We start from the raw sequence: 229,767 nt of genomic DNA on the forward strand, positions 1-229,767 counted from the left end.
AACCCAGCTGTCACCTGCCCTTCTACTGAGCACAAAAAAACCGGGCGCTGGCCCGGTTTCTGTTTTGGCGTTGCCCTTAACGGCGACGTTTGCGCTTCTTGCCGCGCTCGTCCTCTTTGGCCGCTTTCGCGGCTTCCGCTTTCTCCCGCAGAATCGCCAGCTCTGCCTCTTCGCGCTCTTTCATCTCCGGGGTTTCCAGAGTGATGCGGCCCAGGGTGCCGGAGCGCAGTTCATTGATCAGGATGGTGCCGAACTTGGTGAAGTCGACCTGGTTGCCGGAGCGCACGCAGCCACGCAGCTTGCCCGCCATCTCCATAAACTCCCAGTCGGTTTGCGGCAGTTCATCAAGCTTGTAGCGGCTTTTCAGCAGCTCCGGATAGGCGCCAAGCAGATACTCAGAGACGTAGCTGCCCACATCCTCGTACACCACCACGGTGTCACGAATGGCACCGGTTGCCGCCAGACGGTAACCGTAATGCTCGTTCTCCAGCTTGGGCCACAGCATGCCGGGGGTGTCGTACAGCATGATGCCGTCATCCAGCTTGATGCGCTGCTGGGCTTTGGTCACGGCCGGCTCGTTGCCGGTTTTTGCCACCACGCGGCCCGCCAAGGTGTTGATCAGGGTGGATTTGCCCACGTTGGGGATCCCCATGATCATCGCCTTAATCTGCTTACCCGGGCCCACTTTGCTGGGCACCAGCTTCTGGCACAGTTCGGTGATCTTATGCACGTGGCTGACCTTATCGTCCGCCAGCGCCAGGGTTTTCACCCCGCGCTCCTGCTCCAGGTAGGCCATCCAGGCCTGAGTCATCTCCGGGTCAGCCAGATCCGCCTTGTTGAGGATCTTGATCACCGGCTTATCCCGACGCAGCTTCGCCACCATGGGGTTTTCACTGCTGTAGGGGATGCGCGCATCGAGCACTTCGATGATCACGTCCATCTGGGGCATGATCTCTTTAATCTCGTTGCGGGCTTTGTTCATATGGCCGGGGAACCACTGGATCGACATCGGCTTCTCTCGTGACTAAGGGGTGGGCGAAGTGTACCCGACCCGGCCCACGGCGTCAGCAAAAGGGGGCCAACCGGCCCCCTTTTGATTACGGGTTCAGCGCTTTGAGCAGGGTTTCCGCATCGCTGACCTCGAACGCCTTGGGTGCTTCCACGTTCAGCACCGTCACCACGTTGTCTTTGACGATCATGGCGTAGCGTTGGGCGCGGGTGCCACCAAAGGCGCCGGTTTCCATGCTCAGCCCCATCGCCTTGTGGGCCGAGCCGTCACCGTCCGCCAGCATATCGATGGCATCGGCGTTCTGGCTGTCGCCCCAGGCTTTCATCACGAAGGCGTCATTCACTGCCACGCAGGCAATGGCATCGGCTCCAGCGGCTTTGAGCTTATCCGCCAGCACCACGTAGCCAGGCAGATGGGCTTCGCTGCAGGTGGGCGTAAAGGCCCCCGGCACCGCGAACAACACCACGGTGCGACCGGCAAAATACCGGTTATCCAGGGTTTCCATACCATCCGCGCTGAGGCGGGTGAACTCAATCGGGGGAAGCGGTTGTCCAACGGCAATCATCTCGGGCTCCTTCGTGCTGTGCCGGAGCATTAAGCGTATCCGCTTTTTCCAACAACAAACACTTGAGGTTGGTACGGCTTCTCAGAGTCCGCCTCCAAGGCAGTAACGACCGGCGCCACAGGGTTCGAATCCGGCAAAGCGCAATACCTTCAGCGCGGCCTCGTCGCCCTCTTGCAGATGAGCCTCCAGATTGTCGCCCGGACACAGCTGCTGGAAACGGTGGCCCCAGGCCCGCACCATCTCCTGGGCATACCCCTGGCCGCGGGCCGAATCGAGCAACAGGAATTCAATGCGCCAGAGGGAAGGCGCCGAGGGCCAAATCAGTACCAGCCCGATGCATTCCCCCATTGAGTCAAGAACAACGGAGGGAGGTAAGCGAGAATCAAACTGGCTGAGATCGAGAACAGAGGGGGCATCCCGCAGCGCGGGCAACCAGGACGTATCTTCGGGTAACACCGGGCGAAGCGTCAGTCGAGCAGTAGTAAAAAACATGGACTCCCTGAAATACCGCTACAGTTCAGAGGTTTAGATTACATAAAACGCATAGTGCCATACCCGACTTTTTTATACGTTATGCAAAAAAGATGTATTTGTATCGTTTTTGTTTCGCGCCATGGCCAGCCATCAGGGCGAACGCCCCATCTGCCAGCAGAACCCGCTTACTCAGAAAACGTCAGCTGATAATGGCGATCGAGCAGCTGGTAATCCGGATTAAACCACTCGCGCACAAGCGCAAACCCACACTTCTCCAGAATCCGGCAGGATGCGACGTTGTCGCTGAACGCGAAAGCATGGAGCGTCTCGCCTTTAAGCGGCTGCTGCAGGTAGCCCACCAGCGCTTCGGCCAACTCTGACGCCAACCCTTGCCCCCAACAGTAACGATGGAACTTGTAGCCCATCTCCCACTGCTGGTCGTCATTACGATAGACTGCGGCGGTGCCCAACCCCTCGCCCTCGCGGTTCACCACGGCCCAGAGGCATAACTGACCGTCCAGCTCCCGTCGGCCCGCCAGTTCCAGTAAAGCGAAGGTGGACTGCTCCGGTGTTTGAGCCGGACGGTCGGTATAACGCATCACCTCCGGATCCCCCTCCAATTCAACGAACCAGGGCAGGTCAGCCTGCAGCAACGGCCGCACGATCAGTCGTTCGGTGGTAAAGATGGGGCTGGCCATGATGTTAGTCCGACAGGTAATACTCAACCGTGGACACCACCCGAATCTTTTTGATGTAGGGGGTATTGGCATCGCGGTCGCTGATGGAAAACTGGCCCTGACTGGCACGCTTGATCTTACCCAGCCGACTCTGTGAATCCTCGGCAAACTTTTGCGCCACCGAGCGTGCGTTCATGGTGGCTTCCTCCACCATCTCCGGCTTGATGTCGTTCAGGCGCAAAAACAGATACTGCACCGCTCCGCGGTAATCATCCTGGCTGATGACGATGCCCTGTTTGCCCAACGTGGCAATCTCCCCCATGATGCGGCGGGTGTTCTCCACCTCGTAGGAGTAGACCGTCAGGGTCTGGCTGGCGGAGTAGCGGAACGGCACCTCAGCCGGGCCGCCATACTGCTGGGCCAGCTTATCCACCACCGTCGGGGCTGACAGGGTAATGGCATCCGGCGACAGCCCTTCACGGGTCAGGAAGGTCTGGATCACCTGCATATCGGATTCCAGCTTGTTGTACAGCGCGGTCAGGTCATTGTCGGCAGCAATCACGCGGATGGGCCACAGCACCACGTCCGCCGCCTCCTCCCGCTCTGACAGCCCCTTGACCGTTACGGTGCGCTCATACTCCTTAATCGACAGCGCGCTGCTACCCAGCTGGTAGCCCAGCGCAGCCAGTCCAAGCACCAGCCCAATCGCCAAAATCAATGCGGGCCGAACGTAGGCGGATTTCACGTTCACGGGCGCCTCCTGAGGCAAAGAAAACAAAAAAGGGAGCCACACGGGCTCCCTGTTCAGATTAGCTGCTGAGCTGGCTGATCAGCGCTTGCGCTTCCTCCAGCAGCAAGGCGAGGTGCGCCTCGTCACGGCTGCTTTCGGCGTAGATCTTGTAGATCGGCTCGGTACCGGAGGGGCGGGCCGCAAACCAGCCGTTTTCGGTCACCACCTTTAAGCCACCGATATTGGCCTGATTGCCCGGGGCTTTGGTCAGCACCGCCTGAACCGGCTCACCGGCCAGGGATTCCACCGCCAGCGCGTCGGCATCCAACGACTTAAACGCCGCCTTGATGGCCGCAGTGGCGGGCGCGTCGATACGGCGATAATGGTGCTCACCAAACTGCCCGGCAAGACGCTGGTAGTGCGCGGCCGGACTCTCGCCGGTAACCGCCAGAATCTCCGCTGCCAGCAGACAGAGGATAAAGCCATCTTTATCGGTGCTGAAGGCGCGGCCCTGTCGGTCGAGGAAGCTGGCGCCCGCACTCTCTTCGCCGCCAAAGCCCAGGGTGCCCAGGCTCAGACCTTCAACAAACCATTTGAAGCCCACCGGCACCTCTTGCAGAGGATGGCCCTTGGCAGCCACCACCTTGTCGATGATGGCGCTGGACACCAGGGTTTTGCCGACGGCAATGCCCTGCGGCCAGTTGGGACGATGCCCCAACAGGTAATCGATGGCGACGGCCAGATAGTGGTTGGGGTTCATCAAACCGCCATCACGGCAAACGATACCGTGGCGATCGGCGTCCGGGTCATTGGCCAGGGCCAGATCAAACTGGTCCTTCAACTTCAGCAGCGGCGCCATGGCGTGGCTGGAGGAGCAATCCATGCGGATCTGACCATCCTTATCCAGCGCCATAAAGCCAAAGGCCGGGTCAACGCGATCATTCACCACGCTGAGATTCAGACCGTAGCGCTCGCCGATGCGCTGCCATACCGAGACGGCCGCACCGCCGAGGGGATCTACGCCCAATCGAACACCCGCCTTGGCGATGGCTTCCATATCCACCACCTGACCCAATGCCTCGATATATTCGCCAATCAGGTCCCACTCCTCGACCAGCGCGGTGGCCATGGCCACATCGTGACTGACCCAACGTACCCCTTCCAGGCCATGGGCCAGGTAATGGTTGGCGCGTTCAGCAATAAAGTCGGTCACATCGGTATCGGCGGGGCCACCGTGGGGCGGGTTGTACTTGATGCCACCGTCCGCCGGCGGATTGTGGCTGGGGGTCAGGATCAAGCCATCCGCCAGCTCATCGCTGCTGCGGTTATAGCGGATCACCCCATAGGACAGCACCGGGGTCGGCAGGAAGGCACGCCCCTTCTGCACATGTACCCGCACCCCGTTGGCCGCCAGCACCTCAATGGCGCTGAAAAACGCCGGCTGACTCAGTGCGTGGGTGTCAAAACCCAGCAGCATCGGACCGCGGATCCCGGCCTGGCGACGGTAGTCGACCACGGCCTGGGTAATGGCACGGATATGGGATTGGTTAAAGCTGCGCTTCAATGCGCTGCCGCGGTGTCCGGAGGTGCCAAAGCTGACCTGCTCGGCGGCGGCATCGGCACGGGGTGCCAGGGTGTAGTAACTGCTGATCAAGTGGGGAATGTCGACCAAGTCAGATTGCAGGGCAGGCGTACCTGCCCGGGCATGAAGAGACATAGCGTGTCCTTGAGAAATTAAACCTGTTCCGCAATGCGGGCAGCCAAGGCTTTCTGGCAGCCCAGAATTTCAAGTACTTCCTCAAGAATAGCGCGCTTCTTCGCAGTGTTGTTGTTGGCGGATACCCAGAACGGGCTGGCGCCAATCTGCTTCGGGTTGGCACTGGGGCTGGCCTTCAAAAGCGCTTCTTTGCTTTGCGAGAAGTACAGGCGGTCACGGCCACGAATCGCCAGCACGCCATCAAACGCGCTGGGGTGTTGACGGTAGAGGCAATCGAGCAGGTACAGGAAGCGGCCCACTGCGCCCTTCTGGCGGGGCAGTTGCTCATCATCGACCAGTTCCTCAAACACGCCGGCTTCGGCGACAGCTGAGCGAACCGGCGCGGCTTCTTCAACGCCCTCCATGGAGGGTTCGCTGATGCGCTCTGGGATCGACTCGGCCTCTGCGGTCACTTCCAGACCCAGCAGGCGACGCAGGATGTCCGAAGCGCTCTCCCCGATCTGTTGGGTGTTAGACGCGATATAGCGGTACAGCTCGTCGTCGATCTCGATGTATTTCATTGCAGTCCTGTCAGCTTTTTTGCACAAAATCAGACGCATTATAACGAGCCTCCTCGCTGCCGACCATGGCAAAAACTTGCCAAATCACCAACCCGGTTGGCACAATCCGCGGCCCATTGCATTGCGCCAGGAGGCACACGTGTTAATGCACTATGAACGCCATGGTCAAGGCCCCACCGTGGTTCTGATCCATGGCCTGTTCGGCGACCGGGACAATCTGGCCGGATTGGGCCGCGCGCTGGACGCGGAAGGTTACGACGTGATTCGGGTCGACCTTCGCAACCACGGCCAGTCCCCCCATCAGGACAGCATGACCTTTGCCGAGCTGGCGGAAGATCTTGAACAGCTGCGCCAGCAGCTCGACATCCCCCGTTTCGCCATTGTTGGCCACAGTCTCGGCGGCAAAGTCGCCATGACCTATAGCCAGGCTTACCCGCAGCGGGTAAGTGCCCTGGTGGTCGCCGACATTGCGCCGGTGGCCTACGAGCGTCGCCACGACACCATCCTGGCCACGCTGGCCAGCATCGAGCCCGGCACCCTGCCCTCCCGCAAAGCCGCGCAACAGCAGTTGGCGGATGCCGGTATCGACGCGGGCACCGCGTTGTTCCTCACCAAGAACCTCAAGCCCCGGGCCGAAGGCGGCTACCGCTGGCAACTGAACCTCGACGCCATCAACGCCAACTACCCGAACATCATTGCCGGACTGCCGGAGCAGCCCCCCTTTACCGGGCCGGTGCGCTTTATCAAGGGGGAGCATTCTGAGTACCTGCAAGCCGCGCATCAGGCGGAAGTGGTGCGCCGTTTCCCCAAGGCTGAGGCGCGGGTGATTGCCGGTACCGGCCACTGGCTCCATGCCGAGAAACCTCAACTGTTTAACCGCCAGGTTATTCAGTTCCTCAACGCGCATTTAACGGGTTCTGACGATAGTCACGATCCGGCGGCTGTGCTATAGTGCGCGCCCTCTAAACGCCAGGAAGGTGATGACATGCTGAATATCCGATTTGAACAGTGGGAAGCCCTCGGCCTGAACCTGGGTCTGGCGGCTATCTTCTTCTTAATCGGCATGTCCATCAGGGACGTATTGAACAAGGGTAATGTGCCCCCTTTCGGGCGCTTTATCGTTTGGCTAGTGCTGTTTTTAGGCTGTGCAGGCTTCGTCGCAAAAGGGCTTATCCAGCTCTTTTGGGAAGGCGCAGGCATCGGCTAACCGTCATACCATGGCAATCGAGAAAACCGACAGAACGACTCTGGACATGTTCGCCACGGAGAAACGCCGTGGCCGTCCCCGGACCAATCCCCTGCCCCGGGAAGAACAGTTGCGCATTAACAAACGCAACCAGATTCAGCGGGACCGTTCCCGCGGGCTCAAACGTATTGAGCTCAAGGTCTCAGAAGCGTTGTACAACGCCTTGAATGACCAGGCACTGGACAGTAATATCAGCCGCAGTCAACTGATTGAGTCCATCTTGCTGGCACAATTCAACTTGGACTCGGACCACCTCGAAGAGGTGGAGCACTTTCACCAACAGATATAGGTATGCGAATGGCAAGCGTAGGTCTGTTCTTTGGCAGCGACACCGGTAACACCGAAGCCGTTGCCAAGATGATCCAGAAAAAACTTGGCGAAAACATGGTGGCCGTAAAGGACATCGCCAAGAGCAGTAAAGAGGAGATCGACGATTTCAGCCTGTTGCTGCTCGGGATCCCCACCTGGTACTACGGCGAAGCCCAGTGCGACTGGGACGACTTCTTCCCGGAACTGGAGCAGATCGACTTCACCGATAAGCTGGTCGCCATCTTTGGTTGTGGTGACCAGGAAGATTACGCCGAGTACTTCCTCGACGCCATGGGCCAGATCGCGGACATCGTGCGTGAGCGCGGCGCCATCATCGTTGGTCACACCTCCACCGAGGGTTACACCTTCGAAGCCTCCAAGGCGCTGGTGGACGACAACACCTTTGTTGGCCTCGGCATCGACGAAGACCGTCAGCCGGAACTGACCGAAGAGCGCGTTGACGCCTGGGTTAAGCAGATCTACGACGAGATGTGCCTGGCCGAACTGGGCTAAGCCCCAGAGCGAACCGCAAAAAAAGGACCCGTATGGGTCCTTTTTTGATTCAGGCCGCTTTGGCCGGGGGCGCCGCGCGGTAGGCGGGCTTCTTACGCACGTACAGCACCCGCCGCAGGCGGCACACCACGTCGCCGCTGGCGTCCTTCACCTCAACAATGAACTCGGGCAGCACCTTGTCGCCCTCCGCCGTGGCGTGGCGAATGGCGTCCAGTTGGCCATCGGTCAGGCGGAACTCCGCATACACCCTGCCCTTTCCGGGTTTGATGTAGTCGATGTCCGCTTCCTTATCCCAGACCCGGTACTCCTTACCGAAGATCCCCATCAGCATCATGGCGTAGATGGGATCGGTCATGGAGAACAGGCTTCCCCCGTAATGGGAGCCGTTGGCATTGCGGTTCCAGGGGCGCAGCTTCAGACCCACCCGACAGTATCGATAGTCCGGGTCCAGTTGTTCAATTCGGATCCCCGGGAATAAAAAAGGCGGCCATACATTTAGTAACCGCCTTACGGTGTTTGCACTCACCGGCCAGCTCACGTCCACTCCTTGACTGGTCATACCACTAGAGCAATGATCCTAACCTGTGATCGTTGTCACATCAACTCAGACTTCACACTAAGCGGGCTTTCCGATATGTTGCGAGATCCTATTTAGCGTACTTTTTTTAGAGGTTTCCTCCATGCGTCCCATCTTGAAGTCCAATAAGCTGAACTCGGTCTGTTATGACATTCGGGGTCCAGTGGCACGGGAGGCAAAGCGACTCGAAGAGGAAGGGCACCGCGTTCTTAAGCTGAACATCGGTAACCCGGCCCCGTTTGGGTTCGATGCCCCGGAGGAGATCATCCGCGATGTGATTCTGAATCTGCCGGAGAGCCAGGGTTACTGCGATTCCAAGGGCCTGTTTTCTGCCCGTAAAGCCGTTGTGCAGCACTACCAGCCGCAGGGCATCATGGACGTGGATGTGGAAGACATCTACATCGGTAACGGCGTGTCCGAGCTTATCGTGATGGCGATGCAGGGCCTGCTCAACAACGGTGACGAGATCCTGGTTCCGGCGCCGGACTACCCGCTGTGGACCGCGGCAGTTCACCTGGGTGGCGGCACCGCGGTGCACTACCGCTGTGACGAACAGGCGGACTGGATGCCGGATCTGGCCGACATCCGCGCCAAAATCACCCCGCAAACCCGCGCGCTGGTGATCATCAACCCGAACAACCCGACCGGTGCGGTGTACAGCCGTGCCATGCTGCTGGAACTGCTGCAGATCGCCCGTGAGCACAACCTGATCGTGTTCTCCGACGAGATCTACGACAAGATCCTGTACGACGGTGCCACCCACATCCCCACCGCCTCTCTGGCCGATGACCTGCTGATCATCACCTTCAATGGTTTGTCCAAGGCGTACCGCGCCGCCGGCTTCCGTGCCGGCTGGATGATGCTGTCCGGTGACCGTTCCCAGGCCCGGGGCTACATCGAAGGGCTGGAGATGCTGGCGTCGATGCGCCTGTGTGCCAACGTTCCGGTGCAGCACGCCATTCAGACCGCGCTGGGGGGCTACCAGTCCATCAATGAGCTGCTGCTGCCCACCGGCCGCCTGTGCCAACAGCGTGACCTGGTGATTGAGCGCCTCAACGCCATTGATGGCGTCAGCTGCTACAAGCCGCGCGGTGCCATGTACGCGTTCCCTAAACTGGACGTGAAGAAGTTCAACCTGATCGACGATGAGAAGCTGGTGCTGGACCTGCTGATGCAGGAGAAGATCCTGCTGGTTCAGGGCACCGCCTTTAACTGGCCGGAGCCGGACCACCTGCGCGTGGTGTTCCTGCCCCATCTGGAAGATCTCGATAAGGCGATGGACAAGTTCGAGCAGTTCCTCAGCCGCTACCGCCAGTAATCCTCGTTAACGGAGTAACCCATGACGCAATCCACCAGTACCTTCCTTGCCTGGCTGTTCCGCATGCCGTTGATTCGGCGCTGGTCGCTGATGTATTGCGTCAAACCGGAGAACGTGGCCGAGCACAGCCATCAGGTCGCCATCGTGGCGCACCTGTTGGCGGTTATCAAAAACCGCCTCTACGGCGGCACTCTCGTACCTGAGCGGGCCGCCACCATCGCGCTCTACCACGAATGTTCCGAAACCCGACTGGGCGACATTGTCAGCCCGGTCAAATACTCCAATGACCAGATCACCAACGAGTTCAAGAAGCTGGAGGCGGCCGCAGAACAGCAGTGTCTGGACAGTCTGCCGGAGGAACTGCGGGAAGATTTTGCTGACCTGCTGATTCAGCAACGGGTGGAGCCGGAGTACGCCGCCGTGGTGAAAGCCGCTGACGTCATCTGCGCTTACCTGAAGGCCAAGGACGAACTGGCCCACCACAACCACGAGTTCAGCCACGTGGTGGAGAAGCTGGAGCCCAAACTGGCCGAACTGCGCCGTGAGCCGGAAGTGGCCTACTTCCTCGATGTCTTTCTGGCCTCCTGTGGGGCCACCCTGGACAGCCTCGCCTCCCCCTCTTGACGCCCGCCCATCTGCCGCGGACACTGGGGGCTAACCCTTTGAGTGGACACGGCAGATGAGCGAACTCCCCGCGCCGCTCTGGCTAGAGCGGCGGTTTCAGGAAAACAAAGCACGCAAGGACGACCAGCGCCATCCCTTCCAGCGCGACAAGGCCCGGGTATTGCACTCAGCCGCGTTTCGTCGCCTGCAGGCCAAAACCCAGGTTTTGGGGGTCGGCATGAACGACTTCTACCGCACTCGACTGACCCACTCGCTCGAAGCAGCCCAGATCGGCACCGCCCTGAACGCCCAACTGCGGCTCAAGTTTCCCGACATCGCCCCGCTGCTCGATGACCACCTGATTGAAACCCTCTGCCTGGCGCACGACATCGGTCATCCGCCGTTTGGCCACGGTGGCGAGGTGGCACTCAACTACATGATGCGCCAACACGGTGGCTTTGAGGGAAACGGCCAGACCTTCCGCATTCTTGCCCGTCTGGAACCCTACACCCAGCACTACGGCATGAACCTGACCCGGCGCGCTCTGCTTGGGGTGCTGAAGTACCCGGTCTGCCACAGTCTGGTGGCCCACCCAACCCAGCAACACGCCACCAGCGGCTTCCGTCAGCTCAAAGCCAGCGACTGGCAGCCCGCTAAAGCCATTTTCGATGCGGATGCTGAGATTCTGGACTGGGTGCTGGCGCCGCTTTCTGACCCGCAGCGGGCCGCCTTCCAGAGCCTGAAACCGAACGGAGACGCCGCCGGCCATGGTCGCAGCCAGTGCAAGTCGCTGGACTGTTCCATCATGGAGCTGGCCGATGACATCGCCTATTCGGTGCATGATCTTGAAGACGCCATCGTGCTGGGCATTGTTCAGCGCGCTCGCTGGCAGGCACAGGTGGTGGAGCCGTTGCTCGCCAGCCACAGTCCCTTCAGTAAGACGCAGCTGGACAGGCTCAGCGAAGACCTGTTCTGTCCGGAACATTACCGCCGTAAAGACGCCATCGGTACCCTGGTCAATGCCCTGATCACCTCCGTCACCCTGGCGGCACAACCTCAGGGCGAGGGACAGCCGCTGTTGGCCCGAATCGCCCGCCTGCAACCGGACCACCATAGCCTGCTCAAAGTACTTAAGGCGTTTGTTTATACCGACGTGATCCGTAAGCCGGAAGTGCAGCTGCTGGAGTTCAAGGGGCAGCAGATGGTGATGGAGCTGTTCGAAGCCTTCGCCTCGGATCCAGAACGGCTCTTACCCAGCAGCACCGGCCAGCGATGGCGGGAGCAGATCCAACAGGGGCACAGTGGAAACCGGGTGATTGCGGACTACCTGTCCGGCATGACCGATGAGTTTGCGGCCCGGTTGCACGAGAACCTGTTTACCCCACGTTCGGGAAATTTGTTCGAATTGCAATCCCGACTGTGATCCACATCACTTGCGCATCCGTTTCGCTTTTTCGAACTCAACAACCGGAGAGAGCTCATGAAACGGATTGCCCAAGTGCTGCTGCTGGGGTTTGGTGCGGTATTTCTAACCGCCTGTGATGACGACGATGACGATATCGTGATCACCCCTCCACCGCCGGTCGTCCCCCTCGATGATACCGACGTTCGTGTCCTCCACGCTTCCCCTGATGCCCCTATGGTTAACGTCACCGTCAACGGTGAAAACGTGCTGGAGATGGTGGATTATCGCCAGGCTTCCGGCTTCCTGGAGCTGACCGAGGGCACCTATGACATCGGCGTCGATGCGATTCTGCCTGACGGCACCACCACCACAGTGATTGGCCCGGCTTCGCTGGATCTCAGTGGTGATGTGGAATACTCCGTTATCGCGGTGGGTAAAGTCGCCGATGGCACTCTGGAGCCGCTGATTCTGGACCGCCCCGACGAAGATTTCGGCGCCGGTAACATCCGCCTGCAGGTGGTGCATGCCAGCCCTGACGCCCCTGAGGTGGATGTCTACCTGACCGCCCCGGACGACGACATCAGCATGATGGACCCGGCGCTGAGCGCCGTTCCCTTCAAAGCCAGCAGTGGCCTGATCGAAGTGCCTGCCGGTGAGTACCAGGCTCGCATTACCTTGGCTGGCACCAAGGATGTGGTGTTCGACAGTGGCGCATTGACGCTGGCCGCTGAGACTGACCTAATGCTGGTGGCCGTCACCAACACCCAGAGCGGCCCCTCCCCCATCAACGTGATGGCGTGGGGCGATGACGGTGTGGCACAGCTGTCCGACATCGGTACCGGCGCCGAGGTGCGCGTGGTTCACGCCTCACCGGACGCCCCGGAAGTGAACGTGCTGGTGGATGATGCGGTTGCTCTGAGCGATGTGCCCTATGCCGCTGCCTCCGGCTTCCTGCCGCTGAGCGCCGGCCCGCACAACCTTAAGGTGGAGCCGTCTGCCGCACCGGGCACCTACGTGATTGACGCCGATGCTGACTTTGCCCTCAACACCGCGTACACCGTGCTGGCCACCGATTTCGTTGCCAGCATCACCCCGTGGATTGTGGAAGGCAAGGGCCGCCGCATCGCAACGGCTGCGCAAATCCGCTTGCTGCACGCCTCACCGACCGCCGGCAATGTCGACATCTATGTGGGCGCGGACAACGACATCAGTGACGAAACCCCGGCCTTCAGCGACGTGCCTATCCGTGCAGAAACCGGTTTTGTGGCACTGACCCCGGGCACGTATTACGTCACCGTGACCCCGACCGGCACCCAGGATGCGGCCATCGGCCCGATCATGCTGGAGCTGGAGGGCAATAAGATCTACACCGCCATCGCTCGCGACATGATGGGTGGCGGCCTGCCTCTGGGCCTGATTCTTCTGGACGATTTTGTCGCCGAGGAGTAACCGGCGGACTCACTGAAAATGGCGCCTGACGGCGCCATTTTTTTGATCTCACACAGTCACCGGTGGATGCATTGTTGCACGATGTTTTCGTCGCGCTAGAGTAAAAAGTAAGCGGACTGAATGCATGGAGGGAGTCATGTTGACACGCTTACTGATCGTTCTGACCATCCTGATCGCCGGCAACGTCTATTGGTGGGTGCGCTATCGTCAGGCAGAAACCAATCGCAATATCGACGGCCGCGAACGGGAAGCTCAACTGGATGCCCTGCAGGACCGTTGGGTGCAGTTCACCTGCATCTCCATCCTGTTGATCATGTTGCTGGCGCCATTGGGCAATGCGGTGTTGCAGTCGCAATAAAAAACGGCGCCATAGGCGCCGTTTCTGCAGGGAGGGTGAGATTACCCGGCCAGGGCGGGGAACAACCCCTTAGCACCGGCGGCCACCACCTCAATGCCGATGGAGAGCATCAGCAGACCCATAATACGGGTAATCACGTTAATCCCGGTTTGACCCAGCACCCGGAAGATCACCGGGGCCAGACGGAAGATGGCCCAGCTGCAGGCACCAAATACCACGATGGCGGTCACCATGCCGATGGTGTCCATCACGGTGCTGTTTTCCGCGGCAAACACGATAACCGAACTGATGGCACCCGGACCGGCCATCAGGGGCAGCGCCAACGGCACCACGGCCACAGACTCACGAGCGGCAGATTCACGATCTTCCGCTTTGTTGTGCTTCACTTCACCCAGCTTACCCTGCAGCATCGACATCGCGATAAACACGATCAGGGTACCACCGGCAATTCTGAACGCCGGCAGCGAGATGCTGAACATATCGAGGATCAACTGACCCGCAAACAGCGTAACCAGCAAAATCACTACCACGGCGAAGTTCGCAATGGTGCCGGTGCGTTGACGCTCGGGCTCAGTTTGGTGGCTGGTCAGTGTCACAAACACCGGCAACAAGCCTACCGGGTTGATGATCGCCACCAGGCCAAGAAAAAATTGGAAAAACAGTGTCAGATCCACTGTGCATGATCCCCGTTCAAAAGGTGGGTATTAGGACGCGCGTACTTTAGCCAAAGTCACCCCATCCGCAAAATGAATTATTTGCTTAGCCGGGCCGGCTTAAGGATTAGATTTTGTAATCCATGAGCTGGGTCACATCAACCCCGCCAACGCACTGATTTATCTTCGCCGCAACAGTTTGTTATCACTTGGATTCCAACCGGACGATCTGTCAGACTGGAACAAGCGTTTAACTCGCCACACCTCACCACAATCTGGAGCCATTAATGTCATGGATGATCTACGGGGCCACCGGCTACACCGGTACCCTGATTGCCGAAGCCTGTGCCCGTCAGGGACTTACCCCGCTGTTGGCCGGACGCAGTGAAAGCAAGCTCAAAGCCCTGGCTGAGCGACTGAACCTGCCCTACCGGGTGGTCGGCCTGGACGGCGCGCTAACCGAGGCCCTGGCCGACCAGCAGCTGGTGCTCCATTGTGCCGGCCCCTTTTCCGCCACCGCTGAACCCATGATGCAGGCGTGCCTCGCGAGCCAGACCCACTACCTCGACATCACCGGCGAAGTGGCGGTGTTCGAACGTACCGCCGAGCTGGACGAGCAAGCCAAAGCCGCGGGCATCGTGCTGATGCCGGGTGTGGGCTTTGACGTTATCCCCACCGATTGCCTGGCGGCCCGATTAAAAGCGGAGATGCCCGATGCGGTATCGCTGGCGCTGGGGTTTGATTCCCGCTCCGGGTTTTCACCGGGCACGGCAAAAACCTCGGTGGAAGCCCTGCCCCAAGGCGGACTCATTCGCCGCAAAGGCCAGCTCACTCCGGTGCCGCTGGCCTATCGGAATGCGGAAATCGACTTTGGTGGCGGTAAAAAACACGCCACCACCATTCCCTGGGGCGACGTCTCCACAGCATGGCACAGCACCGGCATCCCCGATATCGAAGTGTATCTGCCGATGTCACCTCGCAAGACCCAACAGCTGCAGCGGCTGAATGCGGTGCGCGGGATGCTGGGATGGGGATGGGTACAGCGCTTTCTTAAGCGCCGCATCGAAGCACGGCTCACTGGCCCGGATGAGAGCCAGCGGAGCAGCGCCACGACCTGGGTCTGGGGCCGGGTCAGCAACGCGGAGGGACACACGCTGGAGGGGCGCATTCAGGTGGCCAATGGCTATGACGTCACCGTCACCGGCGCATTGGCCATGGTGGAGCGCGTGCTGACAGAAAACCCCAGCGGGTTTCTGACCCCATCCAAACTGGCGGGCTGGCAGCTGGTGGAGTCACTGCCCGGCAGCGGCACCATCGCGCTCAGCCGATAAGACTCAGGCCAGTTTCAGGCACCAGCGCCGGTAGAACTGAGCCGGCGCCATGCGAGCCAGGTGAACGCTGTCACGAATGGCCAGAACCGTGGGCACCAGGGTCCAGCAAAACAGCAGGTAAAGGCTGCCTCGCAGCGGTTCGCCGAGGTAGAACTTGTGGGCACCAAAACTGCCCAGCCACAGGCTGAGGCGGCGCGCCAGGCGCTGGCTGCGCCAGTTGGGGTCCATTCCTGCCAGGGCCTCGAGCCCTTGTGCAGCGTAGCAGTGTTCACAAATCGCCTGATTCAGGGAGATGGCGGAACGGCATTGTGAGCAGGTTGTTTGAGTCATGGTGGTCTATGGCTCCAGTCGATGAAGCACCATTCTGGTACAACTGTACGCTGAGATCCGTCACCGCCGTCACGTTAACTCACTCACTGACGACTGCGCATAAAAAAAGCGCCCAGTCAGGGCGCTTTGGCTTGCGGGTGGGTAGGGTTAACCGAAGTCCCCGGTAATGTAACCGTGGGTACGCTTGTCCTTGGGGTTGGTAAAGATCTGCTCGGTTTCACCGTGCTCAACCAATTCCCCCATTAGGAAGAACGCGGTTTTGTCGGCGATGCGACGGGCCTGGGCCATGGAGTGAGTCACAATCACCACGGTGAAGTTCTTTCGCAGATCTTCCATCAGCTCCTCAATGCGCGCGGTGGCGATCGGGTCCAGTGCTGAGGTCGGCTCATCCATCAGGATAACGTCGGGCTTCATGGCGATGGTGCGGGCGATGCACAGACGCTGCTGCTGACCACCGGACAGGCCAAATGCGTGGCTGTGCAGTCGGTCTTTCACCTCGTCCCACAGCGCGGCACCACGGAGCGCCTCCTCAACGATGGCGTCGAGGGTTTTCTTATCCTTCACACCCTGAGCCTTCTGGCCGTAAGCCACGTTCTCGTAGATGCTCATCGGGAACGGATTCGGCTTCTGGAACACCATGCCACAGCGCATGCGCAGTTTGCGGACATCCACGTCGGAGTAGATGTCAGCCCCCTCCATCCTCACGGAGCCTTTGATGCGCACACCAGCAATCAGGTCATTCATGCGATTCAGGGTACGCAGCAGGGTCGACTTACCGCAGCCGGACGGACCAATAAAGGCGGTGACCTGCTTCTTCGGGATATCCAGTTGGATCGATTTCAGCGCCTGGTTTTCACCGTAGAACAGGTCGAGATCAGTAATTTCAAAAGTGTTCATCGTCGTATACCGCAAGAATTCTGTTAGTAAGTCGCTTTGCTGAATCGGCTGGAGATCAGCTTGGTGATCAGGTTAATTCCGAGCACCACCACAATAAGTACGGTGGCTGTAGCAAACGCCATGTCCCAATCGTGCTGGGTGTACAGCTCGGTGGTCAGCATATAAAGGTGTACGGTCAGCGTTCGGATGGAGTCCATAACGGAATCCGGCATCAGGTAGGCGGTGCCAGCCGTCAGGAACACCGGCGCCGACTCTCCGATAATGCGGCCGATGGAAAGGATCAGCGAGGTCACAATGCCCGGCATGGCTGAGGGCAGAATCACCCGCCAGACCGTGTACAAGCGCGAGGCGCCCAAGCCGAAGGAGGCTTCACGATAGGCCAGCGGCACGGCGATGATCGCCTCTTCGGTGGTACGGATGATCACCGGCAGGATAAGAATCGCCAGAGTGAGCGCACCGGAGAGGATGGAGAAGCCCAGCCCCAGGATGGTCACAAAGAAGGTCAAACCGAACAGACCGTAAATGATGGACGGGATGCCCGCCAGAGACTCAGTACAGAAGCGAATCACCTTAACCAGCTTGCTGCCGGGCTTGGCGTACTCGGTCAGGTAGATGGCGGTCATGATGCCAATCGGCCCGGCGATCAGAATGGAGACAATCACCATGTAGATGGTGCCCATGATCATCGGCCAGATACCAGACTCTTCGCCGGTGCGGGTGTAGTTATTGGTGATAAAGCCCCAATCAACGTGGGCCAGGCCATTGCTGATGATGTACGCCAGAATCCAGACCAGGAACGCCATGGTAAAGATGGCAGAGCCCCAAATCAGGCCGGTCAGCAGCTTGTCAGTATTGTCGCGGGTCATCATTTTGCTCTCTCGCGATTCAGGAACATCAGGGTGCCGTTCAGCAGCATAACGAACACCAGCAGTACCACACCGGTGGCGTACAGTGCACTGGCGTGGATGCCAGTGGCATAAGACATCTCAAGGGCGATGTTGGCGGTCAGGGTACGAGCGGATTCAAGCACGCCATTGGGCATGGCCGGCGCATTACCCATCACCATGATGATGGCCATGGTCTCACCCACCGCACGGGCAATACCCAGGATCACCCCGGTCAGAATGCCGGAGCGTGCTGCCGGGATAAGCACATGGAAAATGGTGTAGATGTTGGAGGCACCCAGCGCCAGAGACCCCTCTTTGTACTGACGCGGTACCGCGCGCAAAGAGGTTTCCGACACAGCAATAACGGTGGGCAGGATCATGATGGCCAGCACAATGGAACCCGCCAGTACGGTGGCGCCGGAGGGCACACCGAACACCTGCTCAATCAGCGGAACAATCACCACCAGGCCGAAGAAGCCATAAACCACAGAGGGGATACCGGCCAGCAGTTCGATGGCGGGACGGAGAACTTTAACCAGTCGGGGCGGCGCAATTTCGGCCAGGAATACGGCAGTCAGGATGCCAACCGGAACCCCAATGGCAACCGCAACCGCTGTGGCAAACAAGGAACCCACAATCATTGGTGCGATGCCGTAGAGGGCCGGCGGTAGCCAGTCCATCCCGGTCAGCATAGCGATAATGCCAACCGCCCAGTTCGGCAACCAGCCTTCACCGAAGGCGCTACCGCCCTCCTCTTTCGCCAGTTCAATCGCCAACTCACCCGAGTAGACGACGGAGTCCAGGCTCTCCTTAATCAGGAAGAAACCAATGGTGGCGACAGAGAGCACGCCGATAAAGGCGCTCAGCAGGAACAGACCATGGAACAGATGTTCCGTCAGGTCCCGGCGACGGGAGGCTTTCAGCTCCTTCGCCATCATCATTCCGCTGTCAGTGCTCTGGACAACAGTCATAATTCTTTAACAACCCTATATAACCCGCAAGAAGGCTGCGACACCCCTGCCGCAGCCTGTGGTATTCGCTGACTCAACAGAGCCGCGATTACTGAACCGGCACGTAGCCTTTGTTACCCACGATGGCCTGACCGTCAGCGGACAGAATCCAGCTCAGGAACTCTTGAGCCGCTTTCGGGGTGTTGTCGTCGTGCAGGACGATAAAGGGACGAGCAATCGGGTACTCACCGGCTTGGATGCCAGCGACGGTGGCCGGGTGACCATTCACTTCGACAGCGCGCAGGGACTGGTCTACGGAGCCCAGGGAGATGTAGCCGATGGCGTTGGGGTTGTTGGCAACCATGGTTTTCACCATGCCGTTACCGTTGCCCACTTGAGCGCGGGGGGAGATGGCGGAGACTTTCTGGCCAGCCACTTTGCGGGTCAGGCTCATGATCTCTTCGAAAGCGCCACGGGTACCGGAAGCGGTGTCACGGGTTACCACAACGATGGGGCCTTTCTTACCACCAACCTGAGACCAGTCAGTGATTTCGCCTTTGTAGATTTTGGTGATCTGGTCCATGGTCAGGCCCTTCACCGCATTGGCATTGTTAACCGCTACCGCGATGCCATCGCGAGCGATAACCGTCTCATGCAGACCAGCACGCATCTCGCTGTCTTTTACATCGCGAGAGGACATGCCCAGCATGGAGGTGCCTTCATTGGCAGCACGGATACCCGCAGAGGAACCGGTGCCTTGTACTTCAACGTTGGTGCCGGTTTTGCCGGTGTAGGTTTCAGCCAGAACTTCCATCACACCGGTTACAGAGGTGGAACCAGAAACGGTGATGGTTTGCGCAGCGACAGCGCTGGTCGCGGTGAACATGGACAGCAGCGCCAGAGCGCCGGCAGCAAAGTTTTTCATGGTAATGACCCTAAATTTCCTTGTTTGGCCGCCTTCTCTTAGCGGCGGGTGCATTACGCCAAAATTGAATGACAGTTTTATTTCACTACTGTTCCAGTTCCATTTCAGTGGCCATTTATGTTTATTTTACAGATGGTTAGGCCATTACATTTTTTTGTCTTTTTCGCTCTGAAAGGCCGTTTCAGAGCGTAACCGGCGATCTCATCGCCACCGGACGGTTGCGCGAATGTTAATCGAATTTCCCTTTACTGACTCAATCAACCGGTTGAATTTCAACCCGATCCTGATCACCAAGCGTCACCTTTAGCCCATTGACCGTGACAAAGCGTCGCCCGTCCATATCACCCTGCCTCACCAGGTACAATTGCGGCTCGTTCTGAGCTGGCGAGAACACCTTTACCTGAAGCAGAGTCTGGTGACTCTGGTAGCGGGACCATCCCCAGCCAGCGGCAATCAGGGTCACCGCCACCAACGCCGGGATCCACACCTTCGGGTGCACCGATGGCATGGTGGAAACCGGTTGTCCCTGACCGCGATTACGGCGTTTGAGCATGCCCAGGCCAATCAGGATGGCGACAATGGTGATCAGTACTTTTACCAGCATGTTAAAGGTCCCTATCTGCAATCACGCCATTGTACGATGAAATGGATCCGGGGTTCTGCCAGCCAGATCCCACCCTACTCCGACTCAGCAAAGGGCACGTCATCCAGGGGCTCTTCCGCCAACACCCGCTGTTGCCAGTCAACCAGAGTGGGCGACTGTTCAATCACCTCCGCCATTCGCGCGCACCAGCAGAGGTCCGCCAATGAGCGTTGCTCCCCGGCCAGAAATGGTGACTCGTTTAACGCCGCCTCCAAGAGCGCCACACCCGCGTTGCTCCCCACAACGGGCCTTGCCAGCCACTCCCACATTAGGCCAATTTGCGCGGGCACTTCGGGTGTGAGGGGTACCTCTGGGAATCGAGCATCAAGATAGGCGGCGGCCGCCAACATGGAATGATGGGGGTGGCCCTGATGCTGCATCAGCGGCTGATCGTCACTCTGCTTTGGCTCAAGGCGGTATGCGGTCCCCTTAAGCTCGCAAACCAGGACAAGGAAACGGGTTTCGACACACGCAGTGTCGCCAAAGATTTCTACCGGAAGCATCCCGGACTCCTTTTCAACCATCTGCCCCTAAGATAAGGAAATTGCCACCAACAAACGAGCGCTGCTGCGCAGAACCCACCTGAACACCAAATAACACGATTGGATTCAGTGCAACGCGATCGATACAGTGATGGTGCAGAGCGTGGCTAACCCCCACGATAAATAACGCGCATGGATGGTTGCCCAAGAGGCCCCCAGGGAAGTGTACTTACGACGCCACGCCCCGTGCGCAGCACCGGGGACGAGCAGGAACCGATGCAACGCATCGCAGTCATGTGAGGTGGAGGCAGGGATGCCGACAGGAGGGATCCCACAAGGATGTGTTACCAGTGCAGTGAACGCACGAACCTCGACACCGTCCAAAAGCCAGAAACGAAAAAACCCAGCCGTTAGGGCGAGTCGAAACCGATGCAACGCATCGCAGTCCTGTGAGGTGGAGGCAGGGATGCCGACAGGAGGGATCCCACAAGGATGTGTTACCAGTGCAGTGAACGCACGAACCTCGACGCCGTCCAAAAGCCAGAAACGAAAAAACCCAGCCGTTAGGGCGAGTCGAAACCGATGCAACGCATCGCAGTTCGGCGAGGTGGAGGCATGGATGCCGACAGGAGGGATCCCACAGGGATGTGTTCTTAAGGCGCCGTGACCCGTGCTCAGCACCGGGGAGCGGACAAGAAAAAAGCCTGACTCTTTCGAAGGGGGCGCCCAGCCTCAGGCTTTCTCTTTACAGATGGCGGAGTGGGCGAAAGTGACCGTTGCAAAGCAACGCAGCACTTGAGCGCGAGGCAGGGATGCCGAGCGGAGGGGAGCACCAGGGGCGAACAGGAACCGATGCAATGCAACGCATCGCAGTCCTGTGAGGTGGAGGCAGGGATGCCGACAGGAGGGATCCCACAAGGATGTGTTACCAGTGCAGTGAACGCACGAACCTCGACACCGTCCAGAAGCCAGAAACGAAAAAAACCAGCCGTTAGGGCGAGTCGAAACCGATGCAACGCATCGCAGTTCGGCGAGGTGGAGGCATGGATGCCGACAGGAGGGATCCCACAGGGATGTGTTTTTAAGGCGCCGCGACCCGTGCGCAGCACCGGGGCGGACAAGAAAAAAGCCTGACTCTTTCGAAGGGGGCGCCCAGCCTCAGGCTTTCTCTTTATAGATGGCGGAGTGGGCGAAAGTGACCGTTGCAAAGCAACGCAGCACTTGAGCGCGAGGCAGGGATGCCGAGCGGAGGGGAGCACCAGGGGCGAACAGGAACCGATGCGACGCATCGCAGTCCTGTGAGCTGGAGGCAGGGATGCCGACAGGAGGGATCCCACATGGATGTGTTACCAACGCAGTGGACGCACGAACCTCGACACCGTCCAAAAGCCAGAAACGAAAAAACCCAGCCGTTAGGCTGGGTTCTTCGTTATAGATGGCGGAGTGGACGGGACTCGAACCCGCGACCCCCGGCGTGACAGGCCGGTATTCTAACCAACTGAACTACCACTCCGCACTTAAAATGGAGCCTGGCGGTGACCTACTCTCGCATGGCAACTGCCACACTACCATCGGCGCGGTCGCGTTTCACTTCTGAGTTCGGCATGGGATCAGGTGGGGCCACGACGCTATTGCCACCAGGCAAAAACTGGCTTATCAGAAACCCCTCTGGCGGCGTCATAAACAGCGCTACGCTGCTCATTTAGCCTGACTAAACTGCGCTGCTCGCGCCGTTCAATCCTTGCCAGCAGACTTTCTGCTGGGCCAGGGCTCCGATAATAAATTTGGAAAAGCTGTTTCTCGATGTAAGGTCTTCTTACAAGGTCGGATATCCGACAAACAAAACCACTTGGGTGTTGTATGGTTAAGCCTCACGGGTCATTAGTACAGGTTAGCTCAACGCCTCACAACGCTTACACACCCTGCCTATCAACGTCGTAGTCTTCGACGGCCCTTTAGGACTCTCGAGGAGTCAGTGAGAACTCATCTTGAGGCTCGCTTCCCGCTTAGATGCTTTCAGCGGTTATCGATTCCGAACTTAGCTACCCGGCAATGCCACTGGCGTGACAACCGGAACACCAGAGGTTCGTCCACTCCGGTCCTCTCGTACTAGGAGCAGCCCCTCTCAATTCTCAAACGCCCACGGCAGATAGGGACCGAACTGTCTCACGACGTTCTGAACCCAGCTCGCGTACCACTTTAAATGGCGAACAGCCATACCCTTGGGACCGACTTCAGCCCCAGGATGTGATGAGCCGACATCGAGGTGCCAAACACCGCCGTCGATATGAACTCTTGGGCGGTATCAGCCTGTTATCCCCGGAGTACCTTTTATCCGTTGAGCGATGGCCCTTCCATTCAGAACCACCGGATCACTAAGACCTACTTTCGTACCTGCTCGACGTGTCTGTCTCGCAGTTAAGCTGGCTTATGCCTTTGCACTAACCTCATGATGTCCGACCATGATTAGCCAACCTTCGTGCTCCTCCGTTACTCTTTGGGAGGAGACCGCCCCAGTCAAACTACCCACCAGGCACTGTCCGCAATCCCGATAAGGGACCAACGTTAGAACATCAAACATACAAGGGTGGTATTTCAAGGACGGCTCCACAACGACTGGCGTCATTGCTTCAAAGCCTCCCACCTATCCTACACATGTAGGTTCAATGTTCAGTGCCAAGCTGTAGTAAAGGTTCACGGGGTCTTTCCGTCTAGCCGCGGGTACACTGCATCTTCACAGCGATTTCAATTTCACTGAGTCTCGGGTGGAGACAGCGTGGCCATCATTACGCCATTCGTGCAGGTCGGAACTTACCCGACAAGGAATTTCGCTACCTTAGGACCGTTATAGTTACGGCCGCCGTTTACCGGGGCTTCGATCAAGAGCTTCGTCCGAAAACTAACCCCATCAATTAACCTTCCGGCACCGGGCAGGCGTCACACCGTATACGTCCTCTTACGAGTTTGCACAGTGCTGTGTTTTTGATAAACAGTTGCAGCCACCTGGTATCTGCGACTCCCACTAGCTTAGAGAGCAAGTCTCATCACCGGCAGGAGCGTACCTTCTCCCGAAGTTACGGTACCATTTTGCCTAGTTCCTTCACCCGAGTTCTCTCAAGCGCCTTGGTATTCTCTACCTGACCACCAGTGTTGGTTTGGGGTACGGTTGCTAATTACCTGAAGCTTAGAAGATTTTCCTGGAAGCATGGCATCAACCACTTCATCACCGTAGTGACTCGTCATCAGCTCTCAGCGTTATGTGAACCCGGATTTGCCTAAGTTCACCGCCTACTACCTTAAACACGGACAACCAACGCCGTGCTGGCCTAGCCTTCTCCGTCTCTCCATCGCAGTAATCAGCAGTACGGGAATATTAACCCGTTTCCCATCGACTACGTCTTTCGACCTCGCCTTAGGGGCCGACTCACCCTGCCCCGATTAACGTTGGACAGGAACCCTTGGTCTTCCGGCGAGCGGGTTTTTCACCCGCTTTAACGTTACTCATGTCAGCATTCGCACTTCTGATACGTCCACGGAACTTCTCAATTCCGCTTCAACCGCTTACAGAACGCTCCTCTACCAAGCACAACAAGTGTGCTTCCGCAGCTTCGGTGTATCGCTTAGCCCCGTTACATCTTCCGCGCAGGCCGACTCGACTAGTGAGCTATTACGCTTTCTTTAAAGGGTGGCTGCTTCTAAGCCAACCTCCTAGCTGTCTAAGCCTTCCCACATCGTTTCCCACTTAGCGATAACTTTGGGACCTTAGCTGGCGGTCTGGGTTGTTTCCCTCTCCACGACGGACGTTAGCACCCGCCGTGTGTCTCCCGTGATTGCACTCATTGGTATTCGGAGTTTGCATGGGGTTGGTAAGTCGGGATGACCCCCTAGCCCAAACAGTGCTCTACCCCCAATGGTGAGACACGAGGCGCTACCTAAATAGCTTTCGAGGAGAACCAGCTATCTCCCGGTTTGATTGGCCTTTCACCCCTAGCCACAAGTCATCCGCTAATTTTGCAACATTAGTCGGTTCGGTCCTCCAGTACCTGTTACGGCACCTTCAACCTGCCCATGGCTAGATCACCGGGTTTCGGGTCTACACCCTGCAACTCATTCGCCCAGTTAAGACTCGGTTTCCCTACGGCTCCCCTATTCGGTTAACCTTGCTACAGAATGTAAGTCGCTGACCCATTATACAAAAGGTACGCAGTCACCCTCGAAGGGCTCCTACTGCTTGTACGTACACGGTTTCAGGTTCTATTTCACTCCCCTCACAGGGGTTCTTTTCGCCTTTCCCTCACGGTACTGGTTCACTATCGGTCAGTCAGGAGTATTTAGCCTTGGAGGATGGTCCCCCCATGTTCAGACAAGATAACACGTGTCCCGTCCTACTCGATTTCACACTGTGGTCGTTTTCATGTACGGGGCTATCACCCTGTGTCGCCAAGCTTTCCAGCTTGTTCCACTAACTTCCTCAATGCTTAAGGGCTAATCCCCGTTCGCTCGCCGCTACTAAGGGAATCTCGGTTGATTTCTTTTCCTCTGGGTACTTAGATGTTTCAGTTCCCCAGGTTCGCCTCAGTTACCTATGTATTCAGTAACTGATGACACCTTATGGTGCCGGGTTTCCCCATTCGGACATCTCAGACTCAAGTGGCTCTTACCGCCTCATCTGAGCTTTTCGCAGGTTAGCACGTCCTTCATCGCCTCTGACTGCCAAGGCATCCACCGTGTACGCTTAGTCGCTTAACCATACAACCCCAAGGGGTCTTGCTTGTTCTTTGGCTTTCGTTCGTCGTTGAACCTGTCACTCACGCGGTCATTAACCGAAGTTAACTCCCTTGTTCGTTCCAGCTTCGCCTAGACCGAAACCCAAATCCCGTCGCAACCGTAATGAGCTTTGCAAAGCGCATTACGCATATGACGCAACCAAATGTTTCGTTATTCAGCTTTACGCTGAATCGCCGGATATCAAGACACTTGCAAGAAGTTTACTCTTACAATTTCTCGAGAAATTTATCAGCTTATCCAAATTGTTAAAGAGCAAGGCTTAAAAAAGCCAAAGGTAAATTCTTCAATTTATCTTTGGCCTCTTATCCTTTAGAGAGTAAGTGGTGGAGCTAAGCGGGATCGAACCGCTGACCTCCTGCGTGCAAAGCAGGCGCTCTCCCAGCTGAGCTATAGCCCCATTCCATGTTGCGCGCAGTATTCGTGGCCAATTCGCTTTGAGGCAAGGCGCCATGGGAGGAAGTTTGGTATACCAAACGACGACCAGGACAACTCAGCATTCAGAGCAAATTTGGTGGGTCTGAGTAGATTTGAACTACCGACCTCACCCTTATCAGGGGTGCGCTCTAACCAACTGAGCTACAGACCCACTTTAACTGGCTGATGGTCACCGACTTTTCGTTGCGCTCTTCGCTCCTCGGCCGTTTGGAAAGCCAAACTCCCTGCGGGGCTCATCGCGCGCCTCAATTCGGCACCCATCCGCGGCGTTAAAGCCATGCTTTATCGCACGCACTCTCTATACATTCGTCAGACAATCTGTGTGAACACTCGACGCAGGCAAGAATTCATGTCGTTAAGGAGGTGATCCAGCCCCAGGTTCCCCTAGGGCTACCTTGTTACGACTTCACCCCAGTCATGAACCACAAAGTGGTGAGCGTCCTCCCGAAGGTTAAACTACCCACTTCTTTTGCAGCCCACTCCCATGGTGTGACGGGCGGTGTGTACAAGGCCCGGGAACGTATTCACCGTGGCATTCTGATCCACGATTACTAGCGATTCCGACTTCATGGAGTCGAGTTGCAGACTCCAATCCGGACTACGACCAGCTTTATGGGATTGGCGCACTCTCGCGAGTTGGCAACCCTTTGTACTGACCATTGTAGCACGTGTGTAGCCCTACCCGTAAGGGCCATGATGACTTGACGTCGTCCCCACCTTCCTCCGGTTTATCACCGGCAGTCTCCCATGAGTTCCCGCCATTACGCGCTGGCAACATAGGACAAGGGTTGCGCTCGTTGCGGGACTTAACCCAACATTTCACAACACGAGCTGACGACAGCCATGCAGCACCTGTCTCAGAGTTCCCGAAGGCACCAAACCATCTCTGGTAAGTTCTCTGGATGTCAAGGGTAGGTAAGGTTCTTCGCGTTGCATCGAATTAAACCACATGCTCCACCGCTTGTGCGGGCCCCCGTCAATTCATTTGAGTTTTAACCTTGCGGCCGTACTCCCCAGGCGGTCTATTTAATGCGTTAGCTTTGGAACCCACAGCTCAAGGCCACAGACTCCTAATAGACATCGTTTACGGCGTGGACTACCAGGGTATCTAATCCTGTTTGCTCCCCACGCTTTCGCATCTGAGCGTCAGTCTCTTGCCAGGGGGCCGCCTTCGCCACTGGTATTCCTTCAGATCTCTACGCATTTCACCGCTACACCTGAAATTCTACCCCCCTCTCAAGGACTCTAGCCAAGCAGTATCAAATGCAATTCCCAGGTTAAGCCCGGGGCTTTCACATCTGACTGACTTGGCCGCCTGCATGCGCTTTACGCCCAGTAATTCCGATTAACGCTCGCACCCTCCGTATTACCGCGGCTGCTGGCACGGAGTTAGCCGGTGCTTCTTCTGCGAGTAACGTCACAGCTAGCGGGTATTAACCACTAACCTTTCCTCCTCGCTGAAAGTGCTTTACAACCCGAAGGCCTTCTTCACACACGCGGCATGGCTGCATCAGGCTTTCGCCCATTGTGCAATATTCCCCACTGCTGCCTCCCGTAGGAGTCTGGGCCGTGTCTCAGTCCCAGTGTGGCTGATCATCCTCTCAAACCAGCTAGAGATCGTCGCCTTGGTGAGCCATTACCTCACCAACTAGCTAATCTCACTTAGGCTTATCCAATCGCGCAAGGTCCGAAGAGCCCCTGCTTTCCCCCGTAGGGCGTATGCGGTATTAGCAGTCGTTTCCAACTGTTGTCCCCCTCGACTGGGCAAATTCCTAAGCATTACTCACCCGTCCGCCGCTCGCCGCCCAACAAATCCCCCGAAGGTTCAATGTTGTCGCTGCCGCTCGACTTGCATGTGTTAGGCCTGCCGCCAGCGTTCAATCTGAGCCATGATCAAACTCTTCAATTAAAGATTTTGATTTGCTTCCGTAGAAGCTACTCAATGAATACTGAATTAACTTGGTGTCACTCAGTAGCATCGAGAAAATGATGATTTCTCAACACTGCGTGAGTGCCCACACAGATTGTCTGACTAATTGTTAAAGAGCGTCGCCTTGTCGTTTTCCCCAAGGCAGGATGCGCATTTTAGCGCTTCCTCAGCGCTCGTCAAGGGCGTTTCCGCCAATTCTTTTCGACCGCTGCTTTTGTCGCCAGCGCTTTCGCTGCTGACCGTGTCTCCCGGGGTGTTTCCCCTGTCGACGGAGGCGCATTATAGGGCGGTCTTTGACGCTGACAACCCCTAAATATGGGTTTCGCGCTCAACCGCTGAAAAACACAGCAAAGCGCCGCCTAATTCGCCATTTTCTGGCTGTCTTTCAGGATCCATTCAACCGCAGCTGGCAGATCTTCCCCTTTCCAGTCCACCTCCTGATGCGCATGGCGCAGTTCTCCCACCATCAAAGTGGCTTTGACGCCTGCCGCCTGACCGGCCTGCATATCACTGATGCGGTCCCCGACCAGGTAAGAACTGCTCAGGTCAATGTGATGTTCCCGGGCACCGCGCAACAACATGCCCGGTTTTGGCTTGCGGCAGTCACATCGGGTATCCAGGCCATCGAAATCGGGATGATGCGGGCAGTGGTATACGTCGGTGAGGCTGACCCCGCCATCCAGAAACTGTTGTTTCATCCAGGCGGTCAGAGTTTGGAAGTCGGTTTCACTGTAGAGCTGACGCGCGATGCCCGACTGGTTGGTCACGATCACCAGAGCAAAGCCCGCTTCCGCCAGACGGCGGCAGGCCTCCACCACACCGGGGAGGATTTCGCACTCCTCAATGAAACCAACGTAACCGGTATCTCGATTGATAACCCCATCACGGTCTAAAAACACGGCCGGACGCACTCACACTCTCCCAGGGATAAAGAATTTGGCGGCCAGTATTCCTACCGGAGACGCCAAGGTCAAAAACTTCGCCCTCTCTATGGCGATGAAACCGACGGTTTTACCGGGATTTCTCACTCTGACGCCCCCAGCCCACCTTTAGCTCACTTTAAATCACCGGCGATTTTAGACGGCTAAATGTCTAAATGGCCATTGACAGGCGTCTGGACGTCCAAATAGACTGCGTGCCACAGGCAGCCAAAAGTGCCGCCCAGATAAATAGAAAGAGAACGAACCAGGTATGATCCGACTTCACGCTGTTTCCAAGTCCTACCGCCAGGGCGATCGGGTCATCCCCGCGCTCAAGCCGCTGGACCTGCACGTTCCCGCAGGGACCATCTTTGGCATCATCGGCAGTTCCGGGGCGGGTAAGAGCACCCTCATCCGCTGCGTTAACCTGCTTGAGCAACCTGACGCCGGTCAGATCGTGATAGACGGCCAGGACCTGACTCAGCTTAACGCCGCAGGTCTGCGCCAGGCCCGCCAGCAGATTGCGATGATCTTCCAGCACTTTAATCTGCTGGCCTCCCGCACCGTCTATCAGAATGTGGCCCTGCCGCTGGAACTGGCTGGCGCCGGTAAGTCTGCCATCCGCAACAAAGTGGAATCCTTGCTGGAGCTGGTTGGGCTGTCCGATAAAGCCGATGCCTATCCGGCCAATCTGTCCGGAGGCCAGAAGCAACGCGTAGCCATCGCCCGGGCGTTGGCCAACGACCCCAAGGTGTTGCTTTGCGATGAAGCCACCTCTGCGTTGGATCCCGAGACCACCAAGTCGATCCTGACGCTGCTGAAAACCATTAATCAAAAGCTCGGCCTGACCATTCTGCTGATCACCCACGAGATGGAGGTGGTTAAGCAGATTTGCGACCGCGTGGGCATCATTGATCAGGGTGAGTTGATTGAGCAGGGCGAGGTCGGCCCCTTCTTTGCCAACGCAAAGACCGAACTGGCACGCCGATTTATCCGCTCTACCCTGCATCTGGATATCCCGGAGCAGTACCGCTCTGCGCTGCGCGCCGAACCGGGCGACAACGCCCTGCCCCTGATCCGTCTGAGCTTCCATGGCGACAGCGTTGATGCCCCGGTGATCACTCAGGCCGCCAAACGCTTTGGCATCGACATCAGCATTCTCAGCGCCCAGATGGAATACGTCGGCGGCACCAAGTTCGGCCTGATGCTGGCTGAACTGATGGGGGATGCTGAAGCGGTATCCGGCGCCACCGCGTACCTGGTTGAACACAATATTGATGTCGAGGTTCTGGGTTATGTCCACTGATCTGCTTCCCCTGCTGTGGAACGCCACCCAGCAAACCCTGCAAATGGTTTTCCTGTCGGGCCTGCTGGCCGCACTGGTGGGCATTCCGCTGGGTGTGGTGCTTCACCTGACCAAAACCGGCCAGCTGATGGCTAACCCCTGGGTTAACCGGGTACTGGGCACGCTGGTCAATGCGGGCCGCTCCGTTCCCTTTATTATCCTGCTGGTGGCCATCATCCCGTTCACCCGCATGGTGGTTGGTACCAGTATTGGCACCATGGCCGCAGTCGTGCCCCTGACTGTGGGCGCCATCCCCTTTATCGCCAGACTGATCGAAGGCGCGCTGATGGAAGTGCCTTCAGGATTGGTCGAGGCCGCCCAGGCAATGGGTGCCAGCCCGGCACAGATCGTCAGCAAGGTGATCCTGCCCGAGGCCCTGCCCGGCATCGTCAACAGCATCACCATCACCCTGGTCACTCTGGTCAGCTACTCCGCCATGGCCGGTGCCGTTGGGGCCGGTGGGCTGGGTGACCTGGGCATCCGCTACGGTTACTACCGCTTTGAGCTCGATGTGATGCTCGCCACCATCGTTATCCTGCTGGTGCTGGTTCAAGCCCTGCAGAGCGCCGGTGACGCTTTGGTTCGTCGCATCGACCACCGCTGATTCAAATAACAACGCATAAATGAAGAAGGACAACACCATGAACCTGTTTCGCTCCCTGATTGCTGGCGCTGCGGCCCTGGCCCTGACTGCCTGCGGTGGCTCTGACGAGAACGTACTGAAACTGGGCGCCATTGCCGGCCCGGAAGCCCAGGTGGCTGAAGTCGCCGCTGAGCTGGCCAAACAGCAGTTTGGTCTTGAGGTAGAGGTGGTGCCCTTTACCGACTACGTCACTCCCAATGCCGCCCTGAACGACGGCAGCATCGACATCAACGCGTTCCAGCATCGTCCCTACCTGGAGGGTCAGGTGGAAGCACGCGGCTACCAACTGGTGGCCGTGGCCAACACCTTTGTCTATCCGATTGCCGCATACTCCAGCAAGATCCGCAGCCTGGATGAGCTGAACATCGGCGATAAAGTGGCCCTGCCCAATGACCCGACTAACCTGGGGCGCTCACTGGTGCTGCTGGAGAAGCAGGGCCTGCTGACCCTGAAGCCCGGCGCGGGCATCAATGCCACCCCCCGCGACATCATCGACAACCCCAAGCAGATTGAGATCCTTGAGCTGGAAGCGGCTCAGCTGCCCCGCGCCCTGCAGGACGTCAGCTTCGCCATCATCAACAACACCTTTGCCGGCCAGGCTGGCCTGACTCTGGAAAAAGATGGTCTGTTTGTCGAAGCCAAGGACAGCCCCTACGTCAACCTGATCGTGGCTCGCACCAACAATCAGGATGACCCGCGCATCGCCCAGTTTATTCAGGCCTACCAATCCGATGCGGTTTACCAGAAAGCTCAGGAGCTGTTCAGCGGCAACATCGTCAAAGGCTGGTAATCGCTCTTCCTTATCAATGCGGGCCTCCTTCAGGAGGCCCTTTTTCGTGGTCTCCCCCCAACCAGACTTGAATCAAGCGTCTGTAATCGGGCGCCTTTTCACACACATTGGGCTTTAATTAACCATTGCCAGTCGGTAACGTAACCACAGCAATCGACCAATACAGGAAGCCCCCCCATGTCCACCATCATTACCCTCGTGGTTCTGGCGGTTATCGCCCTTTACGTTGTCAGCATCTACAACAAGCTGGTTAATCTGAAAAACCGCCACCAGAACGCGTTTGCCCAGATCGAAGTGCAACTCAAGCGCCGTTATGACCTGATCCCCAACCTGGTGGAAACCGCCAAGGGTTACCTCAAGCATGAGCGGGAAACTCTGGAAGCGGTGATCAGTGCCCGTAATCAGGCCATGGCCGGTCTGCAGGCCGCCAGCGCCGACCCCACCTCCGCCAGCGGCATCGCTCAGTTGGCTGGTGGCGAATCCGCTCTGACCTCTGCGCTGGGCCGCCTCAATGTCGTCATGGAGGCCTACCCGGACCTGAAAGCCAATCAGAATATGATGCAGGTGTCCGAAGAGCTCACCACCACCGAGAACCGCGTCGCCTTTGCCCGCCAGGCCTTCAATGACGCCGTTACCGCTTACAACAGCTACAAGCAGCAGTTCCCGCCGGTGGTGTTTGCCGGCATGTTTGGCCACGGCCAGGACGCCAACCTGCTTGAGTTTGAGGACAGTGCCGCCATCCAGGCTGCCCCCAAAGTGCAGTTCTAAAGGTCAGCTGAAATGGATTTCTTTGCCCAACAGGACCAGGCCCGGCGTCGTACCGGGCAGTTGGTTGGCCTGTTTATCCTGGCCGTACTCTGCATCATCGCCCTGATTAACCTGCTCACTCAGATGCTGTTCATTAGTCTGGACCCTCCCCCGAACGGCCAACCCCTGCCCTCACTGATGGATCGGCTGATGTCGATGGACACGGTGATGATTGGGGTGGCCACCCTAGCGGTGATCACCCTGGTCAGTCTGTTTAAATGGCTGATGTTGCGGGGAGGCGGAGCCGCCGTCGCGGAATCCATGGGGGGCCGCCGCCTCAACGCCAATACCGCCACCGGCCAGGAGCAGCGTCTGCTCAACGTGGTGGAGGAGATGGCCATTGCGGCGGGTACCAGCGTGCCGCCGGTCTATCTGCTGGATAATGAGAGCGGCATTAATGCCTTTGCCGCAGGCCACAGTCCCCGGGATGCCGTCATTGGTGTCACCCGGGGGGCACTGGACGCCTTTGACCGCAACCAGTTGCAGGGCGTGATTGCCCACGAGTTCAGTCATATCCTTAACGGCGATATGCGGCTCAATCTCAGGCTGATGGCGGTTCTGGCGGGCATCTTGTTTATCAGCCACATCGGTGAACTGCTGATGCACAGCAGTCGTGGTCGCAGCAAAGAGAGCGGCCAGTTGGCCCTGTTGGGAATAGGCTTGTTGGTGCTTGGCTGGATCGGCACCCTGTTTGGCAAAGCCATCAAGGCCGCCGTCAGCCGTCAGCGGGAGTTTCTCGCAGACGCCTCCGCCGTGCAGTTTACCCGTAACCCCAATGGCATTGCTGACGCGCTCAAGCTGATTGGCGCCAGTCAGTTCAGCAGTTCGGTCAACCACGCCAATGCCAGCGAATCCAGCCACCTGTTTTTTGGCAATATCCGCCCGAAAACCCATTGGCTGGCCACCCATCCGCCGCTGGAAGATCGCATCCGCGCCATCGAACCGCATTGGGATGGCAAATACGCGCCGGTGGTTAAGCAGATGGCGCGACGACAGGCCGCCCAGCAACCCGCCCCGTCACAACCGGAGGCGGCTGCCGCTCCCAGTCCCGCCAGCCGCCTGATGGCGGTCACGTTGCTGGCCGCGCTGCCCGCCACGCTGAAAGACGCCAGTCATGAACCGGAGCAAGCACGAGAGTTGGCGTTGGCGTTACTCTGGCCCGGCCCGGACTACGACGGCCTGCCTGAGTTGCACAGCGCGATCCGGTCCAGCATTGAAGTCCTGGTGCCACAACTGGCTGAACTGACACCCCGGCAAAAGCTGACCCTGCTGGAGTTGATGCCGCCGGCCCTGGGGATGCTCTCTGACAACCAGCGCACCCTGCTGCTGGAACAGCTGCAGCGATTGTGGCAAGCCCAGCCGGATCAGCTGGGGCCCTGGATTGTCTGGTCGACCCTCAACCACTTTCTCACCCCGGCACCCAAACCGCTGCCCCGCAACGCTGAGAAAGACGCCAGCCTGGCACTGCTGGGGCTGTTGGCACACCAGGGGCACAGCGACGAACAGCAGCGGGAACGAGCGTTTTTCCGCGGCGCCAACGCCATCACCGTCTATAACGCCCAATGGCCCGGTGATCCGGACTGGCCCAAGCTCAGTGACACCCTGCCCGCTCTGGTTCACCTGCGCCCGGAACAGAAGCGCAAGCTGATCCGTGCCATTGAGCTTTGTGTGGCTCAGGACGGAGTGGAATCGGAACAGGAGAAGGTTCTGGTACAGCTGTTTGCGCTGCTGCTGGAGGCGCCCATCGCACTGCAGGACGCCTGAACATCAATGGGGGGGCGACAGGGAGTGGTCGTCGTCCCATACCGCTAAAGGCGATGCGGACAACGTCCCATCGGCACTCAGCAGATAGTGGTACTCACAATAGGCATTGCAACACAGGCACCGGCCACGGGCACTCACCACGCAGCGGTTGCCCGCCAATGGCGTTATCCGTCCCCGGACCTGGGGCAGTTCGATGCTCTGGCCGCACGCATCACACTCGGCACGGAACCCCTTAAACGAGGCACCGTTTTCGAACCGGTAGGGCAGCACATCCTTGAGCGGGGGTAACAGAGTCCATTCGATTTGAGCGCGGGTTAATTGAGTCATTATCAGCTCATCTCGTAGGGGAATCTTAACTCTAGTCCAGCATTGTTAAAGGCGAGAGATTTGATGAGTGGGATGACAATGGCGCGGCGTCACCGTATTATCAAAGCCCCGAAAGGATATTGTATACAAAGTTGACTATGGAACAGCTTAACGCCGCTCAGGTTCACGCCGCCCTGCCCTTTCAGCGGCTGGTACCGGCCTTGCGCCGTGCCTTCGCCGAAGGTGCCACCGTCCCCCTCCGTCACCACCACGATATGGCGCACCCTGGCCATCGCGAGACCACTCTGCTGCTGATGCCCGCCTGGCAGGATGGCGACAAGGCCGGGGTAAAAGTCGTCACGGTTGCCCCCCATAACGTTGACCGCCCCAGCATCCAGGGCATCTACCTGCTGCTGGACCTGCCCACCGGCACGCCGGAACTGATGATGGATGCCCCGGCCCTGACCGCACGCCGCACCGCAGCCGCTTCCGCCCTAGCCGCAAGCCACCTCGCCCCCGAGCAGGCCGAAACGCTTCTGATGATCGGCACCGGCACCCTGGCACCACTGTTGATCGAAGCGCACGCCTCAGTGCGCCCCATCCGCCGGGTCAAGCTGTGGGGACGCAACCCCGACAAGGCACGGGCTCTGGCCGAAACACTGGGCCACCTCGACCTGACCATCGAACTGGTGACCGACCTCGCCAGCGCCGCCCAACAGGCCGACATCATCAGCGTCGCCACCCTGTCGCAAACCCCGCTGCTCAAAGGCGAATGGCTGCGACCGGGCCAGCACGTGGATCTGGTCGGTGCCTACCGCCCCGATATGCGTGAAGCCGATGATGAGGCGGTGCGCCGCTGCCAACTGTTCGTCGACAGCCGCGAAGGCGCCATGAAAGAGACCGGCGATCTGGCCATTCCCCTGGCCCAGGGCGTTATCCAGCCGGAGGACATCCAGGCCACCTTGTTTGACCTGAGCCGTAAAACCCATCCCGGCCGCACCGACCCACAGGCACTGACCCTGTTCAAATCGGTGGGCCATGCCCTTGAAGATCTCGCTGCCGCCCGTGAAGTGGAGCGGCACTGGAAGGAACCATCATGACCCCACAACAGCACCGTGAGCGGTTAAGCCAACTGCTGGACAGCAACAGCGCCGTTATCGTTGTCGGTTCACCGCAACGGACCCGCTCAAAGAACCAGCCCTACCGCTTTACCCAAAATAAGGATTTCCTCTACCTGACCGGTTTTCACGAGCCGGATGCGGTGGCGCTGATCCGCCCCGGCCATGCCCAGCCCTACGTGGTGTTCTGCCGCGCCAAAGATCCCGCCATGGAAACCAGTTTCGGTGCCCGACTTGGCCCGGAAGGGGCTGTCGCGGAACTGGGCGCCGATCTGGCCTTTCCCATCGAGCAGATTGACGAACAGTTGCCCGCCCTGCTGGAGGACCGCCAGCGTGTCCTGCTGGGGGACGAAGAGAACCGCTTTACTGTGCAGGCGTGGCAATGGATTAACCAACAGCGCCACAGCGTCCGGTTTGATGACCGCCGCCATTTCCGTTCACTGGAACCGCTGGCTGGCTTGCTGCACGAGATGCGGGTGATCAAAACCGATGCGGAGATTGCCGCCATTCGCCATGCCGTCGACGCGGCCTGCGATGCCCATCGGGTGGTGATGGCCAACACCGCACCCGGTGTCAATGAGCGCCAGCTCAGCATGGCGTTCAACGCCGCCCTGGCGAACTGGGATTGCGATACCGATCCCTACCCCAACATTGTGGCCGGCGGCCCCCGCGCCATGTGCCTGCACTATGACGAGAACGATAAGGTGCTGGAAGACGGCCAGGTGCTGCTGATTGATGCCGGCGCCGAGTTCCGCGGCTACGCCTCCGACATCACTCGTACCTATCCGGTCAGCGGTCGGTTCAGCGAGCCCCAACGACAGCTGTATCAACTGGTGCTGGCCAGTCTCGATGCTGCCATCGACGAAGTGGTACCCGGCGCCCCCTGGGGCAACATCTATGAGCGTGCCTGCCGGGTGCTGACCGAAGGGCTGGTGGAGCTGGGCATTCTGCACGGCGACATCGACACCCTGTTGGCGGAACAGGCTCATAAACGCTTCACCGTGCACAAAACCGGCCACTACATGGGGCTGGATGTGCATGACGTGGGCCAGTATCGACAGCCCAATGGCGACTGGCGCCCACTGCAGCCGGGCATGGTGCTGACCATCGAGCCGGGGATCTACATCCCCGACAGCGCCGATGACGTCGACCCACGCTGGCGCGGCATCGCCGTACGAATTGAAGATGACATTCTGGTCACCCATACTGGGGCCGAAAATCTTTCGGCAGCCGCACCACGTACCGTGGCCGAGCTGGAAGCGCTGGTCGGCAGCGCCCCCATTACCAGGAGTGTCCATGTCCCCTCTGATCCTGCACTGTGCAGATAGCCAACTGACCGTCAGTCCCTTCGGTGCCCAGGCGCTCTCCTGGCAGGTGGCGGGACAGGAACGGTTATGGCTCAGCCTCGACGCGGATCTGGACGGCCATCACCCCATCCGGGGTGGTGTGCCGCTCTGCTTTCCCTGGTTTGGCAAAGCGGCCCAGGGGCCCAGTCACGGCTTTGCCCGTACCCGCCTCTGGCAGGTCGCCGAACAATCACAAACCGATGACCATGCCCACCTGGTGCTGAGCCTGGAACAGGATGCGGACACCGAGGCGTTATGGCCCCACCCATTCCGGGCCGAGATGGCCTTTACCCTGAAAGCCAACGCTCTGCAGCTGGCGCTGACGGTGACCAATCCCGGCTCGGCCCCGCTTTCTTACACCGCCGCCCTGCACAGCTACCTTTGCACCGATGTCGCCCAACTGCGCATTACCGAGTTGGCCGGGCTGCCCTACCACGACAAACTGAGCAATGCGGATTGCCTGTTTGAAGACGGGCCAGATGCGGCACTCCCGCCCATTCCGGTGGACGCCATTGTGCCGGGGCTCAGCAACTGTCGGCTCGCCCAAGGCAACGACATTCTGAAAATCGACAATCAGGGCCATGACGCCGCAGTGATCTGGAATCCCGGCCCCGATCACGGCATCGGCGATGTGCACTTCGGCGGCGAGCAGGCGTTTATCTGCATTGAGAGTGCCCACGCGCTCACCCCGATCACCCTGGCACCGTGCCAGCGCCATACCCTAAGCCAAACGCTGACGGTAAACGCCTGAGCAGAAAAAACGCTGGCCTGGGCCAGCGTTTTTTTCTCAGTGTCAGAACCGGTCAGGCGCAAACGGCTTTAACCGCGCCTCCTGCCCCTGAACCATCGCGGCACACAGCCAGTCAGCACTGGCCGCCGCCTGGGTCAGCCCCAGGTGCTGGTGGCCAAAGTTAAACCACAAACGCTCACCGCCCCGCCCCACCACCGGCAGCGAATCCGGCAGGCTGGGGCGATACCCCATCCAGCGCACCGCATCACGGCCGTCCAGCCCCGGCAGCAGCGCCTGACCGTGGGTCAGCAAAATGTCGGCCCGGCGGGGATCCATCGGCGCTTCCAGTCCGGCAAACTCCACCGTGCCCGCCAGCCGCGTGCCCCCCGCCATAGGCGTAATAATAAAGCTGCGGTCGGCACTGGCCACCGGCCGGGTCAGGCCACTGTGGGCAGGCAGCATCAGGTGGTAGCCGCGCTCAGTATCCAGCGGCACCTTATGCCCTACGGAGGCGGCCAGCGGCCGGGAGAACGCACCGGCACAGAGCACCACCTGCTGGGCCTCAATGCGCTGGCCATCACTGAGCATGACCACCCCGTCGCCCTCCAGTGCGGCCACCTCCGCCTGAAGGTATTGCGCGCCGCCCTGCTGCAACTGCTGCCAGATGGCACAGCTCAGGGCAAAGGGGTCCGGCGTATGGCCGGTATCGGTGAACCAGATGGCGTGGCGGACCTGCCCGGACAGCGCCGGCTCCAGCGCCCGAACCTCATCGCCATCGAGATAGCGACACGCCACCCCTTGCGACTGGTAGTGTGCCAGCGTGCGCTTTACCGGCTGGATATCATCACGCTCAAACACCAGCAAGGAGCCTTCCTGCACCAGGTGAGCGCCCAGTTCCAACCCCGCCAGAAGCCGCTGCCAGGCAGACAACGAGGACTCGTTTAAGGCACGCAGCGCCGCCGTGTTACGACGCCGGGCCGCCGGGCGCATGTTGGCCAGGAAACGCAGGAACCAGGGCAGCGCCCGCCACAGATAACTTAAGCGGATGCGGAACGGCCCCAGCGGGTCAAGCAGCATGCCCGGGATTTTGGGCAACAGTGCCGGGTCCGCCAGCGGAAACACCTGCTCGGTGGCAAAGTGGCCGGCATTGCCGGAAGAGGTACCGGCCCCCGGCGCATCACGGTCAATCAGCAGTACGCTGCGGCCCAGCCGCTGCAGTTGTGCCGCCGTGGCCAAACCCACGACACCGGCACCAATGATCACCACATCCTGTTTCATCCGCTTACCTCAACGCAGGAAAAAGCCGTGGTCGAACGGGTCGGCCGGGTCGAGGAAGAAGCGGTGCTCGCCGGTGATCCACGCCCGGCCGCTGACCCGGGGGATCACCCCATCACGGCCAAAATAGTGCTGCTTGGCCAGTGCGGTTACCTGCATCCGGCCACCGACAATGGACTCAATCTCCACCGTGTCGCCCAGCGCCATCTCGTTGCGGGCCAACAGCAGGGCAATCCGGGCAGATACGCCGGTTCCCGTGGGGCTGCGGTCCAGCTCCCCGTCGGCAAAGATGCAGACATGGCGGCTGTGTCGACCCGGCTCCGACACTTTACGGCTGGTAAAGATGGTGCCGTAGAGGAAGCCAAGGTCATCAGCTTCCGGGTGGGTTAAGGGATGGGCGGCGGCCACTGCCAGCTTGATCGCCTGACCGATGCGGATAATTTCACCGGCATTGTCGTCCGCCAGCGACAACCCCAGAGCGTCGGCATCGACGTAGGCGTAGTAGGCCCCACCAAAGGCGATGTCGTACTGCACCCGACCCACGCCGGCCACTTCAATGCTCTGGTCCAGGCACTCTACGTAAGCGGGCACGTTGTCAAAGCTGGCCTCATAGCCTTCTGCTGTTGGCTGGCAATAGGCGGTCACCCGCCCTGCCGGGGCATCAATGCGCAACTCAATCGGTTCAGCAATTTGCTGGCACTGGGCCGTCACCTGAGCCAGCGCCAGGATCGCGTGGCCGCACATGCTGGAGTAGCCCTCGTTATGCAGGAACAGCACACCGAAATCCCCGTCCGGCGTTACCGCCTCGGTGATCAGCGCACCATACATGTCGCTGTGGCCCCGAGGCTCGTGCATCAGCAGGCGTCGATACTGGTCCAGATGCTCAGTCACATAACGGCGCTTGACCAGCATGGAGTCCCCGGGGATGGCGGGGTAGCCACCGGTAATGATGCGCAACGGTTCACCCTCGGTGTGTGCGTCCAGCGTAGTAAATTGCAACGCGCCTTCGGTCAGGGCGCGGGGGGCTGTGAGGGTCATGAATTCTCCTTAATTCAGCCGAGAGCGTGACGGGCCTCTCGAAATCCTACCAGTTTGCGTTACATTAACGATCACTTGCGTTACGTCCCGGTTGATTGTATACAATATCCACCGCGAAACAATACCGCCTGCCAGACGGGCATACACATCATCAAGAGGGATCTTCCATGAAGGTTGATTGGAAAGGGGTATATCCCGCCATCTCCACCCAGTTTGACGCTAACGGCCAATTGGATCTGGCCGCCAACGAACGCATGTTGAACCAGCTGATCGACGAAGGCATCCACGGCATCATCGCCCTGGGCACCGTCGGTGAGAACTGCTCCCTGAGCGCCGACGAAAAACGCACCTTCCTGCGCCACACCGTTTCCGTGGCCAAAGGCCGCATTCCGGTGATCGCCGGTTGCGCCGAAACCACCACCGCCTTCGCCATCGACTACTGCCGCGACGCGGAAGCGATCGGCGTTGACGGCATTATGCTGCTGCCGGGTATGGTGTACCGCGCCAACCGCGAAGAGACCCTCTACCACTACCGCACCGTGGCCCGCGCCACCGGCCTGCCGATCATGATCTACAACAACCCGGTGACCTACGGCGTCGACGTGGATCTGGAGATGACCGCCGAGCTGGCCGAAGAGGCCAATATCGTCGCCATCAAAGAGTCCACCACCGATACCCGCCGCATCACCGAGCTGCACAACCAGTTTGGCGACCGCTTCACCATCTTCTGTGGCGTTGACGACATCGCACTGGAAAGCCTGATGCTGGGTGCCACCGGTTGGATCTCCGGCCTGACCAACGTGTTCCCGAAAGAGTCCGTGGCCATCTACAACCTGGCGCAACAGGGCCGCTACGCCGAAGCGCTGGAGCTGTGGCGCTGGTTCCTGCCGCTGCTGCGTCTGGACACCGTGCCGCACCTGGTTCAGTGCATCAAGTTCGCTGAGCAGCTGGCTGGCCGCGGCAGTGAGACCGTCCGTGCCCCGCGCCTGCCGCTGTCCGGTGCTGAGCGCGAGCGCGTAACCCGCGTTTACGACCAGGCCATCACCGCACGCCCGGACCTGGGTCGCTTTAACCTGGACTGAGGGGGCGGGATGATTAAAGGCACCTTTTTCTGCATCGACGCCCACACCTGTGGCAATCCGGTTCGACTGATCACCAGCGGCCATCCGCCCCTGCGGGGCCGCAATATGAGTGAGAAGCGGCAGGACTTTCTCGCCCATCACGACTGGATCCGCCAGGCCCTGATGTTCGAGCCACGTGGCCATGACATGATGTCAGGTGCCTTTCTCTATCCCCCCTGCGACAGCGCTAACGACGGTGCCATTCTGTTTGTGGAAACATCCGGCTGCCTGCCGATGTGTGGCCACGGCACCATCGGCACCGTCACCGCCGCCCTTGAGGCCGGATTGCTGACCCCGCGCACCCCCGGTCAACTGCGCCTGGAGGTGCCGGCGGGCATCATCGATGTGCAGTATCAGCAAACCGGCGCCAAGGTGGACTGGGTGCGGCTGACCAACATCGCCTCCTACCTGGCCCATGCCGACAAGGTGATCGACGTGCCCGGCCTGGGCCAGCTCAAGGTGGATGTCGCCTACGGCGGCAACTACTACGTGATCGTTGAGCCGCAGGAGTGCTTCCCCGGCATCGAGCACTGGAGCGCCGATCAACTGCTGCGCTGGAGTCCTGAGGTAAGGGCCGCCGCCGATGCGGCGCTGCCCTGTATCCATCCCGATGACCCCACCGTCCGCGGTGTCAGCCATGTGCTCTGGACTGGCACCCCGAAAAACCCCGATTCCCACGCCGCCAACGCCGTGTTCTACGGCGACCGTGCCCTGGACCGTTCCCCTTGCGGTACCGGCACCAGCGCCCGTATGGCACAGCGCTTTGCCAAAGGTTTGCTGGCCGAAGGGGAGTCGTTTGTTCATGAATCCCTGATCGGCAGCCAGTTTGTCGGTCGGGTTGAGCGGGTTACCGAAGTGGCGGGTCAACCCGCCATCATTCCCAGCATCCAGGGCTGGGCCCGGGTGCATGGACACAACACCCTGGTGGTCGATGACGACGATCCCTACGCCTTCGGCTTTCAGGTGAAATAAAGGAGTCAACATGACCCTGACAGGACAACACTTTATCGCTGGCGCCCGCAGCGGCGACCCAGCAGACGATTTTCTGGCCTGGGATCCCCGGGCCGATGGGCCCCTGCCCACCCCCTTCGCGGATGGCAGCGAAGCGGAAGTGGCCGTCGCAGCCGAGGCTGCGGCGGACGCTTTTGTTCACTACCGCCGCCTGAGCGCCGAAACCCGCGCCCAATTTCTCGAAGCGATTGCCGACGAGATCGAAGCACTTGGTGATGCCCTGCTGAACCGGGCAGCACAGGAAACCGCCCTGCCTGCGGCCCGCCTGCAGGGCGAGCGTGGCCGTACCTGTGGTCAGCTCCGTGCCTTTGCCCACTGGCTGCGTGAGCCGCTCCATCCGGTACTGCACGACGAAGCACTGCCGGAGCGTCAACCCCTGCCCCGCCCGGACCTGCGTCTCGGTCAGGTGCCGTTGGGGCCGGTTGCCGTGTTTGGCGCCTCCAACTTCCCACTGGCCTTCTCCGTCGCCGGTGGTGATACCGCCGCCGCGTTGGCCGCCGGTTGCCCGGTGATTGTCAAAGGTCACCCGGCCCACCCCGGCACCTCGGAGCTGGTGGCCAGCGCCATCACCCGTGCCGCGGCACGCACTGACGTACCGGCCGGTGTGTTCTCACTGATCCAGGGCCGCACTCCGGCGCTCTCCATTGCGCTGGTGCGCCACCCCGCCATCGCCGCCGTCGGCTTTACCGGTTCCGCAGCGGTGGGACAGTCTTTAGCGGCCGAAGCGGCCGCCCGCCCCACTCCGATCCCGTTCTTTGGCGAGCTGGGTGCGGTGAACCCGCAGGTGATTCTGCCAGGGCAACTGGCGGCGCAACCGGATCAGCTGGCCCAGATGCAGGCGGCGTCCATGGTGATGGGGCAGGGTCAGTTCTGCACCAGCCCCGGGCTGGTGCTGCTGCCGGACAGTGACGGCGCCGATCGCTACCTGGCCAGCTTGGCCGAGGCGTTGGCTGAGCACAACGAAGGGGTGATGCTGACCCCGGGCATCGCCCGCGCCTACCGCAGCGGCGCGGATCACCTCGCCAGCCAGCCCGGCGTGACGGAACTGGCCCGTGGACGCAACGATGGCCACCCCAACGGCGCCGTGCCGATTGTCTACCAGGTCAACGCCGCAGATGCGATCAACAATCCCGAGCTGTTTGAAGAGGTATTTGGTCCCTGTGTGCTGGTGATCACCGGCGCTCAGGGAGAGGCACTCGGCGACTTGATTGCTGCGCTGCCGGGACAGCTTACCACCACGGTACACGGTAACGACGCCGACTTTGCTCGGCACTCAGACCTGCTGGAGACCCTCGCTTACACCTGTGGGCGACTGATCGCCAACCAGATGCCCACCGGCGTCGAGGTGTGTGCGGCGCAAAACCACGGTGGCCCCTGGCCCGCCAGTACGGCGCCCCAGACCACCTCTGTGGGCGGCGAGGCCATTCAGCGCTTCCTGCGCCCGTTGGCCTACCAAAATTGGCCTGCAGCACAGTTACCGGAATCACTGCGCTGAGAGAAGTTCAGTCCGCAAACCAGGGAGTCCGTTGGGGCTCCCTTTTCTTTGCCCGTCCGGATAGGTAACCTAAGGGTCAATTCAAGTCGAAGAAAATATACAAATGCGTCAGGGAAGCCCCATCGTTCATAAAACCCGCACACAAGTGGTTGTTGAGGTTCTCAGGGAAAAGATCCTCTCCGGTGAGATCAAAGCCGGTGAACCGCTTCGTCAAAGTGCGCTGGCCACCGAGCTTAACGTCAGCCGTATCCCGGTGCGGGAAGCACTGCTGCAACTGGAAGCCGAGGGTTTAGTACGGTTTGAAGCCCACAAGGGCGCGACCGCCACCGAACTGTCTGTCACCCAGGTGGATGAACTGTTCGAACTTCGGGCATTGATTGAGCCGGCCCTGCTGGCCCGCTCCATCCCCAACCTGACGGCTGCTCAGCTCTCCCTCGCAGAGGACTACCTGGAGCAGCTTGAGTCGGCGTTTCAGGCCGAGAACGCGGTGAACAGCTGGAGTGAGCTGAACACCCACTACCACCTCAGCCTCTACGCCGGCGCTGACCGCCCCCACACCATGGAAGTGGTCAAAGGCTTGAATACCAACTCGGATCGTTACATCCGCCTGCAGCTGCTGCTGGCCGGGGGCATCCCCCGCGCCGAACAGGAGCACCGCCAACTGTTGGAGCTGTGCCGGGCCAAGGACATTGAAGGTGCCACAGCCCTGTTGCGCGGCCATATTGAGCACGCGGCCGAAGGGGTAAAAACCCTGGTGGCCGAGCACGTCGCCATGCAGGCCTGACGACCCGTCATTTCCCCTAATGCGGCGCTCTGGGCGCCGCACGATTCAGGAGTTTTCCCATGCGTTCTGCCGAAATTACCGGCTGGGGTAAATGCCTTCCCCCGGCGGTGCTGAGCAACGACGATCTGGCCACCGTGATGGACACCAGCGACGAGTGGATCCGCAGTCGCACCGGAATTGGCCAACGCCACATCAGCCACGTCGGCACTGCCGAGCTGGCCAGCGTGGCCGCCCAACGCGCCCTGGATGCCGCCGGTCTGGATGGCACCGACATCGACATGATCATCCTGGCGACCGCCTCGCCGGATACCCTGGTGCCGAACATCGCCGCCACCGTACAGGCCAACATCGGCGCCCGCTGCGCCGCCTTTGACATCAACGCCGCCTGCTCCGGCTTCCTCTACGGCCTGGGCCTGGCCACGGCACAAGTGCGCTCCGGCCAGTGCCAGCGCGTGCTGGTAGTGGGCGCCGAACGCCTCACCTTCTACCTCAACTGGACCCTGCGTGACACTGCCGTGCTATTTGGTGATGGGGCCGGTGCGGTGGTGGTGGAAGCCACCGATGAGCCGGTGGGTGTGCTGAGCTACGCCATGAACAACGACCCGGAAGGCCGTGAGATCCTCAAGGTGGCCGGTTTCGGTTCCGCCATGGACCGCAGCGATCCGGAAGCGATGTCCTTCTTCCTGCAGTTCGAAGGCCGCGAAATCTTTAAGCGCGCCATCGCTGGCATGGGTCGCCTGAGTCAGCAGGTGCTGGCCGAGAGCGGCGTCAGTCCGGAACAGGTCGATCTGGTGGTCCCGCACCAGGCCAACGTGCGCATTATCGATACCCTGATCGGTAAGATGGGCCTGCCCAAGGAGAAGGCGTTCGTCAATATTGAGCGCTACGGCAACACCTCCGCCGCCACCGTGCCCATCGCCCTGTGCGATGCGCTGGAAGCGGGCCGCATTCAGCCGGGGGATACCCTGTTGTCCTGCGCCTTTGGCGCCGGCCTGACCTCCGCCGCCGCCGTGATCAAATGGGGCCAGCGCACCACGCCGCTGCGCGCCAGCACCGCCGAGCTGCCGCCCTGCGATCAGACCGGCCTGGAGCTGATCCGTGACGCCGTCGCACGCGATAAGGCGAAAGCCGCACAATAAGTTAACGGGCCGCTTTCGCGGCCCGTTTCATTTCTTGCCATACTGGAGACACCCCTTCCCTCATGGATTGAGGCTCTGTGACATATGGATATTGAACAACTGTTTTCCAGCGAAACCCGACTGCTCAGTCTGAACCGGGTGGTACAACAGCTGCTGTCCGAGTTTGCCTGTGCCGATCCCGACCTGCTTCGCATTGCCCGCATTCTCTGTCAGGACCAGGCCCTCAGCGCCAAGGTGCTGCGCCTGGCCAACTCCGCCCACTTTGCCGGTGCCCGCCAGATGGATTCCGTTAAGGATGCCGCCATCCTGCTGGGGCTCGATAACCTCAAAATGCTGGTGATCTGCTCCGCCGTGCAACAGCGCTACAGCCATGTGCCCCATATGGACTTACCGCGCTTCTGGCGTCAGAACCTGAGCTGCGCCCACATGGCAGAGGCCCTGGCCAGGGAGAGCGGACAAGACCCGGCCAGAGCCCGAATCGGCGGCCTGCTGCACAGCATCGGACAACTGTTTATTCACCAGCAGCTGCCAAAGCAGGCCCAGCAGATTGTGGCCCGTACCGCGCAAGGGCAGGTGCGCGCTCAGGTTGAGCGTGAGCTACTTGGATTTGATTACGGCGAGGTGGGTGCCGAGCTGGCCCGTCGCTGGCAGTTCCCGGAGGAGCTGGTGATTCTCACCCAGCACCATATCCGTCCGTTACTGGCCCCCGAACCCTACCGGGGACTGGCCACCGTGGTGGGTCTCGCCCGTTGGCGCATTGATCACGACCCACAAGCCCCTTTGCTGGAGTGGCCGAACGAGGAGTTGGCCAGCCTGGGGCTTCAGCCTCAGCACCTTCAGTCGCTGCGCACCGAGCCGCAAACCGCCTGATCCAGACAGACCGGGTCCCAGTAGAGGTGGTCGCCAAAGTGTGGCGCCAGCAGCCGGTTAAGAGCGGCAAAGCTGGTGATCGCCCGCTCCTCCCCGGACAGGCAGTGCCAGACAAAGCGGTGGCAGTTATTGCGGGTCAGGTGGTAGTCGCGGTAGGTAAACAGCGCTGCGGCCGCCCGTTGTGCAACCGATTCGGAGGCCAGCGGCTGGTGTAGATGGTCACACAGGCAAAACACCGTGGCGCCGCTGCGCCGGGCCAGAAAGCGGTTTACCGACACCGCCCGAACCAGGCCGCTGCCATGCAGTTCGGCAATGGCATTCTCCCCCAGCCAGATGCCGGTATGCTCCACCACCCCAAACACATGACAGGCCAGCACAGCGCCCGGTTTGGGCACCACCCGACGCTGCCCAGGCAACCACTGGCTCGGTGCCAGTGCCAATCCGGCTGGTCCATCCGGACGGCGATGGCGCTGCCGTTGAACCGATTTGCGATGGTCGTGGTACTCAATGGCGGCCAGTGCGCCGGCCAGTACAATCAGTGCGGGCAATGCCATGGCAGTTCCTCCTGATGATCAGACTAACCCGCTTAGGGCATAACGCGATCAGCAAGTTGTAAGAAAAACCAACAGGAGGGGGAGCCTACCGGCTCATCGCCAGCAGGTTGCCGATGCTTAAGGGACGACGCCCCGCCAGCGCGCTGGCCTGGGCCAGCAACAGCTCGCCACAGGCGATGGCATCCACCAACGCGTGGTGGCCGGGGTAATCCGGTAAACCATAGCGACGCCGGCACTGAGCCAGGCGCAGGCTATCTGCCTTCAGTACCGTGCCCTGACGCTCCAGCCGACGCTGCTCAATCTTCAGGGTGTCGATCACCTTCAGCGGCAACCCCTGGCCAAAGTGGTGCTGGAAACCCGCCTGAAGAAATCCCAGGTCAAGGCCTCCGTGATGACACACCAGCACCCGCCCGGCCAGCTGTGGCAGTAACGCCAGCAAGGCTTGCTCCAGCGGTTGAGCATCGGTCAGGTGGCGATCATGAATGCCGTGGATGGTGGCACTCTGCCCCACACCACCATCGATGGACACCAACTGATGCCAGCTTTGGGCCAGCACCAGCCGCCCCCGGATAATGGGCACAGCGGCAATGGAGAGAATGGCGTCCTGGCGGACGTCGAGTCCGGTCAGCTCCAGATCCAGTGCCAACATCGGTTGCTCACGGTAATCCGCACCGCTGCGCGGGCCGCCCGCCTCATAGAACGCCTCAAACTGCGGCACCTTGTTGCGCCAGCGCGCCAGGGGAAACTGCAGGTCCATCACAGGCTCCGGGCAAAACTGAGACGCACCCCATCCTGGGCACGGGCCACCACGGCAAAGGCGTCTTTAAGCTGATGACGGGCCAGTCCGGAGATGCGGCCGGGACGCAGGAAGTTGGAGGGTTCTTCGCCCCGGCTCCATTGTTCGCCCTGGTTGGCCAGCCTCAGGTGGGCAATAAACTCCTGAGCGTCCGCCAGGTTAAGGGCGTCTTTGCGGGTGATCAGCCCCGCTTTCATCGCCGCCTGGATCCGGGCGGCGGTACCCACCGCTTCGGTGCCGGTCGCCAGGGCGTACAGTCGGGCAATGTCGTTGATGATGGCCAGCCCCTTGTGCTTGAGGTCGAGCGCTTTGCGCTGTTCGCCGTCCCGCTCCAGCACCAGCTGCCTGAAGAAGCCCAGCGGCGGAGAGTTGGTGCAGGCGTTCCCGGCCATCATGGCGAGGAAGATCTGATTGTCCTTGCAGCTGGCCAGCACCGAACGCTGTAGGGTGTGGGCCAGTTCCGCCCGTCCGGCCACTGCCCGCATATCGAAGAAGATGCTGGCGTGCATCACCGCTTTGGGCTCCGGTTGGTCAATCCACTGGCTGAACTGAGCCTGCCACTGCGCCAGCGACAGGCACCATTTCGGGTTCATCGCCATAATGCCGCCGGGACAATGGATATAGCCGCTGTCGTTGAGGCCGTCGCAGACAAAGGTGGCCAGTGCGAGGAAATAGTCACGTTCGGCGTCGTTGGGTTCCCGCGCCAACAGCAGGCCGTTGTCCTGGTCCGACTTACCCGCCTGGTCCATCCGCGCCTGGGAGCCAAAGGCCAGCCAGCACCAGGGCATGGGCGCAGGCCCCAGCTCATCCTGTGCCAATGCCAGCAGGCGTCGGGTCAGGGCGTCGGTCACCAGGGTCAGCACCCGGCCAATCTCTTCCGCCCGGGCATCGGCCTGGATAAGACTTTGCAGCAGGGTGGGGATCTGCCCCGCCACCTGCACCAGCGCCGCGCGATCATGCTGCCTGTCGATCTCACCAATCAGGTAGAGCGGGTCACTGCGCTGGGCGCGGATAAGATCGGTACTGGTGACCACCCCCACCGGCGTTTCGTCGTCGCATACCGGCAGGTGGTGGATATTGTGCTGACTCATCGCCAGCATCGCTTCAAACACCAGGGTTTGCGAAGGCACCGATACCGGGTTGGCGGTCATCACCTCGCTGACCGGGCTGTCCACCGGTACCCCTTCCGCCAACACCCGGTTGCGCAGGTCGCGGTCGGTCACAATCCCCAGCAGGCGATTGTCCTGCACCACCAGAACACTGGAGATCCGGGAGGCACGCATCAACTGTGCTGCTTCCTGAATTGGGGTGAATGGGCCTACACTCTGAACCGGACTGGCCATCACCGAACGGATGCGGGCGGTACTCAGATGCTCCCGGGCCAGATAGCGGGCGGAGTGTCTCAACCGCTCAGCGTGCTTGCGATTGAAGAAGCGGTCAAAGTCCCGACTGGCGGCACGCAGTTGGCGAAAGGCCTCTTCGCTCAGCACATAGACCAGGCCATCCTCCAGCACCTGCACCCGGTTGCTGACCTGTTCACCGGTGAGCAACGAGGGAAACCCGAAATAGTCCCCCTCCCCTAACCGATCCAGCAGCTCACCGCGGTCACTGCGCACCTCGAAGGCACCGGAGCGCACGATATAGAGCTGGGGATTGGCGTAGTCCACCGGCACTTCACCGGCCGACTTAGCAAAGTAGGCAATTTCAATGCCGCGGGCCGCGGCCTGACGACCGGCGTCGTCCAGCTGGTCAAACGGCAGCAGGCCGGAGAGAAACTCGATGATGGGAGCCAGGTCGGGATCGGTCATGTCTATCTGTTACATCCTTGATACACTGGGCGAAGTTTCAGGGAGAGAACCATGTTAGCCATTGCACAAACCGTCGTACTGGGCCTCGGCCTTATTCTGGTGGTGAGCGCCTTGGGGCGTTACATCCACCGTACCCGCAACTGGAATGCCGTCTGGCAAGTCTGGGTCGGCAAGTTGAATGACTTTAACCTCGCCGAGTTCCGGGTTTACCGCAGCGGCATTGTGTTGCTGTTCGCGGGCATCCTGCTTCGCATCGTCTACCTCACCTTAAGCGGAGTGTAAGGTCAGGCGCAAAAAGAAAGGGCACCTTGCGGTGCCCTTGTTGTTTAGTGGTGGGTTGCGGCACCGGACCCTTTCGGGAATCGGATGCTTTCCACCAAATCCTGCACCTCTTGCGGCGACTCCTGAGTCACACGGCTGACCAGGAAGGCCACCACAAAGTTCAGCACCATACCCAGAGTACCGATGCCCTCCGGGGAGATACCGAACAGCCAGTTCTCAGGCGTGTTGGCAATCAGCGGCTCGAAGAACACCCCTTTGTAGGCCAGGATGTAGCCTGCGGTGAAGGTGATGCCCACGATCATGCCGGCGATGGCGCCCTCTTTGTTCATGCGCTTGGAGAAGATCCCCATGATGATGGCTGGGAAGAACGACGAGGCCGCTAATCCGAAGGCGAATGCCACCACCTGCGCTACGAAGCCGGGCGGATTGATACCAAGGTAACCCGCAATACAGATGGCCACTGCCGCCGCTATCCGCGCGTAGGTCAGCTCCTGCCGGTCTGTGATATTAGGCATCAGGTTACGTTTCAACAGGTCATGGGACACCGAGGTCGAGATCACCAGCAACAAGCCCGCCGAGGTCGACAGCGCCGCTGCGATACCCCCCGCCGCCACCAGGGCGATAACCCAATTCGGCAGATTGGCGATCTCCGGGTTGGCCAGCACCATGATGTCACGGTCGATCTTCATGTTGTTGCGCTCGTCACCGGAGTAGAACATCACACCGTCATTGGCGAGCTGCTGGCCAGCATCACCACCGGCAGAAACCTTCTCGTCGGTGCCGGAGAAGCCGATCAGACCGGTCTGCTCCCAGTTCTTAATCCACTGCGGGCGCTCAGCGTACAGGGTACCCTGACCATCCGGGCCGTTGATGGTGTCGATCATGTTCAGACGGGCAAACGCGGCCACGGCCGGAGCGGTGGTGTACAGCAGGGCGATAAAGACCAGTGCCCAACCGGCAGAGATACGGGCATCCGCCACCTTGGGTACGGTGAAGAAACGCACGATAACGTGAGGCAAGCCCGCAGTACCCACCATCAGGGCAGCGGTGATAAAGAACACGTCGACCGTGGATTTCGACCCATCCGTATACTGGCTGAAGCCCAACTCCGACATCAATCCATCGAGCTTATTGAGCACCGATGTCCCGGGTTCACTGACCAGGTCAGAACCAAAGCCGATCTGCGGCAGTACGTTGCCGGTCAGCATGATGGAGATGAACACCGCGGGGACCAGATAAGCGGTGATCAGCACCACGTACTGGGCCACCTGGGTGTAGGTGATGCCTTTCATGCCGCCCAATACGGCGTAGAAGAACACCACCACCATGCCGATGATCACACCGGTGGTCACGTCCACTTCCAGGAAGCGGGAGAACACCACGCCCACACCACGCATCTGGCCTGCCACGTAAGTGAAGCAGACGAAGATGGCGCAGATCACCGCCACGGTACGGGCGGTTTGGGAGTAGTAACGGTCGCCGATAAAGTCCGGCACAGTGAACTTGCCGAATTTACGCAGGTAAGGTGCCAGGCACAGCGCCAGCAGCACGTAACCGCCGGTCCAGCCCATCAGGTAAACGGCACCGTCATAGCCCATAAAGGCAATCAGGCCCGCCATCGACAGGAAGGAGGCCGCGGACATCCAGTCAGCCGCCGTTGCCATACCATTGGCAACCGGATGCACGCCGCCCCCCGCCACGTAAAATTCATTGGTGGAACCGGCCTTGGCCCAGATGGCGATGCCGATGTACAGGGCAAACGTTGCCCCGACCACGATGTATGTGAGTGTCTGCAGATCCATGCCATCAGTCCTCGTGCACGTTGTACTTACGGTCCAGCGCATTCATCTTGGCCACGTAGACGAAGATGAGGGCGACGAAGACATAGATGGCGCCCTGCTGGGCAAACCAGAAGCCCAGTTTGAATCCACCAAACTGAACGGCGTTGAGGGTATCGACCAACAGAATCCCACAGCCGTAGGACACGATGAACCATACGGCCAACAGGCTAAGCATCAGGCGAAGGTTCTCCGCCCAGTACGCTTTGGCCTTTTCGCTGCTTTCAAAAGCCATGTGCTGCTCCCCTTTCCTTATCGTTGGAATAGTCACAGCTAACCTAGCAAGGGCAGCACAGCGAGGAAGATCGACCTTAGTCAAAGGCCAACGGAAGGTGGCCTGAAGAATTGCTATTTTTTTGTTGTTTTTCGGTAACTTGCGTCGAATCAAAAACAAAAAGATGAAGATGGTCACAGCGGGGTAGACTTTAGTCTCAGGCGGCAACGGGCCCATGCCAGGCGGCAACCGGTTGCCCATCGCGGACTGATGAATTTTCTCTGGCTTTTCGCAAGGTTAGCACCCTGTTAATGGGCCAGGTTCACCCCTTTGCTGACGTAACATCGCCACAACACCGCCCACCCTTTTGTGACACGCATCACAATTGCAGCCTCACTCCAACGCTCTGGGCGCGTTCCTTGCTTAAGTCGGTACTCACACCCCAAGGAGCGACACCATGAAACTGTCACCGGTTCAGACCCAGATGAGTCCGCGCTACAACAACGCACCGGGCGCCAACTTCGAGGCCAATCTGGATAAGCCTGCCCAGGGCGGCGGCCCGATCAAGACCAGCAGCTTCGAAGCCAAACTGGAGAGTGAAAAGCTCAGTTGGTCAGAGAACCGTGCGATGGAGAAAACCGCCAAGCAGGTCGAACAGCTGAAGGCGGATTTTCAGGATCACCAGCGCAAAAGCCTGGCCAACCCCTTTGCCGACAACACCAGCGACCTGCTCGGCCTGTTGGAAAAAGCCAAGAAAACCCTGGCTTAATCCAGCTCAACCTTGATGCGCAGGCGCACCTCTTGTGCCTGTTGGGCGGGCTGGTAACGGCCCGCTTCCGTCGCATCCGCTGCCATCATCCGGTTACGCAGCACCGGCGTCCCGCCCTGCTCGGTGATCTCCAGCACGTCACCCAGGCTGCCGTCCAGTCTGTCCGCCAGCACCTGAGCCTTATCCAGGCCATCCTCCAGCGCCAACCGCAACAGCGTGCGTCGCAGTTCGGCGTCGTCCGCCACGCCATAAGCCGGATTGCCGACCTCGGTCAGCCCCAACTCGGTAAACCGGCCAAGCCACGGCCCGACCTGCTCAACCGGCACATCCAGAGTGACACCACGTCGGGCCTCGTAGCCCAGCAACACCCGCTCACGCTCGCGGTAGTCATAGCGCGGCCCCAGGGTCAATGAACTCGCCCCATACCGGGCCGACTCGATTCCGGCGTCGTCGAAGGCGGACAGCACCCGGTTCATCACTTTGTCCGCTTCGGCCTGTGCTTGCTGCGGGGTATCGGCCAGCGCGGTGATCTGGGCACTCAGGGTGGCACGACTGGGCGCCACATCGACGCTGCCCACGCCGTCCACTTCGATCCAGCGCGGTTGAGCCAGGGCCAGGCCGGGCAACAACAGCAAAGAGAACAGGATATTTCGCATGGCGCGCTCCTTTTATAAATGAATGTGTTGAATAAAAAAGTGGCTGCAGAAACAATGGTTGGGTCAACCATATCGGGAATTGAGCCACCATGTCCGCCGCCACCAGTAAAATTCTGCATCTGCTGAAGCAACAGGGGCCCACCCCACTGCCTCCCTTAGCGGAAGCCCTGTCGCTCACCACCATGGGCGTGCGACAGCACCTGCACAAGCTGGAGGAGCAGGGGCTGGTGGATTACGAGGACCGACGCCAGGGCCCGGGACGCCCCAGTCGCCACTGGTTTCTCAGCGATGCCGGCCACCGCCAGTTTGGCGACCGCCATCAGGACCTGAGCCTGCAGTTGATCGACGGCATCGACACCCTGTTCGGTGCGGAGGGGCTCAACCGCCTGATCGAACACCGCTTTCACCAGCAAAAAGCGCTCTACCTTGAGACGCTGAGATCCGCAAAAAGTTTGCCTGAGCGGCTGCAAATGTTGGCACAGTTGCGCCATCAGGAGGGCTATATGGCCAGAGTGATTGAGTGCGATCAGGGCTGGCTGCTGGTGGAGGACCACTGCCCGATCTGTGCAGCGGCAGAGCGTTGCCGGGGCTTGTGCCAGCAAGAACTGGCCCTGTTCAGGGCGGTACTGGGGGAGAAGGTGGAGGTAACGCGCAGCGAACACCTGCTGGAGCAAGGCAGTCGCTGCGCCTATCAGGTTACGCCGACAGCGGCGGCATCGTCATCGGGTCCGGATAGCGATAGCTGAAGCCCAGCTGGTCCACGATGCGCTGGCCCAGCACCCGCTTAACCGCCATGGGCTCATCCGAGAATTGCGGCGGTTCCAGCCCCAGGGCTTTGGCGGCGTGGGGATAGAACTCCCCACGACTCGGATGGTGCGGCGCGGACAGGTTAAACACCTGGCCAAACGCTTGCGCCTCCAACACCCGGATCACCGCCCCTATCACATCATCCCGATGCACCAGATTCACCGGCGCCGCCGCGCCGGGCAGTCCCTCCCGCCCGGCCAGGAAACGGCCCGGGTGGCGCTCACCGCCGACCAGTCCTGCCGGACGCAGAATCGTCACCCCATCGCCAAAGCGCCGGACAAACACCTGCTCCGCTTCCTGCATCTGGGCCGCGCGGGGGGATTCGTCCAGGGCACTCTGTTCATCCACCTGCTCGCCATTGGCATAGACCGCCGTCGAACTGACAAACACCACCCGACGAATGCCGTGGGCCCAGGCCGCTTCCGCCAGCATCGACATGCGCTCGGCATAGGGTCGGGCTGAGGGTGAACGGCCCGGCGGCACATTCACAAACAGCACCTGGGCCTGCAGCAGGCCAGGGAGATCATCGCACTCCAGCTGCTCATCAATGTCGAGGGTAAAGGCAGGGATGCCCAGCTGCGCCAGGTAAGCCAGGGTATCCGGGTTACGGCTGCAGCCACGCACCGCATAACCCAGACTTTGCAGTTGTTCGGCCAGGCTCAGGCCAAGCCAGCCACAACCAACAATGGAGAGAGATTGCATCGGGTTCGGTTTCCGGAGTTAACGTCGCACGTAGTAGGCCAGGGCCGGCGACACATCAAGGTAATGACACTGCGCCTCGGTCAGTTCACTGACCTTGAGCACACCGTCGATCTTTAATCCCAGCATATCAAGACTGACCATTGGCGCCTCTTTCTTCGGGATTTCCGCATCATACAGCATCAGAGTCGGAAACAACGGTTGCGCCGGGTCACTGCTGATCACCTTGCTGACCTGGCCATTTTCCAGTCGCAGCAAGGTACCCGGCGGATACACCCCTAGGGTCTTTACCAGTGTCTGCAGAAAGGTGGGATTGAGCTGCTTGGCCCGGTTTTTAAACATAAACGCCAGTGCCTGGTATGGGGGCAACGACTTGACCGTTCCATTCACCAGATTGTCGTATTCATTGGCGATGGTGAGGATCTGAGTCATTGGCGAGATCGCTTTGCCGGACAGCTTTTGCGGGTAGCCACTGCCATCGAGGTATTCATGATGGCCACTCACCATGGCAAAAATGCCCTTGGTCGCAAACGGCGTACCTTTGAGCATCTCCAGCGCCAGCTTGGGGTGCTGATACAGGAAGTTCTGCTCCGCTTTGTTCAGCGGTGTGCGCTTATTCAGGATGGCGCTGGGCACCCGCAGCTTGCCCACATCGTGTACCAGAGCCGCCAATCCCAGTTCTCGCAGTTGCGGCCCGTCCAAACCCAGCGCCCGGCCCAGCACCATCGCCACCACACTGACGTTCATGGCATGGAACTGCATGGTGCCTTCCTGATTGGCTGCCACCAGTTGCAACACGGTTTCACTGCCGGCTTCATCAAATTGGCGCAGGATCTCATCCACCACCGCCGAACCGTCGGCGTAGGCCTGGTCCGGCGTGGTCGGCAGACGGCTAAAGCTGGTGCGAACATTCTCCAGTGATTTGCCGTATGCCTGCTCGCACTTCTTCAGCAAGCGTCGGTAGGTTTGACTCTCTTTGGCCACCGCATCACGCTCCGCCTGCTGGCAACGCAGCGTCTCTGTGTCGATGGCAGTGGGGGCGGCAGGGGTTGCCGGTTCAACAAACTGAGGAGTGGATTCGCCTTCCGCCAGTTGCAGGAAGACGTGGTTCAGGCCCAGCTTGCGAATCAACTGGATCTGTCCCTCATCCTTAATGCGGAAGCGATTAAACATAAAAGGGTGTTCTTTCCAGGCCAACGGCAGCCGAATGGACTGCCCCACCTGAAGGTCCTTGACGGGGATTTTACATTCCCTGTTCGCCATAGATTGCGTTCCTGATCCCTGTCCCACCCACACCGCAGTTGCAGTCGGGCAAATATCTTTTTCGTCGTCGATTATAGCCCAGCAGAACCGCTTCACCGCTCGCTCGTCGTCAACCGGGGAAGCAGAGAGTGACGCAGCTCACAATTTATTTTGCATACAATATTCAATCTTGATACGATGCTTCTCGATCCCTGGCTCGTCACAGTGCCGCATTGGGTTCTTAAACTTGTTACTTGTCCTTGACCGCCGACCTCACTGAGGTCTGCCGGGATCGAAGATCCCCCTGTCCGGTAGCCGAAAGGCTGCCGGTTTTTTTTGTTTTCCTCCCCGGACACACTGCCCGGGTGCCGTCCCCGACAGATCGCCGCGCAACGCCAGCGCCAATCACCGGCTAAACGGCAAAAAAAAGGCGGCCCGAAGGCCGCCTTATGCGAGTTAATGGTGATCAGCCGTTGTACTGGGCCAGCAGGGCCACCAGGCCATCCTCATCCAGCACCGGAACCCCGAGATCGGTGGCCTTGGTCAGCTTCGACCCGGCCTTTTCGCCCGCCACCAGCGTGTCGGTGTTTTTGGACACACTGCCACTGACTTTGGCGCCCAGGGCTTCCAGCGCCGCTTTGGCCTCGCTTCGGCCCATCTGGCTGAGCGTGCCGGTCAGCACCCAGGTCTGCCCTTTGAGCGGCTGCGCCTCTTCAGCAACCGCCTCAATGGCGGGCCAGTGCACGTTGGCGCCTTCGGTGTCGGTCAGCGCCTGAATAACCTCCAGGTTATGGGGCTGACGGAAGAAGTAATACACGTGCTTGGCCACCACTTCCCCCACATCATCCACTTCAATTAACGCGTCGGTATCAGCGGCCATCAGCGCTTCCAGAGTCTGAAAATGACGGGCCAGGTTAGCGGCCGTGGCCTCGCCCACTTCGCGGATCCCCAGCGCATAGAGGAAGCGTGGCAGGGTCGTGGTGCGGGCTTGATCCAACGCCGCCACCAGGTTCTGCGCAGATTTGGTGCCCATGCGCGGCAGCATGGTCAGGCGGGAGGCCGACAGGGTGAACAGATCGGCCGGGGTGGCCACCAGCTCACGGTCAACCATCAGCTCCACCAGCTTGTCGCCAAGGCCATCCACATCCAACGCTTTGCGGGAGGCGAAGTGCTTGATCGCTTCCTTGCGCTGGGCTTCGCAGAACAGGCCACCGGAACAGCGAGCCACGGCTTCGCCCTCAAAGCGTTCCACTTTGGACGCGCAGACCGGACAAGCGCTGGGGAATTCGATATCGCGGGCGTCATCCGGACGGCGTTCGGCCACCACGGAGACGATCTGCGGAATCACATCACCGGCACGACGGATGATCACCGTGTCGCCAATCTTGACGCCAAGACGCGCAATCTCATCGGCGTTGTGCAGGGTGGCGTTGGAAACGGTAACCCCGCCCACAAACACCGGCTCCAGTCGCGCCACCGGGGTAACGGCGCCAGTGCGGCCCACCTGAAACTCCACGTCCTTGAGCAGCGTCATCTCCTCTTGGGCCGGGAACTTACAGGCGATGGCCCAACGGGGGGCGCGGGCCACAAAACCCAGTTGCTCCTGTTGCGCCAGGCTGTCCACCTTGATCACGACCCCGTCGATCTCATAGGGCAGGTCCGGACGCTGCTGACCAATGCGGCGGAAGTAATCCAGCGCGGCAGCTTCGCCAGCGGCGGTTTCCACGATGGGGCTGACCGGCAGTCCCCACTGGGCCAACTGGGCCAACTGGCCACTGTGGCTGTCGGCCATCGCCGTATCGATGCCCTCAACCACGCCCACCGCATAGGCGTAGAACGCCAGCGGCCGGTTGGCGGTGATGCGGCTGTCGAGTTGACGCAGGCTGCCCGCTGCCGCATTGCGCGGGTTCACAAAGGTTTTCTCACCGGCGGCCATCGCCTTGGCGTTCATCGCTTCGAATCCGGCCTTGGGCATAAAGGCTTCACCACGCACCTCCAGCAGGGCCGGGTAGCCCTTGCCACTGAGACGCAGCGGCACCGACTTGATGGTGCGGACATTAGTCGTGATCTCTTCGCCGGTGGTGCCGTCACCGCGGGTTGCCGCGCGCTCCAGCAGACCATCACGGTAGATCAGGCTGACCGCAATGCCATCCAGCTTCGGCTCAGCACAGTACTGGATATCGCCGCTGCCGAGGCGGTCCGCCAGGCGCTGATGGAAGGCGGAGAACTCCTCCTCGTTCATGGCGTTATCGAGGGACAGCATCGGCTTGAGGTGGGCTACCGACTGGAACTGGCCTGCCGGCGCACCGCCAACCCGCTGGGTCGGGGAATCGGGCTGACGCAGCGCTGGATGTTCCGCTTCCAGGGCCTGCAGTTCGCGCATCAGGCGGTCATATTCCGCATCCGGAACGGAGGGGTTGTCCAGCACGTAGTACTGGTGGTTGTAATCGTTCAGCAACTGGCTGAGCTGTTCAATGCGGTCTTTGGCTTGGCTCATGTCGTTCTTCGGCGGTAAGAAACACACAGGGCCGCCTGTTGGCGGCCCCAGAATTTGGAGTCAGCGGGCTCAGGCCGGCTGTTCCACCCGTTGAATGCGGGCCAGGTAGGCTTCCTGGGTGGCTTGAGTCCAGGGCTGACGCTGGCCATCCAGCACCTCAGCACCGTGGAGATCCGCCAGCCCTTTTGCGGCTCCCTCCATCATGGAGAAACAGACCCGCGGGTCGCCCTGACTGGGCAAGGTCATAAACAGGGCCACCCCTTCGGTGGTGAACTGTTCCATATGGTCCGGGTTAAAGGTACCGGGGTTCACCATATTGGCCAGCGAGAACAGCACCGGGCCGGTGCCTGCGCTGCTCTGGTGGCGATGAAAAATGTCCATTTCACCAAACTTAAAGCCCATGGTGAGCAGGTTTGGCAGCAATTCGGCACCGGAGATCGGCTCGCCTTTGCTCATCACGTGCAGCACCAGAACGTCGTTGGGTTCAGCCGGTTCGTCGTTCGCCACCGGTTCCGCTTTGGGTTGCGGCTCGGGCTCGGGAGCCACTTCCGGTTCCGGTTCTTCGTGGTAGCTCACCGGTTCGGATTGGGACGGCTGCGGGGCCGGCTCGAGCGGTGCTTCAGCCTCAACCTGGGCCTGGGCCTGGGCTTCACGCTCTTCGCGCTCCAACTCAGCTTCCAGCTCACGCAACGTGATGGGCGCCAGGTTTTCCTCCTGCGACTGCTCACCAAAGCCCAACTCAATCTGGTCGCCACCCAGGGTGGGTTCCTGACGAGAGGGGCGAGGCGCGGCACGCTTGGCCACGGTCACGGCAGGCTCAACCGGCTCAGGGATAGGGGCATCCTCCAGCAGGCTCGGCTGACGCGGCGGTACCGGCGCAGGCGCCGGCTTCGGCTCGCTGGCCTCGAAACTGGGTTCGGTTTTGACTTCCGGTTCCGTCACTGACGGCTCGATCGCCTTTTCAAAGCGCTTTTTGGGTGCCGGGGTGCGGCGATTCTGGATCTTGGCCGGGCTGTTGCGCCTTAACGCCCACAGTCCGTGTACCAACAAACCCAGGATGGCCAACAGGCCCACGACAATAAAGACTACGCGCATATCTTCCATAGCGAGTCGAACCTACACTTGTTTATCCCATTTGGGCCATTGCAGCGGCCTCTTCGATATCGACAGCAACGATTCGGGACACGCCCGGTTCGTGCATCGTTACCCCGGTCAGTCGGTCGGCCATCTCCATGCTCACCTTGTTGTGGCTGATGAAGATAAACTGAACCGTCTCCGACATCTCTTTCACCAGACGGCAGAACCGCCCGACGTTTGCGTCGTCAAGGGGCGCATCCACTTCATCCAGCATACAAAATGGCGCTGGATTCAGGCGGAAAATTGCGAACACCAATGATAATGCCGTCAGGGCCTTTTCACCACCAGAGAGAAGGTGGATAGTGCTGTTCTTTTTGCCCGGCGGGCGCGCCATGATGGTCACCCCGGTATTGAGCAGGTCGTCGTCGGTGAGTGCCAGATAGGCGCTGCCACCGCCGAACACCTTGGGGAACAGCAGTCCCAGATCGGCATTGACCTTATCAAAGGTATCCCGAAACATCTGCCGGGTTTCCCGATCAATTTTGCGGATGGCCGCTTCGAGCACCTCAAGTGCCTCAGTCAGATCCGCGTCCTGCGCATCCAGATAGGCTTTTCGCTCGGACTGTTGTTCATACTCTTCGATGGCGGCCATATTGATGGCCCCCAATCGCTTGATGCGTTCGCGCACCCGCTCCAGATCGGCCTGCCACTGGTTCACCGCCGCTTCGGCACTGAGGGATTCCAGGATCCCTTTCAGCTGCATCTCCGATTCCGCCAGCAGGTCCAGTTGTCCCTGGGCCTGCACCCGGAGTCCTTCGTATTCCAGCTGATGACGGCTCAGGTCCGCCACCACCGCCTGCAGTTGCGCCTGTTGACCCCGTTGGCTGTCCGCCAGTCCGGCCAGGGTGAGGTTAACCTCCTCCAGCGCTTCGCGCCGTTCGGTCAACTCCGCTTCCAGCAGGGCGCGCTGCTCCAGTTCCAGCGCCAGCGACTCTTCAAACTCCATCAGCGGTTCGGTCAAGGCTTCCTGCTCTTCCCGGGCCAGTTCACAGCGCTCCTGCCACTGGGCCTGGGCCTCATTGGCCTGACTGCGCCGAGCCGCCAGCCCTTGCAATCGAGCCTGCTGGCCCTGCAACGTCAGTTGCAGCTGCTGTAGCCGTTGTTGGTGCTGGTCACGCTCCAATTGGCGCTGGCGCAGGGCACCTCGGGCCGTCTCAGAGCGCTGCTCCACCTCGACCAGGGTCGCTTCGGCCTGAGCCTGCTGCTCGGCCAGCGCCTCCTGCTGAGACTCCAGCTCAAACTGCCGGGCTTCGAGCTCCTCCTGACGCAGAGCCAGCTCCTGTTGCTGCTCCTCCAACAAGGCCCGTTGCTGACGTTGCTGCTCCAGTCGCTGCTGCAGGTTCTCGACCTTGCCCTGCAGGGTGAGCAGGGTTTCACGGCTCTGCTGGGCAGCGCGCTGCCGTTGTGTTTCCGCGTCGCGGGCCTGGTTCAGTGCCGTAACAGCAACCTGTTCAGCCTGTTCCGCCTGGTGTTGTTCATCGCTCAGACCGAGTAAACGTTGCTCGGCCTCGGACAACTCGGACTGGATCTCGGTCAGCGGCCGCTCACTGCCCTGCCCCGGGGCGGCTTCAAAGCCCCGCGCCAGCCAGCGACCGTCCGCCAATACCACGGACACTTCCGGTCCGGCCTGCTGCAACCAGCTTTGGGCCTGGGCCTCGCTGTCGGCGCAGTAGATATGATTCAGCCAGGGCGCGAGATTGAAGGGGGATTGGATCTTATCCAGCAGACGGGGCCAGGGATGGGCCGCTTCCGGGACCCGCGCCGTTTCTGCCGTCATTCGCATGGCGCCCTGAGGCAGCTGGGCCTCATCCGCGCCCACTACGGCCTGCATCGGGCGGCTCAGTACCTGCTCCAGCGCACTGGCCCAGCCTTCGTCCACCTGCCACTGCTGCCAGGCACGCGGCAGGTGGTCAAAAGGCGCAGGCAAACGGGTTTCCCGCGCTTTGAGCAGGGTACCCAGAGACGCCATCTGCGCCTCCAGCCTAACCTGTTCGGCGTTCAGTTGCGCCAGCGTTTGGCGGCAGTTCTCACGCTGGGCCTCGGCCTGTTCCCGGGCCTGCTGAGCCTCATGCCACGCCAGCTCTGCCTGCTCAAGAGCCGTCTGCGCTTCGTCGTGCTGTTCCTGAACCTGCGCCAGCTCAGACTCCAGCAGCTGGGGATTCCATTGGGCCAGCTGTTCCGCCAGGCGCTGGGCGGAGGTGGCCATCTGCTGGCTTTCCCGTGCCAGACCCGCCAACTCGGTTTGCGCCACCTGAGCCGCACGCTGGGCCTGGGCCTGCGCATCACGGGCGGCGTCGCGCTGATCGCTCAAAGCGTCAAAGGCCTCCTGTGCCTCCTCCAGCGACAGCACCAACGTCTCCAGCGCTTCCGCCAGGGCTTCGCGCTCCGGCTCCAACAACTCGAGGCTTTGCTCCAGTTCCTGCTGTTCTTCCGCCAGACTGGCCAGGCTCTGCTCGGCGCTGCCCGCCTGCACCTGATTGCGGCGCACCTCGTCTTCGAGTTGCTGACGACGCTGGCGGTTGTGCAGGATCTGCTGCTCCAGCCGGGTGATCTGGCTGCCCAGGGCGAACAGTCGCTGCTGGCAACGTTCCACCTCGGCGCCCAAGTCGGCACGCTGTTGCTCCAGCGTGGTGACGGTGGCACTGTCACCGGCGCTGGCGCTTTCATACTGTGTCTTCTTGGTTTCCAGCGCCTGAATCACCTGGTTCAGGTCATCCATGCGGCCGCTCAGCTCCCGCCAGCGCAGCGCCAGCAACTCCCCATGCAGGGTGCGCTCCTGGGCTTTCAGTTCGCGGTAACGGCGGGCCGCATCGGCCTGCCGGCGCAAACGCTCGATCTGGCTGCCCAGTTCGCTGCGGACATCGGTAAGACGTTCCAGGTTTTCCCGGGTATGACGGATGCGATTTTCGGTTTCGCGACGGCGCTCTTTGTAACGGGAGATGCCTGCGGCTTCTTCGATAAAGACCCGCAGCTCATGCGGCTTGGATTCGATCAGCCGCGAAATCATCCCCTGTTCGATAATGGCGTAGCTGCGAGGCCCCAGGCCGGTGCCCATAAACAGGTCGGTGATGTCGCGACGACGGCATTTGTTGCCGTTGAGGAAGTAGTTGGATTGGCCATCCCGCGTGACCTGACGCTTCACCGCGATCTCGGCATAGCTGGCGTACTGACCCTCCAGGCGCCCGGCCTGGTTATCAAACACCAGTTCAACGCTGGCCACGGAAACCGGCTTTCGCCCGCTGGACCCGTTGAAGATAACGTCGGTCATCGCGTCGCCACGCAGATTCTTGGCGCTGCTTTCACCCAGCACCCAGCGTACCGCATCGATAACGTTGGATTTGCCACAGCCATTGGGGCCGACGATGGCGGTCATCTGATCCGGGAAAGGCACCTTAGTGGGATCGACGAAGGACTTGAAGCCGGCAAGCTTTATCTGTTTCAGCCGCATGAGGCAGGCGCAGGGTTCCAATAGCTGAGATCCTGCCACTCTACCAAATGGCTGTGGAATTTGTAACAGCCTGAAATGCTATCGATGTTGACCAAACGCGCAGCTCGGCAACACAATGCACTTACTGCATTAGCGTTAAGAGAACTCCGTGTTGCTAAACGACTCTCAATCCGTAAAAACCGTCCTGCCGGAAGGGGCCAGTGGTGTCAGCTACTTCCTTAAGGGTTTTGAACTGATCCGCCAGAAGGGTCTGCGCCGCTTCGTGGTGTTGCCGCTGGGCATCAACCTGGTGCTGTTCTCCGTGGCTTTCTACTTCCTGTTCCAGCAGATGGGCGTATGGATGGACCAACTGATGGCCGCCGTACCGGAATTTCTGCGTTGGTCGGAATGGCTGCTGTGGCCTCTGGTGGGACTCAGCGTCCTGGTCAGTGCCGCCTTTACCTTTACCGCCATCATGAACTTTATCGCCGCGCCCTTTAACGGCCTGCTGGCTGAACAGGTGGAGAAACGTCTGACCGGACAGGCGCTGGATACCGGCGGCATGCTGGACCTGCTGAAGGACACCCCACGTCTGGTGGGACGGGAGTGGACCAAGCTGTGCTACTACCTGCCCCGCGCTCTGGTGTTCCTGCTGGTGCTGTTCTTTATCCCCGGCATCGGTCCGATTCTGTGGTTCTGCTTTACCGCCTGGATGCTGGCCATCCAGTACCTGGATTACCCCTTCGACAACCACAAAGTGCCCTTTGCCCGGATGCGCAGCGCCCTGGCCATGCAGCGCTGGCGCAGTTTCTCCTTCGGCGCCACCGCGGCACTGATGGCGATGATTCCGCTGGTTAACCTGATCCTGATGCCGGTGGCAATCTGTGGTGCCACGGCACTGTGGGTCGACCAATACCGCGAAGTGCACCGCACCCTGTAAACACTCGTTACAAAACGTTTACCTCAGGCGCTGGCCCCCCCCGGCGCCTGTGGCACAATGGCGCAAAAAACGATAACGAGTGTTTAACAGGATGTTGAAGCGCCTTCTTCCCCTGGCAGCGCTGCTGCTCGCCCCCACCGTGTCAGCCGAATCCCGGCTGCAGGTTACCATCCCCACTACTGAACAACCCCCAACCATTGACGGCATCTTGTCGGAAGCGGCTTGGCACGACGCCACCCGGGTGCCCTTAACGCTGCAAACCCGCCCGGCGGAAAACACCCCGGCTCCGGTGCCCACCGAGGCCCGCCTGATCGCCACCCGCGACACCCTCTATGTGGCCTTTATCGCGGAAGACCCGGACCCGGAGCGGATCCGCGCCCACCTCACCGACCGCGACAAAAGCTGGGGCGACGATATGGTGGGGATCAAGCTGGACACCTGGAACCAGGCCCGTCTGGCCTATCAGTTCTTTGTTAACCCGATGGGGGTACAGCACGACAGCATCGAAAACGAGCTGACCGGGCGGGAAAGCGACGCCTGGGACGGCATCTGGCAAAGTGCCGGGGTGCTGACCGAAAACGGCTATCAGGTCGAGATGGCCCTGCCGCTTCGCCTGTTCAACTTTGACGGCAATCTGGATGAGCAGGCCTGGGGCATCGAGCTGGTGCGCTTCTACCCCCGGGACAACAACTACCGGCTGGCCGCCACCCCGGTAGACCGGGACATCGCCTGCCGCCTCTGCCAGATGGGCGTGGCCACCGGTTTTGCTGAAGCGGAGCCGGGCAATCAGCTACAGATCACCCCCTCCTTCACCGCCAATCGCATCGAAACCCGCGACAATGGCGACAGCCCCTGGGACAAAGAGGACAACATGGAGCCGGGGCTGGATGTGCGCTGGGGCATCACCCCGGACACCCTGCTCAACCTCACCATCAATCCGGACTTCTCCCAGGTCGAGGCCGATGCCGGCCAGTTGGATGTGAACACCACTTTCGCCCTGTTCTACCCGGAGAAGCGCCCCTTCTATCTGGACAATGCCGATAACTTCGCCACCCAGCTCAACCTGATCAACACCCGTAATCTGGCGGAGCCGGAGTTTGGCACCAAGATCACCGGCCAGCGTGGCAACCACGTCTACGGCCTGCTGCAGACCCGCGATGATCAGACCAACTTCCTGATCCCCGGCAACCTCGGCTCCAGCATCGCCGAACTGGGAGAAACCAGCGATAACTTTGCCGGCCGCTACCTGTACGACAGTGGCAATGGTTGGCAGGCCGGCGTTATCGGTACCTTCCGGGAGAGTGAGCACTACCGTAATGCCATGAGCGGTGTCGACCTGCGCTGGGAGATCACCGACCAACATCGCATCGACGCCATGTGGCTCTACAGTGACACCCGCTACCCCGAAGACCTGTCTGAGCAGTTCTGCGACGGCGACGACTGCTCCATGCCCGAGGACGCCAGCTGCGAATTTGGCCAGTGTGACTACAACGAGCAGGTGCTTCGTACCCTGAAAGACGGGCCGTTCCAGGGCCAGTTGGTGCGTCTTAACTACAACTATGAGTCCCGCCACTGGTTTGCCTACGCCAACCTCTACCACGCCGACGAAGATTTCCGCGCCGATCTGGGCTTTATCGACCGCATCGACTATGCCAAGGCGGTCGCCGGCGGTGGCCGAGTCTGGTATCCGGAGCAGGGCTTCTTCCACGAGGCCGAGCTCTCCGGCGATGTGGATCGCAGTGAAAACATGGATGGTGACCTGCTGGAGCAGGAGGCAGAGGCGAAATTCTCGCTGTCCGGCAAGTACGAAACCTATGTTGAGTGGTACGCGGTAACCCGCGAGCGCGTGGGTCAACGCAACGATGGCAGCAACCTGAGCGTGACCGGCAACGCCCCGATGTTCGATGAAACCTTTGGCGGTTTCTACGGAGAGGTGCGCCCGGTTAAGCCGTTCAAATTCGGCGTCGGTGCACGCCACGGCGATGAGATCGATTTTGCCAATAACCAACTGGGCACCATCACCCAGCTCAACGGCTGGATGAACTGGAAGCCCACCCGCTCCATCACCGCCCACCTTCGCCACCACTGGCGTGAGCTGGATGTGGACGGCGGCACCCTGTTTACCGCTAACCTGTCGGATCTGCGCCTGACCTGGCAGTTCAACGTGCGCAGCTTCCTGCGACTCTCCACCATCTACACCCACATCGACCGTGACCCCAGTCTGTATCAGTACAACGACGCGGATGAGAACGACCAGCGCCTCTCCAGTGAAGTACTGTACGGTTACAAGCTCAACCCGCAGACGGTGTTCTATGCCGGTTATTCCGATGGCCGCTACGCCGACGACACCGAAACCGACCTGGTGCAGGACAGCCGTACCTACTTTATGAAGGTCAGCTACGCCTGGTTGATCTGAGCCGGAACCTAGGTAAAAAGGGACGCCCAATGGCGTCCCTTTTTTGATCATGCCCGGCGGGTTGCGTCCACTCGGGTGAGTTCCGATGGCCGGTAGATGCTCCGCTCCCGCTGGCTTCGCAATGGGTCCGGATCCTCCACCGACATCACCTGTTGCAGGCTGGAGAGGTAGCCCGGTGGCAAGCCGCTCTCCCGGGCACCAATCAGGACGTGTTCCAGATACCAGTGATAGGGCTGAAGCGTGGGGTCCAGTTGCAGTGCCACATAGGTAAACGCCCGGTGCCAATGCCCCTGCTGACACTCTACCTGAACGATTTTTTGCCGGTATCCCACGCCCAGTCCTTCAGCCAGATCCAACTGCGGTTTGTGTTGCGGGTCCAGCTGGAACAGGGCGCCAAACAGGGGGGCGTTAACCGGCTCGGTCGCAAAGGCATCGCACTTGGCTGAGCCATCCCGGCCGCGCTTATGAAACCGCATCTGGTGGCCGGGAAGCGTCGCCTGGGCCAGACGCCGGGCACTGGGCACCCGTTGCTGCAAGCGCCGCAACGACATATTGGAGCCATAGGCAAAGTACTTCATGCTGCCCCTCCCTGGCAGTCTGATATCGGTGTCCAGCTTGCCCTATCGACGGTGTCAGAGCCAGTAACCGCCCGCTGCCCGCTTTGCCGTCACAGTAAAGTCATGGCAACAGCGGTCGTTTGCCTGTCGTCTTACGCGGTCTGAGCCGTGGTTCGCACCTTGACGGTTTTGCGGGCGCTCAGCCGTGCCTGGGGCCGGACATCCTCGACTACGGTGGCGGAGATCTTGTCGTGAATCGCCTGTCGGTTCGGGTCCCAGAACACCTGGATAAAGCCCAGCAGGCCGGTGGCAATGCCCGCACTGTAACCGCCATAGCGGCCAAAGGCGTCCCACAGTGAGATGGGAGTACCATCCAGTTGCCTTACCCGGCACCGGGTCAGCTTTTTCCCCACCGTCTGGCCATCAAACCAGGCCACGAATACGGTGAAGTAGAACGCCGCCAGACCAAAACCCAGGCCCAGATCTTTGGCCGCGCCCTGCAACCACGCCAATGGGCTGGTGCCGACCTCCTCCAGCGCCTGAACCTGTTTCGACAGCTTGGCCCGACGCGCCTTCTCTTTGGCCAGCGCCGCTTCCAGTTCTGCCACCGGGTCTGGCTCGGCAGGCACCGCCTCATCCCCACTCCCGACCGGCTCGGACCGATCCGGCGCCGCTTTGGCAGTGAGGTTCAGGGCGGCTCTCAGTTCGACGCCAAGTTGCTCACGCTGCTCGGCGGGGATCTGGCTCAAAATCTCCTCGCTCCAGGTCTGCCGCTCCGCTTCCGACATCACCGGTACCAGCTTCTCCAGCGGCACCAGATGTTGACGCACGCAGGCCGCATCGTCACACAGTTCAATCTGCACCAGTGACATCGCAGCACCACTGACCATCAGGGCTTCCGCTGTGGTCAGGTCTTTGTGGCTCTCCCCACTGACCACTTCGGTGACGGGCTCCTGTCCCAGCCCCTTTATCCAGCTGACCAGAGGCGGCACCAACGACGCCGCCAGCAGAAAATAGAGCAGGTAGAGCGCCCAGGTGCCCGCCTTCCATTGCCGTCGGCGCAAGCGCCAGGTGGCCAGCACCAGAATCACAAACAAGACACCATCCGATTCGGTCACCATCGCCACCACCATCAGATCGATCAACATGGCGATGCCCCGGCGCCACGGCGACGCCAGAGGGCGGTTTAACAGAACGGGATGAATCTGGAATGCATCGGGGGTGATGATGTCCTTGGGATCTTGGGCGGTGGTCACGTCAGGCTCCTTCCTGTAGCACTGGCCCAAGGTAACACAGTGAAAATGTGACCACACCCAGTCGCGGACGCGTTCAAGTCGCTGTATATAAAAAGACTTAAGGTAATTACCTTCGGGAATAAGGCATAACGAACAAACACTTCCTCGCGTCATTTCAACGATTAAGCTAAGCCTATCTGCGCGGTGTTTTTCCGCGCCCCCACTCCTTTTGGCAGGAACGCAATCATGGCAAAGATTTACGACGACAACTCCCTCTCCATCGGTAACACTCCGCTGGTGCGCCTGAGCCGCGTCACCGACGGCAACGTATTGGCGAAGATTGAGGCCCGTAACCCCTCCTTCAGCGTAAAGTGCCGCCTCGGTGCCAACATGGTGTGGGATGCTGAGAAGAAAGGCCTGCTGGGCCCGGGCAAAGAGATCATTGAGCCCACCTCCGGCAACACCGGTATTGCTCTGGCCTTTGTCGCCGCCTCCCGCGGCTACCCGCTGACCCTGACCATGCCCAACACCATGAGCCTTGAGCGCCGTAAGCTGCTCAAAGCCCTGGGCGCCAATCTGGTGCTAACCGAAGGCGCCAAAGGGATGAAGGGCGCCGTCGCCAAGGCCGAAGAGATCCGCGACAGCGATCCGAATCGCTACGTTCTGCTGCAGCAGTTTGAAAACCCGGCCAACCCGGAGATCCACGAAAAGACCACCGGCCCCGAAGTGTGGGACGACACCGACGGCGAAGTGGACGTGTTTGTGGCTGGCGTCGGCACCGGCGGCACCCTGACCGGTGTGAGCCGCTACATCAAGCTGCAGAAGGGCAAATCGATCCTGACCGTGGCGGTTGAGCCGGAAGACTCCCCGGTGATCAGCCAGGCCCTGTGCGGCGAAGAGCTGACTCCCGGACCGCACAAAATCCAGGGCATCGGCGCGGGCTTTATCCCCGGCAACCTGGACCTGGAGATGGTGGACGCCGCCGTCACCGTTTCCAATGACGAAGCCATCGCCATGGCACACCGCCTGATGAAGGAAGAGGGCATTCTGGCCGGCATCAGCTCCGGCGCTGCCGTTGCCGCCGTCAACAAGCTGATCGCCGATGACCCGTCGCTGAAGGACAAGACCATCGTGGTGGTGCTGCCCTCCTCCGCCGAACGCTACCTCTCCTCGGCGCTGTTTGCCGGCATCTTTACCGAAGCCGAAAACGAACAGTAACACCCCGTTTCGCTTGTGCATTTGGGCGGTCTCAGACCGCCCTTTTTTTATGTTTTTTTGTAATTCCTTTAGGAATTTAGAAATTTTTGATCCATACGCTATCCCCGGGTCGGTACAGTTTCGTTTAATGGGGCCGACGCATAACAACCATCAAGGGATAGAGATGATCGCGCTGTTACGACGCCTCACCATCTCGCTGCGCCTGTTGGCGCTGCTGGGACTGGCAGCCGGGGGAACCCTGGTTTACACCTACCTTGGCCTGACGGAGCAACGGGCCCAACTCAGTAACGACCGTGAACACCAGGTCATCGAGATGGCCGATACCCTGGCCGCCACCCTGCAACACGCCGATATGGCCACCCTGCCCTGGGACACCCTGACCAAACCCGATGCCCCCTTATGGCTGTACCGCCTGGATGGTCAGGCAGTACGCGGAGAAGGTGCCCCGAAGCAGGCGGAACAGTGGCGTGACCGTGCCGGCAATCTGCCGCTGCAGCAAGCCCTCGCCCGGGTCAAACTGGGCAACAGCTACGATGGTCAATTCCAGCTTGATGGCAAAACGGTATGGCTCAGCGCCCGGCCCCTGAATGGCCAGATGCTGGTGCTGTCCGGCGATGACCGCAGCGTCGACGCACAGATGTGGGTGGTGATCAAAACCTACGCCGTGTTCCTGTTCTTCCTGGCGCTGCCGCTGCTCTCCCTGTTTATTCTTCTCAACTACTCCATCACCCGCCCGCTCAATGACGCCATCAACGCGATGGAAGCGATCGCCAACGGCGACGGTGACCTGACCCGACGCCTCGACACCTCCGGGCACGATGAGATCACCCGCTTCGCCACCAGCTTCAACCAGTTCACCGGCAAGATTGCCGAGATGGTGAGAAACCTGCAGCCACTGTCCCAAAGCGTCAATGACAGCGCCCACCGCCTGACCACCGTGGCGGGTGAATCCCAGGCCACCGGCGAACAGGTGCATAGCCAAACCCAATCCGTCGCCAGCGCCATGACCGAGATGCTGGCCAGCACCGAAGAGGTGGCCCGCTCCGCCCAGCAGGCCGCCGATGCCGCCGACGGTGCCCATAAGCAGGTCGGCAACTGCCGCACCGCCGTCCAGGGCACCCACCAGTTGGTGAACTCCCTGGCGGATGATCTCAACCAAACCGCCCGCACCGCCGACGAGTTGGCCCAGCACAGCGCTCAGGTTGGCCAGATCCTTGAGGTGATCCGCACCATCGCCGATCAAACCAACCTGCTGGCCCTGAACGCGGCCATTGAAGCCGCCCGCGCCGGTGAGCATGGCCGCGGCTTTGCGGTGGTGGCCGACGAAGTGCGGGCCCTGGCCAACCGCACCCAGGACTCCACCAACGAGATTGGCGCCATCGTCGACAACATCCAGACCGGCGTGGGTCAGGTGACCGATGCCGCCGGCAGCTCACTCAATCAGTTCCAGGCACTGTCTGCCCAGGCCCAGGAAGCCAATGACGCGCTCGATGCCATTGTTCAGGCGGTGGTGGCGATCCAGGACCGCAACAGCCAGATTGCCACGGCCACCGAGCAGCAGAGTCAGGTCAGCGCGGAGGTCAACGGCAATGTCCACACCATTGCCGAGTTGACCGAAGCGGCCGCCAAGGCCGGGCAGAGCCATCTGGGCGCCGCCGACGAACTGATGGCCATGGGGGGCCAGCTCAAGCAACAACTGGCTCAGTTCAAGGCCTGAGCTCAACATTTGACCCCATCCGGTGGCGCCAGTATCCTTGGCGCCACCACGCCCCAATCACCCGGCCCGGCCACCTTTATGCATCGTAAAACCGTCACCGTAACCGCTCCCCATGGCATCCATACCCGTCCTGCTGCACTGCTGGTAAAAGCCGCGCAGGGGTACGAGTGTGACATTCTGGTGGAGTGTGGCGGCCGCCGGGCCAGCGCCAAGAGTCTGTTCCGGCTGCAAACCCTGGCTTTGAGCCAGGGCGCCGAAGTGACCGTGAGCGCCCAGGGCGACGGTGCACAACAAGCGGTTGAAGCCATCGCCACTCTGCTGCAAGAATTGAACTGAACCGCAGCCATCGCCACAGGAGGGCCAGGCCGTGTCAAAAGTCTTTACCGCATTTGCCATCAGCCCCGGTCTCGCCCTTGGCACCCTTTACCTGTGCCGCCCCACCCATCAGGAGCGCAGCAACGCGCCCGAGCCCGATCCCAAACGCCGACTCACCCAACAGCTGCGCAAAGAGTGCGACGCCCTGGCGCAACTGGCCCAGCGCCCTGACCTGAGTGACAGCCAGCGCGCCCTGCTGGACGCCGACCGGCTGTTGCTGGAAGACCCGGAGCTGCACCAGGCCATTTTTGAGGTGATCGACACCGGCCAGGACGCCGACGATGCCTGCCTGCAGGTGTTTACCGAATACGCCAAGCAGTTCGAACAACTGGATGATCTGCATCTGGCCCATCGCGGCCGGGATATCCTCTGCCTGGGTGAACGACTGGCCCGGCGCCTCAGTGGTCTGAGCCACGGCCTGCCGGAGCAACTCGATGAGGACAGCCTGCTGGTGGTGCATGACCTGACTGCGGCCGAATTTATCCACCTGCCCAAACAGCACCTGTGTGGCGTGGTGCTGGAGCGCGGCAACGTCGATGACCACCTTGCCATCCTGCTGCGCAGTGCCGGCATCCCCACCCTGGTGATGACCGATGCCCTCAGTCGCCTGTCGGAACTGTCCGGCCTGCTGGATGCCGATAAGGGGCAGTTGACCCTGGCCACCAATGACACCGATCTCGAACTGTTTGCCGCCACCCTGGCGCAGTGGCAACAGCGCCGGCAGAAGCATCTGGCCTGCCTGGCGGACAACGCCGCCACCGGCGACGGTGAGCGGGTCTGGCTGGGGGCCAATATCGGTTCGGTCGAAGAGGCCGATAAAGTGGCCCAGTACCACCTCGATGGCATCGGCCTGCTGCGCAGCGAATTTCTCTATATGGCGGAGGGGCACTGGCCCGATGAAGCGCGCCAGCTCAGCCTCTACCGCGCCATCGCCCGTCAGTTGGACGGCGCACCTCTGATCATCCGCACCTTCGATTTTGGTGCCGACAAAGCGTTGCCGGGCTTAAATCTGGTGGAGGCCAATCCGGCCCTGGGCCAACGCGCCATCCGCCTGGGCCTGGCCCAGCCGGAACGCCTGAAAACCCAGCTGGCCGCCATTGTCCGGTTGGCGATGGAGTACCCGGTCAAACTGCTGCTGCCGATGATCAGCCTGCCGGAAGAGTTGGAAGGCGTGTTAGCACAGCTGGAACAGGTGAAAGCGGAGTTGGCGATGAATCCGCCCCTGCCGGTGGGCATTATGGTGGAAACCCCGGCGGCGGTGCTGATGCTCGACGCCATGGCCGACAAGCTGGATTTTGCCAGTGTCGGCACCAATGACCTGGCCCAATACTGCTACGCCGCCGACCGCAACAACGCCAATGTCAGCCCGCACTATCCGCAACTCAGTCCCGCCCTGATCCGCCTGCTGCACCAACTCAGTCGCCAAGCCAAAGCGCTGGAACTGCCGCTCTCCCTGTGTGGGGAACTGGCCTCCGAACCGCGGGCTCTGCCTTTGTTGCTGGCGATGGGATTACGCAGCTTCAGCATCACGCCGGTTCGCAGCGCTGAGATCAAATATCAGCTGCAACAGTATCGTCAGGCAGAGGGCAAAGCGCTGCTGGCCAAGGCCCTGGCCTGCACCCACAAGCGAGAATTGTTGGCACTGTTAAACGATTGTGTGAACAGGTGATTTTCGGCTAACATTGGGACTCAGATCCCTCCCTACAGACGTCAGAAGGTCAACATCCATGGGATTTTTCAGTCGACTACGCCGCATGATGGCCAACCGCGAGGTCCCCGCCGATGGGGTCGCCATCATGGCTCCCGTTTCCGGGCGCCTGGTGCCTATTGAGCAGGTACCCGACGTGGTGTTCTCGGAGAAGATCGTCGGTGACGGCCTGGCCATCGATCCCACCGGAAACCAGGTACTGGCCCCCATCGACGGCACCATTGGCCAGATTTTTGATGCCAACCACGCCTTCTCGCTGGAGTCACCGCTGGGGCTGGAGCTGTTTGTTCACTTTGGTATCGATACCGTCGAACTGCGCGGCGCAGGCTTCACCCGGCTGGCCGAAGCGGGTCAGCAGGTCAGCGCCGGAGACCCCATCCTCGAGTTCGATCTGGATTACCTGAAGGCGCACGCCAAAAGCGTGCTGACGCCAGTGGTGATCGCCAATATGGAAGACGTCAAAGCGCTGGAGAAACAGGACGGCGAAGTGGTGGCCGGGCAAACCCCGATGCTGCGCGCCTACCTCTGAATGATGTGATTCTGCGCCGTTAGCGAAAAAGCCAGCCTCCGGGGCTGGCTTTTTTGTGGAGGCAACTCACAGTTTCAACACGTTATTCCCGCCGTTTTTCAGCCTTAACCCCTGCTTTTTGTGAGCCTTATCACCAAACCCCCGCCCCCGTTCATTTTTTTTCATAACTTGTCTTAAGCCGTTCAAAACCATTCCCAACACATTCACACCATCAGCCTATTCTGACAGCCAATCCCAGACCGCCAGATGGCGGCGATGCGCCGAAGGGGAAACCCGGCGGGACAGACACCAAATAAAAACCTTACTGTATGTAATGTTACTGTCCCAAAGGAGCGACCCATGAGCCGCACACCTTCGGCACGGATGCAAAGCATCTGCGTGTGAGCGAGGGCGGTGGCCCGCCCAAACCAAGAGGTATCATCCATGCAATTGGAACGCCGTGATTTTCTTAAGATGAGCGCCGCCCTCGGCGCCGCCGCAGCCGTCACCGGCTGCAGCCCTGAAGTGGCCAAGCCGGTCGCCCCGCTGAAGCCCACCGGCCCGGAGACTCTGAACTGGAGCTCCTGCCTGGTTAACTGCGGCTCCAACTGCCCGGTTCGCGTGTTCAGCCGCGACGGCATCATCACCCGCATCGAAACCGACTTCTACCAGAAGGACGAATACGGTCATCATCAGGTGCGTGCCTGTCTGCGTGGCCGCTCCCTGCGCCAGCGCGTTTACGCGCCGGACCGTCTCAAGTACCCCATGCGCCGCGTTGGCCCTCGGGGCAGTGGTCAGTTTGAGCGCATCAGCTGGGAAGAAGCTTTGGACCTGGTGGCCGGTGAGCTTGGCCGCCTGCGCGAAACCTATGGCCCTGAGTCCACCCACTTCACCTACAACTCCGGTGCCGGTTACAGCTTCTCCGGTAAGCAGTGTCTGTACCGCCTGATGAACCTGACCGGTGGCTACCTGGGCACCTATGGCGATTACAGCTGGGCACAGCTGTACAAAGCCGCTCACTACACCTGGGGTGACGCCAACCTGGGCTGGCGCGGTTCCTCCAACTCCGAGATGAAAAACTCGGATCTGGTGCTGCTGGTGGGTCACAACCCGTCCGAGATCCGCATGAGCGGCTCCGGTGAGTCCTACGACTACCTGAACATCATCCAGGCCAAGCAGAAAGAGCGCGCCGAGAAAGGCACCACGTTCAAGACCATCATCATCGACCCGCGCTACACCGACTCTGCGCTGGGTAAAGAGGACCAATGGGTTCCGATCCGTCCCGGCACCGACGCCGCGCTGATGGAGGCCCTGGCCTACGAATTCATCACCAATGGCTGGCACAACCAGGCGTTCCTGGACAAGTACACCGTGGGCTTCGACGAGAAGACCATGCCGGAAGGCGTGGGCTACGAAGAGTCCTACAAGGCGCACATCCTGGGCGATGGCCCGGACGGTCTGAAGAAGACCCCGGAGTGGGCTGCACCGATCACCGGTATCGATGCGGCCACCATTCGCCAGCTGGCCAAAGACCTAGCGTCTGCCAAGGCGCCCTTTATCCATGTGGCCGCCTCCCTGAGCCGTCAGGCCGCCGGTGAAAACAACCTGCGTGCCGCGCACATGCTGCCGATTATCCTCGGTCAGGTGGGCCTGCCGGGCACCAACAACGGCGGCCTGTGCACCGGCGCGTCCCTGTTCGCCCCGAGCATGCCCACCGGCAACAACCCGGTGCAGAAGAAGATCTCCTTCTTCACCTTCACCCAGGCCATTCAGGACGGTAAGAACATGACCGTACTGAAAGATGGCGTGGTGCTGCCTGAAAGCGAGCTGGACAGCAACGGTGACGGCAAACTGGGTACCGACATCAAGGCGATCATCAACTACGCCGGTAACGCGCTGATCAACCAGCACGCCGAAACCAAGAAGACCGAACAGATCCTGGCTGACACCAGCAAGTGTGAGTTCATTCTGGTGATCGACAACTGGATGACCCCGTCCGCCCAGTTCGCCGACATCGTGCTGCCGGACGTCAGCTGGCTGGAATCCGAGGACCTGGTGAACCAGGCCTACGCCGCCGGTGACACCGGCACCCTGATCCAGATGAGCACTGCGGTTGGGCCGATGTTTGAGTGCCGTCCGGTGTACGAAATGTGTGTCGAACTGGCCAAGCGCTGGGGCGTTGAAGAGCAGTTCACCGAAGGCAAAACCGCCGACCAGTGGCGCGCAGAGTTCTACGCCAAGGCGCAGGAAGCCACTCCGGAACTGCCTAACAAAGACGTGATGCTGAAGCAGGGCATCTTCCGCAAGTACCTGCCCAACGGCAGCTACATCGTGCTGGAAGACTTCCGTAAAGACCCGGAAGCCAACCCGCTGAAGACGCCGTCCGGCAAGATCGAGATCTACTCCAGTCAGCTGGCCCACAAAGCCGCGACCTGGGTACTGAAAGACGGCGACGTGATCTCCGCACTGCCCAAGTACGTGCCGACCTGGGACGGGTACCAGGACCTGGAAAACAAACAGGCCGAGTTCCCGCTGCAGCTGACCGGTTACCACACCAAAGGCCGCGCCCACTCCAGCTACCACAACGTACCGTGGCTGCGTGAGGCGGTTGAGGATGCGGTATGGATGAACCCCATCGACGCCGAGTCCCGTGGCATCAAGGCTGGCGATATGGTGATTGTGTACAACAAACGCGGCCAGATTGAAGTGCCTGCCAAGGTCACTCCGCGCATCATGCCCGGCGTTACCGCACTGGGCCAGGGCGCCTGGTACAAGGGCTTTGGCCACAAAGTGGACAAAGGTGGCTGTTTGAACACCCTGACGTCACAGCGGACAACCCCGCTGTCCAAGGGCAACGGCCAGCACACTAACCGCGTTGAAATTAAAAAGGCTTGATAGGGGGCAACCATGCAAGTGAAACAGCAGTACGGCTTTTACGTCGATGCCAGCAAATGCACTGGCTGCAAAACCTGTCACGTCAGCTGCAAGGACAAGAACGATCTGCCGGTGGGCGTGATCTGGCGTCGTGTGTACGAATACGGCGGCGGTGACTGGGCGCCCCAGGCGGACGGCACCATGAAGCAGAACGTGTTCGCCTACTACATGTCCATCGGCTGCAACCACTGCAGCAAGCCGCCCTGTGTCGAGATCTGCCCGACCGGTGCCATGCACAAGCGGGCAAAAGATGGCATCGTACGGGTCGATACCGAGCAGTGCATCGGTTGTGAAATGTGTGCCGAGATGTGCCCTTATGACGCGCCTCAGTACGACAAGGCCAAAGGCCACATGACCAAGTGCGACGGCTGTTTTGAGCGCATCGACATGGGCCTCAAGCCGATCTGCGTAGAGTCCTGCCCGATGCGTGCCCTCGACTTCGGTCCGATGGACGAGCTGAAAGCCAAATACCCCAATGCGGTTAAGCCGGACATCGCGCCGCTGCCGAGCAGCGACATCACCCAGCCGAGCCTGATCGTGGCACCCAACCGCCACAGCCGCCCGTGCGGCTCTGAGCAGGGCAAAGTGCTGAACTGGGCGGAAGTCTAAGCCTATTACTGAGGGGGAGCCCCGCTCCCCCGTTGCGACGGAGAGACCCGATGCTGAATCAGGACCAGCTGAGCCAATACCAGGCCCAGTGCAACGTGCTCTACCATGCCATCTACTTCGAACCCAGCGACGTCATGCCGGACCGCTTACGCGCCGTCGACGTGGTTCACAGCTGGCCGCAAACCGGTGCCGCCGACGCCCGTGCCGCGGGCCTGGCCCTGCTGGGCGAGGCGCTGGCCGAGGACAACGACACCCTGCTGCCGAGACTGAAGCGGGATTTTACCGAGCTGTTTATTGGCCCGGTGGAGCTTAAGGTGATCCCCTGGGGCAGCCCCTACCTGCACGAAAAGCGTTTGCTGTGCGGGCCATCCACCCAGGCATTGGTTCAGTTTTACCAGCATTACGGCATCCTGGTGACCACCCAGCTTAACGAGCCGGTGGACCATATCGGCCTGATGCTGTCGGTGCTGTCCAGCCTGCTGGAACAGGAGGTCGACAAGCAGGATGGTGCCGCCCTTGAGGTGTTGCGCGTGCTGCTGGCTGAGCACCTGCTGCCCTGGTCTCCCCGTTTTTGCGACAAACTGGCCAACGCGGCCCAAACCCCCTACTACCGGGGTCTGGCCCTGTTGATTACCAGTGTATTGGAAGGACTGAAGCAGGATCTCGGCGTTCAGCCGCTGTCGCTGCAGTTGTTCCAGTAACCGTTTTCATCATCCCACACCTGCAAAGGTCCGAATTCGGCGTTCGCCGACATTCGATTCGGCTGGCCGAACTACCCTTTCTCGGCCAGCCATTTTTTTACCTGCTCGACGTCACTTTCCAACTGTTGTGCCAGTTGCCTGGCCTGCTCCTGCGACCAGGTTGCCGCCCGCTCAATCTGCTGACACTGCTGCGCCAGTGCCGCCAGCCCCAGTGCGCCTGCACCGCCCTTAAGCTTGTGCGCCAGCCTGGCCAACGCGGTCCCTTCGCCCTCCTGCTGCATCGCCTCCAGCGTGGCCCGGGCATCGCTTTCAAACTGATTCAGCATGGTCTGCATCATCTCGCTGCCCAGCACCGACTGGTCCTGCGCCAGCTGGCCCCAATTGATCGCCTGTTGCGGCGATGGCGTCGGTTCCACCATCCCGGCCTCCGGTTCACGACTCCCCAGTTGCGCCGCCAGCGCTTCCGCCAGCACATTCATCCGCACCGGCTTGGCCACAAAACCATCAAACCCCGCCGCCAGATAATCCCGCACCTGCTCCTCAAACACCTGCGCGGACACCGCAATACAGGGCAGTGGCCGGGCAAAGTGTTGCTGCTGCAACGCCTTAAGCTGTTGCTGCAACTCGGTGCCGTCGCCATCCGGCAGATGGATGTCCACCAGGGCCAGATCAAACCGACGTGAAGCGGCTTCCACCCGCGCCGCCTCGGCATTGGCCGCCATCACCACCCGCTGTCCCAACTTGGCCAGAAAGCCCGCCATCACCATGCGGTTGACCGGATTGTCCTCCACCACCAACAAGCTTGCGGCAGGCAGGGACAAGGCCGGGCGCTCCGGCTCACTCTGAGGTTCGGTCTCCGGCCAGGGCAACGTCAGGGTAAACACACTTCCGTGACCTGGGGTGCTGGCCAGACTGAGATCGCCTCCCATCGCCTCGCACAGGCGCCGGCTGATGGGCAGGCCCAAACCGGTGCCGCCCCACTGTTCGCCACTGCGGCTTTGCTGGAAAGGCTCAAACACCGAACGCTGGCGCTCCAGTTCGATGCCCATGCCGGTGTCCTCCACCGCCAGTCGCAGTGTCCCGCCGTCGGCGCTGAGCGCCACCCTCACCTCTCCCTGGGCGGTGAATTTGATGGCGTTGCCCACCAGGTTCAGCAGCACCTGGCGCAGCTTGGCGTGGTCACCCAGATAGGCGGGCGCCAGCGTACCGCGTACCGCCATCCGCAGGCTGAGCCCCTTCTGGGCCGCGCGGGAAGCGAGGGTATCCAGCACCGACTGCACCAGCGCCTCCACCACCACCGGCTCTTCAACCACGCTGAGGTGGCCCGCTTCAATTTTGGAGTAGTCCAACACGTCATTGAGCACGTCCAGCAACGCTTCACCGGAGCGGTGAATCACATCAAGGTAGTGGCGCTGTTGCGGGGTCAGGTCGGCATCGGCCATCAGCTCGGCGGTGCCGAGGATGCCGTTCATCGGGGTGCGGATCTCGTGGCTCATGGTCGCGAGGAAGGTGGTTTTGGCCCGGCTGGCTGCCTCCGCCTGCTGTTTGGCTTCCGCTGATACCGCCAGCTCCTGCGCCAGCAGCGCATTGGCCTGGTTCAGCTCTTCGGTGCGACTGGCCACGGCTTGCTCCAACTGCTGGTGTTGCGCCCGCAGCGCGTCTTCCGCCTCTTTACGGGCGATGGCGGTCGCTTTAAAGGTGCCGATGGCGTCCGCCAGCCGGCTCAGTTCATCACTGCCGCCCTTCACCACAGTGACCGAATGGTCCCCCTCCGCCAGCTTCAGCAGCGCTCCGGTGGTGCCATTGAGGCGCACCACCACTTCTCGGTACACCACCCGCCACAGCACAAACGCCGCCACCAGAGCCGCCACCAGCCCCAGCGCCAGCAACCCCCACAGCGCCTGCTGATAGCGCGAATCGATCTGGCTTTGGGCATTGGTCAGGCCCTGGTTGGCGCGACGCACCAGCACGGTCACCGCCGCATTCATCGCCTTAAACCGGGCATCAAGGTGAGTCAGTGCGTCCCGGATCTCCAGTTCATGGGCCATCTGCTGACGTTTAAGCGGGTACAGCTCGGCACCCTCACTCAGTCGCTGCCACTGGGCCAGGATGGCGTCCCGTCGCTCAGGGTCGGGCACTTCGGCCATCTGCAGCGGCAGGTAATCCGCCAGCTCGGCAAACTGGCTGGCCCGACGGGCCATCAAATCCGGGTCCTCCATGTAGGGCAACAGCACCAGATGTCGACGCAGCTTAAGCAGGTTGTTCTTCAGTTCGTTCATGCGCCGGATCTGCATCAGGTCCTGCTCAATCAACGCATCCACCTTGCTGTCCATGTCGCCGCTGCCATAGAGCCCGACACTGCGCGCCACCATGGCCGTTTCGGCGTTGGCCAGCTGGCCATCTGCCAGGTCCGCCAGTCGGTTGGCCGCCTCGTTGACCCGGGTAAAGCGGTCGTCAAACTCCCGGTGCAGGCTGATCTGGGTACGGGCCAGCTGGTAGACGTTCTCCAGTGTCGTCACCACCTCATTGTGCAGGTGCTGCAGGGTACTGCGCTGGCCCGGTTCAATCGCCACCAGCTCCTGCAGGCGCCGGTCCAACGCATCGTTGGTGTGGCCCAGCTCGCGCCAGGTTTGCTCCAGCACACCGTCGTCGCGCAGCTCCGCCATAAGGCGTCCGCTGCTGAGGATTCGGCCGGACAGGTCCGCCACCACCCGGGCCTGGTTCAGGGCCGGCACGGCGTCCTTAACCAGTTGCTGGTGGGAACTGCGCAGCTGCCCCAGGCTGACCAGACCAAGGCTGGCCGCCAACACCGACAGGGCGGCGAGGATGACAAAGGCGATCAACAGTTTTCCGGCCACCGAACGCCAGGGGGAAAAGGATAACGACAACAAGGGACAAGGCTTCCGCTCTGGTACACTAGCCCAGTGTACCCAACTTTGAGTCAACTGCCGTGGGACGATTTGCCCTATCTGCCTGGATCTTGTCTGTAAGTTTGATGTCGCTCGCCCACGGCGCCGAGCCCACCCGGCTTTGCGCCCTCTACCCGCACCTGAAAGATTCCTACTGGCTGAGCGTGAACGCCGGCATGGTGGAGCAGGCCCGGGCCCGGGGCATCGAACTGAAGGCGTTCGAGGCTGGTGGCTATGAGCATCAGGCCACCCAAATCGAACAGTTCCAGCGCTGTCGCGACTGGGGCGCCGATGCCGTCCTGCTGGGCAGCGTCACCTACGAGCTGCCCAACCTGATCCGCGATGCGCTGGTCAGCGTGCCGACGCTGGCGGTGGTGAACGAGGTGGAGCCGGACACCGTGGCCAGTACCATCGGGGTGGATTGGTACCAGATGGGGGAAGCCGTGGCGGAGTACGTCAATACCCACTTCGCCGATGACACCCATGCGCTGCTGATGTTTGGCCCCAAGGGCCAGGGCGGCAACCAGTTTCTCAGCCAGGGGCTGCTGGAGCACCTGACCCCCGGCAAACTGATGGTGGACGCCACCCTCAACGGCGCCAACAGCGTGGCGGAGCAACGCCAGTTACTGAACGAATACCTGGCCGCTCATCCGGCGCCGCAGCTGATCATCGCCGGGGCGATTCCTGCGGAAGTGGCGGTCAATGAGTTGCGCGCCCGCGGGCTGGAAACCCGGGTGATCAGCACCTACCTGAGCCACGGCGTCTACCGGGGCTTGCTGCGGGGTAAGGTTGAGATGGCCAACAGCGATCGGATGCGGCTGCAGGGGCGAATGGCGGTGGACGCGGCGTTGGATCTGCTGGCGGGAAAAGCACTGCCCGAGCGACTTGACCCGGGCATAGAGGTGTTAGTGCCCCCCAAAGCTCTGGGCCGGTTTGAGGACAGCTTGTCCGACCCGGACTTCCGGGCGGTTTATGACGTTACGGTGGTGCCGAACAGGTAACCTTCACCGTGGACGGTGACAAACAACTTCGGCAGGCCCTCCCCCTTCTCCATCTTGCCCCGCAGGCGCCGCACCAGCACATCGATGGTGCGGTCATCCGGGGCGTCCACCCGATGTGATACCAGATTGAGCAGACGCTCCCGCGCCAGCACCTGTTGGGGGTAACGGGCAAATGCCGCCAGCAGTTCAAACTCCGCCGTCGTCAGGCGCACATCCACGCCCTCGCGGCACAGGTGGCGGTTGCCCAGGTTCAAGGTCCAGCCGGCAAAGTACAGCTCATTGCCCATGGGCATTTCATTGGCCGGACGCTGCGCCAGGCTGATGCGCCACAGCAGGTTTTTGACCCGCACCAGCAACTCCCGCATCTCCACCGGCTTGGTGACGTAGTCGTCGGCCCCCATCTCGAGTCCGACAATCTTGTCGACGGAGTCGCTGCGGCCGGTAACCAGAATGATCCCCACCGCCGATTCACTGCGCAGTTCGCGGGTGAGTTGCAAGCCATCTTCGTCCGGCAGATTGACGTCCAACAGCACCAGGTCGAACTCCTGCTCTGCCATCGCCGCCCGCATCTGCGCGCCATTGGATACCGCAGTCACCTGATAACCGGCCTGCTGAAAATACCCCTGGTGACGCATCTGGGTGACGCTGTCGTCTTCCACCACCAAAATGCGGCTGCCTGTCAGAGCCATTGCTTCGCCTTATCTGCCTGAGATTGGCCCCCGATCTTGGAAAGCTTTGCCGTCAGTTGCAACATCAATATAAGCTCAGAAGTGATCATCAGCACAAAACGGCACCACCTTATCGGGCCGGGGCGGCGCCATAGGCCTGCGCGGTCAGGCCCGCGGGGCGGCCCACCTAAGCGCCTATGCTCACTATACTTAATGCAATCTGAGTCGCCGGGCACCGGCTGTTGACTCTCCAGTTCAGGAGACAAGGATGTTACCCACCACCATTATTCTCCGTGCATTGAAGGGAGACCCGGCACTGATTCAGGCCAAATTGCGGGTGCTGCTCGCCGAGGCCAGCACGCCCAGCCGGGTGATTATTGATGCCGAGTCGCCCCCGCTCCAGCGCTTCTATCTGTTTGAAGATGATGCGCTAAGCGCCGCCGCGAAGGCCTATCGCATTGACGTAGAGATGTGGGCAGAAACGTTGTTTGCGCCACTTAACGCCAAGGGGGAAAGGTTCTCTCTGGAGTACATCTGGAACAAAAGTTCGCTGGTGGAACGCCTGGCGCAAGCGCCCGAGGCAGGCCAACTTATCCTCTTTTGTCTGGAGGCTTCGCTGCCTTCACGCTACCGCCGTGCGATTGAGCAGAGCCAATCTCCGGTTCTGGTCCTTGGCGAGAACCGGTGGCATCACCCCCCGAATCTGGTGGTCGGTATCGACCCTTTTCACAAAAGCGACCGCCCCGCCGACATCGATGCCAAGGTAGTACGCACGGCGATGACACTGAGTAAACGCCTTAAGGGCCAACTCACTCTGGTGCACAGCTGCTACACCCCCTCTTTCATGATCAAGTACCGCGCCATGATTCAGTCCACCCACCAGAGGGTGATCCACGACTTTCTGGCCAAGCACCATCTGCAGCGACTGAACTGGCACCTGCTGTTGGGGGAGCCCGCCGATACGCTCTCAGATTACTGCCGGACGCATCAGAGCGACCTGCTGGTGATGGGGTTGGTGGCCCGGGGCCTGATCAAAAAGCGGATCACCGGCAGCACCACGGACCAGCTGATGTCCGAACGTGCTTGCGACCTCTATCTGATCCCCTGAACCCAGCTGCATCAGCCGCTTTGGCGACTTGCGCCAGTCAAGCGGGCTTTTGTTAATGCTGGCAAAACCGGCCAGGCCACCACCTTGTCGGCCCGGTCCGTGGGTGTCACAATGCCCGCACAATAACTGACTGGAGCAAAAAGGATGATCCTGTACGGCATCAAAAGCTGTGAGCACTTTTTGTCAGTTATGCCGTCACCTTTCCTGAAGCATCTCAATTGACAGTTAAGTGCTTCCTCAGTAGCGTAAAGGAAGGTGCCCACCTTACTTGTGTGCGAGTAAAAACAGGCTTTTAAATACACACACCAGTTCTCATAAATGTTTCGACGCTGTCTGGCGAATTCGACGACTTAAACGCACACCTGATTCAATTGCCAGCCAGCGGAAGGAGATATTTATGTTCCGCAAAGAATTGGCTTTCACTCTGCACCAAGCTGTCCGAAATGAGCTCCCCTCTATCAAGCGTTCCCATTGCCACGAACTGATTGCCGCCGCATTTGGTTTCAACAGCCGTGCCTCCATGGATGCCCAGGGAATGCTTACCCAATCCGCTCTACTGAATGATGGCGAATGGGATGAGTATGACTCTTGGGACGATACTTTCGATGAAGAAGAACCCGCTCAAGAGTACTCAGAGGTTGATGTTAACCAGCTCTCAACTCGCCTAGATGCCTTGGGGCTCAGAACTGAGCACGCTACTCGAATTGCCGACGTGATTTCCAACCTGTTACGTGAGCCACAAATCGTATTCGCCGATTACGGCTCCCTCTGGCATGAAGATGCCAGGGAGCACATCATCGAAAGGGCAAAAACACATCCCAATGCAGCCTATGCGCTAGCGTGCTTCAACGAGTGCAGCATGCCTCCCTCCTCAGAAGCCTATTGGTACAACCAACGCCGGCAGGGCATTGAACTCAACACCACCCAAATCGAGTTTGCTGACGAGTACGGCGAAGCATTCGAGCAAGCCAATTTGTACCAAAGCTTACTTAAAAAAGCTGCCCAACTTGGTCACGCAGATGCGGCCTATGTCATGGCTGATGTGGTCGAATCCGAAGAAGAACACGAGAGTTGGTTACGTAAGGCGGCAAACCTCGGAAGCGTTCAGGCTCAGTCACATTTGGCGATTCATTACGAGGAGTCCAAATGGCTAGAATGTGCAGCCAACCAGGGGGATTTCTCCTGCTTAGATACCCTCGCTCGGCAGGCATTTGAGCAACCAAACTCAGAATCTCTTATCGAGGGCTACAAGTGGGTAAAGCTGGCTAAGCTTTACGGCCATGATTTGACCCGAAGCATTGCCGATAATGACGAAGACTACGGCCCGGTCTTTGTACTGCATGAAGGGATCCACCTTCCTAAAGCCACGAAAGCCCAAATAGATCAAGCTGCACGAGATGCCACTGAGACATATAAACAGTACAGCACTGACCTTGACTAACCCTAAGCTAAGCATGTGATGCGTAGCAGGTTACCGCCGCTTTTTGGTAACCTGCTACGAAGCCTCAAAAACTGCAACTGGAAGCAATTTAGAAATGATTCTCTATGGAATAAAGTCCTGCGATACCGTTCGCAAGGCCCGCAAGCACCTGGACGCTAAGGGCTGCACTCACACCTTCCACGATTTTCGCGAAGCCGGACTGGATGACGCCACCCTGACCCGCTGGCTGGCGCAGGTGCCCTACACCACCCTGCTCAACACCCGTTCCACCAGTTGGCGTGCGCTCGATGACGCCGCCAAGCAGGACCTGGATGCCGATAAGGCCAAGCAGCTGATGCTGGACAACCCCACCCTGGTCAAGCGTCCGGTGCTGGAAGCCGGCGATGCCCTGATGGTGGGTTTCAAAGCCGCTGACTACGACCAGTGGGTTGCCCAGCATGGCTGATTCCGCCGTACTGACCCTGGCCAAAGACCTGATCGCCCGCCCCTCGGTAACGCCGGAAGACGCGGGTTGTCAGGCGATGATGGCCGCACACCTGGAACGCCTCGGCTTCACCATCGAATCGATGGTGTTTGAAGACACCACCAACCTGTGGGCCCGCCGTGGCAGCGAAGGTCCGGTGTTCTGCTTTGCCGGCCACACCGATGTGGTGCCGCCCGGCGACCTCAGCCAATGGCACACCCCGCCATTTGAACCCACGGTCATCGACGGCATCCTGCACGGGCGCGGCGCGGCCGATATGAAGGGCTCTCTGGCAGCGATGCTGGTGGCGGTGGAGCGGTTCGTTACCGAGCACCCGGACCATCAGGGCTCCATCGCCTTCCTGATCACCTCCGATGAAGAGGGGCCGTTTATCAACGGCACCACCCGGGTGATCGACACGCTGGAAGCGCGCAATGAGAAGATCACCTGGTGCATCGTTGGTGAGCCCTCCAGCACCCATAAGCTGGGCGACATCATCAAGAACGGCCGCCGTGGCAGCCTGACTGCCGAAGTCACCGTTAAGGGGATTCAGGGCCACGTGGCCTACCCCCATCTGGCGGACAATCCGGTGCACAAAGCGGCCCCGGCGCTGGCCGAACTGGCGGCGATGGAGTGGGACAAAGGCAACGCGTTCTTCCCGCCCACCAGCTTCCAGATCGCCAACATCCACGCTGGTACTGGTGCGCCTAACGTGGTGCCCGGCGCCCTCAATGTGCAGTTCAATTTCCGCTACAGCACCGAAGTGACGGCGCAGGATCTGGAGTCCCGGGTGCACAATATCTTTGACCGCTACGGTCTGGATTACGACATCAAGTGGACCTACAACGGCCAGCCGTTCCTGACCGGCGGCGGTGCCCTGCTGGACGCCACCTGTGCCGCCATCCGGGAGGTCACCGGTTACGACACCGAACCCTCCACCAGCGGCGGCACCTCCGATGGGCGCTTTATCGCCCCCACCGGTGCTCAGGTGATTGAACTGGGCCCCTGCAACGCCACCATTCACAAGATCAACGAGTGCGTCAGCGTGCGGGATCTGGAACTGCTGGCCGAGTGCTACGAGAAGGTGCTGGAGAAGCTGCTGTGCTGAGCCAGGCCCAACTGCTGGGCGTGGATGACAGCCACCTGGTGGCCGTCGGTCCACAGCGGCTGGAGGCCCGCACCGCTGAGGCGTGGCAGGCGTTGGTGGCGGATGCCGCCAGCGCCGGTTTCCAGCTGGGGCTGTGTTCCGGCTGGCGCAGCTTCGAGCGGCAGATGGCGATATTCAACGGTAAAGCGGAGGGCAACCGCCCCCTGCAGAATCGCCGGGGCGAACGCTGTGACGTCCGGGTGATGAGCGATGCGGATATTCTGGATGCCATCCTCGCCTGGTCGGCCCTGCCCGGCATGTCCCGCCACCACTGGGGAACGGATCTGGACTGGTTTGATGCCGGTGCCCTGCCCGCCTCGGAGCTGAAACTGGAGCCGTGGGAGTATCAGGAGGGAGGCCCCTGTCATGCCCTGGCCCGGTGGTTGGAGCCGAGGCTAACCAGTTACGGCTTCTTCCGTCCCTACCGCGAAGCGTTGGGTGGGGTGTCACCGGAACCCTGGCACCTGAGTTTTGCCCCGGTTTCCGTACCGGCTCTGCACGCTTTTGATGCCAACGAGCTGGCGATGCAACTCGATGGTGCCGATCTGGCCCTGAAGGAGAGCATACTGGCCCAGCTTCCGGGCCTGGTTGAACGCTACTGCTACCGCATCAGCCCCGCCTGAATCCCGCCGGGCAAGCGCTTGTCGCTTGCCCCGTGCCAGCGCCCCTGTTAGCTTGCAACCTCCTGATAACAACAGCGAGGCCATGGATGCGCCCCTCCACCTACACGCTTCCCCTGCTAGTCACCCTGTCGACCCTGCCGCTGATGGCCGGAGCCACGCAACTGCACCTGTTCAGCCTGAAGGACGGGAAGGTCATGTCACACCAGACGGTGACGGACGCCGGGGGCTACAACAACCAACCGGCCTTTACCGCCGACAGTCAGGGGCTGCTGTTCAGCTCCGACCGGGCCGGCGGTCAGATGGACATCTTCCGCTTCGACATCGCCAGCGCCACCCTGAGCAACCTCACCAACACCCCGGAGCAAAGCGAGTTCTCGCCCCAGCCGGGTCAGCAAGGGGATGAGATCACCTACGTGGTGGAACAGGGGGTGCCACACCAGAGTGTGTGGCGTCAGCGCCAGGGTCAACCGCCTGAGCGGGCGGTGAACAGCTACATTCCGGCTGGCTATTACGCCCAACGTTACGGCCAGGGCACACTGCTGTGGGCCCGCTACGGCTACCACCTCTACTTTGAGCCCTGGGGCGAACAGGCGGACGAGCGCCACTTTGTCAGTGCCAGCGTCGGCCGCAGCCTGCATCCCATCCCCAACAGCGCGGAGTTCAGCTTCCTGCATAAACAGGTGGATGGCGACTGGGTGATCAAGGGCTTTCACCCCGACACTGGGGCCATCCGCCCCATTACCGCCATTGATAAAGCCAGTGAGGACTACAGCTGGGACCAGCAGGGTCGGATCTGGATGGGCAGCGGCAGCGAGTTGCGCCGCTGGGATGCGGAAGGTCAGTGGCAGTCGGTGGCTGACCTGTCAGAACAGGGTGTGACCACCATTGGCCGCCTGGCGATCAGCCCGGATGGCCGCTATCTGGCCATCGTCGGGCTGTAATTCGGCTCAGAAGCGCTGGATGTCGAACACCACGTCGTCCGCCACCAGCGCTTCCATCTCATCAAAGCCAAAATGGAAGGTGGTGTCCTCGGAGAAGCCACTTTCGGCATTTTGCTCAGAGAGGGCATTGCGGATGCCAGCACGCTGATCAAACTGGTATTCGGACACCACCACCTTGATCCCCTTACTGTTCACCGCCACCACTTTCAGCGCGCCGTAGGGAAATGCCGGGTCTTCCAGATCAAAGGCGCTGCTCAGGTCCATCAGGTAGATGTCTTCGACCCTGGGCTCGGCCAGATAAGCGGCCATCTTGTCTTCCCGCTCACCCTCAAAGTAGCTGCCGAGTCCCACCAGAAGAGGGATAAGCAGCGCCCAGTACTGAATGGGAATAAAAAACAACGCGTGCTGCGGTGGGTGCGGCCCCTCCCCTTCACGATGGTTGGCCGCCACACCGAAGAACCCCACTACCAGAGCGATGAGAAAAACGCTCAGCCAGAGGCTCCAGCCCTCCCCCTGATAGGTGCCCTTACCAAACAGGCCATCCAAGGCCAGTTGCATTAATAACATCACGCCAATGGCGATAACCGGCACCAGCCAGCCCAACCCGCGCCAAATGATCATTCCCTGCTCCTATGACGTAGCGGTTCACTCGGAATGGCAAGTTAACAGTTTGTTGCGCCAACAGCCATGGTTCACTTTACCAACTTCAACAGGGTCTTGAATTCTGGGTGATCGCAGCGTCCCATCAACTCAAACAGTGCCATCTCAACCCCGGTTACCTCGGCACCCAGAGCCGCCATTCGTTGCAGCCCCAATTGGTGGTTGGCGGGGGTCCGGGCACTGACGGCATCGGCAACAACCTGCACCTCAAAACCCTGAGCCAGCCACTGTGCGGCCGACTGGTAAACGCAGACGTGGCTCTCTATCCCGCACAGCAGCAGTTGGCGACAGCCAAGACGCTCAATCTCGGCCATCACCTCGGCGCTGGCACCGCAGCCAAAACTGAGCTTGGCGATGGGGCTTTGCTGGCCAAGCAGTTCAGCCAGCTCAGGGACTGTGGGGCCCAGCCCTTCGGGATACTGTTCCACCCAGACAATGGGCAATGAAAGCGCTTGCGCCCCTTTTATCAGGCACTGCAGGCGAGCAATAAGAGCATCACTGTCGTGCATGGCGCGGGCCAGGCGGCCCTGAACGTCCACCAGCACCAGCGCGGTGTGTTTAGCATCGAGCATAACGAAACTCTCCGTGGCATCAGCCTCATCACTGTGCCACGAAGGTCAGGGTCGCAGGATGCGACTTTGGTCAAGCGCGGGGGAGATTAACGCTCAGCGGAATAGTGTTGGGGCGCCAGAGTGCGGGCGGACAGAGAGCTCGATGGTTGTCGCTCGGCGTGGCGCTGACGCTCCGCCCAAATCAGTCCAACCACCAGGGCCAGGCACATCAGAGCCAGGGCGCGGGGTGCGCTGAAGGTGCCCAGGGCAGTACGAAGATAAAACAGCAGTCCGGACGTGGATAACAGCGGCAGCATCGCCCGGCTGAGCCAAATTGCAGTGTGTTTCATGGTTTCGATCTATCGGTCAATCACAAATGCGAGTGATACGCCATTCGACTTTGATCCAGATCAAACCACAGGCGCATCCGACCATCAAGTGATCGGGCGCTTCACATCTCAATTCAGTGAGATTGCGCAGATTCTCGGGTCAATATGCGCTCAATTTGCTGGTGGTAACCGTTCAGTCGGTTGCGATCCGCCTGCAGCTGCTCCCGGCGAACCTCTTCGGACGTCCCCGGCATGTTCTCGATGGTGACCAAGGCATCCTCGAGGGCCTGGGGCAGAGTGTGAAAATCCTCATCCACCTCCTCAAAGGACACCACCACCAGCAGCAGGTCTTTGAGCCGTTGCTCAACCGCAAAGATCGTCGCGTCAGTCGGCTCGCCGATCGCCTTATCATAGGCCGCAAGCAAACGGGCCAGTGCGGAGTCCACGGCCGCGTCGGAGCGCAGCTGCTCACCTTTGTCGTGAGCGCGGTCTCGCCGCAGCACCACAAACACCCACAACAGCACCACCAACGCCAGGGCGCCAGCGCCAATCAAACCGTAAGTGTGCCAGGAAGCGTCGTTCATAGAATTCTCCGGGACGGGTCGGTGTCATCTGGGAGTATAGATGGCATTTCAGGTCAAGGCCTTAGCCCCACTGTCATCAAAACGCCACCGCTCTGTCACCCGCACATCACGTTCCACACTGAAGATGTCTGCACTGCCGGGATTCGAACCTGAGCAGTTGGCAACCGAGTCGCTTGCTTGCATTGACAACCCTTTTGGCCCCATCACCCTGGGGCTTTTTTTGTACCTGAGCGATACCAGGAGCGATCACTCCGCCCCGTTGAACACTTGTTAACCACCCCAACATCGCACTCACATCAACCCGCTTCAGGCACCTTTTTTTTACCCACCATTCACTCCATAATGCCGTCGAAGTCCCCCATCGGAAGGAACCGAGACACCGATGAAAGAAGTCGCATTTCGCTGGATAGACCGGCTGTTGATCCACCTCACGCTGCGGGAGAAGTTCCTGTTGGTGTTCGTTGTTCCCCTGTTGGTTTTGGGTCTTTTGGCACTGGTGCTGGGCTATCAGGCTCACAGCCAGACTCTGGCGCAACTGTACAGCCAGCAGCAATGGCTGGCCCAGACGCTGACTCAGCATCCAGAGCTGGATGCACAAGCCCTGCTGGCCGGTTCCAATTTCCGTCTCGGTGAGGGTCCTCACGCGATGGTACTGACCTCTGGGCAGACCCTGTCCGTGATCAGCGAACCCAGCTGGCTCGACCTCTTCACGCCCATGGTTCTGACCTTTAGCGCCGTTGCCGTGCTGCTGTGCGCCATGGTGTCCTACTACACCATGACCTTTATTGGCGGTGCGATGTTCACCATGAACAAAGCCCTCAACCAGCTGGCAGAGGGCGACCTGACCGCCCGTCTCAACTTCTTCCCGGTGCGGGACGAGTTCAGCCAGATCGCCATCACCATCGATAAGGTGGCAGAGCGGGAACAGAATCTGGTGAAGGAGATGAAACAGGCCGCGGGCCTGATGCAGCAGTTCAGTACCGAGCTGACCGAGATGAGCCGCACCTCCCACAATCTGGCCAATGAGCAGACCCTGCAGATGGACAGCCTGGTCAGCGCCTCGGAGGAGATGGAGTACTCCATCCGTGAAGTGGCCAGCCACGCCCTGACCTCGTCACAGAACACTCAGGCCGCCGCCGAAGCCACCCAAGCCGGACAGGGGCAGTTGGCGCAAACCCAACAAAGCCTCGACACCCTACAGGGCGAGGTGACAGAGGCGGCTCAGGCGGTGACGCTGCTGGAACAGAACATCACCCAGATCAATCAGGTGCTGACCAGCATCAACGCCATCTCCGAGCAAACCAACCTGCTGGCGCTGAACGCCGCCATTGAAGCGGCTCGTGCCGGTGAGCAGGGACGCGGCTTTGCCGTGGTGGCCGATGAGGTGCGGACCCTGGCAGGCCGGACCCAGGACGCCACTGTGGCAATTCAGGGCATGATGGACACCCTGCAAAGTGGCCGTACCCAGCTGGTCAGTGTGATGGAGCGTACCGTCGATAACGCCGCCCAAAGCGGAGAGTTAATGGGACTGGTGGCGGAGCAGATCCGTCAAATCAGCGAACGCAATCAGGACCTGGCGCTGCGCAGTACTGAGATCGCCACCGCCGCCGAGCAGCAAAGCAGTGTGGCCACCACGCTGGTCACCAACATCGACCAGATCCGCCAGCACGGCAATGCCATTGGTGAGCAGATCCAACAGGCAGTCAGCCAGATTGCCGAGCTGACCCGGCAGGCGGAACAGCTTGATGCGCTGGTACATCACCTGAAAAGCTGACCCGGGTCAGCGGACGTCAGTCACAACAAAAAAGGGCGCCATAACGGCGCCCTTTTTGCGTGGCTGAGCCCCGGCTTATTCGCCGACCAGCCACTCCAGAGTGAAACCGGCCTGCGGAGACTGGCCCAGTTTTTCCGTCAGGTACGGCAACAGTTCGGCCATCTGCTGCTCCAGCTTCCAGGGCGGGTTAATGACGATCATGCCGGAACCGGTCATACCGCGCTCGACGTTGTCCTGCTTCACCCGCAGCTCAATCTTCAGGATCTTACGGATGCCGGAGGCTTTAAGGCGACGCTCAACAAACTCAATGTCCTGACGGAACACCACCGGGTACCACAGCGCGTAGGTGCCGGTGGCCCAGCGCTTCGCCCCTTCCTGTACCCCGGCCACCAGGTCGCGGTACTCATCTTTCAGTTCGTAGGGCGGGTCAATCAACACCATGCCCCGACGCTCTTTCGGCGGCAGGTTGGCTTTCAGGCACTGGTAACCGTCTTCGCGCGCAATGCGCACCTGACGGTCACCTTCAAACTCCTGTGCCAGACGCGGATAGTCACTGGGGTGCAGTTCCGTCAGCATCATGCGGTCCTGGGGGCGGATCAAAGCCGACGCCAGCAGCGGGCTGCCCGGGTAGTAGCGCAGGTTGCCATTGGGGTTCAGTGCCTTGACGGCTCTCAGGTAAGGGTGCAGCAACTGCGGGCAATCCTCGCCCCACAGGCGGCCGATGCCATCCACGTACTCACCGGTCTTCTCGGCGTGGTCGTCCTTCAGATCGTAACGACCGGCACCGGAGTGGGTGTCATGGTAAACAAAGGCTTTGTCCTTGCCTTTAAGCGCTTCCAGGATCAGGGACTGGACGCAGTGCTTCAATACGTCAGCATGGTTGCCGGCGTGGTAACTGTGGCGATAGGAAAGCATGGGGGAATCACTTCAACTCGTTGCAAGAGGGCCATTATCGCCGAAGCGAGCTCAACGCGCCGAACTTTTTGCCGGGGAGCCGGATTTTTACCAGAAAAAAGTGATCGGCTTACCCCACGCTCCCGTTAACCGATTGTCCTGGCGACGAAAGGATCGCTTCTCCTGCCAACGCCAGGCTCCTTGATATCACACCCATTCGCCGCCTCCTCCGGGCGGCTTTTTTTTGCCTGGGCCAAACCATTAGCCCCATTGCCCCGTAGGCATTGAGGGGCCGGGTTGTTGCGCACAACTCTCTCCGGTGTGCGTCAGCCGCACGGAGGTGGCCTGCCCGGCCCCACCTTTTTAGCAACCGAACTCAGCGTTGGATGTAGTGGTAGCTGTCGTCACTGCGGTCGCGCTGGCCACGGTATTTGTCGCTGAAGCTCTCCGCCCAGATGGCGCTGGCCGGCTGGTTTTGGTTCCAGTCAAACACGGTCGAGCGATGCAGGATCCGCCACTCTCCCGCCCGGCGCTGGAAGCGGAAATGGTGTCGCCCACCCAGGATCCCTTCCCGGTCGACGCCCTCCTCCTCATGGACGTGATACGCCCACACATAGCACTCCGCACGGGCCTCATCCCCATCCACCTCGATCAGTGGATTGCTGATGCGGTGCTGGGTGGCCTTAAGGGCTTTGAAACCCGCCATGGCCGGGTCAACAAAGTCATGGGCATTACCGTTGTAGTAGAACAGCTCAGGGAAAATGGGGTCCTGGTGCTCCTCTACCGCGTCTGGCCAGTAAGTCGACTTCATCAACTCGCCATCAACCCGGTCCAGGGCACGGGCAAATTTGTACATCAATTCGGTCAGTGCCTGCTTATCCAGTAAAACTTGCAGTTGTTGTTCCAGTGTCATGGTGTTCGCCTCACATCAGTCAAAAGGGTGCTTCGCCAGCGGGCCAGCTTTCAGAACTGGCCGCCGGTGACCTGATGACGTCACGATAGAGCACTCAGTTTTTGAATAGAACCATGGTAAATTGAATTCCATCTATTCACTTTTGTTGGAGATGTAATGGATCAGCTCGGCGCGATGCGCGTCTTTGTCCGGGTGGTGCAATCCGGCAGCTTCTCAGCGGCGGCCCGTGAACTGCTTACCAGCCAGGCTTCGGTCAGCAAGAAGGTGGCAACGCTGGAAGCGGAGCTGGGTGTGAAGTTACTGCGCCGAACCAGCCGCGATCACGCATTAACTCCGGAAGGGGCAGACTACTACCACCATTGCGTCAACTGGCTGGCAGAGCTGGATGAAGTAGAGGGGCGGATCCGCGCACAGGGGGTCCAGCCAAAGGGAAACTTGCGCATCACCGCACCCTACCCCTTTGCCCGCCAGATATTGGCGCCGGTGATGACCGAGTTTCTTGAGCGTTATCCGGATATCCAGCTGGATTTTCTGGTCAGCGATCGGCGCTCCGACCTCCAGGCCGAAGGCATCGACATCGCAATACGTGCCGGCCACCTGGAGGATTCCTCACTGATCGTGCGCCATCTGTTCGACAATCCGATGTTACTGGTGGCGTCACCCGATTACCTGTCCCGTCAGGGTGTGCCTGAGACACCCGACGCGTTAAGCCAACACCAGTGCATCGTCTATTCTCCGGTCCGGGCCGTGCACAGCTGGCGCTTCCAATACCAGGGCAACACGATTGTGGTGCCGGTTCGTGGACCGTTTCAAAGTGACAGCGGTGACATGAACCTGGAAGCCGCGATCGCCGGCATGGGCATCACCGAACTGCCGGTCTGGATGGTGGAGCAAGCCTTGTCTGACGGGCGTTTGGTGCAGGTTCTCGCCAGCTATCAGGCCGACAATGTGCCCTTTAACGCGCTCTATCCCCAGAGCCGACACGTGCCATTAAAGGTCCGGTGCTTTATCGACTTTCTGAAAGAGAAACTGGCTCAGCACCCGCATATTTCCCCGAATTCCGGCTAGGGTTCAGGCGGCGTTTTGCGCTGTTCGGGCAGGGTCTTGCTAAGCAGCACGTATCCAGCCACCGCCGCCAGCCCGGAGCCAATCAGGATGCCCAACCGGGCCAGGTCACCGTAGTTCAGCATGCCCGGGTCAAACGACAGGGAGGCCACAAACATCGCCATGGTAAAGCCAATGCCACAGAGCAGTGATACCCCCAGCAGGTGAACCCAGCCCAAGCCTTCCGGCAGGCGGGCAAGCCGCACCATCACCGCAATAATGCTGAACAGCATGATGCCGAGGGGTTTGCCGAGAAGCAGGCCCAGAGCAATCCCCATCGGCAGCGGAGAGGTCAGGTCGGCCAGCCCCAGCCCCTCTAGGCTGACGCCGGCATTGGCAAACGCGAATACCGGCAGGATCAGAAACGCGCTCCATGGGTGTAACCGGTGCTCCAGAGTTTCACTGGGACAGTAACCGCTCTCGTCCCGATCCAACGGCAGGGTAAAGGCCAACACCACACCGGCGAGCGTAGCGTGTACCCCGGACTTCAGCACCGCCACCCACAGAACCACCCCGATCAACAGGTAGGGCGCCAGCTTGCGCACACCGGCGCGGTTGAGCGTCACCAACCCCAGCGTGGCCACTGCAGCAACAGTGAGACTGAGCATCGACAAGCTGTCGCTGTAGAACAGCGCGATGATCAGGATCACCAGCAAATCATCGATGATCGCCAACGCCAGCAGAAACACTTTGAGCGCCGCCGGCACCCGGCTGCCAAGCAAAGCCAGAACCCCCAGAGCAAAGGCAATATCCGTAGCCGCCGGGATGGCCCAACCCACCCGACCCAGCTCATCCTGGTGATTAAAAGCGAGGAAGATCAACGCCGGCACCAGCAAGCCGCCAATGGCGGCAAAGGTGGGCAAAGCGGCCTTGCTGGGGCTGGATAAGGCGCCCTGCAACAGTTCACGCTTCACCTCGAGGCCAATCAAGGTGAAGAACATCGCCATCAGGCCATCGTTGATCCACAACAACATCGGCTTATCGATGTCCAGCGGACCGAAGCGCACCCGCACCGGCGTATTCAGAAACGCGTGATAGGCACCGTCGAGCGGCGAGTTGGCCAGCACCATAGCGATAACCACCACCACCATCAGTACGATGCCGCCGGACGATTCCTGTGAGAAAAAATCCTGGAATGACTGCTTCATAACATCCCCCAGATAAGGCATAGCACAGCGCAAAAAGAACAGGAGGTTAGCAAGGGCGTGCGAGCGCGCTCAGGGACGATGCCTTCGGGCGATGACAGCGGGCCACCACGCCCTCAGTCACGGTGCTGACGTAAGCCATGCGTATCCCCAACACGCGATTACGGCGGCACGGATGGGAACCGCCAGATAACTCTGGCAAGGTGTCCCGACCCACCGCACGCCAAAGTAACACCGGCATTGGTGACAGCGGCGGTGAAGGAGAAAGGAGACACAGAATGAAGCAAGGACAGAGTTGGCCACTTCCGCTATTCAGCCTGCTGCTGGTGTTCGCCGGGGGGCTGGCCGACGCCGGCCAGAGCGAGGTTACCGACGCGCAGATCGCCAGTCAGCGGGCTGCACTGCAGGCCAATACGGCTATGAAGGGTTTCGGGCCACAGTCGCCCCGAAATATTGATGCAGCAACGGGGCTGAACCGTGCCCGGTTTTCCCCCGCCCCACCCTATCAGCAGATGAATTTGTGCAATATCCACTTCCACAGTGGTGCTGAACATTCGGGGGGCGAGTTCACCCAATACGCTGGCAACGGCGATGGCAAAGGCCATCACAGCGGATACCTGTACTCAGGCAAGTTGAACGCGGCCGAGCGTCGTCCTATCGCACAGTCAGTATGCTCAGGCAAACAGGGCGCCCTGCAGTCCGGTGACACCATTGAGGTGCACTTTGTCCACACCACCGCTGCGGTGCAACCGGGCCCAACCCTTGGCGCCTGCCTCAGCGACGCCAACAACAACCCTCAATTGAGGGTGGAGGCTCAGGTCTACGTGCTGGTTAACGACGCCGATGCCCTCGACTTTGGCCATCTGGCTCAGGTTCAACAGGTCGGCGATTACTATCAGGCGGTGAACCTGCCGGACAACCTCGGTAAACCGGTGGCCTACGCCGGTTCCACCACCGGGCCCGGTTTCAATGAGCAGGGCTCCCCTTTCCAGGTGAGCTGGCGCGTCTACCCCGAGGTCGCTAAGGTCGACGTGCGCAGCTTGGGGCGCTGGTGCCAGGCTAACCGCTTTAATGAAGACCACGGTCATGGCGTGCGAAACCTGGTCATCAATCCGGCGCTGCTCGCTCCAATCCACTGACCAACGACCAAGCTGCCGCTAATCGGCACAAAAAAGCCCGGCACTGGCCGGGCTTTTTCGCGACAGCGTCGCACTTATTGGTCGTTACTTGCTGTCGGCACGACTAATAAACTTACGCTCTTCAACATGCACCTTAATCTTTTCACCGGTGGCAATGTACTCCGGTACCTGCACGGTTACGCCGCTGGAGAGTACCGCAGGCTTGGTGCGGGAGGTGGCGGAGGCGCCTTTGATGGACGGGTCGGTCTCAACCACAACCAGCTCAACGGTGGTCGGCATATCGATACCAACAGGGGTGTCATTAACGATAACCACCTGCATCCCCTCGGTGGATTCGTCCAGGAAGGGGATCTGGTCTTCGATGGAGGAACGGTTCAGGTGATAGCTGGAGTAGTCCTCAGAATCCATGAAGACATATTCATCACCGTCGATGTAGGACAGGGTAACAGGAGAACGACGCAGATCACCCAAGTCGAGCATGTCGCTGTCTTTAAAGGTTTCGTCAATCTTCTGGCCGGTCACCACTTCATACATACGCATCCGGTAAAGGCTTCCGCCAGCACGTCCCTGCGGTACAGAACGCTCGATATCGCGAACCACGTAAGTTTTACCATTGAAGACAATGGCGGTGTTCTTTTTGATTTCACTGGCCTTCGGCATGATCACTCAATCTCAGTTAACGCTACAGCAGGCAAACTACCACTTACGGGATTTTAGACAAGCTTTTGTGGGCGTAAACCACGCCGAATGCGCGCTTGTGCGCCCATTCCGGGGAGAGAGGTAGAGGGTAGGAAGAAAAGAGGAACGAGAAAAACAAAAAGGGCGTGGTCAATGCCACGCCCCCGGGGAGGCTTATTCGTCGCCGTGACGCTGGTTGTCGGCCATCCGCTCTGCCAGTTTATCAATGGTACGGTCCACCACCGGACGCACCACTGGCACCATCAATGCCGACACCACCAGACACACTGTTGTTACCATATCGCCTCCCACTGCTGTGCGAAAAGTCTACGACTTTAGTCTAAAGCGTAGCCTCGCTGCAGAGAGGCCGCTCACAATACTTCCACTTGTGCCTGGATGGGTTCTGGCCCGTTTCAGTCGTCGATTTTGTGACTGAACTTGCGCTCCAGGTAATCGATGAAAAACGCCCAAATCAAACTCAACACAGGTCGAAAGAGCACCACCAGCACGGCCGCCAAGGCCAGGATCAGGCCGGTTTCTAACATGAAGACTCCTTCGGAGAATACCGGCACGAATCCGGTTCAGAGCAAAAAGTGGGGGCATCATAGCAGTGAGGAGGGCGGTTAAAAAGGCCGCAAAATGGCGGAGGTAGACCAATACCACGGGGTTTGCCAGCGGATTGGAACCAGAACAGTCACTTGGCTAAGACAATTTTTTTATAAAAAAATTACCCACCAAATTGACACCGCTGTCAGATCCGACCAGACTCAAACTTAACATTGCGTTCACCGGGACCACACCCTCCCGACCGGAACTGGCAATGCTCCCAATAAGGCCGGACCCCCACACTCCGGCCTTGTCTTATCTGAATCCCGGCTCAGGTGCGCAGATGCAGGGCCAGCCACAGGCTAGGCTGGTTCGGGTCGGTCCAGACCACCCGGTGGCGACAGTGGGCCGGAAGCAGCAGCCAATCCCCCGCCGCCAGCTGTCGGGGTTGAGACTCTCCCTCAATCTGTAACTGTGCCGCCCCCTCAATCAACACCACAAACTCGTCTTCGGCCTGATCGCACCATTGCCCTTGAGGCGTCACCTGGCCGTGACTGAGGATCCGCTCTATCCGCGCATTGGGCGTCTGCACTAAGCCATCAAACCACTCAGAGTCGCTCTGCCCCAACCCGGGCAGCCCCGCCCTCAGATTGCCACTGACGACACTCATGCCTGCACCCGCCGAGCCTGACGGTAGGCGCCCGGCCCCTGTCCGGTCCACTGCTTAAAACGGCGTTGGAACGAGCGCACGTCACTGAATCCCAATCTGAGTGCCAGCTCTGCGACCGGTTGTTCGGTCTCCTCCAGTGCCCGCTGGGCCAGGCTCAATCGAACACGATCCAGCTCAGTCTGGTATTGGGTCTGACACTGGGCCAGGCGGCGTTGCAGGGTCTTTTCGCTAAGCCCCAAGGCATCGGCAATCTGATCCCGACGCACCGGCCCACGCTGTAATGCGGCTTCAATCTGAACCCGCACCCGCATCGGCAGGTCGTCCTGTTGTTCCAACGCCTGCAAACGCCGCTTGGCATGCTGCTCCAGTACCGGCAACAGCTGTGGGTCGGGCCGCACCACCGGTTGCGATAACAGCGAAGCGGGGATGCCGATGGCGTCCTGTTCCGCACCGAATTGCACCGGTGCGCCGAACCATTGCTGATGGGCACGTCCCCCGTCCGCCGGCACCGCACGACGCAAACTGACCCAACTCGGGCTGGCCCCGGGCTGGCCCAACAGCGCTCGGGCAAAACCGGTCCAGCTGGCCAGCACGTTATCCACCATCTGCGGCACCACCTGCGGGTGAGAGTACTGGCAGTGCCAACGCAACACCGCCTCTTTGGGCCCGAACCGCCAGTCGGAGCGGCCCATATCCCCCACCAGCTTTTCGTAAGGCATGGCGCGCTCCAGCGCCTGGCCGAGGTTATCGCTGTTCATAGCGATGTAGCCCAATACCGAGTAGGAGCCCGGCTGAACATGCTGCGCCGACTGCAGCCCAAAGGTGTCCTCCTGGCTGACCCGGGCCAAGGCCAGCAAGAACTGCTGAAACTGCTCGCCGCCCAACCGCGCCTCGGGCTGCGCCAATAAAGCCGGGTCTATCCCGGCCTGGTCTAACAGTGGGGCAGGATCCACCCCATGCTGCCGGGCCCAGTCAAGGTACTGCAGTAACGCCGGCATGGCACAACTACCCAGCGTCATGATGGCCACCTCCCGGCTGTGCTGTTTGCTTCATTCTGTCACTCCGTGACAACCGCCTGATGGGCACCAAGTTACCGATTCAGTCGACTCAGTCCAAGAGGTGAAGCCATGCCACTGTCTGAAAAATCCACCCAAGCTGTCCTTATCCACCGCTGCACTTCCCGTGTGCGGACGTTACCCTCTATCTTTAGAAAAACGATTCAGGGACAACGAGATGGAAAGACGATGGAACGGATGGGGCCGAACGGATATCGCCCCGACACTGCCCGAGGCCGCCAGCACCATGCTGGCAGAACGATTGGGCCCGGGCGTGCCGTTGGGGGAGGTCAGCCTTGAGGAGGCGATAAGCCTGGTGCCCCCTTCCCGTCTGTCGGAGTCTGAGCTTTGGTCCACCTCGCCGGAGCTGCGCCTGCGCCATGCCCGTGGCCAGAGTCTGCCGGACTGGCTGGCCCTGAAATCCGGAAAAATGGGCCACTACCCCGATGCCGTCGCCCTGCCCGACAACGACGATCAATTGCGCGCCCTGCTCGACCTGGCCCGTGAGGACAATCTGGTGGTGATCCCCTACGGTGGCGGCACCAGCGTGGCAGGCCACATCAATGTGCCCGACTCGGACCGACCGGTGATCACGCTGTCGCTGGCGCGGATGAACCGACTGCTCGCCCTCGACCCCATCAGCCAACTGGCCACCTTTGGGGCAGGCGTATCCGGGCCCGATCTGGAAGCCGCCCTGAACGCTCAGAACTTTACCCTGGGTCACTTCCCACAATCGTTTGAACTCTCCACCCTTGGTGGCTGGGTCGCCAGCCGTTCCAGTGGCCAGCAATCCCTGACCTATGGCCGCATCGAGCAACTGTTTGCTGGCGCGGTGCTGCACACCCTGAACGAGCGCTGGGTGCTGCCCACCGTACCCGCCTCTGCAGCCGGCCCGGACTGGCGCGAGGCGGTGCTGGGCAGCGAAGGTCGGCTTGGGGTGCTGTCTCAGGTGACGGTACGGATCCGCCCTCTGCCGGAAAAAGAGCGTTTCTACACCAGTGTCCTCAAGGATTATGACCAGGCGGTCGAGGCGGTACGCAGCCTGATCCAGGCGGGCCTGCCGGCGGGGATGCTGCGCCTGAGCCACCCGGAGGAGACCCGCACCCAGCTGGCGCTGGCCCTGTCCGGCTCAAAGAAACAGTGGCTCGACCGCTACCTGGCCCTGCGCGGCGCCGAACAACCGGCCATGCTGGTGTGGGAAGGGGGCGAGCAGCACCGGGCCATCCGCCGCCACCTCAACCGCTATGGCGCGGTGATGCACAGCCAGACACTGGGTCAGCACTGGCAGCGCAAACGCTTCGCCGCCCCCTATCTGCGCGAGGCCCTGTGGCAAAAAGGCTACTGCGTCGACACCCTGGAAACCGCCACCGACTGGGCCAACATTGAGTCGCTGCGGCTCGCCATTGAGCACACCCTGCGCCACGCTCTGGCCAGCGAAGACCAGCCGGTACTGGTGTTTACCCACATCAGCCATGTCTATCGCCAGGGCGCCAGCCTCTACACCACCTACCTGTTCCCCTGTGGCCAGGATTTTGACCACAGCCTGTTGCGCTGGCGCCGACTCAAGCACGCCACCTCCGCCGTCATCGTTGAGCATGGTGGCACCATCAGTCACCAGCATGGGGTGGGCCGGGACCACGCCCCCTACCTCAACACCGAGAAGGGTCCGGTGGCCCAGGCGGCGCTGCGCCAACTGCTGACCCACTTTGATCCCAAGGCTCAACTCAATCCCGGCGCCCTGTTGGAGGAGGATGAATGCGGAGTCTGACCGACGCGGTCTGCCAAACCCGGGCCCAGCTGGAAGCCGGCGCCGACTGGGACATTATCGTGATTGGGGCAGGCATCACCGGGGCGGGCATTGCCCGCGTCGCGGCCCAACGGGGCTATCGCACCCTGCTGCTGGACCGTGGCGATCTGGCCGGTGGCACCTCTAATTTCAGCTCCAAGATGGTGCACGGTGGCCTGCGCTACCTCGGCCAGGGCCACTTCCGCCTGACCCGACAGGCCGCCCGCGCCCGCGAACGACTGCGCCAGCGCTGGCCCGACATCATCACCCCCCTGCCCTACTACCTGATGCACCACCGGGGCCGTGGCCCCGGCCCGCTGGCGATGCGACTGGTGCTGTGGATCTACTACCGGATCTCCGGGGCCAAACCCTTCCACCGACCGCGCTGGCTCACTCCCGAGCAGCTGGCTGCGCGTCTTCCGGGCCTGAACCTGGCGGACAACCTCGGGGCCAATCACTACTTTGATGCGGTGTGCGATGACAGCCACCTGGTGCTGCGAACCCTGGAGGAAGCGGTGGCGCAAGGGGCCGACCTCAGCCACTACACCGAGGTGACGGCGTTGCGCCGCAACGAACAGGGGCAGATTAACGGCGTCGACATCGCCTGCGGCGAACGCCGCTGCCAACTGACTGCTCCGATGGTGATCAACGCCACCGGGGTATGGGCCGATGGCCTGACCCCGCTGCCGGAGGGGCTGATGATGCGCCCGCTGCGCGGCTCACACCTGGTGTTTGATCAGCGTGACCTGCCCCTCACCGCGTCACTGACCCTGTTTCACCCCCGGGATAAACGGGTGGTGTTCTGCTACCCCTGGGCTGGCACCAGCGTGCTCGGCACCACCGACCTTGACCACCTGGCCGATAAGAACGCGCCGGCCCGGTGCAGCGCCGAAGAGCGGGAATACCTGCTGGAACTGCTGCCACTGCTGGGGCTAAACCACACCCCACCGATCCTCAGCAGTTGGTCGGGCCTGCGCCCCATTGTGACGCCACAGCCCAAAGCGGGGGAGAAACAGGCGCCCTCCGACGCCAGCCGCGAACACCTGATCTGGGATGAGCCGGGACTGGTCAACGTCACCGGCGGCAAACTCACCACCTTTGTTGAGATGGCCGAAGAGGTGATGGCCAGCGCCGAATCCCAGGGCCGCCTGCCTGAGCCTCAGCCACAACCGGACATCATCCTGACTCAGCGCCCCCACCTGGATGGCAGCGCCATCGGCAACAGCCTGACCCCGCGCCACGAGCTGGTGCACTGGGCCCGCCACGGCGCCATCCACCAACTGTCCGACCTGCTGCTGCGCCGCACCCGCTTAGGCTGGGTGCTGGGCGAGGGGCTGCGGGCCTATCAGGACGAGATCCAGCAGCTGTGCCAGCCCGCCCTGCCCTGGGACGATTCGCGCTGGCAGCAGGAGTGGCAGCATTATTGGCACCACTTCCAGCAGTATCATCAGGAGTAACACGTTGGCTGATTTGATCCTTGCCATCGACAATGGCACCCAAAGCCTGCGCGCGCTGCTGTTCGATGTCCGGGGCCAGCTGGTGGGCAAAAGCCAGCTCGCCTTTGACCCGCCCTACCACAGCCCCGAACCCGGTGCCGCCGAACAAGCCGTCAGTCGCTACTGGGACGCGTTGGTGCAGTGCTGCCAGTCGCTGTGGCAACAGGGCCATGACCCCGCCCGGGTGGCGGGCCTGAGCCTGACTTGTCAGCGCACCTCGGTGGTGGCACTGGATGCCGACCACCAACCCCTCGGCCCCGCCATCCTCTGGCTCGACCAACGCCGCGCCACCGAACTGCCGACGCTGCCCCAGCCCTGGCGTACCCTGTTGGCGCTGCCCAAGGTTGGTCCGCTGCTTACCAAAGTGCGGCAGCGGGCACCGGCCAACCGGCTGGCTCAGCTGCATCCTGAACGATGGCAGCAGTGCCGCAAGTTGGTGTCCCTGTCCGCCTACCTGACCCACCGCCTGACCGGCCAGTTGGCGGACAGCACCGCCGCCCAGGTGGGCTACCTGCCGTTCGATTACCGTAAACACCGCTGGCACTCTCCCCGCAACTGGCGTTGGCGTGCCCTGGGCGTCCGGCCGGAGCAGATGGCCCAGTTGCAGGCCCCCGGCGAGACGCTGGGCCAGCTGACCGACAGCGCCGCCAACGCGCTGGGGCTGGCTCCGGACCTGCCACTGTTTGCCGCCGGCGGCGACAAAACCTGCGAAGTGCTGGGCAGCGGCGGCCACCAGAGCGGCATCGCCAGCCTCAGCTTTGGCACCACCGCCACCGTCAATCTGCCGTCTCGGCGCTATCGTGAAGTGGTGCCACTGATGCCCGCTTATCCCGCCTGCGAGCCGGGGCTGTACCTGAACGAGAAGATGCTGTTCCGCGGCTTCTGGATGGTGTCCTGGTTTAAAGAGCAGTTTGGCCATCTGGAGAAACTGCTGGCGCGGGAGAGCGGTGAACCGGTGGAAGCGCTGTTTGACCCGCTGGTCAGCGCCGTGCCGCCGGGGGCCATGGGGCTGATGTTGCAACCCTACTGGGGCGCCGACCTGTCCAGTCCGGAAGCCAAGGGCTGTGTGATCGGTTTCGGCGATGTCCACACCCGGGCCCACCTCTACCGCGCCATTCTCGAAGGGCTGGCGTTTGGCCTGAAAGAGGGGCTGGACCAGATTGAACGCGCCACCGGCGCGCGCTCAACCCGGCTGCGCATCTCCGGTGGCGGCGCCCAATCCGATGCCGCCATGCAGCTGACCGCCGACCTGTTTGGCCTGCCCGCCGAACGGGTGCATACCATTGAAACCTCGGGACTGGGCGCGGCCATCTGTGCCGCCGTGGGATTGGGCTGGCACCCGGATTTTGCTGCCGCACAGGGGGCGATGGTGCACACCGGGCAACGGTTCGAGCCCAACCCGGAGCACCACCACCTCTACCAGCAGTTGTATCAACAGGTGTACCTCAAGCTGTACCCGCAACTGGCGCCGCTTTACCAGGCTATCCGCACCATCACCGGCTATCCGAAAGGGTAGCGCCTTTACTCTGTCACAGCGGGCTGGCAGAGTGAGCACTTCGATGGACTGGGATGGATTTCAATGAGCGCAATCAGTTGGTTAGTGCTGGCCGCCGCGGCCAGCAACCCCTGCCTTGAAGAGCAACTGCGAAGTGGCCACGGCGACACCACACTGGAGGAGCTGCGCGCCCTGTGCCAACTGGAGAGTGACCCAACCACCAGCTCCGCCGAAGAGCGGATCGAATCCGAGATCAGTACCAGTGATGAGCGCTTTGCGCTCAATGCCCACTACAACAACTACATCCTGCCCGCCAGCTACAACCGCACCCCGAATGAGGACGGCTGGCGCTACCACCCGGAGTCGATGGACAACTGGGAGGTGAAGTTCCAGCTCAGTGTGAAGGTGCCGGTGACCCCCTCCTGGTTTGGCGGCAAGGGGCGGGTGTTTGTGGCCTACACCAACCAAAGCTGGTGGCAGGCTTACAACAAGGACGCCTCCTCGCCGTTCCGGGAAACCAACCATATGCCGGAGATCATCTACTTCCACCGTCCTGGCTGGGAGTGGGGAGGCTGGCAAGTGGACTCCCTCAGTCTCGCCTTTAACCACCAGTCCAACGGCCAGTCCGGCAGCCAATCCCGCAGCTGGAACCGGCTGATTGGTGGCATGGCGGTCAGTAAGGGCGACTGGGCACTCGGCGCCCAGACCTGGTACCGGCTTAAAGAGGACCCGAAAGCCTACCCCGACGACCCGCGTGGCGACGATAACCCGGACATCACCGATTACATGGGTTACAGCGAGTTTCTGGTGGTGCACAAGCGCGAACAGCGCAATCTCAGTCTGCGGGTACGGGGCAACTTCAACACCGGCAAGGGTGGCATGGAAGCGGGCTGGAGCTTTCCCATCTGGGCCAAGCTGAGAGGGTTTGTGCAGGTGTATTACGGCTATGGCGAAAGCCTGATCGACTACAACGTCAAAAGCGAACGGGTCAGCCTTGGGTTTGAATTTACTCCCTGGCTGTAAGTGGAGGCATCAGCCACTCGAGCTGGTCCATCGCGAAGCCCAGCTGTTCCGCCACCGCCAGCGGCGCTTCCAGTCGCGCCTGCGGCAGACTGGGCTCCCGTGCCAGTAACCACAGGTACTGGTGGTCATCCCCGGCCACCAGTGCCAGGTCGTAATCGTCGCTGAGCCACAGCACGTTATAGGCGCCGTAGAAGGGGCCAAAGAACGACACCTTCAGCTTGGCCGCGTCAGGGTCGAGCCGGTAGGCCTTACCCTCAGCCTCCTCCCAGTCGCGGGTGCGGGTGTTAAACCCCCGGTTGATCACCTTAACGCCGCCATCGTCCCGCATGCTGTATTGGGCGGTGACGTTGACCAGGTCGGTCTCAAACCGGTTCGGCAGCCGGGCCAGCTCGTGCCAGGTGCCGAGATACCGCTCCAAGTCAAACGGGGAGACCGCTTCGCCGCCATGCGGCGTGCCACTGCAGCCCGCCAGCACCAGCGCTGCCGCCACCAGCACGCCCCGAAATCCCTGCGTTGCCACCAGCATTAACCTTTGCATTACCCCTACCATTCTCGGACTTCCTGTTGTTTGAGCCTCAGCCGCATTAAACGTCAGCACGGCACCGGAAGATCACCGACGGTAGTCGCCGCGCAAACCCCCGAAGCCTTTGCCACACTGACAGCATATCCTTTAAGGACGACCCGGATGAAGGCTTCTGTACTGGCACTCCTGATGTTGCCATTGGGGCTGAACGCCTCCCCCCTCGCCATTGAGTTTCGTGGCGACCTCAGCGCCAGTGAACAGGACAAACTCCGGCACTGGCTGGAACAAAGCGCCGATACCCTGAGCCTGGTCAGCGGCCGCTTTCCCCTCGAGCAGGCCCGCATTACCGTCACCCCCACCCAGCGCGGTTACGGCCCGGTACCCTGGGCACGGGTGATCCGCAGTCAACCGGAGGGGATCCATTTTTACGTGGACCCCAGCTACCCGGCCCGCGCCTTCCACAACGACTGGACCGCCCTGCACGAATTCAGCCACCTGTTGATCCCCTACCCCGGTGACGACGACATCTGGTTCAGTGAAGGGCTCGCCAGCTACTACCAGAACCTGCTCAGGGGACGGGCTGGCGTGGTGTCGGTCGAGCAGGCCCTGCTCGACCTCGATGCCGGATTCCAGCGGGGTGAGCGCGACGCCAACCGCAAGGGTCGCAGCCTGCGCCAGCTGAGCCCGGCGATGTGGCGCACCGGCAGCTACATGCGGGTGTACTGGAGTGGCGCGGCGTACTTTATGCGGGTGGATATGGCGCTTCGCGAGCAACACAACGTCAGCCTCGATACCGTGCTGGCCCGATTTATTGAGTGCTGCCGCCAGCAGCGCCGGAGCTGGACAGCCCGGTCCCTCATCGCGACCTTTGACCAACTGGCCGACACCACGTTGTTCGCCGACCACTACCGCCAGGTGATTGATGACACCGCCTTTCCCGAACTGGCATCGGTGTACCAAAACCTGGGGCTGGAGCGGCGCAATGGTCGACTGAAATTCAATCCGGCCGAGGAGTTTGACCAGCGTCGCCAGTCACTGTTTCGTGCTCCAACCTCCAGCCCGTGAACATTTCGGCTGTCGTAGCGGCGCTTTTGGGCTATCCTACGCGCCTTTCGCCCTTCGCCCCCGCTTCCCCGGGGTGTCGCTGGGCCTCCCCACCCACAAGAGTCGAAGTCTATGCCTTTTGCTTCCCTGGGCTTGTCCCCGGAACTGGCCCGTGCCGTTGCCGACAAAGGTTACCGTGAACCCTCCCCCATCCAGGCTCAGGCGATCCCCGCCATCCTGGCTGGCAAGGATGTGATGGCCGCCGCCCAAACCGGTACCGGTAAAACCGCCGGGTTCACCCTGCCGATGCTGCAAAACCTCAGCCGCGGCACCCGCGCCCGCAGCAACCGCGTGCGCGCCCTGGTACTGACCCCGACCCGTGAGCTGGCAGCCCAGGTGGCCGAGTCCGTACAGACTTACGGCCAAAACCTGCCGCTGCGCTCCGTCGTGGTGTTTGGCGGCGTCAGCATCAACCCGCAGATGCAGGCCCTGCGTCGTGGCGCCGATGTGCTGGTGGCCACCCCAGGCCGCCTGCTGGACCTGTTCAGCCAGAACGCCGTCAAGTTCGAAGACCTCGAGCTGCTGGTACTGGATGAAGCCGACCGCATGCTCGACATGGGCTTTATCCGCGACATCCGCAAAATTCTGGCCCTGCTGCCCAAGCGTCGTCAGAACCTGCTGTTCTCCGCAACCTTCTCCGGCGAGATCCGTGAACTGGCCCGTGGCCTGCTGAACCAGCCGGTGGAAGTGGACGTCAGCCCGCGCAACAGCACCGCCCGCACCGTGGTACAGCGTCTGCACCCGGTAGACAAAGGCCGCAAGCCGGCGCTGATCTCCAAGCTGATCCGCGAGCACAACTGGCACCAGGTGCTGATCTTCACCCGCACCAAGCACGGCGCCAACCGCCTGGCTCAGAAGCTGGAGCGCGATGGCATTCAGGCCGCTGCCATCCACGGCAACAAGAGTCAGGGTGCCCGTACCCGTGCACTGGCCGGCTTTAAAGACGGCACCGTGCAGGCGCTGGTGGCCACCGACATCGCCGCCCGCGGTCTCGACATCCATCAGCTGCCTCAAGTCGTGAACTTCGACCTGCCGCAAGTGGCGGAAGACTACGTGCACCGCATTGGCCGTACCGGCCGTGCCGGCGCCGAAGGCCAGGCCATCTCTCTGGTGTGTGCGGAAGAGTTCAAACTGCTGCAGGCCATCGAAAAGCTGATTCAGAAGCCGATTGAACGGGTTGAGCTGGCTGGCTTTGAGCCGCAGGAACCGCTGCCGGTACCGCGCCAACACGGCAATCAACCCAAGCGCACTGACGCCGCTGCCGCGCCTAAGCGCGATAACCGCAGCAAGCCGCGCAAAGAGGGTGATAAGCCGGCTGGCAACGACGAGCAGCCCCGCAGCCGTCGTCGTCCCCAGGGTGGCAAACCCGGTGGCAACGGCAAACCCGGTAACAAGCCGGGCGGCAACGGCAAACCCGGTAACAAGCCGGGCGGCAACGGTAAGCCCGGCAACAAACCGGCCGATGGCAAATCCCGCGCTCCCCGCAAACCGGGTGAGCAAAGCGAGGGCCAACGAGCCCGACGCCGTCGTCCCAGCCGCCAGGGTGCAGCCCGAAGCGGTGACAAAAACTGATAAAAACGCCAGGCACTGCCTGGCGTTTTTATCGTCTTGTTTTTGTAAGTACAGGTTGGCATGCTGGGTTCGCCAAACACACAGCGCCGGATCGCGCTTGAGCCAAATGGGAGGGCAATGTGTTGGACCCGTGGACGCTGGCGCTGTCGCCAGTGCTGTTTGTGCAGGGCAAATGGGTAAGGCTGCGCACCCCAAAGCTGCCGGAAGCGCCCGGTCCCCGCAGCGGTGAGCAGGGCCAGGGCCCGCCGTTGTCGCTGATGATCATCGGTGACTCAGCCGCGGCTGGCGTTGGCATTGAGCATCAGCATCGTGCCCTCACCGGGAAACTGGCCGAACAACTGCAGTCACACTGCCGACTCAGCTGGCAACTGCACGCCCGCAGTGGCCTCAATACCGGACAAGCCCTCCACCTTATCGACGCCATCAATGCAGAAGCCATCGACGTGGTGCTGGTGTCGCTGGGCGTCAACGACGCCCTCTCCCCGGTATCCCGCCAGCGTTGGCTCAACCAGACCGCCGCCCTGACCCACACCCTGCGCCGGCGCTTTCAGCCCAGCCTGATCCTGCTGACCGCGCTGCCCCCGCTGGGTGCCTTTCCCGGCCTGCCCTGGCCCCTGAGCGCCCACCTTGGCCATCGTGCCAACCGCTTTAACCGGGCCCTCAGCCAATGGGCAGCCCCCCAGCAGGATATCGGGATCCTCGACCTCACCACCGGCGCCACGCTGTTGACCGAACACCTGGCACCGGACCGCTTTCACCCCGGCGAACCGGTGCATCAGCACTGGGCGGAGTTGGCCACAGCACACATCCGACCGTTGGTGCCCAGCCCCGCCCCGGACCAAACCGCGCCGTAACACCATTGTGCCGCCCGGCCGCCACACCGCCCGTCGGTGCTCGCCGTCGATGAACCAAAAGAAAGCCACCGGAATGGCGTACCATCCGGTGGCTGCTTTACGTCAGAAACCGTGCCGAGCGTCGGTCAGCGGGCTGGCACGTTCAGCGTGACCCGTTCGGCCAGCGAGAACGCGGCGTGGCTGTCGTAGTAGGCGGCTTCGTTAATGAAGTGGGGATGGAGGGGTCGATCACCGTCGAACACCCCAATCCGGCCATCGAAGTACTGGTAAGCCGGGTCACCAGGCTTCAGTTCGCAGAAGTCATTTTGCTCCAGAGACTTATGCACCATCGCCAGCGGTTCACCCTGTTCATCCATCGGCAGGTAGTGGGTGTCGATAAAGCGGTACGCCTCCACCTCGCCGGGGAGTTCTGGCAGGTCACCGGCCTGCTCCAGACTGGCGAAATCCAGGATCAGCCCGGTCATGGTCGCCATCTGCTCGAGAATGTCATGACGCAGTACCGACTGGGATTGTGGCCCCACTTCCACCATCACCCCGCGTTTGCCCACGGTGCACAGGTAGCCCCATTCAGCGGCAGGCTTGGCGTCCTCCACCAGAATCACCGCCTCCGGCATGTGGTGCTTGACGTAAGCCGCCAGCTGGTAATCCCAGGGGGTAGTGTCCACCAGGATCAGGGTGGGGCCCATATTGCTGGTGGTGTTGTGCAGGTCGATCACCAGATCGATCTGGCTGGCGCCCTTCGGGCCAATCTGGGCATTGATCACCTTGGCGCGGGACTGCTCGATATTGGCCAACGAGTCATCTGCCAACAGCTCCGGTAAAAACTGGCGGTTGAGGTCCACATCCAGATAGCGGCGATTGGCGCGGTAAGCCGAGGGGTTGCCCATCAGCGTCGACACCGACAGACCCGGGCGGGCCAGTTGCTGCGGCGACGCCTGCCAGTTCTTCAGCAATTGGATGCCGGAGAGTTCATTACCATGGGTGCCACCAACCACAACCACTTTCATTCTTTTGCCTTCCTAGTGATGCATAGATCTGCACGAATAGTGCCTATTAATTCACGGACTGTACAGTCTGAATTCGCCGCTTTTCCAAACCCGTTTTCCCGGACAAAGGGCTATGTTACCCCTCGAATTCCGTACTTTTCTCTGGGCAGAACCGTTAAAGAATCCGTCACTTAGTCCTGAATATCCACAAAATCTGGGACTAACTCTGTGGGTAACTGTGGAAACTCCCATTAGCTCAGGCGTTGCGGGGTGGTTATTTTTTCACCATGACGATTCGATGAATGCTGGCTGGCGCGTAGCGGATCTGACTGGCCCTGCCATTGCCGGGATGTCTGCCCTGTGCGACCATCCCAGTTAACTCAAATATCTGCCAACGGAATGTGAGATGACGCCGTACCAGCAGCTCAATGCCGCCTACCTGGCCATGATTGCCCACTGCCCCAACGCCTGCGTGGAACTGGGCCTGGACGAGCAGTTGAATCGCCTGCCCAGCCCCGCCCCCACCGACCGCGAACAATTGCTGGCCAAAGCCGATGCGGTACTCGCCGCAGCCGAACAATGCGTTGATCTGGACTTCGACCAACAACAGGATGTCACCCTGATGCGACTCAGCGCAGAGCGGGTCCACTTTATGCACAAGCTGGAGCGGGAGGGACGCCGACGGGACCACGCCCTGCCCCGGGCCGGGGAGCAGATCAGCGGCGGCATCTTCCTCTTGATGAGCCGGGATCCCCGCCAGGCTGAACAACGGCTGGACAATATCCGACAGCGTTTGGCCGCCGTCCCAGCCCTGCTGGAAGGCACGCTGGCCCAACTGGACCGTCCCATCGCACGCTGGGTGCAGATCGAACACGATACCCTGGAGGAGCTGCCCAGCCTGTTCCAATCGATTCAGCAGTGGGCAGAGCAGGTGACCTACTCTGACCAACCCGCGTTGCAGCACAACATCACCAGCGCGCTGGACGCCATCGCTGCCTATCGCCAGGGGCTGGACGCCCTGCCCACCGCCACCGATTTCACCCTAGGTGAGGAGAATGCCCGCACTCTGGTGGCCCTGAACGGCATCGAACTGAGCCTGGAGCAGATCCACCAGCACACCCGCGACTTTGTTGCCGACACCCTGGCCAACCTGGAGCAGCTGCGCCAGACTCTGGTCGCCCGCTACCAGTTGCCCGAGGACACTGACGCCGACGGCGTACACCAGTTTCTCAACCAACGCTTTGCCGTGGCCGTGCCCGATGGCCGCCTGCAAGCGGTGATTGAGCGATACCAGGCGGAGGCCGAGCGCATCGGGGAATTTATCCAGGCCCGCCAACTGTTCGATGAGCCCGACGACCACGCCATGACCATCATGCGCACTCCGGAGTTTATGGCGCCCATGATCCCGGCTGGGGCAATGATGCAGCCCGCCGCCCTGGCGGACGGCACCAAGACCAGTCAGATCTACCTGACGCTGTCAGAAGCGCTGCTGGATGAACACACCGAACTGGGCATCCCGGTGATGATGATCCATGAAGGGATCCCCGGTCATCACCTGCAGCTGGCGACGGCGTCCGGCAATGACAGCCTGGTACGACGGGTGTTCCCGGCCATGGAATTGGCCGAAGGCTGGACCACCATGCTGGAAGATTACATGCTCGACATCGGCTACATGGGTGAGCTGACCGACGAAGCCCGCTTTATTGCCAAGCGCGACATCAGCCGACTCAGCGCCCGGGTGGCGATTGATCTCTACTTTATGACCGGCCAACGCCACTACCTCGATATCGGCTATCCGGTCGACACCAGCAGCGACGACCCCTTTGTGAACGCCGGACGGTTGCTCAAGGTGGTCACCGGGTTTACCGATGGCCGGGTACAGGGCGAACTCAACTGGTACTCCCAGGAGCCGGGCTACCCCATGAGTTATCTGGTGGGCAACGTCCTGATGTGGCAACTGAAACGGGACTTTGTCCACGATGGCAATGCGCTGGCCCGTGACCGCGCCTTCCACCGGGAAGTGCTGGCCTGCGGTAACCTGCCCATGGCGATGGTGCGGGCCAGACTGGCCCAGCGCGGCCGGCTGCGGGCCGCCAACTGATGAGCGACGCACTGCGGGCCGAATTCGTTTCCGACCTCAGTGCCGTCGACCCGGCCGAGTGGGACCGCCTGCTCGGCCACCACCTCTTTACCCGCTACCACTACCTCGCTGCGCTGGAGCAAAGCCACTGCGTTGGCGAGGCCAGCGGCTGGCTGCCCCACCACCTGTTGGTGTATCGCGGCACCACACTGGTGGCCGCCATGCCGCTCTACATCAAGCTGCACTCTTACGGTGAATATCTGTTCGACTGGAGCTGGGCCCGGGCCTACGAACAACGTGGACTGGACTACTACCCCAAGCTGGTCAGCGCCATCCCTTTTACCGCCATCACCGGCCCCCGACTCGGCATCGATAGGACACAGGCTCCGGCGGACATTCACGCGCTGGTAGGCCACTGCCTGACGCAGCGGGCCGAGTCTCTGGATGCCTCCGGCGTTCAGTTGCTGTTCCCCGACGGCAACGAGCTTAAGCAATGGACCCTGCCGGATTGGTACCGACGCCGGGACATCCGATTCCAGTGGCACCACCGGGGCGAAGCCAACTTCAGTGAGTTTCTCGGCCGCTTTAAATCCCGTAAACGCAAGATGGTGAACAAGGAGCGGCAGCGCCTGGCCGATACCGGCATAAGCTTTGAAACCCTGTCCGGCCACGACCTTACCGACGCCCACTGGCACGCCTTTATCCAGTGCTACCAAACCACCTACCTCAAGCGCTCCGGCCACCCCGGCTATCTCTCCCCCACCTTCTTCCGCCTGCTGGCCCAACACTTTGCCGAACACGTGGTGCTGATGGTGGCACGCCAACAAGGCACCATCATCGCCTGCGCGCTCTACCTGAAAGAGGGCGACACCTTATATGGGCGTTATTGGGGGGCGCTGCAGGCGGTAGAGGGGCTGCACTTCGAACTGTGCTACTACCGGGGCATCGAATACTGCCTGCAACAAGGACTGAACCGGTTTGACCCGGGCGTACAGGGGGAACACAAACTGGCCCGCGGATTCGAGCCGGTTTTCAGCTATGGCACCGGAATGATACGCCACCCCGACTTCGCCCCCGCCATCGCCCACTTCTGCCAGGAAGAGTGGCTGGCCGTCGGCCAAGCCGAGGAGCAAGCCCGCCAAGCGCTGCCGTTTCGGGAGGGGGAGTAGCGGCGCTGGCGATTGCCGACCAGCCTGCTGGAACAGGCTGGTCGGTTCTACTGGTGCTGGACGCTAGCCACCCAGAAGCACCGAAGCTATGGCCTTCCAACTCATCTTAAATGCCGTAAATAAAGCTCATTAGTCCTTCCCCTTACTGCCTACCGTAGCAAGGTCATAGGATACTTAATGATCACGCTAATTAATGAAAATGACTCTACACTCTTATACAGAAACACAGTAAACAAAACAGCTAGAACGATAGAGAAAATCATCCCAACTGTTGCAATTGATGCCTCAGCTCCGTGAAACTTACCATCATTAGGAACAAAAAAGTCTGAGTACCAGAGCATCAAGTAGCCATAAAACCAAATAATAAAGAACAAGACGTCTATAGAAATACTATTTCCAAAGGACAAAGCTACATATACATATGTTGCAGAGTAAGCCATACGGAACGCTGAGTGCATATACCTCGCACTAAATGTAGACAACGTTGATCTTGAAATTAAATGTTCTCCATCATTAGGTACAGGAAACAAGTATTTTGCAACTAAGCCTGCGCATATAAAAAACGCCAGAGCCGTAACGTTGGTGACCACAAACATTGAAAAAGCAAACGCAACAAATACAAATGATACATTTTGCCATTTATTATCAATACTAATGCAGCTAATCATCTTGTTACTCCAGACCCTTGGAGATTGTTCTAATTGGACACCCACTTTTTCATCAGCATCGCGAACACAAACCTTTCCTTACCCTTACCATCGAAATCTCCGCCCGATTAGTGACACCCAGTCGGACCATTGACCCCTGTTGGTCCACAACCTCGCACATCTGCCGCTTGATAGACATAGCCACGCCTACACGGTTTCTAATTGGACACCCACTTTTTCATCAGCATCGCGAACACAAACCTTTCCTTACCCTTGCCATCGAAATCTCCGCCCGATTAGTGATACCCAGTCGGACCTTCTAATTGGACACCCACTTTTTCATCAGCATCGCGAACACAAACCTTTCCTTACCCTTACCATCGAAATCTCCGCCCGATTAGTGACACCCAGTCGGACCATTGACCCCTGTTGGTCCACAACCTCGCACATCTGCCGCTTGATAGACATAGCCACGCCTACACGGTTTCTAATTGGACACCCACTTTTTCATCAGCATCGCGAACACAAACCTTTCCTTACCCTTGCCATCGAAATCTCCGCCCGATTAGTGATACCCAGTCGGACCATTGACCCCTTTCGGCCTGTTTCTAATTGGACACCCACTTTTTCATCAGCATCGCGAACACAAACCTTTCCTTACCCTTGCCATCGAAATCTCCGCCCGATTAGTGATACCCAGTCGGACCATTGACCCCTTTCGGCCCACAACCTCGCACATCTTCCGCCAGATAGACATAGCCACCCCTACACTGGCGTGCATTACGGTCGAGGTTGGAGTTAATCGATGTCTCTACGCGGCAAACAAGCGCCTAGCGTTACCCGAACCACGTATTCGAGCCGCCTCATGATGATTTTGGCAACGCCGCAAACTGGTTAATGTGCCGGCGCGACAGCCGAATTGGTACTCAAAGCCCTGGGTCAGGGTGAGCCAGTTGCTAAGAGAAATGCCCAGACGGGTGGTTAAGTCGGGTGTGATTTCGGCTATGTGCCCGGGTTTATCCAACCGTTGAGCACGCCCGGTAAACTCCACCACCTCCAGATAGTCATTCAGATGACAGGGCAGCGTTTCTTCGTCGGCATCGTCTTCGCCTGTACGAAACCGCTTTAGTGGTTGCGGCTGCAGGCCGTTAAGCGCCGCTTTGATGCGCAACTGAATACTGGTGTGGTCTGAGCTTTCTGGTGTGCGGGCGATATTGGCCCGAATCGGGTTAAGGTCGACATAGGCCATACAGGACAGTAGGGCTTGTTCATCCAACAGGGCTTGAGATTTAAACCGCCCCTCCCAGAAACGGCCTGTGCAACCATCTTCTCGATTCGCCATCCGGGCAATGGGTTCGTTCAGTGCCCGCATAAACCAACTGATGTCCATCAGGCGTTGCCGATAGGTCTCTGCCAACAACTCAACCCTAAGACGCTCTGCCTTTGGCATAAGGTCGTACTCTTCAGGCTGACAATATCGTTGAGTGAGAAGCGTACCGTTATAGAGCGTGTGCCAGCGTTCTAATACGGTGTGAGTATCCCAATCATCCGCTTGCTGACTCTCCACGCATAACACCACGTGGGTGTGGTTGCTCATCACCGCAAAGGCGCACACGCTGATGGCAAAGATATCCGTCAGCGTGAGTAACCTCTTTTCTACCCATCCCCGACGGTGTTCATAGCTCTTGCCGGTATAGGGGTCCTGGCCACACAAAAAGCTTCGGCGCACACAGCGACTGACGCAGTGGTAATAGCAGGTGTCCTGCAAGCTGACTTGGTTTCGACGGGGTTGGGGCATGGGACACTCCAGGGTCGGCGGTGGTCACTAACCAACAACCTACCCGTGCCCTAACCTGAAATGGCGTAACTTCGAGTTAAATCAGATTAAAAGTGGGTGTCTTCCTAGACTGCATTCCAACACTCGCCATTATTTTCACACTATCAATTTTCAGGATGGAATAATCTTTCGACAACGCACAAACAAGCCCGCTATGGCGGGCTTGTTTTATATTTAATCAATGCTGTCTAAGTAGCTTTGCTGCTTCCTTTACTTCAAGCCAGATAGAACTGCATAGAATTTTATCTGGTCTATCACTTAACCTATTGTCGTTAACGAAATCTTCAAGCTCTCTGAGCTTAGCCAAAAACTTAGATATTCTTTCTTTCTGGGAAGCATCCAATTCAAGCCTAAATCCATCTGACTCTTCAAAACGATCTGAATCAAGACCTTCAAATATCTGCTCAAATAACTCATCAGGTTCTGTTATGGACGTCACTGACTTATCCCCCTGCAACCAAACCTTCTCAAAAAGCCCATCTTCAGCAATAAGTTCTGCGGTACTATAAATTCCATCAATCCATACTTCTAACTTGATCATAGATACTACCTCCTGAACTTAAAGTCTTTTAGCTGTATTCCGTGAGCCTCAGGAGAGTTCATTCTCACCTCATTTCCGTCTTTATCAAGAGCCCGGCCGTTTCTAACTTGTGTTACCTCACCATTGCGCTTTACTCGAACATAGCTATGCGGATTTCTCGGATCAACCCACTTAACGTCTTTTCCGTTTCTGGAAGGTTTCTTAATCCAATCTTTAGGGACACCTTCAGGCCTACCATCATCCTCAGGGTCTTCTTCATTGGGGTCTCGCCCAGAGGATTCAGATGCACCTCTCATATTCGAAAGGTCGTTTCCTGGTGAGGAAGTATCACCCGGCAAAGATAATAAGCCTAGACCTACCAAAAGTGCTACCGCATCCATTGGACCTGGTTGGGGCCCATCTGAAAAAGCCACCAATACTAGACTACCGACTCCTAACCCAGATTGAGCAAAGCTATGATCATTTTGAGCGTCTTCTTGACACTGTCTATCGCAAGTTACTTGGATTCTCTCTATCGGATCCTCATTCTCATGTCCTCCATTCTGGCTCTCGCTATTCTGCGAACGGCTACTTTGGCTACCGATATCAGCCGCTTCTCCAGTACTGCTTTGCATCCCGGAGTCATGCCCGTTATTCGCTTCATTGCTCGAGTCACTTGAATCCTCTGTGCTAGGGCCACCATTCTCGCAACTTCCCTCAGCAAGGCATCTCGACTCCGCCCCCCCTGCTATTCCAACCGATGTATACCCAGTTGGGTCGGTACCAGCCAACGGGTTGTTCATCACATAGCTATAGGGGTTGATCGACTGAGTGCTGGTAGGAGCCTGAATATAAGGGTCAACACTCATGAATCGGCCCAGGTTGTAATCGTAAACCCGACCATTCATATGAATAAGATCCAACAGCCCTCGCCAGTAACCAGATAATACTTAAGTAACGCTCCTGCTTCGGTGACGCCCCCCTACCCCCTCACCAGCACCAACAGCCGATTATTCGCTGGCATGGTGTGATCAGCGGTCAGGTGTAAACCATGCTCTGCGGCCACTTCACACACCGCTTCAAAATCCCGGATCCCCATCTGGTCGTCCTGTGCGCGGAGGAAGGCGTCGAAGCGGGCGTTGCTGGCGCTGGTGGGTTGGCCGCCGTAGTGGAAGGGGCCATAAAGGCAGAAGCGGCCGCCGCTGCTGAGCAGTTGCCCTGCCCCTTCCAGCATCCGTTCCACCACGGGCCAGGGCATGATGTGGGCGGTGTTGGCGCTGAACAGGCCATCGAACGGGCCGTCAGGCCACTGCCGGGTGACGTCCAGCTCAATGGGGGCGGCCAAATTGGGGGCGGCGGCGCTGTTCCGCCATAGACGGATGCCGGGGAGGTTTTCCGCGCGGTCGCTGGGTTGCCACAGCAGATGGGGCAGGTTGGGGGCAAAGTGGGCGCCGTGTTGGCCGGTGCCACTGCCAATCTCCAACACCCGCCGGGTGGTTCTGAACTCGCTGGCGAGAATGGCCAGTATGGCGTCCTTATTATTCTCGCAGGCCTGAGAAAAGGGTTTGTTCATCATTGGCTTATTTTGCGTCGGGACTCTCAGACTACGTCAATTCCCACATTGTGCCCAGAGGGCTTGATCTGGATCGCCCTCTGACCGGGTCACTGCGTTACACTGAGTTAAGCCAATGGGATCAAGGAGTCCAGTCATGAACGCGCACTTTCTGATGACCGTGGTCGGTCCCGACCGTCCCGGAATGCTCAACCAGTTGGCCTCAACCACCCACCACCATCAGGGTAAGTGGCTCAACACCCGCACCATCAACCTTGAGGGGCAGTTTGCCGCCATCATCAAGGTGGAAGCCCCGCAATCCGAAATGCAGCAGCTGCAGGAAGCGCTGTGCGAAGCGCCGCGCATGCTGGTGCAGATCCACGAATGCCATCCCGAACAAGCGGTACCGGCCAAGCCGTTCCATTTGCAGATTGATGCGGCAGACCGTCCCGGCCTGGTGAATGACATCACCGCCGCGTTGGATGGCCACGGCATTGCCGTGGAGAAACTGGAATGCCACCGGGTCGGCAGTGCCGATGGCGGCACCCTGTTTACCGCCGAGTTGGCGGTGCACATGCCCGCCGAGCTGGACCCGGATATCGTGATGATGGAGTTAGAAGGGCTTGGCGAGCGGATGATTGTTCAGCGAATTTGAACGCGGAGTGCTACCCCGCTCACAGTTCCAGATTGTGAGGCCACCAGAGTGTGAGCACGCTTACGGTGTGCTGCAGTTAAAACACGTAGCGTGAAGAGGTACCGGGGTCACGGTGGCCCCCACAAAGTCTGAACAGGAAATTAGGATGTCTGACAGCAACAACGCCTTTTTCAACCGTGCCAATGATCTGATCCAGCTGGCCAACAAGCAGAACCAGGACAAAGAAGTGAAAACCGGCGAAGTCAGCGCGTCCTTTATGTACGCCCTGGCGCGTTACAACGCGTGGTTCGGTTCCACCAGTTTCCAGAGTCAGGAGCAGATGCAGTCCAAGAAGCAGGAGATGCTGGACTACTACGTCGAAGAGTACAAAAAGATGCTCGAGAACAACCTCGACGATTACATCGAGCACTTCGACCACTACCGCTCCACTCAGAAGTAATCATTGACGCCCGGCCCCACGCCGGGCGTTTTTGTGTGCCCAACCAGTGAGCCAAAAGCGTACCCGGCGGTGCGCTTTTCTTTTGCCTGTCATCCGACGGCAGGCACAAAAAAAGCGTGCCGATGGGCACGCTTTTTTGTTGGGGTTCCGATGATTACATCAGGGCCGGGATGCCGTATTGCGGCTCCAGCATACCCACTGCCAGCATGGCAGCCAGACAGATCAGCAGTACCGCGGCCGGGATAACGATGCGGTCCATTTTGGACAGACGCTTCGGACGCTCTTTGTCGCCGATCAGGCCGTTGTTGTCCAACAGCATGGTCAGGGCCCAGGCCAGAACCGGGTTGGTTACCGCAGCAGCGAACACACAGATACCAGCAGACTGAGAGTCTTTGGTGTCTTTGATCATCTGCATACCGGCTTCCAGCAGCGGCAGGAATACACCCACCAGCAGCGCGATGCGCATCACCGGCGGCCAAACCGCTACGTCCATCGGGAAGCCCAGGTAGGCCACGATGATACACAGGGTACCCAGCAGAATCGCACCGGCCGGGATAGGACGCTTGGCGATGGCAGCCGGGATCATGTAAGTGCCCCAGGAGGAGGTGATGTTACAGCCACCCAGAGAGGTACCTACCATTTGGCGAACGGAGCAGGTGGTCATGGTGTCATCCACGTCCATCAGCACTTTCTCGGTGCCTTTCGGGTAGTTCAGCTCCTGGAAGATACGGTGGCCCAGGAAGTCCGGAGACCACATGGCAACCGCCAGGATGGCGAACGGCAGAGAAGCAATAAAGTGCTGCAGGTTCGGCAGACCCAGCATCCAGCCCTGCTCGGTGGAACCCCACCAGTACACCGGGTTCAGGTTTGGCAGACCGGTTTCAGTGGTGAAGGTCAGGTCAAAACCGGCACCCAGCAACAGCGCGGTGATCAGGCCGGTGAAGGCACAAGCCGGGATCGCCAGCCAACGTTTGCCGACTTTGGCCAGGAAGGCGTACAGCACGATGGTCACCGCCAGCACAACAAGGCCAACGTGACCCATGCCGATGCCGGTAGACCAGGACTGAATGTCGCTGATCTGGCTCATCGCACCGGTAAAGCCAAGGAACACAAGCAAACCGCCCGCCACGCCTTCACCGGTAAGGTTCACCAGACGAGAGCCACCTTTAAAGGCACTCAGCAGCAGACCGAACACACCCAGCAGCAGCGCCAGAGCCAGCGGGTGAGCACCAGCCAGCGCGATGGCACCGATCAGGGGGATCATCGGACCGTGGTTACCCGCCAGGTTGGAGCGCGGGTTGAGGAAGCCAGGGGCAATGATGCAGAACAGCAGCGCCGGGATCAGCATCTCTACGCGCGCCACTTCGATGGCGAAGTCGCGGCCCAGTTCGATGTGGTCCCAGGCCTGAGACAGACCGTCGGCCCAGGACATGGCCACGGCGGAGTACATGGCAATAATGCCGATGGTGCCTGCCAGAGCCGGTACCAGGTCTTCCCACTCGAAGCGATAATCGCGACCGGGCAGGTTCAGACGCCAGCGGCGCGGCTTCATGATTTGCAGTTCGTGCTCCAGGTACTCAGACCGGGAGTTGAACTCGCTGGCCGGGCGGTGTGCTTCCCGGTAGGACTTCTCTTCGGGTTTTGTTGTCTGCTCTTGCATGGCAACAACCACTCCTCAACACAAGGGGTATCAATGACAACAGATGGGCTTCGGCTCATTAGCTGATAACCAAAACCCATCACAGTATAGCGTTGCGCGATATTCTGAACGCATTTGAGCCAGATACCGTGATCCACCTCCGAAGTCTTACCAATTTACCAATGGCTTTTTCGCTTCTGCGCTCTTTTTGCCCAGCGGCAGCATGATTGTGATCTAGCTTCCTTGACGCACATCAATTTGGACAGTGAATGTGCGCATCAACAAGCGCTTTTTTCGGATTTCGTCAAAAACGCGTCACAGACCCTTCCTTAGCCCACTTTTCCTCGCTGACGATTTTTCGCGACAACTCACAGCAATTGGTAAGACCAAAAGCCAAGGCAGGCAAAATGCCATCTTTTGCCCCTGAGCAACAAGCGCTTAGGGTAACAACTTGGTGAAAGCGTGAAGCCCATCAGATCCACTTTGGTTAATCTCTTGGCACAAAAAAAGCCGGTCAATGACCGGCTTTTCTCTTCGATGCGCCTCTGTGCCTTAGCGATAGAGGGGCATCGCCGTGACGCTGAGTGACCACTGAGCCATCAGTGCCTGCAGGGTCCCTTCCAGCATCTGTCCTACCGCTTGGTAAAAGCGGCTGACGGATTGCGCTTCGAGGCCAGCGATAAAGCGCGGCACCCAAGGCATCAGGTGGTCGCACAGCAACTCTCTGCTGACCTCGACATTGTCTTGCTCCAACAGCAGGGCCAGCAACAACAGTTGCTCCGACAGATGGTCCGGAGCGGCACACTCCAGCACCGGCTGCCATTGCTGCGCGGAAGCAAAGCGTTGCCACGCCCGCGCGGTATCGCCCCAGGTCAGGTTGTCCTTATCGGTATACACCGAACCAAACGGCGACAGGCGCTGAGACCCGGGCACCCAAAAAAGCTGCTCATTGGCCAGCAGCAGAGCTTCCGGCTGCGCCAGTCCCTCCTGCCAGGCCTGACGCTGAGCAGGCGTCAGTGGGTCAGGCCAACTCTCGACACACTCAGCCAGTGCAGCCAGTGCGTCCTGTCCCGGCGCACGGTAGATCAGCCCCGCCAATACCCGCAGCTGGGCTGCGCGCTCGGCCAGGCTGACACCAACAGGCACCTCAGCACCCACCTTACACCTCCCGCTCGTTGGTGACCCGGCCCAGGGTGGAGCCACTGGGCTGCGCATTGGCATTGGCGCCAATCAGCAAGTTGGGTGAGGTGATGCCCGGGTCCGGCAGCGGTGCAACCGCCGCAATGCTGGCGTGTGGGTAGCGCTGTTTCAGCTCATCCATCGGGCCAAAATCCAGCGCTCGCATCGGACACGCTGCCACACAGATTGGCGCTTTTCCCTCGGCCAGGCGGTCAGCACAGCCATCGCACTTCATCATGGTGCCGGTGGCCTGATTCAGTTGTGGCGCATCATAGGGACAAGCGCGGGCGCAGCTGGCACAGCCGATGCACACGCCTCGGTCGATGCTTACCAACCCGGTGCTGCGACTCTTATGACAAGCGCCGGTAGGGCAGGCTTTTACGCACACCGGGTGAGAGCAGTGGTTGCAGCCCACGGAGGTATAGTAGGAGAACACTGAGGCGGTCATCGCGCCCTGCTCATCCCGAATGAAGCCGCCGCCGCTGTATTCATAAACCCGACGCGGGATCACCCCTTCCGGGGCGTTCATCCGATCTTTGCAGGCCACATGGCAGGCTTTACAGCCGCTGCAGCGGCTGGCGTCGAAGTAGAAACCGTATTGTTGGGTGGTCTTTTCCATCATCTCTGTTCTCACGCTCGCTCAATCTTGACCCGCAGGGTGCCGCCGGTGCAGCCCTTGGCCAACGGACTCGGACGGTGATCGGTCAGGGTATTGATGCAGCCGCCCATATCCTCCTGGCCCGCATCGCGGGCGTTACGCCAGGCGCCCTGCCCCAATCCGGCCACTCCGGGCATCACCCGAGGTGTCACACGTGCAGGGACCACGATGACACCGCGGCGGCTGGTCACCCGAACGGTATCGTTGTTTTGAATTCCCAATGCCGCAGCATCTCCCGGGTTGATCCACAGGGCATCCTGGATCGCCTCACGCAGCACCTTGTGGCTGTGGAAGCTGGAATGGGCCCGGCCCTTGGTGTGGTACACCGCCACCTGGAACGGATAGTCCGGGTCGTCAGTGACACCGCCTTCCCACGGGGCGCGAAACTCCGGCAATGCAGTGACTTCGTCCCCTTCCGGCAGGTCCCAGTCTCTGGTGAGGTTGGCGATCGCTTCGGAGTAGATCTCGATCTTACCGGACGGCGTTTTCAGCGGGTTGGCCTGAGGGTCAGCCCGGAAATCGGCAAAGCCCGGTTTACTGGCCGGCAGGTACTCGCGGTAAACGCCGTGCGCCTTGGCCTCGTCAAAGTCCGGCAGGGACAGAGAGCTGCTGGCCTGTGGGGTTTGCCACAGGTGGCGTACCCACTCTGCTTTGGTGCGTCCTTCGGTAAAGGTCTGGCGGATACCAAAACGCTCGGCGATGTCGGCACAGATGTCATAAGCGGAGCGGGACTCACCACGGGGCGCAATCGCGGCGGTGGTGGCCAGCAGGTTGGCCATATCTCCGGAGTGCCAGCCGTCGCACACCAGGTCTTCGGTTTCGAACTGGGTGATCTCCGGCAGCAGGATGTCGGCGAAGCGGGCGGTGGGCGTCATGTAGATCTCAGACACCAGAACGAAATCGACCTTACTGTCTTCGGCAGCCAGCAAACGGTGAGTCCGGTTGATGTTGGAGTGCTGGTTACCCAGCATGTTGCTGCCCGCCACGATGATGGCGCGGATGTTGCGCTCCAGCTGCACGGTCGGGTCGCCCGGGCGCTGGCTGTCCAGCACGTCGTGGGTCAGCGCGGTCATCGGCTCCTGTTGCAGATCACGCTCGATGGCATCGGTCCACAGGAAACAGGGGATCGACTTGGTCACCGGGTTGGCGCCCGCCGGGATCCCCGGGGTGATGTAGGCGTGGGTCCCATTGTGAGCACCCACTGCGTTGGAGGTTCCCGGCAAACCAAACTTTCCGACTATGGCCACTAGGGTGTAGATGGCCCGGGCGGAGTTTTCACCATTGGCCTGGCGCTGAAGGCCCCAGCCCATCTGGATAAAGGGGGCTTTGCTGCGGTGCAGTTTGGTGGCCAACTCCCGAATGGTGGCAGCCGGAACGCCGGTGATGGACGCCGCCCACTCCGGGGTTTTGGCCACGCCATCGCGGTCGCCCAGGATGTACGCCTTGTAGCTGGCGTTCTTACCCTTGGCGGATTCCGGCAGGCTGGCTTCGGTCCAGCCTACGGCATAGCGGTCAACATGGGCGTCGTCCACCGCCCCAATCTCCCACAGGGCGTAGACAATGCCCGCCACCAGCGCCGCGTCGGTGCCCGGGCGAATCGGCAGCCATTGCTGCTCTTTGCCGCCGGCGGATTCGGTGTAGCGCGGGTCAATCATGATCACTTCGGCATTGCTGTGATGCAGCGCTTCAGACCACTCGTAGCTGACCCCGCCGCCACTCATAAAGGTTTCCTGCGGGTTGTAGCCAAAGCACAGCACCAGATCGGAGCGCTCAATCTCCCGGGTGGAGCTGCCCAGGCCATTAAGGATCACGCTGCCGATGCCGTAGGTGTACTGGGTAGCGGTATCCACCTGGTGGGTGCTGTAAGAACCCCGCGTGCCGAGGTAGCCGCCCAGTTGATGGAACAGGCGCTTCCAGATCCCGGTGCCGCTGGTTTTCATGCCAGAGGTGCCGGTGGAAACCGGGAAAAATACCGATTCCGGGCCACCCTGGCTGCTGTCCTGGTAGATGGCTTCGAGGCGCTGGTGGATCTCGGTCAGGGCGTCGTCCCAGCTGATGCGGACAAACTCGCCGCTGCCCCGCGGCCCTACCCGTTTCATCGGGTAGAGGATGCGCTCGTCGGAGTAAACCCGCTGACGCAGGGAACGACCCCGGGGGCAGGCACGAATTTGGCGGCTCTCGTATTGATCGTCGCCGTGGTCATCGGTTTCCAGCTGGGTGATCTGGCCGTCCTGGACGGTGAACTTGATCGGGCAGTTGGAACCGCAGTTAACGTAACAGCTTTGCCAGCCCTGGGTTACCGGCAGTTCCGGCTCAGGGATAACGGTTTCGGTGCGTTTTCCGTTGCACCCCGCCAGGCTGGCAGCGGCCGAAACCAGTGCCGCTGACTTGAGAAAATCACGACGTTGCATAGGTCACCTCAATGGTTAAAGCGAATAGGTCAGGGTCAGCATCAGCAGGTGGGCGTTGTAGTTGTGGCCCAGGTCGCCCAGGGTGATAAGCCCGGGGATGCTGTCACTGGCGACATCGGCATAATCGGTGTCGTAGTAGCGTTCGTAGCGGTAATCCAGGCGCACGCTGGTGCGGGTGGATACCGCGTAATCGGCGTAGGCGCGCACGCTATGGGCCCACTGGAAGTAGTCACCGTAGGGCTGGCCCTCGGACACCTGGGTGTCGGAGCTGGACTCGGTGTACTGGTAGTCCGCGCCCACGGTCAGGCGGTCGTCCATCAGGCCGCCGTAGCTGGCGCCCACACCGGCGTAGTCGAACTGGTCTTCGATGCGGTAGGTCCAGTCGGCGCTGGCGAAGCTCTGGCTGCCCGCCTGGTTGGACTCAATCCACTGCTGACCGGCAAACGCATGCAGGTTCAGGGCCTCGGTCACGCGGTAGTTGGCGGACAGGTCGTAGCTCAGGTCGTCGGCGTCCAGCAGGCCAATCTCGGACTCGCTGTAGTCGTCCTTGGCGTAGCGCACGGTGGCGTCCAGGCTCAGCGCCGCGAACGGGCTGTAGCTGGCGTCGAAGCTCAGTTCGGTGCGGTCACGGTCGGCCAGGTAGTACTTGCGCAGCAGGGTGTTGTCTTCGCTGGAGGTGGCTTCGCTGGCCTGGTAACGGGAGCCGTCACGCTGGCCGTAGCTGGCTTTCAGGCCCAGCTCGAGGTTGTCCATGGCGCTGACCCGGGTGCGGGCCCAGACGGTGTTGTCCTCGGTGGTTTCCCGCACGCTGTGGCTGCGCTCGGTGCGCTCACCCTGGTAGCCCGCTTCCAGTGCCACGCGCTGGGACAGGCGGGTGCTGGCGTCCAGCCCGTAACGGTGACGGGTGATGTCCAGCGGGGTGTTCATCCGCGCGGTGCCGCTGAGGCTGTCGATGGACAGGCTCTGGTCGTAGGCGAATACCGGGGTGCGGTTGTCGCGGTCGGAGTAGTCGTACTTGGCGGCCAGACGCACTCCGGAGAGGGCGCTGGTCAGGCGCAGGTTGGCGCCCTGGGTACGCACTTCGCCGTTGGCGTTGGTGATGCCGTTGGGTGCGCCCAGCGGGTCAACGAAGTCGGTGTCGTTCTGGTACAGCCAGCCCTGAGTCAGGCGACCGGTCAGGCGGGTTTTGCCCATCCGGTATTGGCCGGACAGGGCCACCAGGTGCGCTTCGTTGTTCGGCGCCAGGGCCTGAACCGCACCGCGCTCACCGTTGTAGAGGCCGTCGTAGCTGTTCTCGAACAGCGAGCCCTGGTAGCTGACTGCGGTGTGCCACTGCTCACCGCCCAGCTCAGCGCCGGCGTTGAAGGTCTGGGTGGTGGTGTCCACCGGCGCAGCGATGTTGACCGGGCTCTTGATGAAGCTGGTGCTGCTGGATTTGAAGCCGGTTTTGGACTCGTGGTCGTAACGGGCGTAGGTGCGCCAGTTCAGGCCCGCCATCACGTCCTGATAGGCCAGACCCAGGCCGGTGCGCTCACGGCGCTGTTCCAGGTCCACGTCGATGGGCTGGTCCAGTGCCACCAGGTTGCGGCCGTCAAAGCCGTACTGGGTTTGCGCGGTGGCGTCGACGGTGCGCAGCTTGGCGTAGTCAAACTGGGCGTCGAGGTGGTTGTCGCGGTAGCGGGCCTGGCCGTAGCCGCTGCTCATACCGAGCTGGTCGGCGTTGAGGTCGAGGCGGCCCTCTTCGTCACCGTTGAGGGTGGCGTTGGCGTTGACCCCGGCCACGGCACCGTCGCGGGCGCCGAAGCGGTTGGCGACGTGGTCGTCGTTGCTCTGCACCGCACCGGCGCTGAGGCCGATGGTGCCGCTGGCCTGCGGCGCGTCACAGCGTTTGCAGGCCCAGCTGCTGGTGTCCAGGCTCTGGGTGTTGGCTTGCGACAGGGCGAAGCTGGCGCCCTGGGCCGGGGCCATCACGGAGAGGATGGCCAGGGCAGTCATGGAGAGTTGCGCTTTCATCACGGACGTCCTTATTTCTCAAGCAGGCTGCCAGCGGGTGGTTGGAACCGTGCACCTGGCTGTGGCAGTTGAGACAGCTCTGGCCGGAGACAAAGGCGTTGCTCTGACCGTCGTAGACGCGGCTGGCGTGACCGTCGCTGGCGTGACAGCTCTGACACAGCTGCGGAGCGCGGCGGGTCAGCATGGCGTCGTTGACGCTGCCGTGTACGCTGTGGCAGCTGGCGCAGTTGTCGGTCACCGGCGCGTGTTCCCACACCACCGGGCCGCGCTTCTCGGCGTGGCAGCTGTAGCAGGTGTCATTGAGGCTGACCTCCTTGAGGGCGGATTCGGTCAGGCTGCCGTGGGCGCTGTGACAGCTGGTGCAGCTCATGTCGCTGCCGCTGTGTTGGCCGGCCATCGGGTGGGCGGAGCGCTTCATCATGTCCGCCGCTTCGCTGCTGTGGCAGCTGGTGCAGGTGGCGATTTCGCCCGCGGGGGAGAGCACCGGGTCGTCGGCGGTGTGGATCTGGTGACAATCGGTGCAGGCCACTTCAGAGAAGTCGTGGCGGCTGCCGTGCCAGTCGCGGCGCCCGGTGTCTTCGTGGCAGCTCAGACACACGGAGTTTTGCAGCTCGGCACTGACGTTGGCCTCGTCACCGAAGTTGATCATCGGCTCATTCTTGCCGCGGTGTTTACCCTGGGGGCCGTGGCAGGTTTCACACTGCAGCTTGGCCATCGGGCTGGCGCTGGTGTCGAGACTGCCGTGGGGGGAGGCAAACAGAGCGGTGACCTGCTCGTCGCGGCCGTGGCACATCAGGCAACCGTCGGTGCCTTTGCCGGAGTACTGTCCCTGCTGGAACTTGTCGATAAGCTGGGCCTGAACGTCGTCACTGGCCAGCGACGGTGTCGCACAGAGCAACAGCAGCAATAAAGTAGGAATTCGAGTCATCAGTCATCGCCAGGAGTGGTGGTGACGATGAAGGTTACTTAGGTGGCATCGTGGGTGATATCAGGCCGAATTCATCAAACGCGCCAGCCTCGAAATCGATTACCGATTCGATCGACATTCACGCCAACAGGCTCACACTGAAGGGGCTGAAGTCGGACTTGGTCACGCTGTCGCCGGGACCGGTTGACCTTCACTGCGAAGGCCGTAACACTCCAGCCCAACTCCCCCACCCAAGTCGAATGGTCTGATACATCATGGAACCGCCGCTGATCATGCGGGCGTCTGTCGCCGAACCGTTTTTCCAGTTGCTGCCGCAATTGGGGCTCGACGCGGATGCCCTGTTGGCCCAGTTTGAGATTGAGCGAGGCCAGCCCTTCGTGCCCGCCCGCAAGATCTGGTACCTGATTGACCATATCGCCCTCTGCCTGGAAGACCCGGATTTCCTGCTTAACCACCGGGACGCGTTCCAGGCCAGGATCGACCAGACCCTGCTCAGGGGCACCGCCAGCCCCTCCCCCAATCTGCACTGGGCGCTGTCCCAGGCGGTGCAAAACGTCAACACCCGTTTGACCAACGCCCGCTGGTTTCTCGATATTCGTGACGATGGTGTGGTGAAGATCGGCAGCCGCAGTCCCTTTATCTTTGACCGGGGCGAGTGGCAGTCCGAACAGGGTTTTTTCTGCTTTGTCCTCGCACTGATTGAGCAAATTGGGCTGAAGATCAGCGATGTGTTTGAGGCAGGCAGTAAAACGGAACGCGAAAAATGTGACTTCTTTACGGGCCACAACATCCGCTTTATCAGTCATTGTTCCAGCGCCTACCTCAAGTTCCGGGTCGGCACTGACAGCCTGATTACCCTGCCCGCCCTGTCCGCGCTGGAGCAGGATCAGGCCATTGATCTCTGTGATCTGATCCGGACCCTGCTGGCCAATGCGCCGCTGAATGCGCAACCCAGCCTCAGTGATATGGCCAGGGCACTGAACGTGACGCCGCGTACTCTGCAGCGTTACCTGGCTCAGCAACAGACGCAGTATGGTCAGCTGCGTGATTTGGCCTGGCGCGAAGCCGTGATGCTTCAGCTGATAAAAAGCCGCTCCATTAAGGCCGCCAGTTATGACCTGGGTTACCGTAACCTGAGTCAGTTTTATGCCCGCTTCCAGCGCTGTTTTGGCACCACCCCCAAGGCGTATCTCAGCCAGCAAGCCTAGACCGGCCCCCCTATCCTGTAGCCACAAAAAAAGCCGGTCAATGACCGGCTTTTCGTTCTTACCCACGCTTATTCAGTGCGGGCAGCAAAGCGCTCCAGGCCCCATACCAGGCCGATGCCCAACAGGGCGCAGGCGATGGCCATCGGTACCTGAGCCGAAGCCCCAGTCAGGGCTTCGTATTGCCACGGGCTGATCGCCTGCTCCAGCAGCGGCACCTGTTCACCGCCGGAGTTGGTGCGCCAGGTCAACACCTCTTTCCAGGGCCAGATCTTCTCCAGAGTGCCCAGCATCAGGCCACAGAGGAAGGCCAGAGTCAGCCCGTGGAAGCGACGCAACAGGAAGCTGAGCAGGTGAGAGAAGCTCAGCAAGCCCAGGGCACAGCCAGTGGCAAAGATGGCAATTACGGTCAGGTCCAGTCCTTTTACCGCACTCAGTACCGGGCCGTAGAGACCCAACAGCAGCAGGATAAAGGAACCGGAGATCCCCGGCAGGATCATGGCGCAGATCGCCACCATGCCCCCCAGCAGGAAATTCAGGTAGGTGGCTTCCAGCGCCAGCGGATTGGATACGGTAATCACGTAGGCGAAGGCGAAGCCAGCGGCCGCGGACAGCAGGGTGCCGATGCCGTGGCCCTTAATCGACCGCCCGATGTGCACCAGCGAGATCAGGATCAGGCCGAAGAAGAAGCTCCACAGCGGCACCGGGTGGTGCTCCAGCAGGTAGGTGATGACACGGGCCAGGGTCAGGATGCTGGTGAGGATACCGGTCAGCAGGGTAACCAGGAAGGTGCCGCTGATGTATTCCCAGGCCGCGGCGAAGCCCTGACGACGCCATACCCCGATCAGACTCGGGTTGATGCGGCGGATGCTCTCCAGCAGGCGGTCATAGATGCCGCTGATAAACGCGATGGTGCCACCGGACACGCCCGGTACCACGTCGGCGGCCCCCATGGCCACCCCTTTCAAAAACGTTCGAAAATCAATACTCATGCAAAAAAGCACACTCAGGGACAATGCAGTGCAGCGATTATATCGGCTTTTTGTCGAAAGATTGTGGATCAAAAAAAAGGGGGGCCATTTGGCCCCCGATGGTTGGGGAACTTCAGGGAGTGTTACTGCGGAGAAAACCATCCAAATCGCGATTCCAGTCGATCTGCTCCAGCCAGATGCGGATCAGGCGCGACTTGGGAATGCCGGTGTGTTGCGACAACAGGTTCAGCCGGGTGATGGACTGTTCCGTCAGGCTGAAGTTGGCCTTTTTACAGCGCGCGCCCTGCTCGGGCCGGACCATGGCCAACGACACCACCTTCTCCTGCCCGGCACCGTAGGCCACTGCCCCATTGATGAAGGCTTCGACCTGCGCCTCAAGTTCGTCGCCCGGTGGCGAACTGGCTTTACTGGCCGACGGCGACGTGCGTTTCAAGTTGAGTAGACTCATGGTCTGCCCCCTGGCCGCGGCACAGCAGCTCGTGAATGATGGTGCGAATTTCGGCGGCGCATTTACCGTCCGGCTCAGACTCCATCACGGACATGCCGGACTCTTCGCTGTCGTCGTACATGTTGCGGCTGTAGGTGACCGCATCCAGTACCGTCATGTCGTAGGAGCGGCACACCTCTTTCGCCTCAAGAATGCGCGGAGCCAGCGACGGCAGCGATGGACACTGGGTAATCACAAACGCCATGTTCATGCGGGGATTGACCATCTTGCAGGTGGAGACAATGTCTTCCATGTGCTCGACGGTTTTCAGGTCACGCCGCTTGGGTCGCAGCGGCACCAGTACATGGTCGGCGACGGCCATGGAGGAGCGCAGCGCCAGGTTGTCCTGACCACCGCAATCAATCACCAGGTAGTCATAGCGTTCCCGCAGGCTCAGTAACTCGTTGCGGATTTTTCCGTAGAGTTGGATGCAGTTGATATGAGGCAGTTGAGGATTGCTGTTTCGTTCCTGAACCCAATCCGAGGTGGTGCGCTGGGGATCACAATCCACCATCAGCACATTGCCTTCCTCTTCGGTTCTCAGATAAACCGCAATATTTTGCGCCAGACAGCTTTTGCCGCTGCCGCCTTTTTCTCCACCAACAAGGATGATCATGATCGATTCCTTCCCTGATTGTCCGAATGAGAGGTCTGGGAAGACCACGCCCTGCACGGAAAAAGGAGGTGCGATCACAGGAGGGATCATTACACTCGGCAGCCCCGCTATCGATAGCGTTCACCTTAGACCGGAGGCTTTGCGTCCCAGGCTTTCACCTGGTTTGCCTTTTTCGTCGTGCTTTCCCAATCATAGCCAATGCGTTAGCGGATACCAGATCATTTTTCACACATTTCACCAACTGACTCACAACGAAGTAACAAAAAAGGGCCTTTACGGCCCCTTTTTACTCAGATAACGCCCAGTTCTCTGAGCCGTTCCATCAGATAGCTGTGCGCGGTATGGCGCTCAGACAACACCACCTCAGGACGGGGATGCAAAAACAGCGGCAACGAGATGCGCGACTGGTTGGCTGCCTCTCCCTCCGGGTTCACCACGCGATGGGTGGTGGAGGGAAAATACCCCCCGGAGGCTTCCTGCAGCATGTCACCGATATTGACAATCAGGGTGCCAAAATCGCACGGCACGTCCAGCCATTGGCCGTCCCGGCCCTTGACCTGCAAACCCCGGGCATTGGCAGCGGGCAGGATGGTCAGCAGGTTGATGTCTTCATGGGCGGCAGCACGGATGGCGCCTGCGGCTTCATCGCCGTTCAGTGGCGGATAGTGCAGCACCCGCAACAGCGACTTTTCGCTGCCCTCAATCATGTTGGGCAACGGCTCCGCGTAGCCGGAGGCCACGTTATCCGGCCCCAGCTGCTGAACCCAGCCCAGCAGCTCTGCGGCCAAGGTGGTGGCCTGACCGTAGTAGTCCGCCAGGTCGGCTTTGTGCTCGGCCGGGCACTGGCCCCAGGGGTAGTAGTGAAAATACTCTTTCAGGTCTTTTACGCTGTGGCCTTTGGCCACTTCCGAGACAGACGCCGGAAAGAAACCGTCCTGAGTGTCGCGGTTAAAGTGGTAGCGGGTTTTATTTTCGCCATCAAAGAAGCCTTGCCAGTCGCGGTAGATCCGCTCAACCAGCTGCTCAGGGATGGGGTGATTTTTGAGGACGCCAAAGCCGGTTTGGCGCAGGGATTCGACGAATTGAGCCGGCGCATCAGGCGCGCGGTAATCCACGGCGGTTAGAGTCATTGGATGGATTCTCTGGACAGAGGGGCGAGAAAGCCCTTTGAAACGGCGCGCCGGCGACGTTTTTCTGTTTTTATGGAAAGCCTGAGGCTCGCCGCCGTCGGCGCGGTGAAGCTCAGGAGGTGGTCAGGGTCACCATGCCGAACAGCACAATGCCCACTACCATCAAGTAATCGCGTCGTTGCATGACTTGCTCCATGTCATAAAAAGGCCCACCGGTGGGTGGGCCATATTTTAACCAGTTTGTTACCAGCCTGTCACTTCCCGCAGTGCCTTGCCGATGTCGGCCAGGGAACGCACGGTTTTCACACCGGCATCTTCCAGGGCAGCAAACTTGTCGGCAGCGGTGCCTTTACCACCGGCGATGATGGCGCCAGCGTGGCCCATACGCTTGCCCGGAGGCGCGGTCACACCGGCGATGTAGGAAACCACCGGCTTGGTCACGTGCTGCTTGATGTAAGCGGCCGCTTCCTCTTCGGCGGTACCACCGATTTCACCGATCATTACGATGGCTTCGGTCTGTGGGTCTTTCTCGAACATCTCCAGGATGTCGATGAAGTTGGAACCCGGGATCGGGTCGCCACCGATGCCCACACAGGTGGACTGACCAAAACCTTCGTCAGTGGTCTGCTTAACCGCTTCGTAGGTCAGGGTGCCGGAGCGGGATACGATGCCCACTTTGCCCGGCTGGTGGATGTGACCCGGCATGATGCCGATTTTGCACTCGCCCGGGGTGATCACACCGGGGCAGTTCGGGCCGATCATGCGCACACCGGCCTGGTCCAGCTTGACCTTAACGTCGAGCATATCCAGGGTCGGGATCCCTTCGGTGATGGTGACGATCAGCTCGATGCCGGCGTCGATCGCTTCCAGGATGGCGTCCTTACAGAACGGGGCCGGAACGTAGATAACAGAGGCGGTGGCGCCAGTGGCTTCAACCGCTTCACGGACGGTGTTGAACACCGGCAGGCCCAGGTGGGTAGAACCGCCTTTACCCGGGGAAACGCCGCCCACCATCTGGGTACCGTAGGCAATCGCCTGTTCGGAGTGGAAGGTGCCCTGGCCGCCAGTGAAACCCTGGCAGATCACCTTGGTGTCTTTGTTAATCAGAACGCTCATTACTGGGCCTCCGCGGCTTTTACTACTTGCTGGGCAGCGTCGGTCAGGCTGTTCGCTGCAATGATGTTCAGGCCGGACTCGGCCAGCTTCTGGGCACCCAGTTCGGCGTTGTTGCCTTCCAGACGCACCACCACGGGGACTTTCACACCCACCTCTTCCACAGCACCGATGATGCCGTCAGCGATGAGGTCACAGCGGACGATGCCGCCGAAGATGTTCACCAGCACCGCTTTCACGTTGCTGTCGGACAGGATGATCTTGAACGCTTCGGTCACGCGCTCTTTGGTGGCGCCGCCACCCACATCCAGGAAGTTGGCCGGGCTGCCACCGTGCAGGTTCACGATGTCCATGGTGCCCATCGCCAGACCGGCGCCGTTCACCATGCAGCCGATGTTGCCATCCAATGCCACGTAGTTCAGTTCCCACTGGGCGGCGTGCGCTTCGCGCTCGTCTTCCTGGGACGGATCGTGCATTTCACGAACCTTGGGCTGACGGTACAGGGCGTTGGAGTCGATGTTGATCTTGCCGTCGAGGCAGTGCAGGTTGCCCTGCTCGGTGATCACCAGCGGGTTGATCTCCAGCAGTGCGAAATCCAGGTCCAGGAACATCTGGCCCAGACCCATAAAGATCTTGGTGAACTGCTTGATCTGGTCGCCTTGCAGGCCCAGTTTGAAGGCCAGTTCACGGCCCTGGTAAGCCTGCGGGCCCACCAGCGGATCGATGGCGGCTTTGTGGATCAGCTCCGGAGTTTCCTCGGCCACTTTCTCAATTTCCACGCCACCTTCGGTGGAGGCCATGAACACCACGCGCTGGCTGCCACGGTCTACCACGGCGCCCAGGTACAGCTCTTTGGCGATGTCGGTGCAGGATTCCACCAGGATTTTGGTTACCGGCTGACCGTTGGCGTCAGTCTGGTAGGTCACCAGGTTCTTGCCCAGCCAGTGCTGAGCGAATTCACGGATCTCTTCTTTGCTGGAAGCCAGCTTTACGCCACCGGCTTTACCACGGCCACCGGCGTGGACCTGGCATTTCACCACCCACTTGTCACCGCCGATTTTGCCTGCGGCTTCAGCCGCTTCCTGGGGGGTGTCGCAAGCGTAACCTTCGGAGACGGGCAGGCCGTACTCGGCGAAGATCTGCTTAGCCTGATATTCGTGCAGATTCATACTCTTTTATCCGTATTACTTCTTATGACTTCCATAGCCGTTAGGCTGGGGACTTGATAACGGGGAGGCTCCGCCTCCCCGGTAAAAACCTTTAGATGTCCAGCAGCAGACGAGTCGGATCTTCCAGCAGCTCCTTGATGGTCACCAGGAAGCCCACGGACTCACGACCGTCCACAATGCGGTGGTCGTAGGACAGGGCCAGGTACATCATCGGCTGGATAACCACTTCGCCATTCACCGCCATCGGACGGTCTTTAATGGCGTGCATGCCCAGGATGGCGCTCTGCGGCGGGTTGATGATCGGGGTGGACATCAGGGAACCGAACACACCACCGTTGGTGATGGTGAAGTTACCGCCGGTCAGCTCATCCACGGTCAGCTTGCCCTGCTGGCCTTTCACTGCCAGCTCTTTGATGCCCTTCTCGATCTCGGCCACGGACAGCTTGTCCGCGTCACGCAGAACCGGGGTCACCAGGCCACGCGGGGTGGAGACGGCGATGCTGACATCGAAGTAGTTGTGGTAAACGATGTCGTCACCGTCGATGGAGGCGTTCACTTCCGGGTAGCGCTTCAGCGCTTCCACAACCGCTTTCACGTAGAAGGACATAAAGCCCAGGCGGATGCCGTGGCGCTCTTCGAAGATGTCCTTGTACTGCTTACGCAGGGCCATGATCGGGCCCATGTTCACCTCATTAAAGGTGGTCAGCATGGCGGTGGAGTTCTTGGCTTCCAGCAGACGCTCAGCGATGCGCTTACGCAGGCGGGTCATGGGAACGCGCTTCTCGGAGCGGTCGCCCAGTGCCGGGGCCGGAGCGGCTTCCGCGGCAGCGGCCGGGGCAGCGCCCTGACCTTTGATAAAGGCTTCAACGTCTTCTTTGGTGATGCGACCACCGACACCGGTGCCGCTGATCTTGGCCACGTCAACGTTGTGCTCAGCCACCAGGCGGCGTACGGACGGGCTCAGGGCGTCGTTACCGGCTTCCGCTTCAGCGGCTTCAGCCACCGGGGCAGCTTCGGCTTCGGCCTTGGACACTTCCTGGCCGGCCTTGGCACCGGCTACGAAGCGGGCAATCACCTGCTCGGCCAGAACGGTATCGCCTTCACCGTGCAGAATTTCCGCCAGCTGGCCATCTTCCGGCGCAACCACTTCCAGTACCACTTTGTCGGTCTCAATATCGACCAGGTTTTGATCACGGCTGACCGCTTCACCGGGCTGGACGTGCCAGGTGGCAATGGTGGCATCGGCGACGGACTCAGGGAGTACGGGAACCTTAATTTCGATGCTCATTGATTCTAATCCTTGTTATTAACTCAATTGAGGCCCAGCGCGGCATTGACCAGCGCTTGTTGCTGTTTGTTGTGCACGGAGACGTAACCGCAGGCAGGCGCGGCAGACGCCTCGCGGCCGGCGTAGGTCAGGTTGGCGCCAGCCGGGATGGCTTGCCAGAAGTGGTGCTGGCTGCAGTACCAGGCACCCTGGTTCTGCGGCTCTTCCTGACACCAGACGAACTCTTTCACGTGCTGATAGGCTTCCAGCACCTGTGCCATTTCGGCGTGCGGGAAGGGGTAAAGCTGTTCGATGCGGATCAGTGCCACGTTGGTGAGTTCTTCACGACGGCGTTTTTCGAGCAGTTCGAAGTACACCTTGCCGGAACAGAACACCACGCGGTCGACCTTGGCCGGGTCCAGCTCGTCCAGTTCGCCGATGACGTTCTGGAAGTCGCCGAGGGCCAGCTCCTCGAGGCTGCTGACGGCCATCGGGTGGCGCAGCAGGGATTTCGGGCTCATCACCACCAGCGGACGACGCATCGGGCGCACCACCTGGCGGCGCAGCATGTGGTAGACCTGTGCCGGGGTGGAGGGCACCACCACCTGCATGTTGTGGTCTGCACAGAGCTGCAGGAAGCGCTCAAGACGGGCGGAGGAGTGCTCCGGGCCCTGGCCTTCGTAGCCATGCGGCAGCAGCAGGGTCAGGCCACAGAGACGGCCCCACTTCTGCTCACCGGAGGAGAGGAACTGGTCAATTACTACCTGAGCGCCGTTGGCGAAGTCACCAAACTGGGCTTCCCACATGGTCAGGCCGGACGGTTCCGCGGTGGCGTAGCCGTATTCAAAAGCCAGGACCGCCGCTTCGGACAGCACCGAGTCGAAGATCTCGATGGGGCCCTGGTGCTCGCCCAGGTGGCGCAGCGGCATGTAGGTGGTGGCGTTGTCCTGGTTGTGCAGCACCGCGTGGCGGTGGAAGAAGGTGCCGCGGCCGGAATCCTGGCCGGTCAGGCGCACCCGGTAACCGCTGTCCAGCAGAGTGGCGTAGGCCAGGGTTTCAGCCATACCCCAGTCCAGCGGCTTGTCACCGGCGGCCATCGCTTCACGGTCTTTGTAGATCTTGGCAACCCGGGATTGCAGCTTGTGGGACTCCGGCACTTCACAGATGCTGGTGGCCAGCGCCTTGAGCTTGTCCAGGCCCACCTGGCTGTCCCAGCTTTCATCCCAGTCGTGGCCCAGGTACGGGGTCCAGTCCACGGAGTGCTCTGTCATGGTGCGCCATTCCGGCACCACGCATTCACCCTGGTCGAGCTGTTCGCGGTAGGTGTTGATCTGCTCCGTCACCTCTTCGGCGTTCATCACGCCCTGCTCAATCAGGCGGTCTGCGTAGATCTTGCGCGGGGTCGGGTGCTTCTTGATCTTTTGGTACATCAGCGGCTGAGTCGCGTTCGGCTCGTCCGCTTCGTTGTGACCATGGCGGCGGTAGCAGATCAGGTCGATCACCACATCGCGGCCAAATTCGTAACGGAAGTCCACCGCCAGCTGGGCCACAAAGGCCACCGCTTCCGGGTCATCCGCGTTGACGTGCAGTACCGGCGCCTGAACCATCTTGGCGATGTCGGTGCAGTACTCGGTGGAACGGGTGTCTTCCGGGTTGGAGGTGGTAAAGCCCACCTGGTTGTTCACCACGATGCGGATGGCGCCGCCCACCTTAAAGCCCCGGGTCTGGGACATATTGAAGGTTTCCTGCACGATGCCCTGACCGGTAATGGCGGAGTCACCGTGGATGGTGATGGGCATCACCAGCTTGCCGGTTTCGCAGTTGCGGCGGTCCATACGGGCGCGCACAGAACCCATCACCACCGGCGAGACGATCTCCAGGTGAGAGGGGTTGAAAGCCAGCGCCAGGTGAACGTTGCCACCGGGGGTGGCGAAGTCGGAGCTGAAGCCCTGGTGGTACTTCACGTCACCACTGCCCAGTGCTTCATCGTGCTTGCCGGCAAACTCGTCAAACAGATCACCCGGCTTTTTACCGAGGATGTTCACCAGCATATTGAGGCGGCCACGGTGAGCCATGCCAACCACAACCTCTTTGGCACCCTGATCACCGGCGCGGTAGATCAGTTCGCGCATCATCGGGATCATGGCGTCGCCACCTTCGAGGGAGAAGCGTTTGGCGCCCGGGAACTTGGCGCCCAGGTACTTCTCCAGACCCTCAGCGGCGTTCAGGCCGGCGAGGATGCGTTTCTTGGTGTCGGCGTCGTAGCTGCCCTGCCCCATCACCGGCTCAAGACGCTGTTGCAGCCAGCGCTTCTCTTCGGTGGAGGTGATGTGCATGTATTCGGCACCGATGGGGCCACAGTAGGTGGCCTTGAGTGAGTTAAACAGCTCACCCAGCTTCATGGTGCCGTTGCCCAGCGCGTAGGAACCGGTATTGAACTCGCGACCCAGGTCATCCTCGGTCAGGCCGTGGTGGGCCAGGTCAAGTTCGGCCACCGGCTCACGCTGCCACAGCCCGAGGGGGTCGAGGTTGGCGTTCTGGTGACCACGGAAACGGAATGCGTTGATCAGCTGCAGGACGCGCACCTGTTTCTCGGTGACTTCCGGATCAACGGTGGTGGTTTTGGAGCGATTGCTGTCCAGTGCGGTGGCACGGAAGTAGTCGCGGATACGGGAGTGGGCCACGTCGGTTCCGACACCCTGGGAAGGCAGTTCGGCGAAAATCGCCTGCCACTCTTCCGATACGGCATTCGGATCGTCCAGATAGGCCTCGTACAGCTCTTCGATGTAGGCAGCGTTCGCACCAGCGAAGTGGGAGGACGCCTGCCAAGCCTTGAGGGAACCCTGTTGCATCTCTTTTCCTTTGGGGTAATACCGGCTCAGATGATTATCGTTTTAATTCGCTGAGCACTATACAAAAAAGCCACGACCTTCGGGTGTTGAAGGCGTGGCCTTTTTTCAATCCATAAGCGTGAAATATGCAGTCATTATCAGACGGCGCGGTTCAGCAGCATGGACTTGATGTGGCCAATCGCCTTAGTGGGGTTCAACCCCTTCGGACAGACGTTTACGCAGTTCATGATGCCATGGCAACGGAACACGCTGAACGCATCGTCCAAATCAGCCAGACGCTCGTCAGTGGCAGTATCCCGGCTGTCGATCAGGAAGCGGTAAGCGTGCAGCAAACCACTCGGACCGACGAACTTGTCCGGGTTCCACCAGAAGGACGGGCAGGCCGTGGAACAGCAAGCACAGAGGATACACTCGTACAGGCCGTCCAGCTTAGCGCGCTCTTCCGGTGATTGCAGGTTCTCGCGAGCCGGGGTTTTGCCGTCATTAATCAGGTACGGTTTCACCTTCTCGTACTGCTTGTAGAACTGGCTCAGGTCGACCACCAGGTCACGCACCACCGGCATACCAGGCAGCGGACGAACGGTCAGCTTTTTGCCCTTGAAGGTGGAGATGGGGGTGATGCAAGCCAGACCGTTCTTGCCGTTCATGTTGATGCCGTCTGAGCCACACACACCTTCTCGGCAGGAGCGGCGGAAAGACAGAGTCGGGTCCTGCTCCTTCAGCAGCAGCAAGACATCCAGCACCATCATGTCGGAGCCTTCCGGCAGATCCAGGGTGTAATCCTGCATCTTGGGCCGGGCATCAGACTCCGGGTTATAACGGTAGACAGACACTTCCAATTTCATTCTCTGTCTCTCCTTAGTAGGTACGCTTCTTCGGCGGGAACGCTTCGCGCAGATTCGGTGACATGTTCACCTCGCGCTTGGTCATTTCGCCGGTCAGCGGGTTGTACAGGCTGTGGCACAGCCAGTTCTCATCATCCCGCTCAACAAAGTCTTCGCGGGAGTGGGCGCCACGGCTTTCGGTACGGAAGTTGGCCGCCATCGCGGTGGCGACAGCCGTCTCCATCAGGTTGTCCAGTTCCAGGCACTCGATGCGCTGAGTGTTGAACGCCTTAGAGGTGTCGCTCAGCTTGGCGTGCTGCAGACGTTCCCGAATCGCCTTGAGTTCGGTCAGGCCCTGCGCCATCGCTTCGCCCTGACGGAATACGGAGAAGTTCAGTTGCATGCACTGCTGCAGGTCCTTGCGGATCTGAACCGGGTCTTCACCGTTGCCGTTTTTGCTGGACTCCCAACGATTGAAACGGGCCATCGCGGCATCCAGATCGGACTCGGATGCGTCGCGGGCTTCGCCCTGCGCGTCCAGAGTCTCGCCCAGGTGCATACCGGCAGCGCGACCGAATACCACCAGGTCGAGCAGTGAGTTGCCGCCCAGACGGTTGGCACCGTGTACGGACACACAGGCGATTTCGCCTACCGCCAGCAGACCCTGTACCGGCTTTTCATCAGCACCCAGTACCTGGCCATTCACGTTGGTGGGGATACCACCCATCATGTAGTGACAGGTCGGAATGACCGGAATCGGCTCTTTCACCGGATCAACGTGAGCGAAGGTGCGGGACAGTTCACAGATGCCCGGCAGGCGGGACTCCAGCACTTCCTGACCCAGGTGGTCCAGTTTCAGCTTGGCGTGTGGGCCCCAAGGACCATCGCAACCACGGCCTTCGCGGATTTCAGTCATGATGGCACGGGCCACCACGTCACGACCGGCCAGGTCTTTCGCGTTCGGCGCGTAACGCTCCATAAAGCGCTCGCCGTCTTTGTTCAGCAGGTAGCCGCCTTCACCACGGCAACCTTCGGTCACCAGCACACCCGCGCCAGCAATACCGGTGGGGTGGAACTGCCACATCTCCATGTCCTGCACCGGAACCCCGGCGCGCAGCGCCATACCGACACCGTCACCGGTGTTGATGTGGGCGTTGGTGGTGGACGCGTAGATGCGACCGGCACCGCCGGTGGCCAGCACGGTGGCCTTGGCTTTGAAGTAAACGATCTCGCCGGTTTCGATGTCGATGGCAGTACAGCCCACCACGGCACCATCCTGGTTCTTCACCAGATCCAGGGCGTACCACTCGGAGTACACCTCGGTTTTGTTCTTCACGTTCTGCTGGTAGAGGCAGTGCAGCAGGGCGTGGCCGGTACGGTCAGCGGCTGCAGCGGTACGGGCCGCCTGCTCACCACCGAAGTTCTTGGACTGGCCACCAAACGGACGCTGGTACACCTTGCCGTTTTCAAAACGGGAGAACGGCAGGCCCATGTTTTCCATCTCGATGATGGCTTCCGGACCGGTTTTACACATGTACTCAATGGCGTCCTGGTCACCGATGTAATCGGAACCCTTGACGGTGTCGTACATGTGCCATTCCCAGTTGTCGTCGTGGGCATTGCCCAGCGCCACAGTGATACCGCCCTGGGCGGACACGGTGTGGGAACGGGTCGGGAACACTTTGGAGAGCAGAGCGCAGGTCTTGCCTTCTTTGGAGATCTGCAGGGCAGCGCGCATGCCCGCGCCACCAGCGCCAATCACAATGGCATCGAATTCTTTAGTTGGAATAGTCACTTACACACCCCACAGGATCACAACGCCGGCAAACAGGTAGGCCAGCAGAACCAGATTGACCGCAAATTGCAGGAAGGCACGCAGGCCCGCCGGCTTGATGTAATCGGTCAGTACCTGCCACAGGCCAATCCAGCCATGCACCAACAGGGCGACCAGGCTGACCAGGGTGTACACCTTCATGGCGGTATGGGAAAACAGGCCGTGCCAGCTTTCAAAGGTCAGCTCCGGAGTGAGCGCCAGGAAACCAACCATAAAGAGGACGAAGCTGGCCAGAACCAGAGCACTGGCGCGCAGCAGGACAAAATCGTGGACGCCGCTGCGTCCGAGAGTCGCGGCATTTTTTACCATAACCAGATCCCCGCAATGACAGACAGAATGACAGTAATCGCCATCGCAGCGCGGGCGGAGTTGTTGCCGCTTTCCATAGAGCCTTCGAAATGCCCCATGTCCATCAGCAGGTGACGAATACCACCACAGAAGTGGTAGGCCAGGGCGGTCAGGATCCCCCAGACAACGAATTTAGCGATTAGGCTGTTCATGATTTCCGATACGGTTGCAAACCCCTGGGCGGATCCCAGAGAGGTGGCCAGCAGCCACAGCAATACCGCAATGGAGACAAACAGGATGACACCGCTGACACGATGCAGGATCGACGCAATGGCCGTCGCGGGGAACTGGATCTGTTGCAGATCCAAGTAGACAGGTCTTTGCTTATTCACAGTTCTGCTCACTCAGCTCCATTGAGCAATAGTTATCATTATCTCCAGTAGCCGTCCGACAAATCCTGTCCGTGGTAAAAACAGCGTTTTGGGCCACCACTAAACCACTGACCCGTGGAGAGGCAGACTCCACTTTCGTCTCATTGACTGGCTAGAAAATCACCCTTAAAACCCAGTATTACCGGGCTCCCGGGGGAGGTTCGCGGCCAGTATACAGAGGCCCCCATACAAATACAAACATCACACTTTTAGGATTTCTGAGATTTACATCTACGACAGTCTGTTCAACACATGTGGGGGTTTTTGTGAACCCACTTCGAGGCAATTGGCGACCTGTTCCCCGGTTTGCGAATTGCCTTTTGTGATTCCCGTCACTTAGAATGGCGCCACTGTGACGAAACAGATAACAATAATGAAGTAAGGAGAACCAGCATGGCAGACAACATCGCCAAGCTTCAGGTCCCAGGTAAGGAACCCGTCGAGCTGCCCATTAAGTCCGGTACAGCAGGTCACGATGTCGTCGACATCAGCACTCTGGGTAAGAGCGGTTACTTCACCTTTGACCCGGGATTCATGGCTACCGCTTCCTGTGAATCTGAAATCACCTTTATCGATGGTGCCAAAGGCATTCTGCTGCACCGTGGATACCCCATCGACCAGCTGGCTACCCAGTCCAGCTACCTCGAAGTTTGCTACCTGTTGCTCAAAGGCGAACTGCCGACTCAACAGCAGATGCAGGATTTCAAAAACCTGGTGACCAAACACACCATGGTTCATGAGCAGCTGGCTCAGTTCTATCGCGGCTTCCGTCGCGACGCTCACCCGATGGCCATTCTGTGTGGTGTGGTGGGTGCCCTGTCTGCGTTCTACCATGACTCTCTGGACGTCAACGATGAGCACCACCGCGAAGTGGCGGCGATTCGCCTGATCTCCAAGATGCCGACCCTGGCCGCCATGGCCTACAAGTACAACCTGGGTCAGCCCTTTATCTACCCGCGCAACGAACTGTCCTTCGCCGGTAACTTCCTCAACATGATGTTCTCCGTACCCTGCGAAGAGTACGTGGTGAACCCGGTGATTGAGCGCGCCATGGACCGCATCTTTATTCTGCACGCCGATCACGAGCAGAACGCGTCCACCTCCACCGTGCGTCTGGCTGGCTCTTCCGGTGCCAACCCGTTCGCCTGTATCTCTGCGGGCGTAGCCTCCCTCTGGGGCCCGGCTCACGGCGGTGCCAACGAGGCCTGCCTGAACATGCTGGAAGAGATTGGCAGCGTTGACCGCATTCCGGAGTTTATTGAAAAGGCCAAGGACAAGAACGACCCGTTCCGCCTGATGGGCTTTGGCCACCGCGTCTACAAGAACTTCGACCCGCGTGCCACCGTGATGCGCGAAACCTGCCACGAAGTGCTGGCCGAGCTGGACATCAAAGATCCGCTGCTGGACGTGGCGATGGAGCTCGAGCGCATCGCGCTGTCCGACGAGTACTTTATCGAGAAGAAACTGTACCCGAACGTGGATTTCTACTCCGGCATCATCATGAAGGCCATCGGTATCCCGACCTCCATGTTCACCGTGATTTTCGCGTTGTCCCGTACCGTGGGCTGGGTTTCTCACTGGCAGGAGATGCTGAGCCAGCCGGGCCACAAGATCGGTCGTCCGCGCCAGCTCTACACCGGTGCGCCGCAGCGTGACTACATCCCGGGTAGCCAGCGATAAACGCCGGCCCCTCTGATGATATAAACCAGCCTCCGGGCTGGTTTTTTTGTGGCTTACGCCATCGATTTATACATTTCCTTAACAGTTGGTGTAACTGACCACGCCCCCCTCCACGCCCTGCCCTAACTTATTGTAATTAATGATATTTAAAAGTTGGCACACCCTTCGCAAACTCAGCGGCGTCTGTGAATCGATTAGGGAAAGTCACCATGTCTCACAAATTTGCTCCCGCCCTGGCTCTGCTGGTCCTGCTGTCCGGCTGCTCTCAGCCCGCTGCCGAGGACACCGAGACCACCGCCACCGACGCGGTTGAAACCGCCGAAGCTACCGAAGCCGCCCCCAAGGTGCCGGTGGAGATCCAACCGGTTGCGGTCGACAGCATCTCCGCTTACTACCGCACCACGGCACTGCTGGAAGCCCCGGAGGAGGCCCAGGTGGTCGCCCGGGTCAGCGGCCTGGTGGAATCCCTGCATGTAGAGGAGGGTCAGCGGGTGGAAGCGGGTCAGAAGTTGGCCACCATTGATCCCCGTCGCTACCGCCTGGCACTGAATAAGGCACAAGCTGAGCTGGACGTGATTGATCAGGAGCTGGAGCGTCTGAACGCCATCGCCAACCAGCAACTGGTTAGCCAGGAAACCCTCGCCAAGCTGGTCTATCGTCGCCAGGCTGCCCTGGCAGACCGGGACATTGCCGCGCTGCAACTGGAGTACAGCACCGTTGCGTCTCCCATCGCCGGCGTGGTGGCTAAACGCTTTGTGAAGCGTGGCAAGATGGCCTCTGAGATGGACGCCCTGTTTCATATCGTTCAGCAGGACACCCTGCACGGTATCCTGCACCTGCCCGAGCGCGAACTCAGTAAAGTGCGCCCGGGCCAGAGTGCCGAGTTGACCGTTGATGGCCTCGATACCCCACAGCGGGCGCAGGTTCTGCGCATCGCCCCGGTGGTGGACCCGGATACCGGCACCTTTAAGATCACCCTCTCCATCGATAACCAACAGGGTGAGCTGAAAGCCGGCATGCTCAGCCGCGCCCGGCTTCGTTTCGACACCCACCATGACACTCTGGTGGTGCCGCGCATGGCCCTGCTGCGCCAGGACCTCGGCCACTCTGTCTTTGTGATTGAGGAGGGTCAGGCCCGCAGCCAGGCGGTGCAAGTTGGTTACCAGGATGGGGAACGCGTCGAAATCCTTAACGGACTGGAAGCGGGCCAGCAGGTGGTGGTGCGCGGTCAGCATCAACTGAAGGACGACGCCAAGGTGGAGGTGATCCCTTCCCTGCAACTGGCGGCTCAGCGCTAAGGACCGCACCATGACCCTTATCCGCACTGCCATTGCCCGCCCTATTACCGTCTGGATGGGCATTCTGACCCTGCTGCTGTTCGGCATGGTGGGCTTCTCCCGCCTGGCCGTGACCCTGCTGCCGGAGATGAACTACCCCACCCTGACCATCCGTACCCTCTACCCCGGTGCCGCCCCGGTCGAGGTGGAACAACTGGTGTCCAAGCCGATCGAGGAAGCGGTCGGCATCGTGAAGGGGCTGCGTCGTCTCAGCTCCACCTCACGGGCAGGACTGTCCGACATTCAGCTGGAGTTTGAATGGGGCACCGATATGGACCTGGCGGCCCTCGATACCCGGGAAAAGCTGGACGCCATCCTGTTACCGCTGGACATCGATAAGCCACTGATTCTCCGTTTTAACCCCAATCTCGACCCGGTGATGCGCCTTGGCGTGCAGACTGACGCCAGCGATGAGGCCAGCCTTATCGCCCTGCGCAGCTGGGCCGACGACGACCTGAAGCGCCAGCTTGAAGCGGTACCGGGCGTGGCCTCGGTGCGTCCCTCCGGGGGACTGGTGCGCGAGGTTCAGATCCTGGTGGACCAGGACAAGCTGGCCCAACTCAACCTCAGCCCTGATGAGTTGGTTCAGCGCATCAACGCAGAGAACATCAACCTCTCCGCCGGCAAGCTGACCCAGGGCAGCGAAGAGTTACTGGTGCGCACCCTGAATCAGTTCGACAGCGTCGACGCCCTCGCCAACGTGATTGTCTATCACCAGCAGGGCCGCCAGGTTCGGCTGCGTGATGTGGCCGAAGTGCGGGACGGCTTCGCCGAGCGCACCGACATCTCCCGGGTGGATGGCGAAGACGCGGTGGAACTGTCGCTCTACAAGGAGGGCGATGCCAACGCGGTTCAGGTGGCCAATGCAGTCCACGCCAAACTGGCGGAACTGGCCAAGCGTCCGAACGCCCGCACCATTACTGTGCTCTATGACCAATCCCGCTTTATCCAGGGCGCCATTGATGAAGTGACCTCCGCCGCGGTCATTGGCGCAGTATTGGCGATGCTGGTGATCTATCTGTTCCTGAGGGATATCCGTCCCACCCTGATCATCTCACTCTCCATCCCCATCTCCGTGGTGGCCACCTTTAATCTGATGTACTTCGCCGACATCAGTCTCAATTTGATGTCGCTGGGTGGCATCGCCCTGGCGGTGGGTCTGCTGGTGGATAACGCCATTGTGGTGCTGGAAAACATCGACCGTCAGCGCCAGCTGGCGGGCAACAGTGAAGCACCGCAAGCCCGGGCTGAAGCGGCCCGTAAAGGCACTGCGGAGGTAGCCGGAGCCATCACCGCCTCGACCCTCACCACCCTTGCGGTGTTCGTACCACTTCTGTTTGTTGAGGGGGTGGCCGGGGCGCTGTTTGGCGACCAAGCCCTCACCGTCGCCTTTGCCCTGGTGGCCTCCTTACTTGTTGCCCTGACGGCCATTCCGATGCTGGCTGGCCGCCGGGGATTCCAATGGCCCAAAGGGGAAACCCGTCCCAAACGCCCGCTGCCCGACAGCCGTTGGGGCCGTACCCGGCACTACGCCACCACGGTGTTCTCCTTCCCCTTTTCGGTCTTGTTCCGCTACATTCCGGCGCTGCTGTTTACCCTCGGCCTGATCCTGGGACGGGCCATTAAGCGACTGGCCGGTGCCCTGTTTGCGCCACTGGCCTGGCTGTTTCAGAAGCTTTATGGCGCCCTGGCCTGGTTCTATCCCCATCTGCTGGCACTGGCGCTGCGCCAACGCGCCGTGACCCTGCTGCTGGCACTGGCGATAACCGGCACCGCCACGGCCTTATTACCGCGGCTGGGTATGGAGCTGATCCCGCCGATGAATCAGGGCGAGTTCTACCTCGAGGTGCAGCTGCCGCCGGGCACCGATGTGCGCCGTACTGACGAAGTGCTCAATCGATTGGCTCAATCGATATTGTCTGACCCCGCAGTGCATCACGCCTACTCACAGGCCGGCAGTGCCGCCCTGCTCTCCTCCGCGTCCAGTCGCAGCGGTGAAAACTGGGGCCGGTTGCAGGTGGTGTTGGCAGACGCTGACGCTCAGGCCTCGGTCATGGCGACCCTGCGCCAGACCGCCGCCCGCATTCCCGACCTGGAGACCGAGCTGAAACAGCCGCAACTGCTGACCTTCAAACAGCCGTTGGCCATTGAGCTGGCGGGCTATGACCTTGACCACCTCAAACAAGCCAGCACGGCACTGGCCAAGGCGCTGGGCGCCTCACCACGGTTCAGTGACGTCACCAACAGTCTGCGTGACGGCCAACCGGAGCTGGCGATTCACTTTGATCACGCCCGCCTGGCCGCACTGGGGTTGACTGCGCCGGACGTGGCCAGCCGTCTTGCCACGCTGGTGGGGGGCACCGTCGCCTCGCGCTACACCCTGGCGGACCGCAAGATCGACATCCGCCTGCGGGCCGATGAAGCCACCCGCGACCAGCTGGATGACATCCGCGCCCTGATCGTCAACCCCGGCGCCCGTCATCCGGTGCCGCTGGATGCGGTGGCCACCATCGAGCAGAGCATCGGCCCGGCTGCCATCAACCGTATTGCGCAGCAGCGGGTGGCCATCGTCAGCGCCGGTCTGGCCGAGGGCACTCTGAGTGAAGGGGTCGACGCGGCACAGCAGCTGGTGCAGCAACTGGCCCTGCCTGCGGGCATTCAGATCACCTTTGGCGGCCAGAACGAAGAGATGGAGCAATCCAGCCAGTCGCTCAAGATTGCGCTGCTTCTGGCGGTGTTCCTAGTCTATATCGTGATGGCCAGCCAGTTTGAATCGCTGTTGCACCCGCTGCTGATTCTGGCGGCGGTGCCAATGGCACTGGCGGGGTCGGTATTGGGCCTGTGGCTGACCGGCACCCCACTGTCGGTGCTGGTGTTTATCGGCCTGATCATGCTGTGTGGCATTGTGGTCAATAACGCCATTGTCCTGGTCGACCGCATCAACCAACTGCGTGGCCAGGGCCTCGACCGCATTGCGGCGATTGAGCAGGCGGCCGCCAGTCGCCTGCGCCCCATCCTGATGACCACCCTCACCACCACCCTGGGTCTGCTGCCGATGCTGCTTGGCCTGGGGGAAGGGGCGGAACTGCGCGCGCCGATGGCGATCACCGTCATCTTTGGCCTTGGCCTCTCGACGCTGCTGACCCTGGTGGTGCTGCCGGTGCTGTACGCGGTGTTCGACCACGGCCAGCGTCGCCAGCCGGATGCGGAGGTGCAGCATGGCTAATCGCAACAACCTGACCCGCCTTGCTCTCCAGCGCCCGGTCACCGTCACCATGGCCTTTATTGCCATGTTGCTGTTGGGTCTGGTCGCCACCCGCCTGTTGCCGCTGGAGATGTGGCCGGGGCTGGAGATCCCCCAGATCACCGTACAGGTGCCCTACCAGGGCGGTTCGCCGGAGGAGGTGGAGCGTGAGATCACCTCGGTACTGGAGGAATCGCTGGCAACCCTCTCCGGGGTAAAACGGATGCGCTCCGGTTCGAGCCAGAGCGAATCCTGGATCCGAATGGACTTTAACTGGGACGAGTCGATCGCCAGCAAGGTGGTCGAGGTGCGGGAGCGGGTCGATTCGGTTCGTCACCTGCTGCCGCAGGATGTGGAACGGGTGATGCTGTGGCAGTTCTCCACCGCCGACATGCCCATTCTGACCCTGCGCCTCTCCTCCCGTCGCGACCTGTCCGGTGCCTGGGACTTGCTGGATAAGCAGCTTAAGCGTCCGCTGGAGCGCCTGAGCGGCGTCTCCAAAGTGACGCTGTACGGGGTCCAGCCCCAGGAGATCCAGATCCGGCTCGACCCGGACCGCATGATCGCCCGCGGCATCGATGCCAACTGGCTGAGCCAGCAGCTGCAGGCGCAGAACTTTGTGATCAGCGCCGGTGACCTGCGCACCGGCTCCGCCCTGTGGCAGATCTCTCCCAAAGGGGAGTACCAAAGTGTCGAAGCGATGCGGGAGCTGGTGGTGCGCCGCGGCGTTAAGCTGGGCGAGATCGCCGACGTCCAGTACCGCCGCCCGGAGATGATCGATGGCCGTCACCTTGACCGTGACTACGCCGTTGGCCTGGACGTGTTTAAAGAGTCCGGCGCCAACCTGGTGGAGGTGGCCGACCGGGTGCTGGCCGTGGTGGAAACCGTACGGGCGCATCCCCAGTTTGAAGGCATTGAGCTGTTTGTGATGGATGATCAGGCCGCTGGGGTGAAGTCCTCACTGAAGAACCTCGCCAATGCGGGCCTCATCGGGGCCGGGCTCTCCTTCCTGGTGCTGTTCCTGTTCCTGCGCAATCCGCTGACCACCCTGATCATCGTGGTCTCCGTGCCGCTGTCGGTGGCGATCACCCTTGGCGCCATGTACCTGATGGGCTATACCCTCAACATCCTGTCGATGATGGGCCTGCTGCTGGCTGTGGGGATGTTGATCGACAACGCCGTGGTGGTCAGTGAAAGTGTGCTTCAGCAGGACCCGAAAGATCGCTTCAACGCCGTGACGAACGGGGTCGACAAAGTCGCGCTGGCCGTGATGGCCGGCACCCTGACCACCGCCATCGTGTTCCTGCCCAACATCTTCGGCGTTAAGGTGCAGCTCACCGTGTTCCTCGAACACGTGGCCATCTCCATCTGCCTCTCTCTGCTGGCCAGTCTGCTGATTTCGCGCACCCTGCTGCCGCTGCTGCTGTATCGCTTTGCTCACCTCGGGCAGAAAGCCAAAGTGGCCCGCGCACCGCGCTATCGCAAGGCCCTGAGCTGGACCCTGGATCACCCCAAAACCAGTGGCCTTATCGCCATACTGCTGTTGGCCAGCACCGCCCTACCGGTGTCTCAGGTGACCGCGACCGATGACGATGAGGGCAACGATGAGCGCCTCTTTATCAACTACAACCTCGAGGGGCGCCACAGCCTGCAGGTGACCGAGGGGATGATCAACCAGATGGAGGAGTACCTGTACGCCAACCAGGAGGCGTTCCATATCGACTCGGTCTACAGCTATTTTTCCAACGACAATCTGCAGACCACCCTGCTGCTGAAGACCCCCCTGCCGGAGCCCCGGGCTGACCTGATGGAGCGGGTACGGGAAGGTTTTCCCAAGTTCGCCTATGCCCGACCCGAATTTGGCTGGCAGGGCGGCGACGACCGTGGCATGCGGGTCTATCTGCGGGGACGGTCTACCACCACCCTGATCGAGCTGGCCAGCCAGATCACCCCGATGCTCAGCCGCATCGAGGGGCTGTCCGATGTGCGCAGTGAGTTGGATGGCGGTCAGCGGGAGCTGTTGGTGCAGTTTGACCGGGACAAGCTGGCCCGCCTCGGCATGAGCGTTAAAGACGCCGCTCAGGTGCTGGCCACGGCGTTGCGGGGGCAAACCCTGCGCTCGTTCCGTCATGACCCGAACGGTGAAGTGCAGATCCGGCTGCAGTGGGATCCCCTCTGGCGACAGTCCGCCGACCGCCTGCAAGCCCTGCCGCTGGGCCAGCAGGAGGGCAAAGTGATCACGCTCGGACAGGTGGCGAAGTTGCATGAGCAGCCGCGGCTGGAGGAGATCCGCCACGAAGGTCGCCAGACCGCACTGGCCATCGGCGGAAACGTTGACGACCGTGACCTGAATGAGCTGCGCGAGGAGATCACCGCGCTGATGGACACCATCGCCCTGCCCGAGGGTTACAGCTACAGCTTCGGGGGCAGCTTCCAGTATCAAGATGAAAGCCAGGCCCTGATGGTGACCAACATGCTGCTGGCGGTGGCGATGATCTACATCGTCATGGCCGCCCTGTTTGAATCCCTGCTGCTGCCTACCGCCGTGATAAGCGCCATCCTGTTTTCCATCACCGGGGTGTTCTGGACCTTTATGCTGACCGGCACACCGATGAGCATCATGGGGATGATCGGCATTCTGGTGCTGATGGGAGTGGTGGTGAACAACGGCATCGTCCTGGTGGACCAGATCAACCAGCGGCAACCCAGCCTGGAGCAGATGAAGGACGCCATCGTTGAAGCCGCCAGCACCCGCTTACGGCCGGTGCTGATGACGGTGTCCACCACCATCCTGGGATTGCTGCCACTGGCCCTAAATGACACGCGTCTGGCCGGCGGTGGCCCCAGCTACACACCGATGGCCTTCGCCATTATTGGTGGCCTGGCCTTCTCCACCCTGACCAGCCTGTTTCTGGTGCCCTATCTCTATCTGATGCTGTGTCGTTTGCGGCACCGGGTCGCGACCGGGGTGGGTAATGTGCTGGCCTGGCGCCAGCGGGCCCTGCCAGGGTGGCTCTGATACCACATTAACTCAATGGGCCCGGCGCAAGCCGGGCCACTGTGTAATGATTCGCTTTTGACCAACATCACAATCGGTTAGGCTTGACCGAAAACCGACGTTAACACGGAGCGAACGGAATGTTACGCGCACCCCTACTGTTGCTGTCCCTGCTGTTGTCCCCTGCCCACGCCGGGCCCGATGACCGTTTCACCGACGTGCAGATAACCCGCACCGAATTGGCCAGTGGTATCCATATGCTGGTGGGCGCCGGTGGCAATATCGGCGTCAGCAGCGGCCCTGATGGCATCCTGATCATTGACGATCAGTTCGCGCCGTTGGCGGACAAGATTGAAGCGGCCCTGGCTCAGATCCAACCCGGCCCGGTGCGCTTTGTGGTGAACACCCACCACCATGGCGACCACACCGGCGGCAACGCTCACTTTGCCCGACAGGGCACGGTGTTTGCCCACCAAAACGTTCTCAAACACCTGCAGGCCGACGACAGCACCAGCCCGGCGCATTGGCCGGTGGTGACCTACCAGGACGGCATCGCCTTCCGCTTCAACGGCCAGTCAATCCGTGTTCGCCACTTAGGTGCAGGCCACACCGATGGCGACTCGGTGGTGTGGTTTGAAAAGGCCAATGTGCTGCACATGGGTGACCTGTTCTTTAAAGACCGTTTCCCCTACGTTGACCTGGCCCACGGCGGCACCGTGCGCGGCTACGCCGAGCGGGTGCGCGAGGTATTGAGCTGGACCAACGACAACACCCGCATCATTCCGGGCCATGGCAGCCTCGCCAACCGGGCCGACCTGACCCGATTCCTGACCATGCTGGACGACTCGCTGACCTGGGCCGAATCGATGAAAGGCCAACCCAAAGAGGCCTGGCATCAGGCTGGCGTGCCCGAGGCCTATAAAGACTGGTCCTGGCAATTTATCGGGGAGTCACGTTGGATAGACACCCTTTGGGAGGAGATGGAGACCCAACCATGATGGCGTTAATTCTGTTTGTCGGCGCTGCGGTAGTGTTGGCGCTGCTGCCGGTATACTTGGGGGCTCGCTTGCTGCGGGTGGGCAACCCGGCATGGTGGGCCGCATTGCTGGCAGTGGTGGCCATTCTGGCTTTGCAGGACCTGGCAATGAAGTATATCGACGACATTGAGCTGGCCTGGCTGGCAGCCTGTCTGCTTGGCGGGTTCGCCTTCTCACTGATGCTGGATACCAGCTACTGGCGCGGCCTGGTGATTGGGGCTTTGGTGCTGGGTCTGCAGTTTGCTGTGACTCAGGTTCTGCTGGACGGTCAGCCTCCGGCAGAGGCGCTGAATAATCGAATCCTTGCCGCTCAGGAAGAGCTGTGGCCGGAGTACCGCTGACCCGCCCAATCTCGCCCGCTGCACCAGCTTACATCTGACTTACGCCGGGAGGAAGTGGATCGGAAACGGTCACTTCCGCCCTCCAGACCCGCCCAAATCGCACACCCCAGAACACACAGGAAGTACCACTTCCGCACCCAGCCCGCCACCAAAGGAAGCCCTGCTTCCGCCCCACCCCATTGCGAAAGGCGTTTTTTCTGCCCTAATCTGACGCCGGTGACAACGCTGTCATTTGTACCTCACAAGTGGTCACTGTGATAAAGGCAAACCGGTCGAAAGGCCGGGACGCAAAGCCTCCGGTCTAAGGGCATCGCCTAAGATAGCGGGGATACCATATTTGAGATGGGCGTGACCCTCAGGGTCAGGCCCCCATTTCAGACTGCTTTGCGAGCCTTATTGAACTCAATCTCACAATAAGGACAACCAACATGTTCGCAGCGAAACCCACCGTTACGGCCCTGCTCGTCGCGGGAGCACTGTGTCCCTCTGCCTGGGCCGCGATTCCGGCAAAGCCCTCAATCGCTGGTGACACCCACTTTGCGGTCATTGAGGTCGACCACGGGGCGACCAGCTACAACCAGTTGATCAATGTCAAACCGGCTGCTGAAGTGTCTGTCAGCTGGAGCTTGTGGCATGGCGAGCTTGGCGACACCGCCAAAGTCTTGCTGGATGACCAGGTGGTTTGGCAAGGCCCGTCAGCGGCTTCCGGCACCGCGGAATTTGAGGTCAGCAAGGCCGGTCGCTATCAGCTGACCGTCGCCCTGTGTAATGCGGAAGGGTGCACCAGCAGCGACCCGATGTCGATTCAGGTGGCGGATACCGACGGCAGTCACCTTGCCCCTCTCGATCTCCAGTTGAAAGAGAACAATCGACCCTACACCAACACCAGCGGCAAAGTGGTGGGCGCCTATTTTGTTGAGTGGGGCGTCTACGGGCGCGCCTTCCCGGTGGAAAAGATCCCTGCTCAGAACCTGACACACATCCTTTACGGCTTCATTCCGATTTGTGGCGGCGATGGCATCAATGACGCCCTCAAGTCGATGCCCCAGAGCTACGCTGCCCTGCAAAGCTCCTGCAGCGGTCGGGAAGATTTTACCGTCACCCTGCACGATCTCTGGGCCGCCGTTCAGATGCCGCAAGGGGATCTGAAGAACTGGCAGGATCCCTACCGGGGCAACTTTGGCAACCTGATGGCCCTGAAGCGGACCTATCCTGACCTCAAGATCCTACCCTCCATCGGTGGCTGGACCCTCTCCGACCCCTTCTTCCATTTTGCCGACGAAACCAAGCGCAACACCTTTGTTGCCTCAGTGAAGGCGTTCCTGAAAACCTGGAAGTTCTTTGATGGTGTGGACATCGACTGGGAGTTCCCCGGTGGCGAAGGCGCCAACCCGGCGCTGGGCAGCGCCAGCGATGGTGCCACCTACCTGACCCTGATGGCTGAACTCCGTGCCATGCTGGATGAGCTTGAGGCCGAAACCGGTCGCCGCTATCAACTGACCTCAGCCATCAGCGCCGGTGACGACAAGATTGCCAAAGTCGATTATCAGCAGGCGCAACAGTATATGGACCACATCTTTGTGATGACCTACGACTTCAATGGCGCCTGGCAAAATACGTCTCTTGGTCATCAGACCGCACTCTATGATGCCCATTGGGACCAAGACACCCGGTACACCACTGCCAAAGGGATCCAGGCCTTGCTGGGCCAGGGGGTCGAACCCGGTAAACTGGTGGTCGGTGCCGCCATGTACGGCCGCGGCTGGAGTGGCGTATCCGGTTATCAGGATGGCAACCCCTTTACCGGCACGGCCAGCGGCCCGATCAAAGGGACCTGGGAGAACGGTGTGGTGGATTACCGCCAAATCGCCAATGAGTTCTCCGGCCCAGATTGGCAGCATAGTTATGATGAATCCGCCGAAGCGCCCTACGCGTTCCACCCCGCTACCGGCTCCCTGGTCACTTACGATAATCCGCGCTCGGTGATTGCCAAGGGGGAGTACGTGCTGGCCAACGACCTCGGTGGCCTGTTCGCCTGGGAGATCGACGCCGACAATGGCGACATTCTCAATGCGATGAATCAGGGGCTGGGCCACGACGATGGCAGCGGACCCGCACCGAACCGGGCTCCGATTGCCAACGCAGGCGCCGATCAAACGGTCGTCGGCCCGGCACAGATTACCTTGCGTGGCAGTCAGTCCCGAGACCCGGATGGCGACCCACTGAGCTACCAATGGGCACAGAGCAGCGGACCTGTGGTTACCCTGAGTGACGCAAATTCCGCCAATACCAGCTTCTCACTGGCGGCCACAGACGAGACGGTTCAATATGGCTTTACTCTGACCGTCACCGATCCGGATGGCCTCTCCGCCAGCGACAGCGTTATCATCACCAACCAACCGGAAACGCCCAACCAAGCACCAACCGTGGTGCTGCCAGCACAGGTGACTGCGACCTCCGGTGCCAGCCTGAGCCTTACCGCCGAAGCCAACGATCCGGACGGCAACCCTCTGATCTATCAATGGCGACTGCCAACTGGCCTCAACAGCAACAGTCTGAACCAGAGCACCCTGACACTGACGGCTCCGGTTGTGACCGAACCCACGACCTTCACCATCGAGGTGCTGGTCTCTGACGGCAGTCTCGATGCCCGCGCCAGCACCCAACTGACCGTTACGCCAAGCGACAACAGCGGCGGCAATGGCGGCGGCAATGGCAGTTGTGCCACTACCGATCCGAACGCCAGCCAACTGCAGGCCTGGTCCGCCGACGCCATCTATGTTGGCGGCGACAGGGTTAACTATCAGCAGTTGATCTGGGAAGCGAAATACTGGATTCGGCATGACGCGCCCAGCCTCTCCCACGATGCCTGGACCTTAGTCAGTGATGTGGAGTTCGGATGGTCTGCGGATGTGGTCTATAACGGCGGTTCGACTGTGGACCATCAGGGCCGCCGTTGGCAAGCGGCCTGGTGGACCCGCGGGGACGAACCGGGCACCACCGGCGTTTGGAAAGATATCGGCCCGGCCAGTTGCCAGTAACCCCGGACAGCCAGGCATAAAAAACGCCGCGCATCTGCGCGGCGTTTTTTTGGGGCCCGGTATCAGGCCAGGTGAGCGCGAACCCGCTCCAGATCTTCCGGGGTGTCCACCCCCGCTGGCGGCGGCTCCACCGCTGCGGCGACGTGGATCTTCTCACTCTGGTACAGCACCCGCAGTTGCTCCAGAGACTCGATGGTCTCCAGCGGACTGACCGGCCAGGCCACGTAGCGACGGATAAAACCGGCTCGGTAGCCGTAGATGCCAACGTGACGCATCGCCCCATCGCTGACGCCCTGGGCTACGGCAAAGCCGTCACGGTCCCACGGAATCGCGGCACGGCTGAAGTAGAGTGCATGACCGTGTTGGTCACACACCACTTTCACCGCATTGGGGTTATGCATCTCTTCGGCGTCTTCAATGGCCACCGCCAGGGTCGCCATGGAGGCACTGCCCTGAGCCAGGTTCTGCGCCAACTGGTGAATGTTGGCGGAGGGGATAAGCGGCTCGTCCCCCTGCACATTCACCACGATGGCATCGTCCGCCAGCGCCAGGGTGTCGACCACTTCGGCCAGGCGTTCGGTACCGCTCTGGTGGTCCGGTGAGGTCATCACCACCTCACAACGACCCGCCAGTGCAGCCTGCACCCGCTCATCGTCGGTGGCCACGATCACCCTCTCAGCACCGGAGGCCAAAGCGCGTTCCACCACGTGCTGAATCATCGGCTTGCCGGCGATATCCACCAGCGGCTTACCCGGCAGGCGGGTAGACGCATAGCGCGCCGGGATCACCACGATAAAGCTCATGCTCAGGCCTCGTCGCGCAGGGGCTCGGCCCGGTCTTCCAGCAGAACCGGAATGCCTTCGGTGATCGGGTACACCAGTCGATCCGCCTTGCAGATCAGGCGGTCGCCTTCACGGTCATATTCCAGCTTACCCTTGCAAACCGGGCAAGCGATGATCTCCAGCAGCTTGTTATCAAAGCCCATCGAGCGATTCCTTCAACTTACGCAAAAATTCGGTATCAAAATTCCGCCCCAAACTAGCAGTAACCGGTAGGTAATACCAGTTGGAGCGGGCAAAGCCGCGACACTTGACCGCGTCTTTTTCGGTCATCACCAGCGACTGGCCAGTGTCGGTCAATTGGGTCAGGATATCAGCCTCGTAAGGCTGGTGATCCGCAAATCCGTGACAGGCGACCGGCGCCATTCCCAACGAACGCAGGGTGTCGAAAAAGCGCGGCGGATGGCCAATACCCGCCATCGCCACCTGGGGTGCAGGCGGTTCAGCCGGGCCGGAGCCATCCACCCGTTGCCATTGGTCGGGCATCAGCGTCATGGCGTATTCGCCTGGCTGGGCCTCGCCGCCATTACAGACCCTCAGGTCACACTGCTGCAGCCGCGCCGGCGTCTCGCGCAGCGGGCCCATCGGCAACAGCCAGCCATTGCCAAACCGACGCTGGCCGTCGATGACGGCGACTTCAAGCTGTCGTGCCAGACGGTAATGCTGCATGCCATCGTCACTGATCAGGACATCCACTTCGCCACTGTCGATCAGCAACTGTGCTGCGGCGACCCGGTCAGGCCCCACCGCCACCGGCACGCCGGTGCGCTGGGCCATCAGGGCGGGCTCATCGCCACAGTATTCCGCTGGCGTGTCGGCGTCCACCCGGTAGGGATAGTGCGGCGCTTTTCCGCCATAGCCGCGGCTGATGATGCCGGGCCGGTACCCGGCTTTCTGCAACAGCGCCACCAGATAGAGCACCGTCGGGGTCTTGCCGTTCCCACCAACGCTGATGTTGCCGACCACCACCACCGGCACAGAGAGGCGCGGTGACGACAGCCAGCCCCGGCGGTATAACCAGCGGCGACTGACACTGATAAGGGCAAACAGGGCGGTCAGCGGGGCCAGCAGATAGAGGGCCGGGTGGCCCTGTTGCCACGCCCGTTCCAGCGCCTTGCTCATACTCAGTCGCTCGCTTGCAGCTGTTGCAGCTGGGCGTAGATGCCACCGTGGTTCATCAGGTCGTTGTGATCGCCCTTCTCAACGATGGCGCCCTTATCCATCACCACGATCTGGTCCGCATTCTCAATGGTGGAGAGTCGGTGCGCGATCACCAGACAGGTACGGCCCTGCTGAAGGGTTTCCAGCGCCGCCTGAATGGCACGCTCGGATTCGGTATCCAGCGCTGAGGTCGCCTCATCCAGGATCAGGATGGGGGCATCACGCAACAGCGCGCGGGCGATGGCAATACGCTGGCGCTGGCCGCCGGACAGCAGAACGCCATCCTCACCCACCAGGGTGTCGAGCCCGTCCGGCATATCCTTGACGAAATCCATCACGTGCGCCGCTTCCGCCGCCGCTTCGATCTGCTCGCGGGTAACGGCTTCATCGCAGGCGTAGGCGATGTTGTTGGCGATGGTGTCGTTAAACAGAATCACCTGCTGGGACACCATGGCGATCTGATTACGCAAGCTGGCCAGAGTAACGTCACGAATGTCCTGACCATCAATGGTGATGGTGCCACTGGCGATGTCGTAGAAACGGGGCAACAGGCTGGACAGTGTGGACTTGCCGGAGCCGGACCGCCCTACCAGGGCCAGCGTCTGCCCGGCCGGAATGGCCAGGTCGATCTGCTTCAGTACCGGATCGGATTCCTCGTTGTAGCGGAAGGTGACGTTGTCAAAACGCACTTCACCCTTAACCCGCTTGAGCTCAACGCTGCCGTTGTCCACCGCTTCGGCTTCGTCCAGCACTTCAAACACACTGCTGGCCGCAGCGATGCCACGCTGGAATTCGGCGTTGACCCGGGTCAGGTGCTTAACCGGCGTCATCAGGCCCATCATCGCGCCGATAATGGCGACAAAGGAGCCCGGGGTCAGGCTGTCCAACACACTGGGGAAACTGGCCGCAAACAGCACCACCGCCAGCGCGATGGAGCCGATGATCTGGATTGCCGGTTGGCTGATGGCCTGAGCCGCCGCCAGTTTCATGTTCTGCTGACGGGTGTGGTTGTTCACCTTGTCGAAACGCGCAGACTCCACCTCCTGGCCCCCGAAGGCCAGCACGTTACGATGGCCCTTGAGCATCTGCTCAGATGCACTGGTCACCCCGCCCATGGCGGCCTGAATGTTCTTGGAGATCTTACGGAAGCGGCGGCTCACTATGGTGATCACCCAAGCCACCACCGGACCCACCAGGAAGAAGATGGCGGACAGTTGCCAGCTCTCGTAGAACATGATGAAGAGCAGGCCGATAACGGTAAAACCGTCACGCACCATGCTGATCAGCGCGTTGGTGGAGGCGCGGGATACCTGCTCGGTGTCGTAAGTGATTTTGGAGATGAGATCGCCACTGGAGCGGCTGTCAAAGTAGGTCACCGGCAGCTTCAGGTACTTCTCAAACACCGCCTGGCGCATGGAACGAATAACGTGCTGGGAAACCCAGGCCATGCAGTAGGTGGAGACAAAGTTGCCGAGGCCGCGGATCATAAACAGGCCAACCACCACCAGGGGGGCCCATTTGAAGGTGCTGGCATTACCGTCGGCCAGGCCGCTGTCGATCAGCGGTTTGACCAGATAGATCATGGCGGCGTCAACACCACCGTAAACCATCATCGCGATGATGGCCGCAATAAAGGCCATCTTGTAGGGCAGGACATAGGGCCACAGTCGTTTAAAAGTGGGCCAAACCTGGCTCTGATTTTCTGCGCTCATGAACGCCTTAGGGCTAATGATTCAAAGGGGCCATCATACCCCCCACGCACGGCGATACCAATGTTCGGGCGCTATTTTGCGTCCTGTTGCCTGTTATACCACCAGGGGGAGCGATGGCGACGCTGACTGATCAACCTCGCCGGTTGTCCCGGCCAGAAGCCAACCGTGATCTGCCCCTCCTGGCCCACCACCCAAACCTGGCTGTCGATGGCCCGGTAACGGGCCAGTACCGCCGGGTGGGGAAAGCCCCAGCGATTACGATAACCCGCTGGCACCAATACCCACTGTGGTGAGAGTGCCGCCAGCCACCCGGGTGAACTGGAGGTGGCAGAACCATGGTGAGGACTTACCAACACCGATACCGGCCCTGCAACGCCGGCTTCCACCATTAACGCTTCAGCGTCCGCTTCGATGTCGCCGGGAAGCAATACGCTGTGAACGCCATCGCTGATCCGCACGGTGCAGGAATCATTATTGTCGATGGCGCGCGCTTCGGCCGGTCCGGCTGGCGCCCGCCACCAACGGAGGGTTAACCGATGCCACTGCTCTTCGCCCTGACAGGCGCCCCCAAGGCCCCGATATGCCAGAACAGGCAAGGCGTCACGAATCGCCGGTACCCCACCGGCGTGATCGTTGTCGCTGTGGCTCACCACCAGATAATCCAGTCGTTCAGCGCCCCGCTCCCGCAGCATCGGCAGCACCGCCCGCTCGGCATAACGATAGCCGCTGACAAAGGCGGCACCAGTGTCGTACAACAGGAAATGTCCCTCCTGCTCCACCACCACCGCCAGCCCCTGCCCCACATCGATAAGGTGAAGTTGCCAGGGCGGCTCGGGGCGCCAGAGTCGCCAGCCAACCACCAGCAACAACACCATCAGGTACACCGGCCAAGTTCGCCAGGGACGCAGCAGGCCCATCGCCAGCGCCAGCAACACCACCAGCAGACTGACCGCCGCCTCGCTGTTCAGGTGGCCGCCCAGCAACGGCCAGCGTTGCTCCGCCCACAGCGCCCACTCTGACAATACGGTCACCAAGGCCAGTGCCTGATCCGCCAGCCACAGCGGTGTGGCTGCCCACTCCGGCACAACAATCGCCATCATCCCCGCCAGCAGGCACAACGGCAGCACCAACAGGGAAAACAGGGGCAGCGCCAGAGCATTGGCCCAGATCCCCTGCAGGGTATAGGTCTGGAACCAGGCCCCCTGTATCAGGGTCATCACCAGTGCCAGCCCCAATTGCAGGTAGAGCAGATAGCCCAGTTTGGCCCAGCGCCCCTCAGGCGGCGGGCGGCACCAGTTCAACATAAGCAGCGTCACGACCGCCCCGAAAGAGAGCCAAAACCCGGCACTGAGCGCCGCCAGCGGTTGCAACAGCAACACCAGCGCCGCCGCACGTAACGCCAGTTCCCAGGGCCTGGCTTCGTGACAGCGCCACAGCAATGCCAGCGCCAGCAGCACCATCACCGCCGCCCGGCGGGTTGGCAGAGCGTAGCCGGCCAGCGCCGCGTAGCCCAACACCAGCGCGCCACAGATCAGCCACAGCACGCCCTGCCCTTGTCCGGTGGCGCTGGGCCGGAACCGGGACAGCCCTTTGCGGCCCAGCCACAACACCCAACCGGCCACAATACTCAGGTGCAGGCCGGAGATCGCCACCAAGTGCACCAGCCCTGAGCTTCGCAGCGCTTGCCAACGGTCATTGCCGATGCCGCGTCGGTCCCCCAGCACCAGCGCCCGCAGCAGATCGCCACGGGGCAACGCAGACACCTGGTTCGCCAGCCGTGTGGCCAACACCCCACGCCAATGCCGACTATCCTCCAATATCAGCCCATTACGGATATAGCCCGTGGCGCTGATCCCCTCCGCCAGGGCCCGTTGACGGGCGTTGCCCCCGCCCTGGTTAAGGATCCCGGAGGGGGGCTTAAGACGAACCTGAAGCTGGTAGCGCTGCCCCAGAGCCAGCACCGGTGCGCCGTACCAGCCCAGCGTGACCCGGTCTGGCCACCAAAGTGAAAAGGTTTCGCCATTTATGGCCTCGACCTGCCACTGGGATCGCTGGTATATTTCGTCGCCGACTGGCAGAGAGGCCACGCGCGCCACCAGAGTCACGTCGCCGGAATGAAGCGGCCGCTCCGGATGGACCAGCCGATGGGCCTGCAGGTGAAACAGCGTCACCCCCAAAATCCATCCCAGGAGCAAAGGGTAACGACGCAGCAATACCACCGCAGGTATACTGAATAGCAAAAGGGGCAATGGCACTAGGCCCGGCCAGATGATGGCCGACAGCAAGGCGATAACCCAGCCCAGTAGAAGTCCGTTCACTGAACGTTTAGGTAATATTCAACCGTTATGCCGAAGAAGACGATCCAGAGATTCATGCCGGATCCGGAAGTGATCCGCCAGCACAAAAGCCTGCGCCTGCTCGGGCCATGGATGCAGCGTGCGAGTCTTTGGCATCTGAATCGACGCTCCGCCTCCGGAGCGTTGGCCCTCGGCATGGTGGTAGCATGGATCCCGATCCCCTTTCAAATGGTGGTGGCGGCGCTGTTCGCCATTCTGGTGGGGGTAAACCTGCCACTGGCGGTAGCCACCGTCTGGATCTCCAATCCGGTCACCATGCCGGTAATGTTCTACGCCGCCTATCTTTGTGGCACCTGGGTGATGGACTGGCCCCGCACCGGTTTCCATTTCGAACTGAGCTGGCATTGGCTGACGGAGAGCATGCACGCCTTCGGGCCCCCGTTTTTTCTGGGCTGCGCCATTCTCGGCATCGCCAGCGCCGCCTTCACCTATCTGGTGATCAACAGCCTGTGGCGCTACGCCATTCTGTTCAGTTGGAAGAAGCGACGGGAACTGCGCAGCACCCGCACTCCGCGCTAAAGCAAAACGGCACCCAAGGGTGCCGTTTTTCGTTGTATCTCATTGGTATCGCGAAGGCCGCTGCCCCCCTAAGCCAATGATTTGATCACCTTAGCCGGAACCCCACCTACCAGGGTATCTGCCGGCACATCCCGGGTGACCACCGCGCCAGCGGCCACCACGGCACGCGCCCCAATAGTGACCCCCGGATTGATCACCACATTGCCGCCAATCCAGGCATCCTGCTCGATGCGGATAGGCTGGCACAGGGTCTCCCACTGACGGCGCTCAAGATGGTTGAGGGAATGGGAGGCGGTATAGAACTGCACGCTCGGCCCCACCATCACGTTATCGCCAATGTGGATCTCCGCCCCATCGAGCATCACCACGTTGGTGTTGATAAAGCAGCCGCGGCCAATGCGGATGGTCTTACCGAACTCACACTGAAACGGCGTCCGGACCATCGAGCCCTCCCCCAACTGACCGAACAACTCAGCAAACAGGGGTTGGGTGGCATCGAAAGTGGGGCTTTGGCGGATGCGGTGCAGCAGATCAAAGGCGCGGTCGCGGATGGCGGACAGCTCGGCATCGCCGCCGTTAAATGGCAGCCCCTGAATCATTTTTTGAAATTCGGTCATGGTCGAATCAGCAAAAATCAGGTGCGGTACAGCACCTTGATGATGTGAAAACCAAACTTGGTTTTGACCGGGCCAATCGGCTTCAGAATCGGGCCGGTGAACACCGCCTTGTCGAAGGTCGGCACCATATCGCCTTTACGAAACTCCCCCAGGTGTCCGCCCTTTTTGCCGGACGGACAGGTGGAGTGTTTCTTGGCCAGGGTCTGGAAGTTGGCGCCCTTTTCCAGCTGTTGCAGCAGCTCTTGCGCTTTGGCTTCGTGCTTGACCAGGATGTGCAGGGCACTGGCGGTTTTGGCCATGGGGGTCTCCTCAAAAATCGGGCGCCAATGCTATCAGCTTTTCTCAGCCGCAGCGACGCGTGACAGGTACTCACCCTGCAGCATGTACATGCGGATGGCGTCGCGATAGGCCCCGTCGGTAAAGAACTCCTCCACCAGCGTGCCCTCTTCGATAAAACCAAACTCACGGTAGAGGCGCACCGCGACGGTGTTTTCCACCGCCACCAGCAGATACAGCTTGTGGATGTTGAGCACTTTGAAGGCGTAGTCCACCGCCTTAGCCATCACCGGACGGGCGTAGCCTTTGCCCTGGTGCGCCGGGTCGATGATGATCTGGAATTCGGCACGACGGTGGATATGGGTGATCTCCACCAACTCCACCAGACCAATCGCTTCCCCCTCGCCGTTTTCGGCGATAAAGCGGCGTTCAGACTGGTCATGGATGTGCTTGTCGTAGAGCTGTTGCAGCTCGACAAACGCCTCGTAAGGCTCCTCAAACCAGTACGCCATGATCTGGCGGTCGTTATTGAGGTGGTGAACAAAACGCAGGTCATCCCGCTCAAGCGGGCGAAGGCGGACAACAACGGACATAAGTCTCCCGCGAATACGCGACATCTGAGTTGAACTGAACGGCGCCAGCCCATTGAGGGCCAGCGCCGGGAAAGACGATTTCAACGGTCACCGTGCTCTGGCATCCAAGCATACGTGCTCAGGCCCTGCTGGTCAGCTTAGAGCACCTGAGCCGGTTGCAGGCGACTGGCTTGCCAGGCGGGGTACCAGGTGGCCACCAGCGTCACCGCGAAGGCCAGCAGGCTGACGCTGGCCACATCCTGCCAGTGCAGCTCTGAGGGCAGGAAGTCGATAAAGTAGATGTCTCCGGACAGGAAGCGGATGCCAAACAGCCGCTCCAGCGCCGCCATCAGATCGGACAGTTTCCAGGCCAGAATGGCGCCCAGCGCCGCACCAATCAGGCAACCCAGCAGCCCAGTCAGCGCCCCCTGCACCATAAAGCTCTGCAGGATGCCGCGTCGGCCCATGCCCATGGTGCGCAAAATGGCGATCTCCGCCTGCTTGTCCCGCACCGACATCACCAAAGAGCAGATGATGTTAAAGCTGGCCACCGCCACCACCAGCACCAGCACCAGGTAGGTCAGGGTGCGGATAAGCTGAATGTCGCTGTAAAGGTGACCCTGAGTGCGGGTCCAGTCAGTCAGATACAGCGGGTGCTGCTGAGCAAAACCGATATTGCGGATCAGTTGCGGCGCTTCGAACAGGTTGTCGGCGCGAATGCGCACACCGCTGACGCCGTCCCCCATCCCCGCCAGCTCAGCGGCGGCAGCCAGGTTGGTAAAGGCCACCGTGCGATCAATCTCACCGCCCAGATCAAACAGACCGGTGATGGTCAGGTGCCGGGTGCGGTAACCGGCCAACGGCCCGGCTCCGGCGCGGGGCAGCAGCAGGCTGATGCGGTCCCCCACTTCAACGCCCAATTGGTTAGCCAGCGCTTTTCCCAGCACCAGATTGGGCTGGTTGTCAGTCAAACTGTTCCAGGCGCTGTCGCTCATAAACCGGTGGGCGTCGGAAACGTCCTTCTCCCACTTCGGCAGAACCCCGCGCAGCGCCACGGGCTTCATGGTGTCGCCCTTCTGCAGCATCCCCTCGATCAGCACAAAGGGGGCCGCCGCGGCGACACCGGGCTCCGCTTCGGCACTTTGCACCATCGCTGGCCAATCAATAATCGGGGTATCGATGGCGGTCATCTCGGCATGGGGCACCACCGCCAGCAGCCGGTCTTTCAGTTCCCGCTCAAACCCATTCATGGCAGACAGCACCAGGATCAACACGGTGACCCCCAGTGCCACACCCACCACAGAGGAGAGGCTGATAAAGGAGACAAAGCGGTTGTTGTTGCGAGCCCGCAGGAAGCGCCAGCCAATCTGCAGCGCCAGCGGCCCCTTAGTGTTGAGCATCCGCCGCCTCCAGGTGGCCCGCCTTCATCTCCAGCTGACGGTCCAGTCGCGCCGCCAGGTCACGGTCGTGGGTCACCACCACAAAGGCGGTGCCCTGCTCCGCCGCCAGTTCGCGGATCAGGCTGTAGATCGATTCCGCCGTGGTGGCATCGAGGTTGCCAGTGGGCTCATCCGCCAGCACCAGGGCCGGTTGATTCGCCAGGGCACGGGCAATCGCCACCCGCTGGCGTTCACCGCCGGACAGTTCACCGGGCTTATGGTGGTGGCGCTCGGCCAGACCAACCCGGGCCAGCAGCTCTGCGGCTCGCTCGGCGGACTGCTTACGGCTGAGTCCGGAGATCATCAGCGGCATCGCCACATTTTCCAGCGCAGTAAATTCCGGCAGCAGATGGTGGAACTGATAGACAAAGCCCAGATCGGCGTTGCGCAGACGGTTGCGTTGGGCTTCGGAGAGCCGGGTCAGGTTCTGGCCACGAAACCGGACTTCCCCCTCAGACGGGGTGTCCAGGGTGCCCAACAGGTGCAGCAGGGTGCTCTTGCCGGAGCCGGAGCTGCCCACTATCGCCACCAGTTCGCCGGCGTTCACGGTCAGATTCAAGCCTTGCAGTACCCGGGTTTTCTGCCGGCCTTCCTGATAGACCTTGCCCAGGTCGATGCACTGCAGTAAGGGTTCACTCATAGCGTAAAATCTCCGCCGGATTGACTTGGGACGCCCGCCAGGCGGGATAGAGGGTGGCCAGGAAGCTCAGGGACAGAGCACCACCGACCACACTGGCCACCTGCACCGGGTCGATGATCACCGGCAACGGCTGACCCGGCGGCAGCAACCAGATACCCAGCAGTGACAACACCGGTTGCAGATGGTTGGCCAGCAGCAGGCCGATGGTCATGCCCACCAGAGTACCGAGGGCAGCACTGCTCATCCCCTGTACCGAGAAGATGCCCATCACCTGGCCACGGGAGAGTCCCAGGGTTTTCAGAATGGCCACATCGGCGGTTTTGTCGGTCACCATCATCACCAGCGCCGACACAATATTGAACGCCGCCACGGCGATGATGAGGCCCAGCAGCAGCGACATCATCCGCTTCTCCATCTTTACGGCAGAGAACAGCTGGCCATACTGGCTGCGCCAATCGGTCAGGGTCAGGGTTTCCCCCAGCTGTTGCGGCGCTTTGGCCGCCAGCTCGGCAGAGAGCAGCGGCGCATCAAAGGCATCATTGAGATAGAGGCGCAGGTCCGGGCTCTGGCGCAGCAGGCGCTCGGCGTCGGACAGGTTAACCAGGGCCAGGGCTTTGTCGATGTCGGAACCCAGCTCAAACACCCCGGCTACGGTGAACTGTCGTTGCGCCGGCACCCGGCCCATCGGGGTATAGCGGGCGCCCTGGGCGGTCATCACCCGCACCCGGTCACCGGGCAGCACGTTCAGGCGACGAGCCAGCTGACTGCCCAGGATGATGTGGTAATCGCCGGGGCTGAGGTCTTTCAGCTGACCGTACAGCATGTGGCTGGTCACCACGGAAAGTGGGGTTTCGGTGTCCGGGTCGATGCCCAGCAGCTGCACGCCGCCAAGCTCGCTGCCCCGCTGAACCATCGCTTCCGAGGTCAGCATCGGCACCGCACCACGAATGCGGGGGTCGCCTTGCAACAGGGGCTCAAAGCGGCTGATGGGGCCCTCACCGGCTTCAATCACCAGCTGCGGCACAGCCCCAAGAATCTTGCCCTTCAGGCGCCCTTCCAGGCCGTTCATCACCGAACTGACGATGATCAGCGCCGCCACGCCCAGCGCGATGCCAAGCACGGAGAACAGGGTAATAAAGGAGACAAATCGGGTGTCCTTGCGCGCACGCCAGTAGCGCAGCCCTACAAAGAGCGACAGGGAAGGCAAAGCCTGAGACATAGGGGCCGTTTGGATAAACTCATCAGTTAACAGGGCATTCCGTTACCCGATTCCATCCTGCGGAACCCGGGTCGGGCACGTTCTGTACCATCTGGCTAAAACAGTTCGCCGGTACAACCAAGGTGTTACCGCGCAAAGTCGCGATAAAACAGCGTGTTCAGCGATACTACCCCATACCACCGCCAGAATCCTAGTGAGGCGCTGCCGAGACGGGTGAAAAAATCCGCCGCAATGCGCATTACGGACACCCCTAAGCCGCGGTAGCCGGGCACGGCCGGGAAGTGTTTACCGGTTAGGCAAACGCGCCGGCCGGAAGCGGGTATTTTGGCGTGATGGCGCCGAATTGGGTACTATTCAACAGGTTGTCAGCGGCCGCCCGGACGATGGAATGGACGGTATTGGGTCCGTCCCGGCGCCGCATCCCGATAACACGCCATCATCAACGCACTAAAAGGGAAGATCATGTCCGAGACCGATCCGGGTCTGTTCAGCGTCGAAAGCGACTTTGAGGCCCTGCTGGACCCCATCGACGAAGCCCAATTGTGGCTGTCGGAAAGCGCCCTGACCGACGCCATGCCCAAGGCGTTCGCCCTGATGGCGCAGGTCACCGACCTTGAGAGCCACTGCCTGCCTCTGCTCAAAGGGTTGGAGAAACACGCCAAGGCCCTGGCCGAATACCTGAGCCTGCAATCCCAGAAAATCGATCTGGTGCTGCAGCAGCAGTTGGCTCAGGACCCCAACGCCCATTACCGCGCCCGCGGCCTGCGTTTTGGCGGCTCCGGCGTTACCCTGCAGGTCGACCGTCCATTGGCGGTAGGCCAGGCTTTGGCACTGCGCCTCTTCCTGCCCCATGCTCAGGTGGCGGTGTTTGCCCACGGCGAAGTGAGCCAGGTCAGCGCCAATGACCAGGGCCAGCAGATCGAGGTGGCCTTTACCGCCATCCGTGAGTCCGATCAGGACCGACTGGTACGGGCCAGCTTGCAGATCCAGCAGCGGCTGCTGCGGGAACGCGCCGAACGGCGTCGTGCTGGCGAGCTGTGACGCGCTTTTTTACACTAAACCCTCAACCGAATTCCAAGTCGTGCCAATGAGTCGTTTTTCCCCTCTTGAGCCGCCAGCGGGCGGTCCTCACAGCAAGTTACGCCTGACCGGACTGGTGGGCTCAGCGAAATCGCTGGCCATCAATACCATGGCGCGCCGTCACAGCGGACTGACACTGCTGCTGACCCACGACACGCCAACCGCATTGCGCCTGGAGCAGGAGCTGGCCTATCTGTGCCGCGACGATCTGCCGGTGCTGCTGTTCCCGGACCGCGAAACCCTGCCCTACGACAGCTTTTCGCCCCATCAGGACATCGTGTCCCAGCGCCTCGAAGCGTTGCATGCCCTGCCCGGCCTCAAGCGTGGCCTGGTGATCCTTCCGGTGCCCACCGCCCTGACCCGGGTCTGCCCGCCCGCCTTTGTGGCCGGCAAAGTGGTGCGATTCGAGCAAGGCCAGACGCTGGATATCGAGAAGCTGCGACAGGATCTGACGCAGGCCGGCTACCACCACGTCGACCAGGTCCGCGAACATGGCGAGTACGCCATTCGCGGCGCCATTGTTGACCTGTTCCCCATGGGCAGCGATACGCCGCTGCGACTGGACCTGTTTGACGACGAACTGGAAAGCATCCGCCCCTTTGACCCGGATACCCAGCGCTCCGAGGGCACCCTGCCCTCAATCAGCCTGCTGCCGGCCCGGGAGTTCCCCACCGACGCGGCGGGCATCGACAGCTTCCGCGCCCACTATCGTCAACGCTTTGAGCGCATCAGTAACGAAGCGGAGTCGGTCTATCAGCAGGTGTCCAAAGGGATCCTGCCCGGCGGGGTAGAAAACTACCTGCCGCTGTTCTTCGACCAGACCGCCACCGTGTTCGACTTTCTGCCCAACGACACCCAGATGCTGACGGTCGGGCCGATTCAGGACGCCTGCGAACGCTACCTGAGCGACGCCGAAGCGCGCTACGAAAACCAGCGGGTTGACCCCCTGCGTCCACTGCTGGCTCCCCACGAGCTGTTCCTGCGCAACGAAGAGCTGTTCAGCGAGATCAAACAGCGTGGCCGCATCCAGCTCGAAGCTGGCGTCTCCGAGATCGCCCGCGAACCTCGCGCCGATGTGGACGACGTGCAGGAGATTGAGATCAACCACCTGCTGAAAACGCCCCTGGCACCGCTGCTCAGTTATCTGGAAAACGTGCCACGGGTGTTGTTCTCGGTGGAATCCGAAGGTCGCCGCGAAGCGCTGCTGGAACTGCTGCGTCCGGCGGGGCTGAAGCCGGAACCTTGCGACCATATCGACGACTTCCTCGCCAGCAACTGCCCGATGGGTCTGGTGGTCAGCCCGCTTGAGCGCTCAGTGATGCTGCGCCGGGAGGGGATCGCCCTCATCTGTGAAGAGGAGTTGCTTGGTGGTCGGGTGCGGCAAAGCCGCCGCAGCCGACAGCGCCGCAGCGTCAGCTCCGAATCCCTGATCCGCAATCTGGCTGAGCTGAAAGTGGGCCAGCCGGTGGTGCACCTTAAACACGGCATCGGGCGCTACCTCGGCCTGGAAACCCTGGAAGCCGGTGGGCTCGAATCCGAGTTCCTGATGCTGGAATACGGTGGCGGCTCCAAGCTCTATGTGCCGGTTAACGCGCTGCACATGATCAGCCGCTACAGCGGTGCCGACGAAGAGAGCGTCACCCTCAACAAGCTGGGCTCTGAAGCCTGGGACAAGGCCCGTCGCAAAGCCGCCGAGAAGGTGCGTGATGTGGCCGCGGAGTTGCTGGACATCTATGCCCGCCGTGAGGCCAAACCGGGCCACGGTTTCCCCATGGACGAGCTGGAGTACCAGCGCTTCAGCGCGGCCTTCCCGTTTGAGGAAACCGTTGATCAGGCTGCCGCCATCGGCGCCGTACTGCGGGATATGACCAAGCCCCAGGCCATGGACCGTCTGGTCTGCGGTGACGTGGGCTTTGGTAAAACCGAGGTGGCGATGCGCGCGGCGTTTGTTGCCGTCAATGGCGGCAAGCAGGTGGCGGTGTTGGTGCCCACTACCCTGTTGGCCCAGCAGCACTACGAGAACTTCCGTGATCGCTTTGCCGATTGGCCGGTGCGGGTTGAGGTGATGAGCCGATTCCGCACCGCCAGCGAGCAGAAAAAGGTGCTGGAGCAACTGGCCGAAGGCAAAGTCGACATCCTGATCGGCACCCATAAGCTGCTGCAGAGCGAGATCAACTTCCCCGACCTGGGCCTGCTGATCGTCGACGAAGAGCACCGCTTTGGCGTGCGGCAGAAGGAGAAGATCAAGGCGCTGCGGGCCGAGGTGGACATTCTCACCCTGACCGCCACGCCCATCCCGCGTACCCTCAATATGGCGATGTCCGGCATGCGCGACCTCTCCATCATCGCCACCGCCCCCAAACGCCGCCTGTCGGTGAAAACCTTTGTCCGCCCCCAGGAGGGCGCGCTGGTGCGGGAAGCGCTGATGCGGGAGATCCTCCGCGGTGGCCAGGTGTACTACCTGCACAACAGCGTGGAGACGATTCAGGAGTGCGCCGACGAACTGGCCAAACTGGTACCGGAAGCGCGGGTGGGCATTGCCCACGGCCAGATGCGTGAGCGCGAGCTGGAGCAGGTGATGAGCGACTTCCACCACGGTCGTTTCAATCTGCTGGTCTGCACCACCATCATCGAAACCGGCATCGACATTCCCAGCGCCAACACCATCCTGATTGAGCGGGCGGATAAATTCGGCCTGGCCCAGCTGCACCAGCTGCGCGGCCGGGTGGGTCGTTCCCACCACCAGGCTTACGCCTACCTGCTGACCCCGGCCAAGAAGCTGGCCAAAGACGCGGCCAAGCGACTGGAGGCGATTGAGCAACTGGATGATCTGGGTGCCGGCTTCCTGTTGGCCACCCAGGACCTCGAGATCCGGGGCGCCGGCGAACTGCTCGGCGATGAGCAGAGCGGCCACATCAGCAAGATCGGCTTCAGCCTCTATATGGAGATGCTGGAGCAAACCGTCAATGCCCTGAAATCCGGTCAGGAGCCGTCGCTCGACCAGATCCTGTCGGACCAGGCGGAACTGGAGCTGCGCATCCCGGCCCTGCTGCCGGAGTCCTACCTGCCCCACGTCAACACCCGCCTGGCCATCTACAAGCAGATCGCGTCCTGCAACAGTGACGATGACCTGCTGCAAGCCAAGGTGGAACTGGTGGACCGATTTGGTCGACTGCCGGAAGCGGCGGAAAACCTGTTGGCGGTTACCCGCCTGAAACTGCGCGCCACCACGCTGGGGATCCGGCGAATTGAGGCTCACGCCAAGGGCGGCAGCTTCGAATTCACCGAACATACCCCGGTTCAGGCACAAACCCTGATAGCACTGCTGCAATCGAACGTCGGTAAGCTTAAGATGGACGGGCCGACCAAACTGCGGTTTATGGACGATATCGAGGCGCCCCAGGCTCGTCTGGACGCCGTCACCGAGTGGCTTGACCGCCTCTCGGTGGATCTCAAACAAGAGGCCACGCTTTCGTGAAATTCCTGCTTCCTGCAATGGCGCTGCTGGCCAGCGTCACCAGCCCCCTGGCTTTGGCCGAAGACCCCACCTGGTTTGAGGTGGAGGTGGCCGTGTTTACGCGCCCGGACAACAGCGGTGAAATATGGGATCAGGACCAACCGGTGCTGACCCAGGGCAACACCCGCGACCTGATTGGCCCGGCGCTGCTGCCGGATCTGAGCCAGTTTGAGGCCGCGCTGGCAGAGTGCGATGCCAATGAGTGGTTGATGGATCCTGCGGGCTGTCAGGCCCGAGAAGACAGCGCAACCCCATCCCTGCCATCACGGCTGCCGGTGGTCGCCACCGCCGATCAGGCCGGTGACCCGCTCAAGGGCCAACCCTATCTGCTGACCAGCGCCCAGCTGCAGTTTAACGATGCGCTGAGTCAGCTTAATCGCCAGCGGGGTTACAAAATTCTGCTGCACACCGGTTGGCAGATGCCGGTGTATGGCCGACGTCAGGCTCAACCCTTTGCCCTGTATGGTGGCGTCAACTTTGGTGAGCGTTTCCGCATGGATGGTCATCTGAAAGCGCCAGACGATGAACTGCTGTCCCAGTTCAATTTCCTCACTGGCTTTGCCCCCAGCAGCCAGGGTTCGGAAGCGGTTTGGCAGCTCAATGGCTGGCTGCGCATCTACCTCGACCACTTCCTGTTTATTGAAACCAAACTGGACCTGCGTGAAGAGGGTGAGCGCCGCTGGAGTGCAACCTCACTGGAAGCCGACAGCGGAGCGCTGGCCGCCGATGTGACGGTGGCCGAAGAGAGTGAGCCGTTCCTGCTGACCATTCCGCTGGAGCAGAACCGACGCGTGCGCAGTCGCGAGATCCACTATTTTGACCATCCCAAGATGGGCCTGATTGTGCAGATCCGCCGGATGGAACAGCCGCAGCCGTCCGAGCCCAGCGCCAGCGCTAATCCGTAATCTCGAAATCCAGGTAGAGGTCGTCGCCGTCGTAATCGCTGACCAGCACATCCATGACGGCGGCCTGTTCGGGCCCATGATGGGCCCAGTCAACCAGGGCGTCCACCGCCAGGTCGCCGCCCTGCGCCAGGATCTCCACCGAGCCATCGCTCAGGTTGCGCACATACCCAGTCACCCCCAATCGGCGCGCTTCCTGCCGCGCCGACGCACGAAACCAGACTCCCTGAACCTCACCGGTGACTCTCGCCACGATTTTCTTCATTTTTCACCCCTTTACGCCTCACACAGGCTGAGCCCAGCCAAAAGGCATAAGACTGTTTTAGCGAATGGAAGGGGGGGCGTCCAGTTTCATGGCCAGAGGATGGCGTCGGAAAAAAGCAGCTAACGAAACCGCTGTTAGCTGCATCGGGCGACAAAACGCAAAGACTCGTGCGGCGGTCAGCCCGGACGGGCCAACCGCAGGGCCCCGCCAATCAGGGCCCGAGTCTGCGCGCACAGCTTACCGAGCCGCCACAATTATGCAACAACGGAATAGGGCTATAGCCCAGAGGAATGACCAGTGCGGCTCAGGCCGGTTGCTGGGTTAACGGTGTGCCCGGTTCCGACGCTTTGAACGCCTCAATCCGACGCAGGTGAGCACTGATCGACTTGAACTTGTGCAGCTGCTCTTCGTCCCACACCACCGGGTAGTAGGGGGACAGCTCCGCCTCGATACGACCGGTATCCAGCACTTCGTCCTGGCGGGCCAGAACCACCAGAGCCCGGCCCTGGTTCTTACGGCGAAACTCGCTGACGCACTTACTGCGGATGTCGGCGTACTCTTCGGGGCGGTCAATCTTGCCCACCATGTTCTCTTCCGGCCACAGGTTGGGATTGAACATCACCGCCCGGATGCCGCACAGAAAACCCACCCGTTCGGCCCAGTAGCCGCCCAGGCCCACCCCGACAATCAGCGGGGCCGGGTCATCGGACAGTTTCAGTTGCTTATCCACTTCCTTGAGCAGGTGCTGCATATCGTGCTTGGGGTGGAGGGTGGAATAGCTGACAAACCGCACGTCCTCCTCGATAAACTGCAACTGCATCACCTTCTCGTGGTTGCCGGGGCTGGTGGCATCAAAGCCGTGTAGATAGATGATCACCCGTCTCTCCTTGTCGCCCGGTTGAGCGTCCTTTTAGTGTACTTCCCGCAGCCTGTCCGCCAGGGCCGCCGCCTGTTGCCAGCGCTCTGATGCCTTCAGCGTGTTCCAGTCCACCGTGGTTTTACCCATCATCGCCTGGAACCGCACCGGCACCTGTTGCCAGGGGGCCAGCACCCGCGCCACCGCCAGTGCCGCTTCGCCCTGATTGCAGATCAGCGCCACATCACAGCCAGCAGTCAATGCCGAATGGGTGCGCTTGAGGTAGTTGCCCGCCCCGGCGGCACCAGCCATCCCGAGGTCATCAGAGAAGATAAGGCCCTGATAGCCCATCTTTCCACGCAGGATGCTCTGCAGCCAGATGCGGCTGTATCCTGCCGGCTGTTCGCACACTGCCGGGTAGGTAACGTGCGCCGGCATCATTGCATCCAGCTTAGCGCTGAGGGCAACAAAAGGCACCATGTCGTTGGCTTCAATCTCCGCCAGCGGCCGCGGGTCCACCGGTGCAGCCAGATGAGAGTCGGCGGCTACGCTGCCGTGGCCCGGGAAATGTTTACCCACACAGGCCATACCCGCGTCGTGCATGCCATCGATGTAGGCCCCCGCCAGGGCAATCACGGCATCGGGTCGGCTGGCAAAGGCACGCTCACCAATCACTTCGGAGATGCCGTTCAGGTCCAGCACCGGGGCAAAGCTGAAATCAATATCAAACGCGCGCAACTCACTGGCCATCAGCCAGCCCAGCTCACGGGCCCAGCCCATCGCCTTATTCATATCGTCACCGGCCACATTCAAAATCTGGCCCGCCGAAGGCAACACGGTAAAACCGTCACGAAAGCGTTGTACCCTGCCGCCTTCATGGTCCACGGCCAGCAGCAGCTCAGGGCGGCGCGCCCGCACATCGGCGACCAGTTGGCGTAACTGGGCCAGGTCGGCAAAGTTGCGGGAAAAGAGGATAAGGCCGCCCAGGCTGTCACACGCCAACAGGGCTTTATCGAGGTCGGTCAGTTCCGTGCCAGTCAAATCGGCCATCAAAGGACCCATGCTACGCTCCATAGGTAAAGATTTCAGTCATCGGATTGGGCTGTGCTGTGCGCTAGTGTACCATCCGGCTCAATAAGATGACGTGACAGGGAAGAGAGATGATCAGCGTTTTCGATATGTTCAGCATAGGCATAGGCCCCTCCAGCTCCCACACCGTGGGACCGATGCGGGCCGCCAACCGGTTTATTGACGACCTGCGCAACCAGGAGCAGCTGTCCCAGATCACCGAGGTGCGCTGTGAGCTGTTTGGTTCATTGGGGCAGACCGGCAAAGGCCACGGCACCGGCACCGCGGTAGTGCTGGGCCTGTTGGGCGAAGCTCCGGAGTCGGTGGACCCGGATCAGGTGCCTAAGATGCTCGAAGCGGTGGCTACCGATCAGGCCATGCTGCTCGGCGGTGAACAGCAGGTGGCATTCACCCGCGCCGATGGCATCACCTACCATCGCCGCAAGTCGCTGCCGGAGCATGCCAATGCCATGACCCTGCACGCCTACACCCGCGATACGCTGGTTTACAGCCGCACCTACTTCTCCATCGGCGGTGGTTTTGTGCTTGATGAGGACGAGATCAAGCAGAGCGACAGCATTAACCAGATCACCATCAGCCAGCCCTACCCCTTCGACACTGCCCAACAGCTGATGGAGCAGTGCACCGAGCATGGCTTATCCATCTCCAGCCTGATGATGGCCAATGAGTGTGCGGTTCAGGACCGTGAAGCGGTGATCGACGGCCTGTGGGCCATCTGGCAAACCATGCGCGCCTGCGTGGACCGTGGCTGTCGCAGTGAAGGGATCCTGGCCGGTGGGCTGAAACTGCGGCGCCGGGCCCCGGCCCTCTATCGTCGCCTGCATGCGGAGGGTGTGACCAACCGCGACCCGCTGAACGCCATGGATTGGGTTAACCTGTTTGCCCTGGCCGTGAACGAAGAGAACGCGGCCGGCGGACGGGTGGTAACGGCCCCCACCAACGGCGCCGCCGGCATCATCCCGGCGGTGCTGTGCTACTACGACAAGTTTGTTCAGCCGGTGGACCGCGAGATCTGCGCCCGTTATCTGCTGACCGCCGCCGCCATCGGCATTCTGTATAAGAAAAACGCCTCCATCTCCGGTGCCGAAGTGGGCTGCCAGGGGGAGGTGGGCGTGGCCTGTTCCATGGCCGCTGGCGCACTGACCGAGATCCTCGGTGGTACCGTGGTGAACGTGGAAAACGCCGCCGAGATTGGCATGGAGCACAACCTGGGCCTCACCTGCGACCCGGTAGGCGGCCTGGTACAGGTGCCCTGCATTGAGCGCAACGCCATGGGCGCGGTGAAGGCGATCAACGCCTCCCGCCTGGCCCTGCGCGGCGATGGCATGCATAAGGTGTCTCTCGATAAGGTGATCAAAACCATGTGGGACACCGGCATGGATATGCGCTCCAAGTACAAGGAAACCGCCAAAGGCGGCTTGGCGGTGAACATCGTCGAGTGCTGATTGGCCCGACGCGTCCCACAAAAACGCCCGGCCAACTGGCCGGGCGTTTTTTATCCTGAGACGGAGTCGCTCAGCGCATCGGCAACTCAATGTCCTTAAACATGGCATCGATCTGGGCCTGGTCTCTCAGGCTCAGGGCTTCCTCTACCCGGGGGCGGGTCAGGTGCGGTGCAAAGCGCTCCATAAAGTCGTACATGTAGGTGCGCAGGAAGCTGCCCTTACGGAAACCAATCTTTGTGGTGTTGGGCTCAAACAGGTGGGCGGCATCCACCACCACCAGATCCTCCGTGTCCTCGTGCTCCAGTGCCATGGTGGCCATCACCCCGACGCCCAGTCCCATCCGAACGTAGGTTTTCAATACGTCGGCGCTGGTGGCCGAGAACACCACGCGGGGATCCCCTTCCACGGTAGAGAACGCCTTCTCCAGTGCAGAGCTGCGGTTAAAGCCAAACACGTAGGTCACCAGCGGATACTTCACCAGCTCCTCCAGCCCCACTTTGCTGCTTTGCGCCAGCGGATGATCCTTGGGGAACACGATGGAGCGATTCCAGTGGTAACAGGGCAGCATCACCAGGTCATGGAACAGGTGCATCCCCTCAGTGGCGATGGCAAAGTCCGCGTCACCGCGCACCGCCATCTCACAGATCTGGTCCGGGGTGGCCTGATGCATATGCAGATTGACGTTGGGATAGCGGTGGATAAAGCCCTGGATCACTGACGGCAGGGCATAACGGGCCTGGGTATGGGTGGTGGCGATGTTGAGGTCGCCCCGGTCTGGTTGAGTGTACTCCTGCGCCGCGCGCTTGATCCCTTCCACTTTACCGAGGATATCACCCGCGATGTCGATAACCTGCTGCCCCGCCGGAGTGACGTGGGTCAGATGCTTGCCGCTGCGGCCAAAGATCTGGATACCCAGCTCGTCCTCCAGCATCCGAACCTGTTTGGAGATGCCCGGCTGCGAGGTATAGAGACTCTCGGCGGTGGCGGACACATTAAGGTTATTGTTGACCACTTCAACAATGTATCGGAGCTGCTGCAGCTTCATCGAACCGTTCCTTTCCCTGAAATTCAATAAAGTTATAGTCACAGCGACAAAACAAATCAAATGGGAATAAGCATATAGTTTGACGCATCACAATGAAGATACGACTGGCCTGCCTACAAGGTATGGGGTTCATCCGTCGTCTTTTTTGCCGCCGCTTGGCCAGCAGAATCACGCTCGGGACGGGCAATTCTGCCGTTTAGGGTGTAGCATAAGCAGGACGAAAATGAGTGAGGCAGATCAGGGAGTTCTCCTGCATTGGCCCCGGGTAGGAAGACCCGGCTCAACAACAGAAACTCGGCAACAGAACAATACAGGTTAAGCCACCCATGTCTTTTACCCTCGTGATGCTTCTGCTCGGCGCCCTGCTGCTGCTGGTGATTGGTATCAACCTTATCCAGCAGCACAAAGAGCAGGTGGAGAACGTTAAGCGCCAGGAGATGGCGAAACAGCGTGCCATCATTGAAGAAACTGAGCAGATCCTGTCAATGGCGCCGGTCCTGCCCTTTACCAGTGCCCTGCTGGTCACCCTGAACCAACGCATTCTCGATGCGCTGGACGCCGCGCTGGTGATCGACCCCAAACACACCGACCTGGCCCGCCGTAAGGCCGACATTCAGGCCCAATTGACCAACCTGGCCAAAGGCGCCGACCACGCCCCCTCCCTCGACACCTTCTCCGTACCCAACAACGAGAAACAGGTGTTGGCGATGGTGCAGACCTTAAAACGTCTGAAAGCGGTGATCCGCAATGAGCACAGCAAATCCCGCATGAACCACGACCGCTACGTCGAGGAGAACCATCGGGTTGATCAGCTCCAGGTGCGTATTAACGCCACCGTACTGTTTGAGCGTGCCCGGATGGCGCTGCAGGCAAATCAGGTGGGGTCCGCCAAACAACTGCTGTCCAAGCTGGTGGCGACCCTGAACAGTCACGGCGGTACTGACCACCTGTTTAAGGACACCATGCTGGAGCGCGCCAACGAGCTGCTTGGCGAAATCGACACCCGGCAGAAAGCCAACCTGCACCAGGTCAGCAATGAGCCCAAGTCGGAGAAAGACGACCTGGACCAGCTGTTCCAGCCCAAAAAGAAGTGGTAACAACCGCCTCTTACTGTTGAGCCTTCGATCAAACTGGCGCCCCCTCAGAGGCGCCAGTTTTCCGTTCAGTGGGCCCGACGCCTGTAGCACCAGCCTCGGCTTGCAAGCAGCCAGAGCAGGATGGCCAAAACCACGCCGCTCATCACACCGCCACCACTCTCCTCCTCACCCTCGACAGGCCAGATTTTGATGTTCAGCATGACCGGTTGGCTGCTGACCTGCGGATCGCTCGCCACCAGAGCCAGTACGACGGTTTCCGCCTGCTGCACCGTTGGGGCCATCACGATCATGGTTGAGCCGACAATCTCCGTATCCACTGCAGTGCCTTGTCGCTGGGTGACCTGCCACTGGATAGGGTCACCCTCCACGTCGCTGGCCCGAAGTCCCACTTCCAGCTGCTCGCCGCTACGAACCTGATAGGACAGCGGCATATTGATCCTTGGCGCATCATTGACCTGGGTGACGTCGATGACCAGTTGCTGCTGGAACAGCGCATTGCCGCCGCCATCGAGCAGTTCATACCGCACTCTGTCCTGGCCCGAAAAGTCCGCTTCCGGCTGGTAAACGATGCTGCTCCCCTGTGGCTGTACGATGCCCGCATCCGGCGCATTCAACACCCTTACACTGACTCCCTCATCAATACCAAAGTCCACCAACCGCACCGCCTCGACCCGGTTTTCCTGGTTCTCCGCAGTCATGACCAGCGGATGGGACCCCGAAGGCAGGAGCTTAACGGAAACCGGATTGTCCTCTTTCGTGGTGACGCTGATCGCCTCGGGTAACACCGAGCTCAGCGAAAAGTCGATCGCCAGCTGACCCGCTGGAATCATCTCGACTTTCAGCGTGTCGCCCTCCTTCGGCGCCACCCCTTCACCATTGTGATACCGCATCACACCGGCGGCACCGAGTACGTCCTCAACGCCAACGGTCAGGTTGGCCGGCAGGGGCCCCAGTTTGTAGTAACGCAGCAGGTTGTGGCCCTTTTTCTGCCCAACCCCAAGCCAGACGCCAAAGCTGTAGCCCTCACCGTCACCGTGTCCGGCCAGTTGCGTCCCAATCCAATCCACCACCAGATAGTTCACCTCCCCGGCGCCGTCCTTAACCTGATAAAGGTGCAAGGTACCGCCCCCGCTTCCGTTGCCCGGTAAAGCGTCCTCATCCTGCAGGTCAAGATCGGTCCAGAAAGGCGCAATGACATTATTTGGCACCAGCGAATCTGGCAGCCGGTGGTTTAGCCAGCTGCTGTTGGCCTTGGTCTCTCCGGGAGAGAGGAAGCCATTACTGGAGACGGTAAATTGGTTGTAGCTCCGCCCATGAAATTCAAAGGGCAATGCGGTGGTGTACACCAGAGACACTTCGTCGCAACTGCCAAAGCAGGGGATCCGATTTGCCTCGCTCGCCAGGCTGTTCTGAGCCAGTGGAGGCACCTCGGTGATGGAGGCGATGGTTTGATTAAGCCGCCCCTGCCAGACCAATCGACGACGCTGCGTGTCTACCGTCACCTCCTGCTCCAGCCCACCCAACAATTGGGTTTCAATGCTGTCCGGTTCAATCGATAAGGCATCATCGATGTCCAGCGTGACGGTCACCGGTCCGTTAAAAGCACGATTAAACAACACCGCATGGTACTGAGCCTGTTCGCCCAACTGATGCTCAGGTTCTGCGCTGTATATGGCGGTCAGATTAAGGTCATCAGAGATATCCGGATACACCGCAATGGGGAGGTGTGCATGATTGTCAGCGGCGGTCAGCTCAACCCGGCCAAACAGCCATTGCCCCTTTTTCGCCAGGGTTGAGTCGACCGTCACCACCAGTTCCGCTGATTCACCACTGGCCAGCACCAGTTGGGTCGGCTGCGTTGTGACCTCTGCCCCCTCCAGCGCCGTGCTGACCACCCAGGTGCCCTTATTGGAGGAGCGATTGGTCACCCGGGTACTGAACTGGCATTGCAGGATGCAAGTGGCGTCAGAGAAGCCTGTGGCAGAAAAGGTCAGCTTGGCGGCCGCAGCTGCGGCCAAATCCAGACGCCCGGCCCCCACATCAAATGGCGTCGGCGAGGAGGTTGAGTCGGGCAGCCTCAGTCCTTCCGTTTGTGCGCTGGAGGTGAGCGCGCTTTTGATCGCTTGTGCCCCCCAGTTGGGATGGAGGTTTTTCAGCACCGCTGCCGCGCCGGCAACATGGGGACTCGCCATTGAGGTGCCGGTTAACATCGCAACCGCCTGGCCCTCGTAACCCGGCTCCTGGGACGAGACGGCGGACAATATCAGTGCCCCCGGCGCAGCAATATCGGGTTTGAGGATATTCGGGTCACCATTAGGGCCCCGGGAACTGGACGTATGGACCATATCCACCAGGGATTCCGAGACCACCGGGTGCTCTGTCGCAGAGATCGTGGCCAGCGCCGTGCTGCCCTTAAGCAGAGCTGCACGCAGCATCGCCCCACTGGCCTGGTCAACCATCACAGCGGGGATACGGGCCTTATCCATCAACATGCCGAAGGGCTCGCCACTCTGGTGGTTATCCACCACCAGCGCTTTCGCCCCGGCCAGGAGAGCGTGCTCACTTTTATCCAAAAAGGGACAGTCCCCTCGTTGAACCAGAGCGATGCTGTCCCGGAAGCTCTCCTGAGCAAAGGGCCGACAGCCCTTGCTGTTGCCAGGGTCAACCTGATCCGCCGCAACCAGAGGGGCGCTGATGTCCTCGCTCACCCGTATCGAAGAGGTTCCCTCAAGCGCGTAAACATCGGGCAGATTGCCCAGCGACAAGACGTTACTGATGTAGCGGCCATGGGTGGTATTGGCCACGGCCAAACCCGAAGCCACGCAGCCCGGGCAACTGATGGTGCCGGGTTCCGGCCCCGCATTACCGGCGGAACTGACCACCACCACCCCTGCCGCTTCTGCAGCGATAAGCGCCTTATGAAATGGCGAGAATGCGGGGTCGAGACCGATGCCCCCACCCCAGGAGTTGTTGATGACATCAGCGCCATCATTGACGGCGTCCTCTAATGCCTGCAGCAGCGTGATATTGGAACCCATCGCTCGCGTTGGATCGTAAGCCGGGGAAAACAGCGCCTTATACACCATCAGATAGGCCCCTGGGGCGACTCCCGACAGCGTAAACCGGTTTCCCTTGTGATCGACTTCGACCCGATTCCCCACCGCGATGGCCGCAACATGGGTGCCATGGCCATTAAAACCCAGCGGACTGCGATGCTCATCCTGCCAGATGTTCATCGATGGCATGTACCAGCGCGCCACAATCAACTTGCCGTTACAGAAACTGGCGTCCTGTTCAGAGCAGTAATCGTCGCTCGGCATCCCTTTTTCCGGCGCAGTGAACCCCACCGACGAGAACATCGGATGTTCGGGACGGATGCCGCTGTCGATGATGGCGACGCGCACCCCAGCCCCCGCGTCATCGCGACCACCGACGCGTCGCCAGGCCCCTGGCGCATCGATCAACTCAAGCGAGGTATCCAGGTTGGTATAGAACAGGCGTTCGGGAAACACCGCCCTCACCCCCTGCATCGCCGCGACTTGTGCTACATCAATCTGATGACCTTCCAGCACAACGCCATTAAACAGGCTGGTAAAGCGGTGCTTCACCTTCAGATCGAGACGACTGTTTGTCAGTCCCCGCTCAAACTGGTCGGCCTCCCGCATCAGCTTTTGGCGATAACGCTGCGAAGCGGCAGAAAACAGCGGGGACCCCTTGCCACCGTGGGCAGCAGGGTCGTCATCCTGATGAAGGAACCAGGCCACCGGCTCAGAGTCCAGCTGAACAATGTATCGCTGCGATGGCTCCGATGCGGATGAGCGCTGGCTCACTGACCAGTGTTCCCGCATCGACTGCAGTGCAAAGGCTTCACTGGCCCCGGCGCGCTCCAACCACCCCACTCCTCCCAGCAGGCACACAATCAGGCCTACGCTCTTTACACTCAATCGCACACTGTTCCCTCCCTGTTCCGTTCTGTGCGGTGCCGATACCTCTTGCGAGCTATCAATAACGTTCCAGCTTTACCACGTTCAAACTTCAATGAGTGGCCCTGCTGAGCCGAACAGGCTCCTGTGTAACGCCAGCGAACAGAAGTAAAGCGCTTAACAAATCAGAAGGTTGGGCAGGACGATGCGGTCAGCAGCGGAGGCCGCCCTGGTTGAAACCGTCGTGATGGAGAGAGGGGAAGATGAGTGATCAGTGACGCCCGCCGGCAGCGCGCGCAGGGATAACAAAAAAGCGCCCCGGAGGGCGCTTTTCATTACTTCTTGGCTTTGCTCTTCTTGGTCTGCTCTTCGACCCAGCGGCTGTTCTCGAACCGCGCAATCCAGCCAGTTGGTTTGCCATCGACTTCGGACGCAACGTACTGCTCCTTGGTCTTACGGCTGAACTTCACCACCGCCGGATTGCCTTCCGGATCCGCTTGCGGCGCCTCAGCCAGGTAGTAGAACTTGGGCGAGATGCGGTCCTTGAAGCGCTTCAGCTCTTCCACCTTGGGCGCGCGGGTTTCGCGGCTCTTGGGGAAGGTACTGGCAGCCAGGAACAGGCCAGCGGCACCGTCGCGCAGCACAAAGTGCGCATCGGACTTTTCACAGGGCAGCTCCGGCAGTTGCACCGGGTCTTCCTTCGGCGGCGCCACTTCACCGTTCTTCAACAGTTTGCGGGTGTTCTTACAGCCGGTTTCCTTGCTGTCAGTACAGGCGAAGTACTTACCAAAGCGGCCGTTCTTCAGCTCCATGTCGCTGCCACAACGGTCACATTCGATGATCGGGCCGTCGTAACCCTTGATCTTGAAGCTGCCGGTTTCCACCTCGTAGCCGTCGCACACCGGGTTGTTACCACACACGTGCAGCTTGCGGGTTTCGTCGATCAGGTAGCTGTCCATGGTGCTTTCGCACTTGCTGCAGCGACGCTTGGTCACCAGCGCGGCGGCTTCCTGATCATCCGAGGTGATCGCTTCAGCTTCCTCACCGGGAGTGAGGTTGATGGTGGTTTTGCAGCGCTCTTTCGGCGGCAGAGCATAGCCACTGCAGCCGAGGAACACGCCGGTGGTAGCGGTGCGGATGCCCATCGGACGGCCACAGGTGGGACACGCGATGTCGGTCATCACCATCTGGTTGGCCCGCATACCGCCCTCTTCCGGGGCCAGCTCCGCCTGGGTCAGCTTCTCAGTAAAGTCGCTGTAGAACTGGTCCAGAACCGCCTTCCACTCCAGCTTGCCCTGGGCGATTTTATCCAGGGTCTGCTCCATCTCCGCGGTGAAGTGGTAGTTGAGCAGGTCGGTGAAGTTTTCCACCAGGCGATCGGTGACGATCTCACCCATCTTCTCCGCGAAGAAACGGCGGTTCTCGACCCGTACGTAACCCCGGTCCTGGATGGTGGAGATGATGCTGGCGTAGGTAGAGGGACGACCAATACCACGCTTCTCCAGCTCTTTTACCAGCGACGCTTCGTTAAAGCGCGCCACCGGCTTGGTGAAGTGTTGTTTCGGGTCCAGCGCCTTAAGGTCGAGCACATCGCCCACCTGCACCGCAGGCAGCATGGTGTCCTCGTCGCCCTTACGGCCCATCGGCGGCTGCACACGGGTCCAGCCATCAAACACCATGATGCGCCCTTTGGCTTTCAGCTCGTAGCTGCCCGCGGTGGCGGTCACGGTGGTGGAGTCGTACTTGGCCGGCACCATCTGACAGGCCACGAACTGGCGCCAGATCAGTTCATACAAACGCTGAGCGTCACGCTCCATGGTGCTCAGGGTGGACGCCTTAACGTTCACATCGGACGGACGGATCGCTTCGTGCGCTTCCTGTGCGCCCTGCTTCGCGCCGTACAGGTTGGGGCTGGAGGGCAGGTACTGGTTACCGAACTCCTGGCCAATGTAGCCCCGTACACTTTCCACCGCCTCTTTGCTCAGGTTGGTGGAGTCGGTACGCATATAGGTGATATGACCGGCTTCATACAGGCGCTGAGCCAAAGTCATGGTCTTCTTCACCCCAAAACCCAGACGGGTACTGGCCGCCTGTTGCAGGGTGGAGGTGATAAAGGGGGCTGACGGCTTGCTGGAGCTCGGCTTATCTTCCCGGGCGCTGATGGTGTAACGCGCCTCTTTCAGGGCGGAGACGGCCTTGTCGGCGTCGCCCTGGTTCACCATCTTCAGGGCTTCGCCATTAAAGCGGGCCACCTGCATACGCAGTGCATCACCGGAAGCGCTGGACAGGTCGGCGTGCAGATCCCAGTACTCTTCCGGGACAAAGGCACGAATTTCGCGCTCACGCTCAACCACCAGGCGTACCGCAACGGACTGAACCCGGCCCGCTGACAGACCGCGCGCCAGCTTCTTCCAAAGCAGCGGTGACACCATAAAGCCCACCACCCGGTCGAGGAAACGACGGGCCTGCTGGGCATCAACCTTGGCGTTATCGAGGTGCAGGGGATGAGAGAAGGCTTCCTGAATCGCAGACTTGGTGATCTCGTTGAACACCACGCGGCGGTAACGTTCCGGGTCACCACCAATCACCTCCTGGAGGTGCCAGGCGATCGCTTCCCCTTCTCTATCCAAATCCGTTGCGAGATAGACGGTGTCGGCTTTTTCCGCCAGGGTTTGCAGCTCTTTCACCACCTTCTCTTTGCCGGGCAGCACTTGATAGTTGGCGGCCCAGCCATGCTCGGGGTCGATCCCCATGCGACCGATCAGGCTTTGATAGTCGCGCTCACGCTTATAGGCCGCCTTGGCTTCCGGGTCCATCTTGCGCACCTCTGCGGGCGTCTTCGACGGCGGGGCTTTTTCAGCGGCCTGACCGCCAGAAGTCGGCAGGTCACGGATGTGACCAACGGAGGACTTAACGACGAAGTCCTTGCCGAGATACTTGTTGATGGTTTTCGCCTTGGCTGGCGACTCCACAATTACCAGGGATTTGCCCATAGCTACGGGATGAGACCTTTTTGTCAGCGTTGGAAGAGAATTGGCACCATATATAGTGGCATGAGGCGGGAGATTCAACCCTAGTGTCCATGGATGCCAAGCACTTAGACGCTTTTTGTCCAGTTAAAAAATTTTTTGAGACTAAAAACGCAATTCCAAAAAGTAGTAATGCATCGGTCAGCCACAAGCAAGAAATAGTTATGCAGATGTTGCCACTGACTCAATTGCACACCGCTTGAGCAGTGCCGCAATGCACGTATACTGGCGGGAAATTCCACGAGCTGTCGCGTTGGATCCGTCCTTCTCTGTATTCCCCTTATTCGCGGCGCCGGACCACGCCAGAAGCAGCCCCGTTCATAGGAAGAACCATGAAACATATCGAAGCGAATTTTGATGGGCTGGTGGGCCCGACTCACAACTACGCCGGATTGTCGTTTGGCAATGTCGCGTCCCAGAGCAATGCCGCCGCCATCTCAAACCCCAAGTCTGCCGCCCTGCAGGGTCTGGCCAAGATGAAAGCGCTGCACGATATGGGCATGACCCAGGGCGTGCTGGCGCCCCAGCAGCGCCCCGACCTGAACATGCTGCGCCGTATCGGCTTCTCCGGCAGCGACGCTCAGGTGCTGGATAAGGCGTATCGCGATGCTCCGGCGATCCTGCGGGCGGCCTACTCGGCCTCCAGCATGTGGACCGCCAATGCCGCCACCGTCTCCCCCAGTGCCGACAGCGCGGATAATAAGGTGCACTTTACCCCGGCCAACCTGGTGAATAAGTTCCACCGCTCCATTGAGCCGGAGGTCACCGGCCGTATCCTGCGCGCCACTTTTGCCGACACCAGTCACTTTGCCCACCATCAGCACCTGCCGGAGCACGACCAGTTTGGTGACGAAGGCGCCGCCAACCACACCCGCCTGTGCCGCCAGTACGGTGACGAGGGCCTGCAACTGTTTGTTTACGGTCGTTACGGGTTCGACCTAAGCAAACCCGCGCCTCAGCGCTACCCGGCCCGACAAACCCGGGAAGCCAGCGAGGCGGTGGCGCGGCTGCATCAGTTGGGCGAGCACAACACCGTCTACATCCAGCAAAACCCGGATGTGATTGACCAGGGTGTGTTCCACAACGACGTGATCGCGGTGGGCAACCAGAATGTGCTGTTCTACCACCAGCAGGCGTTCCTCAACACCGAATCAGCTCTGGCGGAGATCCGCGCCAAGTTCGGTGACAGCCCGCTGCACTTCATTGAAGTGGGGACCGATCAGGTCAGCGTTCAGGATGCGGTGAAGAGCTACCTGTTCAACACCCAAATCCTGACCCTGCCCAGCGGCGAGATGGCCATCATCGCGCCCACCGAGTGCCGCGAGAATCCGGCCGTCTACGCCTACCTGAACCAGCTGCTGGAGCAGAATACGCCGATCCGCCACGTCCACTACTTCGACGTAAAGCAGAGCATGCAAAACGGTGGCGGCCCCGCCTGTCTGCGTCTGCGGGTCGCCCTGTCCGAACAGGAAAAGGCGGCAGTGAACCCCCACAGCCTGATGAGCGACAGCAAATATGCGGAACTGACCGCCTGGGTCGAGAAGCATTACCGCGACCGACTGACGGCAGAGGACCTGCGTGACCCGCAGCTGGTGGTGGAATCCCACCAGGCTCTGGACCAGCTGACCCAGATCCTCAATCTCGGCAGCGTCTATCCGTTCCAGCGCTGAGCCAACCAAAAAAGGCGCCGAAAGGCGCCTTTTTTCTTTTATCCCCGCGGGTTAACGACTCTCACCGGTCAGCTGGAACGCCGCCCAGTAGAACGGGTGGGGGTACTTTTCCCGGGTGTGCATCTGGGCTTCGCGCAGCGCCACCACCTTATCTCCCCCTTTCAGGCGGGCGTAAAAATCCGCCATCAGCAATGCGGTGGAGGTGTCCTCCACCGGCCAGAGGCTGGACACCACCGAATCGGCCCCGGCAAACAGGAACCCCCGGTTCAGTCCCACTACGTCATCCCCAGAGCGCACATCCCCCAACCCGGTCTCACAGGCGGACAGGGTGACCAGGTCGGCGTTCAGCTGCAAACCGTACAGCTCACCGAGGGTCAGGCTGCCATCATGCTGCGCATCGGCCGCCAGCATCAGGCGGGAATCCAGAGGGTTACTGGCGTTAAACTCGCCGTGGCTGGCGAAGTGCAACATGGCATATTGCGGGCCCTGCTGGCGGACGGCAGTTTCGGTGGCCTGCTCGCGCAACAGGACTTGTCCCTGCTGCCACTGCCGCGCGATCACCTGAGCTTCATACTCCGCCCCGGGCAGTGCCATCTCCGCGTCGTTCAGGTCCGGGTTCCCCAGCACCAGCAGCCGCCCGCTGGCCTGCTGCTTCCCCAGATAGGCCAGCACCGACGCACTGGGCAGCAAGCGAGTGGCCCAGCGGTCCACCACAAAACGGCGCCCGTCATGCAGCGCGTTAAAGGGCAGGTAGTGCAGTGAACCGTGGGGCACCACCAACAGCTCCTGGCCGACCAGTGCCGCCTCAACCGGTGCCACCAGCTGCTGGTACAGCGCCTGCGCAGGCTCACGCCACTCATCACCGGTCAGCATCAGGGCTTCCCGAAAAGCGGCTATGCGCTGATCCAGTTGCCCCGCGTCCAGCTTGACCGCGCTCAGCTGCTCGGCCGAGAGCACAAACGCGACCAGCTGATCGCCCTGCCAATAGTACTCCAGCATCACCTCTTCCGGCCCCAGCCGGGCCCGGATGGCCGCCACGTCGAGGCTGTCGACGTTAACCAGCGATGCCAACTCCGGATACTCGCTGCGCAGCTGCTGAGCGGCCACATTATTACTGCGGGTACGGTCACCGGAAGTGGCCTTCTGCTGGGTACGTTCGTACTCCTGCGCCGCTTTGAGTAACTGGCTGGCACGGGGGTCTACCGACTGCTCCAGAGTCTCGCGGCTGGCCAGCATATCCACCAGGGCGCGGGATTTGGCTTTTTCGGCGTAAGACAGCGCCTGTTCCGCCTGCCCCTGCTCCACCAGAATGTCGATCAGCAGCGCGTAGACCTTCTGCTTATCGTTGGCGAACGCCATCTTGCTGTGGTCGCTGCTGAAGTCACGCCGCTGGCTCTCAATGATCTCGACCGCGCGCTCCAGCTTGCTGATGGCCAGATCCGGCTGGCCGGATGCCCGGTATGCACGTCCAAAGTGATAAAAATAGGACCAGTGGCGATAGTGGCTGCTGCGAATCACGATCTCCTCACCGTCAAACTCGTTCAGGTGATCAATCGCCGCCTCGCTGCGCCCCTGGGCCAGCTCGCCCAGTGCCAGATAGTAAGGCCGGGGGGTGATGGGATCCTGGGTCATGTCCACCAGGGCGCTGGTGCCAAAGCTGGTGATGAGATCCATGGTATCCGCCAGGGTGTCAGCCACGGTGTCCTCGTCCTGCAGGAACAGGTTTGCCGCCTTCTGATACTCGCCCATCGCTTCATAGCCGTTCGCCAGCCAGCTGTATCCGGTATGACGGAATAACCGGGGCTCCCCTCTCAGCCACACCAGTTCCTCATCCAACGCCACCTCAGCCTGGGCCGATTGCTCCGGTTGCCCCAACTGTTGGTGCAGATAGCGCTGCTTTTGCAGCGTCAGCATCCGCATCAGGCGGGCCCAGCCGCCATAAAGGCTGCTGGATGCCAGCTCCGGCTCTCTGGAGAGCGTCAGCACCTTCTCGTTCAGTGCCAGCGCCCCCCACAAGTCACCGTGGTTCATCCGATAATCCGCCACCGCGCCGTAAGAGCTCAGCAGGTAGTAGCGGTTTTCCGGGTCTTCCACCTGTTCGAAGCGCCGGATATGAGCCTGAAAACACTGATTGGCCGACTCCATTTTACCGGCACTGGCGTACACGCCACAGAGCATGATCAGGTCGTCGTACGCCATGGTATTGAAGGCCGCCTTGCCCCCGTGTTTCTGGATATACGCCTCTTCGGTGCCATTGTTCATCGCCAACGCCGCATCCAGTGAGCTGCACCCCGGCAGCCAAGCCACCAAGGCCAGTGCCGCCAAAAGCCGTAATGCTGTCATCCTGTCCTCCTCAATCCTTTTCCGGAGCTTCCAATCGCTGTACTTCCACCCGTCGATTCTGCTGCTTACCCTGACGCTCGTGATTGGACGCCAGTGGCGTGGTTTCGCCGAAGCCCACCACTTTCAGCTGGTCGGGCGTCAGTGAGGTGTGCTGCAACAGGTAATCACGCACCGTGTTGGCCCGCCGCAGGCTGAGCCCCAGGTTATATTCCTCATCGCCATCGGCATCGGTATGGCCGGCTATCAGGAAGGCTTGTCCGTTAAAGCGGGGATCGGTCAGGGCGTCGCCCAGAGTCTGCACCAGCGCGAGCGAACTCGGCCGCAACCGGGCAGAACCACTGTCAAACTCAATGCTCAGGTCAATGGTGCTGGCCAGGGCTGGCAGTTGCGCCACGGTGGTGTCCCCTTGCGGGGTTTTGACCCGCACCAGCCCCCGGGTGTTGGCCGGCGTCGCCGTACTGCCACGCAGGCGTCGGGGTAACGGCTTGCCCTGGGAGTTGTCGCCTCGGTGAGGTTGGCTGAGCTGTTCAACAATGGCGGTCCGGGAGGGGGTCTCAGGGCCATTGGCGGCTACGCTGGTGCTGGCCAGCACGGTGAGTAAGCCAGTCAGTAAGACGGCACGCATGGTGGGTTCCTATGTGGTTGTCCAACGTCTTCGCGACCGGGCGACGCCCACATTCGACACAGGCTGCACGCTGTGACGACCTCAATGCAGAACGCGTCAGGGACGCGTTGGGATGGCGAAACCGCAATAACGCCTCCCGGTAAAGCAAAAAGGCACCCGGTTGGGTGCCTTTCTCGGTTCTCGACTCAGGGTGCCGGCACGATGGCGACCGAGTCGCTGGCGTACACCCCTTTGCTGGTCTCAAGTTCCACCCGCAGGGTGCCGAAGCCTTCAGAGGTGTCGACATCCACGGAGAACTGGCCACCGCCGCAACTGCTGCGCATGTCGGCCAACACAGTACCTTCGTTGTTGACGTGGTAGATCGCCGCAGAGGTGCTGAGCTGAGTGAAGCTGTTGCGACCGGCGGTTTTCAGCGGGTCATCCGGGCTGAAGGTCACACCGGTGCCATAGGGCAGCGGGTTCCAGGTGCCGTCGATCGCGATGTCCACCGCACAGGCCACGGCCACACCGGGGTCTTCGTAGTCATCAGCCCTCATAAAGGTGTCGGTGGTGTTGTTCCAGCAATCAAACCCGTTATTGCCATCGCCATCCTCATCCGCGCTGTCGCGCTTGCAGAAGAATACGGTGGGGCTGACCCCGGCCATGACAATCACCGCAGAATCATTGACGTCGACCAGTTCCTGGTTGCACTGGCCACCGGACAGCGCGCTTCCCTGACAGAGGATGCCGTTGTACTGGCCGTCGGCGTCGTTGAAAGCGCCGTCGCTGTTGCGGTCAATCAGCTGCTCCATCTGATCAAACTCGCCATCCTCGTTCTCGTCCACGTAGGCTTCATGTTCATCAAAGCGAGCATCGTACTCACCCTGGTCAAACAGGCCGTTACCGTTCTGGTCGATAAAGGACTCTTCACCCTCGGCAAAAGCCAGCAGGGTGACCCGGGCATTGTCCGGACGGATATCCTGCGAGCGCCACTTCACTGAACACTGGCCTCCAAGCGTCAGGCAGCGGGACTCAATCGCGCCGCCTTCGGTCACAAAGGAGATCGCCGTACCATCCGGCACCGGGTTATTAAAGTGGTCCGCTGCCAGCACCATGACATCAACAATCACGTTGTCATAACGCCAGGCCTCCGGGTTGGCCACAGAAAGGCTCAGCGAGTAGCTGTCCTTATCCGGCAGGCCGGTACCAATGCTCAGCTCTTTTGAGACACTGGCGATCACCGGGTCGCTGCCCATCACTTCCGCCTGCACCCGCACGGAACCGGGCAGGTTGCCCGCCCGCAGGGTGGTGGAGACTTCGCCTTCGCTGTTGGTGCGGGCCTGGATGGGGCTCATCGCCACCTTGTCGGCACCACTGGCCAGGATGAAGTCCACATCGACGCCCTGCTTGGCGCGGCCGGATTCATCCAGCACCTGGAAGGTCACCACAGCGCTGGTGTCGCCACCGGACCCGTCCAGCTGCAGGTAATCCGGGGTGCTGGAGACAAACTTGATGCTGGCCACCGGCGAGGTAGCCAGGGAAACGTTAACGCTGTCGCTGGCCACATCGGTGCCCAGAGTCAGTGTGGCGGTGATCTGGTCCTGCTGATCGCAACCGGTGGGCTTGTAGGTGGCAATGGCCTGGCCATCTTTGGCGATCACGGAAGCGTCGATCTCGGCTTTGTCCGTCAGGCTGCAGGTGGAGGAGAAGCTCACCTCCAGTGGCTCGCCATAGGGCTGGCCATCGACGGTCAGATTGGCGACCACGGCAAGGGTAGAGCCGTCGGCCAGGGTTTCGCCTTCGCCCAGCGCGGTGCTGAGGGCCAGCTCCACGTCGATGGCGTTGATCTCAGCAAACATGCTTGCGGTGGCATCCACGTACTTACCACTGACGGTAACAATGCCTTCACTGTCGGACGCCAGCAGGCGCAGCAGGGCAACGCCACTGGCGTCGGTCAGTACCCGGCCATCGGAGGGGATCAGCACCCCTTTGTCGGTGCTGACTTCCACCAGTTCACCCACCACAGCGGTCTCATCACGCTTGGCAACAAGCTGGATCAGGGCGGGCTTCTGAACATCGAAACTGGAGGATTCGGTACACCCTTCGGTGGAGGTGGCGGCGGAGTCTGGACAGGTCCACATGGTCATCGCCAGAGTGTGAACCGCGGTGGCGGGTGGGTTGGTGGGGTCAACGGGGCCAGCGCCCGGATCCGAGCCGCCCGCTTCCAGTGAACCGCCCCCGCTGCAACCAGCCATAACCAATGCGCCGGCAAACAAAAGTGGCAAGTGAGTTAGCCTCATCGCAAACATCCTGTAATCTTTAGGTGAGCTTTTAATATCCCTTAAGCAACCCATAGATTAATTTATACTCTTTTAAAATCCACACTTTATTTTCAATCGGCGACCCCGTTTAACACGGGACCGCATTTTGCTACCTTTTCGGGGTTTTTCCCAACACGGGGTTCTTGCTAGGCTAACCCCGAAGATAAAAACGATAAAATTGTTAAGGAAGTTACATGCGTGCTAATTCATCCGGGAAAATGGGCCTGACGGCCAAGATCCTGCTGGCCATGGCGGCCGGTTTGGGTATCGGCCTTGCGCTTCGTTTGATGTTCCCCGGCAGCCAGGTGGTGGAAGACATTTTCACCAACGGCATCTTCAATGTGTTGGGTGCCCTGTTCGTTTCCGCGCTGCGGATGCTGGTTGTACCGTTGGTATTTGTCTCGCTGGTGTGTGGTACCGCCACACTGTCAGACCCCTCCCGGCTCGGTCGCCTGGGCGGTAAGACCCTGGCGCTTTACCTGTTCACCACCGCCGTGGCGATCTCACTGGCACTGGGTGCCGCCCTGCTGTTCCAGCCGGGTGACGCCACCATGCAAACCGCCAACATGGCGTTTGATGCCAAGCAGGCGCCGTCCCTGACCGACGTGATCATCGGCCTGGTGCCGAAGAACCCGATCAACGCCATGGTCGAAGGCAACATGCTGCAGATCATCGTGTTCGCCATCCTGTTCGGTTTCTCCATCGCCCACATTGGTGAGCGCGGCGAGCGTCTGCGCCAGTTCTTCATCGACCTCAACGAGGTGATGATGAAGCTGGTGACTCTGGTGATGGCCATTGCTCCCATCGGTGTGTTCGGTTTGATCGCCAAACTGACCCTGACCCTGGGCATGGACACCTTCGGCTCTGTGGTGAAGTACTTCTTCCTGGTGCTGGGCGTCCTGATCGTTCACGCACTGGTGGTGTACCCGCTGCTGGTGAGCACCCTCAGTGGCCTGAACCCGATGACCTTCCTGAAGAAGATGCGCAGTGTTCAGCTGTTCGCCTTCTCCACCGCCAGCTCCGCAGCCACCCTGCCGATCTCCATCGAGAACGCCAACTACCGCCTCGGTGTGAGCAACCGGGTCAGCTCCTTTACCCTGCCGCTGGGGGCCACCGTGAACATGGACGGCACCGCCATCATGCAGGGTGTGGCCACCGTGTTTATCGCCCAGGTGTTCGGCATCGACCTCAGCATCTCCGACATGCTGATGGTGATCCTGACCGCCACCCTGGCCTCCATCGGCACCGCCGGTGTGCCGGGTGTGGGTCTGATTATGCTGGCCATGGTGCTGCAGCAGGTGAACCTGCCGGTAGAGGGTATCGCCCTGATCCTGGGTGTTGACCGTCTGCTCGACATGGTTCGTACCGCGGTGAACGTCACCGGTGATGCGGCGGTCTCCGTCGTGGTGGCTTCCTCCGAGGGCGAACTGTCCCGGGACACCTACACCGACCCCAACGCCGGTCAGGACAAGCTGGATATGGATGCGGTGCCCCACGTCCGCCAGTAACCCTGCTGAACCGAAAAGGGCGAGCCATTGGCTCGCCCTTTTTTGTGCTTTGTCTTGCCGTACCGAACCACGATGATTCGGGAGTTTGCCCTAATAACCCTGAGGTCCGCGATGATGCGACTGTACCCATAAGCGACAACCCACGCTTCAGGACGCTCTGGTCACTCACCAGAGGCCGTTGGCGCGCCTACCGACCCAGGGTATGCGCTGAGGGCAGAATCGCCCTGGTGCCCGGCGACAGGCCCTAAAAAAGCCGGCACATTGGCCGACTTTCGTTTAGGTTACCCGATTACAGCGGACGGCGCGCCAGTTCCGCCAGCTTCAGGCTGCCACGCTCCAGCGCGGTTTCAGCGGCCCGGCCAAAGCGCTTGGCCAGATTCTTCTTCTCTTCATACTGCAGCTGCAGGATCTCTTTGTCCTGCGCCATCAGATAATCGTCAGAGGTCTGGATGGCGTCCACCAGGCCCAGTTCCAGCGCCTGCAGGCCGAACCAGTGCTCACCGGTGGCCACCTTGTCGAGATCGAGCTCAGGACGGTAACGCTGCACAAACTCTTTAAACAGCAGATGCGTCTCCTCCAGCTCTTCACGGAACTTGTCGCGGCCCGCCTCGTTGTTCTCACCGAACATGGTCAGGGTGCGCTTAAAGTCACCGGCGGTGTGCTGTTCAAACTCGATATCGTGCTTCTTAAGCACCTTATTAAAGTTCGGCAGCTGGGCAATCACCCCGATGGAACCCACGATGGCGAAGGGCGCGGAGAGGATTTTGTCGCCCACACAGGCCATCATGTAGCCGCCACTGGCCGCCACCTTGTCCACCGCAATGGTGAGCGGGATCTTGGCCTGGCGGATGCGATCCAGCTGACTGGCCGCCAGCCCGTAGGCGTGCACCATGCCGCCACCGCTCTCAACCCGAACCAGCACTTCGTCGCGCGCTTCGGCGACGGTCAGCACCGCGGTGATCTCCTCGCGCAGCTGAGCCACCTGAGCGGCGTCAATGCCCGCTTTAAAGTCGATCAGGAACAAGCGGCCTTCCCGCTCCTTGCCCTTGCTCTCTTTCGCCTTGGCTTTCTGTTCCGCCTTATGGGCCTTGTCCCGCGCTTTAAGCTGCTCATCGCTGAGCAGGTGGTGGCAGAGCTTGTCTTCATACTGCTCAAACTTGTCGGTCAGGTTGTGCACCTTCAGTTCGCCCTTGCCACTCTTGCCAGCGCGGTTCGCTGCAGCGGCGGCAACAATGATGGCCACCACGGCCGCCACCAGAGTCACTGCCTTGGCCAGAAACAGGCCATACTCGTATAGAAACTCCAAGGTACTCTCCTAAAACGATCTTTGGCCCTAGTGTACTCACCCAGGCCAGACACAAAAAGGCCCGGTCAGAAACCGGGCCCTTTTTCATCCAGCGAAACGCTTACTGAGCACACTCACCGCCCTGAATCAGGCAGCCGTCACCCACGGGGATGGTACGGCCATCAGTCAAGGCAAAGGTAGCAACCTGGTTTTGCATCTCAACGGTGACCAGCGGAGCGATGCTTGGGTCAACTCCCGGTACACCGCCGGTGCTCGGGTCTATCAACGAGCTATGCTGACCTTTGCTAAAGCGTACCGCACCACTAACGCGGCCAGCCGCATCGGAAACGGTTTCCGTTACCGCAGGCAGACCCAGCGCTGCAATAAGAGGCTCAGTGCCAGACAGGGCAAAGCCTTCAACGGTGTTCGGCAGTACCAGATCCGGCGGGTTACTCCCGCCCTCAGCCATATCGCCGACTACCTCTATCAGATGCACTGGTACGTCGCTGTTAGCGATGATGGCGGCATGGTTGATCGGGTCCATGGAATCGGAGGCGGTTTGCGCCGCGAATGCGAAGGCCGGGATCACCTCAGACTCGATCTGTTTCTCTACCGCAGCACAGGTAGGGCCAGCAAAGTTCTCAAGCACGCAATCGGGTGCAATTTCCAACGCCAGGGCAGTCTTCAATACCGGGCCAAAGGTGGCTGAGCCAGCAAACACACCGGCCAAACCGCCAGCAGGAGCAACCAGAGATGCGGCAGAGATGTGGTAAGGATTCTGCTCTGCTCCGAACAAGTCATCCATCAAACCGGTGTATGCGGTAGTGCTGGTACCAACGATACCGCCCAAGCTCAGTCCCTGAAGAGAAACGCGGCGGGTATCCAATGCTGGCACGGTCGGGTTCTGGGTAAACAGCGGCCAAGCATTCAGGGCTGCACGTAAAGCCAGTTGATCAGCAATAGCCTGACGGAAGTTATCACGTACAGTCAGGATGCTCTTGAGATTAACGAAAGCCAGCGGATTGCCATTCGCGTATGCCATTTCACACATCTGACGACCGGGATCCGTTTCATCCCCCAAAGCCGCACAGAAATCAGCTGGTGTCGCGGACACCTCATAGATGCCGTCGCCATTCAGATCAAAAGATCGATCGCCATGCAGCGGCATATCGATGGAGACGGTAGCAATCCCTTTCGAGGCATACATACCTGCATAGGCCAGGTTGAGTTCCTTCACGCCGCCAAGGCCATGCATCGCCACGGTGACGGGCCAACCGTTCTCAGGCTTGGTCAACAGGCCTCCGGAGAGCGCCAGCAGGGCTTCTTCATCAGGGATGGTGATCAGAACCGGTACGGTTACCTTATGACTGCCCGGCGCCACAGCAGCATCTCGAAGCGGACTTGGCAGAGGGTTAAAACGGGTCAGGTGACGGGCGGTGTCTACCGGCTCGCCAGCATCAGTAACAAAACTGGCGCCCACCAGTACGGAGGGGTCCACCAGCGCTTCATTGGGGTCGATGCCCTGCGCCATCGCCTGAGTCGCAAAGCTCTCCTGGCTCAGCAGGCCACCCTGCACCGCCTGCAGAACCGCTACCGGGCTGTCACCCAATGCGCTGAAACGGCCATTGATATCAAAATCAATGATGTTCTGATTGTCGTCGAAAACCGGTTGGGGGTTAGGCAGGTAGTACGGCAGTGCAATTTCAGCCTGGAACACCTTCGCCAGAGTTGCGGCCAGATAGGCGTCTCCCATATCCGGCGTCAATCCAAGAGCGTCTGCAGCGGTTAGCCCCGTATCAAACGGCAACGTCACCCACTCGGGCGCATACAGGGGCGATACCGGTACCGAGGGGCCCTGAGGATTGAGACCATCGGCCATAACAAGCCCAACCGTACTCACCACATCGGTGACAGACTGGGTGGTAAACACACCGGTATAAGTAATGGTTGCCTTATCAACTGAATGAGCTTGAGCTAAGGCGTTTTCATAGTTGTTGACGAGCCCCTGCAGCAGCAGCTGTTCAGGAGTCACCAACGGCTCTTCGTTGATGTCCAGCTTCAGCAGTTCATAGGTGGTGGAGGGTGCCACCGACTGACCTTCGGAGTCGCTGATCTGGGTCGTTGTGATCACCGCATAACTGCTGGCCGGCTCCAACGGCTTCAACGGAACCATGTTGATGGTATTGCCCGAGGGAACGGAGATGAAGTCTTCACCAAACACCAACTCCTCACCCACTTTACAGATACTGAGGGAGGGTGCCTCAGTACACTCGGGGTCAACAGAAAGCGGGCCACCCAACGTCACTTCAAAAACGCGTACCGAGCCAGCCGCTGCTGCAGAGGCGGCATCCAACGAAATGCCCTCTTCGCCCGGGATCATGGTGATGCTCATCGGCATGGTGGTAGACCAGCCGTCCAGCGCCCCCAGCGCAATCTGCGGATCGGTGTAATCACCAGATTCAGCCTCGCCAGGGATTTCCAGCGTGCCATCAAAGGTGCCAGAGAACAGAAGATCGTTCGGCAGGGCAATGTCGCCAGCACCCGGATCAAATGCGATGCGCGAGAATGGCACCGGTGTTGGTGTGTTCTCAATGGTTTCCTGGTAGCTGTCGCCGCTACATCCCACCAGCCCCAGGGCCGATGCGACAGCCGCGCTGAGCAACAAACGTTTCATTGGCTCTCCCCATTCCTTTGCTTTTATTTTGTCTTCCGGACCACTTTTGGTCACAATACTGGCCTGCAATGCCGGTCAGGATCACACCTCCGACATCGGGCAACATTAGCCAAAGTAACGCAAAATCCTATGGTTAGCTACACTTTTGCAACGTCGCCGCAGCACAAAACAAGAAAGCAAACAACCATTTGTTTAAAACATTCGTTTAACTTTGCGGCAACCCCGTTTACTCGGGGCTTTGAGCCGATCCAGTCGAGTCATACTATGTTGGAATACTCTGCCTCACCCGAACTCCTCAAAGACAAAGTCATCCTGGTGACCGGTGCCGGTGACGGCATTGGCAAGGAAGCCGCCTGTCAGTTTGCTGCTCACGGCGCGACGGTGATTCTGCTGGGCCGTACCGTTAAGAAACTGGAAGCGGTCTACGACGCCATCGTGGCTGCCGGTGGTCCGGAGCCGGCCATCGTGCCGCTGGATGCCAAAGGCGCTACCGAGCAGAACTACCTGGATCTGGCCGATACCATTGAAGGTCAGTTCGGTCGCCTTGACGGCCTGCTGCACAACGCCGCCGTACTGGGTGCGCTCTCCCCGTTCGAACAACTGGGTGCCGACATGTTTGCCGAAGTGATGCAGGTGAACGTGACCGCCCAGTTCCTGATGACCAAAGCGCTGCTGCCGGTTCTGAAGAAGGCCGAGCACGGCTCCATCGTGTTCACCTCTTCCGGTGTTGGCCGCAAAGGCCGCGCCTACTGGGGCGCCTACGCCATCTCCAAGTTCGCCACCGAAGGGATGATGGAAACCCTGGCCGACGAACTGGACGGCACCAGCGTGCGCGCCAACTGCATCAATCCCGGCGCCACCCGCACCGGCATGCGCGCCACCGCGTTCCCGGCGGAAGACCCGCAAACCCTGCGCACCGCGGCCGACCTGATGCCCACCTACCTCTACCTGATGGGCGATGACAGCCTGGCGGTAAACGGCCAGAGCCTGGACGCACAACCTAAGCGTTAAGCCCTGTCGCGGGCACAAAAAAAAAGGGCACCTCGCGGTGCCCTTTTTTGATGCCATCTGATTAGCCCTTGTTGGGGCGGCCCTTGGCGGGGCGAGCGCGATGCTTGTGCACGGCGCGGCGGATCTTGCCCGCTTTGAGGGTTTTCTGACGACGGGCGCCCAGCTTGTCCTGCGCCAGCAGGGTGCGGGATTCGCGCTCCAGACCCACCAGATCACGCAGGTAGTTCACCTGCTCCAGCGGCAGTTCAACCCAACCACCACGGGGCAGGCCCTTGGGCAGGGTGATGTCGCCGTAGCGGATACGCATCAGGCGGCTGACCTGCACTTCCTGGCTCTCCCACAGGCGACGCACTTCGCGGTTACGACCTTCGCTCAGTACGCCGTGGTACCAGGTGTTCAGGCCTTCACCGCCCGCCGGCACCAGGCGCTTAAACTGGGCGGTGCCGTCTTCCAGCTCAACGCCGGTACGCAGGTTTTTCAGCATCTCTTCGGTCACTTCACCGAAGACGCGGATGGCGTATTCACGCTCCACTTCCTGGGACGGGTGCATCAGGCGGTTGGCCAGTTCACCGTCGGTGGTGAACAGCAGCAGACCGGAGGTGTTGATGTCCAGACGACCCACCGCCACCCAGCGGCTGTCACGAACCCGCGGCAGACGCTCGAATACGGTCGGACGACCCTGCGGGTCGGAACGGGAGCACAGCTCACCTTCAGGCTTGTAGTAAGCCAGCACCCGGCAGATCACTTCCTCTTCCGCCTTCAGGGAAACGGCATGGCCATCGATGCGAACCTTCAGTTCGGCACGGCCATCTACGCGGTCACCCAACTTGGCAACCTGGCCGTCGATGCTGACACGCCCTGCGGCAATCATGGCCTCGATCTCACGACGGGAGCCATGGCCGGCACGGGCCAATACTTTCTGTAACTTTTCGCTCATTCAGAATCTTCTTTAATGTACTGGTGGCTCAGCCTCAATCTGACCGGTGCTAAGCAGAGCGTCCAAAGCGCTCTCCTCATCCAGCGGCGGCAGACTGGACAGACTGTCCAAACAAAAGTAGTGCAAAAATGCGTCGGTGGTCGCATAGAGGGCTGGCCGTCCCGGCACCTCCTTATGACCTACCACCTTGATCCACCCCCGATCCTGCAGGGTGCGCATGATGTTGGCGCTGATGGAAACCCCACGAACTTTCTCAATCTGGCCGCGGGTAATGGGCTGGCGATAGGCGATCAGCGCCAGCGTTTCCAACAATGCCCGGGAGTAACGGGGGGCCCGCTCCTCCCACAGGTTGCCCAGTAATGGGCTCAGACTCTCAAGGGTCTGGAATCGATACCCTCCGCCAACCCGAACCAGTTGCACACCCCGCGGGCGGTAATCCAGTTCCAGTTCGTCGAGGGTTTCGTTGATGCGGCCAATGGAGACCGCGAAGCCCGCCAGCACTGAGTCTTTCAGACCCCGCGCTGTCATCGGTGCGTCCGCCACAAACAGGGCGGCTTCGATCAACTGTTTCAGCTGTTCGTCGCTGATCCGCTTCATGCTCGTGCCCTTACGTGGATCTGGCTGCCCGGTGCCGCTTGTTGCAACTCAATCAGTTGCTCTTTGGTCAGCTCCAGAATCGCCAGAAAACTCACCACCACACCGGCCCGTCCCTCTTCCGGCTCAAACAGGGCCTGAAACGGGGTAAAGCGCTCGGTGCACAGCATCTCGAGGATGCGGCTCATGCGCTCACGGGTGGACAGCACTTCACGCTCGATATGATGGTGTTCAAAGTACTCGGTGCGCTGCAACACGCTGCGCAGTGCCCCCAGCAACTCATCCAGTGACACCTCAGGCGGCACCACCACCGGCACCAGATCGGCGGCCTTCTGCGCCTTAGCGTGCCAGAAATCGCGCTCTTCACGCGGACGGTCATCAAGCTGGGTGGAGGCGTTCTTAATCACCTCATAGGCCTGCAGCTGCTTAATCAGCAGGGCGCGGGGATCTTCCTCCTCCTCACCCTCCTCCAGCTGGCGGGGCAACAGCAGACGAGACTTAATCTCGGCCAGGGTTGCCGCCATCACCAGATACTCTGCCGCCAGCTCAAACTTCATGGTTTCCATCAGGCCGATGTAATCCATGTACTGACGGGTGATGGTCACCACCGGCAGGTCGAGGATATCGAGTTTTTGCTTACGGATCAGGTACAACAGCAGGTCCAGCGGACCTTCGAACGACTCAAGGATGACCTCAAGCGCCTCCGGCGGAATGAACAGATCCGCCGGCCACTGAGTGACCGGTTCACCCCGAACCAGCGCGAGGGGCAAAGGCTGTTGGATCTGAGGTGACGGTTCCATTCACTTCCCGGAGAAAAAACGCGCCATTATACGCAATCTGTGGCGCGCTTGTCAGTGATTATTCGAAGGGTGTCGGGTCGCCGGCACCCACCCGCACAATCTCACCCTCGCCTTCGGAGAAATCCACCACCGTAGTGGGACTCTCGCCGAGGAAACCACCGTGCAGGATCAGGTCAACCTGGTGCTCCAGCTTATCGCGGATGTCGTCCGGATCGGACTCGGCCAGAGTCTCGCCGGGCAGGATCAGCGAGGTGGACATCATCGGCTCACCCAGAGCCTCCAGCAGCGCCAGGGCGATGTTGTTGTCCGGCACCCGGATGCCAATGGTTTTGCGCTTGGCGTTCAGCAATCGGCGCGGCACCTCTTTGGTGCCTTTGAAAATGAAGGTGTAGGGCCCCGGCGTGTTGTTTTTCAGCAACCGGAACGCCGCGTTGTCGACCCGGGCGTACAGCGACAACTCGGAGAGGTCGCGACACATCAGGGTGAAGTTGTGGTGCTCATTAAGCCGGCGGATCCGGCAGATCCGCTCCAGCGCCGACTTATCGCCGATGTGGCAGCCCAGCGCATAACCGGAATCGGTGGGATACACGATCACCCCACCCTTGTGGATGGTCGCCACGGCCTGATTGATCAGGCGGGACTGGGGGTTTTCCGGATGAAGATAGAAAAATTGGCTCATAGCACGTCCTTAAACCCAGCCAAGATGGTGCCAGACCCCGGGCATATCCGGACGTTGCAGTCCGCGTCCCAGTTCAATCCAGCGCCCTGGCTGGTGAAAATCGGAGCCGGCCGAAATCAGCATCTGATGCTCTTCAGCCAGGCTCAACAGGAAGCGACGTTGGTCCGGGGACTGCTGGCTGCCCAGTGCCTCCATCGCCATGCCGCCCGCCGCTTGAAACTCACCTAGTAATTTACGCAACCACTTGTTGGAAAGCGAATATTTCCCCGGATGGGCCAGCACAGAGACCCCACCGGCCTGGTGGATTGCTGCCACCGCTTGCTCAATGCTGCACCACTGGGTCGGCACATAAGCGCTCTGGCCTTTGCCCAGATACTTGTCAAACGCGGCCTGGGGCTGCCGCACAATGCCACGGTTCACCAGCACCCGGGCAAAGTGGCCCCGTCCCACCACGCCCTCACCCGCCATCGCCCGGGCTGCCTCGTAAGCCCCTTCGATACGGCGCTTGGCCAGCTTGTCGCCAATCGCCACCGCCCGGGCTTCCCGGTTGCGCTGCTGGCTGTCCAGCAGGGCCACCATCGCCGGATGCTGGGGATCAAAATTGAGGCCGACAATGTGGATCTCAAAGCCGTGCCAACGGGTGGAGATCTCCACCCCGCTGATCAAACGAACGCCCTTTTGCGCCGCCGCGTCGGCGGCCTGGTCCAGGCCCGCAACGGTATCGTGGTCAGTGATGGCTAGAATGGTCACCTGCTGCAATGCGGCGCGGGTCACCAGTTCGGTCGGGGTCAGAGTGCCATCGGAGGCAGTGGTGTGGCAGTGCAGATCGATTTTCATGAGGTTCCTTGCAGTCAGAACGCCATTGTACTGCACTGGTCGGATAAAAACCTTATGGCGAAAATTCACCCTTGACAGCAGGGGCGCCGGGTCGGTAGCCTTCCGGTGTAAAGTCAAAACGTCAATTTTCTGGTACAGGTTTACAACGCATGTTTATTCGTCAGTTCAACAACATCGCATGGTGGTGGCACTCCCGAACATAGCGGGGGTACGTTGAGCTGTACCTAAAGAAAAGACACCGAATCTTTAAACCCGCTTTCGACCCATCGAAAGCGGGTTTTTTCATATCTGGGGAACATGAAGCATGATCATCATTCTGAAACCCGGCGTCAGTGAGCAAGATGCCAAGGAACTCGTCCAAAAGATTGAGTCAACCGGACTGAAACCGCTCTATATGCCGGGCGTGGAGCGCACCGTACTGGGCGCCATCGGTGACGAGCGCGTACTGCAATCCCTGCGCCTGGACAGCGACCCGCGGGTGGATGAGATCAAGCCTATCCTCTCCAAGTACAAGCTGGTATCACGGGAGCTGAATCCGGTGGACAGCCACGTTATGCTGGGGCAACACCTGGTGGGCGGCGGTCGTTTCACCGTGATTGCCGGCCCCTGTGGCGTCGAGAGCCGCGACCAACTGCTGAGCGTGGCCGAGATGGTAAAACAGCATCCGGTCGCCGCACTGCGTGGCGGTGCATTCAAACCCCGTACCAGCCCCTACAGTTTCCAGGGCTTGGGTGAAGAGGGCCTGAAACTGCTGCAAGAAGCCAATCGCCAAACCGGCCTGCCCACCGTCTCTGAGGTGGTGGACGCCGCCGACGCTGAACTGATGGCACAGTACGTGGACTGCCTGCAGATCGGCGCCCGCAATATGCAGAACTTCCGCCTGCTGGAAGCGGTCGGCAAACTGGGCCTGCCGGTGCTGCTCAAGCGGGGGATGAGCGCCACCATTGAGGAGCTGCTGTTGGCTGCCGAATACATCGTCAACGCCGGTAACCCCAATGTGATCCTCTGTGAACGCGGCATCCGCACCTTCGAAACCGCCACCCGAAACACCCTCGACCTCAACGCCGTTGCCTACCTGAAACGCAAAACCCACCTGCCGGTATTGGTGGACCCCAGCCATGGCACCGGCGTGCGCGAGCTGATTGCACCGCTCTCCTACGCCAGCGCCGCCGTGGGCGCCGATGGCATCATCGTTGAAACCCATCTCAAACCGGCCGAGGCGCTGTCCGATGGCCACCAGGCTCTGAATGCCGAGCAGTTCGCTGACCTGATTACCGGTCTGCGTCCCTTTGTTGAAGCCGCAGGGAAAACCTTATGAACCCACCATTGCCCGTCGGCCACGCCCGCACCCTGACCACTGCCGCCCGCTATCACAGCGAGCCCGCGGAGGTGTTTCAGGCCCTGTGTGGCGAACGCCCCCACACCCTGCTGCTGGAGTCCGCCGAGATTGAATCCAAGGCGGGCCTGAAAAGCCTGCTGTTGGTCGACGCTGCCCTCGAGCTGCGTTGCCAGGGCCGCGACATCACCCTGACCGCCCTGTCGGTCAACGGCGAACAGCTGCTGCCTTTTCTGGCTGACCAGCTGGATGGCTTTCAGCCCCGCCTGCAGGACAACCGCCTGCTGCTGACCGTACCGGCCCTGGCCACCGGCCTGGATGAGGACAGCCGCCTCAAAGCGCCCTCACCGCTGACCGTGCTGCGCACCGTTCAGCAGGCCATTCAGTCCGACGATGCACTGGCCGAATCGGTGCTGCTGGCCGGCAGCTTTGCCTTTGACCTGGTCGCCAGCGTGGAGCCCCTTCCGGCAGTGGCAGACGGCGCCAACACCTGTCCGGACTATCTGTTCTACCTGTCCGAGACGGCGTTGGTGCTGGACCACCAGGCCCGCACCGCGCGGCTGATTGGTTCGGTGTTCGGCGGCGACCAGAGCAACGAGCTGGCCAACGACAAACGTCAACGCCTGGCCGCGCTGGTCAACCGCCTCGAGCAACCTTTGGCGCCCCTGCCCAAAGAGATGCCGGAACCGCGGCCGGTCAGCGTCAACCAGAGCGATGCTGAGTTCTGCCGCATCGTGGAAGACCTGAAGGAGCACGTTCGCGCCGGTGACATCTTCCAGGTGGTGCCTGCCCGCCGTTTCTCCCTGCCCTGCCCCTCTCCCCTTGCCGCCTACGGCCGTCTGCGCCAGCTCAACCCCAGCCCCTACATGTTCTTTATGCGCAGCGACGACTTCACCCTGTTTGGGGCCTCCCCGGAAAGTGCGCTGAAGTATGAGCGGGTCAGCAATCAGGTGGAGATCTACCCCATCGCCGGTACCCGTAAGCGCGGCAAACACGCCGATGGCCGCATCGACCATGACCTCGACAGCCGCATTGAGCTGGGCCTGCGCCAGGACCAGAAAGAGCTATCCGAGCACCTGATGCTGGTGGACCTGGCCCGCAACGACGTGGCCCGCATCAGCCAGCCCGGTACCCGCCGGGTGGCCGACCTGCTCAAGGTCGACCGCTACAGCCACGTGATGCACCTGGTGTCCCGGGTTACCGGCCAGCTGCGCGATGACCTCGACGCCCTGCACGCCTATCAGGCCTGCATGAACATGGGCACCCTGACCGGCGCCCCCAAAGTCAAAGCCGCGCAACTGCTGCGGGAAGCCGAAGGTGAGCGCCGCGGCAGCTACGGCGGGGCCGTGGGTTACCTCAATGGTCGTGGCGATATGGACACCTGCATCGTGATCCGCTCCGCACTGGTGGCTGAAGGCATCGCCCACGTTCAGGCGGGTGCCGGGGTGGTGTACGACTCCGACCCGCAATCCGAGGCGGACGAAACCCGCAATAAGGCTCAGGCCGTGATCCGCGCAATTGGAGGTGAAGCATGACGCCGGTGACCCTGCTCGACAACTTCGACTCCTTTACCTGGAACCTGGTGGACCAGTTCCGCGCCAACGGCCATCCGGTGACCGTGTACCGCAACGACATCGATGCCGACCGGCTGGCCGAAACCCTGCTGAACCAGCAGGAGCCCGGCGTGCTGGTGCTCTCTCCCGGCCCGGGCGCCCCCCACGAAGCGGGCTGCATGATGGCCCTGCTGGAGAAACTGGCCGGCAAGCTGCCGATTCTGGGCATCTGTCTTGGCCACCAGGCCCTGATTGAGCACTACGGTGGCAAGGTGGGTCGGGCCGAGCAGGTGATGCACGGCAAGGCCAGCGCCATGACCCACGACGGCTCCGCCCTGTTTGAGGGCCTGCCCAACCCACTCAGTGTGGCCCGCTACCATTCTCTGGTGGGCCAGCGCATTCCCGACTGCCTGCGGGTACCCGCCCACGTCGATGGCATGACCATGGCCGTGGTGCACCCCCAACACCGTGCCGTTGGTTACCAGTTCCACCCCGAATCGATCCTGACTGAGCACGGCGCCAACCTGCTCAGCCACACTCTCACCCTTTTGACCGAGGACCGCCCGTTATGCTGATGCTGACTCCGACCCAGAAAATGATGGCCCAACTGTTTGAGGGCCAGCCGCTGAGCCGTGAGCAGGCCGCTGCCCTCTTTGGTTACGTGGTGGCTGGCCAGATCAGCGACGTCGAGCTGGCCTGTGTGCTGACCGCCATGAAGCTGCGTGGCGAAAGCATCAGTGAGATCACCGGCGCCGCCGAAGCGCTGCGTGCGGCCGCCAAGCCCTTTCCCCGTCCGCAGGGTGATCTTATCGACATCGTTGGCACCGGCGGCGACGGGGCCAACACCATCAACATCTCCACCACCGCCACCTTTGTGGCCGCCGCGGCCGGCGCCAAAGTGGCCAAGCACGGCAGCCGCAGCGTCTCCTCCAAATCCGGTGCCTCCGACCTGCTGACCCAGTTCGGCGTCAACCTGACCATGAGCCCGGAGCAGTCCGCCCAGTGTCTGGACAGCCTCGGCGTCACCTTCCTGTTCGCCCCCCACTACCACGCTGGCATGCGCCACGCAGTGCCGGTGCGCCAGGTGATGAAAACCCGCACCCTGTTCAATCTGCTGGGCCCCCTGATCAACCCGGCCCGACCCAACCAGATGCTGTTGGGGGTGTATGACGCCGCGCTGGTTCGCCCCATCGCCGAGGTGATTCAGTCGCTGGGTGTTGAACGCGCTCTGGTGGTGCATGGTTCCGGTCTGGATGAATTGGCGATTCATGGCGATACCCTGGCGGTGGAGCTGAAAGACGGCACTCTGACCGAGCAGAACTACACCCCGGCAGACCTCGGCGTGGAACGCTACGACCTGGCGGAGATCCGCGGCGGCGAACCGGAGGAGAACAAAGCGATCTCCGAACAGCTGCTGGGCGGCGGTGGCACCGCAGCTCAGCGCGCAGCGGTGGCCGTTAACGCCGGTGCCGCGCTCTACCTCTCCGGCCACGCCGACAGCATCAAAGCCGGCACCGCGCTGGCCCTGGCGACCATGGACAGTGGCAAACCGCTGCAGCTGCTGCGCCAGTTCGCGGAGGCCAGCCAATGAGCCTTGCCGGAATCAAACACACCGACACCGTATTGGATCGCATCGTGGCCACCAAGCCGGCCCAGATTGAGGCGCTTACCGCCCGCTACGGTGATCTGCTGGAGCGCCGCGCGGCCCCCTCACAACGCAGCCTGTTCGACGCGCTCAAGCAGGGCCCCACCGGCTTTATTCTTGAGTGCAAAAAGGCCAGCCCCTCCAAGGGTCTGATCCGCGCCGACTTCGACCCGGTGGCCATCGCCCGCATCTACAACCACTACGCGGCGGCCATTTCGGTGCTGACCGATGAGCAGTTCTTTCAGGGCGACTTTGAATACCTGCGCGCGGTATGCCAGAACGTCGATGTGCCGGTGCTGTGCAAAGACTTTATTGTCGATGTCCGCCAGCTGCGCCTGGCCCGCCACCTCGGCGCCGACGCGGCCCTGCTGATGCTGTCCGTACTCGATGACCCCCTCTACCAGACCCTGGCTGAAGAAGCCGACGCACTGGGGCTGGATGTGCTGACTGAGGTCAGCAATCAGGAGGAGATGGACCGGGCCATCGCCCTGAACGCCCGCATTATCGGCATCAACAACCGTGACCTGCGCGACCTCTCCATCGATCTGGCCACCACCGAGCGCCTGGCAGGCCAGGTGCCAAAAGACCGGGTGGTGATCAGCGAGTCCGGCATCTACCGCCATGATCAGGTGCGTCGACTGGCGCCCCATGCGGATGCCTTCCTGGTGGGCAGCAGCCTGACCGAACAGGCCAATATCGATCTTGCCTGCCGCCGCCTGATCTACGGCCCCACTAAGGTGTGTGGGCTGACCCGCCCTGACGACGCCCGCGCCGCCGCCGAGGCGGGTGCCAGTTACGGTGGCCTGATCTTCGCCGCCAAGTCCCCCCGTTGTGTCAGCCTGGAGCGGGCTCAACAGGTGCGTCAGGCCGCCGACCTCGATTACGTCGGGGTGTTCGTCAATGAAGACCCAGCCCGGGTGGCGGCCGTGGCGGAACACCTCGGTCTGCACGCGGTGCAGCTGCACGGCAGTGAAGATGACGCCTACATCAATGACCTGCGCCCCCGGTTAAGCGGCACCGCCATCTGGAAAGCGGTGAAGCCCGATGGCAGTAATGCGGTCAGCAACGCCGACCGACTGCTGTTCGACAGCGCTAAGGGCAGCCAGTTTGGCGGCACCGGCTGCGTATTTGACTGGGCCAGTGTGGGCAGCGAACGCGCCGACGCCATGCTGGCCGGCGGCCTTGGACCGGACAACGTGGCCGATGCCGCCCGGGCCGGTTTCTACGGACTGGACATCAACTCCGGTGTGGAAGACGCACCGGGCATCAAGAACGCCGACAAAATCAGAACCAGCCTGACCGCAGTACGCCAGTACTGAGCCGGGCAATAAGCAAGAGAGAGCAAGATGACCATTCTCAACCCCTACTTCGGTGAATTTGGCGGCCAGTACGTGTCGCAGATCCTGGTGCCGGCACTTAACCAGCTGGAAGCCGCCTTTGTTGAGGCACAACAGGATCCCGACTTTCAGCGCGAGTTCACCGGACTGCTGAAAGAGTACGCCGGCCGTCCCACTGCCCTGACCCTGACCCGCAACTTCAGCCCCAACCCGCTGGTGAAGATCTACCTCAAGCGGGAAGACCTGCTGCATGGCGGCGCCCACAAGACCAACCAGGTACTGGGTCAGGCCCTGTTGGCCAAGCGCATGGGCAAAAACGAGATCATCGCCGAAACCGGCGCCGGTCAGCACGGTGTGGCCAGCGCCCTGGCCTGCGCCCTGTTGGGCCTGAAGTGCCGGGTGTACATGGGCGCCAAAGACGTGGAGCGTCAAAGCCCCAATGTGTTCCGGATGCGCCTGATGGGTGCCGAGGTGATTCCGGTGCACTCAGGTTCCGCCACCCTCAAAGACGCCTGTAACGAGGCCCTGCGTGACTGGAGCGCCAACTACGACAAGGCCCACTACCTGCTCGGCACCGCCGCAGGCCCGCACCCCTTCCCCACCATTGTGCGCGAGTTCCAACGCATGATCGGTGAAGAAACCAAGGCCCAGATCCTGCAAAAAGAGGGGCGCCTGCCGGACGCCGTTATCGCCTGTGTGGGCGGTGGCTCCAATGCCATCGGCATGTTCGCCGACTTTATCGAGGAAACCTCGGTCAAGCTGATCGGCGTTGAGCCGGCGGGCCACGGTATTGAGTCTGGTGAGCACGGCGCACCGCTGGCTCACGGCAAGCTCGGCATCTTCTTTGGTATGAAAGCGCCACTGATGCAGAACGAACACGGTCAGATTGAAGAGTCCTATTCGGTCTCTGCCGGTCTGGACTTCCCGTCCGTCGGGCCGCAGCACGCCCATCTGGCCGCCACCGGTCGTGCCCAGTACCCGTCCATCACCGATGACGAAGCACTGGAAGCGTTCCAGCGTCTGGCCCGCACTGAGGGGATCATCCCGGCGCTGGAATCCGCCCACGCCCTGGCCCACGCCTACAAGATGGCTGAGCAGGCCACCGAAGAGACGCTGCTGGTGGTGAACCTGTCCGGCCGCGGCGACAAAGACATCTTTACTGTTCACGATATTCTGGAGAAGGAAGGCAAGCTATGAGCCGCTACCAACGCCTGTTTGATACCCTGTCCGCGCGCGGCGAAGGCGCCTTTGTGCCGTTTGTGACCCTGGGCGATCCCAACCCCGGTGACAGCCTGGCGGTGATTGAAGCCCTGATCGCCGGCGGCGCCGACGCGTTGGAGCTGGGCTTCCCCTTCTCTGACCCCGCCGCCGATGGCCCCACCATTCAGGACGCCAATATCCGTGCCCTGAACGCCGGCACCACTCCGGGCCACTGCTTTGAGATTCTGGCCCAGATCCGCCAGCGTCACCCGGACCTGCCCATCGGCCTGCTGGTGTACGCCAACCTGGTGTTTTCGCCGGGACTGGACACCTTCTACCGCCGTTGTGCCGAAGTGGGGGTGGATTCGGTGCTGGTGGCCGATGTGCCGGTGCAGGAAGCTACGCCCTTTATTGAAGCCGCCAAAGCCCACGGCGTGGCGCCGATCTTTATCGCCCCGCCCAATGCCGACGACGCCACCCTGCAAGCGGTGGCCGAAGCGGGCCAGGGTTACACCTACCTGCTGTCCCGCGCAGGGGTGACCGGCACCGAAACCGCCGCCGGCATGCCGGTGGACCACCTGCTGGAGGCCCTCAAGCGTTTTGGTGCGCCGCCAGCGGTACTGGGCTTTGGCATCGCCGAGCCGAGCCAGGTGAAGAGTGCCATTGATGCTGGCGCCGCCGGGGCCATCTCCGGCTCTGCGGTGGTCAAGCTGATTGCCCAGCACCAGCATGACCGCGCCGCTCTGACCCAGGCCCTGACCGACTTTGTGCAAGGGATGAAAGCGGCCACCCGCTAATCTCGTACCCGTCCAAAACACGCCGCCCCGGTGCCGCTTTCATTGGCACCGTCCGGGGCGGCGTTGTTGTACTCAAGCTGAAACCTGACCCAGCCTGTTCAGCCAATCACAGACAAACCGCGCCTCCTTGAGTACACTCTCACTCAATTGCCTACTCCATTTTGAGAATCCATGAAGCAACTGATCGATTTTCTGCCCCTGTTGGTGTTCTTCGCCGTCTACAAGTTTTACGGCATCTTTGCGGCCACCGGCGCCATCGTGGTGGCCACCGGCGTCCAGCTCGGCCTGATGTACGCGCTGTACCGTAAAGTGGAAAAGATGCATCTGGTCACCTTTGGCCTGCTGCTGGTGTTCGGTGGCGCCACCGTCCTGTTCCACGACGACGCCTTCATTAAGTGGAAAGTCACCATTGTTTATGGCCTGTTCAGCGCCGTGCTGCTGATCAGTCAATGGATGGGCAAACCGGTTATCCGGTCGATGCTGGGCAAGGAGATCACCCTGCCGGACCGCATCTGGACCGGCCTGAGCTACGCCTGGGCGGTGTTCTTCACCTTCTGTGCCGGCCTCAATCTCTATGTGGCCTTTAACCTGCCTCAGGAGACCTGGGTAAACTTCAAGGTGTTTGGCCTGATGGGGATGACCCTGGCCTTTATCGTCGCCACCATCGTTTACCTCTACAAACATCTGCCCAAAGAGGACCAGTCCTCCAAGTAAGGCAAACGGATGTCATCAACGGCCCTGCGGGGCCGTTTTGTTTTTGACCACTCAGACCGTAGCGTGATCCCGATCACGGTCATCCTCCGATAAAGACGATCCCACCACCAAAACGCGAAAAAACCTCACGGCACCGCTTCCCCTCTCTGGCCCCCCCGACAACGGCTCTTTATAGTACGCGACCCTAAATATTGGCCTGACCATTAACCCAAGCCCACGTCATTGCTGACCCCGGGCTCAGTGAGTAACCCGATGAATCGTGCTGTAAAGATCCTGCTTGCAGGTGTCTGCATCAACCTTGTCATGGGCGTACTGTACGCCTGGAGTATCTTTTCCAAAGCGCTGCAAACCGAGCTGGGCTGGTCCAGCGTTGACGCCGGTATGCCCTACTCCGTGGCCGTGCTGGTGTTCGCCTCCAGCCTGCTGGTCTCCGGCGTACTGCAAGACCGCATGGGTCCGCGCCGCATGGTTATCCTGGGCTGCTCCATGGTAGCGGCTGGCCTGCTGCTCTCCTCCTTCGCCACCACCCCGCTGATGCTGGTTCTGACCTTCGGCGTACTGGTGGGTGCGGGCATCGGCTTCGGTTACGCCTGTCTGAGCCCGTCCGCCATGAAGTGGTTCCACCCTTCCAAGAAGGGTCTGGTCAACGGCCTGATCGCTGGTGGTTTCGGTATGGCTCCGCTGTACCTGGCCCCACTGACCACCCACCTGATCGGTGAGTACGGCATCAACAACGCTTTCCTGTTCCTCGGTGGTGCAGCCCTGCTGATCGCGGTACCGCTGGCGTTCACCATCGTAAACCCGCCGGCAGGCTACACCCCGGCAGCGCCCGCCAACCTGGCCGGCAAAGCCAAGTCCGCCGCCAACGCCGACATGAGCTGGCGCCAGATGCTGAAAACCCCTCAGTTCTACATGCTGTGGGTGATGTTCTGCTTCGCCTCCTCCGCCGGCCTGATGCTGATCGGCAACATCACCAGCATCGCTGCCCTGCAGGGCAACGTGGCCAACGCCGCTTTCCTGGTGGTGGTTCTGGCGGTGTTCAACACCCTGGGCCGCATCGTAATGGGCATCCTGTCTGACAAGATGGGCCGCACCCAGACCCTGCTGCTGGTGTTCCTGATCCAGGGCGGCAATATGCTGCTGTTCCCCAACCTGACCACCGAGTGGGGCTTTGTCCTGGGCGCCGCCCTGGCCGGTATCGGTTACGGCGCACTGCTGTCCGTGTTCCCGTCCATCACCGCGGACTACTACGGCCTGAAGAACTACGGCTCCAACTTCGGCGTGCTGTACACCGCCTGGGGCGTGTCCGGCTTTATCGGTCCGGTGATCGCCGGCTTCGTGGCTGGCGCTTACGGCTCCTACGCCATCGCTTACACCGTATCCGCCGTGATGCTGGCCGTTGCCGCCGTTCTGGCCGTGGTCATCAAACCGGTAAACAACCCGGTGGAAGAGAACGACGCGGTTCCGGCTGCGGCCTGATTCTCCGTTCAAAAAAGGCCCGCCATTGGCGGGCTTTTTTGTGCCTTGGAGCCGGACAATGGCCGTGGTATCGTCATCCGCACTCAAGCCAACAGGAAAAGACATCTATGTGGTACATGATCTGCTCCACCGACGTGGAAAACAGCCTGGAAAAACGCCTGGGCGCCCGTCCCGCCCACCTGGCCCGCCTGCAACAGCTGCAGGATGAAGGCCGTCTGATGACTGCCGGCCCGTTCCCGGCCGTGGACAGCGAAGACCCGGGTGCAGCTGGCTTTACCGGTTCTCTGGTGGTGGCGCAGTTTGATTCTCTCGAAGACGCCGAAGCCTGGGCCGCGGCCGACCCGTACATCGACGCAGGCGTCTACAAAAAGTCCGTGATCAAGCCGTTCAAGAAAGTGTTCTGATGAAGTTCGTCTCCTTCAACATCAACGGATTGCGCGCACGTCTGCATCAGCTGCAGGCGCTGATCGACAAGCACCAGCCGGACGTGATCGGCCTGCAGGAAACCAAGGTGGATGACCCGCAATTCCCGCTCGAAGCGGTGGAAGCGATGGGTTACCACGTGGCGTTCCATGGCCAGAAAGGCCACTACGGCGTGGCGATGCTGACCAAGCAGGTGCCACTGGCGGTGCAAAAAGGCTTTGCCACGGATGAAGAAGACGCCCAGCGTCGGATGATCATGGTGACCGTGGCAGACGCCAACGGCCAACCGGTGCACGTGCTGAACGGCTACTTCCCCCAGGGCGAGAACCGCGACCACGAAACCAAGTTCCCGGCCAAGCGTCGCTTCTATGCGGACCTGATGAGCCACCTGAACACCCACCGTCAGGCAGACGAGCAGGTGGTGGTGATGGGCGACATCAACATCAGCCCCACCGATCTGGATATCGGCATCGGCGAGCCCAATGCCAAACGCTGGCTGAAGACCGGCAAGTGCTCCTTCCTGCCGGAAGAGCGCGAATGGCTGGCCACCTTGCTGAACTGGGGACTGACCGACAGCTTCCGTCACCTGAATCCGGAAGAGGCGCAAACCTACAGCTGGTTTGATTACCGCTCCCGCGGGTTCGACGACAACCGGGGTCTGCGTATCGACGTGATCCTCACCTCCGCTCCGCTCACCGCGCGGCTGGACAGTGCTGGGGTCGACTACGAGCTGCGTGGCATCGAGAAGCCCTCAGACCACGCGCCGATCTGGACAACCATCCGCTGATCGATAAGGGCTGCCTCGGCAGCCCTTGTTACTTTCTTACGCCCTATCCCGCCATTCTGTAATTCAGCAACGTCTGTAATGGGCCGTTGCCCGGTCATCAGTGTCACTTGCGAGTGATGTGCGCTCAATAAAGCCCCCACTGAAACAACATTTCCCTCGCAGCGGTCACTAACTCACAGCAGATCACGACACGCATTAACATCGAAACAGACGATTCTGTAAGTTTCAGATCAGCAATCGTTTTGTCCCGAAGTTGTCTGTGCGCACGATCATATTTTGCTTTCTTGTCGCTGGAAGGATGTAGGCGCTACTGATATCAATATCAACCGTCTGGTACGGCTCTGTGGAGTCTGTAACCGGGTTTTCGAGCTTTTTGAGCCCTTTTTATCCATTGAGCAAAGGAAAAAGATAATTATGAGTCACGCTCAATTGACCAAGATCATGCAGTGTGTGGAGATTTTCCGGGAAGTGTACAGCGAGATCCCACCCCAGACTTGCCTGATGTTTATGCAGGTGTGTCAGGAAGAGGGCTGTTCAATCAAGGAGCTGCAGGAGCGCTTCGAGATGTCCCAGGCCAGTGCCAGCCGCAACGCCCGCCTGCTGTCTGACCGCGTCCATTCTGGCCGTAACGGCCTGGGCCTGGTGGAACTGCGTGTGGATGAACAGGACTACCGCATCAAGCGTGCCTACCTGACTGAGCGCGGCCGCGAAATCCGCGACCGTCTGGAAACCCTGATGCATTAAGCAGCAAGGGAAACACAAAAAAAGCAGGCCATTGGCCTGCTTTTTTTTATGTCCGTTTGATACTCAGTTGGTCCGGCGCAGGCTGAACAACACAAACACCACGCCGCTGATGGCCAGCGACGGCACAATGGCGTGCAGACCCAGAGGTTTAATGGCGGCGAAGGTCCAGAACAGGAACAGGGCCAGACCACTCAGCATCGACGCGATGGCGCCGGTCGCGGTGGCTCTGGGCCAGAACAGGCCCAACACCAGCGGCCACAGGAACACCACCTGCAGCGCCCCCAGTGAAGCCAGATTCAGCCACACAATCATATCCGGCGGGTCCAGCGCCAACACACCGCACAGCAGGGTGAGGCCAATGGTGCTGCCGTAGCTCAGCGCTTTCTGCGCCGACTCGGACAGGGGCCGCTGGCGCTGAACCAGATCCCGCACCAGCGTCGAGCCGGCCTGCAGCAGCATGGAATCCACCGAGGACATCACCGCCGCCATCGGTGCGGCCAGCAACAGGCCCGCCAGCATCGGCGGGAACAGAGTCACCATCAGGGTGGGCATCACCTCATCGGGACTGGCCAGCTCCGGCAACATTGCGCGACCCAATACGCCACTCAGGTGTGGCAGCAGGATCACCACCGCCGAGACCGCGGTGCCCAACACCATGGCGCGACGCAGTGCACTCATGTCTTTTACCGCCATGGTACGCAGTACGGTGTGGGGCAGCCCCAACGTGCCCAGGCAAACCAGCACCCAGAACGACATCAGGAAGGGCCAGGAGAGAAAGTCATCCGGGCCGTGGGGCCGAAGCAGCCCTGGGTCCTGCGCGGCCAGCTCGGTGGTCAGGGCCGTCATACCGCCCCCCTTCACCAACAAACCGATAAACAGCGCAATCATGCCGAAGATCATCACCAGGCCCTGAAGCGCATCGGTATAGCTGACCGCCCGGAAGCCGCCCCAAAGGGTGTAGAGCAGTACCGTGCCAACAAAGATCGCCAGGGCCACGGTGTAGTCCACGCCGGTCATCACCGACAACAAGCGGGCGCCACCGGTAAACTGGACCACCACCATGCCGACAAAGGCCGCCAGCAGACTGACGCCCGCCAGCACCAGCAAAGGGCCATTGCGATAGCGCTGTTCCAGAACATCCAGAATGGTGACGGCACCGCTCTCTTTGGCCAAACGCCACAGCTTGGGTCCCAGCACGCCGAGGGTCAGCATCGCCACCGGCACCTGCACCATCGCCAGCAACACCCAACCCAGGCCAAATTTGTAGGCCGCACCGGGGCCACCAATAAAGGAGGACGCGCTGGTGTAAGTGGTCACCAATGCCAGCGCCAGCAGGGTGCCCCCCATAAACTGGCCACCGAGGAAGTAGCGCTGGGTAAAGCCGCCCTCGCCAGTTTGGCGGGCCGCTGCCACCCGGGCAATCACCAAGGTCACCACCAGGTAGAGCAGAATCGGGATCAACAGAGAGAGATCACCCACGGGTGCCTCCCATCCAGATAAACAGCAGTATCAACAATACGACTGGGGCAGCAACGCAAGAGAGCCAGAACCAGGCGGGCAATCCCAGCCACAGGCCAGCGTTGGCAAAAAACAGCGGCCCACAGAGCCACAAAACAAAGTACAGCAGGGTCAGCACCAGGGCTGCCGCCGCCAGCCGACCGGCCAGCTTGTTATCCATCATCGGAACGGTTCCATCGAGTAGCCAATGGGAAAGGGGGCGATCCTAAGCAATCCAGTGGCAATTGCCAAGATTTTGCCCCTGAGGGCCAAATGGTATTACCATTTGTATGCTGAGCGGTGGATCGGGCTCCCGGCGGGGGTAAGGTCGTTCATTCCCTGTTCCAAATGGCGATCCCGATCACTGGCAACCCGCGATTTGCATGAGGCCCATCACAGTTTCCATGGAAATGCTGAGCTGCCTGCAATTTCACCACCGGTTGCAATACAGGTTTTATACCCTGTGTTACGCTCTAGCCATGTTATTTGGTATGACCAATTAAATGGCCTCTTGAACAGGCCTTTGGTAGCCAGGAAACAGCGTTCGATGCGAACGCGGCAAATTCAGTGCGAAGGATCACGCACCATACCGACAGCGGCGATATACTTCGCTATCGAATGCACTTTTGCGACGACGGACCTGGCTCCATGACCCAAAAGACCCATTTGTTCCACTCCCGGCTTTCCACCCTGGCCTCCCCGGCCCGGTTGATGCGTGCCGTTTTTGGGTCCCTCTCTCCTGTCGACGCACTCTCCCCTTTTCTTTCCTCGGTTTCTGCTGTGCAGAAGCCGTGCTTTGCCCTGGCCATCTCTGGCCCGGACATGACCCTTTCCGGCCGCGCCTTGCGGCCACAACCGAATTATTTCGGATCCTAACGTGAAGGTAACTGTCATGACTGATAACACCGAAGTGTTTGCCCAAGCCTGGAACGGCTTTGCCGCCGGCGACTGGAAAACTGAAGTCAACGTACGGGACTTTATCCAGAAGAACTACACCCCTTACGCGGGTGATGAGTCCTTCCTGGCTGGTGCCACCGAAGCCACCGACGCCCTGTGGGCCAAAGTGATGGAAGGCATCCGCATCGAGAACAGCACCCACGCTCCGGTCGATTTCGACACCGATCTGGTGTCCACCATCACCGCTCACGATGCGGGTTACATCAATAAAGATCTGGAGACCATCGTTGGTCTGCAGACTGACGCTCCGCTGAAGCGTGCCATCATCCCCAATGGCGGCATCCGCATGGTGGAAGGTTCCTGCAAAGCGTACAACCGCGAGCTGGACCCGCAGATCTCCAAGATCTACTCCGAGTACCGCAAGACCCACAACGCTGGCGTATTCGACGTTTACACCCCGGAAATTCTGGCTTGCCGTAAGTCCGGCGTTCTGACCGGTCTGCCGGATGCCTACGGCCGTGGCCGTATCATCGGTGACTACCGTCGCGTTGCCCTGTACGGCATCGACTTCCTGATGAAGGACAAGCTGGCGCAGTTCCACTCCCTGCAAGCGGACATGGAAAACGGCGTTGAGCTGGAAGACGTTATCCGTCTGCGTGAAGAGATCGCTGAGCAGCACCGCGCCCTGGGTCAAATGAAGACCATGGCTGCCAAGTACGGCTACGACATCTCTGGCCCGGCCAAGAACGCTCAAGAAGCGATCCAGTGGACCTACTTCGGCTACCTGGCTGCAGTGAAGTCTCAGAACGGTGCTGCCATGTCCCTGGGCCGTGTGTCCACCTTCCTGGACGTGTACATCGAGCGTGATCTGCAAGCCGGTATCATCACCGAAGAGCAAGCTCAGGAGATGATCGACCACTTCGTAATGAAGCTGCGTATGGTTCGCTTCCTGCGTACCCCGGAGTACGATGAGCTGTTCTCCGGCGACCCGATCTGGGCAACCGAATCTGTCGGTGGTATGGGTCTGGACGGCCGCCCGCTGGTGTCCAAAACCTCTTTCCGCTTCCTGAACACCCAGTACACCATGGGTCCGTCTCCGGAGCCGAACATCACCGTACTGTGGTCTGAGAACCTGCCGGATGGCTTCAAGCGCTACTGCGCCAAAGTGTCCATCGACACCTCCTCCATCCAGTACGAGAACGACGACCTGATGCGTCCGGACTTCGAGTCTGACGACTACGGCATCGCCTGCTGTGTATCCCCGATGGTTATCGGTAAGCACATGCAGTTCTTCGGCGCTCGTGCCAACCTGGCCAAGACCCTGCTGTACGCAATCAACGGCGGTGTGGACGAGAAGTCCAAGGCTCAGGTCGGTCCGAAGATGGACGCCATCACCGATGACGTTCTGGATTACGACACCGTTTACGCCAAGCTGGACACCTTTATGGACTGGCTGGCCAAACAGTACGTGACCGCGCTGAACACCATCCACTACATGCACGACAAGTACAGCTACGAAGCGGCCCTGATGGCGCTGCACGATCGTGACGTTACTCGTACCATGGCGTGTGGTATTGCAGGTCTGTCCATCACCGCTGACTCTCTGGCTGCCATCAAGTACGCCAAAGTGAAAGCCGTTCGCGACGAAAATGGCATCGCCACTGACTTCGAGATCGAGGGTGACTACCCGAAATTCGGTAACAACGACCCGCGCGTAGACGACATCGCCTGCGAACTGGTTGAAAGCTTCATGAACAAGATCCGTTCTCTGAAGACTTACCGTAACGCGGTTCCGACTCAGTCCGTACTGACCATCACCTCCAACGTGGTATACGGCAAGAAAACCGGTAACACTCCGGACGGCCGTCGTGCTGGTCAACCGTTTGCTCCGGGTGCCAACCCGATGCACGGTCGTGACGAGTCTGGTGCAGTAGCGTCTCTGACCTCCGTGGCCAAACTGCCGTTTGCTCACGCCAAAGACGGTATCTCCTACACCTTCTCCATCGTACCGGGTGCCCTGGGTAAAGACGACACCGGTCGTCGCGCTAACCTGGCTGCCCTAATGGACGGTTACTTCAAGCACACCGAGTCTCGCGAAGGCGGTCAGCACCTGAACGTTAACGTGATGAACCGTGACATGCTGGAAGATGCGGTTAAGCACCCTGAGAAGTACCCGCAGCTGACCATCCGTGTGTCTGGCTACGCCGTGCGCTTCAACGCGCTGACTCCGGAACAGCAGCAAGACGTGATTACCCGGACTTTCACCCAGTCCATGTAAGCACCGGGCGTCTCACGCTAAACTAGGGGCCTGCCCGCATTCGCGGCGGGCCCTTTTCTTTATTAAGTGGGAGAGGATTATGGGCGTCATCGGACGCGTACATTCCTGGGAAACCTGCGGCACCGTTGATGGCCCGGGTATCCGCTTTATCGCCTTTTTGCAAGGCTGCCTGATGCGTTGCCAGTACTGCCACAACCGTGACACCTGGGACCTGGAAGGCGGCAAAGAGGTCACCGTGCCTCAGCTGATGGAGCAGCTGGTCAGCTACCGTCACTTTTTCGAAGCCAGCGGTGGTGGGGTAACCGCCAGCGGTGGCGAAGCGGTTCTGCAGATGGATTTCGTCAAGGAGTGGTTCACCGCCTGTAAAGCGGAGGGGATCCACACCTGCCTCGACACCAACGGCCTGATCCGCAAGTACACTCCGGTGGTCGACGAGATGCTCGACGTTACCGACCTGGTGATGCTGGACATCAAGCAGATGGACGACAGCATCCACCAGAACCTGGTGGGCGTATCCAACAAGCGTCCGCTGGAGTTTGCCCAGCACCTGGCCAAGCGCGGCCAGAAAACCTGGATCCGCTACGTTATCGTACCGGGCTTTACCGACGACGACGCCTCCGCCGAAAAACTGGCTGAGTTCCTGGCGCCGATGAAAAACGTCGAGAAGGTGGAGATGCTGCCCTATCACGAACTGGGCAAGCACAAGTGGGAAGCCCTGGGGGAAACCTACCCCCTCGACGGCGTAAAACCGCCGCCGAAAGAGACCATGGAGCGCCTTAAAGCAATCTTCGTGGCCCACGGTTTAAACGCCATGTACTGATCAGGAAAGCCAGCCTCGCGCTGGCTTTTTTTTCGCCATCCAACCGGAAGTTTTTGCCCCGCCCTTTCCAGAGCCCCATTCACAGGCGACAATTATGTTATTCACATTGTCTCAACCTGGATGAGTTTTGAACCTGCTGCTCTGCCTCGCCTTTCTGCTGTTCTTCCTGTGGGCATTGAAAACCAGTGCACTGGCTCAACGCTGGCGTGACTGGCGCTACCTTAACCTCGCGGCACTCTGCACTCTGGCCTTGCTGGCGCTGTGGCGCATCCGCGCGGGCATCTATGAAGGACTGGATCTGCACTTTCTCGGCCTGACCGTGATGACCCTGATGTTTGGCTGGCGTTCGGCGCTGGTGCTGGCCTCGGTGGCGCAGGGGATTTTGCTGGTGGCGGGGGTGGATGTCTGGGGCAATGCCGCGGGACTGTTCTGGCTCGGCATCGCCCTGCCGGTACTGGCCAGTTTTGGCTGGCTGACCCTGTGCCACAACCTGATGCCCCGCAACCTCTGGATCTACGTGTTTGTCGGCGCCTTCTTCAATGGCCTGCTCACCTTTATCATCCGCACCACCGGATTGGGACTGTGGTACACCGGCCAGTATGACTGGCATCTGGTGGTCGACAATTACCTGATCCTGATCCCGCTGTTTGTGTTCCCCGAGGCGATGCTCAACGGCTTCTCCACCACCATGATGGTGGTCTACAAGCCCGACTGGCTGGCCACCTGGAATGAGCGGGAATACCTGACCGGCCCCAAATAGCGCCCATAAAAAACGCCGCCCATCATGGGGCGGCGTCGGGTCACGACACGGCGGCCTTAGAGTTCACGCCAAAAGGCGGTGTCGAGGCGTTCGTACGCTCGGTTTAACAGACTCGCCATGTGTCGATAGGTTGAATGTGGCGCAAACGGCGCAACATCGCAACCGGCGGCCAGCAATTTTTCACGTACCTCCGTACACCACTGGACCAATGGCAGGGGCAGCGGTTGCTCCGAACGCCATCCCAGCCAATACAACCCCTGCAGGGGCAGACTCAAAATCAGCGCCGCCTGTGCCAAAGCCAGGGGCAAAATCTCTGTGCCCAGCTGAGACAGCTGGAGCGTCAGACTGACACCCGCGACAACCGGCATCCAGGTGATCGCCATACGCGTCGCCCGGATCACCCGGTATTCGGGAAAATAGGCTGCCAATGCCCGGTTTAATGGCCAAATTTTCATGTAGCCACTGCCTTGGCGCAGTCGAGTCATCCACTTCATCGGCTTAATACCAATTTGTTAGTGATACCAATCACAGTTCAACCATCTCCCTGACGGTAGCACAATTCAACCGGCTGTGTAATTGGGTAAAATGGTCAGACCTAGCCGGAGAACTTGGCAAAGCGACAATCGCAACGGATCGTCAGTTCGTGACATGGCCCGCAAATAGGCCCCGGCTATACTGTAAACTTTGTCAGGATCCCTGGGGGACTGGGACTCATTGCGAGTGTTGGTCACCCATCATCTCATTGCTTAGGTGTTGATAAAATGAGCAAACTTGTACTGGTTCTCAACTGTGGCAGTTCCTCTCTGAAATTCGCTGTCATCGATGCCCAAACCGGTGACGAGCATCTGTCCGGTCTGGCCGAGTGCTTTAACCTGGTAGACGCCCGCATCAAGTGGAAATTGGACGGTAACAAGGACCAAGCGGACCTGGGCGCCGGCGCTGCCCACCGCGAAGCCCTGGATTTCATGGTCAACACCATTCTGGCTAAGAAGCCGGAACTGGCTGAGCAGCTGGTTGCTGTGGGCCACCGCGTTGTACATGGCGGCGAGAAATACACCCGCTCCATGCTGATCACCGATGAAGTGGTACACGGCATCGAAGAGTGCGCCTCTCTGGCCCCGCTGCACAACCCGGCTGCCCTGATCGGCATTCGCGCAGCCCAAGCCTCTTTCACCGGCCTGCCGCAGGTTGCCGTATTCGACACCGCTTTCCACCAGTCCATGCCGGCTGAAGCGTACTCCTACGCCATCCCGCAGAAACTGTACCGTGAGCACGGCATCCGTCGCTACGGCATGCACGGCACCAGCCACCTGTACGTTTCCCGCGAAGCCGCCAAGGTTCTGGGCCAGGAAGTCGAAGCCACCAACGTGATCACCTGCCACCTGGGCAACGGTGGTTCTGTCACCGCAGTACGCGGCGGCAAATCCGTTGATACCTCCATGGGTCTGACCCCGCTGGAAGGCATCGTAATGGGCACCCGTTCTGGTGACCTGGACCCGGCCATCATCTTCCACCTGGTAGACAACCTGGGCTACACCCTGGAAGAAGTGAACAACATGCTGAACAAGCAGTCCGGTCTGCTGGGTCTGTCCGAAGTGACCAACGACTGCCGCGGCATCGAAGAGGGTTACGCTGACGGCCAGAAAGGCTGCACCCTGGCTCTGGAAGTGTTCTGCTACCGTCTGGCCAAGTACGTGGCTTCCTACACCGTACCGCTGAAGCGCGTTGACGCCATCATCTTCACCGGCGGCATCGGCGAAAACTCCGACCTGATCCGTAAGAAGGTTCTGGAGCACCTGGCCATCTTCGGTTACGAAGTTGACGACGAGAAGAACGCCGCTGCCCGCTTCGGCAACGAGGGCACCATCACCAAAGACGGCAGCCCGATTGCCATGGTGATTCCGACCAACGAAGAGTTTGTCATCGCCTCCGACGCGCTGGCCCTGATCTAACACTCTCGAGTCCTCGGGCTCCGCAACCGCGGGGCCCGAATTCATTATTTCGCGAGGAAAGCTATGTCCCGTTCTATTATGTTGGTTCCGGTTGGTACCGGCGTCGGCCTGACTTCTGTCAGCATGGGTATGGTTCGCGCTCTGGAGCGTCAGGGCGTTAAGGTGAACTTCTTCAAACCCATCGCCCAGCAACGTCCGGGCGACATGGGTCCGGAGCGCTCTACCACCATCCTGAGCACCTCTCCGACCATCAATCCGCCAGAGCCGATCGCCATGGAGTTTGCCGAGCGCGTGATCAGCGCTGGCGACACCGACGTGCTGCTGGAAGAGATCGTTGCTGCGGTTAAGCCGGTAGAAGCCGACACCGAAGTGATGGTGGTTGAAGGTCTGGTTCCGACCCGCACTCACCCCTTCTCCAACACCCTCAACGCCAACATCGCCAAGGCGCTGGACGCCGATATCGTGCTGGTAATCAACCCGGGTGCGGACACCGCTGCCCAGGTACAGAACCGTCTGGAAGTGGCCGTAAACAACTTCGGCGGCAAGGGCAACAAGCGCATCCTGGGTGCCATCGTGAACAAGATTGGCGCACCGGTAGACGAGCGCGGCCGTGCCCGTCCGGACCTGTCTGAAGTGTTCGAGCACGAAGGCGTGGTACGTGGCAGCCAGGCAGAGATGTTCCAGCTGTCCGCCAACAGCCCGGTGCCGATTCTGGGTGCCATTCCCTACAACCTGGCGCTGGTCTCTCCGCGTGCCTCCGACCTGGCCAAGCACCTGGGTGCCCGCCTGGTTAACGCCGGTGATATGCACACCCGTCGCCTGCGTCGCGTCAGCTTCTGTGCCCGCTCCATCCCCAACATGATTGGCCACCTGCAAGCCGACTCCCTGCTGGTGACCTCCGCTGACCGTGAAGACGTCGTCGTCTCCGTGTGTCTGGCAGCCATGAACGGCATGAAGCTGGGTGCCCTGCTGCTGACCGGTGGCTACGAGCTGGACGAGCGCGTTTCCCGCCTGTGTCAGCAAGCGTTCGACACTGGCCTGCCGGTACTGGTGGTAGACACCAACACCTGGCAAACCGCCCTGAACATCCAGAACTTCAACCACGAAGTGCCGCTGGATGACATGGAGCGCATCGAAGAGGTGCAGAACTTTGTTGCCTCTCACATCGATCGCAAGTTCATCGAGAGCCTGTCTGACAGCTCCACCCGTGAGCGTCGCCTGAGCCCGCCGGCCTTCCGTTACCAGCTGACCGAGCTGGCCCGCCAGGCTGCCAAGCGCGTTGTTCTGCCGGAAGGTGACGAGCCGCGTACTGTGAAAGCGGCGGCCATCTGTGCCGAGCGTGGCATCGCCAAGTGTGTGCTGCTGGGTAACCCGGACGAGATCCGTCGCGTCGCCGAACAGCAGGGCGTGACCCTGGGTGACGGCATCGAGATCGTGAACCCGGCTGAGGTGATCGAGAACTACGTGGCGCCGATGGTGGAACTGCGTAAGAGCAAGGGCCTGACTGAAGTTGTGGCTCGCGAGCAACTGCAGGACACCGTGGTACTGGGTACCATGATGCTGGCTCAGGACGAAGTGGATGGCCTGGTTTCCGGTGCTGTGAACACCACCGCCAACACCATTCGTCCGCCGCTGCAGCTGATCAAGACCGCCCCGGGTTCCTCTCTGGTGTCCTCCGTGTTCTTTATGCTGCTGCCTGACCAGGTTCTGGTGTACGGCGACTGTGCCATCAACCCGGACCCGAACGCCGAGCAGCTGGCTGAGATCGCCATCCAGTCCGCCGACTCTGCCCAGGCCTTTGGCATCGAGCCGCGTGTTGCCATGATCTCCTACTCCACTGGCAGCTCCGGCGCCGGTGCCGACGTAGAGAAAGTGCGCGAAGCGACCCGCATCGCTCAGGAAAAACGTCCTGACCTGATGATCGATGGTCCGCTGCAGTACGACGCTGCGGTGATGCCGAATGTGGCGGCGTCCAAAGCACCGAACAGCCCGGTAGCCGGTAAAGCCACCGTGTTCGTGTTCCCTGACCTGAACACCGGTAACACCACCTACAAAGCGGTACAGCGTTCCGCTGACCTGATCTCCATCGGTCCGATGCTGCAAGGCATGCGCAAGCCGGTGAACGATCTGTCCCGCGGCGCTCTGGTTGAAGACATCGTCTACACCATCGCGCTGACCGCGATTCAGGCTAACGCCTGATCCCCGGTCAACAAAAAAGCCCGCCATTTCGGCGGGCTTTTTTTTAACCAGCATCCGACGATCGGTCAAACGGAAGCTGTGGATAACCCTACGGTTGTGTTGTGATCACTGAAACAATGGCATATCTGGGATGTCTGCTCAGGCTAATCCCGAAAATCGTCACTCATTGCACCATTTCTGGGCGCCTGAACGGAAACTGACGCAAAAATAACCCACCCCAAAAGCCCCCGGAAAATAGCCATTTAGTGTCACTCAGCTGCGCTTTTAACAGGCTTTTCCACAGAATTTGTGGATAACCTACTCCAGTCCCCTTAATACCAGATCACGGTAGCTGACCAAACCGACGATGGCCCCCGCTTCCTCCACCGGTGCCTGATTAATGGAGAAGCGTTCGAACAGCCGCGCGCAATAACGGATGTCCATCTGCGGCGAGACCGACACCACCGGTTTCGTCATCACCTCGTAGAGGTTTACTCGGTCCGCCGCCCGGTCCCGCGCCACCACCTGCTTACCGATGTCCGACAGCAACACCAGACCATACTCATCGTGGCTATCCCGCTTGTTGATGATCAGCGCGTCCGCGCCCGCTTCCCGCAGCTGCCTAACCCCCTCTGCCACGGTGGCAATGCCATCCAACGCCACAAATCGATGGGTCATCACCTGCTGCACTGTTACCTTGGGCGCGCTCATAGTTTGTCCTCCAGTTTGTCGCTCAAGCTCTCTATCTGATGGGCCACCCCAACCACATCTTCCACATCCAGCTGCAGGGCGATGCCGGTGCCCGGTGTATGGTCAAACTCCCCCACCCGGGAGATGGTTTCCAGAATGTGGCGGGCCAGATGCTCCTCAACCACGAACAGCAGCACATCCCGCTGCAGCTCCAGGTTCAGGCCAAAGAAGGTTTTGCGGGGTTTCAGCCCTTCCCCCCGGGCATTGTTGATCAGGGTAACGCCGGTCGCCCCGGCCTCCCGGGCAGCGTCCACCAGCTTTTGTGACTCGCGGTCATCCACAAAGGCCACGATCAATTTAAAACGCATGGGTCACCTCGTCCTTTGATTACGTTGGTGAAGCCAGAGGGTGAGCTGGGCATAACCCATCACCGTGATAATAGGGAACAAACTGGCAAAAGCGATCAGCCCGAAGCCGTCCAGCAGAGGGCTGCGGCCGGGAATGGCGCTGGCCAGGCCGAGGCCCAGTGCCGCCACCAGTGGCACCGTGACCGTTGAGGTGGTGACGCCACCCGAGTCATAAGCCAGCGGGATGATCATCTGTGGGGCAAATCGGGTCTGCACCACCACCACAAGATACCCCCCCAGGATGTACCAGTGCAGCGGGTCGCCCACGACGATGCGATAGCTGCCCAGCGCAATGCCGAGCGCCACCCCCAGTGCAACGGCGATGCGCAGCCCCCATGGGTGGATGGCATTACCACTGACTTCGCTGGCTTTCATCGCCACGGCAATCAGTGAGGGCTCGGCAATGGTGGTGGCAAACCCCACCGCAAAAGCAAACAGGTAGACCCAGTAATAATGCCACCAGGCCCCATTACCGGGCAGAAACTCCGGCGCCGTTAACTGCGCGGCCATCAGTTCGCCGAGAGGAAACAGCGCCTGTTCCAGCCCCACCAGAAACAGCGCCAGACCGAGGATGACGCACCCCAGCCCCAACAGCAGAGGACGCCATTGGCTGATACGCTGGCGCAGAACGCCCAGCTGAAACCCAAACAGCACCGCAACGATGGGCACCACATCGCCCAGGGTATCCACCAGGGTTTGCCAGAGTGCGGTTAACCAATCCATGGACGCAGAATCCCAAAGGCCAGAACAAAGATGATGGGCAGCAGAGACGCGAAGGCGATCAGGCCAAAGCCATCCAGCAGCGGATTGCGCCCCTCCAGACTGGTGGCCAGGCCCACACCCAGTGCGGTCACCAGTGGGACGGTAATGGTGGAGGTGGTGACACCACCCGAGTCGTAGGCGATCCCGATGATGTCAGCCGGCGCAAAGAGGGTCAGCACCATCACCAGCAGGTATCCGCCGATGATGATGCGATGCAGCGGCCACCCCAGCAGGATGCGCAGCACCCCCAACAGGATGGCGATCCCGACCGAGAGGGCGACGGTGAGCCGGAGATGGTCGGCGTATTCGGCCTGAGCGTCAGGCGCCAGCGCAATAATGCCTGCCTCAGCAGCCACCTCTGCCGCTTCTTCTGATACCGCGATCAATGCCGGTTCCGCCACCGTGGTACCAAACCCCAGCAGAAAGGCAAAGCTCAGCAACCAGAACAGCGAGCCTCGCCGGGCGAATGCCCTGGCCAGTGACTCTCCAAGGGGGAACAGCGCCAGCTCGAGGCCGTAAACGAACAGAGTGAGGCCCGCCACTACCAGCGCAAGACCAATCAGTATGGTGTCCAGACGGGGCAGCGGCTGCCCCAACACCACCAGTTGAAAAAAGCCGACCACCAACACAATCGGCAGCAGATCCCGGACACTGCCCAGCAAGGTTCTCAATACCCGTGTTAATTCCACTTCCCTGCCCTACCCTGATCTGCAATACCACCAGTTAATCACATTTGATTAACACTTCCGCTTGATCACGATCAAGCCAATGCGATCCCTCAACTTGTGGACGCCTCTGCCGATACGCCGTTCAAAGCCCGATAAAGCGACAAACCATGATAAAAACGATCGCACTCGCCGTGTTGGCGGCCTCCCTGATCAGCGGCTGCAATCCCCGCCACGACGCTCAGCGGCCAGAGAACGTGGCGTTGACGTTCTTTGATGCTCTGTACAACCAGAATGATGCGCAAACCGCCATGACACTGGTGGCAGACGACTTAAGAGAGGTCATGGGCCACTACCGCATCGCCAGCCAGATCCAGCGCAATATGGTGGGGCTGCCGCTGGATGAAGCGGAGTTGGAAGTGGCGGAGGTGGATATCGACTTTTTCCGTCGCAACAGCGATCAGGTGGAGGTGCTGGTGCGCTTCAGTGGTCACAGCGGCCATCGCCTGATCCGCGATGACCGCCTAGTGCGGCTGGAGCGCCGCGGCGAGCAGTGGGTCATTACCCGCATCTACAGCGACAAGTTCAAAACCAACGGCTGATTCAGCCGCCGCTGGCGATCCCTTCCCGACGCGGATCTGCGGCCCCCACCCAACCGGTGGGGGTCTTTTGGATCACCTGCACCCCACTGTTGAGCGGTACCTGCTTCACCCGGTAACCACGAGCCTCAAGCGCCGGGACAACCTGGTCCCACGCCTGCCCGGCCTCCAGCGCAAGGTAATCATTGCGATGACTGACCCGGGGCAGCGCCATCGCTTCAGCCAGCGGCATCTGCCAGTCCAGAATGGCCATGGTGGTTTGCGCCACATAACTGATGATGCGGCTGCCGCCGGGGGAACCGATGGCCAGTACCGGGTGCCCTTGCGGCCCCATAACGATGGTGGGCGCCATTGAGGAGCGGGGGCGCTTACCCGCTTCCACCCGGTTGGCGGCGGGTTGCCCTGCGGGCCCGGGGTGTCGTGAGAAGTCGGTCAGCTGATTATTCAACAAAAAGCCACCGCTCATTACGCTGGAGCCAAACCCCATCTCGATGCTGCTGGTCAGGCTGAGCAGGTTGCCCTCCCGGTCCGCCATCACCATATGACTGGTAGAGGGCAGCGCCTCGGTGGCATCGGGGCCCGGCATCGGCGCAAACGTTCCGGCACTGGCACTGCCGCCATCCCGCTGCGGTGGCATTAAGGCCCGGCGCTGGGCCAGATAGGCGGGATCCAACAGCCCCTCC

The 229,767-nt window shown here is 60.5% G+C and carries 202 protein-coding genes, 3 tRNA genes, 3 rRNA genes, 1 pseudogene and 2 riboswitches (2 of these 211 cut by a window edge); of the genes and pseudogenes, 96 read left to right on the forward strand and 113 right to left on the reverse strand.

What is annotated here, in order from left to right; all coding sequences use genetic code 11:
• On the forward strand, nt 1-29 hold the 3' end of the coding sequence (gene msrA, locus FBAL_RS12040) for a peptide-methionine (S)-S-oxide reductase MsrA (protein ID WP_013345868.1). Its footprint begins 463 nt before the window's first position; the window shows 29 of its 492 coding nt (coding positions 464-492); the start codon falls outside the window, past its left edge; its stop codon occupies nt 27-29.
• A gap of 47 nt (nt 30-76) precedes the next feature.
• Here msrA and ylqF read toward each other — a convergent pair whose 3' ends face one another.
• The 7 genes from ylqF to seqA all read right to left on the reverse strand — a co-directional run bounded on the left by ylqF (nt 77) and on the right by seqA (nt 5,732).
• Entirely contained in the window at nt 77-1,009 is a 933-nt protein-coding gene (gene ylqF, locus FBAL_RS12045; RefSeq protein ID WP_013345869.1) for a ribosome biogenesis GTPase YlqF, read from the reverse strand.
• A gap of 88 nt (nt 1,010-1,097) precedes the next feature.
• Nucleotides 1,098-1,574, reverse strand: a complete 477-nt coding sequence (locus FBAL_RS12050) for a peroxiredoxin (protein WP_013345870.1) — start codon at nt 1,572-1,574, stop codon at nt 1,098-1,100.
• A gap of 81 nt (nt 1,575-1,655) precedes the next feature.
• The gene (locus FBAL_RS20460) at nt 1,656-1,922 is read right to left on the reverse strand and encodes a GNAT family N-acetyltransferase (RefSeq protein WP_041251287.1); all 267 of its coding nucleotides are present in this window, start codon (nt 1,920-1,922) and stop codon (nt 1,656-1,658) included.
• Nucleotides 1,923-2,233: 311 nt separating this feature from the next.
• Nucleotides 2,234-2,746: a GNAT family N-acetyltransferase gene (locus FBAL_RS12060; RefSeq protein WP_013345872.1), complete on the reverse strand. Its 513-nt coding sequence runs from the start codon at nt 2,744-2,746 to the stop codon at nt 2,234-2,236.
• Nucleotides 2,747-2,750: 4 nt separating this feature from the next.
• The gene (locus FBAL_RS12065; protein ID WP_013345873.1) at nt 2,751-3,476 is read right to left on the reverse strand and encodes an SIMPL domain-containing protein; all 726 of its coding nucleotides are present in this window, start codon (nt 3,474-3,476) and stop codon (nt 2,751-2,753) included.
• A gap of 58 nt (nt 3,477-3,534) precedes the next feature.
• Nucleotides 3,535-5,172 (reverse strand): phosphoglucomutase (alpha-D-glucose-1,6-bisphosphate-dependent), encoded by a 1,638-nt coding sequence (gene pgm, locus FBAL_RS12070; protein WP_013345874.1) that lies wholly within the window; start codon nt 5,170-5,172, stop codon nt 3,535-3,537.
• Nucleotides 5,173-5,189: 17 nt separating this feature from the next.
• The gene (seqA, locus tag FBAL_RS12075; protein ID WP_013345875.1) at nt 5,190-5,732 is read right to left on the reverse strand and encodes a replication initiation negative regulator SeqA; all 543 of its coding nucleotides are present in this window, start codon (nt 5,730-5,732) and stop codon (nt 5,190-5,192) included.
• 145 nt (nt 5,733-5,877) lie between these two features.
• On the opposite strand from seqA, the gene FBAL_RS12080 reads away from it, so the two are divergent.
• From FBAL_RS12080 to fldA, 4 genes are read left to right on the forward strand one after another with little or no spacing between them, the layout of a single operon-like run.
• Nucleotides 5,878-6,684 carry an alpha/beta fold hydrolase gene (locus FBAL_RS12080; RefSeq protein WP_013345876.1) on the forward strand — a complete coding sequence of 269 codons (807 nt, stop codon included), beginning with the start codon at nt 5,878-5,880 and terminating at the stop codon, nt 6,682-6,684.
• A 33-nt stretch (nt 6,685-6,717) separates the two neighbouring features.
• Nucleotides 6,718-6,939, forward strand: coding sequence for a DUF2788 domain-containing protein (locus FBAL_RS12085; RefSeq protein WP_013345877.1), 222 nt, complete (start codon nt 6,718-6,720; stop codon nt 6,937-6,939).
• Nucleotides 6,940-6,949: 10 nt separating this feature from the next.
• Nucleotides 6,950-7,267, forward strand: coding sequence for a LexA regulated protein (gene ybfE / locus FBAL_RS12090; RefSeq protein WP_013345878.1), 318 nt, complete (start codon nt 6,950-6,952; stop codon nt 7,265-7,267).
• An 8-nt stretch (nt 7,268-7,275) separates the two neighbouring features.
• Entirely contained in the window at nt 7,276-7,800 is a 525-nt protein-coding gene (gene fldA, locus FBAL_RS12095) for a flavodoxin FldA (protein ID WP_013345879.1), read from the forward strand.
• Nucleotides 7,801-7,849: 49 nt separating this feature from the next.
• Here fldA and FBAL_RS12100 read toward each other — a convergent pair whose 3' ends face one another.
• A complete protein-coding gene (locus tag FBAL_RS12100; RefSeq protein WP_049779477.1) occupies nt 7,850-8,359 on the reverse strand; it encodes a DUF4442 domain-containing protein in 510 nt (169 codons plus the stop codon).
• A gap of 121 nt (nt 8,360-8,480) precedes the next feature.
• Between FBAL_RS12100 and FBAL_RS12105 the strand changes: the two genes are divergently transcribed.
• From FBAL_RS12105 to FBAL_RS12125, 5 genes are all read left to right on the forward strand, one after another.
• Nucleotides 8,481-9,695, forward strand: coding sequence for a pyridoxal phosphate-dependent aminotransferase (locus FBAL_RS12105; protein ID WP_013345881.1), 1,215 nt, complete (start codon nt 8,481-8,483; stop codon nt 9,693-9,695).
• Between the two features lie 21 nt (nt 9,696-9,716).
• Complete coding sequence (gene yfbR / locus FBAL_RS12110; protein WP_013345882.1) at nt 9,717-10,319, forward strand: 5'-deoxynucleotidase; 603 nt, start codon at nt 9,717-9,719, stop codon at nt 10,317-10,319.
• A 55-nt stretch (nt 10,320-10,374) separates the two neighbouring features.
• Entirely contained in the window at nt 10,375-11,721 is a 1,347-nt protein-coding gene (locus FBAL_RS12115) for an anti-phage deoxyguanosine triphosphatase (RefSeq protein WP_013345883.1), read from the forward strand.
• A gap of 57 nt (nt 11,722-11,778) precedes the next feature.
• Nucleotides 11,779-13,152 (forward strand): DUF4397 domain-containing protein, encoded by a 1,374-nt coding sequence (locus tag FBAL_RS12120; RefSeq protein WP_013345884.1) that lies wholly within the window; start codon nt 11,779-11,781, stop codon nt 13,150-13,152.
• A 136-nt stretch (nt 13,153-13,288) separates the two neighbouring features.
• Entirely contained in the window at nt 13,289-13,510 is a 222-nt protein-coding gene (locus FBAL_RS12125; protein WP_013345885.1) for a hypothetical protein, read from the forward strand.
• Between the two features lie 41 nt (nt 13,511-13,551).
• Here the strand turns inward: FBAL_RS12125 and FBAL_RS12130 are convergent, their stop codons facing one another.
• Nucleotides 13,552-14,184 carry a YchE family NAAT transporter gene (locus FBAL_RS12130; protein WP_013345886.1) on the reverse strand — a complete coding sequence of 211 codons (633 nt, stop codon included), beginning with the start codon at nt 14,182-14,184 and terminating at the stop codon, nt 13,552-13,554.
• A gap of 266 nt (nt 14,185-14,450) precedes the next feature.
• On the opposite strand from FBAL_RS12130, the gene FBAL_RS12135 reads away from it, so the two are divergent.
• The gene (locus tag FBAL_RS12135; protein WP_013345887.1) at nt 14,451-15,494 is read left to right on the forward strand and encodes a saccharopine dehydrogenase family protein; all 1,044 of its coding nucleotides are present in this window, start codon (nt 14,451-14,453) and stop codon (nt 15,492-15,494) included.
• 3 nt (nt 15,495-15,497) lie between these two features.
• Here the strand turns inward: FBAL_RS12135 and FBAL_RS12140 are convergent, their stop codons facing one another.
• From FBAL_RS12140 to FBAL_RS12165, 6 genes are all read right to left on the reverse strand, one after another.
• Nucleotides 15,498-15,824 carry a TM2 domain-containing protein gene (locus tag FBAL_RS12140; protein WP_013345888.1) on the reverse strand — a complete coding sequence of 109 codons (327 nt, stop codon included), beginning with the start codon at nt 15,822-15,824 and terminating at the stop codon, nt 15,498-15,500.
• Nucleotides 15,825-15,971: 147 nt separating this feature from the next.
• Nucleotides 15,972-16,736 (reverse strand): phosphate ABC transporter ATP-binding protein PstB, encoded by a 765-nt coding sequence (gene pstB, locus FBAL_RS12145; protein ID WP_425357354.1) that lies wholly within the window; start codon nt 16,734-16,736, stop codon nt 15,972-15,974.
• Between the two features lie 8 nt (nt 16,737-16,744).
• On the reverse strand, nt 16,745-17,590 hold the full coding sequence (gene pstA / locus FBAL_RS12150) for a phosphate ABC transporter permease PstA (protein WP_013345890.1): 846 nt from the start codon (nt 17,588-17,590) through the stop codon (nt 16,745-16,747).
• Entirely contained in the window at nt 17,587-18,549 is a 963-nt protein-coding gene (pstC, locus tag FBAL_RS12155; RefSeq protein ID WP_216086790.1) for a phosphate ABC transporter permease subunit PstC, read from the reverse strand. Before pstC ends, pstA begins: the two co-directional genes overlap by 4 nt.
• 118 nt (nt 18,550-18,667) lie before the next feature.
• Entirely contained in the window at nt 18,668-19,483 is an 816-nt protein-coding gene (locus FBAL_RS12160) for a phosphate ABC transporter substrate-binding protein (protein ID WP_013345892.1), read from the reverse strand.
• Between the two features lie 253 nt (nt 19,484-19,736).
• Complete coding sequence (locus FBAL_RS12165) at nt 19,737-20,087, reverse strand: hypothetical protein (RefSeq protein WP_013345893.1); 351 nt, start codon at nt 20,085-20,087, stop codon at nt 19,737-19,739.
• A 401-nt stretch (nt 20,088-20,488) separates the two neighbouring features.
• On the opposite strand from FBAL_RS12165, the gene FBAL_RS20465 reads away from it, so the two are divergent.
• Nucleotides 20,489-20,665 (forward strand): hypothetical protein, encoded by a 177-nt coding sequence (locus FBAL_RS20465; RefSeq protein ID WP_171814268.1) that lies wholly within the window; start codon nt 20,489-20,491, stop codon nt 20,663-20,665.
• Nucleotides 20,666-22,044: 1,379 nt separating this feature from the next.
• On the opposite strand, the gene FBAL_RS12175 is transcribed toward FBAL_RS20465, so the two are convergent.
• From FBAL_RS12175 to gmhB, 7 genes are all read right to left on the reverse strand, one after another.
• Nucleotides 22,045-22,121, reverse strand: a tRNA-Asp gene (locus FBAL_RS12175).
• Between the two features lie 14 nt (nt 22,122-22,135).
• Nucleotides 22,136-22,250: ribosomal RNA gene (gene rrf, locus FBAL_RS12180) — 5S ribosomal RNA — on the reverse strand.
• A gap of 218 nt (nt 22,251-22,468) precedes the next feature.
• Nucleotides 22,469-25,357, reverse strand: a 23S ribosomal RNA gene (locus FBAL_RS12185).
• 360 nt (nt 25,358-25,717) lie between these two features.
• Nucleotides 25,718-25,793: transfer RNA gene (locus tag FBAL_RS12190), tRNA-Ala, on the reverse strand.
• A 112-nt stretch (nt 25,794-25,905) separates the two neighbouring features.
• Nucleotides 25,906-25,982 (reverse strand) — tRNA-Ile (locus FBAL_RS12195).
• 205 nt (nt 25,983-26,187) lie between these two features.
• Nucleotides 26,188-27,740 (reverse strand): 16S ribosomal RNA (locus tag FBAL_RS12200).
• The 16S, 23S and 5S rRNA genes sit together here with 3 tRNA genes alongside, the layout of an rRNA operon.
• Nucleotides 27,741-28,120: 380 nt before the next feature.
• Nucleotides 28,121-28,660 carry a D-glycero-beta-D-manno-heptose 1,7-bisphosphate 7-phosphatase gene (gmhB, locus tag FBAL_RS12205; RefSeq protein WP_245544352.1) on the reverse strand — a complete coding sequence of 180 codons (540 nt, stop codon included), beginning with the start codon at nt 28,658-28,660 and terminating at the stop codon, nt 28,121-28,123.
• 292 nt (nt 28,661-28,952) lie between these two features.
• On the opposite strand from gmhB, the gene metN reads away from it, so the two are divergent.
• From metN to FBAL_RS12230, 5 genes are all read left to right on the forward strand, one after another.
• The gene (gene metN / locus FBAL_RS12210; RefSeq protein WP_013345897.1) at nt 28,953-29,987 is read left to right on the forward strand and encodes a methionine ABC transporter ATP-binding protein MetN; all 1,035 of its coding nucleotides are present in this window, start codon (nt 28,953-28,955) and stop codon (nt 29,985-29,987) included.
• Entirely contained in the window at nt 29,977-30,630 is a 654-nt protein-coding gene (locus FBAL_RS12215) for a methionine ABC transporter permease (RefSeq protein ID WP_013345898.1), read from the forward strand. Before metN ends, FBAL_RS12215 begins: the two co-directional genes overlap by 11 nt.
• Before the next feature lie 37 nt (nt 30,631-30,667).
• On the forward strand, nt 30,668-31,459 hold the full coding sequence (gene metQ / locus FBAL_RS12220) for a methionine ABC transporter substrate-binding lipoprotein MetQ (protein WP_013345899.1): 792 nt from the start codon (nt 30,668-30,670) through the stop codon (nt 31,457-31,459).
• A gap of 177 nt (nt 31,460-31,636) precedes the next feature.
• Nucleotides 31,637-32,227 carry a LemA family protein gene (locus FBAL_RS12225; protein WP_013345900.1) on the forward strand — a complete coding sequence of 197 codons (591 nt, stop codon included), beginning with the start codon at nt 31,637-31,639 and terminating at the stop codon, nt 32,225-32,227.
• A 12-nt stretch (nt 32,228-32,239) separates the two neighbouring features.
• Entirely contained in the window at nt 32,240-34,030 is a 1,791-nt protein-coding gene (locus FBAL_RS12230) for a M48 family metallopeptidase (protein WP_013345901.1), read from the forward strand.
• Nucleotides 34,031-34,033: 3 nt separating this feature from the next.
• Here FBAL_RS12230 and FBAL_RS20285 read toward each other — a convergent pair whose 3' ends face one another.
• Nucleotides 34,034-34,357 carry a hypothetical protein gene (locus FBAL_RS20285; protein WP_013345902.1) on the reverse strand — a complete coding sequence of 108 codons (324 nt, stop codon included), beginning with the start codon at nt 34,355-34,357 and terminating at the stop codon, nt 34,034-34,036.
• A 137-nt stretch (nt 34,358-34,494) separates the two neighbouring features.
• Between FBAL_RS20285 and lhpI the strand changes: the two genes are divergently transcribed.
• Genes lhpI through FBAL_RS19640 form a run of 3 tightly spaced genes read left to right on the forward strand, consistent with a single transcriptional unit; the run spans nt 34,495 to nt 37,551 of the window.
• The gene (gene lhpI / locus FBAL_RS12235) at nt 34,495-35,436 is read left to right on the forward strand and encodes a bifunctional Delta(1)-pyrroline-2-carboxylate/Delta(1)-piperideine-2-carboxylate reductase (RefSeq protein WP_013345903.1); all 942 of its coding nucleotides are present in this window, start codon (nt 34,495-34,497) and stop codon (nt 35,434-35,436) included.
• Nucleotides 35,433-36,782, forward strand: coding sequence for an aminopeptidase P N-terminal domain-containing protein (locus FBAL_RS12240; protein WP_013345904.1), 1,350 nt, complete (start codon nt 35,433-35,435; stop codon nt 36,780-36,782). Before lhpI ends, FBAL_RS12240 begins: the two co-directional genes overlap by 4 nt.
• The gene (locus tag FBAL_RS19640; RefSeq protein WP_013345905.1) at nt 36,751-37,551 is read left to right on the forward strand and encodes a D-hexose-6-phosphate mutarotase; all 801 of its coding nucleotides are present in this window, start codon (nt 36,751-36,753) and stop codon (nt 37,549-37,551) included. Before FBAL_RS12240 ends, FBAL_RS19640 begins: the two co-directional genes overlap by 32 nt.
• A gap of 42 nt (nt 37,552-37,593) precedes the next feature.
• On the opposite strand, the gene FBAL_RS12250 is transcribed toward FBAL_RS19640, so the two are convergent.
• Both FBAL_RS12250 and FBAL_RS12255 read right to left on the reverse strand, forming a co-directional pair.
• A complete protein-coding gene (locus tag FBAL_RS12250) occupies nt 37,594-38,808 on the reverse strand; it encodes an NAD(P)/FAD-dependent oxidoreductase (RefSeq protein WP_013345906.1) in 1,215 nt (404 codons plus the stop codon).
• A gap of 9 nt (nt 38,809-38,817) precedes the next feature.
• Nucleotides 38,818-39,843, reverse strand: coding sequence for a proline racemase family protein (locus FBAL_RS12255; protein WP_013345907.1), 1,026 nt, complete (start codon nt 39,841-39,843; stop codon nt 38,818-38,820).
• Between the two features lie 167 nt (nt 39,844-40,010).
• On the opposite strand from FBAL_RS12255, the gene FBAL_RS12260 reads away from it, so the two are divergent.
• The 6 genes from FBAL_RS12260 to FBAL_RS12285 all read left to right on the forward strand — a co-directional run bounded on the left by FBAL_RS12260 (nt 40,011) and on the right by FBAL_RS12285 (nt 46,263).
• On the forward strand, nt 40,011-40,925 hold the full coding sequence (locus FBAL_RS12260; RefSeq protein ID WP_013345908.1) for a dihydrodipicolinate synthase family protein: 915 nt from the start codon (nt 40,011-40,013) through the stop codon (nt 40,923-40,925).
• A 9-nt stretch (nt 40,926-40,934) separates the two neighbouring features.
• Nucleotides 40,935-41,936, forward strand: coding sequence for a 4-hydroxyproline epimerase (locus FBAL_RS12265; protein WP_013345909.1), 1,002 nt, complete (start codon nt 40,935-40,937; stop codon nt 41,934-41,936).
• A gap of 10 nt (nt 41,937-41,946) precedes the next feature.
• Complete coding sequence (locus tag FBAL_RS12270) at nt 41,947-43,470, forward strand: aldehyde dehydrogenase (NADP(+)) (protein WP_013345910.1); 1,524 nt, start codon at nt 41,947-41,949, stop codon at nt 43,468-43,470.
• A 103-nt stretch (nt 43,471-43,573) separates the two neighbouring features.
• Nucleotides 43,574-44,254, forward strand: coding sequence for a GntR family transcriptional regulator (locus FBAL_RS12275; protein ID WP_013345911.1), 681 nt, complete (start codon nt 43,574-43,576; stop codon nt 44,252-44,254).
• Between the two features lie 59 nt (nt 44,255-44,313).
• Complete coding sequence (locus FBAL_RS12280) at nt 44,314-45,393, forward strand: ketoacyl-ACP synthase III (protein ID WP_013345912.1); 1,080 nt, start codon at nt 44,314-44,316, stop codon at nt 45,391-45,393.
• An 84-nt stretch (nt 45,394-45,477) separates the two neighbouring features.
• Nucleotides 45,478-46,263, forward strand: coding sequence for an HDOD domain-containing protein (locus FBAL_RS12285; protein WP_013345913.1), 786 nt, complete (start codon nt 45,478-45,480; stop codon nt 46,261-46,263).
• Here FBAL_RS12285 and FBAL_RS12290 read toward each other — a convergent pair.
• The 3 genes from FBAL_RS12290 to FBAL_RS12300 all read right to left on the reverse strand — a co-directional run bounded on the left by FBAL_RS12290 (nt 46,230) and on the right by FBAL_RS12300 (nt 49,421).
• On the reverse strand, nt 46,230-46,817 hold the full coding sequence (locus FBAL_RS12290) for a lecithin retinol acyltransferase family protein (protein WP_013345914.1): 588 nt from the start codon (nt 46,815-46,817) through the stop codon (nt 46,230-46,232). The two genes, FBAL_RS12285 and FBAL_RS12290, sit on opposite strands and share 34 nt — an antisense overlap.
• An 85-nt stretch (nt 46,818-46,902) precedes the next feature.
• Entirely contained in the window at nt 46,903-47,574 is a 672-nt protein-coding gene (locus FBAL_RS12295; protein ID WP_013345915.1) for an exonuclease domain-containing protein, read from the reverse strand.
• Nucleotides 47,574-49,421: a DUF294 nucleotidyltransferase-like domain-containing protein gene (locus FBAL_RS12300; protein ID WP_013345916.1), complete on the reverse strand. Its 1,848-nt coding sequence runs from the start codon at nt 49,419-49,421 to the stop codon at nt 47,574-47,576. Before FBAL_RS12300 ends, FBAL_RS12295 begins: the two co-directional genes overlap by 1 nt.
• A gap of 51 nt (nt 49,422-49,472) precedes the next feature.
• Between FBAL_RS12300 and FBAL_RS12305 the strand changes: the two genes are divergently transcribed.
• Nucleotides 49,473-49,703, forward strand: a complete 231-nt coding sequence (locus FBAL_RS12305; protein WP_013345917.1) for a hypothetical protein — start codon at nt 49,473-49,475, stop codon at nt 49,701-49,703.
• A gap of 44 nt (nt 49,704-49,747) precedes the next feature.
• Here FBAL_RS12305 and FBAL_RS12310 read toward each other — a convergent pair whose 3' ends face one another.
• Together FBAL_RS12310 and FBAL_RS12315 are read right to left on the reverse strand one after the other, a co-directional pair.
• The gene (locus FBAL_RS12310) at nt 49,748-51,505 is read right to left on the reverse strand and encodes a sodium:solute symporter family protein (protein WP_013345918.1); all 1,758 of its coding nucleotides are present in this window, start codon (nt 51,503-51,505) and stop codon (nt 49,748-49,750) included.
• Between the two features lie 4 nt (nt 51,506-51,509).
• Nucleotides 51,510-51,776, reverse strand: coding sequence for a DUF4212 domain-containing protein (locus FBAL_RS12315; RefSeq protein WP_013345919.1), 267 nt, complete (start codon nt 51,774-51,776; stop codon nt 51,510-51,512).
• Nucleotides 51,777-52,212: 436 nt separating this feature from the next.
• On the opposite strand from FBAL_RS12315, the gene FBAL_RS12320 reads away from it, so the two are divergent.
• Nucleotides 52,213-52,524, forward strand: a complete 312-nt coding sequence (locus FBAL_RS12320) for a hypothetical protein (protein ID WP_013345920.1) — start codon at nt 52,213-52,215, stop codon at nt 52,522-52,524.
• Here FBAL_RS12320 and FBAL_RS12325 read toward each other — a convergent pair.
• Nucleotides 52,521-53,180 (reverse strand): SIMPL domain-containing protein, encoded by a 660-nt coding sequence (locus FBAL_RS12325; protein WP_013345921.1) that lies wholly within the window; start codon nt 53,178-53,180, stop codon nt 52,521-52,523. The two genes, FBAL_RS12320 and FBAL_RS12325, sit on opposite strands and share 4 nt — an antisense overlap.
• 89 nt (nt 53,181-53,269) lie before the next feature.
• Here FBAL_RS12325 and FBAL_RS12330 point away from each other — a divergent pair, with 89 nt between their 5' ends.
• Nucleotides 53,270-53,926 carry a helix-turn-helix transcriptional regulator gene (locus FBAL_RS12330; RefSeq protein ID WP_013345922.1) on the forward strand — a complete coding sequence of 219 codons (657 nt, stop codon included), beginning with the start codon at nt 53,270-53,272 and terminating at the stop codon, nt 53,924-53,926.
• On the opposite strand, the gene FBAL_RS12335 is transcribed toward FBAL_RS12330, so the two are convergent.
• The 5 genes from FBAL_RS12335 to smc all read right to left on the reverse strand — a co-directional run bounded on the left by FBAL_RS12335 (nt 53,877) and on the right by smc (nt 63,010).
• Complete coding sequence (locus tag FBAL_RS12335; protein ID WP_013345923.1) at nt 53,877-54,689, reverse strand: SDR family oxidoreductase; 813 nt, start codon at nt 54,687-54,689, stop codon at nt 53,877-53,879. The genes FBAL_RS12330 and FBAL_RS12335 overlap by 50 nt on opposite strands.
• 18 nt (nt 54,690-54,707) lie before the next feature.
• Nucleotides 54,708-55,949, reverse strand: coding sequence for a cyclic di-GMP phosphodiesterase (locus FBAL_RS12340; RefSeq protein WP_013345924.1), 1,242 nt, complete (start codon nt 55,947-55,949; stop codon nt 54,708-54,710).
• A 445-nt stretch (nt 55,950-56,394) separates the two neighbouring features.
• Nucleotides 56,395-58,425 carry an NAD-dependent DNA ligase LigA gene (ligA, locus tag FBAL_RS12345; protein WP_041251290.1) on the reverse strand — a complete coding sequence of 677 codons (2,031 nt, stop codon included), beginning with the start codon at nt 58,423-58,425 and terminating at the stop codon, nt 56,395-56,397.
• Between the two features lie 69 nt (nt 58,426-58,494).
• Nucleotides 58,495-59,520 carry a cell division protein ZipA gene (zipA, locus tag FBAL_RS12350; RefSeq protein WP_049779481.1) on the reverse strand — a complete coding sequence of 342 codons (1,026 nt, stop codon included), beginning with the start codon at nt 59,518-59,520 and terminating at the stop codon, nt 58,495-58,497.
• A gap of 31 nt (nt 59,521-59,551) precedes the next feature.
• A complete protein-coding gene (smc, locus tag FBAL_RS12355; RefSeq protein ID WP_013345927.1) occupies nt 59,552-63,010 on the reverse strand; it encodes a chromosome segregation protein SMC in 3,459 nt (1,152 codons plus the stop codon).
• A gap of 148 nt (nt 63,011-63,158) precedes the next feature.
• Between smc and cysZ the strand changes: the two genes are divergently transcribed.
• Entirely contained in the window at nt 63,159-63,929 is a 771-nt protein-coding gene (cysZ, locus tag FBAL_RS12360) for a sulfate transporter CysZ (protein WP_013345928.1), read from the forward strand.
• Nucleotides 63,930-64,020: 91 nt separating this feature from the next.
• Entirely contained in the window at nt 64,021-66,345 is a 2,325-nt protein-coding gene (locus FBAL_RS12365) for a carbohydrate binding family 9 domain-containing protein (protein WP_013345929.1), read from the forward strand.
• 47 nt (nt 66,346-66,392) lie between these two features.
• On the opposite strand, the gene FBAL_RS12370 is transcribed toward FBAL_RS12365, so the two are convergent.
• Both FBAL_RS12370 and FBAL_RS12375 read right to left on the reverse strand, forming a co-directional pair.
• The gene (locus tag FBAL_RS12370; RefSeq protein ID WP_013345930.1) at nt 66,393-66,923 is read right to left on the reverse strand and encodes a gamma-glutamylcyclotransferase family protein; all 531 of its coding nucleotides are present in this window, start codon (nt 66,921-66,923) and stop codon (nt 66,393-66,395) included.
• 131 nt (nt 66,924-67,054) lie between these two features.
• Nucleotides 67,055-68,158: an RDD family protein gene (locus tag FBAL_RS12375; protein WP_013345931.1), complete on the reverse strand. Its 1,104-nt coding sequence runs from the start codon at nt 68,156-68,158 to the stop codon at nt 67,055-67,057.
• Nucleotides 68,159-68,383: 225 nt separating this feature from the next.
• Here FBAL_RS12375 and cysK point away from each other — a divergent pair, with 225 nt between their 5' ends.
• The 8 genes from cysK (at nt 68,384) to FBAL_RS12415 (ending at nt 77,907) form a co-directional block, all read left to right on the forward strand.
• On the forward strand, nt 68,384-69,355 hold the full coding sequence (cysK, locus tag FBAL_RS12380; protein ID WP_013345932.1) for a cysteine synthase A: 972 nt from the start codon (nt 68,384-68,386) through the stop codon (nt 69,353-69,355).
• A gap of 163 nt (nt 69,356-69,518) precedes the next feature.
• Nucleotides 69,519-71,072, forward strand: a complete 1,554-nt coding sequence (locus FBAL_RS12385) for a methyl-accepting chemotaxis protein (protein WP_013345933.1) — start codon at nt 69,519-69,521, stop codon at nt 71,070-71,072.
• A gap of 78 nt (nt 71,073-71,150) precedes the next feature.
• Nucleotides 71,151-71,408, forward strand: coding sequence for an HPr family phosphocarrier protein (locus FBAL_RS12390; protein ID WP_013345934.1), 258 nt, complete (start codon nt 71,151-71,153; stop codon nt 71,406-71,408).
• Nucleotides 71,409-71,439: 31 nt separating this feature from the next.
• The gene (gene ptsP / locus FBAL_RS12395; protein ID WP_013345935.1) at nt 71,440-73,116 is read left to right on the forward strand and encodes a phosphoenolpyruvate--protein phosphotransferase; all 1,677 of its coding nucleotides are present in this window, start codon (nt 71,440-71,442) and stop codon (nt 73,114-73,116) included.
• Nucleotides 73,117-73,174: 58 nt separating this feature from the next.
• Nucleotides 73,175-73,684 (forward strand): PTS glucose transporter subunit IIA, encoded by a 510-nt coding sequence (gene crr, locus FBAL_RS12400; RefSeq protein WP_013345936.1) that lies wholly within the window; start codon nt 73,175-73,177, stop codon nt 73,682-73,684.
• Nucleotides 73,685-74,113: 429 nt separating this feature from the next.
• On the forward strand, nt 74,114-76,558 hold the full coding sequence (locus FBAL_RS12405; RefSeq protein WP_041251737.1) for a DMSO/selenate family reductase complex A subunit: 2,445 nt from the start codon (nt 74,114-74,116) through the stop codon (nt 76,556-76,558).
• A 12-nt stretch (nt 76,559-76,570) separates the two neighbouring features.
• Nucleotides 76,571-77,206 (forward strand): DMSO/selenate family reductase complex B subunit, encoded by a 636-nt coding sequence (locus FBAL_RS12410; protein ID WP_013345938.1) that lies wholly within the window; start codon nt 76,571-76,573, stop codon nt 77,204-77,206.
• A gap of 50 nt (nt 77,207-77,256) precedes the next feature.
• Complete coding sequence (locus FBAL_RS12415) at nt 77,257-77,907, forward strand: TorD/DmsD family molecular chaperone (protein ID WP_013345939.1); 651 nt, start codon at nt 77,257-77,259, stop codon at nt 77,905-77,907.
• Nucleotides 77,908-77,978: 71 nt separating this feature from the next.
• Here FBAL_RS12415 and torS read toward each other — a convergent pair whose 3' ends face one another.
• Nucleotides 77,979-80,798, reverse strand: coding sequence for a TMAO reductase system sensor histidine kinase/response regulator TorS (gene torS, locus FBAL_RS12420; RefSeq protein WP_171814269.1), 2,820 nt, complete (start codon nt 80,796-80,798; stop codon nt 77,979-77,981).
• Between the two features lie 104 nt (nt 80,799-80,902).
• On the opposite strand from torS, the gene torT reads away from it, so the two are divergent.
• Entirely contained in the window at nt 80,903-81,817 is a 915-nt protein-coding gene (torT, locus tag FBAL_RS12425) for a TMAO reductase system periplasmic protein TorT (protein WP_013345941.1), read from the forward strand.
• Here the strand turns inward: torT and torR are convergent.
• Entirely contained in the window at nt 81,787-82,506 is a 720-nt protein-coding gene (torR, locus tag FBAL_RS12430) for a two-component system response regulator TorR (protein WP_013345942.1), read from the reverse strand. The genes torT and torR overlap by 31 nt on opposite strands.
• Before the next feature lie 247 nt (nt 82,507-82,753).
• Between torR and FBAL_RS12435 the strand changes: the two genes are divergently transcribed.
• The 6 genes from FBAL_RS12435 to FBAL_RS12460 all read left to right on the forward strand — a co-directional run bounded on the left by FBAL_RS12435 (nt 82,754) and on the right by FBAL_RS12460 (nt 88,208).
• Nucleotides 82,754-83,593: a universal stress protein gene (locus tag FBAL_RS12435; RefSeq protein ID WP_013345943.1), complete on the forward strand. Its 840-nt coding sequence runs from the start codon at nt 82,754-82,756 to the stop codon at nt 83,591-83,593.
• A gap of 397 nt (nt 83,594-83,990) precedes the next feature.
• Nucleotides 83,991-85,034, forward strand: a complete 1,044-nt coding sequence (locus FBAL_RS12440; protein ID WP_013345944.1) for an SEL1-like repeat protein — start codon at nt 83,991-83,993, stop codon at nt 85,032-85,034.
• Nucleotides 85,035-85,128: 94 nt separating this feature from the next.
• Nucleotides 85,129-85,479, forward strand: coding sequence for an arsenate reductase (locus tag FBAL_RS12445; RefSeq protein WP_013345945.1), 351 nt, complete (start codon nt 85,129-85,131; stop codon nt 85,477-85,479).
• Nucleotides 85,472-86,605 (forward strand): succinyl-diaminopimelate desuccinylase, encoded by a 1,134-nt coding sequence (gene dapE / locus FBAL_RS12450; protein ID WP_013345946.1) that lies wholly within the window; start codon nt 85,472-85,474, stop codon nt 86,603-86,605. The genes FBAL_RS12445 and dapE overlap by 8 nt, the downstream gene beginning before the upstream one ends.
• Nucleotides 86,599-87,267 carry a M15 family metallopeptidase gene (locus FBAL_RS12455; RefSeq protein ID WP_013345947.1) on the forward strand — a complete coding sequence of 223 codons (669 nt, stop codon included), beginning with the start codon at nt 86,599-86,601 and terminating at the stop codon, nt 87,265-87,267. The genes dapE and FBAL_RS12455 overlap by 7 nt, the downstream gene beginning before the upstream one ends.
• Nucleotides 87,268-87,353: 86 nt before the next feature.
• Nucleotides 87,354-88,208 carry a TolB family protein gene (locus FBAL_RS12460; RefSeq protein ID WP_013345948.1) on the forward strand — a complete coding sequence of 285 codons (855 nt, stop codon included), beginning with the start codon at nt 87,354-87,356 and terminating at the stop codon, nt 88,206-88,208.
• A 6-nt stretch (nt 88,209-88,214) separates the two neighbouring features.
• Here the strand turns inward: FBAL_RS12460 and FBAL_RS12465 are convergent, their stop codons facing one another.
• From FBAL_RS12465 to FBAL_RS12480, 4 genes are all read right to left on the reverse strand, one after another.
• Nucleotides 88,215-88,829 (reverse strand): hypothetical protein, encoded by a 615-nt coding sequence (locus FBAL_RS12465; protein WP_013345949.1) that lies wholly within the window; start codon nt 88,827-88,829, stop codon nt 88,215-88,217.
• A 71-nt stretch (nt 88,830-88,900) separates the two neighbouring features.
• Nucleotides 88,901-89,440, reverse strand: coding sequence for a hydrolase (locus tag FBAL_RS12470; RefSeq protein ID WP_013345950.1), 540 nt, complete (start codon nt 89,438-89,440; stop codon nt 88,901-88,903).
• 86 nt (nt 89,441-89,526) lie between these two features.
• A complete protein-coding gene (locus FBAL_RS12475; protein ID WP_013345951.1) occupies nt 89,527-89,769 on the reverse strand; it encodes a hypothetical protein in 243 nt (80 codons plus the stop codon).
• Between the two features lie 113 nt (nt 89,770-89,882).
• A complete protein-coding gene (locus FBAL_RS12480; protein ID WP_013345952.1) occupies nt 89,883-90,332 on the reverse strand; it encodes a hypothetical protein in 450 nt (149 codons plus the stop codon).
• A gap of 382 nt (nt 90,333-90,714) precedes the next feature.
• On the opposite strand from FBAL_RS12480, the gene FBAL_RS12485 reads away from it, so the two are divergent.
• Nucleotides 90,715-92,106, forward strand: coding sequence for a methyl-accepting chemotaxis protein (locus tag FBAL_RS12485; protein WP_013345954.1), 1,392 nt, complete (start codon nt 90,715-90,717; stop codon nt 92,104-92,106).
• Nucleotides 92,107-92,181: 75 nt separating this feature from the next.
• Here FBAL_RS12485 and FBAL_RS12490 read toward each other — a convergent pair whose 3' ends face one another.
• A complete protein-coding gene (locus tag FBAL_RS12490) occupies nt 92,182-93,021 on the reverse strand; it encodes a 23S rRNA (adenine(2030)-N(6))-methyltransferase RlmJ (RefSeq protein WP_013345955.1) in 840 nt (279 codons plus the stop codon).
• Nucleotides 93,022-93,376: 355 nt separating this feature from the next.
• A complete protein-coding gene (locus FBAL_RS12495; RefSeq protein WP_013345956.1) occupies nt 93,377-93,913 on the reverse strand; it encodes a nuclear transport factor 2 family protein in 537 nt (178 codons plus the stop codon).
• A gap of 156 nt (nt 93,914-94,069) precedes the next feature.
• Here FBAL_RS12495 and FBAL_RS12500 point away from each other — a divergent pair, with 156 nt between their 5' ends.
• Nucleotides 94,070-94,981, forward strand: a complete 912-nt coding sequence (locus FBAL_RS12500; RefSeq protein ID WP_013345957.1) for a LysR family transcriptional regulator — start codon at nt 94,070-94,072, stop codon at nt 94,979-94,981.
• On the opposite strand, the gene nhaA is transcribed toward FBAL_RS12500, so the two are convergent.
• Nucleotides 94,978-96,165: a Na+/H+ antiporter NhaA gene (nhaA, locus tag FBAL_RS12505; protein WP_013345958.1), complete on the reverse strand. Its 1,188-nt coding sequence runs from the start codon at nt 96,163-96,165 to the stop codon at nt 94,978-94,980. The genes FBAL_RS12500 and nhaA overlap by 4 nt on opposite strands.
• Before the next feature lie 275 nt (nt 96,166-96,440).
• Here nhaA and FBAL_RS12510 point away from each other — a divergent pair, with 275 nt between their 5' ends.
• Entirely contained in the window at nt 96,441-97,301 is an 861-nt protein-coding gene (locus FBAL_RS12510; RefSeq protein WP_013345959.1) for a delta-class carbonic anhydrase, read from the forward strand.
• 84 nt (nt 97,302-97,385) lie between these two features.
• On the opposite strand, the gene efpL is transcribed toward FBAL_RS12510, so the two are convergent.
• The 5 genes from efpL to FBAL_RS12525 form a co-directional block, all read right to left on the reverse strand.
• The gene (gene efpL, locus FBAL_RS12515) at nt 97,386-97,961 is read right to left on the reverse strand and encodes an elongation factor P-like protein EfpL (protein ID WP_013345960.1); all 576 of its coding nucleotides are present in this window, start codon (nt 97,959-97,961) and stop codon (nt 97,386-97,388) included.
• 192 nt (nt 97,962-98,153) lie between these two features.
• The gene (locus FBAL_RS20725; RefSeq protein WP_013345961.1) at nt 98,154-98,279 is read right to left on the reverse strand and encodes a hypothetical protein; all 126 of its coding nucleotides are present in this window, start codon (nt 98,277-98,279) and stop codon (nt 98,154-98,156) included.
• A 113-nt stretch (nt 98,280-98,392) separates the two neighbouring features.
• On the reverse strand, nt 98,393-98,524 hold the full coding sequence (locus FBAL_RS20730; protein ID WP_013345962.1) for a hypothetical protein: 132 nt from the start codon (nt 98,522-98,524) through the stop codon (nt 98,393-98,395).
• A 332-nt stretch (nt 98,525-98,856) separates the two neighbouring features.
• Nucleotides 98,857-99,195 (reverse strand): cupin domain-containing protein, encoded by a 339-nt coding sequence (locus FBAL_RS12520; RefSeq protein ID WP_013345963.1) that lies wholly within the window; start codon nt 99,193-99,195, stop codon nt 98,857-98,859.
• On the reverse strand, nt 99,192-100,214 hold the full coding sequence (locus tag FBAL_RS12525; protein WP_013345964.1) for an AraC family transcriptional regulator: 1,023 nt from the start codon (nt 100,212-100,214) through the stop codon (nt 99,192-99,194). The genes FBAL_RS12520 and FBAL_RS12525 overlap by 4 nt, the downstream gene beginning before the upstream one ends.
• 214 nt (nt 100,215-100,428) lie before the next feature.
• On the opposite strand from FBAL_RS12525, the gene FBAL_RS12530 reads away from it, so the two are divergent.
• From FBAL_RS12530 to FBAL_RS12545, 4 genes are all read left to right on the forward strand, one after another.
• Complete coding sequence (locus FBAL_RS12530) at nt 100,429-102,018, forward strand: FAD-binding oxidoreductase (RefSeq protein WP_013345965.1); 1,590 nt, start codon at nt 100,429-100,431, stop codon at nt 102,016-102,018.
• A complete protein-coding gene (locus tag FBAL_RS12535) occupies nt 102,006-103,493 on the forward strand; it encodes a glycerol-3-phosphate dehydrogenase/oxidase (RefSeq protein ID WP_013345966.1) in 1,488 nt (495 codons plus the stop codon). Before FBAL_RS12530 ends, FBAL_RS12535 begins: the two co-directional genes overlap by 13 nt.
• Nucleotides 103,494-103,497: 4 nt before the next feature.
• Nucleotides 103,498-105,048 (forward strand): FGGY-family carbohydrate kinase, encoded by a 1,551-nt coding sequence (locus tag FBAL_RS12540; protein ID WP_013345967.1) that lies wholly within the window; start codon nt 103,498-103,500, stop codon nt 105,046-105,048.
• Between the two features lie 63 nt (nt 105,049-105,111).
• Entirely contained in the window at nt 105,112-106,050 is a 939-nt protein-coding gene (locus FBAL_RS12545) for a phospholipase A (protein ID WP_013345968.1), read from the forward strand.
• Here the strand turns inward: FBAL_RS12545 and FBAL_RS12550 are convergent.
• The gene (locus FBAL_RS12550) at nt 106,034-106,588 is read right to left on the reverse strand and encodes a lipocalin family protein (protein ID WP_245544353.1); all 555 of its coding nucleotides are present in this window, start codon (nt 106,586-106,588) and stop codon (nt 106,034-106,036) included. The genes FBAL_RS12545 and FBAL_RS12550 overlap by 17 nt on opposite strands.
• Nucleotides 106,589-106,735: 147 nt before the next feature.
• On the opposite strand from FBAL_RS12550, the gene FBAL_RS12555 reads away from it, so the two are divergent.
• From FBAL_RS12555 to FBAL_RS12565, 3 genes are all read left to right on the forward strand, one after another.
• Entirely contained in the window at nt 106,736-107,638 is a 903-nt protein-coding gene (locus tag FBAL_RS12555) for a M61 family metallopeptidase (RefSeq protein WP_013345970.1), read from the forward strand.
• Between the two features lie 111 nt (nt 107,639-107,749).
• Nucleotides 107,750-109,249 carry a DEAD/DEAH box helicase gene (locus FBAL_RS12560; RefSeq protein WP_013345971.1) on the forward strand — a complete coding sequence of 500 codons (1,500 nt, stop codon included), beginning with the start codon at nt 107,750-107,752 and terminating at the stop codon, nt 109,247-109,249.
• A gap of 119 nt (nt 109,250-109,368) precedes the next feature.
• The gene (locus tag FBAL_RS12565) at nt 109,369-110,103 is read left to right on the forward strand and encodes an SGNH/GDSL hydrolase family protein (RefSeq protein WP_013345972.1); all 735 of its coding nucleotides are present in this window, start codon (nt 109,369-109,371) and stop codon (nt 110,101-110,103) included.
• 125 nt (nt 110,104-110,228) lie between these two features.
• On the opposite strand, the gene FBAL_RS12570 is transcribed toward FBAL_RS12565, so the two are convergent.
• Complete coding sequence (locus tag FBAL_RS12570) at nt 110,229-111,110, reverse strand: aspartoacylase (protein WP_013345973.1); 882 nt, start codon at nt 111,108-111,110, stop codon at nt 110,229-110,231.
• Between the two features lie 385 nt (nt 111,111-111,495).
• On the opposite strand from FBAL_RS12570, the gene FBAL_RS12575 reads away from it, so the two are divergent.
• Together FBAL_RS12575 and FBAL_RS12580 are read left to right on the forward strand one after the other, a co-directional pair.
• Entirely contained in the window at nt 111,496-113,190 is a 1,695-nt protein-coding gene (locus FBAL_RS12575) for a DUF885 domain-containing protein (protein ID WP_013345974.1), read from the forward strand.
• Nucleotides 113,190-114,338 (forward strand): GNAT family N-acetyltransferase, encoded by a 1,149-nt coding sequence (locus FBAL_RS12580; RefSeq protein ID WP_013345975.1) that lies wholly within the window; start codon nt 113,190-113,192, stop codon nt 114,336-114,338. The genes FBAL_RS12575 and FBAL_RS12580 overlap by 1 nt, the downstream gene beginning before the upstream one ends.
• A 149-nt stretch (nt 114,339-114,487) precedes the next feature.
• Here FBAL_RS12580 and FBAL_RS20290 read toward each other — a convergent pair whose 3' ends face one another.
• The 6 genes and pseudogenes from FBAL_RS20290 to FBAL_RS12605 all read right to left on the reverse strand — a co-directional run bounded on the left by FBAL_RS20290 (nt 114,488) and on the right by FBAL_RS12605 (nt 118,915).
• The gene (locus FBAL_RS20290; RefSeq protein ID WP_148226754.1) at nt 114,488-115,006 is read right to left on the reverse strand and encodes a hypothetical protein; all 519 of its coding nucleotides are present in this window, start codon (nt 115,004-115,006) and stop codon (nt 114,488-114,490) included.
• A gap of 790 nt (nt 115,007-115,796) precedes the next feature.
• The gene (locus FBAL_RS12590) at nt 115,797-116,783 is read right to left on the reverse strand and encodes a hypothetical protein (protein ID WP_013345976.1); all 987 of its coding nucleotides are present in this window, start codon (nt 116,781-116,783) and stop codon (nt 115,797-115,799) included.
• 217 nt (nt 116,784-117,000) lie between these two features.
• Nucleotides 117,001-117,363 (reverse strand): hypothetical protein, encoded by a 363-nt coding sequence (locus FBAL_RS12595; protein WP_041251295.1) that lies wholly within the window; start codon nt 117,361-117,363, stop codon nt 117,001-117,003.
• Nucleotides 117,364-117,368: 5 nt separating this feature from the next.
• Nucleotides 117,369-117,977 carry a hypothetical protein gene (locus tag FBAL_RS20470; protein ID WP_171814242.1) on the reverse strand — a complete coding sequence of 203 codons (609 nt, stop codon included), beginning with the start codon at nt 117,975-117,977 and terminating at the stop codon, nt 117,369-117,371.
• Between the two features lie 144 nt (nt 117,978-118,121).
• Nucleotides 118,122-118,265: pseudogene (locus FBAL_RS20735) on the reverse strand (RHS repeat-associated core domain-containing protein); the annotation flags it as partial.
• 59 nt (nt 118,266-118,324) lie between these two features.
• A complete protein-coding gene (locus FBAL_RS12605) occupies nt 118,325-118,915 on the reverse strand; it encodes a DUF938 domain-containing protein (protein WP_041251745.1) in 591 nt (196 codons plus the stop codon).
• 136 nt (nt 118,916-119,051) lie between these two features.
• Here FBAL_RS12605 and FBAL_RS12610 point away from each other — a divergent pair, with 136 nt between their 5' ends.
• Together FBAL_RS12610 and FBAL_RS12615 are read left to right on the forward strand one after the other, a co-directional pair.
• A complete protein-coding gene (locus tag FBAL_RS12610) occupies nt 119,052-119,549 on the forward strand; it encodes a glycine cleavage system transcriptional repressor (protein WP_013345979.1) in 498 nt (165 codons plus the stop codon).
• 145 nt (nt 119,550-119,694) lie between these two features.
• Entirely contained in the window at nt 119,695-119,988 is a 294-nt protein-coding gene (locus FBAL_RS12615; protein ID WP_013345980.1) for a DUF3144 domain-containing protein, read from the forward strand.
• A 154-nt stretch (nt 119,989-120,142) separates the two neighbouring features.
• On the opposite strand, the gene FBAL_RS12620 is transcribed toward FBAL_RS12615, so the two are convergent.
• From FBAL_RS12620 to FBAL_RS12645, 6 genes are all read right to left on the reverse strand, one after another.
• Complete coding sequence (locus tag FBAL_RS12620) at nt 120,143-121,648, reverse strand: DUF3360 family protein (protein WP_013345981.1); 1,506 nt, start codon at nt 121,646-121,648, stop codon at nt 120,143-120,145.
• Between the two features lie 531 nt (nt 121,649-122,179).
• On the reverse strand, nt 122,180-122,785 hold the full coding sequence (locus FBAL_RS12625; protein WP_013345982.1) for a TorD/DmsD family molecular chaperone: 606 nt from the start codon (nt 122,783-122,785) through the stop codon (nt 122,180-122,182).
• 1 nt (nt 122,786) lies between these two features.
• Nucleotides 122,787-123,428, reverse strand: coding sequence for a DMSO/selenate family reductase complex B subunit (locus FBAL_RS12630; protein WP_013345983.1), 642 nt, complete (start codon nt 123,426-123,428; stop codon nt 122,787-122,789).
• Nucleotides 123,429-123,436: 8 nt separating this feature from the next.
• Nucleotides 123,437-125,875, reverse strand: a complete 2,439-nt coding sequence (locus FBAL_RS12635; protein WP_013345984.1) for a DMSO/selenate family reductase complex A subunit — start codon at nt 125,873-125,875, stop codon at nt 123,437-123,439.
• A gap of 15 nt (nt 125,876-125,890) precedes the next feature.
• Nucleotides 125,891-127,870: an MtrB/PioB family decaheme-associated outer membrane protein gene (locus tag FBAL_RS12640; protein WP_049779485.1), complete on the reverse strand. Its 1,980-nt coding sequence runs from the start codon at nt 127,868-127,870 to the stop codon at nt 125,891-125,893.
• Nucleotides 127,755-128,816, reverse strand: coding sequence for a DmsE family decaheme c-type cytochrome (locus FBAL_RS12645; protein WP_013345986.1), 1,062 nt, complete (start codon nt 128,814-128,816; stop codon nt 127,755-127,757). Before FBAL_RS12645 ends, FBAL_RS12640 begins: the two co-directional genes overlap by 116 nt.
• 254 nt (nt 128,817-129,070) lie before the next feature.
• On the opposite strand from FBAL_RS12645, the gene FBAL_RS12650 reads away from it, so the two are divergent.
• A complete protein-coding gene (locus FBAL_RS12650) occupies nt 129,071-130,024 on the forward strand; it encodes a helix-turn-helix domain-containing protein (protein ID WP_013345987.1) in 954 nt (317 codons plus the stop codon).
• A 68-nt stretch (nt 130,025-130,092) separates the two neighbouring features.
• Here FBAL_RS12650 and FBAL_RS12655 read toward each other — a convergent pair whose 3' ends face one another.
• The 12 genes from FBAL_RS12655 to sdhC form a co-directional block, all read right to left on the reverse strand.
• The gene (locus FBAL_RS12655; RefSeq protein ID WP_013345988.1) at nt 130,093-131,013 is read right to left on the reverse strand and encodes a polyprenyl-phosphate transporter; all 921 of its coding nucleotides are present in this window, start codon (nt 131,011-131,013) and stop codon (nt 130,093-130,095) included.
• 112 nt (nt 131,014-131,125) lie between these two features.
• On the reverse strand, nt 131,126-131,461 hold the full coding sequence (locus FBAL_RS12660; protein ID WP_013345989.1) for a ribbon-helix-helix domain-containing protein: 336 nt from the start codon (nt 131,459-131,461) through the stop codon (nt 131,126-131,128).
• Complete coding sequence (locus FBAL_RS12665; RefSeq protein WP_013345990.1) at nt 131,418-132,116, reverse strand: AAA family ATPase; 699 nt, start codon at nt 132,114-132,116, stop codon at nt 131,418-131,420. The genes FBAL_RS12660 and FBAL_RS12665 overlap by 44 nt, the downstream gene beginning before the upstream one ends.
• A gap of 94 nt (nt 132,117-132,210) precedes the next feature.
• Nucleotides 132,211-132,294, reverse strand: a riboswitch (cyclic di-GMP riboswitch).
• A 112-nt stretch (nt 132,295-132,406) separates the two neighbouring features.
• A complete protein-coding gene (locus FBAL_RS12670) occupies nt 132,407-133,246 on the reverse strand; it encodes a 2OG-Fe(II) oxygenase family protein (protein ID WP_013345991.1) in 840 nt (279 codons plus the stop codon).
• 243 nt (nt 133,247-133,489) lie between these two features.
• Nucleotides 133,490-134,362: a succinate--CoA ligase subunit alpha gene (sucD, locus tag FBAL_RS12675; protein WP_013345992.1), complete on the reverse strand. Its 873-nt coding sequence runs from the start codon at nt 134,360-134,362 to the stop codon at nt 133,490-133,492.
• A complete protein-coding gene (gene sucC / locus FBAL_RS12680; protein WP_013345993.1) occupies nt 134,362-135,528 on the reverse strand; it encodes an ADP-forming succinate--CoA ligase subunit beta in 1,167 nt (388 codons plus the stop codon). Before sucC ends, sucD begins: the two co-directional genes overlap by 1 nt.
• Nucleotides 135,529-135,619: 91 nt before the next feature.
• A complete protein-coding gene (gene odhB, locus FBAL_RS12685; RefSeq protein ID WP_013345994.1) occupies nt 135,620-136,816 on the reverse strand; it encodes a 2-oxoglutarate dehydrogenase complex dihydrolipoyllysine-residue succinyltransferase in 1,197 nt (398 codons plus the stop codon).
• Between the two features lie 23 nt (nt 136,817-136,839).
• The gene (gene sucA, locus FBAL_RS12690; RefSeq protein WP_013345995.1) at nt 136,840-139,647 is read right to left on the reverse strand and encodes a 2-oxoglutarate dehydrogenase E1 component; all 2,808 of its coding nucleotides are present in this window, start codon (nt 139,645-139,647) and stop codon (nt 136,840-136,842) included.
• Between the two features lie 137 nt (nt 139,648-139,784).
• Nucleotides 139,785-140,492, reverse strand: coding sequence for a succinate dehydrogenase iron-sulfur subunit (locus tag FBAL_RS12695; protein ID WP_013345996.1), 708 nt, complete (start codon nt 140,490-140,492; stop codon nt 139,785-139,787).
• Nucleotides 140,493-140,505: 13 nt separating this feature from the next.
• Nucleotides 140,506-142,266, reverse strand: a complete 1,761-nt coding sequence (gene sdhA / locus FBAL_RS12700) for a succinate dehydrogenase flavoprotein subunit (RefSeq protein WP_013345997.1) — start codon at nt 142,264-142,266, stop codon at nt 140,506-140,508.
• Nucleotides 142,267-142,614: a succinate dehydrogenase, hydrophobic membrane anchor protein gene (sdhD, locus tag FBAL_RS12705; RefSeq protein WP_013345998.1), complete on the reverse strand. Its 348-nt coding sequence runs from the start codon at nt 142,612-142,614 to the stop codon at nt 142,267-142,269.
• On the reverse strand, nt 142,608-142,961 hold the full coding sequence (gene sdhC / locus FBAL_RS12710; protein ID WP_233749364.1) for a succinate dehydrogenase, cytochrome b556 subunit: 354 nt from the start codon (nt 142,959-142,961) through the stop codon (nt 142,608-142,610). The genes sdhD and sdhC overlap by 7 nt, the downstream gene beginning before the upstream one ends.
• A 456-nt stretch (nt 142,962-143,417) precedes the next feature.
• Between sdhC and gltA the strand changes: the two genes are divergently transcribed.
• The 7 genes from gltA to FBAL_RS12745 all read left to right on the forward strand — a co-directional run bounded on the left by gltA (nt 143,418) and on the right by FBAL_RS12745 (nt 156,702).
• Entirely contained in the window at nt 143,418-144,704 is a 1,287-nt protein-coding gene (gltA, locus tag FBAL_RS12715; protein WP_013346000.1) for a citrate synthase, read from the forward strand.
• Between the two features lie 209 nt (nt 144,705-144,913).
• Entirely contained in the window at nt 144,914-146,002 is a 1,089-nt protein-coding gene (locus FBAL_RS12720) for an efflux RND transporter periplasmic adaptor subunit (RefSeq protein WP_013346001.1), read from the forward strand.
• 10 nt (nt 146,003-146,012) lie between these two features.
• On the forward strand, nt 146,013-149,267 hold the full coding sequence (locus FBAL_RS12725; RefSeq protein ID WP_013346002.1) for an efflux RND transporter permease subunit: 3,255 nt from the start codon (nt 146,013-146,015) through the stop codon (nt 149,265-149,267).
• Nucleotides 149,260-152,304, forward strand: coding sequence for an efflux RND transporter permease subunit (locus FBAL_RS12730; RefSeq protein WP_013346003.1), 3,045 nt, complete (start codon nt 149,260-149,262; stop codon nt 152,302-152,304). The genes FBAL_RS12725 and FBAL_RS12730 overlap by 8 nt, the downstream gene beginning before the upstream one ends.
• A gap of 119 nt (nt 152,305-152,423) precedes the next feature.
• Nucleotides 152,424-153,281 carry an MBL fold metallo-hydrolase gene (locus FBAL_RS12735; RefSeq protein WP_013346004.1) on the forward strand — a complete coding sequence of 286 codons (858 nt, stop codon included), beginning with the start codon at nt 152,424-152,426 and terminating at the stop codon, nt 153,279-153,281.
• Nucleotides 153,278-153,661: a hypothetical protein gene (locus tag FBAL_RS12740; protein WP_013346005.1), complete on the forward strand. Its 384-nt coding sequence runs from the start codon at nt 153,278-153,280 to the stop codon at nt 153,659-153,661. Before FBAL_RS12735 ends, FBAL_RS12740 begins: the two co-directional genes overlap by 4 nt.
• A 252-nt stretch (nt 153,662-153,913) precedes the next feature.
• A riboswitch (cyclic di-GMP riboswitch) is annotated at nt 153,914-153,997 on the forward strand.
• Between the two features lie 92 nt (nt 153,998-154,089).
• Nucleotides 154,090-156,702 carry a glycosyl hydrolase family 18 protein gene (locus FBAL_RS12745; protein WP_013346006.1) on the forward strand — a complete coding sequence of 871 codons (2,613 nt, stop codon included), beginning with the start codon at nt 154,090-154,092 and terminating at the stop codon, nt 156,700-156,702.
• Between the two features lie 62 nt (nt 156,703-156,764).
• Here the strand turns inward: FBAL_RS12745 and kdsB are convergent, their stop codons facing one another.
• From kdsB to FBAL_RS12770, 5 genes are all read right to left on the reverse strand, one after another.
• A complete protein-coding gene (kdsB, locus tag FBAL_RS12750) occupies nt 156,765-157,505 on the reverse strand; it encodes a 3-deoxy-manno-octulosonate cytidylyltransferase (RefSeq protein WP_013346007.1) in 741 nt (246 codons plus the stop codon).
• 2 nt (nt 157,506-157,507) lie between these two features.
• On the reverse strand, nt 157,508-157,687 hold the full coding sequence (locus FBAL_RS12755) for a Trm112 family protein (protein ID WP_013346008.1): 180 nt from the start codon (nt 157,685-157,687) through the stop codon (nt 157,508-157,510).
• The gene (gene lpxK / locus FBAL_RS12760; RefSeq protein WP_013346009.1) at nt 157,677-158,663 is read right to left on the reverse strand and encodes a tetraacyldisaccharide 4'-kinase; all 987 of its coding nucleotides are present in this window, start codon (nt 158,661-158,663) and stop codon (nt 157,677-157,679) included. Before lpxK ends, FBAL_RS12755 begins: the two co-directional genes overlap by 11 nt.
• A 2-nt stretch (nt 158,664-158,665) precedes the next feature.
• The gene (msbA, locus tag FBAL_RS12765) at nt 158,666-160,414 is read right to left on the reverse strand and encodes a lipid A ABC transporter ATP-binding protein/permease MsbA (RefSeq protein ID WP_013346010.1); all 1,749 of its coding nucleotides are present in this window, start codon (nt 160,412-160,414) and stop codon (nt 158,666-158,668) included.
• A 71-nt stretch (nt 160,415-160,485) separates the two neighbouring features.
• Complete coding sequence (locus FBAL_RS12770; protein ID WP_342633021.1) at nt 160,486-162,732, reverse strand: DNA internalization-related competence protein ComEC/Rec2; 2,247 nt, start codon at nt 162,730-162,732, stop codon at nt 160,486-160,488.
• 27 nt (nt 162,733-162,759) lie between these two features.
• Here FBAL_RS12770 and FBAL_RS12775 point away from each other — a divergent pair, with 27 nt between their 5' ends.
• The gene (locus tag FBAL_RS12775; RefSeq protein WP_013346012.1) at nt 162,760-163,290 is read left to right on the forward strand and encodes a DUF2062 domain-containing protein; all 531 of its coding nucleotides are present in this window, start codon (nt 162,760-162,762) and stop codon (nt 163,288-163,290) included.
• A 68-nt stretch (nt 163,291-163,358) separates the two neighbouring features.
• Here the strand turns inward: FBAL_RS12775 and FBAL_RS12780 are convergent, their stop codons facing one another.
• The 6 genes from FBAL_RS12780 to FBAL_RS12805 form a co-directional block, all read right to left on the reverse strand.
• Nucleotides 163,359-163,907, reverse strand: a complete 549-nt coding sequence (locus FBAL_RS12780) for a sugar O-acetyltransferase (protein WP_013346013.1) — start codon at nt 163,905-163,907, stop codon at nt 163,359-163,361.
• A 17-nt stretch (nt 163,908-163,924) separates the two neighbouring features.
• A complete protein-coding gene (gene ppiC / locus FBAL_RS12785) occupies nt 163,925-164,206 on the reverse strand; it encodes a peptidylprolyl isomerase PpiC (RefSeq protein ID WP_013346014.1) in 282 nt (93 codons plus the stop codon).
• Nucleotides 164,207-164,239: 33 nt separating this feature from the next.
• Entirely contained in the window at nt 164,240-164,776 is a 537-nt protein-coding gene (gene speG / locus FBAL_RS12790; protein WP_013346015.1) for a spermidine N1-acetyltransferase, read from the reverse strand.
• A gap of 137 nt (nt 164,777-164,913) precedes the next feature.
• Nucleotides 164,914-166,155, reverse strand: coding sequence for a lipoprotein-releasing ABC transporter permease subunit LolE (gene lolE, locus FBAL_RS12795; RefSeq protein ID WP_013346016.1), 1,242 nt, complete (start codon nt 166,153-166,155; stop codon nt 164,914-164,916).
• Nucleotides 166,142-166,834, reverse strand: a complete 693-nt coding sequence (gene lolD, locus FBAL_RS12800) for a lipoprotein-releasing ABC transporter ATP-binding protein LolD (RefSeq protein WP_013346017.1) — start codon at nt 166,832-166,834, stop codon at nt 166,142-166,144. The genes lolE and lolD overlap by 14 nt, the downstream gene beginning before the upstream one ends.
• A complete protein-coding gene (locus FBAL_RS12805; RefSeq protein WP_013346018.1) occupies nt 166,827-168,053 on the reverse strand; it encodes a lipoprotein-releasing ABC transporter permease subunit in 1,227 nt (408 codons plus the stop codon). Before FBAL_RS12805 ends, lolD begins: the two co-directional genes overlap by 8 nt.
• A gap of 462 nt (nt 168,054-168,515) precedes the next feature.
• On the opposite strand from FBAL_RS12805, the gene FBAL_RS12810 reads away from it, so the two are divergent.
• The 3 genes from FBAL_RS12810 to FBAL_RS12820 are packed head-to-tail and all read left to right on the forward strand — an operon-like array spanning nt 168,516 to nt 173,555.
• Nucleotides 168,516-169,094, forward strand: a complete 579-nt coding sequence (locus FBAL_RS12810; protein ID WP_013346019.1) for a PilZ domain-containing protein — start codon at nt 168,516-168,518, stop codon at nt 169,092-169,094.
• Nucleotides 169,095-169,140: 46 nt separating this feature from the next.
• Nucleotides 169,141-172,611 (forward strand): transcription-repair coupling factor, encoded by a 3,471-nt coding sequence (gene mfd, locus FBAL_RS12815; protein WP_013346020.1) that lies wholly within the window; start codon nt 169,141-169,143, stop codon nt 172,609-172,611.
• Nucleotides 172,608-173,555, forward strand: coding sequence for a CsiV family protein (locus tag FBAL_RS12820; protein ID WP_013346021.1), 948 nt, complete (start codon nt 172,608-172,610; stop codon nt 173,553-173,555). Before mfd ends, FBAL_RS12820 begins: the two co-directional genes overlap by 4 nt.
• Here the strand turns inward: FBAL_RS12820 and FBAL_RS12825 are convergent.
• From FBAL_RS12825 to nagZ, 3 genes are all read right to left on the reverse strand, one after another.
• On the reverse strand, nt 173,545-173,817 hold the full coding sequence (locus tag FBAL_RS12825) for an acylphosphatase (RefSeq protein ID WP_013346022.1): 273 nt from the start codon (nt 173,815-173,817) through the stop codon (nt 173,545-173,547). The two genes, FBAL_RS12820 and FBAL_RS12825, sit on opposite strands and share 11 nt — an antisense overlap.
• A gap of 304 nt (nt 173,818-174,121) precedes the next feature.
• Nucleotides 174,122-174,694: an alpha/beta hydrolase YcfP gene (gene ycfP, locus FBAL_RS12830; RefSeq protein WP_013346023.1), complete on the reverse strand. Its 573-nt coding sequence runs from the start codon at nt 174,692-174,694 to the stop codon at nt 174,122-174,124.
• Between the two features lie 33 nt (nt 174,695-174,727).
• Entirely contained in the window at nt 174,728-175,735 is a 1,008-nt protein-coding gene (nagZ, locus tag FBAL_RS12835) for a beta-N-acetylhexosaminidase (protein WP_013346024.1), read from the reverse strand.
• 98 nt (nt 175,736-175,833) lie between these two features.
• Between nagZ and FBAL_RS12840 the strand changes: the two genes are divergently transcribed.
• Complete coding sequence (locus FBAL_RS12840; RefSeq protein WP_013346025.1) at nt 175,834-177,207, forward strand: L-serine ammonia-lyase; 1,374 nt, start codon at nt 175,834-175,836, stop codon at nt 177,205-177,207.
• A gap of 70 nt (nt 177,208-177,277) precedes the next feature.
• Here FBAL_RS12840 and cysB read toward each other — a convergent pair whose 3' ends face one another.
• Complete coding sequence (cysB, locus tag FBAL_RS12845) at nt 177,278-178,252, reverse strand: HTH-type transcriptional regulator CysB (RefSeq protein WP_013346026.1); 975 nt, start codon at nt 178,250-178,252, stop codon at nt 177,278-177,280.
• Nucleotides 178,253-178,578: 326 nt separating this feature from the next.
• On the opposite strand from cysB, the gene FBAL_RS12850 reads away from it, so the two are divergent.
• Nucleotides 178,579-179,349, forward strand: a complete 771-nt coding sequence (locus tag FBAL_RS12850) for a hypothetical protein (RefSeq protein WP_013346027.1) — start codon at nt 178,579-178,581, stop codon at nt 179,347-179,349.
• Nucleotides 179,350-179,414: 65 nt separating this feature from the next.
• Here FBAL_RS12850 and FBAL_RS12855 read toward each other — a convergent pair whose 3' ends face one another.
• Entirely contained in the window at nt 179,415-183,299 is a 3,885-nt protein-coding gene (locus FBAL_RS12855) for a S8 family serine peptidase (protein WP_013346028.1), read from the reverse strand.
• A gap of 308 nt (nt 183,300-183,607) precedes the next feature.
• Nucleotides 183,608-186,265, reverse strand: a complete 2,658-nt coding sequence (gene topA, locus FBAL_RS12860) for a type I DNA topoisomerase (RefSeq protein ID WP_013346029.1) — start codon at nt 186,263-186,265, stop codon at nt 183,608-183,610.
• 368 nt (nt 186,266-186,633) lie between these two features.
• On the opposite strand from topA, the gene astB reads away from it, so the two are divergent.
• Nucleotides 186,634-187,971: an N-succinylarginine dihydrolase gene (gene astB / locus FBAL_RS12865; protein WP_013346030.1), complete on the forward strand. Its 1,338-nt coding sequence runs from the start codon at nt 186,634-186,636 to the stop codon at nt 187,969-187,971.
• Between the two features lie 51 nt (nt 187,972-188,022).
• On the opposite strand, the gene FBAL_RS12870 is transcribed toward astB, so the two are convergent.
• The 3 genes from FBAL_RS12870 to FBAL_RS12880 all read right to left on the reverse strand — a co-directional run bounded on the left by FBAL_RS12870 (nt 188,023) and on the right by FBAL_RS12880 (nt 193,173).
• The gene (locus tag FBAL_RS12870) at nt 188,023-190,314 is read right to left on the reverse strand and encodes a CHAT domain-containing protein (protein WP_013346031.1); all 2,292 of its coding nucleotides are present in this window, start codon (nt 190,312-190,314) and stop codon (nt 188,023-188,025) included.
• 10 nt (nt 190,315-190,324) lie between these two features.
• Nucleotides 190,325-190,939 (reverse strand): OmpA family protein, encoded by a 615-nt coding sequence (locus FBAL_RS19645; RefSeq protein WP_013346032.1) that lies wholly within the window; start codon nt 190,937-190,939, stop codon nt 190,325-190,327.
• Nucleotides 190,940-191,124: 185 nt separating this feature from the next.
• Nucleotides 191,125-193,173, reverse strand: coding sequence for an Ig-like domain-containing protein (locus tag FBAL_RS12880; RefSeq protein ID WP_148226755.1), 2,049 nt, complete (start codon nt 193,171-193,173; stop codon nt 191,125-191,127).
• A gap of 260 nt (nt 193,174-193,433) precedes the next feature.
• Here FBAL_RS12880 and FBAL_RS12885 point away from each other — a divergent pair, with 260 nt between their 5' ends.
• Entirely contained in the window at nt 193,434-194,747 is a 1,314-nt protein-coding gene (locus tag FBAL_RS12885; RefSeq protein WP_013346034.1) for a dicarboxylate/amino acid:cation symporter, read from the forward strand.
• Between the two features lie 289 nt (nt 194,748-195,036).
• Here FBAL_RS12885 and sohB read toward each other — a convergent pair whose 3' ends face one another.
• Entirely contained in the window at nt 195,037-196,053 is a 1,017-nt protein-coding gene (gene sohB / locus FBAL_RS12890; protein ID WP_013346035.1) for a protease SohB, read from the reverse strand.
• Between the two features lie 100 nt (nt 196,054-196,153).
• The gene (locus FBAL_RS12895; protein WP_013346036.1) at nt 196,154-198,706 is read right to left on the reverse strand and encodes a VolA/Pla-1 family phospholipase; all 2,553 of its coding nucleotides are present in this window, start codon (nt 198,704-198,706) and stop codon (nt 196,154-196,156) included.
• A 264-nt stretch (nt 198,707-198,970) separates the two neighbouring features.
• On the opposite strand from FBAL_RS12895, the gene FBAL_RS12900 reads away from it, so the two are divergent.
• Complete coding sequence (locus tag FBAL_RS12900; protein WP_013346037.1) at nt 198,971-199,717, forward strand: YciK family oxidoreductase; 747 nt, start codon at nt 198,971-198,973, stop codon at nt 199,715-199,717.
• 61 nt (nt 199,718-199,778) lie between these two features.
• Here the strand turns inward: FBAL_RS12900 and rluB are convergent, their stop codons facing one another.
• The 5 genes from rluB to rnm are packed head-to-tail and all read right to left on the reverse strand — an operon-like array spanning nt 199,779 to nt 203,564.
• On the reverse strand, nt 199,779-200,654 hold the full coding sequence (gene rluB, locus FBAL_RS12905; RefSeq protein WP_013346038.1) for a 23S rRNA pseudouridine(2605) synthase RluB: 876 nt from the start codon (nt 200,652-200,654) through the stop codon (nt 199,779-199,781).
• 12 nt (nt 200,655-200,666) lie between these two features.
• The gene (scpB, locus tag FBAL_RS12910) at nt 200,667-201,251 is read right to left on the reverse strand and encodes an SMC-Scp complex subunit ScpB (protein ID WP_013346039.1); all 585 of its coding nucleotides are present in this window, start codon (nt 201,249-201,251) and stop codon (nt 200,667-200,669) included.
• Entirely contained in the window at nt 201,248-202,048 is an 801-nt protein-coding gene (locus FBAL_RS12915) for a segregation and condensation protein A (RefSeq protein ID WP_013346040.1), read from the reverse strand. Before FBAL_RS12915 ends, scpB begins: the two co-directional genes overlap by 4 nt.
• 58 nt (nt 202,049-202,106) lie before the next feature.
• Complete coding sequence (locus FBAL_RS12920) at nt 202,107-202,727, reverse strand: L-threonylcarbamoyladenylate synthase (protein WP_013346041.1); 621 nt, start codon at nt 202,725-202,727, stop codon at nt 202,107-202,109.
• Between the two features lie 9 nt (nt 202,728-202,736).
• Complete coding sequence (rnm, locus tag FBAL_RS12925) at nt 202,737-203,564, reverse strand: RNase RNM (RefSeq protein ID WP_013346042.1); 828 nt, start codon at nt 203,562-203,564, stop codon at nt 202,737-202,739.
• Between the two features lie 304 nt (nt 203,565-203,868).
• Between rnm and aroF the strand changes: the two genes are divergently transcribed.
• From aroF to FBAL_RS12985, 12 genes are all read left to right on the forward strand, one after another.
• On the forward strand, nt 203,869-204,882 hold the full coding sequence (aroF, locus tag FBAL_RS12930; protein WP_013346043.1) for a 3-deoxy-7-phosphoheptulonate synthase: 1,014 nt from the start codon (nt 203,869-203,871) through the stop codon (nt 204,880-204,882).
• A complete protein-coding gene (locus FBAL_RS12935; protein WP_013346044.1) occupies nt 204,879-206,435 on the forward strand; it encodes an anthranilate synthase component 1 in 1,557 nt (518 codons plus the stop codon). The genes aroF and FBAL_RS12935 overlap by 4 nt, the downstream gene beginning before the upstream one ends.
• The gene (locus FBAL_RS12940) at nt 206,432-207,028 is read left to right on the forward strand and encodes an aminodeoxychorismate/anthranilate synthase component II (RefSeq protein ID WP_013346045.1); all 597 of its coding nucleotides are present in this window, start codon (nt 206,432-206,434) and stop codon (nt 207,026-207,028) included. Before FBAL_RS12935 ends, FBAL_RS12940 begins: the two co-directional genes overlap by 4 nt.
• Nucleotides 207,025-208,044 (forward strand): anthranilate phosphoribosyltransferase, encoded by a 1,020-nt coding sequence (trpD, locus tag FBAL_RS12945; RefSeq protein ID WP_171814298.1) that lies wholly within the window; start codon nt 207,025-207,027, stop codon nt 208,042-208,044. The genes FBAL_RS12940 and trpD overlap by 4 nt, the downstream gene beginning before the upstream one ends.
• Nucleotides 208,041-209,417: a bifunctional indole-3-glycerol-phosphate synthase TrpC/phosphoribosylanthranilate isomerase TrpF gene (trpCF, locus tag FBAL_RS12950; RefSeq protein WP_013346047.1), complete on the forward strand. Its 1,377-nt coding sequence runs from the start codon at nt 208,041-208,043 to the stop codon at nt 209,415-209,417. Before trpD ends, trpCF begins: the two co-directional genes overlap by 4 nt.
• Nucleotides 209,418-209,444: 27 nt before the next feature.
• Nucleotides 209,445-210,632 (forward strand): tryptophan synthase subunit beta, encoded by a 1,188-nt coding sequence (gene trpB / locus FBAL_RS12955; protein WP_013346048.1) that lies wholly within the window; start codon nt 209,445-209,447, stop codon nt 210,630-210,632.
• A complete protein-coding gene (gene trpA, locus FBAL_RS12960) occupies nt 210,629-211,432 on the forward strand; it encodes a tryptophan synthase subunit alpha (protein WP_013346049.1) in 804 nt (267 codons plus the stop codon). The genes trpB and trpA overlap by 4 nt, the downstream gene beginning before the upstream one ends.
• Nucleotides 211,433-211,603: 171 nt before the next feature.
• A complete protein-coding gene (locus FBAL_RS12965; RefSeq protein WP_013346050.1) occupies nt 211,604-212,146 on the forward strand; it encodes a septation protein A in 543 nt (180 codons plus the stop codon).
• 252 nt (nt 212,147-212,398) lie between these two features.
• On the forward strand, nt 212,399-213,625 hold the full coding sequence (locus FBAL_RS12970) for an L-lactate MFS transporter (protein WP_013346051.1): 1,227 nt from the start codon (nt 212,399-212,401) through the stop codon (nt 213,623-213,625).
• A 107-nt stretch (nt 213,626-213,732) separates the two neighbouring features.
• Complete coding sequence (locus FBAL_RS12975; protein WP_013346052.1) at nt 213,733-214,029, forward strand: YciI family protein; 297 nt, start codon at nt 213,733-213,735, stop codon at nt 214,027-214,029.
• Complete coding sequence (xthA, locus tag FBAL_RS12980) at nt 214,029-214,835, forward strand: exodeoxyribonuclease III (RefSeq protein WP_013346053.1); 807 nt, start codon at nt 214,029-214,031, stop codon at nt 214,833-214,835. Before FBAL_RS12975 ends, xthA begins: the two co-directional genes overlap by 1 nt.
• Nucleotides 214,836-215,249: 414 nt before the next feature.
• The gene (locus FBAL_RS12985) at nt 215,250-215,579 is read left to right on the forward strand and encodes a helix-turn-helix domain-containing protein (protein WP_013346054.1); all 330 of its coding nucleotides are present in this window, start codon (nt 215,250-215,252) and stop codon (nt 215,577-215,579) included.
• Between the two features lie 63 nt (nt 215,580-215,642).
• Here the strand turns inward: FBAL_RS12985 and panF are convergent, their stop codons facing one another.
• Together panF and FBAL_RS12995 are read right to left on the reverse strand one after the other, a co-directional pair.
• Nucleotides 215,643-217,058: a sodium/pantothenate symporter gene (panF, locus tag FBAL_RS12990; protein ID WP_013346055.1), complete on the reverse strand. Its 1,416-nt coding sequence runs from the start codon at nt 217,056-217,058 to the stop codon at nt 215,643-215,645.
• Nucleotides 217,051-217,260: a DUF997 family protein gene (locus FBAL_RS12995; protein WP_013346056.1), complete on the reverse strand. Its 210-nt coding sequence runs from the start codon at nt 217,258-217,260 to the stop codon at nt 217,051-217,053. Before FBAL_RS12995 ends, panF begins: the two co-directional genes overlap by 8 nt.
• A gap of 464 nt (nt 217,261-217,724) precedes the next feature.
• Between FBAL_RS12995 and FBAL_RS20295 the strand changes: the two genes are divergently transcribed.
• From FBAL_RS20295 to FBAL_RS13015, 4 genes are all read left to right on the forward strand, one after another.
• Nucleotides 217,725-217,952, forward strand: coding sequence for a hypothetical protein (locus tag FBAL_RS20295; RefSeq protein WP_013346057.1), 228 nt, complete (start codon nt 217,725-217,727; stop codon nt 217,950-217,952).
• 16 nt (nt 217,953-217,968) lie between these two features.
• Nucleotides 217,969-220,251 carry a formate C-acetyltransferase gene (gene pflB, locus FBAL_RS13005; RefSeq protein WP_013346058.1) on the forward strand — a complete coding sequence of 761 codons (2,283 nt, stop codon included), beginning with the start codon at nt 217,969-217,971 and terminating at the stop codon, nt 220,249-220,251.
• 79 nt (nt 220,252-220,330) lie between these two features.
• Complete coding sequence (gene pflA / locus FBAL_RS13010; RefSeq protein ID WP_013346059.1) at nt 220,331-221,071, forward strand: pyruvate formate lyase 1-activating protein; 741 nt, start codon at nt 220,331-220,333, stop codon at nt 221,069-221,071.
• A 127-nt stretch (nt 221,072-221,198) separates the two neighbouring features.
• A complete protein-coding gene (locus tag FBAL_RS13015) occupies nt 221,199-221,831 on the forward strand; it encodes an energy-coupling factor ABC transporter permease (RefSeq protein ID WP_013346060.1) in 633 nt (210 codons plus the stop codon).
• Between the two features lie 56 nt (nt 221,832-221,887).
• Here FBAL_RS13015 and yfbV read toward each other — a convergent pair whose 3' ends face one another.
• The gene (yfbV, locus tag FBAL_RS13020) at nt 221,888-222,325 is read right to left on the reverse strand and encodes a terminus macrodomain insulation protein YfbV (protein ID WP_013346061.1); all 438 of its coding nucleotides are present in this window, start codon (nt 222,323-222,325) and stop codon (nt 221,888-221,890) included.
• A 267-nt stretch (nt 222,326-222,592) separates the two neighbouring features.
• Here yfbV and FBAL_RS13025 point away from each other — a divergent pair, with 267 nt between their 5' ends.
• Complete coding sequence (locus FBAL_RS13025; protein WP_013346062.1) at nt 222,593-223,783, forward strand: acetate kinase; 1,191 nt, start codon at nt 222,593-222,595, stop codon at nt 223,781-223,783.
• Nucleotides 223,784-223,846: 63 nt separating this feature from the next.
• Nucleotides 223,847-225,982 (forward strand): phosphate acetyltransferase, encoded by a 2,136-nt coding sequence (gene pta, locus FBAL_RS13030; protein ID WP_013346063.1) that lies wholly within the window; start codon nt 223,847-223,849, stop codon nt 225,980-225,982.
• A 297-nt stretch (nt 225,983-226,279) separates the two neighbouring features.
• On the opposite strand, the gene FBAL_RS13035 is transcribed toward pta, so the two are convergent.
• From FBAL_RS13035 to FBAL_RS13050, 4 genes are read right to left on the reverse strand one after another with little or no spacing between them, the layout of a single operon-like run.
• Nucleotides 226,280-226,672 (reverse strand): CBS domain-containing protein, encoded by a 393-nt coding sequence (locus tag FBAL_RS13035; RefSeq protein WP_013346064.1) that lies wholly within the window; start codon nt 226,670-226,672, stop codon nt 226,280-226,282.
• Nucleotides 226,669-227,019, reverse strand: coding sequence for a P-II family nitrogen regulator (locus tag FBAL_RS13040; protein WP_013346065.1), 351 nt, complete (start codon nt 227,017-227,019; stop codon nt 226,669-226,671). The genes FBAL_RS13035 and FBAL_RS13040 overlap by 4 nt, the downstream gene beginning before the upstream one ends.
• 3 nt (nt 227,020-227,022) lie before the next feature.
• On the reverse strand, nt 227,023-227,781 hold the full coding sequence (locus tag FBAL_RS13045) for a DUF1538 domain-containing protein (RefSeq protein WP_013346066.1): 759 nt from the start codon (nt 227,779-227,781) through the stop codon (nt 227,023-227,025).
• Nucleotides 227,769-228,509: a DUF1538 domain-containing protein gene (locus FBAL_RS13050; protein ID WP_013346067.1), complete on the reverse strand. Its 741-nt coding sequence runs from the start codon at nt 228,507-228,509 to the stop codon at nt 227,769-227,771. Before FBAL_RS13050 ends, FBAL_RS13045 begins: the two co-directional genes overlap by 13 nt.
• A gap of 146 nt (nt 228,510-228,655) precedes the next feature.
• Between FBAL_RS13050 and FBAL_RS13055 the strand changes: the two genes are divergently transcribed.
• Nucleotides 228,656-229,087, forward strand: coding sequence for a hypothetical protein (locus FBAL_RS13055; protein WP_013346068.1), 432 nt, complete (start codon nt 228,656-228,658; stop codon nt 229,085-229,087).
• A gap of 1 nt (nt 229,088) precedes the next feature.
• Here FBAL_RS13055 and ggt read toward each other — a convergent pair whose 3' ends face one another.
• Nucleotides 229,089-229,767, reverse strand: the end of a protein-coding gene (ggt, locus tag FBAL_RS13060; protein WP_013346069.1) for a gamma-glutamyltransferase. The gene runs 1,043 nt beyond the window's last position; 679 of the gene's 1,722 nt are visible here — the last part of the coding sequence; the start codon falls outside the window, past its right edge; the stop codon is at nt 229,089-229,091.

The organism is Ferrimonas balearica DSM 9799 (assembly GCF_000148645.1).
GTDB classification, from domain to species: domain Bacteria; phylum Pseudomonadota; class Gammaproteobacteria; order Enterobacterales; family Shewanellaceae; genus Ferrimonas; species Ferrimonas balearica.

Bases quoted from the DNA above. Each gene is read 5' to 3' on its own strand.
- ylqF (WP_013345869.1), bottom strand. From the start codon at position 1,009: ATGTCGATCCAGTGGTTCCCCGGCCATATGAACAAAGCCCGCAACGAG.
- FBAL_RS12050 (WP_013345870.1), bottom strand. From the start codon at position 1,574: ATGATTGCCGTTGGACAACCGCTTCCCCCGATTGAGTTCACCCGCCTC.
- FBAL_RS20460 (WP_041251287.1), bottom strand. From the start codon at position 1,922: ATGGGGGAATGCATCGGGCTGGTACTGATTTGGCCCTCGGCGCCTTCC.
- FBAL_RS12060 (WP_013345872.1), bottom strand. From the start codon at position 2,746: ATGGCCAGCCCCATCTTTACCACCGAACGACTGATCGTGCGGCCGTTG.
- pgm (WP_013345874.1), bottom strand. From the start codon at position 5,172: ATGTCTCTTCATGCCCGGGCAGGTACGCCTGCCCTGCAATCTGACTTG.
- seqA (WP_013345875.1), bottom strand. From the start codon at position 5,732: ATGAAATACATCGAGATCGACGACGAGCTGTACCGCTATATCGCGTCT.
- FBAL_RS12080 (WP_013345876.1), top strand. From the start codon at position 5,878: ATGCACTATGAACGCCATGGTCAAGGCCCCACCGTGGTTCTGATCCAT.
- FBAL_RS12085 (WP_013345877.1), top strand. From the start codon at position 6,718: ATGCTGAATATCCGATTTGAACAGTGGGAAGCCCTCGGCCTGAACCTG.
- ybfE (WP_013345878.1), top strand. From the start codon at position 6,950: ATGGCAATCGAGAAAACCGACAGAACGACTCTGGACATGTTCGCCACG.
- fldA (WP_013345879.1), top strand. From the start codon at position 7,276: ATGGCAAGCGTAGGTCTGTTCTTTGGCAGCGACACCGGTAACACCGAA.
- FBAL_RS12100 (WP_049779477.1), bottom strand. From the start codon at position 8,359: ATGACCAGTCAAGGAGTGGACGTGAGCTGGCCGGTGAGTGCAAACACC.
- FBAL_RS12105 (WP_013345881.1), top strand. From the start codon at position 8,481: ATGCGTCCCATCTTGAAGTCCAATAAGCTGAACTCGGTCTGTTATGAC.
- yfbR (WP_013345882.1), top strand. From the start codon at position 9,717: ATGACGCAATCCACCAGTACCTTCCTTGCCTGGCTGTTCCGCATGCCG.
- FBAL_RS12115 (WP_013345883.1), top strand. From the start codon at position 10,375: ATGAGCGAACTCCCCGCGCCGCTCTGGCTAGAGCGGCGGTTTCAGGAA.
- FBAL_RS12120 (WP_013345884.1), top strand. From the start codon at position 11,779: ATGAAACGGATTGCCCAAGTGCTGCTGCTGGGGTTTGGTGCGGTATTT.
- FBAL_RS12125 (WP_013345885.1), top strand. From the start codon at position 13,289: ATGTTGACACGCTTACTGATCGTTCTGACCATCCTGATCGCCGGCAAC.
- FBAL_RS12135 (WP_013345887.1), top strand. From the start codon at position 14,451: ATGTCATGGATGATCTACGGGGCCACCGGCTACACCGGTACCCTGATT.
- FBAL_RS12140 (WP_013345888.1), bottom strand. From the start codon at position 15,824: ATGACTCAAACAACCTGCTCACAATGCCGTTCCGCCATCTCCCTGAAT.
- pstA (WP_013345890.1), bottom strand. From the start codon at position 17,590: ATGATGACCCGCGACAATACTGACAAGCTGCTGACCGGCCTGATTTGG.
- pstC (WP_216086790.1), bottom strand. From the start codon at position 18,549: ATGATGATGGCGAAGGAGCTGAAAGCCTCCCGTCGCCGGGACCTGACG.
- FBAL_RS12160 (WP_013345892.1), bottom strand. From the start codon at position 19,483: ATGAAAAACTTTGCTGCCGGCGCTCTGGCGCTGCTGTCCATGTTCACC.
- FBAL_RS12165 (WP_013345893.1), bottom strand. From the start codon at position 20,087: ATGCTGGTAAAAGTACTGATCACCATTGTCGCCATCCTGATTGGCCTG.
- metN (WP_013345897.1), top strand. From the start codon at position 28,953: ATGATCCGACTTCACGCTGTTTCCAAGTCCTACCGCCAGGGCGATCGG.
- FBAL_RS12215 (WP_013345898.1), top strand. From the start codon at position 29,977: ATGTCCACTGATCTGCTTCCCCTGCTGTGGAACGCCACCCAGCAAACC.
- metQ (WP_013345899.1), top strand. From the start codon at position 30,668: ATGAACCTGTTTCGCTCCCTGATTGCTGGCGCTGCGGCCCTGGCCCTG.
- FBAL_RS12225 (WP_013345900.1), top strand. From the start codon at position 31,637: ATGTCCACCATCATTACCCTCGTGGTTCTGGCGGTTATCGCCCTTTAC.
- FBAL_RS12230 (WP_013345901.1), top strand. From the start codon at position 32,240: ATGGATTTCTTTGCCCAACAGGACCAGGCCCGGCGTCGTACCGGGCAG.
- FBAL_RS20285 (WP_013345902.1), bottom strand. From the start codon at position 34,357: ATGACTCAATTAACCCGCGCTCAAATCGAATGGACTCTGTTACCCCCG.
- lhpI (WP_013345903.1), top strand. From the start codon at position 34,495: ATGGAACAGCTTAACGCCGCTCAGGTTCACGCCGCCCTGCCCTTTCAG.
- FBAL_RS12240 (WP_013345904.1), top strand. From the start codon at position 35,433: ATGACCCCACAACAGCACCGTGAGCGGTTAAGCCAACTGCTGGACAGC.
- FBAL_RS19640 (WP_013345905.1), top strand. From the start codon at position 36,751: ATGTCCCCTCTGATCCTGCACTGTGCAGATAGCCAACTGACCGTCAGT.
- FBAL_RS12250 (WP_013345906.1), bottom strand. From the start codon at position 38,808: ATGAAACAGGATGTGGTGATCATTGGTGCCGGTGTCGTGGGTTTGGCC.
- FBAL_RS12255 (WP_013345907.1), bottom strand. From the start codon at position 39,843: ATGACCCTCACAGCCCCCCGCGCCCTGACCGAAGGCGCGTTGCAATTT.
- FBAL_RS12260 (WP_013345908.1), top strand. From the start codon at position 40,011: ATGAAGGTTGATTGGAAAGGGGTATATCCCGCCATCTCCACCCAGTTT.
- FBAL_RS12265 (WP_013345909.1), top strand. From the start codon at position 40,935: ATGATTAAAGGCACCTTTTTCTGCATCGACGCCCACACCTGTGGCAAT.
- FBAL_RS12270 (WP_013345910.1), top strand. From the start codon at position 41,947: ATGACCCTGACAGGACAACACTTTATCGCTGGCGCCCGCAGCGGCGAC.
- FBAL_RS12275 (WP_013345911.1), top strand. From the start codon at position 43,574: ATGCGTCAGGGAAGCCCCATCGTTCATAAAACCCGCACACAAGTGGTT.
- FBAL_RS12280 (WP_013345912.1), top strand. From the start codon at position 44,314: ATGCGTTCTGCCGAAATTACCGGCTGGGGTAAATGCCTTCCCCCGGCG.
- FBAL_RS12285 (WP_013345913.1), top strand. From the start codon at position 45,478: ATGGATATTGAACAACTGTTTTCCAGCGAAACCCGACTGCTCAGTCTG.
- FBAL_RS12290 (WP_013345914.1), bottom strand. From the start codon at position 46,817: ATGGCATTGCCCGCACTGATTGTACTGGCCGGCGCACTGGCCGCCATT.
- FBAL_RS12295 (WP_013345915.1), bottom strand. From the start codon at position 47,574: ATGGACCTGCAGTTTCCCCTGGCGCGCTGGCGCAACAAGGTGCCGCAG.
- FBAL_RS12300 (WP_013345916.1), bottom strand. From the start codon at position 49,421: ATGACCGATCCCGACCTGGCTCCCATCATCGAGTTTCTCTCCGGCCTG.
- FBAL_RS12305 (WP_013345917.1), top strand. From the start codon at position 49,473: ATGTTAGCCATTGCACAAACCGTCGTACTGGGCCTCGGCCTTATTCTG.
- FBAL_RS12310 (WP_013345918.1), bottom strand. From the start codon at position 51,505: ATGGATCTGCAGACACTCACATACATCGTGGTCGGGGCAACGTTTGCC.
- FBAL_RS12315 (WP_013345919.1), bottom strand. From the start codon at position 51,776: ATGGCTTTTGAAAGCAGCGAAAAGGCCAAAGCGTACTGGGCGGAGAAC.
- FBAL_RS12320 (WP_013345920.1), top strand. From the start codon at position 52,213: ATGAAACTGTCACCGGTTCAGACCCAGATGAGTCCGCGCTACAACAAC.
- FBAL_RS12325 (WP_013345921.1), bottom strand. From the start codon at position 53,180: ATGCGAAATATCCTGTTCTCTTTGCTGTTGTTGCCCGGCCTGGCCCTG.
- FBAL_RS12330 (WP_013345922.1), top strand. From the start codon at position 53,270: ATGTCCGCCGCCACCAGTAAAATTCTGCATCTGCTGAAGCAACAGGGG.
- FBAL_RS12335 (WP_013345923.1), bottom strand. From the start codon at position 54,689: ATGCAATCTCTCTCCATTGTTGGTTGTGGCTGGCTTGGCCTGAGCCTG.
- FBAL_RS12340 (WP_013345924.1), bottom strand. From the start codon at position 55,949: ATGGCGAACAGGGAATGTAAAATCCCCGTCAAGGACCTTCAGGTGGGG.
- ligA (WP_041251290.1), bottom strand. From the start codon at position 58,425: ATGAGCCAAGCCAAAGACCGCATTGAACAGCTCAGCCAGTTGCTGAAC.
- zipA (WP_049779481.1), bottom strand. From the start codon at position 59,520: ATGCGCGTAGTCTTTATTGTCGTGGGCCTGTTGGCCATCCTGGGTTTG.
- smc (WP_013345927.1), bottom strand. From the start codon at position 63,010: ATGCGGCTGAAACAGATAAAGCTTGCCGGCTTCAAGTCCTTCGTCGAT.
- FBAL_RS12365 (WP_013345929.1), top strand. From the start codon at position 64,021: ATGTTGAAGCGCCTTCTTCCCCTGGCAGCGCTGCTGCTCGCCCCCACC.
- FBAL_RS12370 (WP_013345930.1), bottom strand. From the start codon at position 66,923: ATGAAGTACTTTGCCTATGGCTCCAATATGTCGTTGCGGCGCTTGCAG.
- cysK (WP_013345932.1), top strand. From the start codon at position 68,384: ATGGCAAAGATTTACGACGACAACTCCCTCTCCATCGGTAACACTCCG.
- FBAL_RS12385 (WP_013345933.1), top strand. From the start codon at position 69,519: ATGATCGCGCTGTTACGACGCCTCACCATCTCGCTGCGCCTGTTGGCG.
- FBAL_RS12390 (WP_013345934.1), top strand. From the start codon at position 71,151: ATGCATCGTAAAACCGTCACCGTAACCGCTCCCCATGGCATCCATACC.
- crr (WP_013345936.1), top strand. From the start codon at position 73,175: ATGGGATTTTTCAGTCGACTACGCCGCATGATGGCCAACCGCGAGGTC.
- FBAL_RS12410 (WP_013345938.1), top strand. From the start codon at position 76,571: ATGCAAGTGAAACAGCAGTACGGCTTTTACGTCGATGCCAGCAAATGC.
- FBAL_RS12415 (WP_013345939.1), top strand. From the start codon at position 77,257: ATGCTGAATCAGGACCAGCTGAGCCAATACCAGGCCCAGTGCAACGTG.
- torT (WP_013345941.1), top strand. From the start codon at position 80,903: ATGTCGCTCGCCCACGGCGCCGAGCCCACCCGGCTTTGCGCCCTCTAC.
- torR (WP_013345942.1), bottom strand. From the start codon at position 82,506: ATGGCTCTGACAGGCAGCCGCATTTTGGTGGTGGAAGACGACAGCGTC.
- FBAL_RS12435 (WP_013345943.1), top strand. From the start codon at position 82,754: ATGTTACCCACCACCATTATTCTCCGTGCATTGAAGGGAGACCCGGCA.
- FBAL_RS12440 (WP_013345944.1), top strand. From the start codon at position 83,991: ATGTTCCGCAAAGAATTGGCTTTCACTCTGCACCAAGCTGTCCGAAAT.
- FBAL_RS12445 (WP_013345945.1), top strand. From the start codon at position 85,129: ATGATTCTCTATGGAATAAAGTCCTGCGATACCGTTCGCAAGGCCCGC.
- dapE (WP_013345946.1), top strand. From the start codon at position 85,472: ATGGCTGATTCCGCCGTACTGACCCTGGCCAAAGACCTGATCGCCCGC.
- FBAL_RS12460 (WP_013345948.1), top strand. From the start codon at position 87,354: ATGCGCCCCTCCACCTACACGCTTCCCCTGCTAGTCACCCTGTCGACC.
- FBAL_RS12465 (WP_013345949.1), bottom strand. From the start codon at position 88,829: ATGATCATTTGGCGCGGGTTGGGCTGGCTGGTGCCGGTTATCGCCATT.
- FBAL_RS12470 (WP_013345950.1), bottom strand. From the start codon at position 89,440: ATGCTCGATGCTAAACACACCGCGCTGGTGCTGGTGGACGTTCAGGGC.
- FBAL_RS12475 (WP_013345951.1), bottom strand. From the start codon at position 89,769: ATGAAACACACTGCAATTTGGCTCAGCCGGGCGATGCTGCCGCTGTTA.
- FBAL_RS12480 (WP_013345952.1), bottom strand. From the start codon at position 90,332: ATGAACGACGCTTCCTGGCACACTTACGGTTTGATTGGCGCTGGCGCC.
- FBAL_RS12485 (WP_013345954.1), top strand. From the start codon at position 90,715: ATGAAAGAAGTCGCATTTCGCTGGATAGACCGGCTGTTGATCCACCTC.
- FBAL_RS12490 (WP_013345955.1), bottom strand. From the start codon at position 93,021: ATGCTTTCCTATCGCCACAGTTACCACGCCGGCAACCATGCTGACGTA.
- FBAL_RS12495 (WP_013345956.1), bottom strand. From the start codon at position 93,913: ATGACACTGGAACAACAACTGCAAGTTTTACTGGATAAGCAGGCACTG.
- FBAL_RS12500 (WP_013345957.1), top strand. From the start codon at position 94,070: ATGGATCAGCTCGGCGCGATGCGCGTCTTTGTCCGGGTGGTGCAATCC.
- nhaA (WP_013345958.1), bottom strand. From the start codon at position 96,165: ATGAAGCAGTCATTCCAGGATTTTTTCTCACAGGAATCGTCCGGCGGC.
- FBAL_RS12510 (WP_013345959.1), top strand. From the start codon at position 96,441: ATGAAGCAAGGACAGAGTTGGCCACTTCCGCTATTCAGCCTGCTGCTG.
- efpL (WP_013345960.1), bottom strand. From the start codon at position 97,961: ATGCCGAAGGCCAGTGAAATCAAAAAGAACACCGCCATTGTCTTCAAT.
- FBAL_RS20725 (WP_013345961.1), bottom strand. From the start codon at position 98,279: ATGGTAACAACAGTGTGTCTGGTGGTGTCGGCATTGATGGTGCCAGTG.
- FBAL_RS20730 (WP_013345962.1), bottom strand. From the start codon at position 98,524: ATGTTAGAAACCGGCCTGATCCTGGCCTTGGCGGCCGTGCTGGTGGTG.
- FBAL_RS12520 (WP_013345963.1), bottom strand. From the start codon at position 99,195: ATGAGTGTCGTCAGTGGCAATCTGAGGGCGGGGCTGCCCGGGTTGGGG.
- FBAL_RS12525 (WP_013345964.1), bottom strand. From the start codon at position 100,214: ATGACGCTGGGTAGTTGTGCCATGCCGGCGTTACTGCAGTACCTTGAC.
- FBAL_RS12530 (WP_013345965.1), top strand. From the start codon at position 100,429: ATGGAAAGACGATGGAACGGATGGGGCCGAACGGATATCGCCCCGACA.
- FBAL_RS12535 (WP_013345966.1), top strand. From the start codon at position 102,006: ATGCGGAGTCTGACCGACGCGGTCTGCCAAACCCGGGCCCAGCTGGAA.
- FBAL_RS12545 (WP_013345968.1), top strand. From the start codon at position 105,112: ATGAGCGCAATCAGTTGGTTAGTGCTGGCCGCCGCGGCCAGCAACCCC.
- FBAL_RS12550 (WP_245544353.1), bottom strand. From the start codon at position 106,588: ATGCAAAGGTTAATGCTGGTGGCAACGCAGGGATTTCGGGGCGTGCTG.
- FBAL_RS12555 (WP_013345970.1), top strand. From the start codon at position 106,736: ATGAAGGCTTCTGTACTGGCACTCCTGATGTTGCCATTGGGGCTGAAC.
- FBAL_RS12560 (WP_013345971.1), top strand. From the start codon at position 107,750: ATGCCTTTTGCTTCCCTGGGCTTGTCCCCGGAACTGGCCCGTGCCGTT.
- FBAL_RS12570 (WP_013345973.1), bottom strand. From the start codon at position 111,110: ATGAAAGTGGTTGTGGTTGGTGGCACCCATGGTAATGAACTCTCCGGC.
- FBAL_RS12575 (WP_013345974.1), top strand. From the start codon at position 111,496: ATGACGCCGTACCAGCAGCTCAATGCCGCCTACCTGGCCATGATTGCC.
- FBAL_RS12580 (WP_013345975.1), top strand. From the start codon at position 113,190: ATGAGCGACGCACTGCGGGCCGAATTCGTTTCCGACCTCAGTGCCGTC.
- FBAL_RS20290 (WP_148226754.1), bottom strand. From the start codon at position 115,006: ATGATTAGCTGCATTAGTATTGATAATAAATGGCAAAATGTATCATTT.
- FBAL_RS12590 (WP_013345976.1), bottom strand. From the start codon at position 116,783: ATGCCCCAACCCCGTCGAAACCAAGTCAGCTTGCAGGACACCTGCTAT.
- FBAL_RS12595 (WP_041251295.1), bottom strand. From the start codon at position 117,363: ATGATCAAGTTAGAAGTATGGATTGATGGAATTTATAGTACCGCAGAA.
- FBAL_RS20470 (WP_171814242.1), bottom strand. From the start codon at position 117,977: ATGCAAAGCAGTACTGGAGAAGCGGCTGATATCGGTAGCCAAAGTAGC.
- FBAL_RS12605 (WP_041251745.1), bottom strand. From the start codon at position 118,915: ATGAACAAACCCTTTTCTCAGGCCTGCGAGAATAATAAGGACGCCATA.
- FBAL_RS12610 (WP_013345979.1), top strand. From the start codon at position 119,052: ATGAACGCGCACTTTCTGATGACCGTGGTCGGTCCCGACCGTCCCGGA.
- FBAL_RS12615 (WP_013345980.1), top strand. From the start codon at position 119,695: ATGTCTGACAGCAACAACGCCTTTTTCAACCGTGCCAATGATCTGATC.
- FBAL_RS12620 (WP_013345981.1), bottom strand. From the start codon at position 121,648: ATGCAAGAGCAGACAACAAAACCCGAAGAGAAGTCCTACCGGGAAGCA.
- FBAL_RS12630 (WP_013345983.1), bottom strand. From the start codon at position 123,428: ATGATGGAAAAGACCACCCAACAATACGGTTTCTACTTCGACGCCAGC.
- FBAL_RS12635 (WP_013345984.1), bottom strand. From the start codon at position 125,875: ATGCAACGTCGTGATTTTCTCAAGTCAGCGGCACTGGTTTCGGCCGCT.
- FBAL_RS12640 (WP_049779485.1), bottom strand. From the start codon at position 127,870: ATGACTGCCCTGGCCATCCTCTCCGTGATGGCCCCGGCCCAGGGCGCC.
- FBAL_RS12645 (WP_013345986.1), bottom strand. From the start codon at position 128,816: ATGACTCGAATTCCTACTTTATTGCTGCTGTTGCTCTGTGCGACACCG.
- FBAL_RS12650 (WP_013345987.1), top strand. From the start codon at position 129,071: ATGGAACCGCCGCTGATCATGCGGGCGTCTGTCGCCGAACCGTTTTTC.
- FBAL_RS12655 (WP_013345988.1), bottom strand. From the start codon at position 131,013: ATGAGTATTGATTTTCGAACGTTTTTGAAAGGGGTGGCCATGGGGGCC.
- FBAL_RS12660 (WP_013345989.1), bottom strand. From the start codon at position 131,461: ATGAGTCTACTCAACTTGAAACGCACGTCGCCGTCGGCCAGTAAAGCC.
- FBAL_RS12665 (WP_013345990.1), bottom strand. From the start codon at position 132,116: ATGATCATCCTTGTTGGTGGAGAAAAAGGCGGCAGCGGCAAAAGCTGT.
- FBAL_RS12670 (WP_013345991.1), bottom strand. From the start codon at position 133,246: ATGACTCTAACCGCCGTGGATTACCGCGCGCCTGATGCGCCGGCTCAA.
- sucD (WP_013345992.1), bottom strand. From the start codon at position 134,362: ATGAGCGTTCTGATTAACAAAGACACCAAGGTGATCTGCCAGGGTTTC.
- sucC (WP_013345993.1), bottom strand. From the start codon at position 135,528: ATGAATCTGCACGAATATCAGGCTAAGCAGATCTTCGCCGAGTACGGC.
- odhB (WP_013345994.1), bottom strand. From the start codon at position 136,816: ATGAGCATCGAAATTAAGGTTCCCGTACTCCCTGAGTCCGTCGCCGAT.
- sucA (WP_013345995.1), bottom strand. From the start codon at position 139,647: ATGCAACAGGGTTCCCTCAAGGCTTGGCAGGCGTCCTCCCACTTCGCT.
- FBAL_RS12695 (WP_013345996.1), bottom strand. From the start codon at position 140,492: ATGAAATTGGAAGTGTCTGTCTACCGTTATAACCCGGAGTCTGATGCC.
- sdhD (WP_013345998.1), bottom strand. From the start codon at position 142,614: ATGGTAAAAAATGCCGCGACTCTCGGACGCAGCGGCGTCCACGATTTT.
- gltA (WP_013346000.1), top strand. From the start codon at position 143,418: ATGGCAGACAACATCGCCAAGCTTCAGGTCCCAGGTAAGGAACCCGTC.
- FBAL_RS12720 (WP_013346001.1), top strand. From the start codon at position 144,914: ATGTCTCACAAATTTGCTCCCGCCCTGGCTCTGCTGGTCCTGCTGTCC.
- FBAL_RS12725 (WP_013346002.1), top strand. From the start codon at position 146,013: ATGACCCTTATCCGCACTGCCATTGCCCGCCCTATTACCGTCTGGATG.
- FBAL_RS12730 (WP_013346003.1), top strand. From the start codon at position 149,260: ATGGCTAATCGCAACAACCTGACCCGCCTTGCTCTCCAGCGCCCGGTC.
- FBAL_RS12735 (WP_013346004.1), top strand. From the start codon at position 152,424: ATGTTACGCGCACCCCTACTGTTGCTGTCCCTGCTGTTGTCCCCTGCC.
- FBAL_RS12740 (WP_013346005.1), top strand. From the start codon at position 153,278: ATGATGGCGTTAATTCTGTTTGTCGGCGCTGCGGTAGTGTTGGCGCTG.
- FBAL_RS12745 (WP_013346006.1), top strand. From the start codon at position 154,090: ATGTTCGCAGCGAAACCCACCGTTACGGCCCTGCTCGTCGCGGGAGCA.
- kdsB (WP_013346007.1), bottom strand. From the start codon at position 157,505: ATGAGCTTTATCGTGGTGATCCCGGCGCGCTATGCGTCTACCCGCCTG.
- FBAL_RS12755 (WP_013346008.1), bottom strand. From the start codon at position 157,687: ATGGGCTTTGATAACAAGCTGCTGGAGATCATCGCTTGCCCGGTTTGC.
- lpxK (WP_013346009.1), bottom strand. From the start codon at position 158,663: ATGAGCAAGGCGCTGGAACGGGCGTGGCAACAGGGCCACCCGGCCCTC.
- msbA (WP_013346010.1), bottom strand. From the start codon at position 160,414: ATGAGCGCAGAAAATCAGAGCCAGGTTTGGCCCACTTTTAAACGACTG.
- FBAL_RS12775 (WP_013346012.1), top strand. From the start codon at position 162,760: ATGCCGAAGAAGACGATCCAGAGATTCATGCCGGATCCGGAAGTGATC.
- FBAL_RS12780 (WP_013346013.1), bottom strand. From the start codon at position 163,907: ATGACCGAATTTCAAAAAATGATTCAGGGGCTGCCATTTAACGGCGGC.
- ppiC (WP_013346014.1), bottom strand. From the start codon at position 164,206: ATGGCCAAAACCGCCAGTGCCCTGCACATCCTGGTCAAGCACGAAGCC.
- speG (WP_013346015.1), bottom strand. From the start codon at position 164,776: ATGTCCGTTGTTGTCCGCCTTCGCCCGCTTGAGCGGGATGACCTGCGT.
- lolE (WP_013346016.1), bottom strand. From the start codon at position 166,155: ATGCTCAACACTAAGGGGCCGCTGGCGCTGCAGATTGGCTGGCGCTTC.
- lolD (WP_013346017.1), bottom strand. From the start codon at position 166,834: ATGAGTGAACCCTTACTGCAGTGCATCGACCTGGGCAAGGTCTATCAG.
- FBAL_RS12805 (WP_013346018.1), bottom strand. From the start codon at position 168,053: ATGTCTCAGGCTTTGCCTTCCCTGTCGCTCTTTGTAGGGCTGCGCTAC.
- FBAL_RS12810 (WP_013346019.1), top strand. From the start codon at position 168,516: ATGTCCGAGACCGATCCGGGTCTGTTCAGCGTCGAAAGCGACTTTGAG.
- mfd (WP_013346020.1), top strand. From the start codon at position 169,141: ATGAGTCGTTTTTCCCCTCTTGAGCCGCCAGCGGGCGGTCCTCACAGC.
- FBAL_RS12825 (WP_013346022.1), bottom strand. From the start codon at position 173,817: ATGAAGAAAATCGTGGCGAGAGTCACCGGTGAGGTTCAGGGAGTCTGG.
- nagZ (WP_013346024.1), bottom strand. From the start codon at position 175,735: ATGGGTCCTTTGATGGCCGATTTGACTGGCACGGAACTGACCGACCTC.
- FBAL_RS12840 (WP_013346025.1), top strand. From the start codon at position 175,834: ATGATCAGCGTTTTCGATATGTTCAGCATAGGCATAGGCCCCTCCAGC.
- cysB (WP_013346026.1), bottom strand. From the start codon at position 178,252: ATGAAGCTGCAGCAGCTCCGATACATTGTTGAAGTGGTCAACAATAAC.
- FBAL_RS12850 (WP_013346027.1), top strand. From the start codon at position 178,579: ATGTCTTTTACCCTCGTGATGCTTCTGCTCGGCGCCCTGCTGCTGCTG.
- topA (WP_013346029.1), bottom strand. From the start codon at position 186,265: ATGGGCAAATCCCTGGTAATTGTGGAGTCGCCAGCCAAGGCGAAAACC.
- astB (WP_013346030.1), top strand. From the start codon at position 186,634: ATGAAACATATCGAAGCGAATTTTGATGGGCTGGTGGGCCCGACTCAC.
- FBAL_RS12870 (WP_013346031.1), bottom strand. From the start codon at position 190,314: ATGACAGCATTACGGCTTTTGGCGGCACTGGCCTTGGTGGCTTGGCTG.
- FBAL_RS19645 (WP_013346032.1), bottom strand. From the start codon at position 190,939: ATGCGTGCCGTCTTACTGACTGGCTTACTCACCGTGCTGGCCAGCACC.
- FBAL_RS12880 (WP_148226755.1), bottom strand. From the start codon at position 193,173: ATGGCTGGTTGCAGCGGGGGCGGTTCACTGGAAGCGGGCGGCTCGGAT.
- FBAL_RS12885 (WP_013346034.1), top strand. From the start codon at position 193,434: ATGCGTGCTAATTCATCCGGGAAAATGGGCCTGACGGCCAAGATCCTG.
- FBAL_RS12895 (WP_013346036.1), bottom strand. From the start codon at position 198,706: ATGAAACGTTTGTTGCTCAGCGCGGCTGTCGCATCGGCCCTGGGGCTG.
- FBAL_RS12900 (WP_013346037.1), top strand. From the start codon at position 198,971: ATGTTGGAATACTCTGCCTCACCCGAACTCCTCAAAGACAAAGTCATC.
- rluB (WP_013346038.1), bottom strand. From the start codon at position 200,654: ATGAGCGAAAAGTTACAGAAAGTATTGGCCCGTGCCGGCCATGGCTCC.
- scpB (WP_013346039.1), bottom strand. From the start codon at position 201,251: ATGAAGCGGATCAGCGACGAACAGCTGAAACAGTTGATCGAAGCCGCC.
- FBAL_RS12915 (WP_013346040.1), bottom strand. From the start codon at position 202,048: ATGGAACCGTCACCTCAGATCCAACAGCCTTTGCCCCTCGCGCTGGTT.
- FBAL_RS12920 (WP_013346041.1), bottom strand. From the start codon at position 202,727: ATGAGCCAATTTTTCTATCTTCATCCGGAAAACCCCCAGTCCCGCCTG.
- rnm (WP_013346042.1), bottom strand. From the start codon at position 203,564: ATGAAAATCGATCTGCACTGCCACACCACTGCCTCCGATGGCACTCTG.
- aroF (WP_013346043.1), top strand. From the start codon at position 203,869: ATGATCATCATTCTGAAACCCGGCGTCAGTGAGCAAGATGCCAAGGAA.
- FBAL_RS12935 (WP_013346044.1), top strand. From the start codon at position 204,879: ATGAACCCACCATTGCCCGTCGGCCACGCCCGCACCCTGACCACTGCC.
- FBAL_RS12940 (WP_013346045.1), top strand. From the start codon at position 206,432: ATGACGCCGGTGACCCTGCTCGACAACTTCGACTCCTTTACCTGGAAC.
- trpCF (WP_013346047.1), top strand. From the start codon at position 208,041: ATGAGCCTTGCCGGAATCAAACACACCGACACCGTATTGGATCGCATC.
- trpB (WP_013346048.1), top strand. From the start codon at position 209,445: ATGACCATTCTCAACCCCTACTTCGGTGAATTTGGCGGCCAGTACGTG.
- trpA (WP_013346049.1), top strand. From the start codon at position 210,629: ATGAGCCGCTACCAACGCCTGTTTGATACCCTGTCCGCGCGCGGCGAA.
- FBAL_RS12965 (WP_013346050.1), top strand. From the start codon at position 211,604: ATGAAGCAACTGATCGATTTTCTGCCCCTGTTGGTGTTCTTCGCCGTC.
- FBAL_RS12970 (WP_013346051.1), top strand. From the start codon at position 212,399: ATGAATCGTGCTGTAAAGATCCTGCTTGCAGGTGTCTGCATCAACCTT.
- FBAL_RS12975 (WP_013346052.1), top strand. From the start codon at position 213,733: ATGTGGTACATGATCTGCTCCACCGACGTGGAAAACAGCCTGGAAAAA.
- xthA (WP_013346053.1), top strand. From the start codon at position 214,029: ATGAAGTTCGTCTCCTTCAACATCAACGGATTGCGCGCACGTCTGCAT.
- FBAL_RS12985 (WP_013346054.1), top strand. From the start codon at position 215,250: ATGAGTCACGCTCAATTGACCAAGATCATGCAGTGTGTGGAGATTTTC.
- FBAL_RS12995 (WP_013346056.1), bottom strand. From the start codon at position 217,260: ATGATGGATAACAAGCTGGCCGGTCGGCTGGCGGCGGCAGCCCTGGTG.
- FBAL_RS20295 (WP_013346057.1), top strand. From the start codon at position 217,725: ATGACCCAAAAGACCCATTTGTTCCACTCCCGGCTTTCCACCCTGGCC.
- pflB (WP_013346058.1), top strand. From the start codon at position 217,969: ATGACTGATAACACCGAAGTGTTTGCCCAAGCCTGGAACGGCTTTGCC.
- pflA (WP_013346059.1), top strand. From the start codon at position 220,331: ATGGGCGTCATCGGACGCGTACATTCCTGGGAAACCTGCGGCACCGTT.
- yfbV (WP_013346061.1), bottom strand. From the start codon at position 222,325: ATGAAGTGGATGACTCGACTGCGCCAAGGCAGTGGCTACATGAAAATT.
- FBAL_RS13025 (WP_013346062.1), top strand. From the start codon at position 222,593: ATGAGCAAACTTGTACTGGTTCTCAACTGTGGCAGTTCCTCTCTGAAA.
- pta (WP_013346063.1), top strand. From the start codon at position 223,847: ATGTCCCGTTCTATTATGTTGGTTCCGGTTGGTACCGGCGTCGGCCTG.
- FBAL_RS13035 (WP_013346064.1), bottom strand. From the start codon at position 226,672: ATGAGCGCGCCCAAGGTAACAGTGCAGCAGGTGATGACCCATCGATTT.
- FBAL_RS13040 (WP_013346065.1), bottom strand. From the start codon at position 227,019: ATGCGTTTTAAATTGATCGTGGCCTTTGTGGATGACCGCGAGTCACAA.
- FBAL_RS13045 (WP_013346066.1), bottom strand. From the start codon at position 227,781: ATGGATTGGTTAACCGCACTCTGGCAAACCCTGGTGGATACCCTGGGC.
- FBAL_RS13055 (WP_013346068.1), top strand. From the start codon at position 228,656: ATGATAAAAACGATCGCACTCGCCGTGTTGGCGGCCTCCCTGATCAGC.